Below are 223,334 nucleotides of genomic sequence, written 5' to 3'. Positions count from 1 at the left end.
CCTTGTCCATGCCCACACGAATTCTCATCGTTCGCACGTCCTCCCTGGGCGACCTCGTCCACATGCTGCCTGCGATCACGGATATCGCCCGGCACGTGCCGGACGCGCAGATCGACTGGGTCGTCGAGGAAGCCTTCGCCGAGATCCCGTCGTGGCATCCCGCCGTCAACGAAATCATCAAGGTCGCGCATCGGCGCTGGCGTAAGTCGTGGTGGTCTGCCCAAGTGCGGGCCGAGCGGCGCGCGCTGCGCGAGCGCCTGCGGGCCGTCCGCTACGACGTAGTGCTGGACATGCAGGCCCTGCTGAAATCGGCGTGGCTGGTGCGTCAGACGCAGGGCGTCAAGCATGGGCTGGACTGGCGGTCCGCGCGCGAGCCGCTGGCCTCGCTGTTCTACAACGTGCGTCATCGCGTCGAATTTTGGCAGCCCGCGGTGATCCGTCAGCGCAAGCTGGCCGGGCTGACGTTCGGCTATCAGCATGCCGGCTTGCCCGATTTTGGCTTGCAGGCGTTTGCGCGCCAGGCGACCCAGGCGCCCGAGCCGGTCGTCGAAGTCGGCAGCGGCGGTCTGAACGCCGCCGAGCTGCCGCGGCTGCATCATCTGGACACTGACCGCGGCTATGCGGTGATCATGCCGTCGGCCAGCCGTGACGACAAACTGTGGCCCGAGGAAGACTGGCGCGTGGTGTTCCGCCGCCTGCGCGAGGCCGGCTGCACGTTGAAGCTGCTGGCCGGCAACGAACAGGAAGCCGAGCGCGCCCAGCTGCTGGTGGCCGGCATGGAGGGGGCCGAGGTCATGCCCCGCATGGATCTGTCCGCCGTGGCCAAGCTGCTGGCCGGCGCCCGCCTGATGGTGGGCCTGGACAGCGGCCTGACGCACCTCTCAGCCGCGCTGGGCCGTCCCACGATCGGCATCTACCGGGCCTCGACGCCCGTGCGCACCCCCCTGGTCGGGTCCAACTACACCGCCAGCCTCGGCGACCGCGGCGCCTCGCCGTCGCGCGAGGCCGTCATGGCGTCGGTCGAGCAGGCGCTCGCCGCGCAGTGACATGAACCGCGGCGTCTACACGCTGGGGCTTCGGGCGCTCGCGCCGCTGATCTGGCTATGGATGGCCCGCCGCGCCAAGCGCGCCGGGGGCCGCTGGGAAATCTTCTCTCCCGAACGCTTTGGGCGCCCTGATCCGGCCACGGTGCTGCCGGACAACCCGGTCTGGATGCATGCCGTCAGTCTGGGCGAGACGCGAGCCGCGCTGCCGCTCTTGAACGCACTGCTGGCGCGCGGCCTGCCGGTGTTGCTCACGCACACGACGGCGACCGGCCGCGCGGAGGGCGAGCGCCTGTTCAAGGATGCCATCGCGCGGGGGCAACTGCGGCAGGTCTGGCTGCCCTACGATTTTCCGGGCGCGACCCGCCGCTTCCTGGCGGCGCACCGGCCGCGCTGCGGTCTCTTGATGGAACGCGAGATCTGGCCGAACCTGCTGGCCGCTGCGCGGCAGGCGCGGGTGCCCATGGCGCTGGTCAGCGCGCGTTATTCCGCGTCGTCGCTGCGCCAGGCGCGCCGGATGGGCAGCGTGATGCGCGAGGCCCTGGCCGGGCTGGACATGGTGTTGGCGCAGACGGCGGAGGATGCCGGGCGGCTGGCCGAGGCGGGTGCGCCGGCGGCCGTCGTGACCGGCAACCTCAAGTTCGATCTGGTGCTGCCGCCCGCTCAGGTAGAGGCGGGACGCGCGTGGCGGGCACAGCTCGGGCGCCAGGTGGTTGCGGTTGCCAGCACACGCGAGGGCGAGGACGCGCCGTTCATCGAGGCGATCAAACGTCAGGCCGCAGCGCCGGGCGCGCCGCTTTTTATGTTGATCCCACGCCATCCCCAGCGCTTTGAAGAAGCTGCGCGCCTGCTGTCGGACGCGAAAGTCGGTTTTGCGCGCCGTTCGGAAGGCACGCTTGTGCCGCCGGATACCGCCGTGCTGGTGGGGGATTCGTTGGGCGAGATGGCGTTTTATTACGCGGCCTCGGATGTCGCGATCGTGGCGGGCAGCTTTGCGCCGCTGGGTGGCCAGAACCTGATCGAAGCCTGCGCGGCGGGCGTGCCCGTCATCGTCGGGCCGCACACGTTCAATTTCAAGCAGGCGGCGGAAGACGCCATCGAGGCCGGCGCCGCGCTGCGCGCCGAGGATCCGGCGCAGGCGGTGGACGCGGCAATCGCGCTGCTGCGGGACACGCCGCGCAGGCAGCTGGCGAGCAAGGCCGCGCGGGCTTGGTTCGACCAGCATGCGGGCGCCACCGGACGGACGATGGATGCGTTGGGACCCTGGCTGGCCGGAGCGGCGTCGGGCCGTTAAGGCGTTTTACGCGGCGCCAACGTCACCGCGCCCGGATTCAATTCCTGGCTGAATCGCCGCCCATCGCGGCCTTCGTCTTCGGGCCGGGCGCCCAGCCAGCCTTGTCCCAGCGCATAGACGCCCAGATTCGCCAACAGGATCAGGATGAAGAGCACGCGCATGCCGGACCTTCGTCAGGGAGTGGTGTTCAAGGTGGCGCGCGCCACGGCGGCCAGTCCGTCCAGGACCGGGTGGTCCAGGTAAACGGGAACCGGCGTGGCGCCAAAGGCCCCGCCCGCGTCGGCCAGCAGCCGTTCGATTTCCTGGTGCACTTCGGGCCAGCCGCCGCCGGCCGCGTAGATCTGCGGGGTCTGGCCGTAGCGCTGGCGGCCCGCCAGCCATTGGCGCACGACGGCGCCGGCCTGTGCAGCGGCGATGCCGGAGGCGATGGCCTCGTGCGTGTCCGTGGGATAGGGCACGACCTGGCCGTTGGCGATGGGCAGGTTGGCCGTGCCGTGGGCAAGCGACGTGCGCATCATGGCCGGGCCAGGCAGGATCAGGCCGCCCGCGAAGACGTTGTCCGGTCCGACGGTGTCGATGGTGGTGGCAGTGCCGAAGCTGGCCAGCACGAACGGCGGGTGGGTGCCGGGCAGGCGCGACAGCACGCCAAGCAGCGAGGCCCAGCGGTCGGCGCCCAGCTGCGTGGGCGTGCGATAGCTGTTGACCAGGCCCAGCGTCGTTGCCTGCGAAGGCGACCAGTTGACGGGGCAGCCGTGCTTTTGCAGGATGGCCGCGATGGCGTCGCCGCGCGCCGCGCCAGCGACATTCACGCCCAGCGCGCGCCGCGGCGGCCGGGGCAGGGCGGCAAGCCAGTCATCCAGCGCGTTCAGGTCCAGGCCGTCGAAGGCGACGGCCGCGGGCTCGCGCGGCATGTCCGGATTGGTGGCGTCCAGCCAACCCACTTTGAGGCGGCTGTTGCCGGAGTCGATGAGAATAATCATGCTTGGCGTCGAATCGAAATTTCACCGACCGAGATCGGTGTGGCGCCCTCGGGCGTTTGCACCAGCAGGCGGCCTTGCTCGTCCACGCCACAGGCGGTGCCGCTTAAAAGAATAGCGCCCTTGTCCAGCACGTTCACCTTGCGGCCCGCCAGCGCGTCCACCTGGTCGAAACGCTGCCGGAATGCGCCGAAGCCGTCGCGTTCAAGTGTGCGGACCGCCTCGTGCCACGCCGCGGCGCTGGCGCAGATCAGGTCTGCGGCCACGGCGGCGCGGTCTGCGCCGGCCTGCACCTGCGTCCAGTCCGCAATCTCGCGGCCCAGCGCCAGCGACAGTTCGGCCGCATCGGCAAGATTGACGCCCATGCCGATCACCACGGTGTAGCCGGTGTCGCGGCCGCCCGGATTGCGGGTGGTCTCGACGAGGATGCCCGCCAGCTTGGCGTCGTGCCATTGGATGTCGTTGGGCCATTTCATGCACAGGTCATGCGAACTCGGCCCGGCGACGGTGCGCAGCGCTTCGCAGGCGGCCACGCCGGCAAGCGGCGATAGTGCCGCCAGCTGCATGGCGGGCAGGTGCACGTCAAAGGCGCACGAGAACATCAGCGTGGAGCCCGAGCGGTTCTGCCACGGGCGGCCCGCGCGGCCGCGGCCGGCGTCCTGCTGATGCGTGCCCAAGAGCCAGGGCTTGCCCGCGCCGGCACCGGTGCGCGCACGCGCCAGCAGGTCGGCATTGGTCGATCCGGTGCTGCCGGTCCAGGTGACGTCCTGGAAGGCGGGCAGGCGCTGCGCCAGCGTCCGGGCAAGCGATTCCGGGGCGGGTAGGTCGATGGGGCAAACGGGGGCGGGCATGGCCGCGATTGTAGGGCACGCGGGCCGCGCTCGCGGCCGTAGCCCCCCTGCGTTTATGATTGGCGATACATTTTTGCATCCGCACCCCGACGACATGCCGCATTCCGCATTGCTTGCGACCGCCGCCGCGCCTTTCCGCCATGAAGGCGGGGTCTGCCACGTCGGCGGCGACTGGAGCGTCCTGGCGCTGGCCGAGTCGGGCGAAGTGGAACGCAGACGCGCGGCGCTCGCGCGGGCGGCCAAGGAAGGCGCGCGCTGGGACATGCACGCGATTCACCGGCTGGACACGATCGGCGCGCTGATCATCTGGCAGGCGTGGGGCGAAAAGCTGCCCGAGCGCGTGCGCTGGGGCGCGGGGCAGCAGGACGTCTTCAACGCGCTGGCGATGAACAAGGGCGAGACGCCCGCGCCCGCCGCCAAGCCCGAAACCTGGACATGGGTGCGCACCACGGGCGGTGCGATCCTGCGGGCCGCCGAGAACGGCAAGGCGCTGCTCATCATGCTGGGCCAACTGGTGCTGGACGTGGGCGCCATGCTGCGCCGGCCCTGGCTGGGACCGTGGCGCGAGATTTCCGCGCAGGTGTACCGGACCGGCGCGCAGGCGCTGGGCATCACGGCGCTGGTGGGCTTTCTTATTGGTGTGGTGCTGTCCTACCTGTCGGCGCAGCAGCTTCAGATGTTTGGCGCCGACCGCTTCATCGTGCGTCTTCTGGGCGTGTCCATCGTGCGCGAGCTGGGCCCCGTGCTGGCGGCCATTCTGGTGGCCGGCCGTTCGGGGTCTGCGATCACGGCGCAGATCGGCGTGATGCGGGTCACACAGGAACTGGACGCCATGCTGGTCATGGGCATTTCGCACGGCCAGCGGCTGATCCTGCCGCGCGTGGTGGCGCTGGCGATCACGATGCCGCTGCTGGTGCTGTGGACCAGCGCGATGGCGCTGCTGGGCGGCATGCTGGCGGCGCAGGCGCAACTGGGCGTGTCCGCGCAGTGGTTCCTGCAGTCGCTGCCTGATGCGATCACGCTGACCAATTACTGGATCGGCATGCTGAAGGGCGTGACCTTCGGCATCCTGATCGCCCTCATCGCCTGCCATTTCGGCCTGCGCATCCAACCCAACACCGAAAGCCTCGGCCGCGGCACCACTACGTCGGTGGTTACGTCGATCACGGGCGTGATTCTGCTGGATGCGGTGTACGCGGTCATTTTCAGTTCGGTGGGCATCTGATGAACAACGCCACGCAGAATCGGCTGTTCACTGAAGAGGGCGTGACCGTCGAGCCGGTCATTACCGTGCGCGGCCTGCGAACCGCGTTCGGCGACCATGTCGTGCACGACAATCTGGACCTGACGGTGTTTCCGGGCGAGATCCTGGTGCTGGTCGGCGGTTCAGGCACGGGCAAGACGGTGCTGCTGCGGCAGATCATCGGACTGGACGTGCCGGCTGCGGGCACGGTGAAGGTGCTGGGTCACACGCTGTCGGAATTGACGGCGGGAGAGCGCCGGCGCCTGTCATACCGCTGGGGCATGCTGTTTCAGGCGGGCGCGCTGTTCTCGGCGCTGTCGGTGTTCGACAATGTGGCGCTGCCGCTGCGCGAACTGCGCACGGTGCCGGAAGACCTGGTGCGCGACGTCGTCATGTGCCGGTTGGCCATGGTGGGCCTGTCGTCGCGCGATGCGGACAAGCGCCCGTCGGACCTGTCGGGCGGCATGGTCAAGCGCGTGGCGCTGGCGCGCGCGCTATCGCTGGACCCGGAATTGCTGTTCCTTGATGAGCCCACGGCCGGGCTCGATCCGCTGCGGTCCGACGAGTTCGTGGACCTGGTGCGCAGCCTGCACCGGCAGCTTGGCTTTACCGTCGTCATGGTGACGCACGACCTGGACACGCTGCTGGCGCTGGCCACGCGCGTGGCCGTGCTGGCCGAGAAGCGGGTGATCATTTGCGACACGGTGCCTGAAGTCCTGAAGTTCGATCACCCGTTCATACATACATTCTTCCTGGGCGAGCGCGGTCTGCGCGCGCTGGGAGACCTGGCACCGAAGGGAATGCACCATGGAAAACCGTAGTCATGCGCTCATGGCCGGTATCTTCACGCTGGTCCTGCTGGCTGCCGCGACGCTGACGGCCATCTGGATCGGCCGCGACCGGACGCAACTGCAGCCATACGAAATCATCTCGGCCACGGCCGTCACGGGCCTGAATCCACAGTCGGCCGTGCGCTACCAGGGCGTGCCCGTGGGCCGCGTGCAGTCCTTGGCGCTCAACCCCAACAAACCCGGGCAGGTGCGCATCCGCATCGGCGTGGCGCCCAACACGCCGATCACCGAATCGACGTGGGCGGAACTTGGCGTGCAGGGCGTGACCGGCATGGCCAACGTGGACCTGCGCGACGACGGCTCGTCGCTCAAGCGCCTGACCTCCACCGCCGAGCATCCGGCCGCCATTCCGCTGCGCCCGGGCTTTCTGGACCGCATCGAGAAGCGTGGCGACCAGTTGATCTCCAACGTCGAAGTCGCGACCGAACAGTTGAAACGCGTGCTGAGCGAACAGAACGTGCAGGCGCTTACGGCCAGCCTGCAGAATGCCAACGACATTTCGCTGTCCCTGAAGGAAGCCAGCCGCGACCTCGCGCCCACGCTGGCCAAGCTTGGTCCGCTGATGGATTCGCTGAACAGCACCTCGCGCCAGGCCGATCGCGCCGCGCGCGAGATCGGCGACCTGGCCCAGCAGGCCCGCCAGTCGCTGGCGCGCCTGAATGCGCCGGACGGCCCGCTGGCGGTGGCCACGCGCAGCCTGAACGACATCGCCCTGGCCGCCGCGCGGCTGGATGGCGAGACCCTGCCGGCCTTCACCACCATGGCGAACGACGTCAGCACGGCCGCGCGTGGCGCCGCCATCACCCTGCGCCGTGTGGACAACACGCCGCAATCGTTCCTGTTCGGTCCCCCGCCCATCGCGCCGGGACCCGGCGAACCCGGTTTTGCCGGATTCCGGAGATAGACCTCATGAAGATGCGCAGCGCCATTCTGATTCTGACCCTGGCCCTTGCCGGATGCGGCATCGGCCGCGTGGACGCGCCGCCCACGCTGTTCGACCTGGGGCTGGATGCGCGGCCCGTGCCTGCCTTGCCGGCCCGCGATCCGATCGCGCTGACGTTCCAGTCGGCCCCCGGTCTGACCGACACCGGCATGATCTGGCGCGTGGGCGACAGCGCCGCGCCGCGTTCCTATGCCACGTACCGCTGGGCCGCGTCGCCCGCCGACCTCGTCCGGCAGCGCATCACCGATCGCCTGTCGCGCCAAGGCGCGGTGCTGAGCGACCGCGTCACGTTGCAGACGCCGCAACTGCAGGTCTCGCTGGCGCAGTTCGAGCAGGTTTTCTGTGAAGACGGCCAGTCGAGCCAGGGGCGCGTCCTGCTGCAGGCGGTGCTGCTGGATGGGCGCAACGTCGTGGACCAGAAGCGCATTCTGGTGGCCGCGCCCGCGCCCACGCAGGATGCAGAAGGGGGCGTCGCGGCGCTGCGCCAGGCCACCGACGAGGCGAGCGACCAGCTTGCGCAATGGCTTGCCGCCACCTTGCGGCCGCCCGCCGCAGCCGCCTCGCGCGGAAAGTGAGCGTCAGCTCGCGGCGCTGCGCGCTGGTTGCGGTCAACCGGCATTTCGCCGGGCGGGCCGGGCGGTTAACATCGTTTCTTTTTTCCGCACGCTGAGTCCCGCCATGTCCGCACGCACTGAAACCCACGCTTTCACCGGCGCCGCCGGCCGCATCGATTGCGCCATCGACTGGCCCGCCGACACGCCGCGCGGCTGGGCGCTGGTGCTGCATCCGCATCCGCTGCAGGGCGGCGCGCGCGAGAACAAGGTGGTCACGACCCTGTCGCGCGCCTGCGTGCAGCACGGCCTGGTGGCGGTGCGCCCCAACTTCCGCGGCGTCGGCCAATCGGAAGGCACGTTCGACAAGTCCGTCGGCGAAACGCAGGACATGCTGGCCGTGGTTACGCAGATGCGCGAACTGCATCCCGAACTGGCGCAGGCGCCCTGGGTGCTGGCGGGCTTTTCGTTCGGCACCGCCGTCGCCGCGCAAACCTACGCCGCGCTGGCCGATGCGGGCGAGGCCGTGCTGCCGTCGGCGCTGATGCTAATGGGGCCGGCCGTCAATCGCTTCCAGTCGCACGAGGTGCAGGTGCCGGACGACACGCTGATGGTGCACGGCGAAGAAGACGAAGTGGTGCCGCTATCTGAAGCCATGGACTGGGCGCGGCCGCGCTCGATCCCGGTGGTGGTGGTGCCGGGCGCCTCGCATTTCTTCCACGGCAAGCTGCTCGTGCTGCGCCAGCTGGTGCAGGCCCGATTGAAGGTTGCGCTGGACTGATCCGGCCTCCCGGCAGTTCGCAGGTTGCATCAGGTTGCATGTTTTAGGCGCGCAGGGAACCCCACGCGGCCGGGATGGGTCTGATCGACTGCCTATAATTGTCAGCCACTTGCCCCGCGCCGGCGGGCGTCATTCCTGGACCCACGTTGCCGATGAAGAAATTGCCTCACTCCGCTCAATCCCCCGTTGTCTTTACCCGTCGCATCATTTCAGGCGCGGTGTTGTCAGCGATGCTGGCGGCCTCCCTGCCAGCTTGGGCGCAGCAGGCGCCAGCCGCACCCGCCGCCGCGCCGGCCGCGACGGCACCGGCTCCGTCGCCGACCGGCGCGGTGCCCGTCGGCGACGTCTCGGCCGTCCCGGCGCCCACCATCGCGGCCAAGGCCTGGATCGTCGTCGATGTGAACAGCGGCCAGACGCTGGCCGCTTCCAATCCCGACATGAAGGTCGAGCCGGCCTCGCTCACCAAGATCATGACGGCCTACGTCGTGTTCAACGCACTGGAAGAAAAGCGCCTGACGCTGGAGCAGACCGTGCCGGTGTCCGAGCACGCCTGGCGCACGGGCGGCTCGCGCATGTTCATCGAACCGCGCAAGCCGGTCACGGTGGACGAACTGAACCAGGGCATGATCGTGCAGTCGGGCAACGACGCCTCGGTGGCGCTGGCCGAAGCCGTGGGTGGCAGCGAGTCCGCCTTTGCCGCGCTGATGAACCAGGAAGCCGATCGCCTGGGCATGAAGAACACGCACTTCATGAATGCCACGGGTCTGCCCGATCCGCAGCACATGACCTCCACGCGCGATCTGGCCACGCTGTCCGCGCACCTGATCACCGATCACCCGGACTTCTTCCACTACTACAAGCAGAAGAGCTACACCTACAACAAGATCACGCAGCCCAACCGCAACCGCCTGCTGTGGGCTGACCCGTCGGTGGACGGCATGAAGACCGGTCACACGGATTCGGCCGGCTACTGCCTGGTGTCGACGGCCGTGCGCGGGGATCGCCGCATCCTGGTGGTCGTGGTGGGCACCGACAGCGAAGCGACGCGCGCCGAAGAAAGCCTCAAGCTCCTGAACTGGAGCTTCCAGAACTTCGACACGGTCAAGCTGTTCGACAAGAGCCAGCCCGGCATCGACGCCCGCGTCTGGGAAGGCACCGCCGAGAACGTCAAGCTCGGTCCGCCCAACCCGGTGTCCATCGCCGTGCCGCGCGGCAAGGCGGGTGAATTGAAGCCGGTCGCGCAGCGCACCGATCCGCTCATCGCGCCGCTGGCCAAGGGCCAGCAGGTCGGCACGCTGCAATTCACGCTGGACGGCAAGGTTCTGCGCACCGAACCGCTGGTGGTGCAGGACGCCGTCGAACGTGCCGGCTTCTTTGGCCGCATGGTCGACACCGTCAAGCGCTGGTTCCAGTAAATCGGCGCCCCGCGGCCGCAGCCGCGGGTGTAAGCTAGCAGCGGGCGTTTCGTGCGCGAAACGCCCGTTTTGCATTCTTCGGGGGCGAGCCGCGCGGCTCGTCCCTGTTCCATTTCAAATTCAGGAGTGCCTCATGATTCCGGGCGTGCCGGGCGAAAGCCAGGTGTATCTCAACGGTGAATTCCTGCGCGTGGACGAGGCCAAGGTCTCCGTCCTGGACCGCGGCTTCATTTTCGGCGACGGCATCTACGAAGTCGTCCCCGTGTACCAAGGCAATGCGTTTCGCATGGCCGAACACCTCGACCGCCTTGATCGCAGCCTAGCTGCCTTGCGCATCGCGCCGCCGTTCGACCGCAGCGGGTGGATCGACCTGATCCAGCAGCTGCTCGACCGCTCCAACCTCGACACCTGCATCGTCTACCTGCAGGTGACGCGCGGCGTTGCCAAGCGCGACCATCCGTTCCCCATGCCGGCCGTCACGCCCACGGTGTTCGGCATGATCGCGCCCTGGTCCCCGCCGCCTGCCGCGCAGCGCGAACAAGGCCTGTCCGCCATCAGCATCCCTGACGAGCGCTGGCTGCACTGCGAGATCAAGTCCGTGTCCTTGCTGGGCAACGTGCTGGCCAAGCAGCAGGCCGTGGACGCCCACGTCGACGAGGTCCTGCAGTTCCGCGACGGCTACCTGACGGAAGGCGCGTCCACCAATATCTGGGTGGTCTCCGGCGGCAAGCTGCTGGCCCCGCCCAAGAACAACCTGATCCTCGAAGGCATCCGCTACGGCCTGATGGGCGAACTGGCCGCCGAGGCCGGCATCCCGTTCGAGTCGCGCCGGATCTCGCAAGAAGAGGTGGAGCAGGCCGACGAGCTGATGCTGTCGTCCGCTACCAAGGAAGTGCTGGCCATCGTGTCGCTGGACGGCAAACCCGTGGGTATGGGCAAGCCTGGCCCTGTTTTTGAGCAATTGCGTGCGGGTTATGATGCCCGCATCGCCGCGCTGTAGTCCTGGCGCGGGGCGGCCTGCCTGCAATGCATGCGGGCCGGCCGTCCGCCCCAACGGCGCCCGCCGGCACTTGCCGGCACGCCGCTTGCCCCCATATAAGAACATTCAGGGGCAACTCTTTTTAGGCACATCATGAACATTCCGCCCGAAGATTCTTTGATCGAATATCCCAGCGACTTTCCCATCAAGGTCATGGGCAAGCAGCATCCCGAGTTTGCGCAGACGCTGACCGAGGTAGTGCTGCAGTTCGATCCCGGGTTCGACGCCGCGACGGTGGAAATGCGCCCCAGCAAGGGCGGCAACTACCTCGGCCTGACCTTCACGGTGCGCGCCACCTCGCGCGAGCAACTGGATGCGCTGTACCGGGCGCTGCATGGCCACCCCATGGTGTCTATCGTCCTGTAAGGCAAGACCGCTGTGATCAAGTGGCTCGCGCGACCGGCGGACTATCTGCCGGTCTGGCAGGACATGCAGGCGTACACCAGCCAGCGCGACGACAACACGCCGGATGAAATCTGGCTGTGCGAGCATCCGCCGATCTACACGCTGGGCCAGGCGGGCCTGCCGGAACACGTGCTCAATCCCGGCAACATTCCCATCGTGCATTGCGACCGCGGTGGCCAGGTGACTTATCACGGCCCCGGCCAGGTCATGGCCTACGCGCTGTTCGACCTGCGCCGCGCTGACATGTACGTGAAGGAATACGTGGCGCTGCTGGAATCGGCCGTCATCGACACGCTCGAGCAGTTGGGTGTGGACGGGGCCTGTCGCAAGCCCGGCGCGCCGGGCGTCTATGTGCCGCATCCCGAAGGCGGCGAGCTGGCCAAGATCGCCGCGCTGGGCATCAAGATCCGCAACGGCCGTGCGTACCATGGCGTGTCGCTGAACGTCGAGATGGATCTGGCGCCGTTCCTGGGCATTAATCCCTGTGGCTACGAAGGCTTGCGCACCGTCGACATGGCGGCCTGTGGGGTGCGGCGCACGCCCACCGAGACGGGCGATGCGCTGGCGCAGAATCTTGCGCACGCCTGGCAACGCCGAAGGAACGCAAATTGAAGACCTACACCGCGGCCGAGGTCGCCGCCACCACGCCCGAACAGCTTGCCCGTCTGCGCGAATCCGGACCGCCAGAGGAATACGCCGCATGGATCCGCGCCGCCGCCGACCTGGGGCTGACCGAGGCGCAGACCATCTACGGACAGATGCTGCTGGACGGCGTGGGCGTCGAGCGCCAGCCCGCGGAGGGACTGGCCTGGTTCAAGCGTGCCGCGCACGCTGATCACCCCATGGCCATCAACATGGTGGGACGCTGCTATGAAAACGGCTGGGGCGTGGCGGCCGACGATACGGTCGCGGCGTACTGGTTCCGCCGCGCCGCCGACACGGGTCTGGATTGGGGGCTGTACAACTACGCCCATATGCTGCGCACGGGCCGGGGCGGCGTGACGCAGAACCAGGCCGCGGCGTTGGCCCTGTACCAGCAGGCCGCGCAGGCCGGCCACGTGAAGTCGATCGGCGTCGTGGGCCGTTATCACGAGGCCGGCGACGTGGTCCCGCAAGACCTGGAACGCGCGTTCGACTGCTACCGGCGCTGCGCTGAGGGCGGCGACTTCCGCGGGATGTTCCACCTGGGCCGGATGCTGCTGTTGCAGGGCAAGAAAGAGGAAGCCGTGCAATGGCTGGTCCGCGTCCCGGAAACCGCGACGCCCGCATTTTTGAAGGAAGCCAACGGCATGCTGCAGGACTGCGGCTTTCCGGCGCTTTACGAAGCGTAGACCAGCCTCACGCGACTCACGCGCCTCACGCGCCTCAGGTGCTCAGGCGCGCATCGAACACCACTTCCATCATGTCGTGCTGCCCGGCGCCTCGTTCGCCGTCCAGCCGGTCCAGCAACAGCTGACCGGCCCGCCGGCCCAGCTCGGCGGCGTCCACGCCCAGCGTGGTCAGGCCCTGCACCCACTGCACCGCGCTGCCGTCGTCCGAGAACCCCAGCACCGCCAGATCCTGCGGTACCTGCAGATCGCGGTTGTGCGCCTCCGACACGGCGGCGGCCGCCAGCAGGTCGGACGTGCAGAACACCGCATCGAAGATCGTATTGGTGGCCAACAGGCGCAGGAACGCCATGCGGCCGTCGTTCATGTGCTGGACTTCCGGTTGGACGATGTCCGCAACCAGTTCCAGTCCCAACGCGGCCGCGCTGCTGATGAAGCCCTCGCGGCGGGCACGCTCCCACGGCGTGTCGGCGCTGATGCAGGCGACGCGCGGATGGCGCTTTTCGGCCAGATGCCGGGCCGCCATGCGGCCGGCTTCGGCGTTGTCGATGGCGACCGCGCTGTCCAGCGTCTGCGGGCAGGCGATCCAGGTTTCGACGATGGGGACCTCGAGCGCGCTAAGGGCGGTGCGCAGGGTGGGCGTGTCCACGGGACCAATCACCAGGGCCGCCGCCGGTCGCAGCCCGTCCAGCAGGGCGAGGCCGGCGGCCTCGTGCCAGGGGCCGACGGACAGGTAGTAACCCGCTGACGCGACGCGTTCACTGCAGGCCTGCAAAGCGCGGGCGGTCGGGCCGGCATCGAGACGGGCGGCAATCACGGCGATTGGGGCGGGCGAGGGCAGGGAAGGCATGGCAAAGGCTGGAAATGCGTCAGGCCAGACGATAACCCAGGGCTGTTGGGGGCGCCGGACATACTGCAGCGGCTCCCCGGGCCGCCGGACGTTCCCGCATCGGATCGGGCCGCGAAGGGTAAAATGCCTGTTTTCTCCCAGACCCGGCCGTTCTGCGCGCCGGTCACGAAGGTGTCCCATGTCCACGCTCGCCGAGTCTCCTGTGCCCTCGAACGAATCCGCCGCCGCGCCCGCGGAAGCGGCCTACGACCCGACGCAAAAGCAGAAATCGCAGGCCAAGACGGCGCGCATTCCCATCAAGATCATTCCGGCCGAGCGCCTGAAGAAGCCCGAATGGATCCGCGTGAAGGCCGCCGCGCCCGGTTCACGCTTCTACGACATCAAGCGCATCCTGCGCGAACACAACCTGCACACGGTCTGTGAAGAGGCCTCGTGCCCGAACATCGGCGAGTGCTTCGGCAAGGGCACGGCCACGTTCATGATCATGGGCGACAAGTGCACGCGCCGTTGCCCGTTCTGTGACGTGGGCCACGGCCGGCCCGACCCGCTGGACACCAAAGAGCCCGAAAACCTGGCGCGCACCATCGCCGCCATGAAGCTGTCCTACGTGGTGATCACCTCGGTCGACCGCGACGACCTGCGCGACGGCGGCGCCGGCCACTTCGTCGACTGCATCACGCATATCCGCGAACTGTCGCCCACCACCCGCATCGAGGTGCTGGTCCCCGACTTCCGCGGCCGCCTGGACCGCGCGCTGACCATCCTGAACGCGGGTCCCCCGGACGTCATGAACCACAACCTGGAAACCGTGCCGCGCCTGTACAAGCAGGCACGTCCGGGTTCAGACTACATGCACTCGCTGAAGCTGCTGGCCGAGTTCAAGAAGCTGCATCCGGAAGTGCCTACCAAGTCCGGCCTGATGCTGGGCCTGGGCGAGACCGACGAGGAAATCCTGCAGGTGATGCGGGATATGCGCGACCACAATGTCGACATGCTGACGATCGGCCAATATCTGCAGCCGTCGGAACATCATCTGCCCGTGCTGCGGTATGTGCATCCGGACACGTTCGCGATGTTCGAGCGTGAGGCTTACGCGATGGGGTTCTCGCATGCGGCGGTGGGCGCGATGGTGCGGTCTTCGTACCACGCCGACGAGCAGGCGCATGCGGCTGGGGTGAATTGACGGCGGAATTCCCGCTGCGCGAGCCGTCCGCTAAGATGGCTGCATACCACAAGCGATACCGCGCGTCCTTACGCTCTCTATTGGTGGCGACGGCGATCCAAATGAAACGGCGGAGCTTCTCCGCCGTCTTTACATTCACACTTTGGGAAATACCGTTCCTATGATCCCCCTATTTTCGGCCGAAAGGGCCAATAAAGACGTCGATCTGATTGCGCCGCTCAATCGGGTGGCAACCAGCAATTGGTACGTGCTGGGGAATGAGGTTTCCAGTTTTGAGACTGAGTTCGCCAAGTACGTCGGTGTGAAGCACTGCATAAGCGTGGCCAACGGCTCGGATGCCTTGGAAATCGCCTTACGTGGATTGGGCGTGCACGCAGGCGATCACGTGGTGACGGTCGCAAATGCCGGCTTTTACGGTAGCACCGCGATACACGCCATAGGCGCGGTGCCGCTCTATGTGGATGTCGATGACCGTACGCTCACCATATGTCCGAAGTCATTGCACGAAGCCCTCGGATCTCGCCCGAAGGCAGTCATCGCCACGCATCTTTATGGGCAGCTGGCCCACATTGAAGAGATAGTTGAGATGTGTGCCAAGGCTGGAGTCCCGGTGCTCGAGGACTGTGCCCAAGCGCACGGCGCGCGTAATGATGCCAAGCTGGCGGGAAGCTTCGGAACGATAGCCTGCTTCAGTTTTTATCCCACAAAAAACCTGGGAGCTGTGGGAGATGGCGGCGCCGTCGTGACGAACGATTCCGAGCTCGCGCAGCGGGTCAAGCAGATCAGGCAGTACGGCTGGTCAAGCAAATACACCGTATCGGTGCCGGGCGGCCGTAACAGCCGCTTGGATGAACTGCAGGCTGCGGTGCTCCGCGAAAAACTGCCGTCGCTTGATATGTGGAATGAGCGACGCCGGGAGATTGCAAAGCAGTATTCCGCTGCCTTTTCGTCTTTGGATGTGAAACTCCCTGCTTCTTGCGGGTTGGATTTTGTTGCGCATCTTTACGTGATGCGCACACCCAAAAGAATGGCCTTGATGCAAGCTTTGAAGGACCAGGAAATTGGCAGCGACATCCATTATCCCATTCCCGATCATCGCCAACCCGCTTACCGGGAATATGCCGGACTGTCGCTTCCAGTAACAGAAGCCGCATGCGATACAGCGGTTTCGCTCCCTTGCTTTCCTGGCATGACCGACGAGGAGGTAAGCAAAGTGATAGATGCCGTGACCCAATTCTTTGCCCAGGAGGCGTGAGCTTGTTGACGCTCGTCGTTCCTGTGTACAAAAACGAGGCGAATGTCCCGTCCCTATTGGAAGCGGTGAGAAATCTTGATATTCAGTTAAAAGGGGATTTCGAGGCTGTCTTCGTGGTGGACGGGAGTCCCGATCGCTCGTATGCCGTGTTGAATGAAGCATTGCCTTCTGCGCAGTTCAAGTCGCAGCTCATTCTGTTGTCGCGCAATTTTGGCTCCTTCATGGCGATTCGCGTCGGGCTGCAGCACGGCACTGGTGACACATTCGCCGTCATGGCGGCCGATCTTCAGGAACCGCCGGAATTGGTGTTGAGTATGGCGCGCATCCTGGCTTCAGACCAATGTGATGTGGTGGTAGGCGCTCGCGAAGGCCGTGAGGATTCGTGGACTTCCAGCCTTGCCTCCAATCTGTTTTGGGCGCTGTATCGACGCTATGTGGTGCCTGAGATGCCGCCCGGCGGAATTGATATGTTCGGCTGCAATCGTGTTTTTCGTGACACTCTGCTGAGCATGGAAGAACGGCACAGCTCCCTCGTGGCCCAGATTTTCTGGCTTGGATTTCGGCGCGAAGTCGTGACTTACCGTCGGCAGGAACGTACTGTTGGAAAATCTGGCTGGACGTTCCGCAAGAAGGTGAATTACATGATGGACAGTGTGTTTTCCTTCACGGATCTGCCTATCAGGCTGCTAATTCGCATTGGTGGACTGGGAGTATTAGCAGCCGCCCTGTGCGGCTTGTTTATTCTCTCAGCAAAGCTCATGGGCGTGATCGAAGTGCCTGGCTATACGTTCACATTGCTAAGCATTCTGCTTTTTGGAAGTCTGAATCTTCTAGGGCTTGGCATCGTTGGTTCGTACGCTTGGAGAACCTACGAAAACACAAAAAAGAGACCGCTGGCAATTCCTATGAGAATAGTGCGGTTTGGACAGGAAGCACAATCATGAGCGGGACCATGGATTTTTTTGTACATGACAGGGCGCTTTGTGAATCGGAGAACATCGGGTCCGGTACGCGCGTGTGGGCGTTTGCTCACATTCTTCCCGGCGCTCAAGTCGGGTCTGACTGCAATGTCTGCGACAACGTTTTTATAGAGAATGACGTCGTCATTGGAAACCGCGTTACGCTCAAGTGCGGCGTGCAAGTATGGGATGGCATTACGTTGGAGGATGACGTATTTGTTGGTCCCAACGCAACCTTTACCAATGATAGGTTTCCGCGAAGCAAGGTTTATCCCGAATCCTTCGCGCGAACTATCGTAAGAAGCGGTGCGTCATTGGGCGCAAATTGCACCATCTTGCCGGGCATTACGATTGGCATGAATGCAATGATCGGTGCAGGCGCCGTTGTGACGCGCTCTGTGCCGCCGAATGCGATAGTGGTTGGCAATCCTGCAAAAATAATCGGTTATATCGACGCGCAGGCCACCGGCTTTGAAGCAGACAGGGACGCCAAAGCGGGGACGCGGCTTGTCCCGACCAAAGTCAGGAACGTCACGCTCCATACAATGAACCGAGTGTCGGACATCCGAGGCAGTCTGACAGCTGGAGAGTTCGGCGAAGATATCCCATTTACGCCGTTGCGTTATTTCCTCGTTTACGACGTTCCCACCGCCGAAACTCGCGGAGAGCACGCGCATCGCGAGTGCCACCAGTTTCTGGTTGCGGTGAAAGGGCAGGTGCACGTTGTCGCCGACGACGGCGAAAATCGCGAAGAATTTGTGCTCGATTCCCCTACCAAGGGGGTGTACCTGCCGCCCATGACGTGGGGTATTCAATATAAATACTCTCCCGACGCCCTGTTGATGGTGTTCGCCTCCCATCATTATGATTCAAATGATTATGTGCGAGATTATGATGAATTTCTTGCCATGGTGGGCGCACGGACGAAGTGACTGGTGATGCGCAGCTTTATTGAAAAGTGGACGCAATTCAAGTTTTCCAGGTTTTTGGTGTCTGGAGCTTTCAATACCGCAGCCACTTATTTAATCTATCTTGTATTGCTCAGGATATTTTCCTACCAGGTCAGCTATTCGATTGCATATGCCCTGGGCATAATCCTGGCATATGTCTTGAATCGGATTTACGTCTTCAAATCGCACCGAGGCCTGGCGAGCGCATTCATGATGCCGGTCGTGTATGCAGTCCAGTACGGGATGGGGATGGTGGTGATCTACCTCTGGGTAGACGTCCTGCTCTTGTCGGCCAAGGTGGCGCCGCTGATCGCCGTCGCCGTGACGATACCCATCACTTACCTGCTGTCGCGCCTCGCCTTTGCGACGAAAAGTGATGGGGGGCACGATTCGCGCTGAGCGGGGCAGACGCTTCGCGTACGGGCAAACCTTGTCCGATCGGCGCCCTGAAAATTGGGGTCACCATGAGAAATCCGAGGGCGGAACTCGCTCCGACCCTGCCTTCTGAGACTCAAAGTCGCAAAGCAGAAGTCTCGTTGCAATTTTTTGACAGCACACGGTCTCCGGCAGCGACCGTTGGCGCGCGTTGGCATACAATTGACCGGTTCGGCCGGGGCCTTGCACTGCGCGTACCCGAGGTCCAGGCACAAGTGGTTCCAGGTGGGTATCTGCGCCTGCGACGCCGTTCAGGGTCGTGGGCGAAGTTTTTCTGTGCGCTCCCAATGGAAACGAGGCGCCGAACTCCATTGATGGTAAACAAAATCGGCGATTGATCATGGCCAACCTTTATTTGGGCCACTCAGCGTCAAAGACGCCGTCCTCTATCTATTAACTAAAGGTAATTTCATGGCGATTCAGCTCTTCGTGCCCAACTTTCGTGTCGACGAGTGCCTGGAAGGCATTCGTGAGTGCTTGGAGAAAGGCTGGACTGGTCTCGGTTTTAAAACCATCGAAATGGAAAAGCAGTGGTCCGCGTACACGGGTCTGGCTCACTCCCATTTTCTGAGCTCGAATACCGTCGGATTGCACTTGGCGCTTTACATGTTCAAGACCGAATTCGGTTGGGACGACGGCGATGAAGTCATCACGCCGCCCTTGACCTTCGTGTCTTCCAACCATGCGGTGATGTACTGCAATCTCAAGCCCGTCTTTGCCGATGTCGACGAATTCCTGTGCCTGGATCCCAAGGATATCGAACGCAAGATCACGCCGCGCACGCGTGCAGTGATGTTTGTCGGCATGGGTGGCAACACCGGGCGCTACGAAGAAGTGCGCAAGCTGTGCAAAGAGCGCGGTCTCACCCTCATTCTTGACGCTGCGCACATGTCGGGAACGCGCCTGAATGGCAAGCATGTCGGCTCGGACGCGGATTGCACGGTGTTCAGTTTCCAGGCGGTGAAGAACCTTGCCACGGCTGATTCCGGAATGATCTGCTTCAACGATGCTGCCCGCGATGAGCGCGCGCGCAAGTTGAGCTGGCTTGGCATCAATAAAGACACGTACGCTCGCACGGTGAATCAGGGTTCGTACAAGTGGATGTACGACGTCGAGGAAATCGGCTTCAAGTATCACGGCAATTCCATCATGGCCGCGATCGGCCTGGTTTCGCTGAAGTATCTGGACCGCGATAATGCCTACCGCCGCCAGTTGGCCAAGTGGTACGAAGAGCGGCTTGCCGGTGATGAGCTGATTCGCGTCGTTCCCATTGCTCCGGACTGCGAATCGTCGCGCCACTTGTTTCAGGTTCGCGTAAACAAGCGTGAGGAAGTCCTCATGGCCTTGAACGAGCACGACATCCACCCTGGCGTTCACTATCGCGACAATACCGAGTATCGCCAGTACAGCCATGGCGCCGGAACCTGCCCCAATGCGCATTTGGCAAGCAAGGAGATCCTGTCCCTGCCGATGCACATGAATGTCACCGAACGCGACGTGGACTATATTGCCCAGACGCTGAAGAAGATCGTTCGCGTGGGGGCCTAAGTGGACCTTCGCTGCAAGTATTCGCCTTCCTTGGGCGTGGCCGTCACGGGTGCCACGGGTTACATAGGCAATCGCTTGGTGGAAATCCTGGGCGCCGACAGCTTTTCCCCCACGCCTGTCGAAGACGTGGCTCCGGGAACTGCTTTGGTGCACTTGGGAGCGGCTGTCGCAAATTCACGCGACGCCATGTTGGCGAATCTTGCAGCGGATAGCTGGCTGGTTGAGTTGGCGCAGGGCGGCAAGTTCTCGCGCATCGTCTATGCCTCGACCAATAACGTTTATCCACGGGCGCTGGAATGCAGGCTTGATGAGCGGACGCGGTGCAATGATCATTACGCCGCGTCCAAGGTGTTTGGCGAACGCCTCATGGCGGAGTTTTCGCCAGTTCCCACGGTTAGTATTCGCATCGCCGACGTGTTCGGCGTCGGTCAGAAGCACGGGAATTTTTTCAGGGCCATTGAGCAATCGGTTGCCTCTGGCACACCGCTCAAGAAATTCGGACTCGGCCTTAAGCGCCGTACCTATATTCACGTCGACGACCTCTGCGCGCTGTTGCGATATTTCATCGCCGGTAATTCCGGAATCGGGGAAGCGCATACGGTCTTTAATGCGGGTTACCCGGATTCCGCCAGCGTGGCGGAAATCGTGGAACTCGTCTCGCGCGTTGCGCAGCTACCAATCGAAGAAGTGCCGATGACGGCAGATTCTTCCGCGCTCGACGTGCGGACGATGCAGGTATCCTTGCCCGATGACGCAGGGTTGAACTGGTCTAACTTTGAAGATGCTTTGACCGCATACGTCAGGCAGATAATCGCAAGCAAAAGGTAAGAGTATTCATGAATATCCTGATTACGGGCGCTGGATCCGTGATGGGTCAAAGCATCTACAAGGCTCTTGCCATGTACGATTTTGGCGAACCCTTGAATATTCATTTCGCCAATAGCGAAGAGATAGGAGCGGGGCGGTTTTTCTCTCTCCCGACGGCTCCCGTAGTTCAAAAGCCGATCTTTCCGCTCGCGGCCGACAGCGGGTATCTCGACCATCTCAGGCAGTACGTGTCCGATCATGACATCGACATCGTGTTTGCCGGCACTCAGCATGAGCTTGCAAAGATCTCGGCGTATCGCGATGAAACGCTGAAAGCGGCAACTATTTCGTCCAAGATTGCAGATATCTGCATGGACAAAGTCAAGACCTCGGCAGTTCTGTCGCGACATTCCATCCGGGTGCCATTCACGTGCACGCTAGAGGAATATCTTACGTCTGAACAGTTTGATGGCCCCGTGGTGGTCAAGCCAAACCATAGCTCTTCGTCGCGCAGCATCTTTCGCCTTGGCGGCAAGAGCGAAGCCCAACGTTTGGTCGACGATAAGGTCATCAAGCCAGCAAGTTTCCTGGTTCAGGAAAGGCTGGTCGGCGAGGAGTACACGTGCGGTTGCTACGTCGACCGGTACACCGGTGAAATCAATACGATCATTTTCCGCCGTACGTTGACGCCGGATGGCGCGACATCCTACGGGGAGATCGTGCAAGACGCAGCCATTCAAAAATATGTGGCCAGCGTCGGTCAGGCATTGGTGGCGGAGGGCATGGACTTCGGCCACGTGAATGTCCAGCTCATCCTGACCGAAACGGGACCGGTACTCTTCGAAATCAACGGGCGGCTCAGTTCTACCGAGGCGTCCAAGGCGTACTACGGGTATAACTCCTGCGCAGCCTTCGTTAGTAATATCGTTCAGAAGAAGCGGTTTTCGGGTTGGAAAATAGCCGAAAGCGGACGCTTCCTGCGCTACTACGAAGAGATCTATTTCGATTGAAAGAGTCCACACTTACTCGCCACCTGACGATCAGCGACAAGTCGGCGCTGATTCTGATGGCCGATGTCCACTCCAATCGGGTGGCTTTGGAGGCTGTGCTCGCCGAGACGCAAGCAGACGATGTGTTGATCTGCGCGGGCGACCTGACCGGCTACTACACTGAGCCCAATGAAGTCTGCGAGCGGCTCCGAGAGTTGTCTGTAATCTGTATTAAAGGCAACCACGATAAATACGTGTTGGGTGAACTGGACTACCCGGCGAGCCGAGAAGAAAAATATCGGGTTCTTGCGAATCGGCAGGCACTGAGCGTTGAGAACCGCGAGTGGCTGGCGGGTTTGCCCGATACAGCGACGTTGTTCTTGACTGACAAGTCCGGTACGAACGCTGATCCAGTCGTGGTTCGCGTTGCGCATGGAAGTCCCAGGGATGTCGAGGAGTATGTTTATCCCGACACGTCGATCGACTTTCTGGCCAGCGACGAACCCGGGTTTTTGGTGCTCGGACACACCCATCATCCGATGTCGCGCCAAGCGGGGGCATTGAACGTAATAAATCCTGGTTCGGTGGGGCAGGTGAGAGACCGCAAGCCTGGCGCGAGTTTTGCGTCCCTGTTGCCATTTAGCGGAGAGCTGGATTTCCGGCGAGCCTCTTACGATGTGGGCGCGTATCAACATCACTTGACGCAAGAGGGTGTGCATTCCTCAATGGTCCAGATTCTATCAAGGTCCTAGACGTGACGCTGTTATTCAGAGAATTCAAACTGGCGGTCAATAACTTCAATATTTGGAGTTATCTGTCCGCGTCGGATGTAAAGAACAAATTCCGCAGATCCAAGCTGGGTGTAATTTGGCCGGTCATCCATCAATTGGCGTTTTCACTTGGTGCAGGCGTCATTTGGGCGGCCGTCTTTCATCTGAAGCCTGAAGATTTCATCCCCTTTCTGACGATGGGCTTTGCGATTTGGGGCTTCATCGCTGGATCCATGATGGAGGGATGTTCATCGTTCGTCGTTGCGCACGGCTATCTAAAGCAGTTGCCGTTGCCTCAATCGATATTCATCTTTCGCACCGTTTTCACGCAAGTCATTTATTTGGCCATAGGTCTGGCTACGGCGCTAGGCGTGTTGCTCTATTTTGGCAAGCTGCATCCGTTGGGGCTGCTGTACGCATTGCCTGGGCTGATGCTGCTTCTGGCCTACTCTTATGGCGCAATTGGCACGTTGGCATACCTTGGCTTGCGCTATCGGGATCTGCAGCATGGATTGGCAGGTATCTTCAGCCTGTTGTTTGTCGTTACCCCCGTTATTTACCCTGCAGAAGTGCTGATTCAGAAAGGGCTCAGTTTCGCTATCTATATGAATCCGTTGTCTTCGCTTATTGAGATTGTCAGAGTGCCGGTGCTGACTGGCGATTTTGCAAACGGATCTCATTATGCGATCGCCGGCGTTTTCGCGCTGGTGCTTGTCGTGCTCAGGTTTTATTTCGGGTCGCGTTGGGGACGGTATGTGCCGTTTTGGTCATGATTGAATTAAAGAACGTTTCGATAGACTATCCTCTTGAACATGTGGATGGCGCAAGCTTGAAAAGCGCGCTGCTGAGCAAGTTTTCTCCAAAGCGCGGCCCTGAGAAAAAATTCTACCGTGCAATCGACGACATATCGCTGACCATCGACAATGGTGAGCAAGTCGGACTTGTCGGTTTGAATGGCGCGGGCAAGAGCACGTTGCTCCGCGTGATGTCAGGAATCTTTCATCCGAGTCATGGCACCGTGAACATTCGCGGCCGCGTCTCTCCGCTACTCGATTTCGCGACAGGATTCGAACTTCATCACACTGGCTTGGAGAACATCCGCATCAGATTGATGCTCTTGGGCGAGTCCAATGAATCCATCGCCGAAAAGATTGGCGAGATCAGCGAGTTCTCTGAATTGGGTGAATTTCTGGACCAGCCTGCTCGGACGTATTCTGCCGGGATGTTCATGCGCTTGGCATTTGCGACTTCTACGGCGATCAATCCAGAGATCTTGATCGCTGACGAGGTTGTCGGCGCTGGCGATGCGCAATTTGCCGAGAAAGCCAAGCAGCGCATTGAAAAGCTCTTGTCTGGAGGACGTACTACCGTGATCAGTTCGCACTCCATGGACCTCATCCGTCAATTCTGCAGCCGGGTGGTATGGCTGCATAAGGGTAAGGTAATCGTGGATGGTCCCGTCGAGGACGTGCTGAAAGATTACGAAGTGCGAGCTCCGACCATGGCCCGGTGATGCGCACCGCCATATACAGCCTGATAAATTACATAAACAGCATTATTTCAAGCTGCGTCGCAATATTCAGCGCGGCTCGAGGCGCATCGCGGCATGAATAGACAAAAAAAGAAACGCATCCTCATTGTCGTGCCGGGGTTCATTCCCAGCACAATTATTGGCGTCATGAGGCCTTTGGGAGCTTTGGCTAGCAAAGGTGAGATAAGCCTGCGATTGCGCCTGGCCAATTTTTCTCCGTTTCTTGAATCGGACATCCGGTGGTGCGATATCGCGGTTTTTTCGAGAAATTGCGAAATCGGTGATCTTCAATTGTTGTATGAGTTGAAGCGGCTCGGAAAGAAAATCATCTATGACATCGATGACAATTTCGAGGAGATTCCGCTGTCGAGTGATGTCGCGATCTATCATCGCGCATTTTTCCGGCTTCATGTGGTGCGCAGGTTTTTTGAATTGGCAGACGTGGTGCGGGTTTACTCCGAGCGGATGGAGGAGCGCGCGCGCAGCAGGGGCGCGGATCCCGAGTTTGTTCGCTGCTACTTCGACATGGATTTGGTCAACGGTCTTGCGTTGAACCGATCAGATCGAAAGATCAAGATCGCATATCCGACCGGTCGCCTCGATGATCGGCATCTGGAGAAAATGCTTTATACGGCGGTAGCCAATGTCTTGAGGAAGTACTCGGATAGGGTCGAATTTCACTTGTGGCGTAAAGCGCCGCCGGCTGAATTGCGAGGGGTTCCTGGCGTCGTACTGAACAAGCCGGTTCGGGGCTACGACAATTTTATTCGCGCCTTCTTCCAGGCTGGATTTGACATCGGTTTGGCGCCGGGCGTGGATACTCCTTTTTTCCGGTCAAAGACAAACAATAAGTACCGGGAATTCGGCGGCTGCGGCATTGCGGGTGTCTATAGCAACTTTCCTCCTTACTCGAACACGATCAAAGATGGCGTGTCTGGCTTGTTGGTGAATAGTTCGACGGAAGCCTGGACTAACGCGATTACACGCCTTGTGGAAGATGAGTCGTTGCGTCGTTCGATTGTTGAAGCGGCACGCAAGGACGTCGCGACCAACTACACGTTCGATAACGAACTGGCCGGATGGCGCCGGGCGATTGATCGTGCTTCCAAGGCTCCGGAGGCGGACATGAGCTGGATGCCGGACTATGGGGTCTGGTATCTGGCGACGGTGGATCTCAGAAGCGATTCCAACACCGCAGTTGATGCGGCGAAACCCGATAGGGAGACCCGACGGATCGCGGATATTCGAGTGGCTGCCTCAAGATTGCCCCGTATCGGCCTCGTGGATCTTCCCAATCCGCAAGCGTACCTATCGGCAGATTCCAGGAAGGGCTACGGCGCAACGTTTTATCTCGTCAATACCGAGCTGGAATTCGAAGCATGCCTGCAACTGCTCGGCCTCGGCAACAGTGCAATCATCGACATGACCCTATATGTCGGTGAGGTTTTTCCGCTCATACGCCGGCTCAATGATTCCATCATCGGTGTGCCTGTCAGCTGCATTGTGCGGAAGGCGGATCTGGCGTTGATCGAGACGTTGGATCTGGACATGATCAGGGTTTGGGGTGCGGACAATGCCGATGAGGTTCCGTTTCCGAACTATTCCATTGAAGGCTACCCCGCGGTCTACGCGAATGTCATAGAACACCACATTCAGTACGGCCATTCGCCAAAGCGCACGCGTCTCGGAAGATTCTTCGCTCGTCTTTACGGATACACGCATTTCTTCGAGAAGAACACGCGTCGTGGACTCACGCTTTGGAAATATCTGGGTTGGCGCATAGGCCGCCGCACTTTCTAGGATGATGGGTTTTTAAAATGCTGTTTCCCTGGACGGCCGATTCTGGTGCATATCGGGAACTCGGACTCGCGTGTGGTCGCCATATCGTGAGTGGAGACTTCATGGGTTGCTATAACGGGCTACGCCCTGTTGGCATCCTGCTCTACTACGCATTTCCGTCGCTGGTGGCTTCTGATCCGGTGACTGTGACCTACGTCACTCTGCTGTTGAACCTGATTTGCCTGTTGGTTTTGATTTTCTCTGCATGGACGTTGTTTTCTCGAATCAGCGCATTTGAAGCGCCGAGCGCGTCGATGAATGTTCGAGGGAAAGCGCGGTCGTGGGCGGTGGTGACGGCGTTTTGGTTGGTGATGTTGGTCCAGACCGTAGGTTATTTGCCGTTGCGTCTAGCCGATATCCAGAGCTTGTGTCTGCTCATGGCGGGCATTGCCATAGCATCCTCTGGGGGCTTGACGCCGCGTCCGGGTGCGGCGCTTATAGGCGGAGCGCTAGCGGGGTGTTCGGTATTGTTCAGGCAAAACTACGTCATAGTTCTGGCCTTGATGGTTTTCGTTTGGTTCGCCTATTCGATCAGACTGAGGTCGAAAGCCGCTGCGATGTCGGCGACGCTTTTTGCATTAGGCGCCGGAACTTGTCTGCTGCAGCTGTTTTGGGTTTATCTGCATACCGGCATACCTTGGTTTTATGAACCCCAGGCGATGCTGGTATACGCCGAATCGACGAAGCAGCCATACGTCGAGTTGATAGCCTACTCGTTGCCCGCCGAAGGTGCTTACGCAGCCTCGCTTGCAAGGCCAGTGTCAGATTTTGAGTTTTTGGCAGTCAAGTTCTTTCACGGCCTGTTCAAGTTTTATTGGACGCCGTCGCTGGGCGCTGCGCCAGTGGATCACACGCCTCATATTCTCGATTACAGCAGCACCGACCTTTTCTTTTTCCAGGCGATTTTCATCGTTGTAGGTTTGGCCTCGCTGGCATCTGTTTTTTTTGCGCGACCGTGGCTTTCCATCGTGGTGATCGCGGCATTCGGTTCTGCCGCAATTACCGCGTTCATGTCGGAAGTGGAATATCGATACTTTTTGTTTTCCAGGGTCGTGTACATCATCTTCGCGTTCAGCGCTGCCTGGATGACTTGGTGCAAGTACCGAGGCAGGACGCGCAGCCTCCCGCAGTAATCGGAGCAAAAAAAACCCCAACGGTTGGATCCGATCCAAGCGTTGGGGTTTTTTGCTGCGGGCGCCATTATTGCTAGGCGAAGACCTCCGCTTCACCCAGCGTCTTCCCGGCTTGATCCTTGGCGGACAATGTGGGAGCCTGCTCCAGTTGCCAATCAATCTGCAACTGGGGGTCATTCCAAAGCACGCATCGCTCGTGCTCCGGGGCGTAATAATCGGTCGTCTTGTACAAGAATTCCGCGCGCTCCGACAACACGGCGAAGCCGTGGCCGAATCCCTCGGGCACCCAGAGCTGGTGTTTGTTCTCGGCGCTCAGCAAGGCGCCAACCCACTTGCCGAACGTGGGGGACGACCGACGAAGATCAACCGCTACGTCAAAAACCGTGCCGACTGTCGCGCGCACCAGCTTGCCTTGCGTCTGCTTGATCTGGTAATGGAGACCGCGCAGGACGCCTTTCGCGGAGCTGGAGTGGTTATCCTGCACGAACTCGACGGAACGGCCGACGGCTGCCTCGAAAGTGCGCTGATTGAAGCTCTCAAAGAAGAAGCCGCGTTCATCGCCAAACACTTTGGGCTCGAACAGAATGACATCGGGGATGGATAGCGGTGTGGCTTTCATATCAGTAAACCGTGTCAGTGAGGAGGCGTTGGAGGTATTTTCCATAGCCATTCTTGGCCAACGGCGCTGCGAGCGTTTCGAGCTGTTCAGCAGAAATCCACTTTTGGCGGAAGGCGATTTCTTCAGGGCAAGCCACCTTCAGGCCTTGGCGGTTCTCCAGGGTGGCAATGAATTGACCGGCTTCAAGCAGAGATTCGTGGGTGCCCGTATCTAGCCAGGCATACCCGCGACCCATGATTTCCACGGACAGCTTTTCGCGTTCCAGGTAGACGCGGTTCACGTCGGTAATTTCCAGCTCTCCGCGGGGGGAGGGCTTCACGCTTTTGGCAATGCTAACGACGTCCTTGTCGTAGAAATAAAGGCCGGTCACCGCATAATTGGACTTCGGCTTGGCGGGTTTTTCCTCAAGGGAGAGCATTTTCCCGTTTGTGTCGAATTCGGCGACGCCATAACGCTCGGGATCAGTGACGTGATACGCAAACACGGTAGCTTCGTCAGTGCGCGCGTTGGCGCTGCCCAACAACTGATGAAAATCGTGGCCGTAGTAAATGTTGTCGCCCAGCACCAGCGCCGACAGATCATTTCCAATAAATTGTTCGCCGATGATGAAGGCTTGGGCCAAGCCGTCGGGTGAGGGCTGTACGGCATACTGCAGATTTAGACCCCATTTTTCGCCCGTGCCGAGCAGTTGCTCAAAGCGAGGGGTGTCTTGTGGGGTGGAGATGATCAGAATATCTTGGATACCAGCCAGCATCAAAGTGCTGAGCGGGTAGTAGATCATCGGTTTATCAAAAACTGGCAGCAGTTGTTTGCTGATCGCGAGGGTGGCGGGGTGCAGGCGCGTGCCGGAGCCACCTGCCAGGATGATGCCTTTGCGTTTCATAGCTGAGTGTCCCATTTTGTAAGTTGATCTATCACGCGATCCGCATGCGCGGTCCAATGCGGCAATTCCAATCCTAGCGCGTTAGTCAGCGCTTGGGTATCCAGACGAGAGTTCTTTGGCCGTCGGGCGGGGACCGGGTATTCCTCAGTTGTGATCGGAACAACGCGATCAGGCGATACTTTCAAATCCGCCCCATTTTGAAGCGCTCTTTGCACGATATGACGGGCCAGGCCGTGCCAGGTGGTACTACCCGACGCTGATAAATGAAAAACGCCGCGAGGGAGTTCCTTGCTGCGGTATCCGGCCAGGGCCAGCGCCGTAACGTCAGCAATCAATTCGGCGGAGGTTGGTGCGCCAATCTGGTCGGCGACGATCCGCAGTTCGTCTCTTTCTTTCGCAAGACGCAAAATGGTTTTTACGAAGTTGCTGCCGTGTGACGAATACACCCAGCTGGTGCGCAGCACGATGGCTTGGCAGCCACTCTCCTGGATGGCGATTTCACCCGCCAGCTTGGAGCTGCCGTATACGCTCAGGGGATTAGGCGAATCATTTTCGACGTAGGCGTCATCCTTTGCTCCGTCGAATACATAATCCGTCGAGTAGTGGACAAGCAATGAATTGCTCAGCCCTGCATAATTGGCCATGGCCGCAACAGCGTCCGCATTGATGCGATGGGCGCTGGTCGCATTGGATTCCGCCTGATCCACGGCGGTGTATGCGGCGGCGTTTACGATCACGTCCGGCGATTGCCTGGCAAGCGCTTCGTTCAGAGACGGGATATCTTCCAGATCGATATCCTGCCGGCACATTGCAATTACGTCACCGAAAGGCAGGAGAGTACGTTGCAGTTCTTGTCCAACGTTTCCCCCCTTTCCCAACAAAAGTATCTTCATAGGTCAAATCTTGTTGAATAGTGCTGCTGCAAGCAGACCTATATTGCCCAATGCGGTTTGGCGATAGACGCCCGAGCTGCGGACACCATATATACGCCCGAGCGCCGAGCCGCGTCTCGCTTCGCTGAATTGTACGAAGGTGTCACGAGCTTCATTTGACATGTCGGACTGAATCAAACCAAGAGCGCGAATGTTCCGCTCGTTCCAGTCCTTCAAGTGTCCTTCGAACAGCATGCTGACGCGCCGTAAACGCGCACTGAGTCCGTTGTTGGATCCGATGAGATTTCCGCCGTGTTGACGGTATCGCAATGCAGGGCGAGCATCGTAATGCAGCGCGCCACCGCAGGCACTGATGACCTGATATACCCACCAGTCGTGTGCAACGACATCGACAGTGGGACCGGCTTTGAGCAGTAGCGCGCGGGCGGCTCGATTGAATACCATGGTGTTTCCACCAGCGATATTCTGCACGAGTGCATTCTTGAAGTGAGGGGGCCGTTGAAAGAGCGGGGACAGCCCGATTTCAGTATCGTTCTCGTCCACCAGTCGCGTGCGGCTGCAGTAAAGCGCGGGGATGTCGGCCGGAACCGTATCCAACCATTGAACGGCCCGTTCAATTTTCTCGGGGTCCCAGATGTCATCCTGGTCGGAAAACGAGAAATAGTCGCCCTGAATTGTCGGCTGGCAAAGAAGCGACAGGAAATTTGCTGCGAATCCCCGTTTGGGCCCGTCGAAAACGGCAACCCGATGCGCGTCACCCCAACTTTCGTTATAGGACTGAAGGATTGGCCGCGTGCCGTCCTTTGAGCCGTCGTCCGATACCCAAAGATCCCAATGAGCATATGACTGCCGCGAGTACGAATCCAATTGTTCGGCCAGATACTGCTGGCCTTGGTATGTACAGAGAAGGATGGCGACTTGCTTGCTCACTGGTCTGCCTGTGCGGATGAACGCTTTGTTGAGGGTAGATGAGGCGCCAATGATTAAGGCCGCCGGGCGCGGAAAATGCGTCGGCTGGCTTTAGCGCGGGTTGAATTCACGACCGATGGGCGCCGAAGCGCGCCACGGTCGTGATCGCCATGCCGGATGCTTACGCGTTGTATTGCGTCGCAACCCAGTCCCGGTAGTTGCCGCTAGTGACGTTATGCACCCACGCTTGGTTATCGAGGTACCACTGAACCGTCTTGCGAATCCCGCTCTCGAACGTCTCCGCCGGTCGCCAACCCAGTTCGCGTTCCAGCTTGCCGGCATCGATCGCGTAGCGACGATCGTGGCCAGGGCGGTCTTTCACGAAGGTGATCTGTTGCTTATAGGACTGACCGTCGGCGCGCGGGCTGAGCTCGTCGAGCAGTTCGCACAGCGTGTTCACGACGTCCAGGTTCGCCTTTTCGTTCCAGCCGCCGACGTTGTAGGTTTCGCCCAGCTTGCCTTGGTCCAGCACGCGGCGAATGGCGCTGCAGTGGTCTTTCACGTAGAGCCAGTCGCGGATCTGCTGGCCGTCGCCGTAGATAGGCAGCGGCTTGCCGGCAAGTGCGTTGTGAATCACCAGCGGGATCAGCTTTTCGGGGAAATGGTACGGCCCGTAGTTGTTCGAGCAATTCGTGGTCAGAACCGGCAGGCCATAGGTGTGGTGGTACGCACGGACCAGATGATCGCTGGCCGCCTTGCTCGCGGAGTACGGGCTGTTGGGCTCGTACGGGTTGGTCTCGCGGAAGGCAGGATCATCTTTGCTGAGCGAACCGTAGACTTCGTCGGTCGAGACGTGCAGGAAACGGAAGTCCTGCTTTTCCTGTTCGGGCAGTGCCGACCAGTACGCGCGGACGGCCTCCAGGAGGTGGAAGGTGCCGACGATGTTGGTCTGGATGAATTCGCCAGGGCCGTGAATCGAGCGGTCCACGTGCGATTCGGCAGCGAAGTTAAGAACAGCGCGAGGTTTGTGCTTGGCAAGCAGATCGGCCACCAGCTTGGTGTCCCCGATATCGCCCACAACAAGTTGATGATTGGGGTTGCCGGCCAAGGACGCGAGGTTCTCTGGGTTGCCCGCGTAAGTGAGCTTGTCGAGCGTGATGACAGGTTCGGTGCCTTCCACGAACCAATCCAACACGAAATTCGAACCGATGAAGCCGGCGCCGCCGGTGACAATAATACTCATTCTCTATTGGATCCTTGAGCCGTGAGCGCGGTGCGCAAACCCGCTCTATAACCCGTCATTATGCCGTAACCGAGCAGGTTTGACCGGCTAGATGAAACAGAGTGTGGACCGTAATCGACGTGTAGAGAAATCCGTGCGCCCGGGAAGGCTTTCAAATCCTCGCAGGGCTTACGTGCCCTTACCGGCGTTTGGGCTTGTCCAGAATATGTCACCCACATCCAGCGTCTTGTTCAGGTAACGCGCCAGCACGAACATCAGATCCGACAACCGGTTCAAGTACTGCCGGATCGGCGCATTTACGCTCTCCACTCCCGCCAGCGCGACCACCGCGCGCTCGGCACGCCGGGCTACCGTGCGCGCCATGTGCGCCACTGCTGCCGGTCGCGAGCCGCCGGGCAGGATGAACTCGCGCAGCGGCGGCAGCGCAGCGTTGTAATGCGCGAGCCGCGCATCCAGATGAGCAACCTGCGCTTGGGTGATCGCGGCATGGCCGGGAATGCAAAGCTCCGCGCCCATGTCGAAGAGGTCGTGCTGGATGGTGAGCAGGTCGGCGGACACGTCCTCCGGCAGGGTTTCAGTGAGCAGCAGGCCGATGACGCTGTTCAGTTCGTCCACATCGCCCAGGGCGGCGATGCGCGGGGCGTCCTTGGGGATTCGGGATCCGTCCCCAAGCCCGGTGGTGCCATCGTCGCCGGTGCGGGTGGCAATGACGGATAAGCGGTTGGCCATGGCTTTTTTGATTCAGTGAGAAGAGTTGGAGGCTTGCTTCCGACGGTAAGCGCAGCCCGCAAGCAGGGCCGCCCCGCAAACAACCGTCAGGATTGTTGCGCACTGGCGGCGGAATGGTTGCATTCGCGCAGTATCCTAGCACTGTAAAAAGCGGCAGGAGCGCCTTACGCGTCTGGCCGCTTGGATCGCATAGGGAGGTTACATATGGGTTTTAACCGCAAGTACGCAACGCCCATGGCCGTTGCCACCGCAATGGCTGTCGTGTCGCTGGCGACGCCAGTCGCTTTCGCGCAGCAGGCCGATGCCACGGGCGAGGTGCGGCGCGTGGACGCCGCGGCGGGCAAGGTCACGATCAAGCACGATGCCATCAAGGCGCTGGACCTGCCGGCGATGTCGCTGGTCTACCAGGCCGATCCGGCGTTGCTGGCCAATATCAAGGCGGGCGACAAGGTGCGGTTTACCGCTACGCGCAAGGATGGCAAGTACGTGGTGACGGCGATCACGAACTGACGCTGTCCCAAAGAAAAAACCCCGCCGCAAAGCGTTGCGGCGGGGTTTTTTTGCGTCTGCGGCGGGAGCCCGGGGCGTCAGAGCACGTAGCGGGCGAGGTCCTGGCTGCTGGCAGCTTCGGCCAGTTGCGAGTTGACGTAGGCGGCGTCGATCTTGACGTGCTTGTCCTGGCTGGACGTGGCGTCAAAGGAAAGCTCGTCCAGCAGCTTTTCCATCACCGTGTACAGACGGCGGGCGCCGATGTTCTCGGTGGTTTCGTTGACCTCGAAGGCCAGTTCCGCCAGGCGGCGCACGCCTTCGTCGGTGAATTCGAGTTCGACGTCCTCGGTCGCCATCAGCGCCGTGTACTGCTTGGTCAGCGACGCATCCGTGTCGGACAGAATGCGCACGAAGTCCTGGGCGGTGAGGGATTCGAGTTCGACGCGGATCGGGAAGCGGCCCTGCAACTCGGGGATCAGGTCGGACGGACGCGACAGGTGGAAGGCGCCGGACGCGATGAACAGGATGTGGTCGGTGCGGACCATGCCGTAACGCGTGTTGACGGTGGTGCCTTCAACCAGCGGCAGCAGGTCGCGCTGCACGCCTTGGCGCGAGACATCCGCGCCGCCGGACTCCTGGCGGGCGGCGATCTTGTCGATTTCGTCCAGGAAGACGATGCCGTTCTGCTCGACGTTGTTGATCGCAACGCTGCGCAGGTCTTCTTCGTTGACGCGCTTGGCGGCTTCTTCGTCGACGATGAGCTTGAAGGCTTCGCGCACCTTCATTTTCTTGGGCTTTTTCTTGTCGCGCGCCATGCCCGCGAACATGCCGCGCAACTGCTCGGCCATTTCTTCCATGCCGGGGGGCGTCATGACGTCCATTTGCGGCACGGTCTGCGCGACTTCGATCTCGATTTCCAGATCGTCGATCAGGCCTTCGCGCAGGCGCTTCCGGAACGTCTGGCGGGCGCTGTTGTCCTCGCCGCGCTGGGGCTCACCCGAGGCGCCGCGGGGCGGCGGAACCAGGGCGTCCAGGATGCGGTCTTCGGCGGCGTCCTCGGCTTGGGTGCGCACGCGGCGCATTTCCAGTTCGCGGGTCTGCTTGATGGAGTATTCGGTCAGGTCGCGGATGATGGTGTCCACGTCGCGGCCCACGTAGCCGACCTCGGTGAACTTGGTGGCTTCGATCTTGATGAACGGCGCGTTGGCCAGCTTGGCCAGGCGGCGGGCGATCTCGGTCTTGCCGACGCCGGTCGGGCCGATCATCAGAATGTTCTTGGGATGGATTTCGTGGCGCAGAGGTTCGGCGACCTGCTGGCGGCGCCAGCGGTTGCGCAGTGCCACCGCGACCGCGCGCTTGGCGCGGTTCTGGCCGACGATGTACTTGTCGAGTTCGGAGACGATCTCTCCGGGCGTCATGTTGGATGCGGACATGAGGGCGGATCCTTGAAGCTAGGGCGGGCTGGGAGGGCGCCGCGGCGCAGGTTGCGCCGCGCGGCAGGCGTCAGTCGCCCAGCGTTTCGATGACGTGGTTCTGGTTGGTGTAGATGCACAGGTCGCCGGCGATCTCGAGCGATTGCTTGACGATCGTCTCGGGCGGCAGGTCGGTGTTGCGCAGCAGGGCCAACGCGGCCGATTGCGCGTACGCGCCGCCGGAGCCGATGGCAGCCAGGCCGTGCTCGGGTTCCAGCACGTCGCCGTTGCCGGTGAGAACCAGCGTGTGCTCGGCATCGGCCACGATCAGCATGGCTTCCAGGCGTCGCAGAACGCGGTCGGTACGCCAGTCGCGGGTCAGTTCGACCGCGGCGCGCATCAGGTTGCCCTGGTGCTTTTCGAGCTTGGCTTCGAAGCGTTCCTGCAGCGTGAACGCATCGGCGGTGGCGCCGGCGAAGCCAGCGAGAATCTTGTCGTGGTACAGGCGGCGGATCTTGCGGGCAGTGCCCTTGATGACGATGTTGCCCAGGGTGACCTGGCCATCGCCGCCCAGCGCGACGCGGTTGCCGCGGCGCACACACACGATGGTGGTGGCGTGAAATTGTTCCATGCGTTCCTTCCGTTGAAAGTTTTAGCTGGGGGCGGTCGCCGGGATATCAAGTAGAAAAAAGGCCATGCGGTTAACCGGCATGGCCTTTCAGGGACGGAGCGGAAGCGGGACGGATCAGTCGCCGTACAGCTTTTGACGCATTTCACGGCGTTCCTGCGCTTCGAGCGACAGGGTGGCCGTGGGGCGGGCGAGCAGACGGGGGATGCCGATGGGCTCGCCCGTTTCTTCACACCAGCCATATTCGCCGCTATCGATGCGGGCGATGGATTGCTGCACCTTCTTGAGCAGCTTGCGCTCGCGGTCGCGGGTGCGCAGTTCCAGGGCGTGCTCTTCCTCGATGGTGGCGCGGTCGGCGGGATCCGGCACGAATTGCGTTTCACGCAGGTGCTCGGTGGTCTCGCCGGCGTTGGCCAGAATGTCCTGCTCGAGTTGTTTGAGCCGTTCCTTGAAGAACGCCAGTTGGCGGTCGTTCATGTAGTCCGACTCGGGCATGGCCAGCAATTCCTTTTCGCTGGGCAGATCAATCGCCGTATCGCTCGTCGACTTACTTGATTTTTTGGTTGCTGCCTTGGTAGCCATGTAAACACTCCACTATGAATCGATCCTGGCGCGGGCGTCCGTCCCGGTCCGTGTTACTTGTTGCCTACGCTATCCGTACCTCACAGTACTGCCTTCGTCGCATCGCGTCACGCAGGAATGGGGATTACCCCGCCAGGCACTGCTCCAAGCCCCGGGTAAAAATCTCCTGGGGCAGCTTACGTCCGATGAACACCATCTTGGTGGACGGTTTTTCGGCCGCGGTCCACGGCTTGCCGGGTTCGGCGCCCATCATCATGTGCACACCCTGGAACAACATGCGGCGGTTGATGCCCTTCATGTACAGGATGCCCTTGTAGCGCATCAGGTCGGGACCGTAGACCTGCACGACGCCGCCCAGGAATTCCTCAAGGCGCGCGGGATCGAACGGCTTGTTGGAACGGAACACGAACGCGCCGATTTCGTCGTCGTGCTTGGGGTGGTGATGGTGGGCATGATTGCAGTGCGCGCCGCATTCGCCATCGTGGTCATGATCGTGATCGTGGTCATGGCCGTGGCCGTGATCATGGTCGTGATCGTGCCCGTGGGCGTGGTTGTGCGCGGCGTCCGGATGCTCATCGGCCAGGAACTCCGGGTCGATGTCCAGAATGGAATTCAGGTTGAAGCCGCTGATGTCGATGATGGACTTGAGGTCGACGTCGCCGAAGTTGACGGCGGTGATCGGCGCGCGCGGGTTCATGTGAACCAGACGGTGGCGCAGCGCTTCGTAGTCGACTTCGTTGACCAGGTCTTTCTTCGAGATCAGGATGCGGTCGGCGAAACCGACCTGCTTTTGGGCTTCGGGCTGTTCGTCGAGCGTGGACATGCCGTGCTTGGCATCGACCACGGTGACCACCGCGTCCAGGCGGTAGTACTCGGCGATGTCGTCATCCATGAAGAACGTCTGGCATACGGGGCCGGGGTTGGCCATGCCGGTGGTTTCGAGGATGACGCGTTCAAAAGTGAGTTCGCCGGCTTCGCGCTTGGCGCGCAGCTCGGACAGGGTACGCATCAGGTCGCCGCGCACCGTGCAGCAGACGCAACCGTTGGACAGCTCGATGATTTCTTCGTCGCTGTCCTGCACGAGCAGGTCGTTGTCGATGCTTTCGGGTCCGAACTCGTTTTCGATGACGGCGACGCGGCGGCCATGGAATTCGGTCAGGATGCGTTTGAGCAGGGTGGTCTTGCCCGCACCGAGGAAGCCGGTGAGGATGGTGACGGGAACCATTTTGTCCAAACTGCGCGGGGTGTTCATGGCGAAGCTGCTAGCGTGATGTCAGGGCGTGAAACACAGCGCCTGACGGGGTTTTCAGTCCCTGCCGATTGATGTCTGCCACAGGCTGCGAGAGCCACCGATAGCGGCCGGACGCAGGATTACAGCACAGTCGGGGGCAGGGGGCAAACCCCGGGCCAACCCGGGGGGCCGTGGCCGCCAGATGGCAGCCGATCGCCGTCAAGTATCGGGCGATACCTCTATTTTGGGGCGGTTTGCCTGAATTCAAGGGCGAGCCGGCGGCCCGGGAGCGGGCGGGCTTGAAATGGCGCGGCCGATGGGGCGCATCCTAAGGATGAGATGCGGCTCGAAATGGGGCTCATCCAAGGATGAGAGATGCCCGGGATGAGGCCAATCCAAGGATGAGGCGCACCCAATGGATGAAACGCCTCAGGGGCGCCCGCCCAATCAATGGTGATGGTGGTGATGACCCGCGTCGGCCGGCTGGGTCTTCTGACACTGCGGGCACAGCGCGCGGATTTCGGTTTCATGCGTGGCCAGCGCATAGCCCGTCTGGGCAACGCGTTCGGCCAATTGACGGCTCATGGCCGGGTCGGAGACTTCAGCGACGGCGCCGCAACCGGTACAGACGACGAGCAGGTCATGCGGGGCGCCGCCAGCGTCGTGGCAGGCGCTCCAGGCATTGACGGCGTCCAGGCGGTGAATGAGGCCTTCGTCCATCAGGAAGTCCAGGGCGCGGTACACCGTGGGCGGCGCAGCGCCCGGGTGGACGGCGCGCATGGCGTCCAGCAGCTCGTAGGCTTTCAGGCTGCGGCCATGGCGCAGCAACAGTTCGAGGACCTTGCGGCGGATGGGGGTCAGGCGGCGTCCGCGCTGCGCGCACAGCGTTTCGGCGACGCTGAGCTGAGCGCCAACGCTGTCGTTGCGGGGTGGACGGGACGGAGCGGACATGGCGGGCTTTATCTGAATGGGAAGCGCGCGCGACGCGCGCGCGAGATGCCTGGAAGGTAGCAGAAAACCCCCGCGTGCGGGAACCGGCTCTGAAGCCGTCATGGTTTAGTTATGATATAACATAATAAAACTGACGCTGCGTCGTTTGTTGTTGCTGTGGTTGCCGCTTTTCCGTCTTTGCCGAATTCCGTTGTTGTCTGCCATGTCCCATTTCTCGCTCCTGCCCCCGCGGCCCGGCGCCGCGCCCGGCCGGGGCACGCCGCCCCGTTCCGCGTTTCTCGTTTCCGCCTGGCGCCGCATGGCTTACGCCCTGATGGCCGGCATCGCGCTGTGGGCGTTAACCGGCTGGGCGCTGGACTGGTGGCCGCGATGAACGCGGCGCCCATCACGGTCGAGCTGGTCGACGCATCGTTCGGCTGGCATGGGCGCGCGGCGTTGCGCGCGGTTTCGGGCAGCTTCGCGCCCGGCGGCATGACGGCCGTGGTCGGACCCAACGGCGCGGGCAAGTCGACGCTCATCAAGGGCATCATGGGCGTGCTGCGACCCATGACCGGCTGCGTGCGCATCCAGGGCGCCGGACGATCGGCGTTGGCGTGGCTGCCGCAGGCGGCGGAACTGGACCGCTCGTTTCCGACGACAGTGCTGGACCTGGCGGCCATGGGGGCGTGGCGCCGGGTCGGCGCATGGCGTGCGTTCAGCAATGACGAGCTGGACCGGTGCATGCACGCACTGGAAACCGTGGGCCTGGCCGATTGCGCGGGCCGCGGCGTGGATACGCTGTCGGGCGGGCAGATGCAGCGCGCCCTGTTTGCACGGATGCTGGTGCAGGACGCGCCGGTGCTGTTGCTGGACGAACCCTTTGCGGCCGTGGACAGCCACACCGCCGAGGAACTGATGGCGCTGTTGTGCGGCCTGCATGGACAAGGCCGCACCGTGATCGCGGTGTTGCACGATCTGGACCTGGTGCGCGATCACTTTCCGGAAAGCCTGCTGTTGTCCGGTTCAGTGGTGGCCTGGGGCGACACCACCGCCACCTTGAGCGAGGCGCATCTGAAGACGGCGCGCCAACGCCACGCGGGAGCTTGGGCATGACGCTCGTGGATTGGGTGGTATCGCCGTTCCTCGACTACGGCTTCATGCGGCGCGCGCTTGCGGGTGCTTGCGCGCTGTCGCTGGGCGCGGCGCCTTTGGGTGTCTTTCTGGTGCTTCGGCGCATGAGCCTGATGGGCGATGCGATGTCGCACGCCATTCTGCCGGGTGTGGCGGTGGGCTTTCTGATGGCCGGCCTGTCGCTCGGCGCGATGATGCTGGGCGGCATTGCGACTGGACTGGCCGTGGCATTGCTGGCGGGGCTGGTGGCCCGGCTGACACCGCTGCGCGAGGACGCGAGCTTTGCCGCCTTCTACCTGATATCGCTGGGGCTGGGCGTGCTGCTGGTGTCCCTGCGCGGCTCCAACATGGACCTGCTGCACGTGCTGTTCGGCACGGTGCTGGGCCTGGACGACGCGGCGTTGCTGCTTGTGACCGCCACGGCCAGCGTGACCTTGCTTGTGCTGGCGGCCATCTACCGGCTGCTGGTTGCCGAATGCCTGGACCCGGGATTCCTGCGCGCCAGCGGCGGCATGGGCGGCGTGGTGCACATGGGCTTTCTGGTGCTGGTCGTGGTGAATCTGGTGGCGGGCTTTCAGGTGCTGGGCACGCTGATGGTGGTGGGCATCATGATGCTGCCGGCCGCCGCGGCGCGGTTCTGGGTGCGCAGCGCGGCCCGTCAGATTCCGCTGTCGGCGGCGCTCGGCGTGGCGTCTTCGGTGGCCGGGCTGCTGGTCTCGTACCACTTCGACGTGCCGGCCTCGCCCGCGATCATCCTGGCGGCCGGCGCCTGCTATCTGTTTTCCATCGTGGGCGGCCCGCAAGGCGGGCTGCTGCGGGCAACGCGCCGCGCGCGCCCTGCCTGAGACTTCATAAGGAGATTGACCATGCGTTCGATTCTGCCGGCACGCCGCCGCGCACTGCTGGCCATGGCGGGCGTCTGCCTGTCGGCCATGTTGGGAACCGCGCAGGCGGCCGAGCCGCTGAAAGTGGTGGCCAGCTTTTCCATCCTGGGCGACATCGTGCGGGAAGTGGGCGGCGCCGACATCAGCCTGACGACGCTGGTCGGGCCTGACGGTGATGCGCACGGGTACGAACCCACGCCGGGCGATGCGAAAAAGCTTGCGGATGCGCGCGTGCTGGTGGTGAACGGCCTGGACTTCGAGACCTGGCTGCCCAAGCTGACGAAGGCGTCCGGGTTCGCCGGACAGACGGTGACGGCGTCCAAGGGCGTGACGCCGCGCAAGTTCGCGGGGCATGGCGATGGGCACGCGCACGGGGCTGATCACGATCATGATCACAAGGACGGACACGATCACAAGCACGGCGATGACCATGACCATGACGATGACCACGACCACAAGCCCGGCCATCACCATCACCATGGCGACGCCGACCCGCATGCCTGGCAGAGCCTGGCGAACGGCGTGATCTACGCGCGCAACGTGGCCGACGGCCTGGCCGCAGCAGATCCCGCGCATGCGCAGGCGTATCGCCAACGCGCCGACGCCTACGTCGCCAAGCTGCAGGCGCTGGACGCCAGCGTGCGCAAGACCTTTGGCGCCATCGGCGCCGATCGCCGCAAGGTTGTCACCTCGCACGATGCGTTCGGCTATTTCGGCGACGCGTATGGCGTGACGTTCATCCCCGCAATGGGGGTGTCGACCGACGCCGAGCCGTCGGCGCGCGAGGTGGCCGCGATCATCGAACAGGTGCGGCGCGACAAGGTGCCCGCGGTGTTCGTCGAGAACATCAGCAGTCCCAAGCTGGTCCAGCAGATCGCGCGCGAGACCGGCGCAAAGGTGGGTGGTACGCTCTACTCCGATGCCCTGTCCAAGCCTGGACAGCCGGGCGCCACCTACCTGGAAATGTTTGAATGGAACGCACGCCAGCTTGCCGCGGCCTTGCAACCCTGAGCGCCGTGGCGGCGCTGCTGGCGGCGGGGGCCGCCAGCGCGCACCCGCACATGTGGATCGATGCGCGCGCGCAGATCGACGTCGATGCCGAACAGCGCATCACCGCCGTGCGGCAGGTGTGGCTGTTCGACGAAATGTTCGGCGCCTACGCGACGCAGGGGCTGAAAAAGGCCAAGGACGGGACGCTTCCCGCCGACACCCTGAAAGGCATGGCGCAGGATTGGATGAAGGCGCTGGGCGAGCCGATCTCGCATTACTTCACGCGCGTCACCGTTGACGGCAAGACCGCGGCATTCGCGGCGCCTCGCGACGCCCGCGTTGACTGGAACCCCAAGACCACACGGCTGACGCTGTCCTTCACGCTGCCGCTGGACAAGCCCGTCGCGCCGGGCGCAGGCGGCGCGCAAGTGGACATCTACGACCCCACCTATTTCGTGGCCTACGCATTTGAAGAGAAGGGGGCGGTGTCGCTCGGCGGTCCGCAAGGCGCGGCCTGCAAGGCCGACTACCGCAAGCCCAAGGAACTGGATTGGAAAACCATGCAGGAACTGGCCGCGATCCCGGCCGACCCGGACGCCTTGCCCGACGAACTGTTCGCCATTACCAAGGGACTCACGCACCGCATCGAGGTGCGATGCCCGTGAGCCGCTGCGCGCGCGCGCTGGCGATCGTCCTGCTGATGCTCGGTGGGCTGTCGATTGCGGCCGCACAAGGCACGCATCCCTTTGGCGTGCCGGAAAGCGGGAGCGGCCTTGCCGGTCCCGGCTGGCTGTCCAGTTTTTTTGGCAGCGTGTCTGTCTGGCAGTCGCATTTCTACCGGCAACTGACGGGCGCTGTCCGTGCCTGGCAGGCGGACGGCGGCGCAGCGTGGGCCTTGGTCGGCCTGTCGTTCGCCTACGGCGTCTTTCATGCGCTGGGGCCGGGCCATGGCAAAGCGGTGATTTCGTCGTACGTCCTGGCCAATCGCCAGACGGCGCGCAACGGTGCGCTGCTGGCTTTGGCGTCTTCGCTGATCCAGGCGCTGGTGGCGATCGTGATGGTGGCGGTGCTGGCGTTGATCTTCAACGCGACGGCGGCGACGATGAACGAAGCGACACGCTGGCTGGAGCTGGCGTCGTATGCGTTGGTGACGCTGTTGGGCGTGTGGCTGGTGTGGGTCAAGGCGGTGAGGCCGTTGCTGCGGCGGGCTGGGGCGCGTGAACATGCAGCGCATGACCATGCAGATGCGCCGGTGCATGTGCACGAACACGCGCACGAACATGCGCATGGGCATGAGCACGTACAAGAGGACGTACACGAGCACCGGCATGATCACGAACACGCGCACAAGCATGCGTACGGCAATCCGCAGGTTCAGGTCCAAGCGCATCACCATGATCACGATCATCACCATGACCACGACTGCGGTTGCGGACACGCGCACGTACCCGCGCCGGAACAGGTTGCCGGTCCGATGAACTGGCGCCGCGCGTGGTCGGCGATTTTCGCGGTGGGCCTGCGGCCCTGCAGCGGCGCGTTGATCGTGCTGGTGTTCGCGTTGTCGCAGAATTTCTTTCTTGCCGGCGTCGCATCGGCGCTGGCGATGGGTTTGGGCACGGGGCTGACCGTGGCGGCGTTGGCTTGCCTGGCTGTTGCGGCCGGGAGCGCCGCGACGCGTCTGGGCAGCCGCCTGTCCGGCGCTGGCGCGGCGCGGCTGCGCTATGCGGTCGAGGCGCTGGCCGCAATGGCGGTGTTGATGCTGGGCGTGATGCTGCTGGGCGGCATGTTGGCCGCGGGCGGGTAGGCGATGCTCGCGTGCGGGCCGGGCGTTTGATCAGGCTGGACGAGCGCCCCGCCAAGAAAGGTCAGGACTTGCGCCCAGCGCGCGGATGGGCCTGGTCGTAGGCCTTGGCCAGATGCTGGAAATCCAGCCGCGTGTAGATCTGCGTGGTCGAGATGTTGGCGTGGCCCAGCATCTCCTGCACGGCGCGCAGGTCTTGCGCGGATTGCAGGACGTGGCTGGCGAAACTGTGGCGCAGCACGTGGGGGTGCACATGCGTGGGCACGCCCGCCGTCTGCGCGATGCGCGCAAGCTGCAACTGCACCACGCGGGGTGAAATGCGGCGTCCGCGGGCGCCCAGGAATAACGCGGCCGCGTCTGCGGGCGGCGGCGAGGGCAGCGCAAGCTGCGGACGCACCTCGATCCACTTGCGCAGCGCGGCCAGGGCCTGCTGACCGACCGGCACTGAGCGGCGTTTACCGCCCTTGCCCAGCACCACGACTTCGGCATCATCCAGATTCAGCCAGCCGCGCGACTCGTAATCGGCGGTGCGCTCGTAGCGCAGGTCCAGTCCCACCAGTTCCGACAGCCGCAGTCCGCTGGAATACAACAGCTCGAACATGGCCTGGTCGCGCAGCGCGGCCGGTTCGGTGGCGACCTGTGCCGGCGCGCTTTCCAGCAGAGCCTGGGTCTGTTCGACCGACAAGGCCTTGGGCAGGCCTCGGGGCGCTTTGGGCGCGCGTACGCCCGCGACGGGATTGCCGGCCAGTTCGACGGCCGGCGCCCACCATTGATAGAAACCGCGCCACGCCGCGAGTGTGCGGGCGAGACTGCGCGGGCCGCGGCCTTGCGCGTGCAGGCGCGCGACGAACTGCCGGATGTGGCCGTTGCCGAGCTTGTCGAGCGGCAGACCGGCCTTGTCGGCCAGTTCGCGCAGAAAATGCAGTTCGCGCCGGTAGCCGTCCAGCGTATGGGGCGAGTACCGGCGGTTGGTCTCCAGATGGCGCAGCCAGGCGCGCATCGGATCCGGCAGCGGGGGCGGATTGTTGGCTTGCTCGGTTACTTGCTCGGCTTCTTGCTCCGCATTCTGCTCGGCGTTCTGCATCGCGTTGTCCTTGTCCGCCCCGGCAGCCTTACGCCTTGGGCGAGGCCGGATTCAACCGGTGCAAAGCCGCCGACGCCAGCTGGCCGACGGATTCAAGAAACGTCGTCCCCATTTCCGGCGTGAAACGTTCCGGGTCGTCTGAACCCAGCACCAGCAGGCCCACGGCCGCGCCGTCGGCTTCAAGGCGCAGGGGAACCAGCGCCAGCGACTTGGGCTTGGCGTCCAGCCACGCCACCGCTTCGAAGGCGGTGTCGGCGCCGACATACGGCGTTTTCAGGCTGTCGGTGAAGGTGCGCACGTCATCGGATACGGGCTCGCCGTAGCCGTGATCGGGCAGGTCAGACAGGTTCCACAGGCGCAGCGCCACGTGGTTCAGTTCGAATTGTTCGGCCAGGCCCAGCGCGATTTCGCCGGGCACCAGCTGAGGATCGCATTCGGACAGCAGGCGGCAGCACCACTTGGCCACGTGCGAACCGATGGTCTCGTTGGCGGTGGCGTTGCGGACCAGTTCGTTCAGGCGCCATTCGAGTTCGCGGGTGCGCTCGCGCAGCGTGAGGATCTGGCGTTCGCCCAGCGAGATGGCGCGCGAACCGTGCGGATGCGGCACCTGCAGGGTGGCGAAGACTTCGGCGTGTTCGTCGAAGAAGCCGGGGTTCTCTTGCAGGAAGGTTGCGATGTCCTGGGCGGTGAAAGCGGTATCGGTCATAGAGTTATCGGTTCAGCGCCATGGAAAAGACGAGCTTGTCGATGTCGACCTGGCCCGTGAAGACGGATTCGGCCGGGCCGGTCATGCGGAGTTGTTCGCCGTTCCAGGCGACGGTCAGCACGCCGCCGAGCGCTTGTACGCGCACGGGCGAATCGAGCAGGCCGCGGCGGATGCCGGCCGCGACGGCGGCGCAGGCGCCCGTGCCGCAGGCCAGTGTTTCGCCGACACCGCGCTCGAAGACGCGCAGGCGGATGTTGTTGCGGTCGACAACCTGCATGAAGCCGGCGTTGACGCGGCGCGCAAAGCGCGGATGGGTTTCGATCAGCGGCCCCAGCACGGCGACGGGCGCGGTGTCGACGTTGTCGACGACCTGCACGGCGTGCGGGTTGCTGATGGCGACGGCGGACAGAGTGACCGTGCGGGGAAATCCGGCGGGGGCGTCGAGGTCCAGTTCCCAGAGGGTGTCCTGGCCCTGCGTGACGGAAGGCAGGCCGGCAGTGTCGAAGGGCAGCGCGGCTGGATCAAAGCGGGTGCTGCCCATTTCCACGGTGACCTGCTCGTCGTCGCCTTCGTCCAGGACGAGGATGCCGGTGGCGATCTCGGCGCGAAGCGGATTGCGGTCGGACAGGCCTTGCTCGTGCACGAAGCGCACGAAGCAGCGGGCGCCATTGCCGCAGTGTTCGACCTCGGATCCGTCGGAATTGAAAATGCGGTAGCGGAAGTCGGCGTCCGGCCGCGTGGCGCGTTCGACCAGCAGGATCTGATCGGCGCCGACGCCGAAGTGGCGGTCGCCGAGGGCGCGCGCGCGTTCGGGCGTCATCTCGATGGTCTGGCGGACCCCGTCGAGCACAACGAAATCGTTGCCCGCGCCGTGCATTTTGGTGAAGTTCCAGTTCATCTGCGGATTATCCCCCATTCTCGCGGTGCGGCGAGTGCGCGCCGCGGTTCAGTACAGCTTGGCTTCGCCTTCGGGGCGTGTCTTGAAGCGGCGATGCACCCAGTAATACTGGCTGGGGCAGCGGCGCACCCAGGATTCGAGTTCGCGGTTCAGGCGGGCGGTGGCCGCTTCCAGCGTGTCGTCGCCCGGAAAGTCGTCAAGTGGCGGCAGCACGTCGACATGGTACTTGCCGGTGTCAGGATTCCAGAACCCCACGATAGGCAGGACGGCGGCGTTCCATTTCTGGGCGAGCTGCGCTGTGGCGAGCAGCGTGGCGGCGGGCACACCGAAAAACGGCACGAAGACCGAGCCCTGCCGGCCGAAGTCCATGTCGGGCAGGTAGTAGACCGGGCGCGGGGCGCGCAGGTGCCGGATCAGGTCGCGCACGCCGTCCTTGCGGCTGACCAGGAATACTTCGTTGAAGCGCGCGCGCCCGGCGGCCACGACGGCGTCGATGTGCGGATCGCTTTGCGGCGTATACATGGTGGCCGCGCTGGGCACTTCCATGGTCAGGCGGGTGGCGGCGGCGTCCAGCGCGATGAAGTGGGGCGCAAGCAGGATGACCGAACGGCCCTCGGCCGTCAGCGCGTTGATGCGGTCGGCGCCGGTCTGCGTGACCATCTCCTTGATGGCCTCGGGCGTGCCGTACCACAGCACGCCGCGGTCGACGATGGATTGCGCCAGCGCGCGGAAGTGATCGGCCACCCACTGCTCGCGCACGGCCTCGGGCTGGTCGGGAAAGCTCAGTTCAAGATTGCGGCGGACGATGCGCGCGCGCGACTTGGCCAGCCGCGGCGCCAGCCAGCCCAACACCGCGCCGATGCGCAGGCGCGTCGACGGCTTGATGCGGCCGAACCATTTCAGCAGGATAACCAGCGTGCGCGTTTTTCTATCGTTCATGGATGTGGATGGAGACCGGACGGCGGGATGAGCCAGGGTTCAAGCGGTCGGGGGCGCCGGTTCAGCGTCGGGCGCCGGGGTGGCGCCGCGCGGAGTCTTGTAGCGGTTGTAGCTCCAGAGGTACTGATCTGGGCAGCGGCGGATCAGCGTTTCCATCGCGGCGTTGATGAGGGCGGCCTGGGCCTCGGGCTCGGCGGGCAGCGGCTCGGGCACGCGCACGTAGTGGATGCGCCAGCCTCGGCCCTTGGGCAGGCGTTCGCCGGCCGTAAGGATGATGGGGACGTTGGTCTGGGATGCAAGCTTGCCGGGCAGCGTCATGGTGTAGGCCAGGCGCCCGAAGAACGGCACCCACACGCCGTCGCCCACGCTGGGCGCCTGGTCGGGCAGCATGCCGACGGATTCGCCGCGTCGCAGCGCGCGCACGAACTCCCGCACGCCCTGCATGTTGGCGGGCACCGCATTGACGGCCGAGCTGTTGCGCGCCGTTTCCAGCAAGGGCGCCAGCGCTTCCTTGCGCGGGGGGCGGAACATCACCGTCATGGGCATCTGGCGGGCCAGGTAGCGCGCGGTGATCTCAAAGCAGCCCAGGTGCGGCGTCAGGAACAGGATGCCGCGGTTCTCGGCGCGGGCGGCGGCGACCACGTCGTCATCGTCGGAGACCACCTGCGCCAGGCTTTCCTGGTTGCGGAACCAGACGCGGGGATTCTCGAGAATCATTGCGCCGGCTTCAGCCGCCGCGCGCCGGGCGAACGCCGCGCCGGGGTAGCCCGCCTGCGCCGCATTGGCCTGCAGGCGCCGCCGGTACTTGCCCGGCAAGGCGTAGATGGCGCGTCCCGCGAACCTTCCGATCGCATGCGCGACGGGGAGCGGCAGGGCGGCAAAAAGTCGGAACAGGGGCAGCAACATGCTTCAAAAGGTTGAAATCGGGCAGGGTAATACTGCTGATCGAGGCATATGGATACACCCCGGCAACAAGCATAAGAACGGCATTTTCGCTTAAAATGCGCCCAGTCGCCGAGTTAACCGACAACTTGCGGGGCGACGGCAAGGGTACTGCGCTTCGCGCAGCCTGCGCCAAATCCGCTAAAGCGTCGCGCCCAGTTGGCATTGCATTGCAGACCGGGGTGCAACGCGCCTCGAGAACCTATGCGCCGGCAAGACCGGACAATAAGGACGCATCTGTGGCCAACAACGATTTTCTCTTCACTTCCGAATCCGTCTCCGAAGGGCACCCCGACAAGGTTGCCGACCAGATCTCCGATTCGATCCTCGACGCCATCTTCACGCAAGACCCGAACGCGCGTGTCGCAGCCGAAACGCTGTGCAACACCGGTCTCGTCGTGCTGGCTGGCGAAATCACCACCACCGCCAACGTCGACTACATCCAGGTCGCGCGCGACACGATCCGCCGCATCGGCTACGACAACACCGAATACGGCATCGACTACAAGGGTTGCGCGGTGCTCGTCGCCTACGACAAGCAGTCGCCCGACATCGCGCAGGGCGTTGACCGCAGCTCGGAAGACTACCTGAACCAGGGCGCCGGCGACCAAGGCCTGATGTTCGGCTACGCCTGCGACGAAACCCCCGACCTGATGCCCGCGCCGATCTGGTACGCGCACCGCCTGGTGCAGCGCCAGAGCGAACTGCGCAAGGACGGCCGCCTGGGCTGGCTGCGTCCGGACGCCAAGTCGCAGGTCACGTTCCGCTACGTCGACGGCCGTCCCGCCGAAGTCGACACCGTGGTGCTGTCGACCCAGCACGCGCCCGAAGTCTCGCAAGAGACCATCCGCGAAGCGGTCATCGAAGACATCATCAAGCCCAGCTTCCCCGAAGGCCTGATCACGCCCAAGACCAAGTTCCTGGTCAACCCGACCGGCCGCTTCGTCATCGGCGGCCCGCAAGGCGATTGCGGCCTGACCGGCCGCAAGATCATCGTCGACACCTACGGCGGCGCTTGCCCGCACGGCGGCGGCGCGTTCTCGGGCAAGGATCCGTCCAAGGTCGACCGTTCGGCCGCCTACGCCGCCCGCTACGTGGCCAAGAACATCGTGGCCGCCGGTCTGGCGCGCCAGTGCCAGGTGCAGGTCAGCTACGCCATTGGCGTGGCCGAACCCATCAACATCACCGTCTACACGGAAGGCACCGGCGTCATCCCCGACGACCAGATCGCCAAGCTGGTGCGCGAGCACTTCGACCTGCGTCCGAAGGGCATCGTGAACATGCTGGACCTGCTGCGCCCGATCTACACCAAGACCGCCGCCTACGGCCACTTCGGCCGCTCCGAGCCGGAATTCTCGTGGGAAGCCACGGACAAGGTCCAGGAACTGAAGAAGTCCGCCTGACGCGATCCAGGATCCGCGATGCGGATAACGAAAAGCGCCCGATTGGGCGCTTTTTCGTTTTGTGCCGCCGATGAACGGGGTTCTTGATTCACGGCGCGCGCCGGCCGGGCCGGGCTTCTGCCGTGACTGCGCGCGGCGTCAAAGCCCCCAGGCGGACAGATCCGGATGCAGCGGGGTTGGAGACAGCACCGTTTCCAGCGCCGCTGCGCAGTCCAGCAGCGCGGCGTCACCGCCTGCGGGCGCCAGCAGTTGCACGGCGCACGGCATGCCGTCCATGTCCAGGCCCGCCGGCAGTGCAATGGCCGCCGCGCCCAGGAAGTTGGCCGGGCGCAGCAGCTTGCCCAGGCCGGCGTGGCGCGTGTCCTGCGCGTCCAGCGCCTGGGCAACCTGATCGCTGGCCGGCATGAGCAGGGCGTCAACGCCCCGCATCGCTGTTTCGAAAGCCGCCATGTCGGCCTGGCGGCGCAGCAGCGCGGCCTCGTAGCTCGCCTGCGTGATCCGGCCGCCAGCGGCGATGCGCGCGCGCACCACGTCCCACAACGGTTGCGAGGCGTCTTCGGCCAGGGCGCCGAAATAGCGGAAGGCTTCGTACGCCAGCACCAGCGAGTTGTCTTCTGCCATGCGCGCGAACGACAGCGAGGCGGGCGGGTGCCAGGCGGTGGGCGTGAAGCCAGCCTCGGCCAGGCGTCCCTGCGCCGCGTGCCAGGTTTGCAGCGCCTCGTCGGTCAGCGGGGCCGGCCAGGCCTGCGGCGCCAGTACGGCGACGGCGCCCGGTTGGCGCGCGGCGGCGTGACGCAGGCTGGTGAAGCGGGCGGCCGGCGGCGCCAGCGTGGCGCCGTCATCGACGTCCGGGGCGGCCAGCAGTTGGGTCAGGAGGCGGGCGTCGCCGACGCTGCGCGCGATCGGGCCCAGCACGTCCAGCGTGTCTGACAGCGGCAGGCAGCCCGCGCGGCTGATAAGGCCGGAGGACGGCTTGTAGCCGACCACGCCATTCAACGCCGCCGGCGCGCGCACCGAGCCGCCGGTGTCGCCACCCAGCGCCAGCGGCGCCAGACCGGCCGCGACCGCCACGCCCGCGCCGCTGGACGAGCCACCCGGCGCGCGCGCCACCGTTGCGTCCCACGGATTGCGGGCGGTGCCCTGCGTCGGGTTCTGTCCCGACAGCCCGAACGCGAACTCCGTCATGCGCGTCTTGCCCAGGATCACCATGCCTTGCGCCGCCAGCCCGCGCGTTGCCGCGGCGGTTTCCGTGCTGACGACGCCGGCGCGCGCCTGCGAGCCGCCGGTGCACGGCGTGCCTTCCCACTGCACGCTGTCCTTCACCGCGACCGGCACGCCATGCAGCGGGCCCAGAGTGATGCCGGCGTCCAGCAAACGGTCTGCCGCCTCAGCCTGCGCCAGCGCGCGCTCGGCCGTGACCACGCTGTAGGCGGCCAGTGCGGCGCCGCGCTCGATGCGGTCGAGGAAATGCAGGGTAAGGTCGCGCGACCGGAGCTTGCGCTCGCGGATGGCGCGGGCAAGCTGGCGGGCGTCCTGGAAATGCAGAGTGGTGTCTTGGGCGGGCATGTGTCTCGTCGAAATGGAAAAAGCCTTCCGGTCCTCGGCGGGACCGGAAAGCGATCTGATCGGGATGGCTGGGCGGGATGGCCTACCGGGGCTGGTCTATTTCAGGACCTGGCCTTTCGTCTCGGGCATGCGGATGAAGGTGATCAGCGTGATCACGGCGCCCGCCAGCACGTAATAGAAGAACCAGCGCTCCATGCCCTTGCTTTGCAGCCAGGTCAGCAGGTAGGGCGTGGTGCCGCCCAGCAGCGCGACGACCAGGTTGTACGGCGTGCCGATGCCGACGGCGCGCACGCTGGTGGGAAACTGCTCGGACATGATGGCCGGGGCGATCGCGGTGTACATCGCGTAGAGCACCAAACCGAACAGTTCGACGGCCAGGATCGAACCGAATGACGGCCCGAGCGTGGTCATGACCGGATAGAAGAAGATCAGGTAGCCGGCGGCAAAGAAGATCAGTTGGGGCTTGCGGCCGATGCGGTCGGACAGCATGCCGAACAGCGGCTGCACCAGCATGAATACGATCAGCGCGACGGTGTTGGCCGCAAACGCGGTCTTGGGGTCGGCGCCGACCTGCCGGATGGCGTAGGTGGGCACGTAGGCCACGAAGATGTAGAACGCGAACGTGGTCAGCACCGAGAAGCCCACGATGCGCAGCACCTCGCGCGGATGGTCGCGCAGCAGCGTGCGCAGCGGCTGCTTTTCGATGCCGGCCTTCTTGGCGTGCGAGAAGGCTTCGGTTTCCGGGATGGCACGGCGGATCCACATGCCGGCCAGGCCGCCCAGCGCGCCCAAGAGGAACGGGATGCGCCAGCCCCACTCGGCCATGTCGGCCTTGGTGAGAACGGTGGTCAGGATCCAGCCCACGGCCGAGGCGGCCAGGATGCCGACCGCGGCGCTGAAGAAGACGAAGCTGGAATAGAAGCCGCGCTTGTTCGGCGGCGCCATTTCCGCCAGGAAGGTCGTGGCCGAGGCATACTCTCCGCCCAGCGACAGGCCTTGCAGCAGGCGCGCGGCGGTCAGCAGCAGCGGCGCAGCGATGCCGATGGTGGCGTAGGTGGGCGTGATGGCGATGATGAGCGAGCCGCCCGCCATCATCAGGATCGTCAGGCCCAGCGCGGCCTTGCGGCCGTAGCGGTCGGAGAAGATGCCGAGCACCCATCCGCCCACCGGACGCATGAAGAAGCCCACCGCGAAGATGCCGAACGTCGCAAGCAGGGCAGTGGTTTCGTTGCCGGGCGGGAAGAACTGGCTGGAAAAGAAAATGGCAAACGACGCGTAGATGGTCCAATCGAACCATTCCACCGCATTGCCTACACTACCGGCCAGAATCGTGCGGCCGCGCGAAACGGGCGGGGCGCTTGCGCCTTGCGCCGCGCGCAAGGTTGCGGATGTGCTGCTCATGACGTCCTCAAATTTTGTTTGTTTTTTGGTCAAATAGACCAGTAAATTTTGTGTTTTTATCAATGCGCGAACGTTAGATTAATGGATATGGTCACGTCAAGTAAGGGTAATTCCCTAAGCGCCGCGTTGGACGACACGGATCTCGCGTGCCTCGTCGCGCTGCAGGCGCAGCCTCGCGCGTCCTGGCGCGAGCTGGGCGCGGCGACCGGCATCGCCGAGCGAACCGTCGCGCGGCGCATCAAGCGCCTGATGGACGCGGACGCGCTGCGCGTCATCGCGGAACCGGACCCGCTGGCCACCGGCCGCGGCGTGGTGCTGCACGCCTGGGTGCGCTGCCGGTCTGGCCGGGTGCCGGAGGTGGCCGACCAACTCGCGAAGCTGGACATCAGCCAGCTCGTGGTGACGCTCGCCGGTTCCGCCGATCTGATGGCCGAGCTGACGCTGGCCGACGCGGCCGATATGCCGGACGTAGTGACCCACGTGCTGCCGTCCATCGACGGGGTGGAGCACGTGGAGGCGCGGCTGGTGCTTCGGCCGTTCCGGCGCGCGGGTCAGTGGCGCATTCAACCGGCGTCTGAAGGCGATGCGGACGCGCCGCTGCTGTCCCCGCCAGCCGCGCTGACCGATCCCGAGCAGCGCATGGTGTCGCACCTGATGCGCGATGGCCGCGCCAGCCTGGCGGAGCTGGCCGAACGATCCGGCGTCAGCGAGCCCACCGCGCATCGTCTGCTGCAAAACCTGGTGGAGCGCCGCGCGCTGAGCTTTCGCGTGGAAGTCGAGCCGGCGCTGGTCGGCTTTCCGGTGGAAGCGGTGATCTCGGTGCAGGTGCGTCCGCAAACGGTAGACGCGCTGGCCGCGCATCTGGCGCTGGACCCCAATACCCGCTGCCTGTTCGGCACCAGCGGCGCGTCGCAGCTTTTCTGGCACGTGCTGTGCCGCGACAGCCTGCATCTGTGGGACGTGGTGACGCGGCGGCTGGGTGAGCTGGACGGCGTGCTGAACAGCGAAGTCGGCGTGGTGATGCGCGCGCACAAGCGTTGCGGCATCGTGCGCGCGGGCGCGCGGCTGGGGGCGGACGCCGCGTGATGTTCACGCGGGGCCGCCTTCGGCCCTTCCGGCCCTTCAGACCCTTCAGACCCTTCAGACCCTTCAGACCCTTCAGACCCTTTAGACCCTTTCGGCGGCCACATTTCCAGGCGGCCGCCCAGGTTCTCCGGGTCCGCTACGCCCCGAGATACGCGCGCGCCAGCGCGCCGTCCTTGGCAATGTCTTCCGCGGCGCCGTGCGCGGCGACCCGGCCGGATTCCAGCACGTACGCGCGGTCGGCCAACGACAGCGCCAGCGCCGCCATCTGGTCCACCAGCAGGATGGTCATCGACTCCTTGCGCAGCCGGTCCAGCGCATCGAACAGCTCGTCGATGATCTTGGGAGCCAGGCCCAGCGACGGCTCGTCCAGCAGTAGGATCACGGGCTTGGCCATCAGGCCGCGCGCGATCGCCAGCATCTGTTGTTCACCGCCCGACAGCAACCCCGCGCGCTGGTGCAGCCGTTCGCGCAGCCGCGGAAAGCGCGTCAGCATTTCCTCGACACGCGCCTCACGATCCTGCGGATGCAGGAAGGCGCCCAGGCGGATGTTGTCCAGCACGCTCAGTCCGGGAAACACCTGACGTCCTTCCGGCACCAGCACCAGGCCGCGCGCCACGATGCGATCAGCGGCCAGACCGTGCAGCTCCTGACCCTGCAGGTGCATGCCGCCCTGCGCGGGCCGGTGCAACCCGGCGAGCGTGCGCATCAGCGTGGACTTGCCCGCGCCGTTCGCGCCCAGCAGCGCCACCATCTCGCCTTGCCTGACCTGCAGGTCGATGCTGTGCAGCACGGGATTGGCGCCGTAGCCGGTCGTGAGATTGCCCACACCCAGCACCTCGGGCGGCAGCGCCTCGCCCGCCGGCCTGCGCCGCGCGGCGGGCGCCCGGCGCGCGGCCTCGTCGCCCAGATAGGCCTGCCGCACTTCCGGCGATTGCTGGATCGCGGCGACGCTGCCCTGCGCCAGTTCGCGTCCGGCGTCGATCGCCACGATGTGGTCGGACACGCCCATCACCAGCGTCATGTCGTGCTCGACCAGCAGCACGCCCGCGCCCGCCTCGGCAATGCGCCGCAGCAGCCCGGCAAGCCGCGTCTTGTCCTCGCGCGACAGGCCCGCTGCGGGCTCGTCCATCAGCAGCACGTCGGCATCGGTGGCCAGCGCGCGCGCAATCTCCACCAGCCGCCGGTCCACGTGCGGCAGGTCGGCCGCGGGAATGTCCAGCGCGCCTTCGTAGCCGCAGAACGCGAGCAGGGCGCGCGCGCGTTCGCGCACGTCGGGCGCCAGGTAGCGGCGCGACGCCAGCAGCCCGCCCAACCGTCCGCGCAGCATGCCCAGCGCGACGTTGTCTTCGACGCTCAGCGTGTCGAAGAGCTGCGAGGTCTGGTAGGTGCGTGCAATGCCGCTGCGCGCCACGCGATGCGCGGGCAGCGCGGCCAGCGGCGCATCGCCCAGCGCCACGCGGCCGCTGGTCGGTTGGTAATAGCCGCTCAGCATGTTGATGACGGTGGACTTGCCCGCGCCGTTGGGGCCGATCAGCGCCGTCACCGCACCGGGCGGCACCGTGAACGACACGGCCTGCACGGCGCGCACGCCGCCGAAGGTCATGGTGAGCGCGTCGGCCTGCAACGTGCGGCGCGCACGCGCGGTCGCAGGCAACGCGCCGTGGCGCGGCGCAAGCCCTTGCGTCTGCGCGCGCCGCCGCCAGCGCGCCAGCAGCCCGGCGGCGCCTTCGGGCGCGGCCCATAGCACCACCAGCAGGAAGGCGCCGAAGAACAGCAGCCGGTATTCCTCCAGGCTGGACAGCACTTCGGGCAGCAGGCCCACCACCACCGCACCTAGCAGCGGCCCGGCCAGCGAGCCCGCGCCGCCGATGGTCACCGCCAGCACGAAAAGAATGGACTGCATGAAATTGAAGTTGTGCGGCGTGATCATGCCCGTGAGCGGCGCATACAGCCCTCCCGCCAGGCCGACCACCGCGGCCGACACCATGAAGGCCACCGCTTTGACCACCAGCGGATTGATGCCGATGGATTCGCTGGCTGTCTCGCTGTCCTTGACCGCACGCATGGCCGCGCCCCACGCGCCGCGCGACAGCAACGCATAGCCGATCAGCGCGGCAAACACCGCCACGATGGCAAGCATGGCCACGCCGCGGTCGCCGCCCAGGCTGCCGAGGGCCGGCTGCACAATGCCCATCAGGCCGTTCTGCCCGCCCGTGACCGAGCCGCCTTCGATCAGCGCGTGTTCCACGATGAAGCCGAAGGCGATGGTGATCATCGCCAGATACGGGCCTTTCACGCGCAGCGCGGGCACGGCGAGCAGCAGGCCGAACGCGCCACACACGAGCGCCGCGGCCGGCCACGCCAGCCAGAAGCTCCATTCGGCCTGGCCGGTCAGGATCGCGACGGTGTACGCGCCGATGGCATAAAAGCCCGCGTGGCCGAACGACATCTGGCCGGTCAGACCCAGCAGCACGTTCAGGCCGATGCCAGCCAGCGCCAGCAGCGCCACATTGCCCAGCACGAAAACGTAGTAGCCGTTGACGGTGGCGGCCAGTATCAGCGCCGCCACGGCCAGCAGGGCATACAGCGCCGGCGGCAGCCAGCGCATTGCGGATTGCTTGTTCATCAGACCTTCCTCACATCGGCGCGCCCGAACAGGCCATTGGGCAGCACGGCCAACATGACGATCACCAGCGTGAAGCTGATGATCTGCGTATACCCGGAGCCCAGCGCCACGGTGATCAGCGCTTCGACCACGCCAAACAGCAGGCCCGCGATCATCACGCCCCACGCGCTGGTGATGCCGCCCAGGATGGCGACCACATAGGCCTTCAAACCGAACAGCGTGCCCATGTCCGCCTGCACGTTAAAGAGCGGCGCGACCAGCGCGCCGGCCACGCCCGCGAACAGCGTGGACACCGCGAAGGCGGCCATGATGGCGTGGCGCACGGGAATGCCCATCAGCCGCGCGGCGTTCGGGTTCTGCACCACGGCCAGCAGCGCCACGCCCCAGCGCGTGCGGCGTGACAAGGTGTGCAGCGCAGCCGCCAGCGCCAGACCCACCACCGGGATCAGCAGTTGCAGCGGATAGATGCCCAGGCCCAGCCCGCCGATCTCCAGCGGCGATTGCGCCAGCGGAGAGGGCAGGCTGCGCGGCTCCTTGCCGAACGTGAACATGACCACGTTGTCCAGCACGATGCCCAGCGCCACCGTGGACATGAGCCACGCATTGGAGCCGCGGCTGGCAAACGGGCGCACCGCCAGCCGCTCCACGACCAGGCCGTACAGCGCGCAGAGCGCCAGCGCAAACAGCAGCGCCACGGCCAGCGGCCACCCCAGCGTCTGGGCGAACGTGTAGGTCAGCACGGCGCCCAGCATCATGGAACTGCCCTGGGCGAAGTTCACTGTGCCGGACACGGCATAGGTCAGGTAAAAGCCCAGGGCCATCAGCCCATACATGCTTCCCAGTCCCAGGCCGCTGACGATGGCGGACATCAACAACATGCGCGTCTCCCGCGGCGTCTGGCCGCTTTACTGCACGCCCTTGACGGGCAGGATGCGGTTGTCGATGAACTGCGTCCACACGTAGTCGTCCTCACGCAGCGCATCGTGCGAGGCCGGCGTGAAAGGCTGCTCATACGTTTTGATCAGGCCTTCGTACTTGCCGATCTTGTAGAAGCCCTGGCGCACCGCGTCGCCATCGGTCGAGCCGGCCTGCGCGATGGCCAGCGCGGCAAGCTGCATGCCGTCGTACGCGTTGGCCACGCCAACGGCCGGGGTGATGTCCTGCGGACCCTTGATGTCGGAATACTTGGTCTTGAGCGCCTGCATCACCTTGTCGCCCACCGGCCCCTGCTTGCCGAAGAAGCTGTAGGTCTGCACGAAGTGCACGTTCTTGGCGTTGGGACCGGCCAGTTCCGTAAAGCGGCCGCCGGCCGGGCCCCAATGCGACACGATCGGCACCTTCCAACCCATGCGGTCCAGCGACTTCACCACCTGCGCGGACGGGCCCACGTTGCCGACCAGGAACAGCGTGTCGGCGCCGGCGGCCTTCAGGCGGCTCAGTTGCGGCACGATGTCCAGATCGTTGGGCTGGAATTTTTCGACGCCGGCGGGCGTGATCTTGGCGGTCGCCAGCGCGGCGTTCAGGCCTTTCTCGTTGGATTCGCCCCAGGGGTTGTTCACCAGGATCATGCCGGGCTTGGCGCTCTGGAACGTCTTCTGCGCGTACTGGACCATCGCGCTGTCGACGATCTCGTCCATCGCCGACACGCGGAACACGAAGTTGGGATTGCCCTTGTTCTGCGTGATGGCGGTGCCCGCGGCCCACGGCCCCATGAACGGCACCTTCTCCTGGTTCACGATGGGAACGATGGCCATGGAGACCGGCGTGTCCAGGCCGCCGAACAGCACGGCGACCTTTTCCTTGTAGATCAGCTCGCGCGCGGCGGCCATGCCCTTGGCAGGATTGCCTTCGTCGTCGCGGCGCACCAGCACGACCTGGCGGCCGTCCAACAAGCCGCCGCGCGCGTTGATCTCGTCAATGGCGATGGTGATGCCGCGCGTCAGCGCTTCGCCGGCGCGCGCCGACTCCCCGGATAGCGCGGTGATCAGACCGATCTTGATCGGGTCCGCTGCCAGCGCCGGCTGCGAGGCAAGGCCCGCGGCGAAAAGCGCGGCGGCGGCCGCGTGGCGCATGAAGGAACGACGGGTCGGGGTCATCGGGACACTCCTGAAAAAGTGGAATGAATCTTGCATGGGGTTAAGTGCTGCTTCGTTCCCTTATGCAAGATCCATGCCACCTGATCCGCGTTCATTGCTGCATGCCGCTTTCGCCCCGCCGCCGCTGGGCGCGGGCAGTGCAGGCGGGATATGTGCACACCGATGTCAGGATTTTGTCGCCAAAACCGCAGCGATTTTGTTCACAATCATGCTTCAGGATTTGCACCAAAATGAATCCATCCTCGCTTCCAAGCACTAAACCGGGGCGCGAAGGCAACGCCGCCTGGACGCCGCAACCGCTGGCCTGCCACGGCCGCTTTCCGTACCGCGCCATCGCGGGCCGCGCCGACTATTCGTGGCCGAACGGCGCACGCCTGGCCGTGTACCTGGGCTTCAACATCGAGCACTTCGCGTTCGGGGAAGGACTGGGCGCGGAACTCGGCCCGGCCTCGCCCCATCCGGACGTCCTGAACTACGCCTGGCGCGAATACGGCAACCGCGTGGGCGCGTGGCGCTGCCTGGAACTCTTCGACGAGCTGCGCCTGCCGGCCGGCGTGCTGATCAACACCGCGCTGTATGAGCATTGCCCCGATCTGGTGGACGCCTTCCTGGCGCGCGGTGACGAGCTCATCGGACACGGCTACAGCAACGCGCACCGGCAGGGCGGATTGCCCGAGGCCGAGGAACGCGCGCTGCTAGCGCACTGCCGCGATCGCATCCTGCGGCACGCGGGCAGCGAGCCGGCGGGTTGGCTGTCGCCGTGGATTTCGGAAAGCCACGCCACGCCCGACCTGCTGGCCGAGGCGGGCTACCGCTACACCCTGAATTGGTGCCACGACGACCAGCCCATGCGTATGCGCACCCGCGCGGGCGACCTGTGGGCCATTCCGTATCCGCAGGAACTCAACGACATTCCGATGATCATGGGCCGCAAGATGGACGCGCGCGATTTTGCCGATATGATCCTTGACCAGTTCGAGGAGATGCGCGCGCAGGCGGTGCGCCAGCCGCTGGTCATGGGCATTGCGCTGCATCCCTACATCGTCGGCCAGCCTTACCGGTTGCGTCACCTGCGGCGCGCGCTGGCGCCACTGGCCGCCGCCCGTGACCGTGGCGAGATCTGGTTCACCACGCCAGGCGAGATCTGCCGGCATGTGGACGGCTTGCCGCCGGGTGTGATCGTTTAGGAGCCGCAGTGCCAAGTCCAACCCAATCCCGCCGCGCCGCCGCCGCGCGGTCCAAGCCCCCCAAGCCCGCCGCGGACGATGACGTCCTGCCCGACGCCGACATGGAACGCCGCATCTGCGAAGCGGTCTACGAAAGCGTGATGAGCCAGCGCCTGACGCCTGGCACCAAGCTGCCCGAGGCCGCGATCTGCGAGCTGTTCGGCGTATCGCGATCGGTGGCGCGCAAGGCGTTGCAGCGGCTGGCGCACGAGCACGTCGTGGACCTGCACCACAACCGCGGCGCGGTGGTGGCCGAACCCACGCCCGAGGACACCCGCCAGATCTTCCAGGCGCGCCGCGCGCTGGAGGCGGCCTTGCTGCCGTTGGCCGCAGCCCGCGCCACGCGCGCCGACTACGCCTCGCTGCGCAAGCAGTTGCGTGACGAGCATGCGCTGCTGCACCGCGCCGGGCAACCGGCCTGGGCACGGCAGGCCAGCGCGTTTCACGTGCGGCTGGGCGAACTGTCCGGCAACACCATCCTGCACGGCTACCTGGCCGAGCTGGTCTCGCGCTGCTCGCTCATCGTGGCGCTGTACGAGCCGCCCGGCAACGCCGCCTGCGAACACGGCGAGCACGTGCTGATCGTGGACATGATGGAGCGCGGCGACGTAGCCGAAGCCGTGCGGACCAACGACAACCACCTGGCGGACCTGGAGCGGCGCATCAGCCTTGAGCGCCCGCAGCCCGCGCAAACCCTTGCCCAGATGCTGGGACTGGCCTGACATGGAAATCGACTTCGACGCTATCACCGAATATCAGCGCTACAAGCTGATGGCCAGCCTGATCGTGCCCCGTCCGATCGCGCTGATCACGACGCTGTCCGAGAAGGGCGTGGTCAATGCCGCGCCGTTCAGCATGTTCAACATGCTGGGCGAGGACCCGCCCATCGTGATGGTCAGCATCAACCGCCTGGAAGACGGCAGGCTGAAGGACACCGCGGTCAACATCGCGCGCGACCGCGAGTTCGTCGTTCACCTGACCGACGAAGCCATGGCCGAAAAGATGCACCGCTGCGGCGACCGCCTGCCCTCCGATGTCAGCGAACTGGCGCACGCGGGCCTGGACGCCGCGCCCAGCCACCGCGTCGCGCCGCCGCGCATCGTGCAAGCGCCCGTCGCCTTCGAATGCACGCTGTTCGAGACCATGGAGACCGCCAGCCGCCAGATCTTCATCGGCCAGGTGCGCTGGCTGCATGCGCGCGACGGCCTGATCGACACGGAAACGTGGCGCGTGCGCCTGCAGGATTACTTTCCGGTGGGCCGGTTTGGCGCCAGCTTTTACGTGCGGACGCGGGATCGCTACGCCATCGACGCGGAAAAGAACGCGCCGGCCAGCACGGCCATCGACGAGATCTGAGGCCTCACCACACGGCGGCGTCGGAGCCGGGTGCCCGCAGGCGGCGCGCAAAGCGTCGCGACAGGAAGTCCACGAACGCCAGCGTCTTGGCCGGCAGGTTCAGGCGTTCCGGGTACAGCGCGTAAATATCCGCGGGCGGCGTGCGCCAGTCGGTCAGCACTTCTTGCAACCGGCCCGCGCGCAGGTGCGCCGCCGTTTCCCATTCGGACCGCATGACGATGCCGTGGCCGTCCAGCGCCCATTCCAGCGCGCTCTGGCCGTCGTTCGAACTGACCGGGCCGCGCACCTTCACTGTTTCCGCGCGCGCGCCGGATTCCAGCCGCCAGGTGCCGTAGGCCACGTCGTTCTCGCGCACGACGATGCAGCGGTGGCGCTGCAGGTCGCCGGGGGCGCGCGGCTCGCCATGAATCTCCAGGTAGCGCGGCGACGCGCACAGCAGGCGCCGGTTTGAGGCGATCCTGCGCGCCGTCAGCCGCGCGTCCGGCAGGTCGCCGAAGCGCACCGCCACGTCAAAGCCTTCCTCGATCAGATTGAGCGGCCTGTCGGTCAGGCGCATCTGCACTTCCACGTCGGGAAACTGCCTGCAGAAATCCGAAACGGCGGGCACGATGTGCGCGCGTCCAAAGCCGAACGTCGCGTTCAGGCGCAGCAGCCCCTGCGGTTGGGCGCGGGCGCTGGACACCGAACGTTCCAGCGCCTGCAGATCGGCCAGGATGCGCGCGCCTTCGGCCAGGTACAGCTCGCCTTCCTGCGTGACGCTGACGCGGCGCGTGGTGCGGTTCAGCAGACGCACGCCCAGCCGCTGCTCCAGCTTGGCCAGTCGGGTGCTGATCGCGGGCGGCGTCAGCCCCAGTTCCCGCGCCGTGGCCGAGAGGTTGCCGTGCTTGACCACTAGCGAGAAGAAGGCGAGATCGGAGAGCGCGTCCATGGCGATTTATAAATTGAATTTAATAAAGATTTATAAATTCAACGAATTATAAGAACGAAACCGGCCTATACACTGGGTTTACCGATACAGAGCCGCGCCACGCGGCCACACGAGGAGACCCGAAATGAAGATAGCCAGATTGGCCGGCGCATTGTGCGCGGCCGTTGCCGCATCCTGTTGGGCCCATGGCGCTGCGGCCAGCAATGCCTTTCCTGAACGCGCGGTGACGCTGATCGTGCCGTTCGCGCCGGGCGGCAGCGTGGACATCGCGGCCCGCCTGATCGCCGACGCGTGGGCGAAGGAACTGGGGCAGAGCGTGATCGTCGAAAACCGCGCCGGCGCGTCCGGCAACATCGGCATGTCGGCCGTGGCGCGCGCAGAACCGAACGGCTACACGCTGGGCATCAACACCATGTCGCTGGCGATCAATCCGGCGCTCTTCAAGAACATGCCATTCGACACCGCGAAGGATCTGCGCTCGGTGGGAACGGTGGGCACGTCCCAGCACGTGCTGACGGTCACCAATTCGTTGCCCGTTGCGTCGGTGAGCGAGCTGCTGACGTACGTGCGTGCGCGTCCCGCGCACGAACTGAGCTTTGGCTCGGCCGGCACCGGCAGCACGTTCCACATGGCCGCGGAGCTCTTCAAGTCCGTGTCCAAGACGCAGATCATGCACGTGCCGTACAAGGGCGGCGGCCCGGCCATGCTCGACACGATCAGCGGCCAGGTGCAGATGAGTTTTCCGGTGCTGTCCGCCGCCAAACCGCAGGTCGACGGCAAGAAGCTGCGCGCGCTCGGGGTGACCGGCACAAAGCGCTCGCCGCTGCTGCCCGACGTGCCGATCATCGCCGAGTCTGGTCTGCCTGGCTATGAATTCAACACCTGGTTCGTCGTCAGCGCGCCGGCCGGCACGCCGCAGGCGGTGATCGACACGCTGAACGCGAAGCTGGGGCAGGCGCTGAAAACGGACGCGCTGACGCAACGCATGCAGCGGGAGGGGTTTGAACCGCTGATCACCACGCCGGACAAGACCGACGCGATGGTGGCCGCCGAGATGACGCGCTGGTCCGGCATCGTCAAGGAAGCCGGCATCGAGGCGAACTGATCGCGCAGGATGCACCCGCAATAGCCGGCGGCAATACCGCCGGCCGCAATACCCGCCCGCGCGCACCGCGGGCGCCTCTTTCAAGCAAGGAAGCACAGACATGCCCGGCATGACGCTTTACGACAAACTGGTGGCCAGCCATGAAGTGGCCCGGATCGACGCCGAGCACGTGCTGCTTTACGTCGACCTGCACATCATGAACGAGTACACCAGCCCGCAGGCCTTCAGCGGCCTGGCCGCGCGGGGCCGCGACGTATGGCGCCCGGGCCAGCAGATGGCGGTGGTGGACCACATCATCCCCACGCATCCCGTGCCTTCCGCGCTGCGCGTGATTGCGGACGATGCGTCGTCGCGGCAGGCGCTGAACCTGAAGCGCAATTGCGATACGCAGCACATCGCGCTCTTTGACACCACCGATCCGCTGCAAGGCATCGAGCATGTCATCGCGCCGGAACACGGCATGATCCTGCCCGGCATGGTGGTGCTGTGCGGCGACAGCCACACCACCACGTACGGCGCGTTGGGCGCGCTGGGCTTTGGCATCGGCACCAGCGAGGTCGAGCACATTCTGGCAACGCAGACGCTGGTCTACCGCGTGGCGCGCAACATGCGGATCCGCATCGACGGCGTGCTGCCGGCGCATGTGTCGGCCAAGGATCTGGTGATCTACATCGTGCATCGCATCGGCGCGCAGGGCGCGCGCGGCCATGCCGTGGAGTTCTGCGGCGAGGCGGTGGCCGCGCTGTCGGCCGAAGCGCGCATGACCCTGTGCAACATGACGGTCGAAGCCGGCGCACGCGCCGCGCTGATCGCGCCGGACGCCGTCACCGACGCCTACGTCACGGCGCACGCGCCGCAGCTGCGCGGCGCCATGCTGGACGACGCGCGCGCCTGGTGGGCCACGCTGCGCTCGGACGACGACGCGCGCTTCGATGTGGAACACGCGTTCGACGCGGGCCGCATCGCGCCGTTTGTGACGTGGGGCACGAGCCCCGATCAGGCAATGCCGGTCGATGGCGCCGTGCCGGATCCGCGGGACGAGCCCGACGCGCTGGCCCGGCTGGCGCTGGAAAAAGCCATGGACTACATCGGCCTGGCCGCGGGCGCGCCCATCGCGGGGGTGTCGATCGACCGCGTCTTCATCGGTTCCTGTACCAACGGCCGGATCGAGGACCTGCGCGTCGTGGCGGATCTGGCGCGCGGCAAAAAGGTGGCGGCAGGGGTGCGCGCGATGGTGGTGCCCGGATCTGGCGCAGTGCGCGCGCAGGCCGAAGCCGAAGGGCTGGCCGCCGACCTGATCGCGGCCGGCTTCGAATGGCGCCAGCCCGGCTGCTCGATGTGCCTGGCCATGAACGACGACGTGCTGCGCCCCGGCGAGCGCTGCGCGTCCACCACGAACCGCAATTTCGAGGGACGCCAGGGGCGGGCAGGGCGCACGCACCTGATGAGTCCCGCAATGGCCGCAGCGGCTGCGCTGGCGGGCCGTATCGTCGACGTGCGCACCTGGGGAGACGCCAAATGAATGCCATGACCGAAGGCGTGGCCGCGCCGCTGCCGTATTCCAATCTGGACACCGACCAGATCATGCCCAAGCAGTTCCTTCGCATCATCGACAAGGCCGGGCTGGACAAGGGTCTGCTGTACGACCTGCGCTTTGACGAAGCGGGCGCGCCGCGTCCGGACTGCGTGCTGAACCAGCCTGCGTACGCGGGCACGTCCATTCTGGTGGCGGGCCCGAACTTCGGCTGCGGTTCCAGCCGCGAGCACGCCGTCTGGGGCTTGCAGCAGTTCGGCATCCGGGCGGTGATCGCGTCGAGCTTCGGCGAAATCTTCTACTTCAACGCGCTCAACAACGGCCTCTTGCTGGTGACGTTGCCAGCGGCCGAGGTCGACGCCTTGCTCTCGAAGGTGTCCAATACGGCGGCCGGCGCAAACCGCGTCAGCATCGACGTGATGGCCGGGCAGGTGCGCGCGGCCGACGGCTGGACCGCACACTTTGACCTGCCGGCGCGGCATCGGCACATGTTCGCGCAGGGACAGGACATGGTGGGTGCAACGTTGCAGCAACTGCCCGAGGTCGAGCGTTTTGAAGCCCGCCATTGGGCGCGCTTTCCGTGGATGAAGGACGTGGCGCGTCAGGTGCGCGACCGGCTGGACGCCGCCTAGCGCGTAACGTGCGCGACAACAAAAGGAGATGACGCAGATGACCGCCTTTTTCGACCTGCCGGTGCGGCGCTTTCGGGCCAACGGCGTGGAGATCGCCGCGCGCATCGACGGCTCGGGTCCGCCCCTCTTGCTGTTGCACGGCCATCCGCAGACCCACGTCATCTGGCACCGCGTCTGGCCCGAACTGACGCGTCATCGGACCTGCGTGGCTGCCGACCTGCGCGGCTATGGCGACAGCGAGAAGCCCGCTGCCAGTGCCGATCACGCCGCGCATTCGAAGCGCACCATGGCGGCAGACATGGTGGCGCTGATGCGCGGTCTGGGCCATGACCATTTCGAGATCCTGGCGCATGACCGCGGCGCGCGCGTCGCGCATCGGCTGGCGCTGGACCACCCCGAGGCCGTCTCGCGCATGATGCTGCTGGACATCGCGCCCACGCTGGATATGTATGAAGGCACGACGCGCGCCTTTGCGCAGGCCTATTTCCACTGGTTCTGGCTGATCCAGCCGTCGCCGGCGCCGGAAACGATGATCGAGCACGATCCCGTCTTCTATCTGCGGTCCGTGATGGGCGGTCGGCCGGGCGGACTGGCGCATTTTTCGGCCGAGGCCATGGCCGAATACGAACGCGCCGCGCGCCAACCCGGCTGGGCAACCGGCATTTGCGAAGACTACCGCGCGTCCGCCACGATCGACCTGGACCACGACAAGGCCGGCCGCGCGGCGGGCGAGCGCCTGCGCATGCCGGTTCGCGCGATGTGGGGCGAGCGCGGCGCCGTGGGCCGAAACTTCGATGTGCTGGCCCTGTGGCGCGCGGTGGCCGACGACGTGACCGGCGGCCCGCTGCCCGGCGCGCACTATCTGGCCGAGGAAACGCCGGACGCGGTGCTGGCCGAAGCCGGGAATTTCTTCGGCTGGTGATGAAGGGACGGGGGCGCACCGCCTGTCAATCAAGCCTCGGCAGGCGATAGGGCTATCCAAAAAGGGACGCACCCCTGGTGGTAACCTTCGGCCCATGAATCGTTACTTCGCCGATCTTTCCGAATTGCCCGACGCCGAGGACGCCCAGCGCGCCTTCAAGGCGTCGGATTCACCCTGCGTGGCGGTGTGCTCCACGCTGTTTGACGACATCTGCCGCGGGTGTGGGCGCACCGCCATGGAAGTCGCCAACTGGGTGTTCATGTCGGAAGAAGAAAAGCGCGAAGTCTGGATCCGCATCAAGTCGCAAGGGTATCCGCGGCGCAACAACTGATGCGCTGCGCACTGAGGCGCCGCCGCGCCTGGGCATGACCGCGCCGCCCTCCACATTGAAGTCACGTTAAAGACGCGAAGCCGCGCGCTTGCGTCCCCGTCTTGGGCTTGTCACATGGCGCAGGCTGAATAGCGCCATTGCCCACTTCCGGCTCCATCATGCGCATCGTTCTCGTCACGGATGCCTGGCATCCGCAAGTCAACGGCGTCGTCCGCACCTGGTCGACCATGCGGCAGATCCTCAGCGACTGGGGCCACGAGCTGATCGTGGTCAGCCCCGAGGGCAGCCGAACCATCCCCGCGCCCTCCGAACCCGATCTGCGGCTGTGCCTGCAACCCGGCCGGCAACTGCGCCGCATCCTGGGCGACACCATCCCCGACGCGCTGCACATCGCCACGGAAGGCCCGCTGGGTCTGGCCGCCCGGCGCATGGCGATGCGGCGGGGATGGCGCTTCACCACGTCGTTCCACACCATGTTTCCGGACTACCTGCAGGCGCGCATGGGCATTCCTGCCGCGCTGCCGTGGCGCTACCTGCGCTGGTTCCACCGGCCATCGCAATGCGTGCTGGTGCCCACGCCCACGGTGCGCGACATCCTGGTGCGGCGTGGCCTGGCGAATCTGCGCGTCTGGTCGCGCGGGGTCGATCCGCGCAAGTTCCAGCCCTCGGCCAGCCAGGCGTTCCAGGACCTGCCCCGGCCAGTCTGGCTGAGCGTGGGCCGCGTGGCCAAGGAAAAGAACCTGGATGCCTTCCTGTCCCTGGATCTGCCGGGCAGCAAGGTGGTGGTGGGCGCAGGACCTGACGAGGCCCGCCTGAAGAAGCGTTTTCCGGACGCGGTCTTCCTGGGCATGCAGCAGGACGGTGCGCTGCCCGGCTTTTACGCGGCTGCCGACGTGTTCGTCTTTCCCAGCCTGACCGACACCTTCGGGCTGGTGATGCTGGAGGCCATGGCCTGCGGCACGCCGGTGGCGGCCTTTCGCAGCGAGGCGCCGCTTGCCGTGGTCGAGGAGGGCGTGACGGGCCGGCTGGACGACGATCTGAAGCGGGCCTGCCTGGCCGCGCTGCCGCTGCACCGGGACGCGGTGCGCGCGCGGGCGCTGACCCGCAGCTGGGATTCGGTCGCGTCGGATCTGCTGGACGCACTGGTGCCGCTGACCCAGGGTGATTCGCGCGGGGCGGCCAACGACTGGGCGACCACCACCTGAAACACACGCGCCGCCCGGATTTGCTAGCCGCGCGGCGCGCCAACCTTGTACAATGCCCGGCAATCCTGAGGAGCGTTGCGACGACCCTGCGGTCCCCCATGTGTCTTACCCATGCGGACCCCGGCTCGCCAGGCTCAGGAATCCTTGTTCAAGCGCCGCGCCCCGCGCGTCGCTACAGCAACGGCGCTCACCTTTGTCGCGTATGGCGGGAAAGGCGAGCACTCGACTGTCGTGGTGTATTCGCGTTGTCCGGCCATCTCGTGCGCCGTTCGTATTTCACGTGGAGCCTACACACCATGAACGCTGTGACTGATAAATCCTTTTCCGACTACCTCGTCGCCGACATGTCGCTGGCCGGCTGGGGCCGCCGCGAACTGGCCATCGCCGAAACCGAAATGCCCGGCCTGATGGCCATCCGCGAGGAATTCGCCGCATCGCAGCCGCTCAAGGGCGCGCGCATCGCCGGCAGCCTGCACATGACCATCCAGACCGGCGTGCTGATCGAAACGCTGGTGGCCCTGGGCGCCGAAGTGCGCTGGGCCTCGTGCAACATCTTCTCCACGCAGGACCACGCCGCCGCCGCCATCGCCGCGTCCGGCACCCCGGTCTTCGCCGTCAAGGGCGAGACGCTGGAAGAGTACTGGCAGTACACCCACAAGATCTTCGAATGGCCCAATGGCCAGAACGCCAACATGATCCTCGACGACGGCGGCGACGCCACGTTGATGCTGCATCTGGGCACCAAGGCTGAAAAGGACATCTCGGTGCTGGCCAACCCGGGCAGCGACGAAGAGCGCATCCTGTTCGCCGCCATCAAGGAAACCCTGAAGCGCGATCCCAAGTGGTATTCGACCCGCCTGGCGCTGATCAAGGGCGTGACCGAAGAAACCACCACCGGCGTGCATCGCCTGTACCAGATGTCGCAAAAGGGCGAGCTGGCCTTTGCCGCCATCAACGTCAACGACTCGGTCACCAAGTCCAAGTTCGACAACCTGTACGGCTGCCGCGAATCGCTGGTTGACGGCATCAAGCGCGCCACCGACGTCATGGTCGCCGGCAAGATCGCGGTTGTGGCCGGCTACGGCGACGTGGGCAAGGGCTGCGCCCAGGCGCTGGTCGCGCTGCGCGCGCAAGTGTGGGTCACCGAAATCGACCCGATCTGCGCCCTGCAGGCCGCCATGGAAGGCTTCAAGGTCGTCACGATGGAAGAAGCCGCCGCCCACGGCGACATTTTCGTCACCGCCACCGGCAACTACCATGTGATCACGCGTGAGCACATGAACGCCATGAAAGACCAGGCCATCGTCTGCAACATCGGCCACTTCGACAACGAAATCGACGTCGCTGCCCTGGCCGACTGCCAGTGGGAAGAGATCAAGCCGCAAGTCGACCACGTCATCTTCCCGGACGGCAAGCGCATCATCCTGCTGGCGCAGGGCCGTCTCGTGAACCTGGGCTGCGCCACCGGCCACCCCTCGTTCGTGATGTCGTCCTCGTTCGCCAACCAGACGATCGCCCAGATCGAACTGTTCACGCGCAACGACGCCTACAAGTCCGGCGAAGTCTACGTGCTGCCCAAGCACCTGGACGAGAAGGTCGCCCGCCTGCATCTGAAGAAGCTGGGTGTCAAGCTGACGACCCTGCGCAAGGACCAGGCCGACTACATCAGCGTGCCGGTCGAAGGCCCCTACAAGCCCAACCACTACCGCTATTGATGGATGTAGCACAATAGGAAAATTCCGCGCCATGTCGGCGCGGGTTTTCCGGTCTGCGGGTCACGCCCGTCGCCGCCCGGCGCCGACGGGTCCGCGGAGCGTCAATACAGGAGTTCGAACATGGTGACACTGATACTCGTCTGGATCCTGAACGCAGTGGCCTTGCTGGCCGTTGCCTACCTGCTGCCCGGCATCACGGTGGCCAGTTTCGGTTCGGCGCTGATCGCCGCGCTGGTGCTGGGCCTGGTGAACATGCTGGTCAAGCCGGTCCTGGTGCTGCTGACGCTGCCCATCACGATCGTTACCCTTGGGCTCTTCCTCATCGTCATCAACGCCTTGCTGTTCTGGTTCGTGGGCTCCGTGCTCAAGGGCTTCCAGGTCAACGGGTTCTGGTGGGCCGTGGGCGGCGCCATCCTCTACAGCATCATTTCCGGTCTCCTGACCAAGCTGATCCCGTAGGGTAGAGCCCCCCCGAGCGCTGCGCGCTTCCCCCAGGGGCGTGCCTGCGGACCGGCGGAGCCCGGATCCGCGGCACCCCGCGGGGTCACACCGGCCGAATGCGGCGCTTAGTTATAAAAAGAGTCATATGTCCGAATCGAACTCTCCTGCTTTTAGTCTGGAATTCTTTCCTCCGCGTGATCTGGCCGGCCAGGAGCGGCTGGTGCGTGCGGCCAAGCAGATGCTGGCCATCCAGCCCAAGTACGTCAGCGTGACGTTCGGCGCGGGCGGTTCCACGCGCGCCGGCACGGCCGACGCGGTGCGCACGCTGCGCAATCTGGGCTGCGATGCGGCGCCGCACTTGTCGTGCGTGGGCGCGTCGCGCCAGGATCTGCGCGACATCCTGCAGGCCTACAAGAACGAGGGCGTGCGGCGCGTGGTGGCCCTGCGCGGCGACCTGCCCTCGGGCATGGGCGGCGACGCGGGCGAACTGCGCTACGCCAATGAACTGGTGTCGTTCATCCGCGAGGAAACCGGCGACTGGTTCCACATCGAAGTGGCCGCCTATCCCGAAATGCACCCCCAGGCCGCCAATCCGTCGGCCGACCTGGACCATTTCGTGACCAAGGTGAAGGCCGGCGCCGATGCCGCCATCACGCAGTATTTCTTCAACGCCGACGCCTATTTCGACTTCGTCGACCGCGCCCGCGCCAAGGGCGTGAACGTGCCGATCGTGCCGGGCATCATGCCCATCACGAACCACACGCAGCTGCTGCGGTTCTCGGAAATGTGCGGCGCAGAAGTGCCACGCTGGATCCGCCTGCGCCTGGCCGAATTCGGCGACGACAAGGCCTCCATCCGCGCGTTTGGCGTGGACGTCGTGACCGAGCTGTGCCAGACCCTGCTGGACAACGGCGCGCCGGGCGTGCATTTCTACACGCTGAACAGTTCCGAAGCGCCGCTGGCGATCTGGAAGGAACTGACGGTATAAGCCGTCAGCTGCGCGCGGCTCCAGGCTTGCCGCCCGCCGCCCTTGCGATAGGCCGGCGGTTCCGTCGGAATTCATGAGACGGTTAGCCCAATCCCCACGAAGCTATACGCTAAGTGGGGATTTTTCTTTTTTGGGAAGCGGTTCGTCGGCAAGCTCGCCAACGAGCGGCGATTTGTTAACCGGTCCCAACCCTCTGACCAATCAGACCTGGTCTTCTGAGCTTTCGAACTATTCATATGTCCAAGGGGACGGTCCCGCCTTAGATTGAACGACTTATCGTTCAACTGACGAGTGACACGCACATGGCGGGTGCAGCGACTGACTTGATCGCCGAGGCGTCCCGATGGACACGTCGGGTGGTAAATGCATTGCCATGCCCGGATTGGGCCACGCTTGAACGCGGATCTCGCCCCTGGCTTCTTCTGGAAGGTGCGCACAGCGACACGCTCGAAAGTGACCTTCTGCAAATTAAGGGTGGTTTCGAATACCGCTGGGTCTGGCGCGACACGCCTCGGGAATACCGGAATCCAGGCTATCGACACGGACCCCTGCTGGTACCGCTCGACAAGGCCTTGTTCAACCACGCCGTCGAACATTGGCTCCGCCAGCAAGCAGGAATCATCCTGGCGGCCCCCGACGATATCGACCCCCTCGTCGCCCATCTGCAACAGTTGCATCAACTGACGGGCACTGACGGATTCCCCATCAGGTTCAGCCTTAATGGCACGCGGGTGCTCGAAGAGTTCTGCGAAGGCTTGACGGCGCATTCGCTGTGCAGGCTGTTCGGTCCCATCCAACGCTTCATCTGGTATGCGGGCGATGAGCATCAGGGCGAATGGTTAGGTGCCGACTCTCCCGTAGAGGGACACGCCGCACCTGCGCTGGACGAGCCCATCGCCCTGACAAAAGCCGACGAGGCCTCACTCGATCAGGCCAGCCTCGCGTGGTTCGTGCGCGACTGCGTGCGCAGCATTCGTCGACAAACGCCAGCGTACGACGACCCCGAGCATGAACCGGCCTTGTGGCGGCGCACCGACCTGTTCGTTCGCGAGGCCGCTGATCAGCTTGCGCTCACCCTGGAGCGGGATGTTCGCCACTACGTCGATCTGCGGTTTCGCTATCCACAAGATTTTTTCGCGAAGGATAGCGTGCTCCGGGACATCCTGAGCGAACGGCACATTCCCGGAAAGCAGCGATTGATGGATGCCGAAGCACGACTCTCGGCGCTCGCGGCTTAGTAAAGGAAGCCTGTCACGTGAACTTCAAAAAGGCACTGGGCGCCATCCGCCCGAACGAGAAACGCCTTGGCAAAGCCATCTCTCCACCGCCCTGCGAACGCGGCGTGCCCCTATATCCGTTGCGGTATGGCATTGCCGATTACGCGTGGGACAAGGAAGTGTTTCCCCGCCTGAATAGCGATGGCTATCCCGCACTCACGGCGGGCAAAGCGTACGGTTTGCGGACATTGCGCCCGGGCACCTACGTCTACCTCTGCTATTTCGAGAATGGGCGGATGTGGACGCAGCACTACCAAGTCACTGATGACGTCAAGTTCGCCCGCATCTGGTGGAGTTATGACGACGACCAGGATGCGACGCCGGGCAGGCTAAGCCGCCCCGATACGGTCGGCGCCCAAACATATCTTTTCGCGCCAGATGCGAATACTGCCGAAACTGTCCACATCCTGGTGAGTGACACGCTGTTGTCCCATCGCAAGCTCTGGGCCATCGAGACCAACGAGGGCGGTCTTCGCGATGCGTTGAGCACGCAATGCAGGCCTGCCGGCAATCCCTATCAGGAACACATCTTCGACGCGACGCTGCTGGGTCAGGCCGCGCCGGAACTCGTCTCGCCATCCGGACACGGTGCGCCAAAGCGTTTCGCATGGAGCGAAATCCAATTCTCAGAAAAGGCGCCAAGCCACCACAACATACTCGGCAATATGTATATCGCATTGTTGCCGCGCAAGGATTTCACACCTCTGGTGGTGGCATTGCAGGACCCGATCGGGATTGCCAGCGAGCTTCATTACCTGGTCACCCGTGCCGTCACGCTCAAGACGGAATATGCCGGCCGAAACGCGCACAAGCTGCAAAGCGCAACGTTTATCCGCGATTACTTCGAGGGGATGAAGAAGCAGGCGGGTAAAAATCCGGAGCTGGGCCATTCGATAGCGAAGCAGAAAAACCTGGTGAATTACGCCGGCGCAATGTTATTTCCGGACGGTTACGCCAAGGAAATCAAAGCGTTCGACAGCACTATTGCAGCAGCGGTAATGGACTCGCTTGCGTGGGTTCGTCTTATCGATCCATCGCGGCTATTGGGCAAGGCGCTGCACTGCTTTGACCGCAGCGTCATTCACAACGCACATGACTATGAGAACGCGGTTCTTCAGTGCATTGGCGGGCTGGTGCATTCCAAAGATGGAATACAGGTTTTGAACGATTTGATCAGTTTGCCCGTCGACAAAAGCCCTTATTGGCTCGCGCTTGCAAATGGCAGCGAACTGCTTCTTGCCCGTCTGAAGTCGAGCTCGGGTGAGATTGCCAAGAATGTTTTCAGCGTTACAGACAAATTTCTGGAGGAGCACAAACTAACTGCGGCCTCCAACGCGCTAGTCGGGCTGCTGCAGGCGGTGCCGGAATCCAAAGTAGCAGATGTACTGATGCCACGTCTGCGGCATGTGATGGAGGTCAGGGCCGGCTTCACCATTGTCCGCTATGACATCGGCCTGGAGGATTTGCAGCGAGCCGCGTATGAGCTCCGAGGGTATCAAACACTTGGGAAAGACGAATTGCGTGGGTGGAAGATGCCAAATCCGAAGATCAATCATGCAGATTCGGGTAATAGGACGTCAGTCTATGACTGGGTGAAGGTGGATGAAACCACGTACCGCGAGATCGACGCAGCAATAGCAAACGGGTCAATGTTGCCGCCGCCTAGGCCTGTTCAGATGAAAGGAAACCCGTTTGTAAATATGCTGAATCGTGTTCAGGGTCCCGGCGGGCATCTATTTACAGGGCTAGGCGGGCTTCTAGCAATCAAGGGGATGAGGGATTCGTTGAAGTCGCTGAATTCGTCTACTTCAAAGGCCGCGGGTGCTATATCGCTGATAGGTGCTTTATATACTTTGATTGGTGCTGGAATCGAAAGCCGCTCTGCCATTGCGGTAATTATTTTTGAAAAGCGCGGAAACGTTATTTTGGCAAATAGTGCAAGAATTGTTTCTGCCAAATTCGGCGTTGCCGTTTTCGGCGCTGCGGGAGCAGGCATTGCGGCCTTAGCAGATGTAGTCAGAGCGATTAAGGCAATTGGCGAGAGTAATCCAGAACAAGGAAAAATATTATTTGGCTCAGCTCTGGCAGCGGGGACGCTGGCACTTGCCATGGGGGCTGGGGGAGTGGCGGCAGCCGCTTCCATTGCATCAGGTGCGCCTATTCTGGTTCTCGGGCTTACGCCTGGGGGCTGGGCTATTGTCGCCGCTGGAGCGGTTCTCGGTGGCTTGGCGTTGTCAGTTGGAGTAATTATGACGGCGCATGGACCCGTTGAAATATGGCTCAAACATAGCGCCTGGGGCGTCAACAGCCCACGTTACTCCAATCAAGAGGAACTGGATGCAGTCCATGGGTTGCTCTACCGACCACGATTATCGGCGGAGTGGGATAAGGCATCCGGCTATTCCGTAGGCCAGCTTCGCATCAGTTGCCAATTGCCTGAAACCAACGACATTCCGGGAGAAAAATTCCAGACAAAATTGGCTTTCACCTTAAACGGAAGCCGGCTTGCTCAGGTAGAAGGGCCGATCGCGTACGCTCCCGGCACAACTCCCGTCGATTACCGCCATGAGTGCCTGGTTACGCGCTTGGGCGCTAGAGGAAGTGAATGCGGCTGGTCAATCCAAATGCATGAAGATGCCAAGGTGGAACTCGAGTATCTCTATTTCCCGGACCCTGAGTCGCGCCCTGACATAGCATTGCGGCAACCGTACGCGCCAGAGCCGTTACAGTTCTCGTCGGGCGGATGGCTGTCTGACCCGATCAGTTCACCCTTACTCGAACCGGTCCGGAGGCCAAAGTAATGTCTGACACCAAACGCCTGCCAAGAAGTCTCCGGTTCGGCGGTACGCCTTTGTACCACCGCCGGCCCACGGGAGAGCACCCTCAGCCGGACGGGGTTAGGCGCGTCAATGAACGATGCGTCGAGCTCGAAACATACGCAAACTTTACGCAAAGTGGGGCCGCCAGACATGTCGGGCTCGGTGTGGTGGTAGCGATAGCGGGGGTCATCCTGATGCTGGCTATTCTGAACGAGGAGAATTCGAATCTCGAGAGTTACCTTTCGATTATCATGGCCGCGCCGGCATTGCCTGCAATCACGACACTGATTTACTTTGCCAGCGGGTCGCATCGAACCCGTGGCGCTTATGTTCGGATTAATAGACGTACACAGAAGCTGTATTACGTCTTTCCCAGAGATAAACGACTTCACGTTATCGATTGGGCTCACGTCGACGCTCTGGCCGGCTACATACCGATATTTTCGGGCACCATCAATACGTCCAGACATCCGCTGTACCTGTTAGGCGTGGATTTAGCCATGACCCCACCCACCGAAATCTGTGTGGCATGTGGAAACCTTGGAGTTGCTGTCGGTGACCGATCGGCCAAGGCGCTGTGGGCCTATCTTCAAGCCTTCATGACCCACGGTCCCGAAGGCTTGCCCGAACCCGCACCGCTACCTCCTCGACTAAGCCGCAAAGGGGAAGCCCTCCAACCGTACCGAGACTGGTATGCAGGATTGCGCCGCAGACTCGCCAAGCCCCACGGCATGCTGAAAGCGCCGATCACTATCCCGCTTTGGCTTGGCTGGCTATTGATCAACGCTATCCCGGACAGCGTGGAAGCGTTTGTTCAATACAACGTGCCGTACGCGCAGTTCCCCAAGGAGATCGACGAGTTGTGCGGCTTCGATGAGCAGGGCGCGGCCGTCGGTCGTGTCACCGGAACACATAACAAGCCGTGTAGCGGTCAAAAAAGGTAGCGGCCTGAGCTCCGTTCTTCATGGAGGCCTTTTGCTCGTCCAAATCCAAACCTTCTGCGTGCTAAATGAATCGGGATGTTAAACGCCTCCCAAAGAGCATTCGTATCGGTGGAACGTCCCTCTCCAGAGGTTCGTCGACGACCGATACGCCAGAGCCAGATGGAGTTCGACGCGTCAGCAACTCGTGCGTTGAGCTCGAAACATACGCCAATTATGTCCAGCGCGGTGCGGCAGGCTCTATAGGCATGTCCATCACAATCAGCGTTACCACTTCCGTTGCTGCAGTACTAGGAATCGGCGTTGACAACTTAGACAGGGAAACGCTGGTAGCCATATTTGCATGGCTTCCCGCCCTGACCGTTCTAGCCTCTATTTTTTACTTGGCAGGGGGGGCGCACAAAAGTCGCGGCGCTTTCATTCGCATCCATCGCGGCACTCGCAAACTCTATTTCATCTATCCAAGGGAAAAGCGTCTTCACGTCTTGGACTGGGATCGACTTGAGGCTTTAGCCGGCTATATCCCAACTGTTTCGCCAAGCGGCTACGCCAGCAGACACCCGCTTTATTTGATCGGAATCGACCACGCGATGAACCCACCGACCGAGATCTGTGCTGCATGCGGCAACCTCGGCTTGTTTGACGGAGACCGATCAGCCAAGTCGCTGTGGGCTTATCTTCAAGCTTTTGTGGCCCACGGCCCTGAGGGCTTGCCAGAACCCGCGCCGTTGCCTCCTCGCCTAACCCGCAGACAGGAAACCCTTCAACCTTACCGAGACTGGTATGCCGGATTGCGCCGTAGGTTGGCCAAGCCCTACGGCATGTTGAAAGCGCCGATCACTATCCCGCTTTGGCTCGGCTGGCTCTTGATCAACGCTTTTCCCGATAGCGTGGAGGCGTTCATTCAGTACAACGTGCCGTACACGCCGTTCCCCGCGGACATTGACCAGTTGTGCGGCTTCGACGAAATCCAATCGCCGGCCATTGGCGTCAGCGACGACCGCCATAAACCGTAAAGCACTTGCAAGCGAGGGCGTCATGGGCCTGGATTCTCGTGCCTGGCTTCATCCTCATCATGGAGCGGGGACCCACCCCTAATCGACTCTGAACGAAGTTCAGAGAAGGGCCCGATTTACGCCAACGCTTTCCTGCTGGCAAAAATCGGGCTGATCATGAGTTTCTGGTGGCGCACGGGGTGCGTCTGATAATCGCGGCGCCTGAACGGGCGCCGCCCGCATCAATCCGCGTACACACCCGCCTTCCGAATCACCCCGCCCCACTTGTCCACTTCAGACTTCAGCCACGTCTGCAGACCCTCGGGCGTCTGCTTGGCCTCGGGCACGATTTCGGCGCCCAGTTCGGCCATCTTTTGCGTGAATGCCGGGTCCTTCAGCGCGGTGCGCAGCGCGGCGTTGAACTTGTTGATCGCCTCGGGCGGAGTGCCCTTCGGCGCATAGACGCCGTGCCACACCTTCACCTCGAAGTCCTTCAGGCCGCCTTCCTTCAACGTGGGGGCGTCCGGGAGCGCCTTGATGCGGTCCAGCGTGGTGACGCCGTACAGCTTGACGCGTTCGGCCTTGATCTGCGGGATGGTCTGCGTTGTCTGGTCGCACAGCACGTCCACCTGTCCGCCCAGCAGCGCGGTCATGGCCGGCGCGGTGCCCGCGTAGGGGACCGTCGTGAACTGCACGCCCAGCGACTCCTGCAGCAGCATGCCGCACAGCTGCGACACGGCGCCCAAGCCGGCGTTGGCCAGGTTGATCTTGTTGCCGTTCTCCTTGGCGTACTTGATGAAGTTGGCCATGCCGTCGGCCGGCAGGTCCTTTCGGCCAAGCAGGGTCATGGGCACGTCGGCAACCTGGCCGACATACGAGAAGTCGGTCAGCGGATTGAACGACAGCTTGCGGTACAGCGCCGGAGCCGTCGCCATGCCGTTGTGGTGGATCAGGAAGGTGTAGCCGTCGGGTGCGGCGCGCGCCACGTGTTGCGAGGCCAGCGTGCCGCCGGCGCCGGTGCGGTTTTCGATGACGATGCTCTGGCCCAGCGTCTTGGCCATGGAGGCGCCCAGGCTGCGGGCCACGACGTCGGTGGGACCGCCCGCGGCAAACGGCACGACCAGCGAAATCGGGTGATTCGGGTAGGTTCCCTGCGCGCCGGCATTGCCAAAGGCCAGGCACGACAGGGCCAGCATGGGCCAGGCTGCACGCTTGAGGGCGCGCGCGTATCGGTGGGACATGTCTCGCTCCTTGTAGTCTCTTGGCCCGCGATGCCGCGCATGACGGGCAGGCATCGGCAGTGTGGCGCGACAAGGGCGAGGTTGGGAATTCGCGGATTCGCAAGCCGGGTTTCGGCACGCGAAAAGGAGGGTTTACGTGGACTTGCCCGCAGAAGCGCTAAAAAGCCTGCGTGTAGTGCCTCGGATGGGCTGGATTTTGCCTGGGCCCGGGCTGGTGCGAACCGCGCGCACGGGTTCCAGACCAGGCCCGCGCCGGGCCATCACGGCTCCGGAATGTTTTCCCGGAAGATCACCTGCAGCCGCGGCAGGTAGCTGGGTTCCGGTGCGCCCTTCACGGCCGCCACCAGGAGCTTCACGATCTCCCGCGCCTCGACGCGCGGGTTCTGGTCGATCACGGCGTCCATCGTGCGATCGAGCAGGAGGCGGCGCGTGGCTTCGGTGAGGTCGTGGCCGACGAAGACGATGCGAGGGGCGGAGGACGCCTTGTCCGGGCGGGCCGCGATCGGCCGGGCCGCGTCCGGCCACGCGTCGGCCGCCCACGCCTCGGCCGGCCGCGCCTCCTTCAGCGCCCGCGCGATGCCCTGATTGCCCGCGCCGATGTTGTAGATCGCGTGCGGCGGGTCTGTGCGCAGAAGATCCTGCGTGACGGCAAAGGCGCGGTCGCGGTCGTCGCCGATCTCGAGCGTGTGGGCGATGCGCAGGTGCGGAAACTCTTCGCTCAGCAGCGAGCGAAAGCCCATCTCGCGCTCTTCGTGGCCGCGATAGGCCAATGACCCCACGAACACCGCGACCTTGCGTTCGGTGTGCTGCGGCAGAAATCGGCCCAGCAATAGCGCGGCCAGGCGGCCTGCGGCGCGGTTGTCGATGCCCACGTACCCCAGGCGCGCCGAGATCGGAATGTCCGACACCAGGGTGCTCACGTGCACGCCGCTGTCGCGCAGCGCCATGATGGCGTCGCGCACCTGAGGATGGTCCAGCCCGACCAGGCCAACCGCCTGCCTCTGCTCGCGCAGCTCGTAGAGTTTTTTCGCGAGCTTGTTGGCGTCGAATCCTTCGATCAGATGCAGGCGGGCCTGCACGTCGGGGCGGGCGGCGGCTTCTTCGAGCAGGTGCCGGCCCAGCGCGGTCATGAAGCTGTTGGTGCCGGCGGGCAAGACGAAATCGACCCGGACGTCCTGACTGGCGGACTCGGCGCCCGGAACGAAGTAGCCCAGGCGATTGGCAATCGCCAACACGCGGTCGCGCGTCTTGCCGCGCACGCCGTCCCGGTCGTTCAGGACCCGGTCCACCGTGGCGGTGGACATGCCGGCTTCACGGGCAATGAGGGAAATGGTGGGGCGCATGGGGGATCAGGCTCTCAATACACCATCAGGACGATGGCAGCGCGGCCATCATAAGCCATCATTTGCAATCATTCGAGATCAAAAAGGTAACGCCGCAGCCCTATGAGCGCCGACCGTCTTTACCCATGATTGTTTTGATGTGATTATCGCGGCTCAATACATCAAACACAGCACGGCAGGATGCCAGGCAGTCGACAGTGCATACCAGGCCGGCAGGAGGAGCACATGTCGAACCCTACCTTGGTGCCCGACCCCCCCGTCCGCGAACGGCGCTTTCGCATCGGCTGCATCGGCGCCGGCATGATCATGGCCGAGTGCCATCTGGCGGCCTATCAGCAGGCCGGCTTCACCGTGGCGGCGATCGCGTCACGCACCCGCAGCAAAGCGGCCGCGGTTGCTGAACGCTATGGCATCCCGTGTGTGCATGACGACCCCCTGGCCCTGATCGCGGATCCGCAGATCGAGATCGTGGACATCGCGTATCCGCCCGACCAGCAGCCCGCGCTGATCCGCGCTGCATTGCGAGCCCCGCACGTGCGCGGCGTGCTGGCGCAGAAGCCCCTCGCGCTGTCGCTGGATGAAGCCCGCGCCTTGCGCGACGAGGCCCGGGCCGCCGGCAAGATCCTGTCGGTGAACCAGAACATGCGCTACGACCAGTCGATGCGCACGCTCAAGCAGCTGCTCGACCAGGGCGTGCTGGGCACGCCGGTGTTCGCGCAGATCGACATGCACGCAATCCCGCACTGGCAGGACTTTCTGCGCGACTACGACCGTCTGACGCTCTCGAACATGAGCGTGCATCACCTCGATGCCCTGCGCTATCTGTTTGGCGAGCCCACCGAGATCACCAGCATCACCCGTCCCGATCCGCGCACCGAGTTCGCGCATCAGGATGGGCTGGTGAGCACCACGCTGCGCTTTGGCAACGGCCTGCTCGCGCTGTCGCTCGAAGACGTGTGGTCGGGTCCGCGGGCCGAGGGATACCCCGACGACCAGCACATCCGCTGGCGCGTGGAAGGCACCGAGGGCGTCGCGCGCGGCACCATCGGCTGGCCCACCGGCGAGCCGTCGACCCTGAGCTACGCCTCGCGCGCGGCCAATGACCATACCGACGGGCGTTGGGTGACGCCCACGTGGGACACGATGTGGTTTCCGCATGCCTTCATCGGCGTGATGGAGCAGTTGCAGTACGCGCTGGCCAGCGGCACCGAGCCTGCGTTGAGCGTGACCGACAACGTACGCACGATGGCGCTGGTCGAGGCCGCGTACACGTCCATCGCCGAAGGCCGCACGGTACGGCTGCCGGCTGTTGAATAACCAGACAGAAAAACAGACGGAGACAACCATCATGATCCAGACCGGAATCTTCTCGGGCTACTTTCCCTATGAGCTGGAGCGCACCGCCAAGGTGATCCGCTCGCACGGCTTCAACACCGTGCAGCTGGACCTGCATTTCAAGGACATGGAACTCGGCCCGGGGCAGCTGACCGCGCAGAAATGCACGCAGATCCGCGACACCTTCCGCAACTACAACCTGCCGGTGTCCTGCATCTCGGCCTACACCAACATCGTGCATCCCGATCCCGCCGAGCGCCAACGCCGCAACGGTTATTTGAAAGAGATCCTCACGCACGCACGCCAGTTGGGCTCGCCTTACGTGATCTCGGAAACCGGCACGTTCGACACCGAAAGCGACTGGGTGCATCACCCCAAGAACAAGACCGAGGAAGGCTGGGACCAGTGCCGCGCGGTGATCGCCGAGCTGTCGCAGCATGCCTACGACCATGGGGCGGTGTTCCTGCTGGAGACCTACGTGAACAACGTGGTGGGGTCGGTCGAGGAAACGCTGCGCATGTTCGCCGAAGTAGACCACCCGGGCCTGGGCCTTCTGATGGACCCGACGAACTTCTTCGAAGCGCACAACATCGACCAGATGGACCGCACGCTCAATCAGGTGTTTGACGCGCTCTCCGACAAGATCTGCATCGCGCATGCCAAGGACGTGAAGCGTTCGGGTGATGACAAGTCGGAAAAGCACAGCGACATCGGTGACGACAGTGCGGCGGAAAGCCATACGTTCCGTGGGGTAGGGGAGATCGAGTTGCCGGCGCCGGGCCTGGGCGCGCTCAATTACGACCTGTACCTGCAGCGCCTGGCCAAGAAGCACCCCAACATTCCCATCATCATCGAACACCTGACTGAAGACGACGTGCCGCGCGCCAAGCAATTCCTCGACGAGCGGCTGCGCGCGAACGGTCTGTAGGCCGGCGCCCCAAGCAGCACCGGCGCGCCGCGAAGCCATCAACGAACAGCGTCCGCGGCGCGCCTCTTGAACACGATTCCGAACACCGACACCGGTGGACGCGCGCCCGCGCATCCGCCAGGGAGAACTCATGCCTGACATTTACGGAACCTGGATGACGCGCCGCGACGTAGAGGCGCGCACCGGACAGCTTGCGCAGTTTGCCGGCGTACGCCTGATGACGCTGGACGACGGGCTGGAGCGCGGTATCCGCATGCTGGAGTTCCGCAGCGGCACGGGCCTGCGTTTTACGGTGCTGGTGGATCGGGCGATGGACATCGCCGACTGCGAATATCGCGGTATGGCCATGGGATGGCAATCGCCGTCGGGCTTTCGCCATCCCGGCCTGCATGACTACGAAGGCGAGGGCGGATTGGGCTGGATGCGCTCGTTCTCGGGCCTCATGATCACCTGCGGGCTGGACCACATCCTGTTCATGTACGACGCACCGGCCGACAACTATGTGTACGGCCCGCGCAAGACGGCCAAGCAATCCATCCATGGCCGCGTCGGCACCATTCCCGCGCGGCTGACGGGTTACGGCGAACGCTGGGATGGCGATCGCTGCGTGCTGTGGGCCGAAGGCGTGGTGAGCCAGGGCACCGTGTTCGGCGAGCATCTCGAGCTGCACCGCCGCATCGAGATCGAGGTGGGCACCAACGACATCAGGCTGTCGGACCGTGTCGTGAATCGCGGCTTCTACCGCACGCCGCACATGCTCTGCTATCACATCAACCTGGGCTATCCGGTTCTGGATGCAGACTCGCGCTATCTGGCGCCGATCCGCGAGGTGGTGTGGGCCGCGCACGAGCAGGACTACCGCAAGCAGGGCGTGGGCTACCGCCGCATGCCGGCGCCGCAGCTGGGCTTTCATGAGCAGGTGTGGCAGCACGAGATGGCGGCCGCGGCCGACGGCAGTGTGCCGGTCGCCCTGGTGAACGATGCGTTGGGCCTGGGCATGCAGGTCAGCACCTACAAGCATCAATTCCCCTGCCAGTACCAATGGCAGAACCTGCAATCCGGCCAGTATGCAATGGGCATCGAGCCCTCCACCAACCATGTGCTGGGCCAGGGCGCGGCGCGCGAGCGCAACGAGCTCATCTGGCTCGAGCATGGCGACGAGCGCCGCTACGACACCACGTTCAGCGTGCTGGGCTCGGCCGCCGACATCGCGGCCTGCGAAGCTCGTATCCGCGCAATCGCGGTGCAGCCCGAGACCGACTATCCGCCGTTGTCGGGACGCTTTGCGCCCATCGCGGGGCGCACATGAGCGCGCGCTTCTCGTTGCAAGGCCGCCGCGTGCTGTACACGGGCGCCGCGGGCGGCTTTGGCGTGGACACTACGATTGCGCTGCTGGAAGCGGGCGCGCGCGTGATTGCGCTGGACAACCACGCCGGGCATATCGATCGCTTGCGCAGCACCGTGCCGGCACAGCTCGCCGGCCAGCTTCAGATCCTGCAGGCCGACCTTGCCGACGCCAGCGCGCTGCAATCGCACCTTGAGCGGCTGACGGCCGAGGGCACGATCGACGTGGTCATCAACAACGCGGCCATCTATCCGTCGCGCCCGTTCGAGGAATACAGCGATGCCGAGCTGGCGCGCGTGCACCGTGTCAACGTGGAGGCTGCCGTGCAGATCGTGCGCGCGGCACTGCCGGGCATGCGCGAACAGCAGTGGGGCCGCGTGATCAACATCTCGTCCATCACCCTATCGGGCGGTTGGGAAAACCTGCTGCCCTACGTGCAGTCCAAGGGCGCGATGGTGGGGGCCACGCGCGCCTTCGCCCGCGAGTTCGGCAAGTGGGGCATCACGGTCAACGCCATTTCGCCGGGCGCGTTTCCGACCGACGCCGAGAAGATCCATCCCGATCCCGAGGGCTACAACCGCATGGTGCTCGAACGCCAATCGGTCAAGCGCCGCGGGCACGCCGGCGACATCGCCGCGGCCATCTTGTTCCTGGCCTCGGACGAGGCGGGTTTCATTTCCGGACAGACGCTGGCGGTGGACGGCGGCTGGGTCATGCACTGAGGCGCATCGGCGCCACGCAAAGGGTAGAAGCAATGAGCATTCTTTCTGGCTACAAGGTTCTGGACTGCTCCATCGCCATGGCGGGGCCGTTCGCGGCGCAGCGCCTGGGCGACCTGGGCGCCGACGTGATCAAGATCGAGCCGCCCACCGGCGAATGGCAGCGGCACGCGCCCGCCGGCGGCATCACGGGCAACAAGATCAACGTGTCGTTTCTTTCGCTGAACCGCAACAAGCGCTCGCTGGCGATCGATCTGAAGAGCGCCGGCGGCAAGGAGATCATCCAGAAGCTCGCGGCGCAGGCCGATGTGTTCATCCAGAACTATCGGCCTGGTGTGGCCGGCCGCCTGGGCGTGGATTACGAGACCCTGTCGGCCCTGAACCCGCGCCTGATTTATGTATCGATGTCGGGCTTCGGCGAAGACGGCCCCTATGCCACGCGCCCCGGGCAGGATCTGCTGTTGCAGGCGATGTCTGGCGCGATGCTGTCGTCGGGCCGGGCCGGCGAAGCGCCGCGTGCGGCGGGCCAGTATGTGGTCGACGCCGTCACCGCGTACTGCGCCTTCGAAGGCGTGCTGGCCGCGCTGCTGCACCGCGAGCGCACCGGCGAGGGCCAGAAGGTCGAGGTCAACATGCTGGATGCGATCACCACGATCCAGATGCAGGAGCTCTCGGTGTTTACCGTGGGGCACAAGCCGCAGGTGCGCAGCGCCGAGCCGCATGCCCACGTGTACATCCGCGCGCCCTATGGCACCTTCGCGACGACTGACGGCTATCTGGCGCTGGCCATGCCCGACATGAAGGTGCTGGCGCGCGTGACCGAAGAGCCGCGCCTGGCGGCGTATACCGAGCGCGACGGTTGGGAAAAGCGTGACGAGATCTACGCGCTGGTGCGCGATACGCTGGCCAAGGCTTCGACCGCCGACTGGTTCGCCAAACTGGATGCGGCCGGCATCTGGTGCAGCCCCGTGTATGGCTATGCCGATCTGGTCGACGATCCGCAGATCGCGCACAACGGCACGTTCGTCGAATACGACCATCCGACCGAAGGCCGGATCAAGACGCCAGGCTTTCCGATCCGCTTTTCCAAGACGCCGAGCCAGGTGGTGCGCGGTGCGCCGCTCACCGGTCAGCACACCGACGAAGTGCTGCGTGATTTTGGCTTCAGAGACAACGAGATCGCCGCACATGCGGCCTCGGGCGCGGTGTTGCGTGGAGCCTCGGAATGAGCCAGCTACCCTATCGTGGCCTGACCTGGGATCACCCGCGCGGCTTCAATGCGCTGCACGCGGCGACCGCCCACACGCCGCTGGTGCACTGGGACAAGCAGTCGCTCGAGGGGTTCGAGTCGGCGCCGATTGCCGAGCTCTGCGCCCGCTATGACCTGGTGGTGCTGGATCATCCGCATCTGGGCGAAGCCCTGGCGCACGATTGCCTGCAGCCGCTGGACACCGTGTTCGCGCCCGACGAGCTGGCGCGGATCGCGCGCGACAGCATCGGACTGTCGTACGACAGCTATCGCATGGCCGACCGCCAATGGGCGCTGCCGCTGGACGCTGCGACGCAGGTGATGGCCACGCGCGTGGATCGGCTCGACGGCCCCGCGCCGCGCACATGGCATGAGGTGCTGACGCTGTCGCAACGCAGCGGCTCGGTCGCGCTCAGCTGGGGGGGACCGCATCCGTTTCTGTCGCTGCTGTCGATCGCCGCCGCCATCGCGCCCGACACCGACCTGCGGCCGCACGGCGCCTGGCACGACGAAGCGACGCTCGCCGGCGCGTGCGATGTGCTCACTGAACTGGCGCGGCGCACGCCCGCGCACGCCCTGGCGTACAACCCGATCGCCTTGCTTGGTCACATGAGCTCGCATGATGACATCACGCTCTGCCCGCTGGTCTATGGCTATGTGAATTACGCCACCGCCGCCGTCGCCAAGCCGCTCACGTTCCGTGACGCGCCCCAGGCCGACGCTGGCCGGCCCGGGTCGATCCTGGGCGGCACCGGCATTGCGATATCGCGGCGCTGCATCGTGGGACCAGAGCTGCGCGCGCATCTGTTGTGGTTGCTGGCAGCCGATACCCAGAGCCGCTTCATCCCGCAGCACGACGGACAGCCCAGCCATCGCGGCAGCTGGGCCGATGCAAACGTGAATGCGGCGAGCGGCAACTTCTACGCCAACACGGCCCGCACGCTGGAAGCGGCCTCGATCCGGCCGCGGCACGACGGCTACATCGCCTTTCAGAGCGAGGCCTCGCAGTTCCTGCGCGATGGCGTCGCCGCCGGCGCATCGTCCCATGCATTGGCGCGCGGCCTGACCAAGCGTTTCGAGGCCAGCCTGGCCGCCACCCCAAGCACTCCGCAATAAGGATGTCGACGTGAGCGCACTCGTCAATCTCAGTATCGATGGCCATGTCGCCATCATCGAACTCAACCGCCCAGAGAAGCTGAACGCGATGACGCCCGAGATGGCCGATTTGCTGATCGCGGCGGTGGAGCAATGCAATACCGACGCGCAGGTGCGCGCGGTGATCCTGACCGGCGCGGGTCCCAAGGCCTTCTGCGCCGGCTCGGACATCACCGAGCTGGACCGCTACGCCACGCCCTGGGATTTTCGCAACCGGCTCGACTACTGCGACTGCGTGCGCATGTTGAAAAAGCCCACGGTGGCCGCGATCAACGGCTACACGTTCGGCGGCGGCCTGGAGATGGCATTGGCCTGCGATATCCGCATCGCCGCCGACAACGCGCGTCTCGGCGCGCCAGAGATCAAGCTGGGCTGGATCGGCGGCGGCGGCATGACGGCGCAGCTTGTCCATGCGATCGGCCCGAGCAACGCCGCACTGATGGTGCTGACCGGCGACCCCATCCGCGCCGAGCAGGCGCTGGCCTGGGGCCTGGTGAGCGAGGTGGTGCCGCAAGAACAACTGCGCGAGCGCGCGCATGCGCTCGCCGCCACCATCGCCTCGCGCGCGCCCATCGCCGCCGAGACGGCCCGCGTCAATCTGCGCGCCGCGCTGTCGATGCCGCTGGAGAAGGCCGTGGAATACGAGCGCGATCTGCAGGCGATCTGCTTTGCCACCGCCGACGCCAAGGAAGGCCGCAAGGCGTTTGAAGAAAAGCGCGCGCCGAAGTTCGAGCGGCGCTGATGTGAGGGAGGCGCCCCGCGCGGCGCCTGAACCGCCTTTCAGTTAGGCTGGTCCTTGCCCGGCTCTTCGGCCAGCACCTGCGGCGTCACGTAGGGGGCGTGGGCGGTGTTGACGGGCTCCATGCGCAGCGGCTGGTGCACGCGCGACGGCGGCACCAGTGAGCCGGGGGCGTCGGGATTGGTCCACGACGGATCCGGGATTTCCGCGAAGACCTGGCGCAGGCGTTCACCCCAGGTGCCGCGGATCATGCGGAAGTATTCGTTGTGTTCGTCGATGCTGGCAAAGTGCGTCACGCGCAACGAGTTGGCGCTATACACAAGCAGGTCCAGTGGCACGCCGACCGAGATATTGGAGCGCAGCGTGGAATCCATGGAGATCAGCGCGCACTTGGCGGCCTCGTCCAGCGAGGTGTCCGGCTGCAGCACGCGATCCAGGATGGGCTTGCCGTACTTGGCCTCGCCGATCTGGAAATAGGGGCATTCCTGGCCGGCCTCGATGAAGTTGCCCGCCGAATACACCTGGAACAGGCGGCATTGTTCGGTGCCGATCTGGCCGCCGAAGATCATGCTGACGTTGAAATCCACGCCCTGCTCGTGCAGGGCGGCGGCCTCGCTGCGGTAGACCTCGCGCACCGCCGCGCCCACCAGCCGCGTGGCCGCGAACATGTCGGGCGCGTTCCAGAGGGTGTCGGCGCCTTCTTCGCGCTGACGGGTCAGCACGTTCAGCACGGCCTGGCTGACTGCCAGATTGCCGGAGGTCATCAAGACCATGACGCGCTCGCCCGGCAGTTCGAAAACGGTCATTTTGCGAAAGACGCTGATCTGGTCGACGCCCGCATTGGTGCGGGAGTCGGAGAGAAACACCAGGCCGGCGTCGAGGCGGGCGGCTACGCAGTAGGTCATGATCGGAAAGAGGGAAAAACCACCACGCATTGTATTGCGGCGCGGCGGGGCGGATGTAACGGCATACTGCGGCGGCTTATTGCTGCCGGCTACTGCTGCGCGCCGGCCTGGACCTGGACGCTGATTTCCATCGATTCCTCGCCGCCGCCGGTGCGCACGCCGCGCACGGGCGAGGCCGAGTCGTAGTCCCGGCCCACCGCCAGCCGGCAATGACATTCGGAGGCGAACTGGTTGTTGGTGATGTCCACGCTGGTCCAGCCCACGTCGGGCAGCCAGACGTCCGCCCACGCGTGGCTGGCCGCATGTTCGGCGGTGGTGTACAGGTAACCGCTGACGTACCTCGCCGGCACCGCCAGCCCGCGCACGCAGGCCAGGAAGAGGTGGGCGTGGTCCTGGCACACGCCGAGGCCCAGGGCCAGCACCTGATCGGCGGCGGTCGTCACGTCCGTGGTGCCGGGCACGTAGGCCACGCGTCCGTGGATCGCCGCCGCCAGTTTCAGGATGTCGTCCGACGTCGACAGTCCATTCGGCAACACTGCCCGCGCAAAGGCCAGAATCGTCTCGTCCGCCTGCGTCAGCCGCGTCGGCACGCAATAGGCGTGCACCGGCAGGCGGCTGTCTTCGCTGCCCAGCACGCCGCGCGTCAGCGGCGCCACCAGCACCTGGCCGGAGACGCGCAGTTCGATGTCGCTGTGCGGCTGGTTCAGCGTCAGGGTATGCGTGATGTTGCCGTAGGCGTCGACCTGCTTGTCCAGTTCGCCCGGAGCCTCGATGTGCCAGCGCAGCACGCGCTGGTGCTCGTCGTCGCGCGGCGTCAGGCGCAGGGTCTGGATGCTGTAGTTGACCGGCGCCGTGTAGCGGTAATGCGTGACGTGCGTGATGATCTGCTTCATTGCCTCTCCCGTGTTAGGCCGACAGCGGCACCAGGAAGTCCTGGCTGATCCGGTTGCCCAGGTCGTTGATGCGGTCCAGGAAGCGATCCAGGTAGCGGTGCAGTCCGCTCGCCAGTATGTCTTCGACGCGCCCGTACTGCAGCTCCGCACAAAGCATGCCCGCGCGGCGCTCGGTTTCCGTGGAGCGCTGATTCGAGACGCGCGCCAGGTCGCCGGCCACCGCCCGCATCGCGGCCAGCAGCGATCGCGGCATGTCGCCATGCAGGATCAGCAGTTCGGCCACGCGGTCGGGCGTGATGACATCACGGTACACCTTGCGGTAGATCTCCAGGCCGGACACGGAACTGAGCAGCGCCGACCAGCGGTAGAACTCGCTTTGCACGGCGGCCGCGCCGGCCGGTTCCGCACGGCTGTCCTGCGCGCCCGCGCCGCCGCGTTCATGGAACTTCACGTCCAGCATGCGCGCGGTGTTGTCGGCGCGCTCCAGATGCATGCCGATGCGCATGAAGTACAGCGCCTCGTCTTCCAGCATGGTGGCGATCGTGACGCCGCGCGCCAGGTGCGAGCGGAACTTCACCCACTCGAAGAACTCGCCCGGATTGCGCTCCAGCAGGCCGGTGTGCAGGTGCTTGAGGAGTTCAAGCCAGGTGGTGTTGTAGGTTTCCCAGACTTCAGTCGTCAGGCTGCCGCGCACCGCGCGCGCGTTTTCGCGAGCGGCGCGCATGCAGGCATAGATCGATGACGGATTTTCCGGATCGCGCACCATGTACTGCAGCACGTCGTGCGGCGATATGGAGGCGTATTTGCTTTGGTATAGGCCCTGCAACTCGGAAATGCGCAGCACGCCCAGCCACGAGCCTTCGCGCGTGTGCGTGTCCTGCGGCAGCAGCGACATCTGCAGGTTCACGTCCAGCATGCGGGCGGTGTTTTCGGCGCGCTCGGTGTAGCGGCACATCCAGAACAGGTTGTCGGCGGTTCGGCTCAGCATGGTCAGTCCTCCAGCACCCAGGTGTCCTTTGTGCCGCCGCCCTGGCTGCTGTTGACCACCAGCGAGCCCTCGGTCAGCGCCACGCGGCACAGGCCGCCCGGCACGGTGCGGATCTCCTTGCCGCACAGCACGTACGGACGCAGGTCCACGTGGCGCGGCGCGACGCCTGATTCCACGTAGGTCGGCGTGGTCGACAGCGCCAGCGTGGGCTGCGCGATGTAGTTGCCGGGGTTGGCGCGTACGCGGTCCCTGAACGCGTCCACGTCGGCGCGCGAGGCGGACGGCCCGACCAGCATGCCGTAGCCGCCCGCGCCGTGCACTTCCTTGACCACCAGTTCGTGCATGTTGGCCAGCACGTGCGACAGCTCGTCCGGCCGGCCGCAGCGCCAGGTGGGCACATTCGACAGGATGGGTTCTTCGCCCAGGTAGAAGCGGATCATGTCAGGCACGTACAGGTATGTGGATTTGTCGTCGGCGATGCCGGTGCCGATGGCGTTGGCCAGCGTGACGCGGCCGGCGCGATACACGGACAAGAGGCCCGGCACGCCCAGCGCGGAATCGGCGCGAAACGCCAGCGGATCCAGAAAATCGTCGTCCAGCCGGCGGTAGATCACGTCCACCTTGCGCGGCCCGCGCGTGGTGCGCATGTAGACGGTGTTCTGTTCGACGAACAGGTCCTGGCCTTCGACCAGTTCCACGCCCATCTGCTGCGCCAGGAACGCGTGCTCGAAGTACGCCGAGTTGTACATGCCCGGCGTCAGCACCACCACGGTGGGGTCGTCGCCGCCGTGCGGCGCGACCTCGCGCAGGTTGTCCAGCAGCAGGTCGGGGTAGTGGGCCACCGGCTCGACCTTGATGCGGCCGAAGGCGTCGGGCATCAGCCGCATCGACATCTTGCGGTTTTCCAGCATGTACGACACGCCCGACGGCACGCGCAGGTTGTCCTCCAGCACATAGAACTCGCCGGCGCCCGCCCGCACGATGTCCACGCCGGCAATGTGGCAGTAGATGTCTTCGGCCACGTCGACGTCCTGCATCTCGGGGCGGTATTGCGCGTTCAGGAAGACCTGCTCGGCTGGCACGATGCCGGCGCGCACGATGTCGTGGCCGTGATAGATGTCGCGGATGAACAGGTTCAGCGCACGCACGCGCTGCTTCAGGCCCGCCTCCAGGAGCCGCCATTCGTCGGCGGGGATGATGCGGGGGATCAGGTCGAAAGGGATGAGGCGTTCGGTGCCGGCGGCGTCGCCCGCCACCGAGAACGTGATGCCGACCCGCCGAAAGCTCAGGTCGGCCTCGAGCCGGCGCACGGACATGGCCTCGGCCGACTGCTCGTTGTGCCAGCGCTCGAATGCCTGATAGTGCGCGCGGATGCGGTTTTCGCCGTCGCGCATTTCGTCATAGGCGGATGGGCGGGCGGGTCTGTCCATCATGGCTCCTCCGGTGCAGATGCATAACTACAAGCAACCCGCATGCCAGGTTTGGCGGTTGGCGGGCGCCACGGAGTCAATATGCGCTGCGGACGGGGGAATTGCCATCCCCACGGCGGACGACGCGGAGATCGGGGGACAGGCCGCGCCACGGCGGGCGCGGGGGCGTTGGAAGGCGCACCACGCTGGTGCGCCCTCGCGAAGCTGCTGATGCGTCAGGCTGGTGCGTCGCCGGGTGCGCCGACGGGTGCGTCAGAGGGGGCATCGGACGGGTGCGTTGGTTGCACCCGCAGACCGGCGTGTCAGTTCATCCGATACGAATGCAGGACCGATCCGCCTGTCTTGCCTTCCTCGAGCGGGGCGTGCGGCACCCAGCCGTCCTGGGTCAGCACCGCGTCCAGCCGGACGTCGTGCGCAGCGGGGACGTATCCCGGCGCCAGCTCACCGCAGCTCCAGGCGATGCCGATGGCGGTGAACGCGTGGCCGCGTTCGCGCAGGGCGGCGAGCGTGCGGTCGTAATAGCCGCCGCCGTAGCCCAGGCGGTCGCCCTGTTCGGTGTAACCGAGGGTGGGCACCAGAACGACATCAGGCAGCAGTTCGGGACCGGCCACGGGCTCCTGGATGCCGTAGGGGCCGGCGCGTAGCTCGGCCTCGGGCGTCCAGGGCAGGAACGCGAGCGGCGCGTTGCGCTCGCGCACTACGGGCAGGGCGACGGTCATGCCGGCCTCGCTCCATTGCGTCAGCAGGGGGCGCAGATCGGGTTCGTCGGCCATGGGCCAGAACGCGGCGACGGTTGTGGGGGCCGGATTGCCCGCCTGCACGGCCTGGTCGCGGGCGACGTTCAGCCATGTGAACAGGCGCGCGCGCATGAGCAAAGCGCCCCGGCTGCGCTGGTCTTCCGGCAGGTCGGCGCGCAATTTTCGCAATCGCGTGCGCTCCTGGACTGCGGTATCCTCTTGAGTATTTTGCGTAGTCATGCTGTGGCTGTAACCGGGGGGTTGAAGATGAAGGCAAACATGCTGAAGACGAACTTGCGTAGGCTCAGCATGCGGGTGCGTCGAGAGACAGGCGCCCAGCAGCCACCACGGTATCAGAAATCCTCGTCCCAAGCCGCCGACGCCCGCTCCGGGCTGTACCGCGGGTTGCACCGCTTTCTCCCGCTGGTGGCGCTGTTCACCGCCGCCTGTGCGCCCGTTGATGCGCAGCAGCGTAGCGCCGCCGTCAATCCTCAGCCCCAGCCCGCCGTGCAGGCCGCCCAGCCGATGATCGCGGTGCCGCCCGTGGCGCTGGCAGGCCTGCCGCCCACTGCCGAAACCCCCGCGCTGGCCGCCGTGGTCGCCGCCCGCGAGGCCATGAGCCGCAAGCAGTGGTCCGTTCTGGGCGTGCTCGTGCCGCAGGCCAAGGGCGATCCGCTGGGCATGTACCCCGAATACTGGCTGCTGCGCTACCAGCTCTGGACGCCGCCCGCCTCGGGCCGTCCCGTCGCGGCCCTGCAGCAGTTCATCAACAGCAATGGCGACGCCTACCTGGCCGACCGCCTGCGCGGCGACTGGCTGCTGGCTGCCGCGCGCAGCGGCGACTTCGAAACCGTGCGCAAGCTGGCGCCCGTGAAGAACAGCAACGCGCAGATCGAATGCGCCATTCTTGACGCCAAGCACATGACCGGCCAGCGCGCCACCGCCGCGCAGGCGATGGCCGTCTTCGCGCCCGGCAGCGCGTGCTGGGCGCTGTACGACCAGCTGGTGGCCGACGGCATCCTGGGCTGGGAGCAGCTTGAACCGCAGCTGCGCGACGCCATCGAGGCCAACAAGACCACCGACGCGCGCAAGTTCGTGCAGTACATGTTCGAGCCGCGCGACGTGAAGACCTACGACGTCCTGATGAAGGACCCCATGAAGTGGCTCACGCGCCAGGACCGCATGCCGGTGGGCCGCAACGAAAAGGAACTGGTCACGATCGCGCTGGCCCGCCTGGCGCGGTCGGACGTCGGCGTCGCCGATTCCTATCTGCGCCGCGAATGGGCCAAGTCGATGTCCAAGCAGAACCTGGCCTGGGTGCGGGGGCAGTACGCGCTGGCCGCCGCGCTGGGCTTGGACAGCCGGGCCAACGACTGGTACCGCGAGGCCGGCCACATCCGCATGACGGAATACAACGCCGCCTGGAAGGTGCGCGCGGCGCTGCGCCAGCCCAAGATCGACTGGAAGTGGGTCATCGAATCCATCGACGAGATGCCGGCCTCGCAGCAGGCCGAGACCGCGTGGGTGTACTGGAAGGCCCGCGGCCAGGCCGCGCAGGGCCACAAGGAAAAGGCCCAGGCCGCCTATGCCAGCATCTCCGACCGCTTCGATTTCTACGGCCAGCTCGCGGCCGAAGAACTGGGCCGGCGCATCAACGTGCCGCCGCGTCCGGCGCCCATCAGCGACCGCGAGATCGCCGAGGCGCGCGCCAATCCGGGCCTGCAGCGCGCCGTGCTGCTGTTCCGTCTGGGCTGGCGTGCCGAGGCCGTGCCCGAATGGAACTTCACGCTGCGCGGCATGAACGACCGTCAGCTCATGGCGGCCGCCGAACTGGCCCGCGCCGAAAACATCTACGACCGCGTGGTCAACACGTCGGACCGCACGGAAAAGGAATTCGACTTCAGCCAGCGCTTCATCGCGCCGTTCGAGGGCCGCGTCACCGCCAAGGCCAACGCCATCGCGCTCGATCCGGCGTGGGTGTACGGGCTGATCCGCCAGGAATCGCGCTTCATCATGGATGCGCGCTCGCATGTGGGCGCCTCGGGCCTGATGCAGCTCATGCCCGCCACGGCCAAGTGGGTCGCCGGCAAGATCGGCATGAGCGACTTCACCCCTGGCAGCGTCAATGATTTCGACACCAATACCGAACTGGGCACCAACTACCTGAACATCGTGCTGCGCGACCTGAACGGTTCGCAGATGCTGGCCAGCGCAGGTTACAACGCCGGTCCGGGCCGGCCGCGCAACTGGCGCTCGACGTTCACGCATCCGGTTGAAGGCGCCATCTTTGCCGAGACCATCCCGTTCACCGAAACGCGCACGTACGTCAAGAACGTGATGTCCAACGCCACGTACTACGCGGCGATGTTCACCGGCCAGCCGCAATCGCTGAAGGAACGCCTGGGCAACATCGTGCCGGTCGGCACTGAAACCGCCGCGGCGCAATGACGCGGGACCCGGCCACCGAGGGCCTGCGCGCCTACATCGTCGGCGGCGCCGTGCGCGACGCGCTGCTGGGCCTGCCGGCTGGCGATCACGATTGGGTCGTGGTGGGCGCCACGCCCGAGGACATGACGCGCCGCGGCTTCATCCCGGTCGGCGGCGATTTTCCCGTCTTCCTGCATCCCCGCACGAAAGAGGAATACGCGCTGGCCCGCACCGAACGCAAGTCGGGGCGAGGCTACAAGGGCTTCACTTTTTATACGGGCACGGACGTCACGTTGGAGGAAGACCTGCGTCGCCGCGACCTCACGGTCAACGCGATTGCGCAGGACGAGAATGGACAGCTCGTCGACCCGCTGAACGGCGCCGACGACCTGCGCGCCCGCGTCTTTCGGCACGTGGGCGAGGCGTTCGAGGAAGACCCCGTGCGCATCCTGCGCCTCGCCCGCTTTGCGGCGCGCTTTGGCGATTTCAGCGTGGTGCCGGAAACGATGACGTTGTGCCGGCGCATGGTGGCGGCTGGCGAGGCCGATGCGCTGGTGGCCGAGCGCGTCTGGAAGGAACTGTCGCGCGGCCTGATGGCGCAAACGCCTTCGCGCATGCTGGGCGTGCTAGCCGAATCCGGCGCGCTGGCGCGCGTGATGCCCGAACTGCAGGGCGTGGAGGAAGTGGGGCCGCAGGTCGACCGCGCCGCGCAGCAGGGCTTGCCGCTGGCAAGCCGCTACGCGCTGATGTGTCGCCTGACGCCCGAGCGCGAGGCGCTTGGTCGCCGGATGCGCGTGCCCACGGAATGCAACGACTATGCGCGGTTGCTGCCTGATGTGCTGGACGCGCTCGATGCATTGGACGGCATGCCGGACGGCGCCGACGCGCAACTTGCGCTGATGGAGCGCGCCGACGCCTTGCGCAAACCCGAACGCTTTTTTGAATTGCTGGATGCCGCGGCCGTGTTGCGCGCGGTGGATATGCCCGCCTGGCAGGAACGGGTGGCGGCGGTGCGCGGCGTGGACGCGGGCGCCATCGCCAAGGCGTGCGCGGGCGAGCCGGCGCGCATCAAGGAAAGCGTGCGCCAGGCGCGATTGGCGCGATTGGTGGATCTGCAGGCGGGCTGATTCGGCCGGCCGCTGCGGCGCTTGCCGCAGTTGCACATCGCAGCCGCTTGCCGCAGTTACTCGTCACAGTTATTCGCCGCAGTTACTCGCCGCAGCCGCTCAGCGCCGTCGGCCACTACTCGTCGCTTACAGCTTGCCCAGCCGGTCGCCGCGTGAAAACCCGGACAACGGCGCCGTCATGCCGCGGCCGATGGCCAGCACCTTGAACAACTCGCCCATCTCGGCCTCCGACAGCAGCTTCTGCACGGGCGCGACCGCCTGCGCGTAGGCCTGGGCATCGGACGGGTCCAGCCCGGCCAGCAGATCCATCAATCCGGCGTTCATCAGAAAGCGGGCCTGCGAGGTGTAGCCCAGCACCTGCATGCCCGCCTCAAGGGCGGCTTCCGCCATCGCGGTGAAGTCCACGTGCGCAGTGATGTCCTGCAGGCCCGGCGCGGTGAAGGGGTCGCCATGCGCATGGTGACGCAGGTGGCACATCAGCGTGCCGCCCGCGCGCTGCGGATGGTAGTACTCGCTGCGCGGAAAGCCATAGTCCACCAGCAAGGCCGCGCCGCGCTCGAGCCAACTGCCCATCGCGGCGATCCACGCCTCGCCCTGCAGATTGATTTCGGACACATAGCCGGGCAGCGCGGGCATGCGTGCCGCAACGGCGGTGGCCAGGGCCGCCGGGGCCGGCCGATTTTCCCACGTGAACCCGCCGTTCGCATCCACCGTCACGCCGCGTTCCTGCACCTGCCCCGCTTCGCTCCAGGCAAAGAGCGACACGGGCATCGCGTCCAGCACCTCGTTGGCCAGCACGCAGCCCGGAAACGCGTTCGGTAGCGCATCCAGCCACTGCACCCTGTCGCCGAAAGGCGCCAGCCGTTCGGCCTGGCGGGCGCGCAGGTCCGCCGACACTTCCAGGATCCAGTAGCGCGTGTCGGCCAGGCCCAGCGCATCCAGTTCATGCAGCACGCCTTCGGCCAGCGCGCCGGTGCCGGCGCCGAACTCCAGCACGTCGTGCGTGCCGGTCTGACGCAGCACCTCGGCCGCCTGGCGCGCGAGCGTGCGCGCAAACAGCGGCGTGAGCTGTGGTGCGGTCACGAAGTCGCCGGCTGGCGTCTTGCCACCGTCGTCTGCATCGGCCAGCTTGACGTTGCCTGCCGCGTAATAGCCCAGCCCGGGGGCATACAAGGCTTCCGCCATCCAATGATCGAACGGGAGCCAGCCGCCGTTGGACGCGATCGCGGCGCGCAGGTGGGCGGCGGCGGCGTCGCTGTGCTCACGCGCGGCGGGGGAAAGTGGGGGCAGATTGGCGGGGGCGGGGCGTTGCATGGGCGGCAGAGACGTGGGTAAACCGGCATTTTCCCAAAAAAAAACCCCACGGCATGGCCGCGGGGCTTTTTTGAATCAGGCGTGGGGATCAGCCGCGGCGATCGTTCGACTTGCCGAAGCGCTTGGCGGGGGCGCCAGGACGCTTGTCGAACGAGGGCTTGCCACGGAAACCGCCTTCGGGGCGATCACCGCCGCGGAAGCCGCCTTCGCGCTGCGGACGGTCGCCGAAGCTGGGACGGTCGCCAAAGCTGGGGCGCGCGTCGCGATCGCCACCACGGAAGCCGCCTTCACGCGGGGCACGCTCGCTGAACGGGCGGGCATCGCGCTGCGGACGGTCGCCATAGCTGGGACGGTCGCCGAAGCTGGGACGCGAATCGCGGTCGCCGCCGCGGAAGCCGCCTTCACGCTGAGGACGGTCGCCGAAGGGACGATTGCCCTGGTAGCCGCCTTCGCGCTGGGGACGATCGCCGAAGCTGGGACGGTCACCGAAGGAACGCTGCGGGCGGTCGCCAAACGGGCGGTCGTCGAACGAACGGTTGCCTTGGTAGCCGCCGTCGCGCGGCTTGAACTCGCCACGCGGGCCGCCGAACGAACGGCCTTCACGCGGTGCGCCATCGCGCGGCGCGCTGTCGCGGTTACCCGCAAAGCCGCCCGAATGGCGCGAACCGCCGAAACCGCCGGGACGCTTGCCGAAAGGCTTGCCATACGGCTTGCCACCGCCGCCGCCGCCGGTGGACGGACGCGGGGTGCGCTTGGGTTCCAGGCCGGCGATCACTTCAGGGGTGATGGACTGGCCGATGTAGTGCTCGATGCGGCGGACCTTGTGGCGCTCGGAGTGCGTGGCCAGCGTGAAGGCCAGACCGTTGCGGCCAGCGCGGCCCGTGCGGCCGATACGGTGCACGTAGTCTTCGGCTTGCATCGGCAGATCGAAGTTGACGGCGTGGCTGATGCCTTGCACGTCGATGCCACGGGCAGCCACGTCGGTGGCAACCAGGATGCGCAGCTGGCCGCGTTGCAGTTGCGACAGCGTGCGGGTGCGTTGGCGCTGGTTCATGTCGCCGTGCAGGGCAGCGGCGGCAAAGCCTTGGTCGGCCAGGCGGTCGGCCAGGTCGTCCGCGCCGCGCTTGGTCGACGTGAAGACGATGGCTTGATCCAGCGAGGCGTCGCGCAGCACGTGATCCAGCAGTTGCATCTTGTGGCTGGCATCGTCCGCGTACAGCAGGCTTTGCGTGATGTTGGTGTGCTTTTCCTTGGCGCCGGCGATCTCGATGCGCTGCGGCTCGCGCATCATGCGCGAGGCCAGCTTGGCGACGGTGCCGTCCAGCGTGGCCGAGAACAGCAGCGTCTGGCGGCCTTCGGGCAGGCGCTCGACGATGGTCTCGATATCTTCAATGAAGCCCATGTCCAGCATGCGATCGGCTTCGTCCAGCACCAGCGTGTGCACGGTGTTCAGCTTGACGCGGCCCGATTGCAGGTGGTCGATCAGGCGGCCCGGGGTGGCGACCAGCACGTCAACGCGGCGCGACAGCGCCTTCAGTTGCGCGCCGTAGGGCATGCCGCCCACGACGGTCGCGGTGCGCAGGTCGGCCAGCTTGCGGCCGTAGGTGGCGGTGGCTTCCGTGACTTGCAGGGCCAGTTCGCGGGTCGGGGTCAGCACCAGCACTTGCACGCCGACGCCCTTGTTGGCGGGCATCTGGGCGATGCGGTGCAGGGCGGGCAGCATGAAGGCGGCGGTCTTGCCGCTGCCGGTCTGCGAGGACACCATCAGGTCGTGGCCGGCCAGTGCTTGCGGAATGGCGGCGGCTTGAACGGAGGTGGGGGTGGTGAAGCCAGCTTCTTGAACGGCCGACAACAGGGCGGGCGCGAGACCCAGGGTATCGAAAGACATTACTTTCCCTTGCCGCAATCAATGCGACGCAGTGCTTGGTCGGGCCAGGGGATTAGGCGGCCGGATCCAGGCGACGGTTGATGGAGCATCGTGCCGACCGGATCAACCATGCGCGTGGCGCGTTCTCTTGTACTGATGGAACGCAGGGCGAAAGGAAAGGGGTCAGGAATCGATGATAGTTCGGCATGAGGCCGGGGATAGGCTTCCCGGCAGTCTGCAAAAAATTCCGCTAAATCAAGGCGGTAAATGCCGAACTCGTTTTGTGCAGTGCGGCGATCATAACCCGAATTCGCCCTGCAATGGAATTATTTTTTTGTCCAGTCCCCAATCAATAGGGTTTTTCCCTTGGTCCTGCAGCCAGGTGTTGGTGGCCCGGAAATGCCCGCATCCGAGGAAGGGCACAGGCGGCCGGCGGGCGGATAGCGGAGATGGATGGTTGGACATCAGGACGAGATGACCACTGTCGGGCGGAAGCAACAGCCGCTTGGCCTGCGCGTGGGCGCCCCACAGCATGAAGACCTTGGGCGAGGGATCGCGTGCCACGTGCGCGATCAGCGCATCCGTCACCGTTTCCCAGCCGCGCTTCGCGTGCGAGGCGGGCTGGCCATCTTCGACCGTGAGTGCCGTGTTGAGCAGCAGCACACCTTGGTCGGCCCAGGGGCTCAGATCGTTGCCCGCCGGGACGCTCAGCGCCGGATAGTCGCGCGCAATCTCGTTGAAGATGTTGCGCAGGCTGGGCGGGCGCTTGCAATCGTCCGGCACCGAAAACGCCAGGCCCTGCGCCTGGCCGGGGCCATGGTAGGGATCCTGGCCCAGGATCACGACGCGCACGTCCGACGGCGCCAGGCCATGCAGCGCGCGGAAGGGCGTGGCGGGATACACCACGGCGCCTTGGGCAAGGCGCGCCTCCACGTGGGCGGTGGCGGCAGCCAGCGCGGCGGCGACGGCGGGGTCGGCGGACAGGGCGGCCTGCCACGCGGCAGGCAGTTGCGCGGCCTGGGCGGCCAGGGCGTTGGATGTGAGGCGGTTGTCGATCGGCATGGGCGCGATTTTGGCACAGCCCGGTCAGCCGGATTGGCCCGCTTGTGCGATCTGACCGCCTTCCCAATCAGACTGGCCAGCCAGCCTGACGGTGCGCCGAATCCCAGAACATCCATTCAAGCTGGGCGGCGTGCGTGTAGGCCTGGTGCATCGCGGCCAGGGTCTGCGGCGACGCCGTATCCGCCGCACGATCTACGGCGGCAATCACGGCGCGGACCAGCGCGTGGAAATCGTCGCCGGCGTAGGTGTCGATCCAGGCCGCGTAGGGATTGGGCCGCACGGCGCGTGCGTGGATGTCGCGCCCGATTTCGGCGTAGATCCAGAAGCAGGGCAGCAGGGCGGCCAGGACGACCGGATAGGGCGCGCTCCAGGCGGTGGCAATCAGGAAGCTGGTGTAGTGATGGCTCGCCGGCGTCAGCGGCGTGGCTTCGAAGGTAGCGGCGTCGATGCCGAACTGCTGCATGAACCCGGCGTGCAGGCTGCGCTCGGCGACGACGGCGCCCTTGGCGGCCTCGGCAAACTGCACCACGCCATCGGCATCGCCGGCCTTGGCGGCGGCGATGGCGAGCGCGCGTCCGAACGCCACCAGATAGTGCGCGTCCTGGATCATGTAGTGCTTGAACGCGTCCTCGGCGAGCTGGCCGCTGGCCAACTCGCGGTTGAACGGCATGTCGCGCGTCTTCTCATAGAGCGCGGCGTTGCGGGTCCAGGCATCGGAACTGAAAGACATGGAATTCCTCTGGGGTAGGCTCGGGCGCGCGGGGCGCGCGCCATCGGCGGGGCATAAGGGTAAAGGGGGTAAAGGCGGAAGCGCAGGCGGATCGCGGCGCGGGGACGGCTGGATCAGGCTGCGCGTTTGCGGTGATGCCGGGCGTAGTCGAGAAGCGCGTCGCGCAACACCACCGCCTGGTTGTGTTCGGTATTGCGCGCACCGAAAAGCAAGGTCAGGGGGCGATCCCCCGCGGCGTCCAGCAACGCCGCCATGCGCGATTGCTGCGCTGGGGTGGCGAGTTCAGCCAGATACTTGGCGCGGAAGTCATCCCAGCGGTCCTCGATGTGGCTGAACCATTTGCACAGTTCGGCGCTGGGGGCGATGTCGCGGGCCCATTCGTCCAGGCCCAGGTCTGCGCGGCGCAGTCCGCGTGGCCACATGCGGTCGACCAGGGCAAGGTAGTGACCTTCCGGACCGGTGCCTTCATAGACACGCTGCACGATGATGTTGGACGATTTCATGCCGGCTCCTGCAACTGACGGTGCGGCCAGTCTACTGCAACGCCCGCGACGCGCCGGATCACGGCGTACCGGAAGTTTGACGCTGCGCACCGGCGGCGCGAAGCACCGCGAATCCGACCGGCTTGTCGCGCCAGCGGTTTGTCGATTACATTCACTTAACCTCTATGTAACAACCCTATTACAGGCCGACACCGTCGGCCTTTTTTGAACCCACGATTCTGTCGTGGCTTCGCCAGGCCGCCTGGCGCCCTTCGCCGTCATGCCGCCACGCAACCCTTCAGACCTGCATCCCTCGCCCGTTACCACCGACCGCCTGCGCATTCTGCATACGGAGGCGGCTACGGCGTTCGGCGGACAGGAATTCTGCATCTATAAGGAGATGGTCGCCATGCGCGAGCGCGGCCATCACCTGGAAGCCGTGTGCCAGCCGCACGCCGAACTGACGCAGCGCCTGCGCGACGCCGGGTTCACCGTGCACACCATCAACATGGACGGCCCTGTGAATTTCATGCGCAGCGTGGCATTCGTGCGGCGCGTGGCGGCTCGTGGCCGGTTCGACGTAGTCAACACCCACAGCCGCAGCGACACAGTGCGGGCCGCGATGGGCGCGCGCCTGGCGCGCACGCCGCTCATTGTGCGCACCCGCCACCTGGCCAAGCCGATCAACTCGCTGTACGCCTACACGTGGCTGGCCCACCGCGTCATCGCGGTGAGCCGGCACGTGCACCGCCAACTGCTGGATGGCGGCGCGGCGCCGCAGTCCATCGCCACTATCCATTCCCCGATCGTCCTGCCCGAAAGCGATGGCCAGGGCTCTGTCCGGCAAGAACTCGGGCTGCCTGACGATGCCCTCGTGGTGGGTTGCGTGGCCGTGATGCGTGCGGAAAAGGGGCACGCGGACCTGATCGACGCCTTCCACCAGGTTGTGGCCACGTTTCCGCATGTCCACCTGGTGCTGGCCGGAGATGGCATGCCGGTGTTCGAGCGCCTGAAGGCGCAGGTGCAATCCCTGGGCCTCGCATCGCGCGTGCATTTCCTGGGCCGGCGTCATGACATCGGCAACGTATTGCAGGCGTTCGACGTGTTTGCGTTGCCGACCCACCGCGAAGCCTTTGGCACGGCGTTCGTCGAGGCGGCCGCCATGGGGGTGCCGGTGATCGGCACCGACGTGGGCGGCGTGCCGGAAACCATGCAGGCCGGCGTGACCGGGCTACTGGTGCCGCCGCGAGACCCGGCTGCGCTGGCCGCGGCGCTGGAAAGCCTGCTGGCCGATCCCGAACGCAGACGCCGCATGGGCGAGGCGGGCCGCGAATTCATCCGCGGGCAGGGTCTGTTCAGCGCGGATCGCACCGCGCAATTGGTCGAATCGGCGTACGCACGCTGGCTGGGGGAGCGGCGCGGGACTGCGGCCGTGGCGCCTGGCGGCTCATTGCCCTGACAGCCTCAACGCCCACGCAGGCTCAATGCCATAGCAACGCATTCATGGCTTCCACCAGCCGGTCGCGGTAGCGAGGCAGCAGCGCTTGCACCTGCGCCTGCCGGTCCTTCCAGGAATCCGGCTCAGCGCCCGGCGCGATGCGCGGCGCCGCCCAGATCGGATCCGGAAAATGCCGGTCGCCGCGCCAGCGCGGGATCACGTGCCAATGCAGGTGCGGCACCATGTTGCCCAGCGACGCCAGGTTGATCTTGTCCGGCGTCAGGATCGCCTGCTGCGTTTCCTCCACCACATACACCGCCCGCATCAGCAGGTCGCGGCCATGCGTGGACAGGCTGGTCATCTCGGCCAGGTGACCGTTCCAGATCACGCGCGTGAATCCCGGATAGTCGGCGTCGTCGACCTCGATGATGCGCAGGTGCGGCCCGCGCCACAGCAGCGTGCCTCCGTCTTCCTGGCACAGCGGACAATTGGGATCGCGCGCGCTCAAGCCATCACCTTGCGGTACTGGATGAAGCCGGAACGGTCGGCAATCCGGTCGTAGAGCTGCATGGCGGTCGCGTTGGTTTCGTGTGTCAGCCAATAGACGCGGGCGCAGTTGGCCGCGGCGGCTTCGGCGTAGACGTGTTCGATCAGCTTGCGGCCCGCGCCCGTGCCGCGCGCGTCCTGGTCCACATAAAGGTCCTGCAGGTAGCAGTAGTCGCCGGCGGTCCAGGTGGAGCGATGGAAGATCCAGTGCACCATGCCGACAGCGCGGCCGCTTTCATAGACCAGCGCCGCGTGCATGGGCTCGGCGGGGTCCAGGAAGCGCGCCCAGGTGTTGCGCGTGACGGCGTCGTCGATGCTGACGCGGTAGAAGTCCTGGTAGCCCTTCCACAGGGGCAGCCAGGCGTCGAAGTCGGTGGCGACGATGGGACGGATTTCTGCGGTACTCATGGCGCAAGGCCTCCTGGGGTCTTCAGAGTTGGGTTTCCATGGCGTCGACGATATGCCGCAGCACCTGCAGGCGAGCGTAACGCTTGTCGTTGGCCGACACCAGATGCCACGGCGCGTGGGCCACGTCGGTGCGCGTCATCATCTCGTTGGCCGCCGCCGCGTATTCTTTCCACTTGTCGCGGTTGCGCCAGTCGTCGGGCGTGATCTTGAAATTCTTGAACGGCGATTTCTCGCGCTCGTGAAAACGCTTGAGCTGCTCGTCGGGCGTGACGGCCAGCCAGAACTTCAGCACCAGCGCGCCGCTGGCGGCAAGCTGTTCCTCGAAGTCGTTGATCTCGGCATACGCGCGGCGCCACCGGGCGGGCGGTATCAGCTTTTCGACGCGCTCGACCAGCACGCGGCCGTACCACGAGCGGTCGAAGATGCCGATGCGGCCATGGCTGGGAATGCAGCGCCAGAAACGCCACAGATAGGGCCGGGCCAACTCTTCGGTCGTGGGCGCGGATATCGGCGTGATGTCGACTTGCCGGATATCCAGCGCGTGTGTGACGCGGCGGATGGCGCCACCCTTGCCGGCGGCGTCCTGCCCCTCGAACACCAGGATCAGGGAGCGATTCCTGAACTTGTCGGACCGGGCGGCGCGCGCCAGCCGGCCTTGCAGCAGGCCGAGTTCGGTCTCGTAGTCTTCCTTGTCCACCTTGGCGTCGTAGTCCAGCTTGCCCAGCCGGTCCACGATGCGCGTCGTGCTGGAGTGCGCCACGAAAGCGGGCGGCAGGCGGGGCACCCCACGCCGGCGCAGCGCGCCGAGCACCGCCTCGGCCGTGCGGGCGGCGCGCATGTTTTCGTCGGCGCTGGGAATCACCACCCACGGCGCATGGCCGCAGTCCGTGTGATTGAGGACGACTTGGGCGCCGGCCCGGATGCGGTCAAACCGCTTGTTGACCTTCATGTCGACCGGACTGACCTGCCAGGCCGTATCGGGGTTGGCCAGCAGGCGCTGCGCACGCGTCTTCTGTGCCTTGGCGGACAGGTGGAACCACAGCTTGATGATCTGCACGCCTTCGGCGGCCAGCATGGTCTCAAAGCGCATGATCGCCGCCGAGTGCGCCTCGATCGCGTCCGCGTTGGGCTTCTTGCGCACGGCTTCAATGACGAGCGGCGTATACCAGGACCCGAACACGATGCCCGTGCTGCCCTTGGGCGGCAGATCGCGCCAGTAGCGCCACAACGGCGGGCGCTCGAGCTCGTCGCCTTCGCGCGGCCCGTAGGCCAGCGTGCGGATGTGGCGCGGGTCCATCCATTCGTTCAGCAGGTTGATCGTCGCACCCTTGCCGGCGCCATCGATGCCGGCCACGACGATCAGAAGCGTCTTGTCGGCCTGCCGCAGCCGTTCGTACTGCGCATTGAGCAACGCGACCCGCAGCCGCGTTTCGAGCGCCTTGAATTCGTCTTTGGACAGGATGGGGTCGGCTTCGGCTTCGGCAAACATGGATGCGCGTCGGATCGGGTGGCTGCGATCGGGCGATCTTGCGGGATAAGGCCGCGCGGCGCAAGTGCGCCGCGGCCGGGGGTCAGAGCGCGTTGACGGGAATCTTGAGATAGCGCACGCCGTTGTCTTCGGGGGGCGGGAAATGGCCCGCGCGGATGTTCACCTGGATCGCCGGCAGGATCAGCGTGGGCATCGACAGCGTGGCATCGCGCCGCGTGCGCATGGCGACGAATTCTTCCTCGCTAATGCCGTCGCGCACGTGGATGTTGCCGCGGCGCTGTTCGGCCACGGTGGTTTGCCAGGCGGCCTCGCGGCCCGCGGGCGGATAGTCGTGGCACATGTAGAGCCGCGTGTCGTCTGGCAGGCTCAGCAGCCGTTGGATCGACTGATACAGCAGATGCGCGTCGCCACCGGGAAAATCGCAGCGCGCCGTGCCCACGTCCGGCATGAAAAGCGTGTCGCCCACGAATGCCGCATCGCCGATCAGATAGGCCATGTCGGCCGGCGTATGGCCGGGCACGTGGATGGCCGTGGCGGTCAGCGAACCAATCTGAAAGGTCTCGCCGTCGGCGAACAGGTGGCCGAACTGCGAGCCGTCGAGCTGGAATTCCGGCTCCAGGTTCAGGATGGTCTTGAAGACGCCCTGCACGGTGCGGATGCTCTGGCCGATGGCGATGACGCCACCGAGTTGCCGTTGCAGGTAGGGCGCCGCCGACAGATGATCGGCGTGGGCATGGGTTTCCAGCAGCCAGACCGTCCGCAGGCTGCGTTCGCGCACGTAATTGGCCACGCGATCGGCGCTGGCGGTGCTGCTGCGGCCGGACTTGGGATCGTAGTCCAGCACCGAATCGATGATGGCGCACGCGCCGCCGGGCGCGGGTTCGTGGACGACGTAGGTGATGGTCGCAGTAACGGTGTCGAAGAAGGCCTGGATGTGCGGGGTCATGAGGGCTCGCGTGAAGGCCGCACGGGCGGCCCGATCAGGTCAATTTACGAAAATAAATAATATTTGCGCATAGTTTATTCATAAATATAATGACGCCGCTATCCCCCACGTGTGCGACACCTCGTCATGAACGCTCCCCTTACCGATTGCGAAGTCGCCGTCCTGCGCGAGTCCGCCACCCAGGCCTGCGCGCTGCTTAAGGCGCTGGCCAACGAAGACCGCTTGCTGCTCTTGTGTCAGCTGGTCCAGAATGAACGCAACGTCGGCGAGCTGGAATCGCTGACCGGCATCCGCCAGCCGACGCTCTCGCAACAGCTTGGTGTGCTGCGCGACGAGGGTCTGGTCGCGACGCGGCGCGAGGGCAAATACGTCTATTACCAGATGGCCAGCTTCGAGGTCAGCCAGGTGATGAAAACGCTATCCAGTTTGTACTGCGGACGCGCTATGGAGTCACTCAAGTGAACGTGGACTGGTCCGCCTTCACCCCGGCCGCCGGCACGGCGGGCGGCCTGCTGATCGGCGCCGGCGCGGTGCTGCTGATGCTGGGCGCGGGACGCATCGCGGGCATCAGCGGCATCGTGGGCGGGTTGCTGGCGCCCGAGCGCGGCGGCGGCTGGCGCATCGCCTTCCTGCTGGGGCTGTGCGCCGCGCCCTGGCTGTTCCGCCTCTTTTCCGAACTGCCTTCCATCACGGTGGAGGCCAGCACGCCGCGCCTTATCGTCGCCGGCCTGCTGGTCGGCATCGGCACGCGCTATGCGTCTGGGTGCACCAGCGGACACGGCGTGTGCGGCCTGTCGCGCGGCTCGCGCCGGTCGCTCGTGGCGACGCTGATCTTCATGGCCGCGGGCTTTGCCACGGTCTACGTGCTGCGGCACGTGGCGGGCGTCTGATCATGGCCGCGCTCTACGCCTTCGCCGCCGGGCTCGTCTTCGGACTGGGCCTGCTCACATCGGGCTTGGCGGACCCGGCGCGTGTGCTGGGCTTTCTGGATCTGGCCGGGTTGTGGAATCCTACCCTGGCATTCGTGATGGGCTGCGCCGTGCTGGCGACCAGTGTCGGTTATGCGCTGTTGCGGCGTCGCCGGGCCAGCTTGTCCGGCGAGCCCATGCGCTGGCCGCAAGCCACCCGGCTCGACGCGCGCCTGGCCGCCGGCAGCCTGGCGTTTGGCGTGGGGTGGGGGCTGGCGGGCTTCTGCCCCGGCCCGGCGCTCGTCGCTGCCGCGGCCGGCATCGGCGACGCAGCGGTGTTTGCGGGGGCGATGCTCGCTGGCATGGGCATCCACGCGTACATCACGCGGGCTGGGCGTCGCGACGGCGACGCAACCGGACCGCGCGCGTAGCGGCCGCTTGCCCGCGCGCCTGCTCACGCGCTTGCCCTCGCGCTTGCACTCGAGTCGAATCGCCTATTCGTACGTCCGGATGTCGTCGATGACCTTGCCGTCGTTCGGTAGGCCACCCTCGGCCACCCATTCGACATCGGCCCGCAACTTCGTCACGTCTCGCGCCGAATCGGCGATCCGGCGGGCCAGCGCGTCGTTCTGCTCGCGCGACTCCACCTTCAGCACCATGCGGTCCGACCCGGTGCTGCCGCTGATGACCAGCCGCGCGCGCAGGATCTCCGGGTGCCGCCGCGCCACGTCCGCCACCTGCGACGGATGCACGAACATGCCGCGCACCTTGGTGGTCTGGTCGGCGCGTCCCATCCAGCCCTTGATGCGTGTGTTGGTGCGTCCGCACGGCGAGATGCCGGACATCACCGCCGACAGATCGCCGGTGCCAAAGCGCACCAGCGGGTAATCCGGATTCAACGTGGTCACCACGACCTCGCCGACTTCGCCTGCCGGCACGGGTTCGCCGGTGCCGGGGCGCACGATCTCGACAATGATGTCCTCGCCCACCACAAGCCCTTCGCGGGCGGGCGTCTCGAACGCGATCATGCCCAGGTCGGCGCTGCCGTAGGCCTGGTAGCCGTCGATGCCGCGCGCCGCCAGCCAGTCGCGCAGCGACGGCGGAAAGGCTTCGCCGGAGACCAGTGCGCGCCGCAGCGAATCGAGCTTCACGCCCAGTTCGTCTGATTTCTCAAGAATGATCTTCAGGAAGCTCGGCGTGCCGGTGTAGCCGCTGGGCGCCAGGTCCTGAATCGCGCGAACCTGCTGCTCGGTCTGCCCGGTGCCGCCGGGGAACACGGTGCAGCCCACGGCGTGGGCGGCCGTTTCCATCATCGAGCCGGCCGGCGTGAAGTGGTACGAAAAGCAGTTATAGGCCAGTTCGCCGGCGCGAAAGCCCGCCGCGTACAGGGCGCGCGCAAAGCGCCAGTAATCCGACCGCGCGCTCTCCGGTTCATAGATCGGACCGGGCGAGGCGAACACGCGCATCGCTTCGCCCCAACCGATGGCGGAGAAGCCGCCGAAGGCTTTCTCGGGACCGGCGGGCCGCGCGCCGTCGTCGCGGCTATGCTGCTGGCGTTCCAGCAGTTCATGCTTGCGCAGGACCGGCAGCCGGGCCAGCGCCTCGCGCGAGGTGATCGTGGCGGGGTCCACGCCGCGCAGTTGCTCGGCAATGGCCGGCGCGCGCGCGATGGCCCGCGCAATCGCCCCAGGCAGGGCGGCCATCAGATCGCGCTCGCGTTGCTCGGGCGCGCGGGTTTCGCGGTCATCGAAAAACTCGGACATGGAATCGCACCTTCTCGTGTGCCGGTTGGCGGCGCCGTTGCCGGCGCCATGCGGCAAGCGCTGGCTTGCCCGCGTCGGGAATCAGGCCAGCCAGCGTTTGCGGCGGCGGTAGAACTTGTTGTCTCGGAAACTCTTGCGTTCGCCGCTGGAAATGCCCAGGTAGAACTCCTTTACGTCCTCGTTCTGCGCCAGGTCGGCGGCCGCGCCGTCCATCATCACGCGCCCGTTTTCCAGGATGTAGCCGTAGTCGGCGTAGCGCAGCGCGATGTTGGTGTTCTGCTCGGCAAGCAGGAAGCTCACGCGCTCGCGCTGGTTCAGGTCGCGCACGATCTCGAAGATCTCTTCGACGATCTGCGGCGCCAGACCCATCGACGGCTCATCGAGCAGGATCATGTTGGGGTTGGCCATCAGCGCGCGGCCGATCGCGGTCATCTGCTGCTCGCCGCCCGAGGTGTAGCCGGACTGGCTGGTGCGGCGCTGCTTCAGGCGCGGGAAATACTGGTAGACCCGCTCCAGCGCGGCGGTGGTGTCGCCCCGGCTCATGCTGCGCGTATAGGCGCCCGTCAGCAGGTTTTCCTCGATGGTGAGGTGGGCAAAGCAATGCCGGCCTTCCATCACCTGCACGACGCCGCGCTTGACCAATTCGGCGGGCGTCAGGCGTTCGATACGCTGGCCGCGGTACTGGATGTGGCCCTTCGTGACGTCGCCGCGCTCGCCCTTGAGCAGGTTCGAGATCGCGCGCAGCGTCGTGGTCTTGCCGGCGCCGTTTGCGCCCAGCAGCGCCACGATCCTGCCTTCCGGCACCTGCAGGGACACGCCCTTGAGCACCAGGATCACGTGGTTGTAGATCACCTCGATGCCGTTCACATCGAGCAGCACCTGGGGGGCGTCGGCGGCGGCAATATTGGCGTCGTTCATAAACCTTCCTGCGGCGTGGCGGCGGCCGGCCGGAAAGCCGGCCGCCGGTTCATATCAACCTGCGTTGCGCACCCGCGGCGCGGGGCCGCGGGTGCTCCAGAAGCATCACTCGCACTTGCGCGGCGTGATGTTCTTTTCCTTGGCGTACTTGGCCGCCGATTCCTTGACCATCGGGTCCAGGATCGTCTTGTCGGCCTGATACCAGTCGGAAACGACCTTGAACTTGGAACCGTCCCACTGCACGATGCGGGCCCAGTCGTCGCCCTTGTGGTTGGCGCACGAGGTCTTGACCGGACGCATGATCTGGCCAAAGCCCAGCTTGTCGAGCTTTTCCTGGGTCAGGTCCAGGTTCTCGAAGCCCCAGCGCACTTGCTCCGGCGTCAGCGCCTTGCCCTTGCCGTACTTCTCCTGCGCGGCGCGGATCGCTTCCACCTGCAGCATCGAGATCATCATGCCGCGCGTGTGGGCGATGGTGCCCAGCGTGGTCTTGCCGGTCTTGTCCGCGCCCTGGCCCTTGTCGTAGACGTACTTCTTCAGATCGTCATAGACCTTGTCGCTGTCGGCGCCGCTGTTGTGGATGGTGATGGCGTTGTAGCCCTTGGCGACATCGCCCAGGTCCTTCACGTCGCCTTCCGAGCCTGCCCACCAGATCGCGTACATCTTGTCGCGCGGATAGCCGCTGGCCTGCGCTTCGCGGATGGCGGTGGGCGTCATGATGCCCGCGCTCCACAGCAGCACATAGTTCGGACGCGCCTGGCGGATCTGCAGCCAGGTGGACTTCTGCTCCACGCCCGGCGCCGTCACCGGATACAGCAGCAGCTCAAAGCCTTCCTTGGCCGCGCGCTTCTGCAAGAGCGGGATCGGCTCCTTGCCGTACGGCGAGTCGTGGTAGACCAGCGCGATCTTCTTGCCCTTGAGCTTGTCCATGCCGCCTTCTTTCTTGGCGATGTCCTGGATCATCACGTCGGCGGCAGTCCAGTACGTGCCCAGGAGCGGGAAGTTCCACTCGAACACACTGCCGTCCACCGATTGCGACAGGCCGTAGCCCATGGTTTCCACGGGCACCTTGTCGATGATGGCTTTGTCGCTGACCGCGAAGGTGATGCCGGTGGACTGGGTATCGAAGCCCGAGGCGCCCGTCCCCTTGCCCTTCAGGCGCTCGTAGCACTCCACGCCGCGGTCCGTGGCGTAGGCGGTCTCGCATTCTTCGTACGTGATCTTGACGCCGTTCACGCCGCCATCGCGTTCGTTGACGAGCTTCAGGTAATCCAGCTTGCCGTCGGCCCAGGGAATGCCCAGCGGCGCGAACGATCCCGTGCGATACACCAGCAACGGAACGAACTGCTCTTCGGCCGCCATTGCCGGCGTGGCCACGGCGCCTGCGGCGCCGGCTGCGGCCATCAAGGCTGCCGCCAACTTCAGGTTAAGACGCTTCATCTCCATTTACCTCCTGCGTGGTGCTTGGGTCGGTTCAACCCTGGGACACCGGGATTGGCCCGGTCTTGAGCCGGGTATTCGGGGCGGTGGTCCAGCGCGGTCGTGCCGCGTGGGACCCGCGGAAATCAAAACGAAAAAAGATCAGTGGGGGAACGGCCAGATCCGCAGCTTCTCCTTGCCGATGCTCCACAGCCGCGCCAGGCCGTGCGGCTCGGCGATCAGGAAGAACACGATCAGCGCGCCGAACACCATGTGCTCGATGTGCGCGGCGGTGTCCACCGACAGCGGCAGACCCAGCATGTGCGGGATGTTCGCCAGTGCCACGGGCACCAGCACGATGAACGCTGCGCCGAAGAAGCTGCCGATGATCGAGCCCAGCCCGCCGATGATGACCATGAACAGCAGCTGGAACGAACGGCCCAGGTCGAACGCCAGCGGCTCCCAGGAGCCCAGGTGGATATAACCCCACAGCGCGCCGGCCACGCCCACGATGAACGAACTGACCGCGAACGCCGTCAGCTTGGCGTACATGGGCCGGATGCCGATGACCGATGCCGCCACGTCCATGTCGCGGATCGCCATCCACTGGCGGCCGATGGCGCCGCGCACCAGGTTCTTGGCCAGCAAGCTGAAGATGACAACCAGGATCAGCACGAACAGGTACTTCTCCATGGCGCTTTGCACCGGCAGGCCAAAGGCCGTGAGCGGCGGCACCGACACGCTGCCCGAGGACGAATAGTTGGTGAAGAAGGGGATGCGCAGGAACGCCCAGTCCACGAAGAACTGCGCCGCCAGCGTTGCCACCGCCAGATACAGGCCGCGGATGCGCAAACTGGGGATGCCGAAGATCACGCCGACGATGGTGGCAAAGCAGCCGCCCAACAGGATTTGCACCACGAGCGGCATGCCGGGAAAGCGCACGCCGAAGTTCCAGGCCGCATACGCACCCACCGCCATGAAAGCGCCCGTGCCCAGCGAGATCTGTCCGCAGTACCCGACCAGGATGTTCAAGCCCACGGCGGCCAGCGCCAGGATCAGGAACGGAATCAGGATGGCGCGCAGCAGGTAGTCGCTGGCCATGGCCGGAACGACGATGAACGCCACCGCCATCAGCAGCCAGATGAAGACGCGGTCCTGGCGGATCGGGAAGATCTGCTGGTCAGCGCGATAGCTGGTCTTGAATTGGCCGTTTTCGCGATAGAACATTTTTTATCCTCGGTGACGCAGGCTTAGACGCGGTCGATGATCTTCTCGCCGAACAGCCCTTGCGGACGGAACAGCAGGAACACCAGCGCCAGCACGTAGGCGAACCAGATTTCGATGCCGCCTCCCACCAGCGACCCCAGATAGACCTCGGACAGCTTTTCCCCCACGCCGATGATGAGGCCGCCCAGAATGGCGCCAGGCACCGACGTCAAACCCCCCAGGATCACCACCGGCAGCGCGCGCAGCGCGGCGGTGGACAGCGTGAACTGCACGCCGAACTTCGATCCCCAGATGATCCCCGCCACCAGCGCCACCAGCCCGGCCACGCTCCACACGATCACCCAGATGCGGTTCAGCGGAATGCCGATCGACTGCGCGGCCTGGTGGTCGTCGGCCACGGCACGCAGCGCGCGGCCCGTCGAGGTGTATTGGAAGAACAGCGCCAGCGTCGCCACCAGCAGCGCGGCGATGACCGCCGCGGTCAGGTCTTCAAGGTTGATGAGCAGCCCCCCCTCGAACACCGAGTCCAGGATCATCAGCGGATCCTTGGGCATGCCGACGTTGATGGAGTACACCGAGCTGCCGAACGTGATCTGGCCGAGGCCGTCCAGGAAATAGCTGATGCCCAGCGTGGCCATCAACAGCGTCGTCGCTTCCTGGTTGACCAGGTGGCGCAGCACGAAGCGTTCGATCGCGACCGCCAGCAGGAACATCACGATCGCGCTGACAATGAACGCCAGCACGTTGGCCAGGATCATGTTGTCAAAGCCCAGCCAGCGCGGCAGCCATTCCGAGAAGCGCGCCATAGACAGCGCCGCCACCAGCACCATCGCGCCCTGCGCGAAGTTGAAGACGCCCGACGCCTTGAAGATCAGCACGAAGCCCAGGCCGATCAGCGCGTACAACATGCCGCTCATCAAGCCGCCGAATAAGGTCTCTAGAAAAAATCCCATGTCTTTCCGCCTTGGTTGTCCGGCTTAGTGCGACACGCCGAGATAGGCGCGGATGACGTCTTCATTCGCCCGAACTTCGTCGGGTTTGCCGTCGCCGATCTTCTTGCCGTAGTCCAGCACCACGACGCGATCCGAGATGTCCATGACCACGCCCATGTCGTGCTCGATCAGCACGATGGTCGTGCCGAACTCATCGTTCACATCCAGGATGAAGCGGCTCATGTCCTGCTTTTCCTCGATGTTCATCCCGGCCATCGGCTCGTCCAGCAGCAGCAGGCGCGGCTCCATCGCCAGCGCGCGACCCAGGTCGACGCGCTTTTGCAGCCCGTAGGGCAGGCGGCCCACCGGCGTCTTGCGATAGGCCTGGATTTCCAGGAAGTCGATGATGTTCTCGACAAACTCGCGGTGCTGCATCTCTTCGCGCTCGGCCGGCCCCAGGCGGAACGCCTGCGCCAGCAGGCCGCTCTTCATGCGCAGGTTGCGGCCGGTCATGATGTTGTCCAGCACGCTCATGCCCTTGAACAGAGCCAGGTTCTGGAACGTGCGCGCGATGCCCATTTCAGCGGCGCGGCGCGGGTTCATGCGCGAAAACCGCTCGCCGCGAAAGGCGATGCCGCCTTGCTGCGGCGTGTACACGCCGTTGATGACGTTGAGCATGGAGCTCTTGCCCGCGCCGTTGGGCCCGATGATGGCGCGGATCTCGTGCTCGCGCACGTTGAAGGAAATATCGGTCAGCGCCTTCACGCCGCCGAAAGACAGGGAGATGTTCTGCATGTCCAGCATGACATCGCCGATACGCTGGTCGCGGTCGTTAGTGCTCATGTTCTTTACGCGGCTCGGGCGGTGATGGCGGGAAACGTCTTGACCGGATGGATCCGCAGATCCGCCGAAATCTTGCCGGTGCGTCCGTCTTCGAATTTCACTTCGGTCTCGATGAACTGCGACTGCTTGCCGCCAAAGAGCGCGTCGATCAGCACGCCGTACTTCTGCGCGATGAAGGCGCGGCGCACCTTGCGCGTGCGGGTCAGCTCGTCGTCGTCCGGGTCCAGTTCCTTGTGCAGGATCAGGAAACGGCTGACCTGCGACGCCGCCAGCTTGGGATCGGTCGCGAGATCCGCGTTGACCTGCTCCACGCACTCGGCGATCAGCTGGTAGACCTCGTCCTTGCCCGCCAGGTCGGTGTAGCCGGCATAGGGCAGGCCACGGCGTTCAGCCCAGTTGCCCACGGCTTCCAGGTCGATGTTGATGAACGCGCACACGTCTTCGCGGTTGGCGCCGAACGCCACCGCTTCCTTGATGTGCTGGAAGAACTTGAGCTTGTTCTCGATGTACTTGGGCGCAAACAGGCTGCCGTTGGCCAGCTTGCCCACGTCCTTGGCGCGATCGATGATCTTGAGCTGCCCGTCGGTATCCAGATAGCCGGCGTCGCCCGTGTGGAACCAGCCGTCGGCGCTGCGCGCCTCGGCCGTGGCGTCGGGATTGCGGTAGTACTCCTTGAAGAGCCCCGGGCTCTTGACCAGGATCTCGCCGTTGTCGGCCACGCGAATCTCCACGCCCGCCACCGGCGGTCCGACGGTGTCGTCGCGAACCTGGCCATCGGGCTGCACGCAGACGAACACCGAGGTTTCGGTGGAGCCGTACAGCTGCTTCAGGTTGATGCCGATGGAGCGGTAGAACACAAAGAGGTCCGGACCGATGGCTTCGCCGGCCGTGTACGCCACGCGCACGCGGCTCATGCCCAGCGCGTTGCGCAGCGGACCGTAGATCAGCACGTTGCCCACCGCGTAGCGCATGCGGTCCCAGGCGTTGACGGATTTACCGTCCAGGATCTTCGTGCCAACGCGGCGCGCCAGCTTCATGCAGGCCGCGAACAGCTTGCGCTTGAGATAGCCCGCGTCCTCCATGCGGATCATCACATGCGTCAGCAAGCCTTCCAGCACGCGCGGCGGCGCGAAGTAATAGGTGGGGCCGATGTCGCGCATGTCGATGGACACAGTGTCGGGCGACTCGGGATGATTCACCGTAAAGCCCGTGACCAGCAACTGCGTGTACGAGAACATGTTCTGGCCGATCCAGGCGGGCGGCAGGTACGCCAGCACGTCTTCCTGGTCGGTCAGCTTTTCCATTTCCGACACGGCGCGCGCGCGGTCGATGAGCGCATGGTGCGTCAGCACCACGCCCTTCGGCTTGCCCGTCGTGCCGGACGTATAGAACATGGCCGCGGGGTCATGCGGCTGCACGGCAGCGACGGCGCGCGCGTAGAAGTCGGGATGCTTGGCGGCATATTCGCTGCCCAGCGCTTCCAGTTGCTCATACGACAGCAGCATGGGATCGGCGTAATGGCGCAGGCCGCGCGGGTCGTCGAACACGACATGCTTGAGCGCAGGGCACTGTTCGCGCACTTCGATCATCTTGTCGACCTGTTCCTGGTCCTCGACGATCGCAACGCTGATCTCCGCATCCTGCAACACGTAAACCATTTCCTGCGCGACCGCGTCCTGATAGAGCGGAACCGGAATGGCGCCGAGCGATTGCGCGGCCATCATGGCCATATAGAGACGCGGGCGGTTTTCACCGATGACGGCGACGTGCATGCCGGGCTGAATGCCGAGCGATGCAAGACCCTGCGCGACGTGACGGACATGCTCCGCCACTTCGGACCAGGTCAGGGTTTGCCAGATCCCCAGGTCTTTCTCTCGTATCGCGGGCCGCGACCCACGAACGTTGGCATGCGCGAGCAGCAGCGCCGGAAAGGTGTCCGGCGCCGCCGGCACCTGTGCAGATGCGGGCGATGAATGTGCCACGTTGTCTCCTCCGGTTTGGGCGCATCGCGCGCAGTGCCTGCAATGGAAGCGGCGGTTGCGGCGGTGTGCTTGACCAGTTGGTTTTAGATTTACGGCAGGAGTTAAGGTATAAGGTTGGGTTGCTACCAACTGTCACCATCGCGACATTCAAGGACCTTTTAGGGTATTCCCGATGCAGCTATCCGACTCCCTGCAACTCGCCGCCGCCTGGTTCCGCGTGCTCAACGCCGAACAGCAAGCGCGCGTGGAGCGGGACCTTTCCGTGCAGCAGGTCGTTGCCGGATCGATCATAGAGCGCAAAGGCGAACTCGCCCAGGCTTGGATCGGCGTGCTGGCGGGACTGGTGAAGGTGTCGGTGGGCAATTCGGAAGGCAAGGTCGCATCGCTGACGGGCGTGCCCGCCGGGGGCTGGATCGGCGAGGGCTCGCTGCTGAAACGCGAGGTCCGCAAGTACGACATCGTGGCGCTGCGCGATTCGGTGGTGGCGCGCCTGCCGGGCACGACGTTCGACTGGTTGCTGGATACCAGTATTCCGTTCAACCGGTACCTGCTGCATCAATTGAACGAGCGCGTGGCGCAGTTCATCGGCAAGGCGGAGTACGACCGTCTGCTCGATCCCGATGCGCGCGTGGCCCGCTGTCTGGCCGAGCTCTTCAACCCTTTGCTGTATCCGGGCATGGGGATGCGACTGACGATTACACAGGAAGAAGTCGGCTATCTGGCCCGGGTGTCACGCCAGCGTGCGAACCAGGCGCTGCGCAAGCTGGAGGAGGCGGGGCTGCTGAACGTGGAATACGGGGCGGTTCGGGTGCTGGACCTGGACGGGCTGAAGCAATACGGCTCGGACCGCGGCGCGGTGGAAGCGGAGCAGGCGGCGTAATCGTCATCAGGACTTAAAAAAAGTGTTGACGATAAATCGCGCGCTATTTAATATCGCACCATGAAATCCAGAAACAAGACCAAAGCCGCTTTCAACCCGCTGCTGCTGGACAGCCAGTTGTGCTTCGCCTTGTACTCGACCTCGCTGGCGATGAACAAGGTGTACCGCAAGCTGCTGAGCGAGCTGGACCTGACCTACCCGCAATACCTGGTGATGCTGGTGCTGTGGGAAGGCGACGAAATTACGGTGACGGATATCGGCAGCCGCCTGTTTCTGGATTCGGCCACGCTGACGCCGCTGCTCAAGCGCCTGGAGGCCGCGGGACTGGTGACGCGCAAGCGCGCGGTGAGCGACGAGCGCCAGGTGATCGTGGGTTTGACGAAACAGGGCCGCGATCTGCGCGAAAAGGCCGAAGCGGTGCCGCACGCGGTGGGCGCGGCAGCGCAGTGTTCGCTGGACGAAGCGCAGGGCATGACGAAGATGCTGCACGCGCTGCGGGAGAAGCTGGCCGGAAGTCTTTGAGGTTGTGGGTGATGACTGTCATCATCCGGTTTTATAAATAGCGCACGATATTGTTGTTCACGATTTAAACTCTTAAGCAAGTCGCAAGTTCATCGTTGACCGCCAACCCGGGAAGGGTCCCGCAAGGCAAGCAGTACAAACTTTCATTCAAAGGAACCACACCATGTCGATCGAAAAAGTCCTCTACCGCGCCAACGCCACCGCCACCGGAGGCCGTGAAGGCCGTGGCGTCAGCGACGACGGCAACCTTGACGTCAAGCTGACCACCCCCCGCGAACTGGGCGGCGCCGGCGCAGCAGGCACGAACCCGGAACAACTGTTCGCCGTCGGCTACTCGGCTTGCTTCCTGGGCGCGATGAAGTTCGTCGCCAACCGCGACAAGATCGCGATCCCGGCGGACGTGTCGGTAAACGGCATCGTCGGCATCGGCGCGATTCCGACGGGTTTTGGCATCGAAGCAGAACTGAAGATTTCGCTGCCGGGCTTGGACCGCGCAGAAGCCGAAAAGCTGGTCGCGGCCGCACACATCGTGTGCCCGTACTCGAACGCAACGCGCGGCAACATTGATGTGACGTTGACGATCATCTGAGGGTGACGTCGCATTGATCAATGTGACGTGAGAGTGGGCCTCGCAGGTGAAGACTGATTTGGTCGGATGCCTGCGAGGCCCATTTCCTTTTGCCGCGCCACGAAGCTCTTCGTAGGTCGCCCGGCGCCGCGGTCACCGTGGGCACGATCGCCCACGATTGCGGTCCGGAGCCTTCGCTCCGGACTGCCCCTTCGTCATCTTCGTCCAGGCCTTCGGCCTTCCCTTCAGATTCCCTCGGGCGCATCGACGGCGCTCGCGCCCACGGTGACCGCGACGCCGTGCTACGAGGGTCTTTGGTATGCGGCGCTTCAAGACCTGTGTTCAGGGCAGGAGATCTGCGGGGCCGCCGAATTGCTGCCGCCCGGGCGGCGGCAATCGGCATCGGAGCTGTGGGTCGTCGGTGCGGTGTGCGCTTGCGCGCGTGCGGAGAGCGGCTTGCGAATGGTGCTCGTCAGTGTCAGACACTCGACGTTGCCATAGGCAAGAACCCGACCACACCGCAGCCACACGCGAAGCGTCATCGCCCCGACGCAAGACGCCGCGTAAGCCCCCGAAGGCCGCCCGCGCGGCCGCCGCGGGCGGGCCCTGCAAGATCTTTCTCTCTCCCCCCACCGTGGGCAAGAACCTAAAGAACTCGACTCGGCCCGCCGCCGGTAAAGCTGAAACCACACGAGCCCGTCGCAGCGGGGGCCTGGGTGCGCGGGGCGTGTAGATGCGCCCGACGGAATCCGAAGGCAGCCGCCGTAGGCGGCAACGAGGATGAGGACGGGGCAGTCCGGAGCGAAGGCTCCGGACCGCAATCGTAGCCCCGCGCACCCAGGCCCCCGCTGCGGCGGGCGTCTCAAGAACCCGCCTCACCGCCAGCCGACCAATCGTCACCCTCAATGCCCCCCACCCAAATAAGCCGCCACCACAGCCGGATCATGCTTCAACTTCTCCGCACTCCCATGCACAGAAATCCGCCCGTTTTCCAGCACATACCCATAATCCGCAACGTTTAACGCCGCCGCCGCAAACTGCTCCACCAGCAGCATCGTCACGCCTTCTTCCTTGAGCCGCGCAATGATCCGGAACACCTCTTCAACCAGAATCGGCGCCAGTCCCATCGAAGGCTCGTCCAGCAGCACCAATTCCGGATTCAGCATCACCGCGCGCGCCATCGCCAGCATCTGTTGCTCACCGCCCGACAGCGTCCCAGCCAGCTGATCCCGCCGTTCCTTCAACCGCGGGAACAGATCCATCGCTCGCCCCAGATCAGCTTGAACGTCACCCTTAGGCCGGCTACCCGTCAGACGCGGAAACGCACCCAGCAGCAGATTGTCGGTCACTGACAGCGTCGGAAACACCCGGCGCCCCTCCGGTGAATGCGCCAGTCCCAGCCGCGCGATGCGATGTGACTCCATCCCATCAATCCGCTTGCTACCCAGCGTGATCTCCCCCGCAGTCGGCCGGATCATCCCCGACAGCGCCCGCATCGTCGTCGTCTTCCCAGCCCCGTTCGAGCCGATCAGCGTCACCACCTTGGCTTTCGGCACTTCCATGCTGATGCCGTGCAGCACCTTCACCTTCCCGTAGCCTGCTTCCAGATTCTTGATCGATAGCATCTTCTTGTCCCCTTGGCGTCAGGCGGGCGCGCCGCCCAGATACGCCTCGATCACCTTGGCGTTGCTTTGCACTTCGTTAGGCAGGCCCTCGGCGATCTTCTGGCCGAAGTCCAGCACCGACACCGTGTCGCACACCCCCATCACCACGTCCATGTGGTGTTCGATGAGGATCAGCGTGATGCCGTGGTCGCGCACCTTGCGGATGATCGCCAGCAGCTCCACGATGTCAGGCGCCGTCAGGCCTGCCGCCGGTTCGTCCAGCAGCAGCAGTTGCGGATCCAGCGCCAGTGCGCGGGCGATCTCCAGGAGGCGCTGCTTGCCGTAGGGCAGGTTGCGCGCCTCTTCGCTGGCCAGCGATTCCAGGCCGACGAACTCCAGCAGCGCCATGGCCCGTGCCCGTGCGCCCTGTTCCTCGGTCTTCCACTTGGGCGTGCGCAGCGCGATGCCCGCCAGACCCGTCGTGAAGGTGTGATGCAGGCCCACTAGCACGTTCTCCAGCGCGGTCATTTCGCCGAAGAGTTGCACGTTCTGGAACGTGCGCGCGATGCCGGCTTCGGCGATGTCCGCGGGCGGAAGGCCGACGAGCGACTTGCCCCCGAACTCCACCGCGCCGGCCGTGGGCACGTAGATGCCGGTCAGCACGTTCATCATCGTGCTCTTGCCGGAACCGTTGGGTCCGATGAGCCCGTGGATGGTGCCGCGCTTGACGGTCAGGTCCACCTCGTTTAGGGCTTTCAGGCCGCCGAACTGCATCAGCACATTCTTGGCCGCCAGCAGGGTCTCGCCCTTGCCCGCGACGGCGTCCGGCACCGCATCCTGTTCCTTCACCAGGTCCTTCTTCACCGCCAGCGCCGCGCGCCGCGTCGAGAAGAACAGGTTGCGAACGAAGCCCACGATGCCGTCGGGCAGGTAGTACACGACGAACAGGATCATCGCGCCGAAAATGGTCAGGCGCCAATCGGTGACGGCGTCCAGCCAGTACGAGAAGATGGCCAGCACGATCGTGCCGATTACCGGCACCGCGACCTTGCGCGGCTCGGTGCGGCCCTTGGAGATGGCCACGACGCTGCCCACCGTCACCAGGATCGCCACCGCTAGCGCGATCAGGCGGAAGGTGCCGATGTCGTCCAGCATCTTGGGCAGCAGCACGATGATCGAGGCGCCCAGCAGCGCGCCGGTGCGGCTCTTGCGGCCGCCCATGATGATGGCCAGCAGGAACAGGATCGTCAGTTCGAAGTTGTACGTGTTCGGCGAAATGTACTGTTCCGAATACGAGTACAGCGCGCCCGCCAGGCCGGCAAAGCCGGCGCTGATGACGAAGGCGATCACCTTGTGCCGGTACACCGACACGCCCATGCAATCGGATGCGATCGGGCTGTCGCGCAAGGCTTCGAACGAGCGGCCCAGGTGCGACTTCAAGATCCGGTGCACCACGATCAGCGAGATCACCAGCAGCGCGGCGACCAGCCAGAAGTACTCGGCCTTGGTCAGCACGTGGCCGGCGATGGACGGCTTGGTGACCTTGATGCCCAGCGGGCCTTCGGTCAGGAAGGTCATCTCGTTGATCAGAATCTGGATGATCGTGCCGAAGGCCAGCGTCACCATCGCCAGATAGGGGCCGGTGACGCGCAGCGCCGGCAGCGCCAGCACTGCGCCAAAGGCGGCGGCGATGACGATGGCGGCGGGCAGTGTCAGCCAGATGGGAATCTGCAGGTGAAAGACCAGCACGCCGGCCACGTACGAGCCGATGCCGAACAAGCCGGCGTGGCCCAGCGACACCTGGCCGGTGTAGCCCACCACGATATCGAGCCCGAACAGCAGGATCGAATAGATCATGATGGTTTCAATCAAGTGCAGGTAATACGTGTTGGTCACGCCCAGCGGCACGGCGGCCAGGCAGGCCACGGCCACGATGGATAGGAGAAGATGCAGGGGTTTCATCGCTTACACCTTCTTGATCGCGGTCTTGCCGAACAGGCCGGCGGGCTTGAAGGTCAGAACGAGCAGCAGCAATACCAATCCCGGCACGTCTTTGTATCCCGTTGATAGATAGAAACCGGTGGTCGTTTCGGCGATCCCCAGGATCAGCCCGCCCACCACGACACCCATCCCGCTGGACAGGCCGCCAATGATCGCGACGGCAAATGCCTTCAGGCCCAGCACAGCGCCCATCGTGGCGCCGGTCAGCGTCAGCGGCGCGACCAGCACGCCGGCAAACGCCGCGGTCAGCGACGACAGTGCGTACGAGAACGTGATGACCATGCCGGTGTTGATGCCCATCAGGCCGGCCGCGTCGCGGTCGTTGGACGTGGCGACGAAGGCTTTGCCGTAGATGGATTTGCGGTTGAAGATTTCCACCAGAATCATCATGCCCAGCGCGCCGAACACCACCAGCAGCTCCATCGGCAGCACGTTGGCGCCCAGCACCTGAATCGGCGCCTCGGGCAGCGGCGAGGGAAAGCGCAGGTCGTCGCGGCCCCAGATGTTTTCGGCCACGTTCTTGAAGATGATGCCCAGCGCAATGGTGGCCATGATCCAGCCGAATTCCGATCGCGTCTTGATGGCGGGCCGTACGCCCACGCGTTCGACCAGCGCGCCCTGCGCGAAGCCGAAGATGCAGACGATGGGAATCATGACCCAGTAGTTCACGCCCAGTCCGACGAGCGTGAGGCCGACGAGCGCACCCAGCATCAGGGCTTCGCCCTGGCCGAAGTTCAAGGTGCCCGATGTGGCGAAGGTGAGCTGGTAGCCGAACGCAATGACCGCATAGATCATGCCTAGCGCGATACCGCTATAGATGAGCTGTAGAAGAATCATGGTGTGTGTCTTGAGGCGCTGTGTTCCGTCCCAACCCCCTTGGGCAGAACGCTGTTTTCAGGCGGCTGCATGCCCCGCGCCCGAAGCTTCAGGCGCGGGTGGCGGCGGCCGGGCAGCCGCCGCCTTCCTGCTTGTCGGGATTTAGTTGGCCTTGATGACCCGGCCGCCCTTGACCTCGCCGATGACCACTTCCTTCGCGGTGATCGCGTCGTGGTTGTCGTGCGAGAAGGGCTTGTTGTAGGTCATCACCACGCCCTCGACCGGGGTCTGCAGGTTTTCCAGTGCTTCGCGCACCTTGGGACCGTCGGTCGAGTTCGCCTGCTTGATGGCCGCGGCCAAGAGGAAGATGGAGTCATAGCCCTGCGCCGCCGACACCGGCGAATCGATGCGGTTGTTCTTGGGCTTGAACTTGGCCAGGTAGGCGTCGATGAACGCCTTGCGCTTGGGCGTGTCCGGGTCCTGGATGAAGGTCTGCGGCATGCGCGCGCCTTCACCGTTGGCGCCGGAGTTGTCGATGTAGTTGGCCATGGACAGCGTCCAGCTGCCGATGATCGGCACCTTCCAGCCCAGCTTGGTCATGCCGTTGGCGACCTGGGCCAGCTCCGGGCCGATACCGTAGGTCAGCACGGCTTCGGCCCCCGCGGCCTTGGCCTTGAGCAGCTGGGCCGTCATGTCGACGTCCTTGATGTTGAACTTCTCGACGGCGACCGGCTTGATGCCCTTGGCGTCCAGGGCCTTTTCCAGGTCCTCGCGGCCGAGCTGGCCGTAGTTGGTGGAGTCGGCCAGGATCGCGACCTTCTTGAAGCCGCGGCGCGTGATCGCTTCTTCCACGATCATCGGGGCCTGGATGCTGTCGTGGGCCGCATTGCGGAACACGTAGTTGTCGGGGTATTCAGGCGCCTTGAACTGATGCGTGATCACGCTGCCGGTGGCCACGTTGTTGAACACCGGGATCTTGGCGTCCTGGTAGAAACGTTGGGAGGCCAATGCGACGCCGGTGTTGATGTAGCCGACGGTGGCGGTCACCTGTTCCTTGTTGATCAGTTCCTGCGCGATCTGTACGCCGCGCTCGTTCTTGGCTTCGTCATCGCGTTCGACCGCGACGAGCTGACGGCCCATCACGCCGCCGTTCTTGTTGATCTCTTCAATGGCAAGGCGAACGCCGTCGCGCATGCTGACGCCCATGGAGGACGATCCGCCCGTGTAGGGGCCGGCCACGCCGATCTTGATGGGGTCGGCGGCGTGGGACGCGGCCGATACGGCAAATGCAAGGGTTCCTGCAAGCAGCTTCAAACGAAAATCCATGGATGTCTCCGTTGTAATTGGGTGAACTGCGTGGAAAGCCGTGTGCCGGCGCCAATCGGCGGATGGTGTTTTGTTGGCGCGCTCCTTTGTTGCGTGTCGTGACTGTCTGCTTAATCGCTTACGCGAATCTGACCCGGCGGTGCTTTTCCGCGTAAATACCTAGTGCGGATGCAAGGTTCCTTTCAGCTTGCTGAATGCTGTGAGTGGAATGGGCGGTGAGATGGGCGTGCGTCGGTGTTGCGTTCGCAATGCGTCCGCTTCCGCTTGTCCACACAGCGTGTCTCCGGGACGTGCGCAGTCACGCTGGCCGCATCCTAGCGATCAGGGTGCGGCGTCGTGCGGAAATTCATTCCGCAGATAACTGGAAATTTATTCCTGACCGGCCTGCGGCCCGCATGGCCATTGGGCTGCGCGTTTGCAGACCTCGGCGAGCCATAGGGAAAACGCCTGGGCCGCGCCGCCCGGTGTGCGTGTGGCTTCGGTGCACAGGTAGTACTGCGACTCGCCAGGGATCTCCACATCCAGCACGCGAACGAGCTTGCCTTCGTCCAGCCACTCGGCGGCCAGCGATCGGCGAGTCAGCGCCACGCCCTGGCCGGCGCGCGCCGCGGCGAGCATCATGCCCAGGTCTACCAGCCACACGCCGCGCGACGGCTCGGGCCAGTCCAGGCCCGCCGCCGCCAGCCACGGACGCCAGGGTTCCATCGGGCAACGCAACAGGTCGGTGCGCGCCAGATCGGCGGGCCGCTTGAACGGGCCGCGCGCCGCTTGATAACTCGGTGCGCACACCGCGAACACCGGATCGTGCGTGAGCGGATGCGCATGAAGGCCGGGATATTTGCCGCTGCCAAAGCGGATCCAGACGTCGGCGTTGGGCGGCATGATGTCCAGGTAAGGAATGGACAGCATGATTTCAAGTTCGACGCCGGAGTTTGCCGCGGTGAAGCCGGGCAGGGCAGGAATCAGCACCTGCCGGGCGAATGTCGGCGTGGACACGACGCGCAGCGTTTCCAGCTTGGGTTCGTTGCGCTTGTGCAGCGAGGCGTCGGACAGCAGATCGAGCGCCGTACGCACCTGTTCCAGGTACTCGTGTCCGGCCGCGCTCAGCGTCGCACCGCGGCTGCTTCGAATGAACAGCGTGACGTCCAGCAGGGTTTCCAGCGAGGCGATGCGCTTGCCGATGGCGCTGGCGGTGACGAAGAGTTCTTCGCTCGCACGCTCGAAGGAACCCAGCCGCGCGGCCGCTTCGAACGCCTGGATGGCGGCAAGCGGCGGCAGGCGCACGTCTTTGGAAGGCGAAGGTCCACGCATGGCGCGTTGGCGGGCCGGCCCGGCGCCCGACAGAAAGTGGTGAGGCGCCGATTATAAAAGTGCCGGCGCGGGCACGCCGTGCCCGTACTGGCGCAGCACCTGGGCAATCTCCACCCGGTATCCGTCCAGCCATTGTGACTGCGCGGCCTTGGCCTGCTGATGCGCCGGATGCCGGATCAGCGCGTCCAACGCTTCAAGCGATTGCCAGTAATAGACATTGGCGAACAACCCGCGCGTGGTGTCTTCCCAGGATTCTTCCCCCAGGTAGCCCGGCATCGCGCGCGCCGCCTCTGCGATGCGCTGGTCGAGGCGGTGGAATGCGTCGTCGAACTGCTTTATGGCGAAGATGAACGTGGAGGTGTACATGGCGAGGCTCAGACGCCCTTCAGCGCCAGGCTGATCGCCAAACCAGCCATGACCACGGCGATGATGCCGTCCAGCGCGCGCCAGGCCGACGCGCTGGCAAAGAAGGGTGCAAAGAGCCGCGATCCGATGCCCAGTACCGCCAGCCACAGCAGGCTGGCGGTGAAAGCGCCGGCGGCGAAGGCCATGCGGGCGTCTTCGAAGCCGTGCGCCAGTGAGCCGACCACCACCATGTCCAGCCAGAAGTGCGGGTTCAGCAGCGAGAAACCCAGCGCGCCCAGCATGGCGGCGCGGCGCGACGGCACCACGTCGCGGGCGGCGGCCAGCCCCCCCGTGGCGGTCCAGGCGCGGCGCGCGGATTGCGCGGCGTACCAGGTCAGGAACGCCACGCCGAACCACAGCACGGCGGTCGTCAGCCAGGGGAACCACGCGGTCAGCGCCTGCAGGCCGGACACGCTGGCAAAGATGAAGACCGCGTCGATCAGCGCGCAGATGGCAACGACGCTCAGCAGATGCGCGCGCATGAGGCCCTGGCGCAGGATGAACGCGCTTTGCGCGCCCACGACGGCAAAGAGGCCCAGGCCCGTGGCCGTGCCGCTGGCCCAGGCGGTAAGGAAGGCGGGGGATGACAAGGTGGCAAACATGGAAAAAAGACCTGTGACTGCAACGCCTGTAGCGGCGCTTTGATGGGTGGCCGAATGCTGAGAGCGATCGGCAATGCGCCATTTTCCCTTGCCATGTATATGAAATACAGCTAATTTTCCTTCACTATATTAAGTATTTCTAATCTCATGAAAATCGATCACGGCAACCTGCGCGCCCTGGCCGCGGTGGTGCGCGAAGGGAGTTTCGAGCGCGCGGCGCTGTCGCTCAGCGTCACGCCGTCGGCGGTGTCGCAGCGGATCAAGGCGCTGGAAGACCGGATGGGCCGACTGCTGGTCCAACGCACGGTGCCGGCCGCCGCCACGGCAGACGGACAGGTGCTGGTGCAACTGGCCGAGCAGACCGCCTTGCTGGAGCACGACGCGCTGAACCGGCTGGGCGTCGCCGACGACGACGTGCCCCACGCCAGCATCCCCATCGCGGTCAACCACGACAGCCTGGAAACCTGGTTCGTCGACGCCGCCCTGCAATTCGCGGCGCGCACCCGCGCCACGCTGGACATGCTGTCCGAAGACCAGGATCACACGGCGGCGCTGCTGCGCAACGGCTCCGTGCTGGGCGCCGTGACCACGCTGGCCGATCCGGTGCAGGGCTGCCGCATCCACGCGCTGGGCAGCATGCGCTATGTGGCCACGTGCACGCCGGACTTCCACAAGCGCTACTTCGCCTCGGGCGTCAACGCGCAGACGCTGGCTCAGGCGCCCGTTCTGGTCTTCAACCGCAAGGACGCGCTGCAGGCGCGCTTTGCGCACAAGATCGCCGACCCCGCGCCGTGGGAGCCGCCGGTCTGGTGGGTGCCGTCCACGCGCGCCTTCGTGCAGGCCACGCTGGGCGGACTGGGCTGGACCATGAACCCGCTGCCACTCGTGCAGGAACATCTTGATGCCGGTCAACTCGTTCTGCTGCGCGGCCGGGCGTGGGAGGACGTGCCGCTCTACTGGCAGCATTGGCGGGTAAACTCCGAGGCCATGGAAGCCTTGACCGACTCGGTGCTGTCAGCCGCCCGCAGCCTGGTCAGGCGCCGCTAACGTCTCAGGAGGACACCCATGAACATCCGCAAGTTTGCCGTTGTTGCCGCGATCGGCCTGTGCACCGCCGGTTCGGCGTGGGCCAAGGACTACAAGGTCGGCCAGGTCGAAGTCGACGATCTCTGGGTCCGCGCCTCGGCGCCCGGACAGGCCAACGGTGCGGGGTACATGGATATCGACAACGATGCCAAGGCGCCGGACCGTCTGCTGTCGGTCTCGTCGGATGCCGCCGAACGCGTCGAACTGCACACCGTGCAGACCGAAAACGGCGTCTCCAAGATGCGTCAGGTCGAAGGCGGCATCGCGCTGCCCGCCGACACCGAGGTCAAGCTCAGCCCGGGCGGCTATCACGTCATGTTCATCAAGCTGAAGGCGCCGTTCAAGGATGGCGCCACCGTGCCCGCCACGCTCAAGTTTGAAAAGGCAGGCGAAGTGGCGGTGGAATTCAAGGTCAAGCCGGCTTCGCATAATCCCGGCATGAGCCACGATCACGGCGCGATGAAGCACTGATCTTTGCGCCACCCCGCCAGGCTGCGCGCTTTTTTAGCGGCGCAGGCGCGGGCGCGGGCCCATCCGCGGCCCGCCATCGCCGCAATGCAAAAGGCCGACTCATCCGAGTCGGCCTTTTGCATGCCGGGCCCGCGCGTTGTCGCGCGCGCTTCAGCGGGCGGCGATCAATACAGCCCTTGCTGACGCATGGCGTCCGCGACCTTGACGAAGCCGGCAATGTTGGCGCCGTCCAGGTAGTTCACGTACTCGCGCTCCGAATGGCCGTGGCGCACGCAGTTTTCGTGGATGTCGCGCATGATGGCATGCAGGCGGGTGTCCACTTCCTCGCGGGTCCACGACAGGCGGGCCGAGTTCTGGGCCATTTCCAGGCCCGACACGGCGACGCCGCCGGCGTTGCTGGCCTTGCCCGGCGCGTACAGCACGCGCGCGGCGATGAAGGCCTTGGCGGCGTCCAGCGTGGCGGGCATGTTGGCGCCTTCGGCAACCGCCAGCACGCCGTTCTTGATCAGCGTCTGGGCGTCCGACAGTTCCAGCTCATTCTGCGTGGCGCAGGGCAGGGCGACGTCGACGGGCACGTGCCACGGGCGCTTGCCGGCTTCGTACTGCAGGCCGAACTGGCGGGCGTAGGTGTCCAGGCGGCCGCGCAGGTCGTTCTTGATGTGCATCAGCGCCACAAGCTTCTCGTGGTTGAATCCGGCTTCGTCGACCACGGTGCCGTTCGAATCCGACACAGTGATGACGCGCGCGCCCAGCGCCATGGCCTTCTCGATGGCGTACTGCGCCACGTTGCCCGAGCCCGACACGGACACGCGCATGCCGTCGAAGGACTTGCCGACGCGCTTGAGCATTTCTTCGGCGAAGTAGACGGTGCCGTAGCCGGTGGCTTCGGGGCGGATCAGGCTGCCGCCGAAGGTCAGGCCCTTGCCGGTGAAGACGCTGGCGGTCGAGTTGGACAGCTTTTTCATCATGCCGGCCATGAAGCCGACTTCACGCGCGCCCACGCCGATATCGCCGGCGGGCACGTCGGTGTCCGGACCCAGGTGGCGATACAACTCGATCATCAGCGCCTGGCAGAAGCGCATGACTTCTGCGTCGGACTTGCCCTTGGGATCGAAGTCGGAACCGCCCTTGCCGCCGCCCATGGGCAGCGTGGTCAGCGAATTCTTCAGGGTCTGTTCGAAGGCGAGGAATTTCAGGATCGACAGGTTCACCGACGGGTGAAAGCGCATGCCGCCCTTGAAGGGGCCGATTGCGGAGCTGTGCTGGATGCGGAAGCCGCGGTTGACCTGGGCGCGGCCCTGATCGTCGGTCCAGCAGATGCGGAACTGGATGACGCGTTCCGGTTCGACCAGGCGTTCCAGCAGAGCGTGCTCGGCGTAGTGGGGATGCTTCTCGACGAAGGGCCACAAGCTGAGCATCACCTCCTGGACGGCTTGCATGAATTCGGGTTGCTGCGGGTCGCGCGCGGCGACGCCACGCAGGAAGTCGTCCAGACTCTGCACTTTCACCATGATCTCCTCGGGGGTGCTTCGAATAGGTGCGGAAATTGCGCCAAATTGGGGCGCGATCAGTTTGTTTTGGTGCATGGCTGCACCTGTATGGTGCGGGGATTGTAGGGGCAAAATGTTGCCCTGCGCAAAGCGAAAAACTGCGCCATCACCTTGATAACAAACGGATTTTTCCAGACGATAAACGGGGACGTATAAAAGCGGAGTGTTGATCGCCCGTGGATGGAAACCGGGCTGATCAAACGGGGGAGCTTGAAAATTCAGGGGTTTTTGAAGTGTCCCCGTTTAATTTCGCCGATGCGGCATAGGGCAGGGCGCCTTCTGATACGCCGCGGCGGGGCATCCGGCAGCGTCGCAAAGACGCCGCCGCCCGCTCGGCGCCCTTAATGCGTCCCTATATTTATTTTGAGAAAAATCACGCGCGCAAAGTGAAGTCGTAATCGATAGTCAACGGCGCGTGATCCGAGAAGCGTTCGTCCTTGTAGATGGCGACGCTGCGCGCCTTGGCCGCGATGCCGGGGGTCGCGATCTGGTAGTCGATGCGCCACCCGACGTTCTTGGCCCAGGCCTGGCCGCGATTGCTCCACCAGGTGTACTGGTCGGGGCGGTCGTCGATGGTGCGGAACACGTCCACAAAGCCGCGCTTGTCGAAGACGTCCGTCAGCCACGCGCGCTCTTCGGGCAGAAAGCCCGAATTCTTCATGTTGCCCTTCCAGTTCTTCAGGTCGATTTCCTTGTGCGCGATGTTCCAGTCGCCGCAAATGACGAATTCACGGCCGGTCGTCTTGTGCTCGTGCATCAGGGCATCGATCCACGGGCCGAAGCTGTCCAGGAAGCGGTACTTCGCCTGCTGGCGTTCGTCGCCACTGGAGCCGGAAGGCAGGTAGGCGCTGATGACCGACAGATCCTTCCAGTCGGCGCGGATGATGCGGCCTTCGCTATCGAACTCTTCACAATCAAAGCCGTTGTTCACGCGCTCGGCGGCATCTCGCAGGTAGATGCCCACGCCGCTGTAGCCCTTCTTCACGGCGTGGTGGAAGTGGCCGGTGTAGCCGGGCGGATGGCGCAGTTCGTCGGTCAGGTCCTCGTGGGATACCTTGATCTCCTGCAGGCACAGCACGTCGGCGGCGTGCTTTTCCATCCACGGTTGCAGGCCCTTTTTGAAGGCGGACCGGATGCCATTGAGGTTGATCGACGTGATGCGCAGCAAAGCGAAACTCCTGTAATGCGGCCGCAAGGGGGGCGGACAATGCCAGGAATTTAACCGACTCCGCCGCGGCCACCTGGAACAGCCCCGACAGCGGATAAAATGCGGGGTCTGCCACCTACCGGATCACCCTGCATGCCCGCCGCCCCGTCCTCCGTCACCGCCCTGGATTTCGTCCGTTTCGCCTTGAACGAGGGCGTTCTGCGCTTTGGCAGCTTCAAGGTCAAGTCGGGCCGCATCAGCCCCTATTTCTTCAACGCAGGCCTGTTCAACAATGGCCGTTCGGTCGGCAAGCTGGCGCAGTTCTACGCACAGGCGCTGCTGGATTCCGGGGTCGAGTTCGACATGCTGTTCGGCCCCGCGTACAAGGGCATCCCGCTGGCCACCGCCACCGCCGTGGCGCTGGCCGGCCACCCGGACATGCAGGGCCGCAGCGACGTACCGTTCGCCTACAACCGCAAGGAAGCCAAGGATCACGGCGAAGGCGGCACGCTGGTCGGCGCTCCGCTCAAAGGCAAGGTCGTCATCATTGACGACGTCATCACGGCCGGCACGTCGGTGCGCGAGTCCGTGGAAATCATCCGCGCCGCCGGCGCCGAACCGGCCGCCGTGCTGATCGCGATGGACCGCATGGAACGCGCCGGCCCGGACGACGCCCTGTCGCCGCATTCGGCCGTGCAGGACGTGGCCAAGACCTACGGCATCCCCGTGGTGGCGATTGCCTCGCTGACCGACATCCTGGCCCTGCTGCAGGATGATGCGTCGTTTGCGGAGAACCGGGATGCCGTGTTGGCGTATCGGACGAAGTACGGGGTGAAGTAAGCGTCTCGTTGCTGAAAGCAATGACAAAGGGCGGCCATGGGCCGCCCTTTGTCATTGCAAAGATGCGATTGCCAAAACGTCATTGCCACAGATAGGGCGCAACGGGTTCGGCGACGCCGTGCGGTTGCCCGAACACGGTGACGCCGCTGGCCCGCGCCGCGTCCGCCAGCTTGCGGTCAAAGGTGGCCAGGCACGCGCGCTGCCGCAGCGAGAGTTCGAGATAACTGGCGTCGTAGGCAGTCAACCCATGGGCGCGGGCAAGCTGGCAGGTGCGCGCGATGCTGGAAGCCGCATCGTCGTTGTCGGCGGCGATGGGCAGGTTGTCGAGAAGTTGATTGAACGCAGCGACCTGGGCCCGCGAAATTCGCTGGCTGCGCTCTGCACGCAAAACGCCATTGGCAACTTCCACGCGCCAGATGTGAGGCACGGTGTTTTGCGAGCCGTGCGCGACGTCGAGCAGATGCTGGGCAAGCAGCGATTTGTGGACATCCACGCGGTACAGCAGCCAGGCAAGGGCGACCGACGCGTCCGGCACCAGACGGATGGTGTTCATTCCCGGCCTTCTTCAATCCAGGCGCGGATGATGTCGTGGGAGACCGGAGCCGCGGTGTGCAGGCGCTTCATGGCCTCCAGGGCATCGTGCGCGTTCAGTGAGGTATCGGGCAGGACGGGCGTCAGCCTTGCGCGGCGCACGCCGTCGACAGCGATGATGAAGTGCTGCCCCTGGCTGAGGGCCTGCAGGTAATCGGTGAATCGGTGCAGCAAGTCGTTGCTGCTGACCTCGGTGTAGTTCATGGCCAAGCCTCCGGCGAAATCGACCAGATCATTCTTGGCCAAACAAAAGGCCGCGGCAATATGCCGCGGCCCCCGATTCAGTCTGATATTGCGCCGGTTCTCCGCGAGGAGAACCGGCGGTCCATCAACTATCCAGCTTCTGCTTCAGCAGATCATTCACCTGCTGCGGATTGGCCTTGCCGCGGGCGGCCTTCATGATCTGGCCGACCAGGGAGTTGAACGCCTTCTGCTTGCCGGCGCGGTACTCCTCGACGATCGCCGGGTTGGCGGCCAGCACCTCGTCGATCATCGCGCCGATGGCGCCCGTGTCGCTGATCTGCTTCAGGCCGCGCGATTCGATGATGGCGTCGGCATCGCCGCCGTTTTCGCCAGCCCACATGGCGCCGAAGACTTCGCGGGCGATCTTGTTGGAGATCGTGCCGTCGATGATGCGGCCGATCAGGGCCGCCAGCGCCGGCGCCGCGACGGGCGATTCGGCGATGGTCTTTTCTTCCTTGTTGAGCACGGCGGCGACTTCGCCCATGACCCAGTTGGACGCGAGCTTGGCTTGGCCGGCTGGCAGCGCGTTGGCGACCGCCTGGAAGTACGCGGCCAGATCGCGGCTGATGGTCAGTTGCGCGGCGTCGTACGCGGGCAGGCCGTATTCCGTTTCGAAGCGGGCGCGCTGGGCGGCCGGCAGTTCGGGCATGGCGGCGCGGACCTCGTCCACCCACGCGCTGGAGATCACCAGCGTGGGCAGATCGGGATCGGGGAAGTAGCGGTAGTCGTGCGCGTCTTCCTTGCTGCGCATGCTGCGCGTTTCGTCGCGGTCGGCATCGTACAGGCGCGTTTCCTGGACGACGGTGCCGCCGTCCTCGATCAGCTCGATCTGGCGGCGCGCTTCGTAGGTGATGGCGCGTTCCAGGAAGCGGAACGAGTTGACGTTCTTGATCTCGGTGCGGGTGCCGAATTCCTTCTGGCCTACCGGGCGGACCGACACGTTGGCATCGCAGCGGAAGGAGCCTTCCTGCATGTTTCCGTCGCAAATGCCGAGCCACACGACCAGGCTGTGCAGCGCGCGCGCGTAGGCCACGGCCTCGGCAGCCGAGCGCATTTCGGGCTCGGTCACGATTTCCAGCAGCGGGGTGCCGGCGCGGTTCAGGTCGATGCCGCTGGCCGGGCTGCCATTGCCCAGGTTGAAGTCGTCGTGCAGGGACTTGCCGGCGTCTTCTTCAAGGTGGGCGCGCGTCAGGTTGACGGTCTTTTCTTCTTCGCCGACGAAGAATGACAGCGAGCCGCCCACCACCACCGGCAGCTCGTACTGGCTGATCTGGTAGCCCTTGGGCAGGTCAGGGTAGAAATAATTCTTGCGCGCAAAAACCGAGCGCGGGGCGATCTTGGCGCCCACGGCCAGGCCAAAGCGGATGGCGCGTTCGGCCGCGCCGCGGTTCATGACCGGCAGGCTGCCCGGCAGGGCCAGGTCAACCTCGTTCGCCTGCGTGTTGGGTGCGGCGCCGAATTGCGTGCTGCTGCCCGAAAAGATCTTGGAGTCCGTGGAAAGCTGCGTGTGCGTTTCCAGGCCGATGACGATTTCCCAGTTCATGTTCTCAGCCTTGCTGGACAGGGGCACGCTGATGCCAGTCCGTCACGTGTTGGTAGCGGTCGGCGATGGCCAGCAGGCGGCCTTCGTCGAAGTAGTTGCCGATGATCTGCAGGCCGATGGGGCGATTCTGCTTTTCGCCGCCGAAGCCGCAGGGGATCGACATGGCGGGCAGGCCCGCCAGGCTGACGCCCAGCGTGTAGACGTCGGCCAGCCAGTCGGCGGTCGGGTCGTCGCGGTTGTCGCCGATGTTCTTGGCGACCGACGGCGTCACCGGTCCCATGATGACGTCGCACTGGTCGGCATAGGCGCGCTGGAAGTCCTGCGCGATCAGGCGGCGCAGGCGCTGCGCCTGCAGGTAGTAGGCGTCGTAATAGCCGTGGGACAGCACGTAGGTGCCGATCAGGATGCGGCGCTTGACCTCGTCGCCGAAGCCTTCGGCGCGCGAGCGGCTTATCATCTCGTTCAGGTCGCCATACTGCTTGGCGCGATGGCCGTAGCGCACGCCGTCGTAGCGGGCCAGGTTGCTGGACGCTTCGGCGGGGGCGATGACGTAATACGCCGGAATGGCCAGCTCGGTGCGCGGCAGCGAGACGGGCACGCGCACGGCGCCCAGCGCCTCGAATTGCTCAAGCGCGGCCTGCACGGCGGCGGCCACATCGGGGGCCAGGCCGGCGCCGAAATACTCTTCGGGCACACCGATGCGCAGGCCTTTGAGCGGCTGGCTGCCGGCGGCGTCAAAACGGGCTTGCGCGGCGTCGAAGTCGCGGCGCACGCGGCCGGGTTCGTTGACCGCGCCATCGCATTTTTCGAGGCTGGTGGCGTCGCGCGGATCGAAGCCGCTGATGACGTCCAGGATTTCAAGCAGGTCGCGGCTGCTGGGGGCCAGCGGGCCGGCCTGGTCCAGGCTGGAGCCGAAGGCCACCATGCCGTAACGCGACACGGTGCCGTAAGTGGGCTTGATGCCGCTGACACCGCACAGCGCGGCGGGTTGGCGGACCGAGCCACCGGTGTCGGTGCCGGTGGCGGCGGCGACCAGGCGGGCGGCCACGGCGGCGGCCGAACCGCCCGACGAGCCGCCGGGTACGGCGGCGTGATCCCAGGGGTTCTTCACGGCGCCGTATGCCGAGTTCTCGTTGCCAGAGCCCATGGCAAATTCGTCGCAGTTCAGCTTGCCCAGCGACACCGCGCCGGCCGCGCCCAGGCGTTCCACGACGGTCGCGTCGAACGGGCTGACGTAACCGTCGAGCATCTTGCTGCCCGCGGTAGTGCGCCAGCCGCGCGTCACGAACGCGTCCTTGTGGGCGATCGGGATGCCGGCCAGCGGACCCGCGGTGCCGGCTGCCAGTGCAGCGTCGGCCGCGCGGGCCTGGGCCAGCGTCAATTCGGCGTCAATATGTAAAAAGGAATTCAGGCCGCTGGCCGCTTCGGCGGCCGACAGGGCGCTTTGCGCCAGGTCTACCGCGCTGACTTCGCGTTGCGCGAGGGCCGCGCGCAACGCGGCGATCCCCTCGAATTGGGTATGCAGGGCAGGTTTCGTCATGACTTAATCCAGGACCTTGGGAACCAGGAACAGGCCGTCCTGGGCATCGGGCGCGTTGGCCAGCAGTTCCTGGCGGCGGGCTTCCGATCCGGCTTCGGTCACGGCGTCTTCACGCAGGCGCAATACGATATCCTCGTGCGCGGACAGGGGATGAGCCAGGGGTTCGACGCCTTGGGTATCGACGGACTGAAGCCGTTCGATCAGGTGGAGGATGCCGTTGAGTTCGGCCTGCGCGACGGTGCGCTGGTCGGGGGTCAGTTCGATTCTGGCCAGCCGGGCAATGCGGGCCACATCTTTGTCGTTGAGCGCCATGGGGGATTGCAAAAATCGGTAAGCGAAGGCCGCGGGGCGGGAGTGGGCAGTATGCATACGCCAAACCCGTTACAAAGCTTGAATAGCCTGCATTTATGCGCTATTTCCGGGGAAATTATAAGTTATGATTCACGGTTTAATCGCCGTGATGACAGGCGGACCCGTTGTTTCACGGGCCAAACGCCCCGCGGCTTGACCCCAATTCCCCCCAGAATTTAGCTGAGCTCCCATGTTCGGATTCCTGCGCAGTTATTTTTCCAGCGATATGGCGATTGACCTAGGTACCGCCAATACGCTGATTTACGTCCGCGGCAAGGGCATCGTTCTCGATGAGCCTTCCGTGGTCGCAATCCGTCATGAAGGCGGCCCCCACGGCAAGAAGATCATTCAGGCCGTCGGGCACGAAGCCAAGCAGATGCTCGGTCGCGTTCCCGGCAACATCGAGGCCATTCGGCCCATGAAAGACGGCGTGATTGCCGACTTCACGGTCACCGAACAGATGCTCAAGCAGTTCATCCGCATGGTGCACCCCCGCAACATGCTGGCGCCCAGCCCGCGGATCATCGTCTGCGTGCCTTGCGGCTCCACCCAGGTTGAACGCCGCGCCATCCGTGAATCGGCGCTCGGCGCCGGCGCTTCCCACGTCTTCCTGATCGAAGAACCCATGGCCGCCGCCATTGGCGCCGGCCTGGCCGTGTCCGACGCCAGCGGCTCGATGGTCGTCGACATCGGCGGCGGCACCACCGAAGTGGCCGTCATCTCGCTGGGCGGCATGGTCTACAAGGGTTCCGTGCGCGTCGGCGGCGACAAGTTCGACGAAGCCATCGTCAACTACATCCGCCGCAACTACGGCATGCTGATCGGCGAACCCACGGCCGAACTGATCAAGAAGGAAATCGGCTCGGCGTTCCCGGGTTCCGAAGTCCGCGAAATCGAAGTCAAGGGCCGCAATCTGGCCGAAGGCGTGCCGCGCAGCTTCACGGTCTCGTCCAACGAGATCCTCGAATCGCTGACCGATCCGCTCAACCAGATCGTTTCCGCCGTCAAGATCGCGCTCGAACAGACGCCGCCCGAACTGGGCGCCGACATCACCGACAAGGGCATCGCCCTGACTGGTGGCGGCGCGCTCCTGCGTGACCTGGACCGCCTGCTGCAAGAAGAAACCGGCCTGCCGGTCGTGGTGGCCGACGATCCCCTGACCTGCGTCGTGCGCGGTTGCGGCGAGGCGCTGGAACACCTTGAGAAACTGGGCGCCATCTTCATCAACGACTAATATTGCCCGCCAGCCCGGAGCCCCGCTTTTTTCTGGCTCCGGCCGCTGCGGGGGCCTCGGACGCGGGCGCCCGGGCTGAGATTCATGCAACGACAAGGGACTCCCCCCCTATTCAGGCGCGGCCCACCGGCAGAGGTGCGGCTGGTCGTTCTGGTCGTCCTTGCTCTGGCCCTGATCGTCATGGATTCCCAATGGCGCATGCTGGAACCGGCGCGCCGCGCGATTGCCGTAGGGCTTTATCCGTTCCAGCGTGCCGTCATGGCGCCGCGCGATCTCGTCCAGCAAGTCAACGAATGGGTTAACGCGGCCAACCTCATCCGCAGCGAAAACGAAGCCTTGCAGCGTCAGCGCATCGAACTCGCCCAGGTTGCATCCCACGCGGCGCAGCTTGCCGCCGAAAACTCCCAGCTTCGCCGCCTGCTTGGCGTGACCGACACCGTGGCGCAGTCCGCCGTGGTCGTTGAAGTCATGTACGAACCCACCAACGCGTTCACGCAGCGCCTGGTCTTCAACAAGGGCAGCAAGGCTGGCTTGGCGCCCGGCATGCCCGTCATCGACGAAGGCGGTGTGGTTGGCCAGATCGTTCGCGTGACGCCCATGACCGCCGAGGCGGCGCTCGTCACCGACGAGCAGGTATCCATCCCCGTGCAACTTCTGCGCAACGGACTTCGTCTGATTGCGTTCGGCGGCAACTCGCCCGGCAAGATGGAAGTGCGTTACCTAGCGGCCAATGCCGACATCAAGGAAGGCGATACTATTGTCACCAGCGGCGTCGGCGGCCTCTTTCCCGCTGGCCTGCCCGTGGCCAAGGTGACCTCGGTGGAACGCGATACCGCCTCAGGTTTCGCGCGCGCCGTATGTGAACCGCTGGCCCATCCCGAACGCTATCGCCATTTCCTGGTTCTGCAGGTGGATGTGGATCGCGCCGAGTCCAACCGTCAGGAGGTCGATTCCGGTGGATCGGACTAACCAACACGCTGCGGGGCAGTCCCCGCGCCGCCTTGGCACGCCCAGCAACGTGCATCCCGACCGGCTGTCGGGTCCCGCGCATGCCTTCTTCGTGTGGGGCACCGTCCTGCTCGCCTGGCTGGTGTCGCTGCTGCCGTGGCGTCTGTGGCAGGGCGCGCCCGACGTGCTGCTGCTCATCATCGCTTTCTGGTGCGTGCACGAGCCGCGCCGCGTCGGCCTCTTTACCGCGTTCTTTTTCGGCGTGCTGATGGACGTGCACGACGCGGGCCTCTTGGGTGAGCACGCGCTGTCGTACACGCTCGTCGCCTACGGCGCGGTGGTCCTGCACCGCCGGCTGCAACGGTTCGACCTCTGGAGCCAGGCGATGCACATGCTGCCTGTGTTCTTCATTGCGCGCTTCGTCACCCAGATCATCCACGCGTGGCTGGCCGGGAAATGGCCGGGCTGGGACTGGGGCATCAGCGTGCTGCTGACGGCTGCGTTGTGGCCGCTGGCGGGTTGGGTGCTGCACCTGCCGCAACGCGGTGTCGACGACGCCGAATCCTCATCCGCCTGACGGCGGCGTTGCGTCATGTTTGAATTCAAGAAAACCGGCCAGCAGCAGAAGCAGCGCTTTCGCCTGCGCGCCTGGGTGGGCGGCGCCTTCGCCCTGGTCTGCTTCGGCGTGCTGGTGGGCCGTTTCTGGTATCTGCAGGTCGACCGCTACGAGGGCCTGTCCGAACGCGCCGACCGCAACCGCATCGCGGTCGTGCCGATTCCGCCGCGCCGCGGCGAGATCCTGGACCGCAACGGCGAAGTCCTGGCCCGCAACTACCGCACCTACACGCTCGAAGTCGTACCGGCCCACGCGGGCAACATGAACGAACTCTTCGAGCGCCTGACCGAAGTCGTCTACATCAGCCCGTCCGACCAGCGCCGCTTCAAGCGCCGCGCGGCTGAATCCAGCCGCTACGCCAGCCTGCAACTGCGCAACAACCTCAACGAAACCGAAGCCGCGTGGTTTGCCGCGCACGCCTTCCAGTTCCCGGGTGTCGAACTGCGCGCCCGCTGGGTGCGCGAGTACCCGCAGGGCGTGTCGGCCGCGCACGTGGTCGGCTACATCGGCCGCATCGCCGACAACGACATCGAAGAGCTGGACCGAGCCGGGCAGCTCGGCAACTACCGCGGCACCGAGGTCATCGGCAAGAAGGGCATCGAAAAGACCTGGGAAGAGCAGCTGCACGGCCGCACGGGCCTCGAAGAAGTCGAGGTCACCGCCGGCGGCCGGCCCATGCGCACGCTGCGCCGCATCGATCCGGTGCCGGGCTCGGACATCATGCTGTCCATCGACATGGGCCTGCAGAAGGTGGCCGAAGAGGCCTTCGAGGGCCAGCGCGGCGCACTCGTCGCCATCGACCCGGATACGGGCGAGGTCCTGGCGTTCGTGTCGCAGCCGTCGTTCGACCCGAACCTGTTCGTGGATGGCATCGACGTCGACAACTGGCGCATGCTGAACGAATCGCCGGACCATCCGCTGATCAACCGTCCCCTGTACGGCACGTATCCCATCGGCTCCACCTACAAGCCTTTCGTGGCGCTGGCCGCGCTGGAACTGGGCAAGCGCCGCGCGACCGACCGGGTTTCGGACCCGGGCTATTACGAATTCGGCGGACAGAAGTTCCGCAACGCGGGCGGCGCGGCCTACGGCATGACGGACATGCACAAGGCCATCGTCGTGTCGTCCGACACTTATTTCTATTCGCTCGGCCCTGAAATCGGCGTGAACGCCCTGCACGATTTCACCAAGCAGTTCGGGTTCGGCCAGATCACCGGCATCGACCTGGAAGGCGAGAAACGCGGCGTGCTGCCGTCCACCGACTGGAAGCGCTCGGCCTACAAGGACAAGGAGCGCCAGCGCTGGTACGCGGGCGAAACGATTTCCGTGGCGGTGGGTCAGGGCTACAACGCCTTTACGCTGCTGCAATTGGCACAGGGCACGTCCACGCTGGCCAACAACGGCTTGTACCGCCGCCCGCACCTGGTGCACGCGGTGCGCGATTCGCGCTCGGGCGTGGCCAAGCCCACCGAGGCACCGCCGGACTACCGCATACCCCTCAAGCAGGCCAACGTGGACGTCATCAAGAACGCCATGGCCGACGTGGTGCGCGCCGGCACGGCGCGGCGCGCGTTCGCCAACACGCCGTACCAGGCGGCCGGCAAGACTGGCACGGCGCAGGTGTTCAGTCTGCGTGGCGGCCACTACCGGGCCAGCGCGATCGACGAACGCCTGCGCGATCACGCGCTGTTCATGGGCTTCGCGCCGCTCGAGCAACCGCGCATCGCCGTGGCGCTGATCGTCGAAAACGCCGGCTGGGGCGCCAGCGTGGCGGCCCCCGTCGCGCGCAAGGTCTTCGATTACTGGCTGGCCAAGGATCGCCAGGACAAGATCGCGCGTCCCCAGCCCGCCGACACCATGGCGACCGTCGATGACATCGCCTCCGACCTGGTGCGCCAACAATGAAACGTCTTGGCCTGATTCTGCTGCGCGTGTTCACGGCCTTCGACTGGCCGCTGCTCGCGATCCTGATGATGTTCGCGGCGCTGGGCCTGACGGTGATGCACTCGGCCGTCGGTGGCACGGATTGGCGCTTCGCGGAACAGTCGCGCAACTTCATCATCGCGTTCTTCGCGATGTGGACAATGGCGCTGATTCCGCCAAAGCTGCTGATGAAGCTGGCGTTGCCGTTCTATGTGGTGGGCGTGGTGCTGCTGCTGGGCGTCGAGTTCTTCGGCGAAACCAGCAAGGGCGCAACCCGCTGGTTGAACCTGGGCGTGACCCGCATCCAGCCGTCCGAGATGATGAAGATCGCGGTGCCGATGATGCTGGCCTGGTATTTCCAGCGCCACGAAGGCGCGGTCCGCGTGCGCGACTTCCTCGCCGCCGCCGCGATGCTGGCCGCACCTTTTGGCCTGATCGTGCTGCAGCCCGACCTGGGCACGGCGCTGCTGGTGTTCGGCGCGGGCTTTTTCGTGATCTATTTCGCGGGACTGTCGTTCAAACTGCTGGTGCCGGTGATGCTGGCCGGCGTCATTGCCATCGGCACACTGGTCTATTACGAAGATCAGCTCTGCGAGCCGGATGTGGACTGGGTGGTGCTGCATGAATACCAGAAGCACCGGGTCTGCACACTGCTCAACCCCAGCTCCGATCCGCTGGGCAAGGGCTTTCACACGATCCAGTCAATGATCGCAGTGGGCTCGGGCGGCGTCTACGGCAAGGGCTACATGAAGGGAACGCAGACGCACCTGGACTTCATCCCGGAACGCACGACTGACTTCATCTTTGCCGTGTACGCCGAGGAATTCGGCTTGTACGGCGGTATTGCGATCCTGGTGCTGTACGGCCTGATGATGGCGCGCGGTCTGACGATCGCATCCCGGGCTGCGTCGCAATTCGGCCGGCTGCTGGCGGGAGCGCTGACGATGATGCTGTTCATCTACGTGTTCGTGAACGTAGGCATGGTGACGGGGATATTGCCCGTGGTGGGGGTGCCGTTGCCGTTCATGAGTTATGGGGGGACGGCGTTGTTCACGATGGGGATTGCGTTTGGGATCATGATGAGTATTAGTCGGCATCGGTCTGTGAAGACTTGATGGTGGTTTGCTGATCGAATTCCTTGGTCGCTGCGTAGTCTTTATCTCCTGCATTTGTTGGCTCCTGTTGCCTGGGGCGCTTCGCAGGTCGGTGATCTTGGCGCCAAGAAGTTCTTCGTAGGTCGCCCGACGCCGCGGTCACCGTGGGCACGATCGCCCACGATTGCGGTCCGGAGCCTTCGCTCCGGACTGCCCCTTCGTCATCTTCGTCCAGGCCTTCGGCCTTCCCTTCAGATTCCCTCGGGCGCATCGACGGCGCTCGCGCCCACGGTGACCGCGACGCCGTGCTGCCGGGGTCTTTGGTATGGGGCGCTGCAAGACCTGTGGTCAGGGTAGGAGATCTGCGGGGCCGCCGAATTGCTGCCGCCCGGGCGGCGGCAATCGGCATCGGGGTGGTGGGACGTCGTCGCGATGTTCGCTTCGCGCTGGTGGAGATCGGTGTGCTGATGGCATCACGATCAAGAGGGAGGGGCGGTGATGGGCGGCGCGCGTCGACCGCCAGCCACAGCTTCCCGACCCGTTCGCGCGCCGCCCATCGGGCACTGGAGTTCAAGTGACGATTAATGGCCAGGCTAGCGCGATTTGCAGCTGGTTTTAGGCACCGGAATGAGCGACGGGTTTCGATCTTCTGCCGGTGTCAGACACCGGAAACGGTCTTACGAGTTTGCTGGTGTCTGACACCGGAAACGGTCTTACGAGTTTGCTGGTGTCTGACACCGGAAACGGTCTTACGAGTTTGCTGGTGTCTGACACCGGAAACGGTCTTACGAGTTTGCTGGTGTCAAACACCGGAATCAGTCTTACGCGTTTGCTGGCGTCAGGCACCTATAGCAATTGCAGCTACACGCGAAGCGTCATCGCCCCGACGCAAGACGCCGCGTAAGCCCCCAAAGGCCGCCCGCGCGGCCGGCCGGGGGCGGGCCCCGCAAGATCTTTCTCTCTCCCACACCGTGGGCAAGAACCTAAAGAACCCAACTCGCCCCGCCGCCGGCAAAGCTGAAGCAACCGGAGCACGTCGTAGCGGGGGCTTGGGTGCGCGGGGCGTGTAGATGCGCCCGACGGAAACCGAAGGGAGCCGAAGGCGGACGAGGTTGAGGACGGGGCAGTCCGGAGCGAAGGCTCCGGACCGCAATCGTAGCCCCGCGCACCCAAGCCCCCGCTGCGGCGGGCGTCTAAAGAACCCCGCACAATGCCAGCCCAAAAACCTTCCTCACGGCAACGCTTCAGGCACCCCAAGCTCCACAGCCAACTTCGTCAACCCATCCCAGATCCGGCTATCAAATTCCACCGAATCCGCATTGACCGCCCGATTCCGAGCTTCGTATTCACCCGGATACTGCACCGACTCAACCCCAGGCTGCGGCTTGCACGCATGCAGGTAGTCGATGAACGCGCCGACTTCCATCGACCGCCAGTCAGTATTGAAGTCCACCTGCGGATCCAGCAGCAGCGCGAACATGTTGTTGGTCGCCACCCCGATGCGAGGATGTTCAGGCTGGATCGTGCCGCCGCCGGACAAGACGCCCGCGAGCAGTTCGGCCACCAGCCCCAGTGCGTAACCTTTGTGGCCGCCGAATGGCAACAACGCGCCGGGAGGATCGGTAAAGAGCGCACCCGGGTCAGTCGTCGGGTTGCCGTCTGCATCGATCAGCGACCCTGGCGGCGCCTGTTCACCCTTGGCAGCCAGCACGCGCGCCTTGTTCACCGCGATCGAGCTGGTCGCCATGTCCACAATGAACGGCGGGCGGCCGCCAGGCAACGGGCCCGCGAAGCACAGCGGGTTTGTGGTCAGGCACGCTTGCGCGCCGCCGAACGGGGCGACGGTGGGCGAGCGGTTGATCACGTTGGTGAAGGCCAGCAGGATCAGCCCCTTGGCCGCCACCATTTCACCGAAATGGCCCATGCGGCCAAGGTGATGGCTGTGGCGCAGGGTCAGAATGCACTGGCCGTGTTCCTGCGTGCGCTCTATCGCCTTTTCGATGACCACCTTGCCCACGTATTGACCCAGTCCGTGGTGGCCATCGTAGGCCAGCATGGCGCCGCGGTCGTTGAGGAGTTCGGGGCGGCCGTCGGGCTGAGCCAGGCCCTCGGACAGCACGCGGCGGTAGTTTGTCAGGATCGACAGGCCGTGGCTTGTGTAGCCGACGCGGTCGGATTCCACAAGATGCTCGGCCACGTCGCGGGCGATGTCTTCCGGCACGCCTTGTGCCATCAGCACCCGGCGGCCGTATTCGTTGGCTTGGGCTAGCGTGATTTTCATGACGACTCCTTACAGCCAGCCCAGCCAGCGCCAGTACGTCATGCCCATCAGCAGCATCAAGAGGTAGCCGACGATGGTCACGATGATGCCGACCTTGGCGAACTGCTTGGCGTTGAAGGTTTCGGTGCCCAGGCACACCATGTTCTGCGGTGCGTTGATGGGCAGGATGAAGCCGTAGCTGACCACGAAGCCCAGCAGCATCGTCATGCCCAGGCGGCTGAAGTCGCCCGGCAGCGTTGCCAGCACCGAAATCAGGATGGGCAGCATGGCCGAGGTCAGCGCGGTGGCGCTGGCAAAGCCCAGGTGGATGACGATCAGGAAGGCCGCCAGGATGGCGAAGATGGCGAGCGGGCCAAGATGGTCCAGGCCGGTGTGAAGCACCACCTGGTTGCCCAGCCACTGGCCAGCCTGCGTTGTGAGCAGCGCCGTGCCCAGGCTGATGCCCACGCCGAACACGATCACCGTGCCCCATGGGATACGCGATTGCACGTCTTTCCACGTCATCACGCCAAAGCGCGGCAGCATCAGCAGCACGAGGCCGAAGTAGGTGGTCGAGGTGGTGTCGAACTTGTGCAGCTTGCCTTCGGTGGACCAGAACAGCAGCAGCATGACCGACACGGCCATCAGGCGCTTTTGCGCACCGGTCATGGGACCCAGGTCGAGCAGCGATTTCTCGACGGCTTCCTTGCCGCCGGCGATGCTGTTGCTTTCAGGCGGCAGCAGCTTGAGCACGATGACGATCAGCACGGCCGACATGATCAACGACCAGGGGGCGCCGGCGATCAGCCAGTCCGACCACGCCACGCGTTCGCCCAGCATCTTTTCCATGAAGCCGACCGTCAGCAGGTTCTGCGCGGCGGCGGTCTGGATGCCGACGTTCCAGATGCTGGTGGCCTGGGCCACGATGATCATGATGCCGGCTGCGATGTTCGAGCGCTTGTCCACGCCAAAGGCCGCGATGACGCCCATCATGATCGGCACCACGGCGGCGCTGCGCGCGGTGGCGCTGGGCACGACCAGGCTTAGCACGATCGTCACGGCGATACATCCGATGAGGATGCGGCGCGTGCTGGTGCCCACCTTGGACAGTGTTACCAGCGCGATGCGCCGGTCTAGTCCGGTAAATGTCATGGCGGCGGCAATGAACAAGGCGCCGGTGACGAGCGCCAGCGCCGAGTTGGCAAAGCCCGTCAGCGCCATGCTGATGGCGGCGGACGTGCCGTAGAGAACGTTGGGGTCTTTGATGGTGGGCGCGGTGCCCAGAAGGAAAGCCATCAGCGTCGTGATCATGATGGCGCTGGCTTCGTACGACACGGCTTCGGTGATCCACACGACCACGGCGAACGCCAGGATTGCCAGCATGCGGTGGCCTGCAACGGGCAGGTCTGCGGGCAGGGGCATCATTAAAACGCCGATCATCACGAGGATGCCGGCGATGAGCCCGATTGGAATTTTGGTTTTCTTGGGGGCTTGCGAGGCGGGGACTGCGGTTTCCGCGGCCATATCCTTCTCCGGTTGAGGTCAAACTGACGAAACACCGCCCGCGAGCACGGGGTCAATCAAATCGGTGTGTCGACGCTACAGGATGATCGTGACGGCATTGTGGAAAACCCGTATTGATGAACGTCAAGAAGGTGGAGAACAGCGCTTGTGGAAAACTCGTCCTGGGCATTATGCTCGTCGCCCCCCGCGCGGGGCAAGCATGCGAGTGTTGCATCGGCGCGAACCAATCGGATCACGATGCGTGCGGCCGACCCGCGAAAAGAACCGGGATTGGTACGTGAAACGGCGCTAATGCGGGCGCATCAGCCCAAGGCCAGACGCAGCTGTTCGTCCAGATGCAGCGTGGGCGTGACGCGCCATCCGCTTTGCGCGTAGCGCAGCCAGCGGCCCAGCACCAGATGCGTCAGCAGGCTGGCATGCGCGGCAACGTTGGCTTCCTGCGGCAGGCCGCCGTCGGTGATGGCGATGCGCAGCGATTGCTTCAACGACGCCTCGATGCGGTCGTTGATGTGGTTGATACGTTCCTGCAGCCGGTTGTCTTCCGTGACCAGTGCATCGCCGGTCAGCACGCGGGTCATGCCCTTGTTGCGCTCCGAGAACGTCAGCAGCATGGAGACCGTCTTGTGGGCTTGAGGCAATCCGTAGGGCTCGGCGGTGGCGATCTGGTTCACCAGCGTGAAGATGCTGGTTTCGATGAACTCGATCAGTCCTTCGAACATCTGCGCCTTGCTTGCGAAGTGCCGGTAGAGGGCGGCTTCGGAGACCTCCAGGCGCGCGGCCAGAGCGGCCGTAGTGATGCGGGACGCGTGCGGCTGTTCCAGCATTTCGGCCAGAGTCTGCAGAATCTGGGTCTTGCGCTCGCCGGGTTTGCTCGCCATGGGAGGGACTGCTTCGCGCAGGATGACGGGTGGAGGGGATGCTGCGAGCCGTCAGCCCCGCAGGGGGCGTCGGCGTAACAATAAATCACTGACGCAGTTTACCCGCAAGTCGACGTAGGCCGGGCGGTGCGAGCGTCCGCGGCCGAAGGGCGTGCCGGGGTGATACACGTGGACCGTCTTCAGGCCAGCCAGACGGGCGCCCCGCAGGTTGGCTAACGTATCTTCGACCAGCACGGCGCGGTGGGCGGGAACGCCTTCGCGCGCCAGCACGTAGCGCAGCAGCGCCGCGGAGGGCTTGGGCCGGAACTCGCCGTGCAACCGCATGTGCTCGATGGCCCACAGGCTGTCGAACTGGCGCAGGATGCCCAGATGCGACAGGACGGACCGCGCATAGTGCAGCGGCGCGTTGGTCAGCAGGACCTTGCGGCCGGGCAGGCGGCGCAGCTTGTAGGCAAGCGCCTTTTCCGAGCGCATCAACGGCGCGACGTCGAAGTCGTGGCTGCGATGCAGGAATTCGTGGGCATCCACGCCGTGGTGGCGCACCATGCCGATCATGGTCGCGCCGTAGCGTTTCCAGTACTGCTTGCGCACGAGGTTGGCGGCATCCACGTCCACGTTCAGCGCCTCGGCCACCGCCATGGTCATGCCGTGGTCGATCTTGGAGAAGATGGCGTGCGAGGTGTCGTGGAGCGTATTGTCCAGATCGAACAGCCACAGGCGCTCGGGCGCGCCTGTGGCAATCCCGCGGGAGCGGCGCATCCGCACCGCGGGCCGCAGCAACTGGCGTCGCGCTTGCATCATGAGGCTCGCGCGGCGCGCCGTGCTGCGGGGGTGTGCGTCATCAGTGCGAGCTGATCATCGTGCCGACGCCCTGGTCGGTCAGGATTTCGAGCAGCAGGCAGTGCGGCACGCGGCCGTCGACGATGTGCACCGAATTGACGCCGTTCTTGGCGGCGTCCAGCGCGGACGAGATCTTGGGCAGCATGCCGCCGGAGATCGTGCCATCGGCAAAGAGCTCGTCGATGGTCTGGGCCGACAGGCTGCGCAGCAGCTTGCCGCCCTTGTCCAGCACGCCCGGGGTGTTGGTCAGCATGAGCAGCTTTTCGGCGCCAAGCACTTCGGCCATCTTGCCGGCGACCACGTCCGCGTTGATGTTGTACGCAGTGCCGTCTTCGCCATAGCCGATGGGCGAGATGACGGGAATGAACTGGTCGTCCTGCAGCGCCTTAACAACGGCCGGCTCGACCATCGTGATGTCGCCGACGAAACCGATGTCGATGGGCTCGGACGGGTTGTCCTTGTTGGCCATCAGCTTCTTCTGGGCCTGGATCAGACCACCGTCCTTGCCGGTCAGGCCGACGGCCTTGCCGCCGACCTCGTTGATCATCATGACGATGTCCTGCTGGACCTGGCCGCCCAGCACCCATTCCACGACTTCCATGGTCTCGGCGTCGGTGACGCGCATGCCCTGGATGAAGGTGCCTTGCTTGCCGATGCGGCGCAGGGCGTCATCGATCTGCGGACCACCACCGTGGACCACCACCGGGTTCAGGCCCACCAGCTTGAGCAGCACGACATCGTGCGCGAAGCTGCGCTGCAATCGCTCTTCCGTCATGGCGTTGCCGCCGTACTTGACCACGATGGTCTTGCCGTGAAATCGTCGGATATACGGCAGAGCCTCGGACAGCACGGCGGCTTTGACGGCGGGAGACGAAACGGCAGCAGGGTCGGGGGTGTCGGTCATGGCAGCTAAGTCGGCAGATAAATAACAAAAAAGTTGATGGGCGTTAAAAAAATGCCTGCACAAGAACGCGGTTGGAACGCGCCTAGCGCAAGCATACGACGGATTGTAGTCCCCACAGGTTTCTTATGCTGCAAACCCATGTCCATATGCCCGACAAATAACCGGCATTCAGGTAAATTGGGGGCGTTTTCACAACGGCACGCCCCGCAAAAGGGGGCCTGCCCGAACCTGCGGGACATCGATCCCGGTTTTCACCATAAAAGAGGCAACACATGCGTTTGAACTTTGTCCGTTCCGCCCTGGCGGCGTCGGTCCTCCTGGTTGCCGCCAACGCGGCTCACGCCGAAAAGGTGGTCGTGGGCGCCACGCAGGTGCCGCACGCCGAGATCCTGGAAGTGGTCAAGCCCAAGCTGGCCAAGGAAGGCGTGGAGCTCGACATCAAGGTGTTCAGCGACTACGTGCAGCCCAATCTGCAACTGGCGGACAAGCAACTGGACGCCAACTTCTTCCAGCACAAGCCGTACCTGGAGAGCTTCAACAAGGATCGCAAGGCAACGCTCGTGCCGGTGGCGCTGGTCCACGTCGAGCCCTTCGGCGGCTATTCCAAGAAGATCAAGAGCCTGTCCGACCTGAAGGACGGCGCCACGGTCGCCATCCCCAATGACCCGTCCAACGGCGGCCGCGCCCTGGTGCTGCTGCAGAAGCAGGGCGTCATCAAACTCAAGGATCCGGCCAACATCCTGGCGACCGCCGCCGATGTCGTCGAGAACCCCAAGAAGCTGAAGTTCCGCGAACTCGAAGCCGCCATGCTGCCGCGCGCGCTGGACGACGTTGATCTGGCGCTGATCAACACCAACTACGCGCTGGAAGCCGGCCTGGTGCCGACCAAGGATGCCCTGTTCATCGAAGGCGCCGATTCGCCGTACGCCAACGTGCTGGTCACCCGCAGCGACAACAAGGACGCGCCCGGCATCAAGAAGCTGGTCGACGCGCTGCACTCGCCGGAGGTCAAGACCTTCATCCAGGAAAAGTACAAGGGCGCAGTGGTTCCCGCCTTCTGATTTTGACGCACCTGTCGCGGGCGGTCTGAACCGCCCGCGCCTGTCAGGATCAGCCCGCCGCATTGCCGAAAAGCCGCCCGTTGACCCCGGGCGGCTTTTTGCATGAACACAGTCGAAGCGGGACGCGCGCCCAAAAAAAATCGCCCGCTTGCAGCGGGCGATCCCTTGGGGCTGGGCCGATGCGGCGGATCAGCCGGCGGCCAGGGCCTTTTCGACAGTGGCGTGGAACTCGGCCTTGTCGTATTCGCCCAGGTAACGCTTGATGATATGTCCCTCTTTGTCGATGAGGAACGCGGTGGGCGTCAGGCGGATGTCGCCGAAGGCGCGCGCGATCTCGCCCTTGGTGTCCAGCGCGACCGGGAACGGCAGCTCGCGGGTTTCGGCGAAGTTGAGCACGAAGTTGGGCGGGTCGTAGTTCATGGCGACCGCGATGGCTTCATATCCTTTGTCCGCATACTCGTTGTAGGCGGAGATGGTGTCGGGCATCTGCTTCACGCAAGTCACACAGCTGGTTGCCCAGAATTTGACCAGCACGACCTTGCCGCGCAGGTCCTGCATGGAGAAGGTCTTGCCTTCCAGCGTGGTGAAGGTGACGTCGGGGGCGGTCTGGGCCGGGCGCATGGCGAACCAGGCGCCGATGCCGACCGCCACGAGAACTGCGAGGGCTACGATGGCTTTTTTCATTTGATGGGCATTGCTTCAACGCCGCTGCTCGTGCCGCCGGTGCCAGCCGCGTTGTCGGTGGCCGGACCGGTTCCGGTTTCGATGGGCGCCTTGCTTTCGGTGGTGGCGGGTTTGGAGCCGCTGCCAGACAGACGGATGGCTTCTTCGCGGCTGATGATTTCAAAGAGCTTGACGACTTTGGTCACGCCGCCGACGTCGGCGGTGGCATTGGCGGCGTATTCGCCTTCTGCCTGGGTGACTTTGCCCATCAGGTAGACGACGCCGCGATCGGTGGTGACCGCGATGGTGCCCGAGGGCACGTACTTGGTGTTGAGCAGCGCGGTCTTGACCTTGGAGGTCAGCCAGGTGTCGTTGGAGCGCTGGCCGAACGAGGCGATGGGGCCGACGTTGAGCTGGTTGATGACCTGCTTCACGTTTTCCACGCTTTGCGCGATGGCCGTGGCCTGGTTCTTGGCTTCTTCGGAGGGCACGTCGCCGGTCAGCAGCAGGTGGCCGCCGTAGGCCATGGCGTTGACGCGGGCCGTGTCGCCCAGCTTCTGGGCGATCTGGCTCTGGGCCTTGAACGCCATGTTCTGGTCTTCGAGCTGGACGCCGGACGTGCGGCGGTCGGTGACCACGACCGCCGTGGTGGCGGCGGCGCCGCCCACGATCAAGGGCGCGCAGGCCGTCAGCGAAAGCGCCGCGGTCGATAGCGCGGCGGCAAGCATCAGCGGGCGGACAGCGGGTCTGACGTCAAGAATCATTCGGTGTCTCCAAGCAGAAGAGCGTCGATGCCGTCGCACAGCGCGTGCAGCAGCAGAATATGGACTTCCTGGATGCGCATGGTGCGATCGCTGGGAACACATAGATGGACGTCCATCGGGGTAATGAGTTCCCCCATGACGCCGCCGCCCTTGCCGGTCAGGGCCAGGACGTGCATTTCGCGCGCGCTGGCGGCTTCCATGGCGCGGACCACGTTGGGCGAATTGCCGCTGGTCGAGATGGCCACGAGCACGTCGCCGGCCTGTCCGAAGGCGTTGACCTGCCGTTCGTAGATTTCGTCAAAGCCGTAGTCGTTGCCGACTGCCGTGAGAATCGAGGTGTCGGTGTTGAGCGCAATGCCCGCGAGCGGCAGGCGTTCGCGTTCGAAGCGGCCCACCAGTTCCGCGATGAAATGCTGCGCGTCGGCAGCCGAGCCGCCATTGCCGCAAGCCAGAATCTTGCCGTTGTTCGCCAGGGCGCCGAACAGCACGTCCACGGCCACGGCCAGCGGTTCGGCCAGGACGTTCATGCTTTGTTCGTGAGCGGCCATGGCGTCGCGAAAGTGCGACGTCATACGAGAGGTCATATCCATGGGCGCGATTATCTCACGGGGCAGGGCCGCGGTTCTGTCCATGCGCAACGTGGGCGAGGGGGGATGTCACGCCAGACTTGCCGGGTCATGGCAGCCAGAATGCGCCGCGCAGCCAGGCGGGGTCGCCGCTGTCGAAAACCACGGCGTCGAAGCGGGCGGGCGGGACCAGGCCGCCCCAGTGCCGGCGGGCCAGTTCGGGCAGCCAATACGCCGCCGCGCGGGCAAGGCGCGTTTGTTTTTCGGGGCCGATGCTGGCGGCGGCGCCGCCGAAGCGGCTGGCGGCGCGCGCCCGGACCTCGACGAAGACCAGTGTGTCGCCCTCGCGCATGACGAGGTCGATTTCCCCGGCGCGGCAGGCCAGGTTGCGCGCCAGCAGCGTCAGACCCTGGGCCGCCAGCAGGCGCAACGCCGCCGCTTCATGATGGTCGCCGCGCCGCTGGGTGGGCGAGCGGCGCGGGGGCGGGCGGTCGGCAGGCGTGCGCCCGGTGCGCCGCCGGCGTTTTGCGGCGCGGCGGCGTGCCGCCAGGGCAAGTTCGCAGGCCAAGCGCAGGGTGTCGTCCGTCATGGGATTCCGAAAGCAGCGGGCATAGGCGGCTACACTGACATGGTTTTTCGTGTCAGCAGGCAGCAATGAATCAAAACGTCTCACCTCCCATTGCCGGCGATGCCTGGTCCCGCGTGTCGGAACGCGTGGCGGGCCAGCATTGGCCCGCCTCGACGCTGTATGTCGTGGCCACGCCCATCGGCAATCTCGGCGATCTGGGCCTGCGCGCCTGGCACGCCCTGCAACGGGCTGATGTGATCGCTGCCGAGGACACGCGCGCCAGCCGCACGCTGCTGGATGCCTGGGGCGTCAGCACGCCGCTCATGGCGGCGCATCGCCACAACGAGGCCGCCGCGGCGCAAGCCATTTGCGAGCGACTGGCGCAAGGCCAGCGCGTGGCCTTGGTGTCCGATGCCGGCGCGCCCGCGGTCAGCGACCCCGGCGCCCGTGTGGTCCGCGCCGTGCGCGCCGCCGGCTATGCGGTGGTGCCTGTACCCGGCCCCAGCGCCGTGATCGCCGCCCTGATGGGCAGCGGCGTCACCACGGACGAGAACCCTGCCTACGCCTTCGCGGGCTTTGCGCCGTCCAAGGCGGTGGCCCGGCAGCGCTGGCTGCGCCAATGGTGCGCGTTGCCCGCGCCCGTCGTGATGTTCGAATCGCCGCACCGGCTGGCGGCCACCTTTGCGGACCTGCTCGAGGTCTGCGGTCCGGAACGTGAACTGACCGTCGCGCGCGAACTGACCAAACGCTTCGAAGAGATCGGCACCGTCAAGCTGGGCGAGGCCGCGGCATGGCTGGCCGCCGATGCGCATCGCGAACAGGGCGAGTTCGTGCTGATCGTCCATGCCGAGGCGGACGCGCCTGAGTCTGACGACGTCGATCCGGCCCACGACGTCCTGCTGGACGCCTTGCTGGAGTCGCTGTCCGTGCGCGACGCCGCGCGGGTCGCGGCCAAGGTCACCGGTCAGCCGCGCGACGTGCTCTACAACCGGGCCCTGACCCGCAAGAAGGGGCAGGAGTAAGCCATGGTGTATTCGACCGTCGTGTCCAACAAGCCTGCCGACCCGCAAGAGCGGCTGACCTATCGCGACATGCCCACGCCGCTCGGTGATCTGCGCCTGGTGGCCAGCCCGAAGGGATTGCGCGGCGCGTGGTTCACCGATCAGGCGCTGCTGCCGCCGCCGGATGGATGGACGCTGACCGATAGCGATCCGTTCCTGGAGCAGGCGCGGCGCGAACTTGACGAATGGTTTGCTGGCGAGCGCCGCCTGTTCGACGTGACGCTCGACCCGGTGGGGACGACCTTTCAGCACCAGGTCTGGCATGCGCTGTGCGCGCTGGAATTCGGCACGCTCACCAGCTACGGCGAACTGGCCCGCACGGTGAACCGGCCCAAGGGCGCGCAGGCAGTCGGCGGCGCGGTCGGCCGCAATCCCATCAGCATCATCATTCCGTGCCACCGCGTGATCGGCGCGGACACCTCGCTGACGGGCTTTGGCGGTGGATTGCCGCGCAAGCAGGCGCTGCTGGCGCATGAAGGCAACCGCTATGTGAGCCGCAGCGCGCACGCGCGCCGGGTGTGCGACGGGCAGGCAGAGCTGCCCTGGTAGCCGTCGTTCCGCTTACTGCGACGCGATCGTCGGCAGGATGCCGATCCGGTCGGACACCAGCGGCACGGCATTGAGCGCGCTTTGGCGATCGGGATACGGACCGATCCGCACGCGGTACAGATTATTGGCCTGTTCCACCGACGCCGGCGGCGCGCCTTCGGCGCCGAGCTGCGTATTGATGCGGCTGACCAGCGACTGCGCGTTGCCGGGCTGGCTGAACGCGCCCACCTGCAGGTAGACGCTGCCCGTGGCGGCGCCGACAGCCGGACGCATCGGGGCGGGGCTGGGCGCGGCAGGCGCCAGGGGCTCGGGCGCGAGCGCCACGGGGGTGGACGTCACCGGCGCCATGACCGGCGTGGAGCCCGTGGCCGATTCCGGTTCCGGCGCGGGGGCTGCAGGCGCGCCTTGCGAGGCCAGACGACGGATCTCCTCGGCCTGGATGGCTTCCACGACCACTTGTCCGCTGCCCGGGCCGATGATGCCCAGCTTGTAGGCCGCGACGTAGGACAAGTCCATGATGCGGTCGCTATGGAAGGGGCCGCGGTCGTTCACCCGCACGATGATCGTCTTGCCGTTGACCATGCTGGTCACCCGCGCGTAGCTGGGGATCGGCAGCGTCGTGTGCGCGGCGGTCATGGCATACATGTCGTAGGTCTCGCCGATCGACGTGGAGTTGCCATGGAATTTCTTGCCGTACCACGAGGCGATGCCGCGCTTCTTGTAGGCCTGGCCGCTGGTGTCGGGTACGTAGCGCTGGCCGAATACGACGTAAGGCCGGTTCGCGCCGCTGGCGTAGGGTTCCAGCTTGGGCACCGCGTCGGGGATCTGGTCCAGGTTCGACGGGGGATTGGCGTCCGGCCCGTCGTCCTTGTAGTAGCCGCCCTTCTTGCGTCCGCCGCTGGTGGAGCAGCCTGCCACGGCGATCGCCAGCAGCAGCATGAAAAGGAAATGTAGCGGGCGGGAAAGCGTCATGCGGTTTCGTCAGGCAGTTGCGTGCGATGGCGCACCAGCAGCGGGTCGTGGTCGGCAAAGCGCAGCGCCAGTTGCTCCACGACATACACCGAGCGGTGCTGGCCGCCGGTGCAGCCGATGGCCACGGTCAGATAGTTGCGGGTGTCCTGGGTGTACAGCGGCAGCCAGCGTTTCAGGAAGCCCGCGATGTCGTCGATCATCAGGCCCACCTGCTCGTACCCGGCGAGCCACGTGGCCACGGGTTCGTCGCGGCCGGTCAGCGGACGCAGGTTGCGGTCGTAATGGGGATTGGGCAAGCAGCGCACGTCGAACACCAGGTCCGCGTCGCCCGGTACGCCGCGCTTGTAGGCGAAGGATTCGAACGTCAGCACCAGCGGCGCGCGGTCCGCCTTGATCAGGTCGCGGATCCAGGCACGAAGCTGGCCGGGCGTCAGCTCTGACGTGTCGATGACGTGTTCCTGCTCGCGCAGCGGCGCCAGCAGCTCTCTTTCCAGCGCAATGCATTCGGTCAGCGACGGCGCCGTGCCGCCGCGTTGCAGGCGGTCGGTCAGCGGATGGCGCCGGCGCGATTCGGAATAGCGCTGCACCAGGGTGGCCGTGTTGGCATCCAGGAAGACCACGCGCAGGCTGGTGCCCATGGCGCGCAGCGCGGTGACCACGTCGGGCAGTTCGGCCAGTTCACCGGGTGAGCGCACGTCGATTGCGACGGCGACGCGTTCCATGCCGTCATCGCGCGCCTGCGCAATGAACTCGGTCAGGAAACGGACGGGAAGATTGTCGACACAGGTGTAGCTCGCGTCCTCGAGCATGCGCAGCGCGACGGATTTGCCGGAACCGGAAATGCCGGTGACGAGGACGACTTTCAACATGGACATGATTGTGGCACGCTTTTCCAGGACGATGCCGGCGGGATAGCATCTGATATGGCCATAAACTCAGGATCTGCGCCTGTTCCCCGCTGCATGCCCTGACGTAAGCTAGGGGCCGCAGACGCCGCAGTTCCATCGCAGTTCCACTTTTACGCGCCCCGCCATCACGATTCGGGGGGTTGGAATTTGATAGATGTTAGCCCTCATTTCCTCTTGTAGTGTTTCACTGCCGCGGTTTTGGGCCTTCCGCAGCGCTTTGGCGGCTGCGGCTGTTGTGTTTATGTCCGCGCCGACCCTGGCGCAGCAGACGGCGCCGCCTACGCTGCAGCCCGACACCATGGCGGCCCGGGTCGCGGCCTGTACCGCCTGTCACGGCGCACAGGGCAGGGCGGGCGCCGACGGCTACTATCCGCGGCTGGCCGGCAAGCCGCAGGACTACCTCTATCACCAGCTTCTGAACTTTCGCGACGGGCGGCGGCAGTACCGGCCCATGACGCACCTGCTGGCCGGCTTGCCCGACGACTACCTGCGCGAGATGGCCGCGTACTTTTCCGAGCAGCATGTGCCGTATCCGGCGCCTGTTCGCGCGGACGTGTCCGCCGCCACGCTGGAGGCCGGTCGCCGGCTTGCCAAGGAGGGCGATGCGGCGCGCGGCCTGCCGGCCTGTGCGTCCTGTCACGGCGCGGCCCTTTCCGGCATGCTGCCCGCGATCCCAGGCCTGCTGGGTCTGCCGCGCGACTACATCGGCGCGCAGATCGGCGGCTGGAAGAACGGCCTGCGCCGCGCCGCCGCGCCGGATTGCATGGCCGACATCTCCCACAAGCTCACCCCCAACGACATCGGCGCCCTGGCGGCGTGGCTGTCGTCGCAGCCCGTCGTCGAGCCCTACGTGCCCGACGCCGCGAATTCGGTCCGGCTCCCCGCGGAATGCGGCAGCCAGGCGCAACGCTGAACGGGGCCGCGAATGACGCTGATGAAAAGAATCCTGGTTGTTCTGCTGCTGGTGGTCGTGGTGGCCGCAGGCACGCTGTATTGGCTCGGCACGCGTGACGATGCCAGCACCGGCCCCGCCGTGGCGGCGGCCGACGGCGCGGCGCAGATCGAGCGTGGCCGCTACCTGGCGCTGGCTGGCAACTGCATGGCCTGCCACACCAGCCGAGGGGGCAAGGCGTTTGCCGGCGGCACGCCTGTGCCTACGCCGTTCGGCACGGTGTACGGCCCGAACATCACGCCCGACGCGGAGACCGGCATTGGCGCCTGGACGGCCGACGACTTCTGGCAGGCGCTGCACAACGGCAAGTCGAAGGACGGCACGCTGCTGTATCCGGCGTTCCCCTACACCGAATACACGCGCGTCACGCGCAGCGATTCGGATGCGCTGTATGCCTATCTGCGCAGCATTTCGCCCGTCAGGCAGGCCAACCGACCGCCCGAGATGGCCTTTCCGTACGACCAGCGGATGCTGCTGGCGGCATGGCGCGCGCTGTATTTCAAGCCGGGAGTGCAAGACGCCGATCCCGGTCAATCGGTCCAATGGAATCGCGGCCGCTATCTGGTCGAAGGGCTGGGCCATTGCGCGGCCTGCCACACACCGCGCAACAGCCTGGGCGCCACGCGCAGCGGCGACGCGCTGGCCGGCGGCGTGATTCCCGTGCTGGACTGGTACGCGCCGCCGCTGACGAACGACATGCAGACCGGCATGGGGCGCTGGTCGGCGCAGGACATCGCCACGCTGCTCAAGACCGGCATTGCGGCGCATTCGACGGTCAGCGGGCCGATGGCGGAAGTCGTGCTGGGAAGCACGCAGCACCTGACAGAGGATGACGCGCTGGCCATCGGCGTGTATCTGAAATCGCTGCCCGCCACGCCGCCCGCAACCGATGCGCGTGCCGCCGCGCCTGCGCCCGCGGCCATGGAGTTGGGCGGCAAGCTGTACAGCCAGCAATGCGCGCAATGCCACCAGGCCGACGGCAAGGGCAGCGGCACGGCGTGGCCCGCGCTGGCCGGCAATCCGACGGTGACTGCGCCGTCGCCAGTCAACGCCATCCGCATGGTGCTGGACGGCGGGTACGCGCCCGCCACGGCTGCAAACCCGCGTCCTCACGGCATGCCGCCATTTGGCCAGGTGCTGAACGACAACGACATTGCGATGCTCGTGACGTACATCCGCAATAGCTGGGGCAACGAGGCGGGCGGGGTCAGCGCGCTGGAGGTCAAGCGCGCGCGGGCGTCGTCGACGTTGAATTAGCGCTGATGAAGGCCGCGGGCGGATGTCCCGCGCGCGGCCGGACAGGCGCGCTAGCGTGCGGCGGTCGCCGCGCGGCAGGCTTCGTGCGCCAGATCGCCCAACGTGCGGATCGCGGCCTCGATGCCGGCTTCCCAGGGATGCCCGTAGTTCAGACGTAGCGCGCTGCCGAACTGGCCGCTGGCCGAGAAGATCGGGCCAGGCGCCACGCTGATGCCGCGCGCCAGCGCCTGGCGGTGCAGCGACAACGCATCCACGGCGGCGGGCAGTTCCAGCCACAGGAAGAATCCGCCCTGTGGCCGCGTCACGCGCGTGCCGGCGGGAAAGGCCTGTGCGATGGCGTCGGCCATGCGCTCCTGCTGCGCCTGCAAGGTCTGGCGCAGGCGACGCAGGTGGCGGTCGTAGCCACCCTGTTCCAGGTATTCGGCAATCGCGCCCTGTGCGGGGCCCGATGCCGACAGCGTCGATGACAATTTCAGGCGTTGCACCTGTTGGGCGTAGCGTCCGGCGCTGGCCCATCCGATGCGATAGCCGGGCGCCAGGCATTTCGAAAACGACGAGCAATGCAGCACCAGTCCGCGCGTGTCGTACGCCTTTGCGGGCACGGGCCGCGTCGTGCCGAAGTACAGCTCGCCATAGACGTCGTCTTCGATCAGCGGAATGTCGTGCCGCGCAAGCAGTTCGACCAGTTGCCGCTTTCGGTCGTCGGGCATCAGGCAGCCCAGCGGGTTCTGGAATTGCGTCATCAGCCAGCAGGCGCGCGGTGCGTGACGCAGGATGGCAGCCTGCATCGCGTCCAGGTCGATGCCCGTGCGCGGATGGGTAGGGACTTCCAGCGCTTTCAAGCCAAGTCGTTCCAGCGCCTGCAGCGCACCATAAAAGGTGGGCGCCTCGACCATGACGGTGTCGCCCGGCTGCGTGACCGCTTGCAGACAGAGGTTCAACGCCTCCAGGGCGCCGTTGGTGACGACGATATCGGTGGCGGGCAGGTTGATGCCGCCGATCAGGTAGCGCAGCGCGATCTGCCGGCGCAGGCGCGGATTGCCGGGCGCCAGGTCTTCGACCGTGTCGCGCGGATCCTGGCGCTTCAGATGCGCGGCCATGGCCTGCGCCAATCGCGGCAAGGGAAACAGAAGCGGAGAGGGGAAGGCCGAACCGAGCGGTGTGACGTCACGATTGCGCACCGAGCCGAGGATGTCGAAGATCCGCTCGCTGATCGCCAGTTCGGTGGATTCGCCGTCGGGACACGAGGCGCCCGGTTCGGGTGGCAGCGATTCGGCGGGGGCGTTGACGTAGTAGCCCGAGCGCGGCTGCGCGCGGATCAGGCCGCGCGCTTCTAGCAGGTAATACGCCTGAAAGACGGTGGAAGGGCTGACGCTGCGCGCGGCGCACGCGTCGCGCACCGAAGGCAGCTTGTCGCCGGCACGCAGGACGCCGCTTGCGATCGACGCGGCGATCTCGTCGGCTAGAGTTTCGTAAAGGCTCACGATGCCGCAGGGCGACGTTGCGGGCTCATTTGCTGCTTTGGAGGATCGCCATGGCCTGGCGCTCCATGAACTCGCCCAGCGTGTCGATGCCGCGCAGTTTGAGGATCGTGTTGCGCACTGCAGCCTCGACCAGCACGGCCAGGTTGCGGCCCGCGGCCACCTGCAGCATCACCTTGCGCACGGGCAGTCCCAGCATGTCCTGCGTGATGTCCTGCAGCGGCAGGCGTTCGAACTTGTCCTGCGCCGTGGCGCGCACCAGGTGCACGATGAGCTTGAGCCGCATCTTGCGGCGCACCGACGTTTCGCCAAAGATCGTGCGGATGTCGAGCAGGCCCAGGCCGCGGACTTCGAGCAGGTTCTGCAGCAGTTGCGGACAGTGGCCTTCGATCATGTTGGGCGCGGTGCGCGAGAACTCGACCGCGTCATCGGCGACCAGCCCGTGGCCGCGCGAAATCAGTTCAAGGGCCAGTTCGCTCTTGCCCAGACCCGATTCGCCGGTGATCAGCACGCCCAGTCCCAGCACGTCGAGGAACACGCCGTGCACCGTGGTGGTGGGCGCGAGCTTCTTGCCGAGATAGATGCGCAACAGGTCGATGAGCTGCGCGGCGGCCACCGGCGTGGACAGCAGCGGCACCTGGTGCTGGTCGCACTGGTCGACCAGATCTTGCGGCGGCGTCAGGCCATCGGCCAGCAGAATCGCCGGCACGCCGCCGATCAGCAGCTCGTCCATGTGGTGCATGCGGCGGCGCAGGTCGAATCGCGTGTAGTACGCCAGCTCTTCCTGGCCGAACACCTGGATGCGCGACGGGTGGATCAGGTTCAAGTGGCCGACGAGGTCGGCGGCTGCCATGCCGTCGTCGGGAATCGCGCGGTCTGCGGCGCCCTGGCCCGAGATCCAGTTAAAGGGGATTTTGTCGGCGTTGTCGTCGACGAGTTCCTGCACCGTGAGCATGGCAGCGATTCCGCGTGGGATCAGAGTTGGCCGGTCGTGAGCATTTTGTGGACGATGGCCGGATCGGGCTCGGTGGCCAGGGCCTCGCGCAATGCCTTGTTGGACATCAGCTGGGCAAGTTCGGCCAGGATGTCCAGGTGCTGCTGCGTGGCGTTTTCAGGCACCAGCAGGCACAGCAGCATCGACACGGGCTGTCCGTCGGGCGCGTCGAAGGTGATGGGCTGGGCAAGGCGGATGAACGCCGCCAGTGCCTGCTCCAGACCCTTCACACGGCCATGCGGTACGGCCACGCCCTGACCCAGGGCAGTGGACCCCAGGCGCTCGCGGGCAAAAAGGCTGTCGAACACGAGGGCGCGTGCCAAGCCGTTGTTGTTTTCAAAAAGCAGACCGGCCTGTTCGAACGCACGTTTCTTGCTCGTGGCGAGCATATCGAGCACGACGTTGCCGGCGGGGAGGATGCGCGACAAATGATTCATCGGGGCATTATAGGGTTATATGACGCACTGCAACAATCAACCGACCCGGGCCTCGGAAGACCGAGATGCCAGCGGGACCACAAGAGCGACAGCATAGTCTGATCGCGATACCTTGTGGACATTCCTGGGCCTCCGAGGGTTCCCGCAGAGGCACGTATCGGACAAAGCCAGGGAAAACGCCAAGAGGCCGTCAGGCGGCAGCGGATGAAACAAATGGGATTGGGTAGTGCAGGAGGGGAGTTTGCCGATGCCCCGGCTGGACGCAAGGTCTAGCGGGACACCGGGACTTAGGCAGGATCCTGGGATCGCTGTACTGCTAGTCGCTCAGGTGAGCGGTCATGAAGCGCGTTACTGCTGGGGTGGCGAGAGGGTCGCCGCTTGCCGCTTCACGGACTCTGCTGAATGACTCCTTACCTTGTCCTTGTGCTTGATGACCTGACGGTCGACTTTGTCAGCAAGAAGGTCTATGGCTGCATAGAGGTTTTCATCGGTTGCTTCACAATGAATGTCCTTGCCGCTCAGACGCATGGTGATTTCGGCTCTATGCCGCAGGGGCTCTACTGAGAGCATGACCTGGGTATCGATGACGTGATCGAAATGCCGCAGCACTCGCGCCAGTTTATTCATGACATATTCCCGGATGGCCGGGGTGACGTCGAGGTGACGACCGCAGATGCTCAGGTTCATAGTGTGCTCTCCTTCTAAAAGAGGAAAAAATTGCGCAAAAGGCGCGGTGGGGTCGTAGGCGTTCTCCTTCAATAAGCAGGGTTCGTTTAGCTCTAGTGTATAGACTCGGGCCGATAAAACAAGCTGACCTACCGCAACTTCATGGCATTTTTATGGCTGAGCCCGAGGGCGTATGGCGGTCTATTTTTATGCGTTACGGGGTCTTTCAGGCAGTGGTTACATACGGAAGTGTTCGCCCAGGTACACCCGGCGAACGGCGGGGTCGCCCACGATTTCGTCGGGGTGGCCGTCGGTCAGCACCTTGCCTTCGCTGATGATGTAGGCGCGGTCGCAGATGCCCAGGGTTTCGCGCACGTTGTGGTCGGTGATCAGCACCCCGATCCCCCGGCCCTTCAGGAAGCGCACGATGCGCTGGATTTCGATGACCGCAATGGGATCCACGCCGGCGAACGGTTCGTCCAGCAGGATGAAACGCGGACTGGTGGCCAGCGCGCGCGCGATTTCCACGCGGCGGCGTTCACCGCCCGACAGCGAGATGGCGGCGTTGCTGCGGATGTGCCCGATCTGCAGTTCTTCGAGCAGCGATTCCATCTGTTCGTTGATCTTGGGGGTCGACAGCGGACGGCCATCCGCACCCACTTGCAGTTCAAGCACCGCGCGGATGTTCTGCTCCACCGTCAGGCGGCGGAACACGGAGGCGTCCTGCGGCAGGTACGACAGGCCCATGCGCGCGCGCTTGTGGATGGGCATCGCGGTGATGACGGAGCCGTCGATTTCAATGCGGCCCGCGTCCGCCGGCACCAGGCCGACGATCATGTAGAAGCTGGTGGTCTTGCCTGCGCCGTTGGGGCCCAGCAGGCCGACGACTTCGCCGCTGACCACGGACAGGGACACGTCCTGCACGACGGTGCGGCCGTTGTAGGTCTTGCGCAGTCCGGTTGCGCGCAGGCTGCCCTGCTTGACGCCCGAAGGGGCGGAGGTCACGGGGGTCGGCACTGAAGGTTGATTCATCGTGGCTGCGATTGGTGTTGCGGGAGAAGCGCTTCAGCGCCCTTTCTTGGCTGCCTGCTGCTTGCGGCATTCGGCGACGGCTGCGTCCAGCTTGGCGCGCGGTTCGGCCAAGGAACGCACGCGTCCACCGGCCGCGGCGGAGTTCGGGCCGCCTTGCGCTTCGTAAGTGCCGGACTTCTCGTTGTAGCGTACCCGTTCGCCGCGAATGGTATCGAACGGTTTCCCACAGACGTAGCGGGTCACGATGGCCTGGCCGATCAGGTCGAACGTGCTGTTGGTGCCGTCGTATTCGGCGCGCAGGCCCTTGCCTTCGATGAGTTCGAAGTTTTCGGGGCGCTCCTGGCGGATGGTGACGACCTTGCCCTTGTTGGCCGTGGCCGTGCCGTACTGGTTGCCCTTGGCATCCTCGTTCATCTGCAGGGTGTCGGAGGTCAGCGTCATCAGGCCGCGCGTCATGTTGACGTTGCCGGTGAACACGCTTTGTTTCTTCACGTCGTCGTAGTGCAGCGTGTCCGACAGGATCAGCGTGCTGGGCTCTTCGGCCGGCGCGGCCGCTTTCGGTTCCGCCGCGTGGGCCGGCGCAAGCGCGCAGGCCGTCAACAGCACGGCGCCCATCAGGCGGGTCGTCGGGGCGAGGAGGGTCCGAAGGTCGGTCATGGTTTTTTCTGGTCAGTGTTGTTGGCTGGAATTTCGGTGCGGCGTTGCTGTCTGCCTTCCGAACCGGCAATTTCCACGTCGGTCGATGCCGAAACCTGCAATTGGCGAGTCTTGTTGTTGTAGTGCATGCCCGTGCCCTGCATGCGCGAGCGGCCCTTGAGGACGGTGGCAGGCAGGTCGGTGAAGACCACGTCTTCATCGGGCAGGATGATGAGTTGCTGGCTGCGCACGTCCAGCATGTCGTTCTCGGGGTCCGGCTGCCGCAGCACATGGGCGTCGCCTTGCATGACGATGCGCTTGCCGCCCTGTTCCATCACGGCCGTCTTGGACACCGCCACCGTGATCGGATTGGTCTCGCGCTGGCCCACGGCGCGGGGCGCCGAGACGTGATACGAGTCGTCGTCGGGGAAGTGTTCCATGTACTCGCCTTCCAGGCGGTTGATGGGCTTGCCCGTGGGATCTGTGCGCAACATCACGAAATTGCGCGACCATGCATCCATTTCATGGGTGACGCGGCGCGGCGGGTCCACCTGGATGGCGCGTTGCGCGTAATCGGCCGCCCACCACGAACTGGTGACCAGCACCAGCAGCAGGAACAGCGCGATCAGTGAGGGAAAGCGTTCTTTCATCGGGTGCGCCGCGAAGGCGTATTCGTTACGGGCGGAATCACTGGATCGCCCCAGGGCCAAGCAGGCCCGGCGCAGCCAGGAAGGCGCCCAGGCGGCCTTGCGAGGCCAACAGGAGATCGCAGCATTCGCGCACGGCCCCGCTTCCGCCGGGCAGGGTCGAAACCCAATGCGCGGCCTGGCTGACGTAGCCGGGGGCGTTGGGCACGCTGGCGGCAAAGCCCGCGCGCTGCAAGGCCGGCAGGTCGATGATGTCATCGCCCATGTAGCCGGTTTGATTCAGTTGGACACCGCAGCGCTGCGCAAGTTCGGTCAGGGCGGCGCCCTTGTCGCGTACGCCCTGGATGACTTCGGCGATACCGAGTTCGGCCGCGCGGCGCGCGACGATGGGGCCGGAACGGCCCGTGATCAGCGCGACTTTCAGTCCGCCTTCCATCAGCAGCCGCAGCCCGTGGCCGTCCAGCGCGTGGAAGCGCTTTTGCAGTTCGCCGCCTTCGCCGTAATAGAGGCTGCCGTCGGTCAGCACGCCGTCCACGTCAAAGACCATCAGGCGCACAGCCGCGGCGCGTTCGCGCACGATGGCGGGGATACGGGCAAGCACCAGCGCTTCGGCCGGGTGATTCAGGGAAGCAGAGAGGTTCATAGTCATACCACTTTAGCGGCCATCAGATCGTGCATGTGCAATGCGCCGACCAGCGCGCCGTCATTGTCCATCACCAGCATGTGATTGAGCCGTTGTTCGTCCATCTGCCGGGCGGCTTCGACGGCCAGCGCCTCGGGATTGATGCTGCGTGGCGATCGCGTCATCCCGGCCTCGACGGTCAGGCTGCGGATGTCGCCGTGCCGCGCGATGAGACGGCGCAAGTCGCCGTCGGTAAAGATGCCCAGCGGGCGGTGCTGCGTGTCGGTCACGACCGTCATGCCCATGCCCTTGGCCGACATGACCTCCAGGGCCTGCGACACCGAGGTGCCCGCCGTGACGATGGGCAGGGCCGTTCCCTCGCGCATGACGTCGCGCACATGGGTGAGCAGCCGGCGGCCCAGCGCGCCGCCCGGATGCGAGCGGGCAAAATCCTGCGGCCCGAATCCGCGCGCTTCCAGGCAGGCGACGGCCAGGGCGTCGCCCAGTGCCAGCGCGGCCGTGGTGCTGGCGGTGGGCGCCAGGTTCAGCGGGCAGGCCTCTTGCGCCACGCTGGCATCCAGGTGGATGTCGGCCTGGCGGGCCAGTTCGGATTGCGGGTTGCCGGTGATCGCCACCAGGCCGGCGCCCATGCGGCGCACCACGGGGAGGATGGTCAGCAGTTCTTCGCCCGAGCCCGAATAGGAGATGGCGATGAGGACGTCGTCGCGGGTGATCATGCCCAGGTCGCCATGGACGGCCTCGGCGGCATGCACGAAGAAGGCAGGCGTGCCGGTCGAGGCCAGCGTTGCGGCGATCTTGCGGGCAATATGTCCCGTTTTTCCGATGCCGCTGACCACTACCCGGCCGCGGCAGGCAAGCAGCAGGTCGACGACCCGCGTGAAGCTGTCATCCAGCCGGGCGGACAGGTCCAGCAGGCCCTGGCTTTCGATCTGTAGCGTTCTGCGCGCGGATGCCAGCGCGGTGCCGGACGATGAGGTGGGATGGTCGGTCATGGGCGGATTTTAATCGCAGTATGCTAGTTTGCCCCGCGCAGGGGCGTATGGCATGCTGGCGAGTCTTTCAACGGCTTTCAAACTTTCCTTCCAGGCCCGCTCCATGTCCAGCATTTCCAGTCCCGTCCTTGGCACGCCACTGTCCCCCTTGGCCACCCGCGTCATGCTGCTGGGTTCCGGTGAGCTGGGCAAAGAGGTCATCATCGCCCTGCAGCGTCTGGGCGTCGAAGTCATTGCGGTGGATCGGTATGCGGACGCCCCGGGCCATCAGGTGGCGCACCGGGCGCATGTGGTCTCGATGACAGACCCGCAAGCCCTGCGGCAGGTCATCGAGCAGGAGCAGCCGCACGTTATTGTCCCCGAAATCGAGGCCATTGCCACCAGCCTGCTGGTGGAACTGGAAGCGGCCGGCGTGGCGCGGGTTACCCCGACGGCCCGCGCGGCCCAGCTCACCATGAATCGCGAGGGTATCCGCCGCCTGGCGGCCGAGATTCTGGGTTTGCCCACCTCGCCGTACAGCTTCGTCGACACCGAGGAAGAACTGCGCCAGGCCATCGACGGCGGCATCGGCTATCCGTGCGTCATCAAGCCGGTCATGTCGTCTTCGGGCAAGGGTCAGTCGGTCATCAAGAGCGCCGACGATGTCGCTTCCTCCTGGCGCTATGCCCAGGAAGGGGGCCGGGTCGGGGGCGGCCGCGCCATCGTCGAGGGGTTCATCCGCTTCGACTACGAAATCACGCTTCTGACCGTGCGTGCCCGCGGCGCCGACGGCCAGGTCGAGACCCGGTACTGCGAGCCCATCGGCCACAAGCAGGTCGACGGCGACTACGTCGAAAGCTGGCAGCCGCACCCCATGTCGCCCGCAGCACTGCAGCGCGCTCGCGACATCGCACTGGCCGTCACGTCCGAACTGGGCGGGCTGGGCATCTTCGGCGTCGAGCTCTTCGTGGCCGGCGACCAGGTCTGGTTCTCCGAGGTCAGTCCGCGTCCGCACGACACCGGCATGGTCACCATGATCACCCAGGTGCAGAACGAATTCGAACTGCACGCCCGCGCGCTCCTGGGGCTGCCTGTCGACCCCAGCCTGCGCCAGCCGGGCGCCAGCAGCGTCATCTATGGCGGCGTGGAAGCCAAGGCCGTGACTTTCCACGGCGTGGCCGAGGCGCTGGCCGAGCCCGGCACGGACATCCGACTCTTCGGCAAGCCCGAATCCTTCGTCAAGCGCCGCATGGGCGTGGGGCTGGCCGTGGCCGAGGACGTTGCCGCCGCCCGCGCCAAGGCCAAGCGCGTGTCGGCCGCCGTGACCGTCAAGGCCGGCTGACCGCTTCGCCCCAACGTTGCTAACGGAATAACGCCCGCCGTTCCCGCCGCTTTTTCCCCCGAAGAAAGCCACCCGCCACCCGGCCGGTGGCTTTTTTGTTGTCCGGCGCCGCCCGCCATGTGTTGTATGGCTGTCACGTTCGGCGGCTAATTTTCCCTGCGCGTCCTCTGAATGACGTGGGTTTGCGCCCTTGCCCCTGCGGCAAGTGTGGTTTGCGCTTTCTCATCGTTTGTTCGATAATTTCAGAAATTTCTGAAATCAACGTAACTGCATATGTCGTGCAGCGCGTCGTTGTGTTACCGGCTGATCCTCATGGCGCTTTCCCCCCAAATTGAACGTTTTGTCCTGCACTTCGGTGAAATGGGCAGCCGCTGGGGCGTGAATCGCACGGTCGGCCAGATCTACGCCCTGCTTTTTCTCGCGCCGCAGCCGCTCAATGCCGACGACATCGCCGAAGCCCTGGGCTTTTCGCGCTCGAACGTCAGCCTGGGCCTGAAAGAGCTGCAGTCCTGGCGCCTGGTCAAGCTGATCCATCAGGTGGGCGACCGCCGCGACTACTTCGAGACTCCCAAGGACGTCTGGGAAATCTTCCGCATCCTCATGGAAGAAAAGCGCAAGCGCGAAGTCGATCCCACCCTCACGCTCCTGCGCGACACGCTGCTGGAGTCGCCGTCCGGCGCGGACGAGGCTTACGCGCAACAACGAATGACCGAAATGCTGGAGCTCATCGAACTATCCACGGGGTGGTTCGATGAGGTTCAACGGCTGCCGCCCGAAACCCTCCAAAGCCTCATGAAACTTGGTTCCAAGGTGCAGAAGGTGCTGGGATTCGCCGGCAAATTGCGGGGCAAGGGCTGATCCGTCTCGCCTCGATTTTTCAGGAAACCTCTATGAAGTTGTTATGCAACGCCCCTAATATGGCGCGTCAGACGGCCTGGGAACCATGCCGGTTGCCGCAGCGCGTCGACGCCTTGGGAGCAGCCTCATGATTGATCTCGATGTCGTGAATCTCTCGCGGTTCCAGTTCGCCGCGACTGCGCTCTACCATTTCATCTTTGTCCCGCTCACCCTTGGCCTGTCGTTCATTCTGGCCATCATGGAAAGCGTGTATGTCATGACCGGACGCGCCATCTGGAAAAAGATGACGATGTTCTGGGGCACGCTGTTCGGCATCAACTTTGCGCTGGGCGTGGCCACCGGCGTGGTGATGGAGTTCCAGTTCGGCATGAACTGGTCCTACTACAGCCACTACGTCGGCGACATTTTCGGCGCGCCGCTGGCGCTTGAAGGGCTGATGGCGTTCTTCCTGGAAGCCACCTTCGTCGGCCTGTTCTTCTTCGGCTGGAACCGCATGTCCAAGGTCAGCCACCTGGCCGTGACCTGGCTGGTCGCCTTCGGCACCAACTTCTCGGCCCTGTGGATCCTGATCGCCAACGGCTGGATGCAGAACCCGGTCGGCGCGATCTTCAACCCCGACACGATGCGCATGGAAATGACCGACTTCGCTGCGGTCATCTTCAACCCGGTCGCGCAAGCCAAGTTCGTGCACACCGTCAGCGCCGGTTATGTGGCGGGCGCCATGTTCGTCATGTCGATCAGCGCCTGGTATCTGCTGCGCGGCCGTCATATCGATCTGGCCAAGCGCTCGATGGCGGTGGCGGCCAGCTTCGGTCTGGCCGGCGCCCTGTCGGTGGTCGTGCTGGGCGACGAAAGCGGCTACCTCACCACCGAACACCAGAAGATGAAGATCGCGGCCATGGAGTCCATGTGGCACACCGAGCCCGCGCCTGCGTCGTTCAACCTGTTCGCCATCCCGAACCAGGCCGAGCGCCGCAACGATTTCGCGATCGAGATTCCCTACGTCATGGGCATCATCGGCACGCGGTCGCTGACCACGCCGCTGCTGGGAATCAACGATCTGATCCTGCGCGCCGAGAATCGCATCCGCGACGGCATGGTGGCCTACGAGGCCCTGCAGAAGATCCGCGCCAACCCCAAGGACGTCGATGCCCGCATGGTGTTCGACAAGACCTGGCCGGACCTGGGCTACGCGCTGCTCGTCAAGCGTCACCAGCCCGACATCAGCAAGGTCACCGAGGCCGACATCAAGCAGGCCGCGATCGATACCGTGCCGACCGTGGCGCCGCTGTTCTGGGCGTTCCGCATCATGGTCGCGGTGGGCATGTACCTGATCGTGTTCTTCGGCGTCGCGTTCTGGCTTGCCTCGCGCGGCCGTCTGGACAAGCGTCCGGCGCTGCTCAAGGTGGCGTTGTGGAGTCTGCCGCTGCCGTGGGTCGCCATCGAGAGCGGCTGGTTCGTCGCGGAATACGGCCGCCAGCCCTGGGTGATCGAAGGCGTGCTGCCGACCTATTACGCGGCATCGGGCCTGACCATGACCGACCTGGTCATCAGCCTGTCGATCTTCCTGGTGCTGTACACGATCCTGCTCATCATCGGCGTGAAGGTCATGCTGCATGCCATCAAGGCAGGACCGAAATCCGACGGGCCGGCGCCGGGTGATGCCGCCGCCGATCCCGTCCACGCCGCCGTGCGCGCGTAAGGGGAGAAACGCAAATGGATACCCTGATTCCTTTTGACTACGGCACGCTGCGCGTGGTGTGGTGGGTGCTGCTGGGCGCATTGCTCATCGGCTTTGCCGTCATGGACGGCTTCGACCTGGGCGTGGCGGCGCTGTTGCCGGTGGTCGCCAAGACGGACGCCGAGCGCCGCATCGTGATCAACGTGGTGGGGCCGGTCTGGGAAGGCAACCAGGTCTGGCTCATCACGGCGGGCGGCGCCATCTTCGCCGCGTGGCCGTTGCTGTATGCCGCCTCGTTTTCGGGCTTTTACCTGGCGATGATGCTGGTGCTGCTGGCGCTGATCCTGCGGCCGGTCGGCTTCAAGTACCGCAGCAAGATGGAAGGCACGCGCTGGCGCAACCGTTGGGACGCCGTGCTGTGCTTCTCCGGTGTGCTGGCGTCGCTGGTGTTCGGTGTGGCCATGGGCAACATCATCCTGGGCGTACCGTTCACGTATGACGCGATGACGCTGCGTCCGATGTACGAAGGGCACTTCTTTCAGCTGTTCATGCCTTTTGCCTTGCTGGCGGGCGTGCTGAGCGTGGTGATGCTTGCCATGCACGGCGCGGTGCTGCTGGCCTGGCGTACGGACGATCCCGTGTCCTCGCGGGCGCGCAACTGGGGCCGCCTGTGCGCGGTGCTGACGGCGGCGCTGTTCGTGGCCGGCGGCTTCTGGGTCGCGGGCGGCGTGGCGGGACACACGATCACCAGCGCGATCGACATGGCTGCGCCGTCGGATCCGATGCTCAAGTCCGTGTCGGTGCAGACCGGGGCCTGGATGGCCAACTACGCGAAGTGGCCGTGGATGTGGATCGCGCCCGCGCTGGGCGTGGCCGGCGCCGTGCTCGCGGCGCTGCTGCTTACCGTGCGCGCCAACATGCTGGCGTTCCTGGCGTCCTCGACGTCCATCGCCGGCGTGATCCTGACGGTGGGCTTCTCGCTCTTCCCGTTCATCATGCCGTCGTCGTCGAATCCGAAGGCCGGGCTGACGGTCTGGGACGGTTCGTCCAGCCACCTGACGCTGTGGATCATGGTGATCGCCGTGGCGATCTTCCTGCCCATCGTGACCCTCTACACCGGCTGGGTGTATCGCGTCATGCGCGGCAAGGTCACCCATGAATCGGTGGGCGACACGCCCAACTCGTACTGATAAAGGAGCCTCCACCATGTGGTATTTCTCGTGGATCCTCGGCCTCGGCCTGGCGTGCGCATTCGCCATTCTCAATGCGATGTGGTTCGAGCTGCGCGAAGGTCAGACGCATGACCCGAAAGCCAGCCGCGACGTCGAGTGAGTAACGGCGCAAGCAGCCTCGAGCACGACCCGTCGGCGTCTCTGCAGAAGCCGCCGCGCGAGCAGTCGCGGTGGCTGATGGGGCTGGCCCGGTCGGCACGGTTCCCGCTGATGCTGGCGGGCGCCGCGCCGCTGGTCAGCGGCGCCCTGCTGGTCGTGCAGGCCTGGCTGCTGGCCAGGGTGCTCGATTCGGCCATCGTCGGTCATGTGCCGCGGCATGAACTGATTGGCGGCATCGCCGCCATCGCAGGGCTGATGCTGGTGCGCGCATGCATCACGTGGGCGGGCGAGCGCGCTGGCGCGGATGCGTCCGAACGCATCAAGCGCCACGTGCGCCAGTCCCTGTTCCAACGGCTGGTGCAGAAGGGCCCTTACTGGAGCCGCGGCAAGGCGTCGGGTGAACTGGCGAGCGCCGTGGTCGACCAGGTAGAGGCGCTGGATGGCTTCTTTGCCAAATACCTGCCCGCGATGGCCGCGGCGGCAATGCTGCCGGTGGCGTTTTCGGTGGTGCTGCTGCCGGTGGATGTGATCGCCGGCCTGGTGCTGTTGATCACCGCGCCGCTGATTCCGCTGTTCATGGCGCTGGTGGGGTGGGGGGCGCAAGGCGCCAGCCGCCGTCACCTGCGTGCCTTCGCCCGCCTGTCGGGCTTTTTCGCGGACCGCCTGCGCGGGCTGTCCACCCTGAAACTGTATGGGCGCGCGCAGGCCGAGGCGCAGTCCGTCGTGGCGGCCAGCGATGCGCTGCGCCAGCGGACGATGTCGGTGCTGCGCATCGCGTTCCTGTCGTCGGCCGTACTGGAATTCTTCGCCGCGCTGGGCGTGGCGGGTGTTGCGGTGTACATCGGCCTGACGTACCTGGGATTCCTGGACGTGCGCTGGTCACCGCTGACCTTGCAGGCCGGACTGTTCTGCCTGTTGATGGCGCCCGAGGTCTATGCGCCGCTGCGCCAGTTTGCCGCCCACTATCACGACCGCGCGACGGCGCTGGCTGCCGTGACGCAGATCGCCGTCCTGTTCGATGGGCTGCCGCAAGCCGATGCCGAAGACACGTCCGCACTGCGCGGCCAACCCGCGCACGCGGGCAAGGGCGCGGTGGTTACCGTGGAAGGTCTGCGCGCCGAGGCGCCGGGCCGTGGCCAGCCGGTGCTCGCAAATGCTGCCCTGGTCCTGGCGCCGGGTGAGCACGTGGCGCTGATGGGACCGAGCGGCGTCGGCAAATCCACGCTCATCGAGGCCATCGCCCGTCTGCGGCCGGCCAGCGGCGAAATCCGCATTGATGGCTTGCCGCTGGCGCAATGGGATGAAGCCGCCTTGCGTCAGCGCGTGGCGCTGATCGGCCAGCGGCCGCAGTTGCTGGCCGGATCGATCGCCGACAACATCCGGCTGGGGCAGCCCGGCGCCACGGATGCACAGGTGCAGGACGCCGCGCGCCGCGCCTGCGTGCTGGAATTCACGCAAGACCTCCCGCACGGCCTGGACACCGCTCTGGGCAGCCGCGGCCATGGCTTGTCCGGCGGACAGGCGCAGCGCGTAGCGCTGGCCCGTCTGTTCCTGCGGGACCCTGGCCTGATCCTGCTGGACGAACCTACCGCGCATCTGGATGAAGCGACGCAGGCTCGGGTGCTGGACGAGATCCTGCAATTCTCCGCTGGCCGCACCCTGGTGCTGGCGACGCATTCGCCGGCAGTGGCCGCGCGATTTGGCCGGGTGGCGCGCGTCGCCAACGGCGCGGTGAAAGACGCATGAAGAATCTGTTGTTGCTCCTGCCCTTGTACGCGCGCCGCAAAGGCGGGCTTTTACTCGCATTGTTCTGTGCGTTGGCGACCGTCGCGGCCGGCGTCGGGTTGCTGGGCGTGTCGGGGTGGTTTCTGACCGGCGCGTTCCTGGCCGGCGCCGGCAGCGTATTCAACCTGTTCGCGCCCTCCGCGCTGGTGCGCGGGCTGTCATTCCTGCGCATCGTGTCGCGCTACGCCGACCGCGTGGTCGGGCATGCCGCCACCTTGCGCCTGCTAGCGGATCTGCGCGCCATGGTGTTTGCGGCGCTGACCCGGCTGACGCCGCGCCAGCTTTCGCGTTATCGCAGCGGCGACCTGGTCGCCCGCATGACGAACGACGTCGATGCGCTGGATACGGTATTTCTGTTTGTGCTGGCGCCACTGGCCACCGCAATACTTGCCGGGGCGGTGCTCACCGCCGTGCTGGGGCAATGGGTGCCGGCCGCGGCGCTGATTTTTGCATTGGCCCTGTTGACCGCGTGCGTGGTGGTGCCCTTGTGGCTATTGCGCGCGGCGCGCAAACCGGGCGTGTCGGCGCAGGAAAGTGCGGCAGGATTGCGCGCCGCCACGCTGGACGCCGTGGAGGGTCACGCGGACATGGTTGCCCTGCATGCGCAGGAGCAGACGCTGGCGCACTTCGAGCGTCTGTGCGAGGCAAGCGCTCTGGCGCGACGCAGCCAGGCACGGGTGGCGGTGCGCGGACAATGGTTCCTGCAGGTGGCCGCAGGTGTGGCGGTGTTGGCGCTGCTGTGGTTCGGTCTCGCCGGGCTTGAGTCGGGACGGATCGAAGGCCCTCTCCTGGCCGGTCTGCTGCTGGCCGTCATCGGCATCTTCGAGGTTGCCGGCCCGATCATGCGGGGCGCATCCCGGATGGGTTCCGCGATGTCGGCGGCGGCGCGCATCCGCGAGATCACGCAAAGCGAACCTGACATGCAGGATCCGGCGATGCCGCGCCCGCTGCCCACTCACGGTGCGTTGGAGCTGGCGGGTGTGCGCTTTGCGTACCCGGCCCGCGCAGCAGGCGACAGTGCGCCGGTGCTGCAGGACGTCAACCTGCGGATCGAGCCGGGCGAACGCGTGGCGATCGTGGGCGCCAGCGGCGCGGGCAAGTCCACGCTGCTGCATCTGATCCTCAGGCTCGAGGATCCGCAGGACGGGCAGGTCCGATTCGGCGGTCGCGATGCGCGCGAATGCGCACAGGCGGACTGGCATCGGCGGATCGTCCTGCTGTCGCAGGACGCGCCGGTGTTTCTGGGTACGCTTCGCACCAATCTGTTGATCGGCGATCCCGATGCCGACGATGCCGCGTTGTGGCGCGCCCTGGATGCGGCACGGCTTGGCGATTTCGTGCGCGGCCTGCCCGATGGCCTGGACACGTGGGCCGGCGAGACGGGTTCGCAGTTGTCGGCCGGGCAGGCACGGCGCCTGTGTCTGGCCAGAGCCTTGCTGGCGCCTGCCGCCGTCATCGTGCTGGACGAACCGACCGCGGGATTGGACGCCGCGGCCGAAACCGCGTTCTTCGCGGATCTTGCGCAGGCGGTACGCGGGCGCACCGTGGTGCTGGCCACGCATGCGGCATTGCCCGACGGTGCGGTGCATCGTTGCCATGTGTTGCGCGATGGGCAATTGCATGACATGTCATCGCGCGCGGCAATCCTGGCTTAAGCGCAGCGGCGCGGTTATAGTTCGCCTTGCTTCAATTCTTCAGGGCCGATTCCATGCAGACCGACAACGCCGAGTTCATCCGGCGCACCATCCGCAGCGTTCCGGACTGGCCCCAACCCGGTGTCACGTTCCGCGACATCACGCCGGTGCTGCAGGACCCTCGTGCGTTCCGTGTCCTGATCGATCTCTTCGTCTATCGCTACATGCGCCAGCGCCTGGATCTGGTGGCGGGTGTGGACGCGCGCGGCTTCATCGTGGGCAGCGTGCTGGCTTATGAACTGAATCTGGGGTTCGTGCCCGTGCGCAAGAAGGGCAAGCTGCCCTATCGCACAGTGGCCGAGGAATACTCGCTGGAATACGGCAATGCCGCCGTCGAGATGCATACCGATTCGGTCCGCACGGGCCAGCGCGTCCTGCTGGTGGACGATCTGATCGCCACCGGGGGCACCATGCTCGCGGCCATCAAGCTGCTGCAGCGCCTGGGCGCCAACGTGGTGGAAGCCGCCGCCATCATCGACCTGCCGGATCTCGGCGGCTCGGCCAAGGTGGCCGCGACCGGCACGCCGCTTTACACGGTCTGTCAGTACGGCGCGGACACGACGCCGTAGTCCGTGTTGTCGTGATGGCGCCGCAGCTCGGCGCCGCCCTTCAGCACCATTTGCCAGTTACGCCTCCGACAAGCGCGGCTGGATGAAGTCCAGGAACGCCTTCGTCTTGGCGGGCAGCATGCGCGAAGGCAGCAGCGCAAACAAGGGCAGGGGGGTCAGACTCCATTCCGGCAACACGCGCACCAGGCCCGTCTGCTTGATGGCGCGCTCCATCGCATCAAACACCAGCAGCGGCGTGATGCCCAACCCCTGGCCGGCCAATCGCCCCAGCATCCCCACGTTATTGGCCGACAGGCGGCCAGACACCTGAACGCGTTCCACCTTGTCGCCCGAATGGAGCATCCAGAAGGACGACTCCTCGCGCATGGTCGGGCGCAGGCATTCGTGGTGCGTCAGGTCCGCCGGCACACGCGGTTCTCCATGGCGCGCCAGGTATTCGGGCGACGCATAGAGCTGGTGCGCCATCAGCACGATCTTGCGCGAGATGAGGCTGGAATCGGGCTGCTGCCCAAAGCGCAGGATCAGGTCGAACGGATTGCTGATGGGATCGATCGGGCGCATGCTCAGGTCGAAGTCGCACTCGATATCGGGATGCTGTTCGCGGAACTCGCGGATCACGGCGGGCAGGAACAACTGCGCAAGGCTGGTGGGCAGCGAGATCCGCAGGCGCCCCTTGGGCTGCACTGCCATGTCCAGCAACTGATCGTGCGCGATGCGCGCCTCTTCGACGATGTGACGGCAGCGTTCGAAATAGATTGCGCCCGCTTCGGTCAGGTCGATCTTGCGGGTGCTGCGATTGAGCAGCCGCATGCCGACGCTGCGTTCCAGCTCGCTGACCCGGCGCGACAGCGTGGAGGTCGGGATATTCAGGGCTTCGGCGGCGTGGCTGAAGTTCTTGCGCTTGGCGACCTCGACGAATAGCGCGATGTCGTTAAGCTGGATGTCCATGAATGCCCTCGAGACTCAAATTTCCATTTCTGGCAGATTCGTATGATAAATGGAATTATTGTCCCGCCAGTAGAAATGTCTATTTCTCCGGATTGCACAACAGTTCCATTACGCGCCGCGTTCAGATTGCGTTACCTAGCTTGCGCGAAACTGAATTAACTTAACGCCTGCGCGCATGGTGCATCAGTCTGGCGAGCAGGTTCATATGCCGTGTCCCGCACGGATACGACTTGCAATTGTCCCATCCGTGCAAATATGTTCACCAAATTAAGGGTTTTTACTAGGGCCTAATAGCCAGATACTTCGTCCCAGCAATCAAATTGTCATATCGAATGCCGCCAACCCGGCGCAAGACGATGTGCAACGTTTAGGATGGAGTCATCTCAATGAAAGCCCTAGCAACCGCACTCATGGTTACCGCTACCCTGGTCGGCATGTCCGCCGCTCACGCCGATGGCAAGACGCGTGAACAAGTCCAGCAGGAACTGCAAGCCGCCAAGGCCGCAGGCACCGTCACCTTTGGTGAACTGGACTATCCGCCCGCCGTCGCCCAGACCACCAGCCTGTCGCGCGAACAGGTTCAGCAGGAATTGCAAAGCGCCAAGGCCGCAGGTCAGGTGACGAGCGCTGAACTGGATTACCCGCCCAAGACCGTGGCGCAGACCGCCGGCAAGAGCCGTGCAGAAGTCCGCCAGGAATTGGCCGACGCCAAGGCGCGCGGCGAATACACGTTTGGCGAACTGGACTACCCGCCCAAGGGCCGCTGATTTCCAGCGCTGGCGCGCCGCGCCGCCCCGCAGGTCACCGAAAGAACCCCTTGTGACGCCGAGGGGTTTTTTTGCGCCCCGGGTTTTTATCTGTGCGGAAACAGTGTGGCGTTTACGCCGCACAACTATTCCGCCTGCACTACATATGTTGCCGGCCGGAAGGGCAAGGAAAGCCGCATCTGATCTCGCGATATTCTGATGCGAGCAATGATTCATATTTGAGATCAAGGCCTTACCGAGCTTTTTGGAACAAGGCGAGCCTTCAGTTTCGCGTCATTATCCCAGCCATGGAAAGTAGTTCGTCGAAATCCGGGTTACTACGAACTGCTACAAGCCGGACACTACGCCCAGTGCATCGCCGCTCGATTCAACGTTGCGGCATGCGAGGGCCCGCGGTGTTCGGCGGCGCCCCGCAATGCGCCTTTCATCTCGCCATTTTGGGGATTCAAATGAAGAAGACGTTTTTGGCCGTCGCGTTGCTGACCGGCTTTGCCGGCGCCGCGCAGGCCGCCGATTCCGTGACGCTGTACGGCCTGATCGATGCTGGCCTCGGTTACGAAAAAGTGAAGTTCAAGGGCAATTCGCAGAGCCGCATCGGTGCGGTTCAGGGCGTGAGCAGCGGTTCGCGCTTTGGCCTGCGCGGCACGGAAGACCTGGGCGACGGCCTGCGCGCCGTGTTCACGCTGGAAGGCGGCTTCGGTCCCCTGAACGGCAAGTCGCTGCAGAACGACCGTCTGTTCGGCCGCCAAGCGACGGTTGGCCTGGACAGTGATTCTTGGGGCCGTCTGGAATTCGGCCGTCAGACGAACCTGGCGTCGAAGTACTTCGGCTCGATCGACCCGTTCTCGATCAGCTACAACAACGCCAACATGGGTACGACGTTCGGCAGCGCCAACACGATGCGCCTGGACAACATGGTCCTGTATCAAACCCCCAGCCTGGGCGGTTTGAAGGTCGGCCTCGGCTACGCGTTCAGCGCGGACGACACCGTCACGGACACGACGCAGAAGGGCTTTGCCACGGGCAACAACAACCGTGTGATCACCGCCGGTGTGCAATATGTCAACGGCCCGCTGAATCTGGCGGCCGCCTATGACCGCTTCAACCCGTCCAACGACCGCGTCGGCGGCAAGGACGCAGCGCGCATCCAGGAATACATCGTCGGCGGTTCGTACGACTTTGAAGTCGTGAAGATCGCGGCGGCTTTCGGCCAGACGCGTGATGGCTGGTTCGTCGGCCAGAACATGGGCACGACGCCCGACGGTATGAACAAGCTGGGTTCGTTCAAGCTGGCAGATGGCTTCCGCGCCAATTCGTACATGATCGGCGCCACCGTGCCGATGGGCCGCCACGCCGTGTTCGGCTCGTGGCAGCGCGCCACCGCCAGCAACGACAAGCTGACGGGCGACGACGCAACGTTCAACGTGTACAGCCTTGGCTACACGTACGACTTCACCAAGCGCACGAACCTGTACGCGTACGCCTCGTATGGCGACAACTACGCGTTCCAGCACGACGCGACCGACACGGCTGTCGCCGTCGGCCTGCGCCACCGTTTCTAAGCGTCAGGACGTCCGGCTGGACCTTGCTGAATGTGCGGGCCATTCTCCGTGGACCGCTGAGTGACAGCGAACCCCCCCTAGATCGGGTTCAGCCGGGCGCGCTTTGCGCACAGAAGGGAAGGGCCTCCGCAAGGAGGCCCTCTCGCATTCAGGACATCTGAATCGCAGCGGCTACAGGAAGAGCTTGTACGCCGGGTTGTCGGTTTCGTTCCAATGCGGATAGCCCAGTTCCGCCACGAAGTTGCGGAACTGCTTCTTGTCCGCCGGCGGCACCTGGATGCCGATCAGGATGCGGCCATAGTCGGCACCCTGGTTGCGGTAATGGAACAGGCTGATGTTCCAGTCGGGATTCATCGCGTTCAGAAAGCGCATCAGAGCGCCCGGCCGCTCGGGGAATTCAAAGCGGTACAGCAGTTCGTTGCGCGCCAGCGCCGAACGGCCGCCCACCATGTGGCGCAAGTGGGTCTTGGCCATTTCGTCGTGGGTCAGGTCCAGCGTGTCGAAGCCGTGGCGGCGGAAATTCGCCGCGATCTTGTCAGGTTCTGCGGCCGAAGACACCTGGATGCCGACGAATACGTGGGCGCGGTCCGCGTCCGAGATGCGGTAGTTGAATTCGGTGACGCTGCGTTCGCCCACCAGTTCGCAGAAGCGGCGGAAGCTACCGCGCTGCTCGGGCATGGTGACCGCGAAGACGGCCTCGCGCATTTCGCCGACCTCGGCGCGTTCGGACACGAAGCGCAGCCGGTCGAAGTTCATGTTGGCGCCGCAGGCAATCGCCACCAGCGTCTTGTTTTTCAGATTGTGTTCGGCCGCGTACTGCTTGGCGCCGGCCACGGCCATCGCGCCGGCCGGCTCCAGCACGCTGCGCGTGTCCTGAAAGACATCCTTGATGGCGGCGCAGATCGCATCGGTGTTGACCACCACGTAGTCGTCCACATATTTGCGCGCCAGCTTGAAGGTCTCGGCGCCCACCATCTTGACTGCTGTGCCGTCCGAGAACAGGCCCACGTCGTTCAACTGAACGCGGCGGCCCGCGCGCACGCTGCGCAGCATGGCGTCGGAGTCCTCGGTCTGCACGCCGATGATCTTGATCTCGGGGCGCAGCTGCTTGATGTAGGCCGCCACCCCGGCGATGAGGCCGCCGCCGCCGATCGCCACGAAGATCGCGTCGATGTGGCCGGGATGCTGGCGCAGGATTTCCATGCCCACGGTGCCCTGGCCGGCGATCACGTCGGGATCGTCGAACGGATGGACGAAGGTCAGCTTCTCTTTCTTTTCCAGCACCTGCGCATGCGCGTAGGCGTCCGAAAAGCTCTCACCGGCCAGCACGACCTCGCCGCCCAGGCGGCGCACGGCGTCGATCTTGACCTGCGGGCTGGTCGTGGGCATGACGATCACGGCGCGGCAGCCAAGCCGGCTTGCCGCCAACGCAACGCCCTGGGCGTGGTTGCCGGCCGAGGCCGCGATCACGCCGCGATTGCGCGCCGCCGGCGTGAGGTTGGCCATCTTGTTGTACGCGCCGCGCAGCTTGAAGCTGAACACCGCCTGGGTATCTTCGCGCTTGAGCAACATCGTGTTCGACATCCGCTGCGACAGCAGCGGCGCCGCCTCGAGCGGGGATTCGACCGCGACGTCGTAAACCTTGGAAGTCAGGATGCGTTTCAGATAATCAGTGGACATGGACCGCGCAACAGGCAAGAGTGAGGACTGGCCAAGATTATTGCAGGGAAATGCGTGTCGCCTTCCGGGATTCCCGCGGCTACACTGCCGCAACCATGGAAGAAAGTCTCTTATCCGCAGTTCATTGGCTCCTGGGCGTGCTGGCATTGCCCTCAGTCGGCCTGTCGGCCATCTTCACCGTTTCGCTCGTGTCCGCGACGCTGCTGCCCCTGGGCTCCGAGCCGGCGGTGTTCGGCTACATCAAGCTTTCGCCGGACATGTTCTGGCCCGCCATCCTGGTGGCCACCGCAGGCAACACCGTGGGCGGGGCCATCAGCTACGCCATGGGACTGGGCGCCGAAAAGGCGGTCGAGCGCTGGAAGGAAAAGCACCCGCATCCGCATCCGAAGGCAACCGAGGGTGGCCGCATGCGCGGCCGCTGGAACGAGCGCGCCCATGACTGGCTGCACCGGATGGGACCGCCCGCGCTGCTGTTGTCCTGGTTGCCCGCGGTGGGCGATCCCCTATGCGCGGTTGCCGGCTGGTTGCGCCTGTCGTTCTGGCCCTGCGTGTTCTACATGGCCATCGGCAAATTCATGCGCTATCTGTTCATGACCGCCGGGCTGCTCTGGTTCTTTCCTGGAAAAATCTAGCCCTGACGCCGGACTTAAACGGGGACGGTACATGCCGTCCCCGGCGCGCTTTTGGACGCCTTGCCAGACTTATTAGGGGTCAAGTCGGGACAATGGCATAAAATACTTTTTTAAGGGCCCCCTCTTGCCGCCATGAACGCCCCACTCGCCAGCCACATCTTGAACGGGGCGATGCCGCCCGCCGCACCCGCGCGATTGCGCGAAATCCCCTATAACTACACGTCGTTTTCCGACCGCGAAATCGTGGGCCGGTTATTGGGTGAAGACGCCTGGAGCCTGCTGAGCGACCTGCGCGGCGAGCGCCGCACCGGCCGTTCCGCCCGGATGCTCTACGAAGTGCTGGGCGACATCTGGGTCGTGCGCCGCAATCCCTATCTGCAGGACGACCTGCTCGACAATCCCAAGCGCCGCAAGCAGCTCATCGAAGCGCTGCATCACCGCCTGGGCGAAATCGACAAGCGCCGCGACCCGAGCGCGCCCGCTGAAGCCGGCCACGATCCGCATCGCGACGAAAAGGTCGTCGGTCTGCTGGCCCGGGCGCGTTCCGCCATTGCGGCGTTTGAGGGCGAATTCGACCAGACCGCCATGATGCGCAAGCAGGCGCAGAAGGTGCTGGGCCGCATCACGGCGCGCGACAACATCAAGTTCGACGGCCTGTCGCGCGTGTCGCACGTCACGGACGCGACCGACTGGCGCGTGGAGTACCCCTTCGTGGTGCTGACGCCGGACACCGAGGACGAGATCGCCGCGCTGGTCACCGCCTGTATTGAACTGGGCCTGACCATCGTGCCGCGCGGCGGCGGCACCGGCTACACCGGCGGCGCCATTCCGCTGACCTGGAAGTCGGCGGTCATCAACACCGAAAAATTCGACAAGCTGGGCAAGGTCGAGTCCTGTATCCTGCCCGGCCTCACCGAGCCCGTCGCGGTCATCCATGCCGGCGCCGGCGTGGTCACCAAGCGCGTTTCCGAAGCGGCCGAGGCCGCCGGCTTCGTGTTCGCCGTGGACCCGACGTCCGCCGAAGCCTCGTGCGTGGGCGGCAACATCGCCATGAACGCCGGCGGCAAGAAGGCCGTGCTGTGGGGCACCGCGCTGGACAACCTGGCCTGGTGGCGCATGGTTGATCCGGACGGCAACTGGCTGGAAGTCACGCGCCTGGACCACAACATGGGCAAGATCCATGACGTGGAAGTGGCCCGTTTCGAGCTCAAGTGGTTCGACGGCAAGGGCAAGCCCGGCGAGCGCCTGCTCAAAACCGAAACGCTGGAAATCCAGGGCCGCGTGTTCCGCAAGGAAGGCCTGGGCAAGGACGTGACGGACAAGTTCCTGGCGGGGCTGCCCGGCATCCAGAAGGAAGGCTGCGACGGTCTCATCACGTCGGCGCGCTGGGTGCTGCACCGCATGCCGCGCCATACGCGCACCGTCTGTATGGAGTTCTTCGGGCAGGCGCGCGACGCCATCCCGTCGATCGTCGAGGTCAAGGGCTACCTGGACGGCGAAGGCAAGGCGCGCGGCGCCATCCTGGCCGGCCTGGAGCATCTGGACGAACGCTACCTGCGCGCGGTCGGCTACGCCACCAAGAGCAAGCGCGGCGTGCTGCCCAAGATGGTCCTGATCGGCGACATCGTCGGCGACGATGACGACGCAGTGGCCGCGGCCGCCAGCGAAGTCGTACGCCTGGCCAACACGCGTCACGGCGAGGGCTTTGTCGCCGTCAGCGCCGAGGCGCGCAAGAAATTCTGGCTGGACCGCTCGCGCACCGCCGCGATCGCGCGTCACACCAACGCCTTCAAGATCAACGAAGACGTCGTGATCCCGCTGCCCCGCATGGGCGAATACACGGATCACATCGAGCGCATCAACATCGAACTGTCGACCAGCAACAAGCTCAAGCTGCTGGGCGAGCTTGACGCGTACCTGTGCACGCCGCTGCCGGTCGGCAAGATCGACGACGCCGACATCGAGACCACGCGCGCCGAGGTGCTGGCCGAACGTACCCGACAGGCCATCGAACTGATCGCCGCCACGCGCCAGCGCTGGCAGTGGCTGCTGGACAACCTGGACCTGCCGCTGGGCGATGCGCTGCCGCAACTCGAAGGCCTTGGCCTGGGCGAGCTTCACGCCACGCTGACCGCCCGCCTGGCGGCACAACCCGGGGCCCGCGTCTTCGACGTGGTGCAGGACCGCACCATCCGCGTCTCCTGGAAGACCGAAGTGCTGGCCGGCCTGCAGCGCGCCTTCTCGGGCGCCGCGTACAAGAAAATCGTCGACGAGCTCGTCGCCATCCATGCCCGCGTGCTTAAGAGCCGCGTGTTCGTCGCGCTGCATATGCACGCAGGCGACGGTAACGTGCACACCAACATCCCGGTCAACTCGGATGACTACGAAATGCTGCGCGAGGCCCACGCGGCCGTCGAGCGCATCATGCAGATCGCGCGCGACCTGGATGGCGTGATTTCGGGCGAGCACGGCATCGGCCTGACCAAGTACGAGTTCCTGACCGAAGCCGAACTGGCCCCGTTCCAGGACTACAAGCGGCGCGTGGACCCCAACGGCCACTTCAATGCCGGCAAGCTCATGCCCGGCGCGGACCTGCGCCACGCCTGGACGCCCAGCTTCAATCTGATGGGCCACGAGTCGCTGATCATGCAGCAGAGCGACATCGGCGCCATCTCGGAATCCATCAAGGACTGCCTGCGCTGCGGCAAGTGCAAGCCGGTGTGCGCCACGCACGTGCCGCGCGCGAACCTGTTGTATTCGCCCCGCAACAAGATCCTGGCGACGTCGCTGCTGGTCGAGGCCTTCCTGTACGAAGAACAGACCCGTCGCGGCGTGAGTCTCAAGCACTGGGAAGAATTCGAGGACGTGGCCGACCACTGCACCGTCTGCCACAAGTGCTACAACCCCTGTCCGGTCGATATCGATTTCGGCGACGTGTCGATGAACATGCGCGCCGTGCTGCGCCGCATGGGCCGCAAGTCGTTCAATCCGGGCACGGCCAGCGCCATGTTCTTCCTGAACGCCAAGGATCCGGCCACCATCAACGCCACCCGCAAGGCGATGGTGGGCGTGGGCTACAAGGTGCAGCGCGCCGCGCACGACCTGTTCTCGGGCTTGGTCAAGAAGCAGACCGCCAAGCCGCCAGCCACGGTGGGCAAACCGCCGCTGCGCGAGCAGGTGGTGCACTTCGTGAACAAGAAGATGCCCGGCGGACTGCCCAAGCAGGCCGCACGCAAGCTGCTCGACATCGAAGACGCGAACTACGTGCCGATCATCCGCGATCCCAAGGCCACCACGGCCGATACGGAAGCGGTGTTCTACTTCCCGGGCTGCGGTTCCGAGCGCCTGTTCTCGCAAGTGGGCCTGGCTACGCAGGCGATGCTTTGGCATGCGGGCGTGCAGACCGTGCTGCCGCCGGGTTACCTGTGCTGCGGCTATCCCCAGCGCGGCAACGGCATGACGGACAAGGCCGAGCAGATCATCACCGACAACCGGGTGCTGTTCCACCGCGTGGCCAACACGCTGAACTACCTGGACATCAAGACCGTGGTGGTCAGCTGCGGCACCTGCTACGACCAGCTTGCCGGGTATGAATTCGAAAAGATCTTCCCCGGCTGCCGGCTGATCGACATCCACGAATACCTGCTGGAAAAAGGCATCAAGCTGGAAGGCGCCAAGGGCGTGCGCTACATGTACCACGACCCCTGCCACACGCCGATGAAACTGCAGGAACCCATGAAGACGGTGCGGGCGCTGGTGGGCGATGGCGCGGTCAAGAGCGACCGCTGCTGCGGCGAGTCGGGCACGTTGGCGGTCAGCCGTCCGGACATCTCGACGCAGGTGCGCTTCCGCAAGCAGGAAGAACTGCTCAAGGGCGATGCCGCGATGCGCAGCGACGGCTTCACGGGCGACGTGAAGGTCCTGACCTCGTGCCCGTCGTGCCTGCAGGGCTTGTCGCGTTACGAGGGCGACACCAAGATGGAAGCCGACTACATCGTGGTCGAGATGGCCCGCCACATCCTGGGCGAAGGCTGGATGGAAGACTACGTGCGCCGGGCGAACGCAGGCGGGATCGAACGCGTCCTGGTGTAGGCCTCAGCACGCGCCAAACGGAAACCGCGGCCAGCGATGGCCGCGGTTTTTTTTGCGCCGTCGGACTGGGGGCCGGGCGTGTTTTGCCGGACTGAAAAGCCCTCTTGAAACTCCAAAAACCGATCCCATACTCGGACTGAAGCGATCAGACCTGCGGTCGCGCAAGTCGCGGCTGTGATGGGCCTGCATCGGTCCCTTTTTTCGTTCGAGGAGACCTTCATGAGCAACTTTCCTTTCAGCGATAACGGCTTTGCCAGCGCGTTCGACGCGATCCAGGAACACATGGGCCGCGTGCTGCGCAATGCCGGCGTACCTGCTGCCTTGCGGGCGACGCCGCAGGCGTACTTCCCACCCGTCAACGTCGGCGTGTCGGGCGATTCCATCGAAGTCGTCGCCTTCGTGCCCGGCATGGACCCCGAAGGCCTGAACGTGTCGATCGAGAAGAGCCTGCTGACCATCAGCGGTGAACGCAAGCCGCAGGAGCTTCCCGAAGGCGCCCGCTATTACGCGCGCGAACGTACGCAGGGCCGCTACACGCGCATCATCGAGCTGCCTGCAGACGCGGATCCCGACAACGTGCAGGCGCGCTATACGGACGGCTGCCTCGCCATTTCCATCAAGCGTAAGGAATCGGCCAAGCCGCGCACCGTGACCGTGCAGTGACCCGCCAACGCAACCGCATAGGAGTATCGATCATGAATGAACGCAAAGACCTGACCGTGCCCGCCGAAGCGGCCGTGTCTGACAAGCGCGACGGGCGCGGCGTGACCGTGCCGGCCGTGGACATCTACGAGGACAAGGAAGGCATCACGCTGCTTGCGGATCTGCCGGGCGTGTCCAAGGAAAGGCTGCGCATCAACGTCGAGGCCGACGTGCTGCAGATCGAAGGCGAAGCTGCCGTCGAGACCCCCAGCGACCTGCGGCTGGTGCTGGGCGAAATGCGCGCGCCGCTCTTTCGCCGGTCGTTCCGGTTGGGACAGGAGTTCGACCGCGCGCAGATCAGCGCGAGCCTGAAGCAGGGCCTTCTGACGCTGCGCATTCCGCGCGTGCGCGAGGCGCAGCCGCGGCAGATTCCTGTCGTGGCGGGGTGATCCGGGCATAAGGGCGCCATTTGCGACACAGGTGTCAGACACCCGTTGAGATGGCGGCGCAAGCTGACGACCCTCTCCGCCGGGTGTCTGACACCGTCTCAAACACGCCCATGAAAAAAGCCGCGGTCCGATGACCGCGGCTTTCCCATTGCTGCATGACGCCGAGGCGATCACTCCAGCTTGATGTTCGCCTTCTTGATGACGTCCGCCCAGGCGCTGCGCTCCTGATCGGCGTACGTCTTGAAGTCCTGCGCCGACATCGGCATGGGGATGACGCCCATGTCCAGCATCTTCGGCGACACCGCGGGCGACTTGAGCGTGGCGTCCAGATCCGCGGACAGCTTCTTCACCACTGCTTCAGGCAGACCGGCCGGGCCGACCAGGCCTTGCCAGGCGTAGGCCGTGAAATTGGCGACGCCCTGTTCGGCCATCGTCGGGACATCCGGCAGCACCGTCACGCGTTCGGGCGTGGCGGCGGCGAGCACACGCAGCTTGCCGGCCTTGACGTTGGGCAGGCCCGAACCCAGATCGATGAACATCATGTCCACCTGGCCGCCCAGCAGATCCTGGATGGCGGGCGCGGCGCCCTTGTACGGGACGTGCAGCACGTTGGCGCCGGTGCGCTGCTTGAACAGTTCCAGCGCCAGGTGATGCGGCGAACCTGCGCCGGCGGAGGCCGACGTCAGCTTGCCGGGTTCCTTCCTGGCCGCGGCGAGCACGTCTTCGACCGTCTTGTACGGCGAGTTGACGTTCACGGCCAGCAGCAGCGGGAACTTGGCGATGCCGCCGATGTAGGTGAACTTGGCGGGGTCGTACGACAGCTTGGCGTACAGCGACGAATTGAAGGCCAGCGTGCCCGAGTCGGCGGTGCCCACCAGGTAGCCGTTCGGTTCCGCCTGGGCGATGGCCGTGGCGCCAATGATGGTGCCGGCGCCCGGACGGTTCTCGACCACGATGGTCTGGCCCAGCGTCTTTTCCAGGCTGCTGGCCACCGTGCGTGCGACCACGTCGGTGCCGCCGCCGGCGGGGTAGGGAACGATCCAGCGGACCGGTTGCGTGGGCCAGGACTGGGCTGCGGCCGCGGTGGCGGCCAGCGATAGGGCGGCAAGCGCCAGCAGGCGCTTTGCGTGCTTGTGCATGGAGTGTCTCCTCGTGCGGGGTATCGTGAGCGCGGCGTCCGCGTGTTGATCGACGTCAACTTGCGCCGCATATTTTTTGCGTGGCTATTATGCCTTGCGCCTACGCAAAAAGGGGCCCGTGATCTGGGCCCCCTAAAATCGTCGCGCGCCAGCCTATTGCCGCTGCGACAAGTCCGCGTGGGTCCGCGTTATTGCGGATCCGGATAGTGCCGCGCGCCAAAGATGGCCGAACCGATGCGCACCTCCGTCGAGCCTTCCTCGATGGCCAGTTCGAAGTCGCCGCTCATGCCCATCGACAGACGGTCCAGCGCCACGCCGGGAATGTTCTCCTGCACCAGACCATCACGCAGCTCGCGCAGCGCGCGAAAGCACGCGCGGACTTCGTCGGCATCGGGCGAGTTGACCGCCAGGGTCATGAGGCCCTGCACACGCAGCGTCGGGTATTCCGAGGCAATGCGGCGCAGGAAGGGGCCGACCTCCTCGGGCTCCATGCCGAACTTGCTGGGCTCGGACGAGGTCTTGACCTGCACCAGCACGTCCAGCGTGCGGCCCTCATTTTGCAGACGGCGGTGCAGGGCATCGGCCAGCTCCACGCGGTCCAGGGATTGCACTTCCGCCGCGTCGCGCGCGGCATCCTTGGCCTTGTTGGTCTGCAGGTGGCCGATCAGCACCCATTGCAGCCCGTCGCCTTCGAACGCGGCGGCCTTCTGGCGGATCTCCTGCGTCTTGTTTTCGCCAAAGCGCGTCAGGCCCAGCGCCATCGCCTCGCGGATGGCGTCCTCGCCGAACGTCTTGCTGACGGGCAGCAAAGTCACGCTGCCCGGTGCGCGGCCCGCGCGCTCGCAGGCCTCGTGGATGCGTTGCTGGATCTGGGCGAGGCGCCCGGCCATGGTGTCTTCGGCGGTCATGCAGCTCTCTGGCAAAAACAGGAAGTCCCATAGTGTAGGACGTGTTTCGGGCCCGCCGCCGGGCGGGTATCCGCCGCCCCGAATCCCGCCGTTGACCCTGTCTGATCGGCAGGCTTAGAATTTGCGGAGATTTGTTTATATTTCAAAGTTCTATGCCGTCCGGCGCCGCCCATTCGGGCGACACGTTTCCCTCTTAATCAGCCCCCACGCCATGTCCAGTGCAGCGCCCGAATACGTCTTTGCCACGCCTTTCCTGAATCCCCCCGCCTCGCCCATCCGATCGCTCATGCCCTACGCCATGCGTCCGGGCACCATTTCGCTGGCCGGCGGCTATCCGGCCCAGGAATTGTTCGACGTCGACGGCTTGTCGATCGCTTCGTCGCAGGTCACGGCCCGGCTGGGCGCCTGCCTGCAGTATTCCAACATCGACGGCCAAGCCAGCCTGCGGCATGAGCTGGCGCGGCTGTCCGCGGCGCGTGGCCTGCACTGCAATGCCGACACCGAACTTGTCGTGACGGGCGGCTCGCAGCAGGCGCTGGCGCTCCTGACCCGCGTGATGCTGCAGCCGGGTGACCACGCCATCATCGAGTCGCCGGCCTTCCCGAATTCCGTGCAGGCCCTGCGCTACACGGGCGCCACGGTGCACACCGTGCCGTCGGGCCCTGATGGCATCGACGTGGACGCGCTGGACGAACTGGCCGCGCGCGTGAAACCCAAGATGGTCTGCGTCGTCGCCTCGTTCTCGAATCCCTGCGGCGCCACCCTGACGCGTGAGCGCCGGCTGCGCTTGCTTGAACTGGCGGTCAAGCACCGTTTCCTGATCGTCGAGGACGATCCCTACAGCGAACTGCGCTTCGCCGGCGAAGCCGTGCCGCCCATCGCGGCATTGGCAGAGGGCGAGGCCCGCCACTGGGCGGTGTACATGGCCAGCATGTCCAAGACGATGGCGCCCGCGCTGCGTATCGGCTGGCTGGTCGCGCCGCCCGAGATCCGCCGCCGCTGCGTCGGCGCCAAGGCGGCCGACGACATGGCGTCCTCGGCCTGGATCCAGGAAATCGTTGCCCAGTACCTGGCCAACGGCCGCTACGACGAACACGTGCCGCGCATCCGCGCTGCCTATGGCCTGCGCTGCGCGGCCATGGCTGACTCGCTGGCGCGGGAACTGGACGGGCGCATCACCTTCAGCAAGCCCGAGGGCGGCATGTTCTTCTGGGCGCGGCTGACGGGCGACGTGGATGCCACGCGCCTGTTGCCCTACGCGATCGAGCACGAGGTGGTCTACGTGCCGGGCAAGGCGTTTTACGCCGACCCGGCGAAGGCGGATCTCTTTGCCATGCGCATGTCGTTTGCGACGATGAACGAAAGCCAGATCGCGCAGGGCATGGTCCGCCTCGGCCGCGCGCTGGACGCGTGCCAGGCCAACGAACCGGTGTCGATCTCGCTGGCGGCTTGACGGCGCGCAGCGCCACGCCCGCCCCGCATTGCTATCCTTTCTGCGCAGGCCGCCGGCATCCGCCGGCGGCATACCTAAATAAGCGCTCGTTATTTGGCGGGGGCGCTTCATGTCTATAAGCTTCTTGCCTTGGCGCGCTTTCGCGCCCGGTAGCAGAAAGGAATCCAGGTCATGAACATTGCAAAAGGGTTGGTGGGCGCGGCGCTCTTGATGGCGGCCGCGCAGGGCGTGCAGGCGGCGACGCTGGACGTCGTGAAACAGCGCGGCGCCGTGGCGTGCGGCACGACCACGGGCTTTGCCGGCTTTTCCGCCCCTGATGCGCAAGGCAAATGGCAGGGCCTGGACGTGGACCTGTGCCGCGCCATCGCTGCTGCGGTGTTCGGCGACGCGAACAAGATCAAGGTGGTGCCGCTCAATTCGCAGCAACGCTTCACCGCGCTGCAATCCGGCGAAGTCGACGTGCTGACGCGCAACACCACCGTGACGCAGCAGCGCGACACGGCGCTGGGCATCATCCACGCCGGCATCAACTTCTACGACGGCCAGGGCTTCCTGGTGCCCAAGTCGCTGGGCGTCAACAGCGCCAAGGAAATCAACGGCGCCACGGTCTGCCTGCAGACCGGCACGTCCAACGAAAACACGCTGGCCGACTGGGCGCGCGCCAATAACGTGTCGTACAAGCCGGTCGTCATCGAGACCTTCAACGAAGTCGTCAACGCGTTCGCGTCCGGCCGTTGCGACGTGTTCTCGACCGACGCGTCGGGCCTGGCCTCGATCCGTATTTCCAAGCTGCAGAATCCCGACGACTACGTCGTGCTGCCCGAGATCATTTCCAAAGAGCCGCTGGGCCCGTTCGTTCGCCAGGGCGACGACGCGTGGCTGAACATCGTGCGCTGGTCGCTGTCGGCCATGATCGAAGCCGAGGAATACGGCGTGACGTCCAGGAACGTGGACGAACAGGCCAAGAGCGCCAACCCCAACATCAAGCGCATCCTCGGGGTGACGCCGGGTGGCGGCGCCAACCTGGGGCTGGACGAGAAGTGGGCGTACAACATCGTCAAGCAGGTGGGCAACTACGGCGAGAGTTTTGAGCGGAATGTGGGCGAGGGCAGCCCGCTGAAGATCAAGCGTGGCCTGAATGCGCAGTGGACGCAGGGCGGGTTGATGTACGCGTTGCCGATTCGATGATTTGGCGGCATCGGCTACACGCCCAGTGCGGCGCGTAGCTGGATCGCCCTGTATGACCAAACGCCCCGGACTCGGGGTGTTTTTTCTGGTTGACCGCGTTGGTTAGCCGCGCCGATACACCTGAGCGATCTTCACGAACGCCACGCGCAGTTCCCGCGTGCCGCCCTGAAAAATCACCGGCTTTCCACGGTGCGTGAACACGACGAGCCGCTTTGAAAACACCATGGGGACAAACCGCGCGAAGCGCACGTCTTCCCAGGCGACTTCGCGCCGGGTGAACCAGGTCTGGCGGATGCCGCGGTCGTCGATCGTGGTGATGGATGTCTGCATGTGCCACGACACGAACAGCAGCGCGACGAAGCACAGCACCACCGCCACCGCCAAGAGCGTGTCAAAAGGCTGCGAGGGCGCGCGGATTGCGGTGGTGACGACCTGCACGCCCAGCACGGCAAGCAACACCCACGTCAGAATGCGCACCCAGTCCGGCCAGGCCTGGCCCGCCAGGGGCAGCGGGCCGATGGCGCGGAGCAGCGCCGCGAGGTCTTCGGGCGCGGAGGGGGCATTCTGCGTGGTCATGCGGTGCGGGTCATGCGGCGCAGATCAAGCCGCGCGCTTGGCGGCGATGGCGTTGCCGGCGCGGCTGGAGCCCTTGCGGTTCAGATGCGCCGACATCCATTGACCGATGTCGACCACGGCGTCGAAGTCCACGCCGGTGTCGATGTCCAGACCCCGCAGCATGTACAGCACGTCTTCTGTCGCGACATTGCCGGTGGCGCCCTTGGCATAAGGGCAGCCCCCCAGGCCGGCCACCGAGGTGTGGAAGATGGAGATGCCGGTTTCCAGCGCCGCCAGGATGTTGGCCAGCGCCTGGCCATAGGTGTCGTGGAAATGGCCGGAGATGCGCGCCGGGTCCACGACGCGCGTGACTGCGGCCATGACGTCGCGCACGCGTTTGGGCGTGCCCACGCCGATGGTGTCGGCCACGTCGATCTCGTCGACCTGCATCGCCAGGTAGCGTTGCGCCACGTCGACCACCGCTTCGACGGGGACTTCGCCCTGGTAGGGACAGCCCAGCGCGCAGCTGATGCTGCCGCGCACGCGAATGCCGGCTTCGCGCGCCGCCTGCACCACGGGTTCGAAGCGCGCGATGGATTCGGCGATCGAGCAATTGATGTTCTTCTGCGAAAAGGCCTCGCTGGCAGCGCCGAAGATCACGATCTCGTCCGCGCGGGCGGACAGCGCCCCTTCAAAGCCCTTCATGTTCGGCGTCAGCACGGAGTAGATGGTGCCGGGCCGGCGCTCGATGCGCGCCATCACGTCGGCGCCGTCGGCCATCTGCGGCACCCATTTGGGCGACACGAACGACGCGGCTTCCACATTGGGGAAGCCTGCGGCAGTCAGGCGGTTGACCAGTTCCACCTTGATGTCGGTGGGGACGAATTCCTTTTCGTTCTGCAGACCATCGCGGGGCGATACCTCGACGATCTTCACGCGGGAGGGCAATGCCATGTCTCTTCCTGTATCGGTATTGGGTGACCGGCGCTACAAGGCTGCGGCGCTGCCGAACATATTAGCGCCATCGCATCCGGCCCCGTTGCGGTGCTAGTGCAAACGCTGGTAGCGGCCGTCATCCAGGCGGGCGATGCGGCCCTGCAATTCCAGTTCAACCAGTTGCGTCTGCAGGGCGGCGGTTTCCAGCCCGCAGCGCGCCTGGATGGCGTCCAGGTGCAGCGGGTCAAAGCCCAATGCGTCCAGCACGGGATGCGCGGGGAGCACGACGGGCGCCTCCTTGCGGGCGGGCTGCGGCGGCGTGGGTCCGCCGCCCAATTCATCCGTGATGTCCATGGCCGTCTCGACCAGCTTGGCGCCCTGGCGGATCAGGGCATGGCAGCCGCGCGACAGCGGCGAATGGATGGAGCCGGGAATGGCGAATACCTCGCGTCCGCATTCACCGGCAAGCCGCGCCGTGATCAGCGATCCGCTCTGCTTGGCCGCCTCTACCACCAGCACGCCGCGCGCCAGGCCCGCCACGATGCGATTGCGCTTGGGAAAGTGTTGCGGCCGCGCGCCCGTGCCCAGCGGCAGCTCGGACACCAGCGCGCCGTGCGCCGCAATGCGATGCGCCAGATCGCGGTGGCTGGCCGGATAGATACGGTCGATACCCGTTCCCATGACCGCCACGGTGCCTGCACCCTTGGGACCCGCGTCCAGCGCGCCCTCATGCGCCGCGGCATCGATGCCCAGCGCCAGGCCGCTGACGACCCGCCAGCCCGCGCCGGCAAGGTGCCGCGCAAAGGCACGCGCGTTTTCCTGCCCGCCGGGCGTGGCGTTGCGCGCGCCAACGACCGCCAGCGATGGTCCCTGCAGATAGGCCGGGTCGCCTGCGACGTAGAGCAGGATCGGCGGATCGGCGATGGTCAGCAGGCTTTGCGGATAGGTGGGATCGGCCAGCGTGAGGATGTGGCGGCCGGGCGCCTGCACCCATTCCAGCGCGCGCGCCACCTGTTCCGCCATGTCGGCCGGCATGGGCGCGGCCAGCTGGCGCGCCAGCGCTTCGGGCACGTGCCGCGACAGCGCAGTGGCGCGTTGCGCGTAGATCTGGTCGGGCAGACCCAGCGCGCTAAGTAGCATGCAGGCGGTGGCCGAACCGATGTTGGGTTCGAGGGACAACCGCAGCCAGGCGGCGAGTTCGTCGGAGGATTGCGTCAGCGGCATGAAACGGGCGGAAAAGGACGCGGAAAACGCGTCGGGGGTCCGAGAGTGTCGCATGCGTCGTGTGCGGCAGCGGGCGACGGGTGGATCGATACGCGCGCAGCGAGCCGTCGCCGGAATGCTCGAAAAAAGGGTGCCGTAGCAATGTCCGCAATGCCGGAATTAGCCGAAAACTATTAGAAATCAAGACTCTAATGAATTAAACTCTCGGACAAGCATTCCTACTGGCATCCCCATTCAATGGCTTTACTTCCCATCCTTCGCTACCCGGATCCGCGCTTGCACAAAAAGGCCAAGCCGGTTGCCGAGGTCGACGACCGCATCCGCCAACTCGTGCGCGACATGGCCGAAACCATGTACGACGCGCCGGGTGTGGGTCTGGCCGCGACCCAGGTCGACGTGCATGAGCGCGTGGTCGTGATCGACGTGTCCGAAGACAGCAATCAGTTGCTGACGCTGATCAATCCCGAGATCACCTGGCGCAGCGACGACTACAAGATCTACGAAGAAGGCTGTCTGTCCGTCCCCGGCGTCTACGACGAGGTGGAACGCGCGTCGCGCATCCGCTGCAAGGCGCTGGACATCGACGGCAAGCCGTTCGAGTTCGAAGCCGACGGCCTCCTGGCCGTGTGCGTGCAGCACGAGCTGGATCATCTTGAAGGCAAGGTGTTCGTGGAATACCTGTCGAACCTCAAGCAGAATCGCATCAAAACGAGGCTCAAGAAGGCGGAGCGGGAAGCGCTGCGCGCCTGATCCCGGGGCCTGACTTCGGCCCATTCCCGCCCTCGCGCCTTCGTTCACCTCTTCAGCAGTCCACCTCATGCGCATCGTTTTTGCCGGCACCCCGGAATTCGCCCGTATCGCGTTCGACGCCCTGCGGGCCGCCGGCCACGACATCCCCTTGGTCATGACGCAGCCGGACCGGCCGGCGGGGCGGGGCCTGAAGCTCACGCCCAGCCCCGTCAAGCAGGCCGCGCTGGACGCCGGCATCGCCGTCGCCCAGCCGCGCAGCCTGCGCCTGGATGGCCGCTATCCCGACGAGGCCGCCGAAGCGCGCGCCCTGCTGGAAAGCGTGGCGCCCGATGTCATGGTGGTGGCGGCGTATGGATTGATCCTGCCGCAATGGGTGCTGGAGTTGCCGCGTCTGGGCTGCCTGAACATCCACGCCAGCCTCTTGCCGCGCTGGCGCGGCGCGGCGCCGATCCAGCGCGCGATCGAAGCGGGCGATGCGTGCACCGGCGTCACCATCATGCAGATGGACGAGGGCCTGGATACGGGCGACATGCTGCTCGAACGCATCGTGCCGATTTCGGACGATACCAATGCGGCGCAGTTGCACGACGCGCTGGCCGAGGCCGGCGGCGAAGCCATCGTCGAGGCGCTGGACGCGCTGGCCAAGGGCGGTCTGACCGCGCGCAAGCAGCCGGAAGACGGCGTGACTTACGCGGCCAAGCTGGACAAGGCCGAAGCCGCGCTCGATTGCACCCAGCCCGCCCAATTGCTGGCGCGCCGCGTGCGTGCGTTCAATCCGGTGCCCGGCGCCAGCATCCGCCTGCCGGGACTGCCCGATGCGGTGAAGGTCTGGCGGGCGCAGGCGCTGGACGAGGCCACCACGGCCGCGCCGGGCAGCGTATTGCGCGCCGGCGCGTCGGGCATCGACATTGCCACCGGTCAGGGCGTGCTGCGTTTGCTTGAACTGCAAAAGGCGGGCGGCAAGCGCCAACCCGTGGATGTGTTCGTGCGCGGCTGGCAACCGGCCTGAACCCGCCCCAAGACGGATCACGCCCGGCGGCACGCGAGGCATCAGCCCTTGTGGCGCGCCGCCAGCAGATCCAGGTAGGCGCCCGACAGCAACTGCTCGGGCGCGACGCCCAGCCCGGCCATCAGCGTGCGGGCTTCTTCCATTCCCGCCTCGACGGTCTCGCCCTCGCGCAGCACCACTTCCAGTTCCAGGAATTCGCCCAGGCCTTCCACCCGGTCCAGATGGATGCGGGTGCGCCCGGCCATGAAGACCGTACGGTGCTTTTTCACGCGGCCGATCACGCCGTAGGCGTGCGATAACGCCTCGCGCAGGGTGTCGGGTTCGTCCGTGGGCGAAATGACGTAGAAGCTTTCCTTGGGACCGCTGTCGTCGGCGCGCTGATAGAAGATCAGCTCGCCCGAGCCATCTGCGAAGGCGCGCAGTTTCAAGCGGCCATTGGCGCACGTGAAGAAGGTGTCGTCCTGGTCGATGAACGCCGGTTCCTGGCCGGACAGCGCCGCGGCCAGGTGTTCGATGGCGTCCAGGCTGTCGACCCGCGCCTTGATTTCGACGTTGCGTGCCATGGGCGCCTCGGAGTTCAGTAAAGCGAGCTGGCCACGCGCGCGGGCAGGTCGCGGTCGTAGGCCACGCCGTCGAAGGTGCCGGACGTCAGGTCGGAAAGCATCCGGCCGACGCTGGGCAGCGCGGTGCGGGGAATCTGCGTGTCCGGATCCCACAGGCGCGAGCGCAGCAGCGCGCGCGAGCACTGGAAGTAGACCTTGTGCACGTCGACGATCAGCACGGAGCGCGGCAGCTTGCCGTCCATCTCGAAGCGCGCCAGCAGGGCCGGGTCGACGCTGATGCGCGCCGTGCCGTTCACGCGCAGCGTCTCGCCCACGCCCGGCACCAGGAACAGCAGGGCCACCCTCGGATCGGCGATGACGTTGAGCAGGCTGTCCACGCGGTTGTTGCCCCGGCGGTCGGGCAACAAGAGCGTCTTTTCGTCTTCCACCACGACGAACCCGGCGGGGTCGCCGCGTGGCGAGGCGTCCAGCCCGTCCGGTCCCGCGGTCGCCAGCAGCGCAAAGGGCGCGGCTTCGATGAACGCGCGGTAGTGCGGATGCACGTGGTCGACCTCCTTTTTCAGGGAGGCTTCGCCGGGCGAACCGTAAAGCGCTTGCAGGGCGTCGGCGTCGGTAATCAGGTGGGCGGGATCGGTGTGCATGGGATCTGGGCGTTACGCCAGTGCGTTGGGAAGGTCTTCGACCGTCAGGAAGAGTTCATCAGGGCCGCGGCCGCGCAGGGCGTCCGGGTGGTTGTAGCCCCAGGCGACCGATCCGACGCGCACGCCCGCCTTGCGGGCTGCATCGATGTCGCGCATTTCGTCGCCCACCAGCAGAAAGCGCTCCGGCGCGGTGCCGTGCTGCTTGAGCAGGCGGTCGATCTTGGCGGCCTTGCCGAACAGGTCGGTGCCGCATTCGTAGTCGTCAAAGAGCGCGGCGGTTTCTTCGCCCAGCACGCGCTGCACGTTCTCGACGGAGTTGGAGCTGACCACCGCCAGTCGCAGGCCGCTCGCCTTCAGGCGGGCCAGCGCGTCGGGGATGCCGTCGAACAACTGGACGCTGGGGTCGATGTCCTGCATCAGCGTGCGCACGTGCGTCATGATCGCGGGCAGCTTCCACAGCGGGATGTTCAGGTACTTCAGGATCTCCATCGCGTCGCGGCTGCGCAGTTGCTCGCGCTCGGCCGCATCGATCTGGCGGAAGTTGTACTTGTCCGCGACGGTGTTGAGGATGGAGTTGAACCACGGCATGGTGTCTGCCAGGGTTCCGTCAAAGTCGAAGGCTGCGATGTCGTATTTCAATTCTTGAATCCAGTGCCGGCAGGCCGGTCAAGAACGCCCGTTTCACAGGCGCCTTGCGCGAGCCCTACACGCCGTGCGGGTGAAGAAGATAGTGCACGACCGGCGCCAGGTCTTCAAGCGGCGGGGCGCCGGCGACCACGCGCGCCGCGCTGGTCCAGGGATAGTCCAGGGCCAGCAGCCAGCCGAACACCGCGGCCGAATTGGCGGGCGGCAGGCTGACCATGGTTTCGATCGTGATGGTCAGGCGTTTGGCGCGATACGGGTCGGGCTGAAACGCCCAGTCGTAGCGGCCACAGCCCACGCGGACGTTGCCGGTGGCTTTTTCCGTCATGCCGACCAGCCAGTCGCAGTGGTACTCGGACAGGCGCGCATCGGCGTCCGGGCGCGACAGGTAAAAGGTGTAGACGTTGTCGTAGGTCTGGCCGAACTTGCGCACCAGCGTGTCGGTGATGGCGGCCAGGCCATGTGATTCGGGCGGAAAGGCGATGGCCTGCGTGCGCAGGGCCATCTTCAGCACAGCGTCGGGCGCAAAGGCACGGGCCATGTAGTGCGGGCGGTTCTCGTCCTTCGCGTGAAAATAGTCGCGCAATACGGACTCGGTGCAGGCGGGGAACAACGAATCGGTGGGCATTGCGGGGGGCTTCCGTTCAGGTCTCAAGCGTCGGTGTCAGGGCTTTCTGACCGGATCGAACCATTTCGAGACGTTGGGCGGCTCGTAGATGGCGTAGCGATCCAGCAGCAAGGCGGGGTCTTCTTCCACCACCAGCATGTCGCGATGCTGGGGACGGATGAATGCTTCTTCCACGGTGTGGTCGATGAATTGCATCAGGGCATCGTAGTACCCGGCGACGTTCAGCAGTCCGCAGGGCTTCTGGTGCATGCCCAACTGCGCCCAGGTCCATACCTCGAAGAACTCTTCCAGCGTGCCGGCGCCGCCGGGCAAGGCGATGAAGCCATCTGACTTCTCCATCATCATGGCCTTGCGCTCGTGCATGTTCTGCACCATGTGCAGCTCCGTTAGCCCCAGATGCGCCTGTTCCTTCTTCAGGAGCAGTTCGGGAATCACGCCGATCACGCGGCCGCCGCCGGCCAGCACTTCATTGGCCACCACACCCATGATGCCGACGATCGATCCGCCGTACACCAGGCCCAGGTCGCGCTTGACGAGTTCGCGCGCCAGCACGCGGGCCTGCTCGATGTAGTCCGGGCGCGTGCCCGGGTTGGAGCCGCAATACACGCAGATATTCTTCAGGGTCATAAAAACGGTGGGAAATTGCCGGCCGCGTTACAGATTGCGTCACGATGCCTTTCGCGAAGCCGATAGTTTACGCAAGGTTGCGCAGGAGCCTTTTTGCGGCCGGCGCGGTCCGGCCGCGCGGCGCGGGCAATGTTTGGACACAGCATGTTCCGGCATGGCCGGTAGACTGAATATTGCGAAAACGACTGGAAGTCCAGCGTCGTGCTGCTTTCACTGACTAGAGGAGCTAACGATATGGAACAAGCAACCCGCACCCCGCAGCAAACCAAACGTCCCTTCGACATGGACGTGCAGGCGATTCGCGCCAAGGCGCGCAAGGACATCGAATCCGGCGCCATCACGGACACCTACCGCGCAGACCGCGAAACCGTGCTGAAGCTCCTGAATGAAGCGCTGGCGACCGAAGTGGTCTGTGTGCTGCGCTATAAGCGCCACTACTTCATGGCCCGCGGCCTGAACGCCGAACCTGTCGCCGCCGAGTTCGCCGAGCATGCGACGCAGGAACAGGAACACGCCGACAAGCTGGCCGAGCGTATCGTGCAGTTGGGCGGCGAGCCGGATCTGTCGCCCAAGGGGCTGCTGGAGCGCAGCCACTCGGAATACGTCGAAGGCAACACGCTGGAAGAGATGATCAAGGAAAACCTGATCGCCGAGCGGATCGCCATCGACAGCTATCGCCAGATGATCGAGTACATCGGCGAACAGGACACGACCACGCGCCGTCTGCTGGAAGAAATCCTGGCCGTTGAAGAGGAACACGCCGACGATCTGTCGGACTTCCTGGAAAAGTGACGCGGCGCTGATCCGCCAAAGCAAAATGCCGTCCGGCGCGCGATGCGCCGGACGGCGTTTGTTCTGAAGACGCCCTGGATCAGACCACGTCGGCCCAGAGATCGTATTCGTCGGAGTCGGTGACGCGCACGCGCACCATGTCGCCCGGCTGCAGGGGCTTGTCCGAACTGACGTAGACGCAGCCGTCGATTTCAGGCGCGTCGGCGGCGCTGCGGCCCACGGCGCCGTCTTCGTCGACCTCGTCAATCAGCACGTCGATCTCGCGGCCCACCTTGAGCGCCAGGCGCTCAGCTGAAATGGTTTGCTGCAGCGCCATGAAACGTTCCCAGCGGTCCTGCTTGACGTCGTCCGGCACCGGATCGTCCAGCAGGTTGGCGGGCGCGCCTTCGACAGGCGAATACTGGAAACAACCCACGCGGTCGAGCTGCGCTTCCTGCATCCAGTCCAGCAGGTACTGGAAGTCTTCCTCGGTTTCGCCGGGAAAGCCCACGATGAAGGTCGAGCGGATCGTCAGGTCCGGACAGATCTCGCGCCAGCGCTTGATGCGCGCCAGCGTCTTGTCCTCGAAGGCCGGGCGCTTCATCAGCTTCAGGATGCGCGGGCTGGCGTGCTGGAACGGGATGTCCAGGTACGGCAGGATCTTGCCCTCGGCCATCAGCGGAATCACTTCGTCCACGTGCGGGTACGGATACACGTAGTGCAGGCGCGTCCAGACGCCCATCTCGGACAAGGCCATACAGAGCTCGGTCATGCGCGTCCTGACCGGGCGGCCGTTCCAGAAGCCGCTGCGGTACTTCATGTCCACGCCGTACGCGCTGGTGTCCTGCGAGATCACCAGCAGCTCTTTGACGCCCGCCTTCACCAGACGCTCGGCTTCGTTCAGCACGTCGCCCACGGGACGGCTGACCAGGTCGCCGCGCATCGAGGGGATGATGCAGAAGCTGCAGCGATGATTGCAGCCTTCGGAGATCTTCAGGTAGGCGTAGTGGCGCGGCGTGAGCTTGACGCCCTGCGGCGGCACCAGGTCCACGTAGGGGTTGTGGTCCGTGCGCGGGGGCGCCGCGCTGTGCACGGCGCGTACGACCTCTTCATATTGCTGAGGGCCGGTCACCGACAGCACGCTGGGGTGCACGTCGCGGATCACCGATTCTTCGACGCCCATGCAGCCGGTCACGATGACCTTGCCGTTTTCAGCAAGGGCCTCGCCGATGGCTTCCAGCGACTCGGCCTTGGCGCTGTCGATGAAGCCACAGGTGTTGACGACGACCACGTCCGCATCGTTGTACTCGGGCGTGACTTCGTAGCCTTCGGTGCGCAACTGGGTCAGGATGCGTTCGGAGTCGACCAGTGCCTTCGGACAGCCCAGCGATACGAAGCCCACGCGCGGCGCGCGGCCGGGGTTGGCCTCTTGCGCGGCGGCCGTGATGGCATCGAGCGTGGCGTTGTTGCCGTTGCTGGGGGCAGCGCCGGCGCCTTTGCCGGGGCGGGAATGTTCAATAACTTCCAATCTAATTCACCGTAGGTTCGCGCACGGGCATTCGGCGTGCGGCGGGGTCATCGTCAAAGATTCAGGGCCAGGCCGGAGCGTCCTGGGAGGACAGGTGGCGCAGCGTTTCCGGATGAAGCATGGCGACGCGCAGCAGGGTCTGCGCGGCGCCGGAGGGGTTGCGCCGGCCTTGCTCCCAATCCTGCAAGGTGCGCACGCTTACGCCCAACAACTCCGCGAAATCCGCCTGCGGCAGGCCCACGCGATTGCGCGCTTCGCTGATATGCGACGCCTGCCACCGGACGGACCGGGCAGGCGGTACAGCCTTCTTCATAACTCAATCACTGGGAGGGGGCGGTGCGGCATTCATTCGCGCCGGCGGGCATTCGGCCGGCGGCCGCACCGATGGGGATAGCGGGGCAGCGCAGGATTATACGGCATTGCCGTAGGCGGGGATAGCGCGAGATGACGGCGCCGGTCTGGCAACGGGGGACGGAAAGCCGCGTGGAACCGGGGCCCGCGATTCAGGCCGCAGTGCGGCGATACAGCGCCAGTGTGCCCGCCAGTCCGATCAGCATGCCGCCGCAGATCCGGTTCAGCCAGCGCAGGCCGCCTGCCCGGAAGGCGCGCACCATCTGCGCGCCCAGCGCCGCATAGGCCAGCATCGTCGCCACGTTCAGCAGCGCCAGCACGCCGGCCAGGATGGCGTACTGGGCGGGCAGGGGAGCCGTGGGGTTGATGAATTGGGGAAGGAAGGCCGACATGAACAGCAGGGCCTTGGGATTGGTCAGGGCCACGACGAAGCTGCGCAGGCCCAGCGACAGACCGGCGGGGCGGCTATCGCGGGCGTGTTCGGACGGCAGCGTCAGCGCCGCGTCCGAACGCAGGAGTTTCCAGCCCAGCCAGGCCAGGTACGCCGCGCCCACCCATTTGACGATCTGGAAGGCGACCTCGGAGGCGGCCAGCAGCACACCCAGGCCGCAGGCCACTGCGCCGATCAGGACCAGATCCGCCAGCACCGCGCCGCCCATGCCCCAGCAGGCGGCGCGCACGCCGTGGCGCGAGCCGTTGCTCATGGCGAGCAGCGTGGTGGGGCCGGGCGTGACGATGGCGACGGCAGAGGCCAGGACAAACAGCAGCAGCGTGGCGAGGGTCATGACGGGGCTCCAGGGCAGGGAGCCAGTGTGCCGCGCGGGCCGCCGTCCGTCCAGGTCCGGGCTACCATAGCGGTCTTACTCTTTGATTTCGCACCATGTCCACCCGTTCTGACTCCCCCAATCTGGCCCCCCCGCTTTCTTCCGTACTTCTTGCCAGCGCGGGGGTGGTGGAGGACGTGCTCGACGGGCGCTCGCTCACGGAGGCGCTGGCCGAGGTCGATGGCGCGCTGCGTCCGGCCACGCAGGCCGTGTCGTTCCACGCGATGCGCTACCTGGGCTGGGCAGACGCCGTCGGCCGCGAGATGGTGCAGCGTTACCCCAGCGTGCTGTTCGAATCCCTGCTGCTGGTGTCGCTGACGCTGCTCAAGGAAGAGGGCGATGCGGCCGTCGCCCTGCCCGGCATGCCGGTCTACGCCCCGCACACGGTCGTCGACCAGGCGGTGACCGCGGCCGCCGGGTCGCGCGCCCTGGCGTCCTACAAGGGGATGCTCAATGCCTGCCTGCGCCGTTTCCTGCGTGAACGCGCCGCGCTGGCGGCCGCGGTGGCCGACAGCCCCGAGGCGCAATTCAATCATCCCGGCTGGTGGGTCAAACAACTTACCGTGGCCTATCCGAAGCAATGGCGCGAGATCCTGGCGGCATCCAATCTGCCCGCCCCGCTGACCTTGCGGGTCAACCGCCGCCGCGCCACCCGCGAGCAGGTGCTGGCCGCCTTTGAAGAGGCGGGCCTGGCGGCAGAAGCCGTGGGCCAGTCGGGTGTGGTGCTGGCCACGCCCAAACCGGTGACGCAGTTGCCGGGGTTTGCCGAGGGCTGGTGGTCGGTGCAGGATGCGGGCGCCCAGCTCGCGGCCGAACTGCTGGCCCCTGCCGACGGCATGCGCGTGCTGGACGCCTGCGCGGCGCCCGGGGGCAAGACGGCGCACCTGCTTGAACTTGCCGACATCGACCTGCTCGCCCTGGATGCCGACGCCGACCGTCTTGGCCGCGTAGAACAGAACCTGGAACGGCTGGGCCTGGGCGGCGGCCATGTCCGTCTGAAGGCGGCCGACGCCGCCGACCTGGACGCCTGGTGGGACGGCAAGCCCTTTGACGCCGTGCTGGCGGACGTGCCGTGCACGGCATCGGGCATTGTCCGGCGCCACCCCGACATCCGCTGGCTGCGCCGCGAAAACGACTTGCGCCGCACCGCCAGCCTGCAGACCCGGATCCTGGACGCGCTGTGGTCCACCGTGGCCCCCGGCGGCCGGCTGCTCTATGTGACGTGCTCGGTGTTCCCGATCGAAGGCACGCGCCAGGCCCTGGAATTCCTGCAGCGCCATTCCGACGCGACCCGCCTGGACGCGCCCGGCCAATTGCTGCCAGTTGCGGTCGATGCAACACCCGCGGCGCAACACGACGGGTTTTTCTACGCCTTGTTTGCCAAGCAGTCCTGAATCCCGAAGAATAGGGGCATGACGTAGTTCCGGTGCCGTATGTCCATTATTTCGCGCGTATTTCTTGGGTTGTTGCTGGTATCTGCCGTGCTTTTGACTGCGCCGGGTGGTGTGGCTCACGCGTCCGAGCCGCGCGTGACGCGCGTGGAGCCGGTGGTGCGCGACGGCAACCTGGAAATCGACGCGGACATCGAATTCGAGCTGAACCAGCAGTTGCGCGACGCCGCCCAGCGCGGCGTCGCGCTGTATTTCACGGCTGACCTGACCATCACCCGAGAGCGCTGGTACTGGTTCGACGAGTCGTTGGTGGACACATCGCGCACCTGGCGTGTGGTCTATAACGCGTTGACCCGCCAGTGGCGGGCGGGCGTGGGCGAGCTGTCCTTTCCGGTGGCCTCGCTGGACGACGCCATGAGCGCCATCCGGCATATCCGCAATTGGCGGGTTGCGAAGGCCGGCGAGTTTGATGCGGGGTCGCAATACAACGGGCAGTTGCGCCTCCGGCTGGATACGTCGCTGTTGCCCAGGCCGTTTCAGGTCAACGCCCTGAACAGCAGCTCGTGGGCGCAGGCGACGCCGTGGATGGACTTCTCGTTCATGTTGGGCGACAAGGAGAAAGATCCCTCATGAGGCTTTTGCTTCGGCTGGCGCTGATGGTCGGCGCCGTGAGCGGCCTGGCGCTGCTGGGCCTCTTGGCCTGGTCCACCGGAAACGCCTCGCGTTTTGCGCGCTACTACGACACGCTGCTGGTCCTGAACGGCATCTTTGCGCTGGCGCTCTTTGTCTGGGTTGTCGCGCTGACGGTGCGGCTGGCCCGGCAGATCCGGCGCCGGCAGTTCGGCGCGCGGCTCACCGCGCGCTTTTCACTGGCTTTCGCCCTGATCGGCGTGGTGCCCGGCGCGCTCATCTACACCGTGTCGGTGCAGTTCATGTCGCGCTCGATCGAATCCTGGTTCAACGTGCGCGTGGACACGGCGCTGGAAGCCGGCCTGAACCTGGGTCGCGCGGCGCTGGATTCGCTGCTGGCCGACCTGGACGCCCGCGCCCGCTCGATGGCCGTGGAACTGAACCGCAGCACCGACAGCGGCGTGACGCTGGCGCTGACCCGGCTGCGCGAGGCCAACGGCGTGCAGGAAGCCATGGTGTTCACGGGCAGCGGCCGGATGGTGGCGTTTTCGACCAGCCAGTACGGCCAGTTGCTGCCGGCCATGCCGCCTTCCACGGTGATGAATCAGCTGCGGTTGGCGCGCGGTTATTCCGCGGCCGAAGCCGACGATCCGGTTACCGCGGGCGCCGAAGGCGGCCTGCATCTGCGCGTGGTGATTCCGCTGAACGGTCCGGACCGCTACGACAACCTGCTGGGTCCGGCCTCCGAGCCGCGCTGGCTGCAACTGCTGCAGCCGGTGCCCGAGCAGATCGCGCACAACGCCAACCTGGTGCAGCAGGGCTTCCGGGATTACCAGGAACTGGCGCTGTCGCGGCTGGGCCTGCGCAAGCTCTATGGCATCACGCTGACGCTGGCCCTGCTGCTGGCCGCGTTTGGCGCCATCGCGGTGGCGCTGTCCCTGTCCAAGCGGCTGGTGCGCCCGCTGCTCAGCCTGGCGGGCGGCACGCAGGCGGTGGGCGTGGGCGACTACCGGCCCCTGCCCGAGCCGCCGGAACGCGACGAAGTCGGCCAGCTCACGCGGTCGTTCAACGCCATGACCCGCCAGCTCGACGAAGCGCGCCGCATGGTCGAAAGCAACCGCCAGCAGCTCGAACGCTCCAACGTCTATCTGGAAAGCGTGCTGTCCAACCTGTCTTCCGGCGTGCTGGTGTTCGACGAAGCGTTCCGCGTCACCACCGTGAACCAGGGCGCCCAGACCATCCTGGGCGCGGACCTGCGCTCGGTCATCGGCCGCCCGCTCGAAACGGCGGACGGCATGCTGGAATTTGCGAATATCGTGCGCCAGGCGTTTTCCACGCACGCGGCGGTCGGCTCCGAGCGCCAGCACTGGCAACAGCAATTTGAAATTGCGCCCGCCCAGACCGAAGGCGAGACCGCATCCCAGCCGCTGACCTTGCTGGCGCGGGGCACGCACCTGCGCGTCGATGGGCGCGGCAACGGTTATCTGGTGGTGTTCGACGACATCACCGAAGTGATTTCCGCCAACCGGACCGTGGCGTGGGGCGAGGTGGCGCGCCGCCTGGCCCACGAAATCAAGAATCCGCTGACGCCGATCCAGCTCTCGGCCGAGCGCCTGGCCATGAAGCTGGAAGGCAAGCTGCCGCCCGCCGAGGCGCAGATCGTGGCGCGCTCCACCAACACGATCGTGAACCAGGTGGCGTCGCTCAAGCAGATGGTGGACGACTTCCGCGAGTATGCGCGTACGCCGCCGGCCGTCATGCAGCGCATCAATTTCAACGCGCTGGTGGCGGACGTGCTGTCGCTCTATGGCTGGGAACCCGAGGGCGCCCCGTCGCGCCTGACGGAAAAGGCCTTGAATCTGGACGTCAACCTGGGCGCCGACCTGCCCGATATCGAAGGCGATCCGACCCAGCTCCGGCAGGTGATCCACAACCTGCTTTCCAATGCGCGCGATGCGATCGCGGAACTGGGCGGGCAGGGCCGCGTCAGCGTGACGACCCAGCTCATGCGCAGCGAACAGCCTGATCGTGTGGCGCATCAGGCGCTGCGTTTCACGGTGGCGGACACGGGTCCCGGCTTCCCGCCGCAGGTCATGCAACGCGCATTTGAGCCCTACGTAACCACAAAGTCCCACGGGACTGGGTTAGGATTGGCAATCGTCCGCAAGATCGTGGAAGAGCATGGCGGACGTATCGACCTTGCCAACCGCAAGGAAGGAGGGGCGCGGATTTCCATCCTGTTGACCCGGCTCGCGCCCGGGTCCGACACTATGGACGCCACCGCGCAAGAAAAGGATAATGCGGCTACGCAATAGGTGGATGCTTTATGGCCAGAATTCTGGTGGTTGACGACGAAGTCGGTATACGCGAACTGTTGTCGGAAATCCTTTACGACGAGGGACACACGGTCGAGCTGGCCGAAAACGCGGCGCAAGCGCGCGCTGCCCGTCTTCGCATGCGTCCCGATCTGGTGTTGCTGGACATCTGGATGCCCGACACCGACGGCGTCAGCCTGCTCAAGGAGTGGGGCTCGCAAGGCTTGCTGGACATGCCTGTCATCATGATGAGCGGCCACGCCACCATCGACACGGCGGTCGAAGCCACGCGCATCGGCGCCATGGATTTCCTCGAAAAGCCCATTACGCTGCAGCGTCTGCTCAAGACCGTTGCCGCGGGCCTGGCGCGTGGCCGCGTGCCGCATGCGGCGCCCGCCGCCGCCAATCCGGCCGTCGCCAGCCCGATCGTGGCGCTGGAAGACGAACTGGATCCGCCCGCCGCGCTGTCCGCCGTGTCCGCCAACGATGTGCCGGCCACGTCCAACGGCCAGCTGGGCAGCATATCGCTGGACCAGCCGCTGCGCGAAGCGCGCGACGAATTCGAGCGCATCTACTTTGAATACCACCTGGTCAGGGAAAGCCACAGCATGACGCGCGTGTCCGAACGTACCGGGCTGGAACGCACCCACCTCTACCGCAAGCTCAAGCAATTGGGCATCGAGTCCGCGCGCAAGCGCAGCACATGAAGATCCTGATCATGGGCGCTGGTCGCGTAGGCACCAGCGTGGCGGAAAACCTGGTGTCCGAGCAAAACGACATCACGGTCATCGATTCCGACCCCGCCCAGTTGCAATACCTGCAAGAACACTTTGACCTGCGTGTCGTCCTGGGTGACGGCTCGCAGGTTTCTGTTTTGGAAAATGCCGGCGCCGCCGACACCGATCTCTTCATCGCCTGTGCGGCCTCCGACACCGCCAACATGGTGGCGTGCAAGGTCGCGCGCCAGCTGTTCAACATCCCCCGCCGCATCGCCCGTATCCGCTCCGCTGAGTTTCCCGAGCATCCGGAACTCATGAGCGAAGAAGGCTTTTGCATCGACGCGCTCATCAGCCCCGAACGCAGCGTCACCACCTACCTGCAAAGCCTCATCGAGTTCCCCGAGGCCCTGCAGGTCGTGGAATTCGCCGAGGGCCGCGTCAGCGTCGTGACCGTACGCGTGGGGCATGGCAGCCCGATGGCGCATTCGTCCGTGGACAAGCTGCGCGACGTCTGGCCGGACGTGAAGGCGCGCGTCATCGACGTCCTGCGCGACGGCCGTCCCCTGCGGGCAGGCAGCGGCACCGTCATCGCCCCGGGCGATGAAGTCGTGCTGGTCGTCGATTCCGACCACGCGCGGCGCGCCGTGCGCAAGCTGCGCGACGCCGAGCGCGCGGTGCGCCGCGTCATGATCGCGGGCGGCGGCAACATCGGCCTGCGCCTGGCGCGCCAGCTTGCCGAGGAAAAGTACAGCGTCCGCATCATCGAGCACGACCTGAAACGCTGCGAATACCTGGCGACCCAGCTTCCGGACAGCGTGCTGATCCTGCACGGCAGCGGCACCGACGAGGCGCTGCTCGAGCGCGAGAACATCGAGGACATGGACACGTGGCTGGCCCTGACCAGCGACGACGAAGACAACATCATGTCGTCGCTGCTGGCCAAACGGTTGGGCGCGCGCAAGGTGATCGCGCTGATCAACCGCCACGCGTACGGCGAACTCATGCAGGGCAGCCACATCGACATCGCCGTGTCGCCGTCGCAGGCCACGATGAGCGAACTGCTGCGCCACGTGCGCCGCGGCGACGTGGTGGCCGTGCACCGGCTGCGCCAGGGCGTGGCCGAGGCGCTGGAGGCCATTGCCCACGGCGACCGCTCCACGTCCAAGGTGGTGGGACGCGCGGTGGGCAAGATCAGCCTGCCCAAGGGCGCCAGCATCGGCGCGCTGGTGCGCGGCGAAGAAATCATCCTGCCGGATGCCGACACCGTCATCGAAACCGACGACCACGTCATCGTCTTCGTGCCCTCGCGCCAGCAGATGCCGCGCGTGGAAAAGCTGTTCCAGGTTTCGGCCTCGTTTTTCTGATGCGCCGCCCCGTTCACCCCTTGCGTGGGCCGCGAGCGGCCGGATAAGCCTCCATGAAGCGCGTCCTGGCCACCCTGTACATCCTGGGCCTCACCATGGTGATGTTCGCCCTCACCATGCTGATCCCGCTGTTTATCGCCTATGTGGGGGGCGACGCGGCGCGCGACGCCTTCCGCGACGGCTTCCTGATTTCCGTCGGCATCGGCGGCGGCCTGGCCGCGCTGACCCGGCGCAACCGTAGCGAATTGCGGGCGCGCGACGGCTTCGTGCTGGTGTCGGCCGTCTGGGCAGGTCTGCCGCTGCTGGCGGCCATTCCGCTGCTGCTGTATTTCCATGGCGCGGGGCTGCCGCTGTCCTTCACGGGCGCCTATTTCGAGGCGATGTCCGGGCTGACCACCACCGGCGCCACGGTCCTGACCAACCTGGACACCTTGCCGCCGTCGATCAACCTGTGGCGGGCGACGCTGATCTGGATCGGCGGCATGGGCATCCTGGTGCTGGCCGTCGCCATTCTGCCGCTGCTGGGCGTCGGCGGGCATCAGGTGGTGCGGGCCGAGACCCCGGGGCCCATGAAAGACGAGCGCCTGACGCCCCGCATCGCCAGCACGGCCAAGGCGCTGTACGCGGTCTATTTCGTGTTCTCCATCCTCTGCTTCATCGCGTACCGGCTGGCCGGGCTGTCGTGGTTCGAGGCGTGGTGCCACATGGCCACCACCATGGGGCTGGGCGGTTTTTCCACCTGGGACGACGGCTTCGCGCACTTTGACTCCGTCGCGGTCGAAATGGTGGCGATGGTGTTCATGCTGATCGCCGGCATCAACTTCGCCACGCACTTCAATGCCTTCCGCCAGCGCAGTCCGCGCGCCTATTGGCGTTGTCCGGAGGCCATCCCGTACCTGGTCGTCGTGCTGGGGGTCGGGCTGGTCATCTCGGTGTACCTCTTCATCAAGGACGTCTACACCGACCCGCTGGAAGCGCTGCGCTACGGGATGTTCAACACCATCTCCATGGCCACCACGACCGGCTATGCCAATACCGACTTCGCCCAATGGCCGCTGTTTGCGCCGCTGACGATGCTGCTGCTCTCGGGCTTTGCGACGTCGGCGGGGTCGACGGGGGGCGGGATCAAGATGATCCGCGCCATCCTGCTGATCAAGCAGGCCCGCAATGAACTGGTCACCATGTTGCATCCGCATGCCGTCAGTCCGGTCCGGATCAACGGCCGGGCGGTGGAGACCCGCACCATGTCGTCCGTGCTGGCCTTCATGCTGTTCTATGGCCTGTCCATCGCGGTGTTCACCAGCCTGCTGCTGCTCTCGGGCCTGGACCCGATCACGGCGTTCTCGGCCGTTTTCGCCAGCGTGAACAACACGGGGCCCGGCCTGGGTCCGGTGGGTCCCATGGGCACCTTTGCCGTGCTGTCGGACTTCCAGATCTGGGTCTGCACCTTTGCGATGCTGATCGGCCGGCTGGAATTGCTGACGGTGCTGGTGCTCTTCACGCCGATCTTCTGGCGCAAATAGGCACCGCCACGCCCCGAAATCGTCAGGGATAACCCTAATTAGGGTTATCCCGTCCCCTTTGGAAATCCCCGTCTTTTCTGGCTCCGCGGCGGGCGCTCGCCCAGAACCCGCGCCAATCCTGGGCGGTAAGCGCTTGCTTACTTTTCCTTAGAGGGAAAAACCGGATGATTCGCGATGTTGCACACAAATGTCACGATTTTCAATCGTTTTGCCACAAACCTGCGGCTATCATGCGTTCACAAGCCGCCGTCTAGTGCCCCCCGGGAGGTTGCCGGGCTTCAAGGTCGAACGGCGCATACCCTCATCAAACATTCAAAGGAGTCCGAGATGGAACAAATCCCGTTCATTTCGTCGGCCCCCAACACCCTGGGCATCGAACTCGAGCTGCAACTGATCGACCCCCGCAGTTTTGACCTTGCTGCAGCGTCTGACGAACTGTTGGCCCAAATGGCCAACCATCCTATTGCCGACCGCGTAAAACCCGAAATCACGCGGTCCATGATCGAACTGAACTCCTCGGTGCATGAGCACCCCATGGGCCTCTTGGCCGAAATGCGCGAGATGCGCGACGCCCTGGTTGAAGCCGCGGATGCGGTCGGCGTGTCGGTGGCGGGCGGAGGCGCCCATCCCTTCATGCGCTGGCAAGAGCGCTCCATCTCGGATACCCCGCGCTTCCAGTACCTGGCCGAAATGTACGGTTACCTGGCGCGTCAATTTACGGTGTTCGGCCAACACATCCATCTGGGCGTGAAAAGCGGCGACGACTCGATCAAGCTGCTGCGCCGACTCTCGCCTTACGTGCCGCACTTCATCGCGCTGACGGCATCGTCGCCGTACTGCGAGGGGGTGGACACCCTGTTCTCGTGCTCGCGCCTGAATGCGGTCAACAGCTTCCCGCTCGCCGGCCACATGCCGCCCGAGGTCAAGGACTGGTACCAGTTTGAAGCCCACCTGTCCCAGCTTCGCGCTTTTGGTCTGGCCGAGAGCATCAAGGACTTGTACTGGGATATCCGTCCCAAGCCCGAGTTCGGCACGGTCGAAATCCGGGTCTGCGACACGCCGCTGACGGTGGAGCGCGCCTGCCAGGTGGCGGCGTTTGCCCAAGCGCTGTCCGTGCTGCTGATGCGCGAGGAAGATCCCAGCGACAACGCCTGGCTGTCCTATCGCAGCAACCACTTCCAGGCCTGCCGCTTTGGCCTGCAGGGCAGCTACGTCACGCCCGACGGGCAGCGCGTGCGCCTGATCGACCATATGCGTGCACTGTTCCAGCGTCTGATGCCGGTGGCCGAGGAACTGGGGACGGGCGACATGATCGCCGCCTTGCGCGACGACGCCATGCGCGCCGGCAACGACGCCCGCTGGCTGCGCAGCCAGTACCATCGCCTGCGCGACTTGCCGCTGGTGGTGGAAGCCATGTCGAACGCGTGGCGCGGTACGGCGGCGCCCGTTGCGCCGCCGGCAGAGCCGACCGCGGTGCTCCGCCGCCGCATCCGGGCAACGTCCGAACCCATGCAAGGTCTGTCTGCGTCCGAGCCGGGCGTGACCGTGCCGGAACGCTTGCACTAGGCTGCGGCAGGGGTGCGTGCGAGGCCCGCTTGGCGGGCCTTTTTCACAGGCGAGGCATGCAGGCCTGCTTTCGGAGGCGCGGCATGCAGGCCTGTTTTCGGAGACCGATCTTTCAGGGCGGCTTTGCAGGCCCTGTCGTCAAAGCGTTCCGCGCTGCCGGCCGCCGATCGCGCTGATGGACAGGCGGGTTTCGCCCGCCACGGTCCGATGCGCGGCGGCGCGCCAGGCGTGGCCGTAGGCCACTTCGATACTCAAGACGATCAGGCCGTCCGTATTGCGTTGCGCTTCCAGCGCCGCGCAAAGGCGGTCGCGCCAGTCGCGTCCCACGAGTCCGCCGCGGCGGCCTTCGGCGGGGTTGCCGCCCAGGGCGCGCACATCCTGCAGCAGCTTTTCGGGGCTGCGGTAGGTCAGCGTCAGGATCTCCTGGTCCATCACCGGATCCGCAAAGCCGTTTTCCACCAGCAGGTCGCCGAAGTCGTGCATGTCCACGAAGGACGGCGTGGCCGTGCGCAGGCCGGCATCCGCCAGCGCCTGCCGCAGTTCGCGCAGCGTGGCCGGTCCCAGACAGGAAAACATCGCCAGGCCGCCCACTTTCAGGATGCGGCGCCATTCGGCCAGCACGGCGTGCGGTTCGCGGTGCCAGTGCATGGCCATGTTCGACCACACCAGTTCCAGCGATTCGGGCGGCAGGCCCGTGTTGGCCAGATCGGCGTTCACGAACGCGGGGGCGGCCGGGCCGCGCCGCGCCAGCTTGCCGATCCAGGCCGACAGGCCGCCTGGCGCGTGACGCTGGCGCGCCTGCGCCAGCAAGGGCTCACAGTTGTCCAGGCCGGTGTAGGCCGCGTCGGGATAGCGTTCGCGCAGCAGCGGCAGGTTGTCGCCGGCGCCGCAACCGGCGTCCAGCATGGCCTGCGGTTGCACGCGGATGTACTGCAGGCGGCCGAGCATGCGGCGCGCCACTTCGCCATAGAGGAATTGGGCGTCGGCCAGGTCGCCGCGGCGCGCGAACTGGCGCGGCACGTCGGCGCTGACGAGGGGCAGGGAGGGGGGCGTTGCGGTTTCTGGCAGGGACATTTCGGTCGCGCTCGCGGGATCTCCCGGGGGCGGAGCATGGTTTGATCTGGGATGGCTCACATTATTGCCCATCCCGGCGGCAGACTCCGATTGTCCCTACTGAACATGGGGCGACGGTTGTTGTCGCGCCTGGGATGCGATTGTCCGTTGTGTGGGGCACGGGTCGCGGGCGCGCGGCTGTGCGCCGGGTGTCAGGCGGACATCATGGCCGGACCGCCGGGGGGCTTGGCAAGATGCCCGCGATGCGCGCTGCGCCTTCAAGGGGGCGGACAGCATTGCGCGGCGTGTCTGGCGCAGCCGCAGGCGTTCAGCCGCACGATCACGGCGTTTGACTATGCGCCGCCCGGCGATGCGCTGGTGCTGATGCTGAAGACGCAGTTGCGGCTCAGCATGGCGCCGGTGCTGGCGCGAATGATGGCGCAGGCGGTGCGGGAGGCGGCGGCGCAGTCCGGCGCGCAAGCCGCCGGCATCTCCGGATCAAGCGGTTCTGACACCGCCGCCGACTGCGGGCGCTGCACCGGGTTCCTGCCGCCCGATCTTCTCTTGGTCCCCATTCCCGCCAGCCGGGCGTCGCTGCGGCAGCGGGGCATGAACCCGGCGGCCGAGATCGCGCGCAGTCTGGCCGCCGAACTGGCGCTGCCGGCGCCGCGTCTCCTGCTTGCACGGCGGCGCGAAACGCCCCGCCAGGCCACGCTAGGCCGGCGGGCGCGGCAGCGGGGGGCGGCGGGTCTCTTTGTCTGCACCGGCCCGGTTCGCGGGCGGCATGTGGCAGTGGTGGACGACGTGATGACCACCGGTAGTACCGTGGGCGCGGCGGCCACTGCCCTGATGGCGGCAGGCGCGGCCAGCGTGACGGTATTGGTGGCCGCGCGTACGCCATGATCTGCCTGCATCGCCGTCTGGATCGTGCCTGGCTTCCCGCCCGCATCCCCGCCCGTGCCCCCGCATGCATCCTGGCCTGCATCCGCCGTTTGCAACCGCGCCCGCATCCGCGCCTTCACCAGACCGCCGTCGGGTCGCGGTTCCTGGCCCCGTCGCCAAATCGGCGACAATCACGCTCGCGCGGCCGCTTCCCGGCCACGGACCTTTCCACCTCTGCCCGCACCATGTTCCACGTCATTCTCGTCTGCCCGGAGATCCCTCCCAACACCGGCAACGCCATTCGCCTGTGCGCCAATACCGGCGCGCAACTGCATCTGGTGCGTCCCCTGGGGTTCGAGCTGGATGACGCCCGCATGCGGCGCGCGGGGCTGGACTATCACGAGTGGCAGCCTGTGCGCGTGCACGACACGCTGCAGGAGGCGCTGGACGACACCGGCGCCGTCGCGTCCAGCATCTATGCGCTGACCACGCACGCGCAGCGCAGCGTGGCCGATGTCAGTTTCAAGCCGGGAGATGTGTTCGTGTTTGGCCGCGAAAGCGCGGGCCTGTCGGACGAGCATCAGGCGATGTTTCCGCCGCAGCAGCGCCTGCGGCTGCCGATGCGCACCGGCCAGCGCAGCCTGAACCTGTCGAACGCCGTGGCGGTCACGGTGTTCGAGGCCTGGCGCCAGCAGGGCTACGAAGGGGGCGCATAGACGCCGCCCCTCGGTCTGAAGATCAGTCCAGCGACAGCTTCAGCTTGTCGATCACCTGGTCCCAGCGCGCCTTTTCATTCTTGATGCGGTTGGTCAGCGCTTCCGGCGTCGACGGGGCCGGCGTGAAGTATTGCAGCGCCAGCTGCTTGCGCACGGCCTCGCTATTGATGATGCGCGCCAGTTCGCTGTTGAGCCGTTCAATGATCGGCGTGGGCGTGCCGGCCGGCGCCAGGATCGCATTCCACGAGATGGCTTCAAAGTCCGGATAGCCCTGCGAGGCCATGGTGGGCACGCCGGGCAGGGCGTCGCTGGGCTGCAGGCTGGTCACGGCCAGCAGCTTGACCTTGCCGTCGCGCGCCTGCGGCACGGCGATCGCCGGCACCATGAAGCCGGCCTGCACGTCGCCGCCGATGATGGCCGTGATGACCTGCGGAAAGCCGGAATACGGGATGTGGGCCAGGTCCACGCCCGCGCGTTCCTTGAACATCTCCATGGCCAGGTGGGCCGAACTGCCGGGACCGACCGATCCGTAGTTCAGCGAGTTGCCGCGGCCCTTGACCAGCTTGACGAAGTCCTGGACGTTGTCGACCTTGAGGTTGCCCGGCACCACCAGCACGTTGGGGCTGGTGCCGACCAGCGATACCGGCTCCAGGTCGGTCAGCGGGTCGTAGCCCAGCGTCTTCTTATAGAGCGTGGGCGCCGTGACCAGCGGGCCGTTGATCGTGTAGAGCAGGGTGTAGCCGTCGGGCTTGGCCTGCGACACCATGCGCGTGCCGATGTTGCCGCCGGCGCCCGGCTTGTTGTCGATCACGATGGGCTGGCCCAGGGCCTGGGACAGCGGCTCGGAAATCGTGCGCGCCAGGATGTCGGGCGACGAGCCGGGCGGAAAGGGCACGACCATGTGGATCGGGCGCTCGGGCCAGTCGGCGTGGGCGGCAACGGGCAGGATGGCGGCCAGGCTCAGGCAAAGGCCACGCAGCAGCGGGCCGACCCGGAACTTGCGGGTTTGCGTCATGAAGGATGTCTCCTCGGGGTGGGTGTCGTGTCTTGTTGTGGAAGCGGGATGGACGGGCGCGATCTAGGCGGCGCCGATGGCCTCGCCGGAGCCGGCGCCCAGCCCTTCATAGCGCGCATCCCGCGCCAGCAGGGCCGAGACGGCGGTCATGGGCGCGACGCCTTCGAACAGCACGGCGCACACCGCTTCGGTGATCGGCAATTCGACATTGATGGCGCGGGCGCGGTCCAGCGCGGCGCGGGCGCAGCGCACGCCTTCGGCGGTGATGCCGCTGGCCAGGATGTCGGCCAGCTTGCGGCCCGCGCCGATCTCCAGGCCCACGCGCCGGTTGCGCGACAGCTCGCCGGTGGCGGTCAGCACCAGATCGCCCAGGCCGGTCAGCCCGGCGAAGGTTTCGGCCTGCGCGCCCAGCGCGACGCCAAAGCGGGTCATCTCGGCCAGGCCGCGGGTGATCAGGGCCGCGCGGGCATTGGTGCCCAGCGCAAGGCCATCGCCAATGCCGCAGGCAACTGCAATGACGTTCTTGAGCGCGCCGCCGACTTCGACGCCAACCAGGTCGGTGCTGGCATAGACGCGCAGCGCCGCGCCATGGAAGGCGGCGGTGGTGGCTTCGCGCAGGGCGGGGCTGCTGCTGGCGACCGTCAGGGCGACGGGCAGGCCCTGTGCGACTTCGCGCGCGAACGAGGGGCCCGACAGGGCGCCGCCGGTCGCGCCGGGCAGGGCCTCGCGCATGATTTCGTGGGGCAGTCTGGCCGTGTCGGCCTCAAAGCCCTTGCACGTCCAGACGATGGGCGTGTCTTGCAGTCCCAGTGCGGGCAGCCGTTGCGACAGCGCCTCGCAGATGGACGTGAGACCCGCGACGGGCACGCCCAGCACGATCAGACGGCGCGCGGCGTCGTCCTGCAGGGTGCGCAGCGTGGCGTCCAGATCAGAGGAATATTGCAGCGTCTTGGGCAGAGAAATGCCCGGCAGATAGCGGGCATTTTCGTGGGTGGCGGCCATGGCGGCCGCTTGCGCGGCTTCGCGCGCCCAGAGCTGGGTGGGGTGGCGGCGGCTGGCGGCCGCCGCCAGGGCGGTGCCCCAACTGCCCGCTCCCAGGACGGCGACGCGCAGGCGCGGCTCGGCGGGTTGGTTCATGGGGCGCCGCGGGGTGCTTACTGGCGGGTGGCGCCGGGGGGCAGGATGATGCCCGATTCGGCACCGTTGGCGCCGGCGGCCTGCTGCTGTTGCAGTTCGGCGATGCGTTGCTCGTACAGAGCCTGGAAGTTGACTTCGGTCAGGTGCAGCGGCGGCATCGAGGTGCGGGTGATCGCATCGGCGATGTTGGCGCGCAGGTACGGGTACAGCATCGTGGGGCAGACAATGCCCAGCAGCGGGTCGAGTTGCTCTTCGGGGATGTTGGCCGCTTCGAAGATGCCGGCTTGCGTGCCTTCAACCAGGTACACGACCTTGTCGTTGATGCGCGTGGTGACGGTGACGGTGACCGTGGTTTCGAACACGGTTTCGGCCAGGCGCTGGCCGCCCACGGTGATGCTTACTTCGACCTGCGGCGCTTCCTGCTCCAGGAACACGTGAGGCGCGTTGGGCATTTCCAGCGAAAGGTCTTTCAGGTAGACGCGCTGCAGATTGAACGAGGGCGCGTCGTTGCCGCCTTCTTGCTGGGTGTTTTGGTCTTGATCAGCCATGAGTGTTTCCGTTGGTGGGAGAGGCAAAAAGGGGCGATTAGCCGTTCAGCAAGGGGGTCAGTCCACCCGAGCGGTCCAGGGCTATCAGGTCGTCGCAACCGCCGACATGGGTATCGCCGATGAAGATCTGCGGGACGGTGCGCCGGCCGGTGCGTTCGATCATGACATCGCGCTGGGACGGTTCGCGGTCGATCTGGATGATTTCCAGGTCGGCCACGCCACGCTGCTCGAGCAGCGCCTTGGCGCGGGAGCAATAGGGGCAATAGTCCTTGCTGTACATGACGACTTTGTTCATAGGGCGCTCCTGTGGGTACAAGAATAGGTAGATGGGGGCGAGTCCCCCTGCTTCAACCCTTCTGGGTTACCGGCAGGCTGGCGGCCGACCAGGCACGCATGCCGCCTTCCAGCGGCACGACGTCGGTGAATCCCTGGGCGCGCAGCTTGGCGGCGGCGCGGGCCGAATCGCGGCCATTGTCGCAAACCACCACCAGCGGCTTGTTCTTGGGCAGCGAGCCGGCCTTCTGCTCGAGGTCGGCTGCCGGCACGTTTCGTGCCTGAGCGATATGACCGGCCTGGAATTGCTCGACGGGGCGCACGTCGACCCACACGGCATTGCGCTGGTTGACCATCTGGATGGCTTCAGTCGTGCTGATGGCGGACCCGGTCCGGCCCTTGCGCAGGGCGGGAATGATCAGCATCACGCCGGAAACCACGGCGACGGCGACGATGAAGATGTTGTTTTTATCGAGCAAGAATTGCAAAAGGTCCACGAAGGCTTCCTGTAGTACGTCGGCGGGCGCTACGTCGGCTTGCGGGTGGGCAAGTCTTCCGGCCAGCCTGGTAGGGGCGAACCCTGATGCGACGCGTCCAGGACATGGACGCGGTGCGCCGGGGCAAAATCACGGGCAAAATCACTCAATTATAAAATGAGCGCATTCCTTAACCATCCTCCAACTTTAACCCGCCCGGCGGGCGCCCCAAACCATGCACAAACTCGTACTGATGCGCCACGGTGAAAGCCAGTGGAATCTTGAAAACCGTTTCACCGGCTGGACCGACGTCGACCTGACCGACACCGGCCGCGAACAGGCCCGCAAGGCGGGCGAACTGCTCAAGAAAGAAGGCTTCACCTTCGACCTGGCCTACACCTCAGTCCTCAAGCGCGCCATCCGCACCCTGTGGATCGCCCTGGACGCCATGGACGCCATGTACACCCCGGTCGGCGTGAACTGGCGCCTGAACGAACGCCACTACGGCGCCCTGCAGGGCCTGAACAAGTCCGAAACCGCCGCCAAGTACGGCGACGAGCAAGTCCTGATCTGGCGCCGCGCCTACGCCATCGCCCCGGAGCCGCTGTCGCTGGACGACGAGCGCCACCCGCGCTTTGACAGCCGCTACGCCAAGATCCCGGCCGACCAGCTGCCCGCCACCGAGTGCCTGAAGGACACCGTGGCCCGCGTGCTGCCGTTCTGGAACGACTCCATCGCCCCGGCTATCCGCTCGGGCCGCAAGGTCTTGATCGCCGCCCACGGCAACAGCCTGCGCGCCCTCATCAAGCACCTGGACAACGTGTCGGACGACGACATCGTCAACCTGAACATCCCGACCGGCCAGCCGCTGGTCTACGAACTGGATGATGACCTGCGTCCGATCCGCCACTATTATCTGGGCGATGCCGCCGAGATCGAGGCGGCCATGGCTGCGGTCGCAGCTCAGGGCAAGGCCAAGAAGGACTGATATCTCTATGCGTCGCACGGCGGGGTTGTTGTTGGCGGTCATGTTGGCCAGTGGGACGCTGCCTGCGCGCGCCGCGCCCAGTGACCTCGCCGGGCGTCAGTCCGACGCCGAAAAACAGCAGGCCGCCTTGCGCGACCGCATCGAGAGTCTGCAAAAGGACATCGACGACCGCGAGGCGGCCCGCAAAGAGGCCGCCGACGCGCTCAAGCAGTCGGAATCGTCGATTTCCCGCATCAACCTGCGCCTGAAGGAACTGGCCGACGCCAACCGCAAGGCGACGGCCGATCTCGCGTCGCTGGAAAAGCAGATCACCGCGCAGGAGGCCGTGCTGGCCAAGCGCCGCGTCGAACTGGCCGACCAGCTGCGCACCCAATACACCAGCGGCCTGTCGCCCTGGACGGCGCTGCTCTCGGGCGACGATCCCCAGGTGCTGGGCCGCAATCTGGGCTACCTGGACTACGTGTCCCGTGCCCGGGCCGACGCCGTGAAAGCGCTGCGGACGGACATCGACCGGCTGGCCGCCCTGCAGGCGCAGGCCGACGAACGCCGCGCCGAAATCGAAAAGGGGGTCGCCGAAACCTCCGCACAGAAAACCGCGCTGGTCGCGCAGCAAAAAGAGCGCGCCAGCCTGCTTGCCCAGCTTGAAGGCCAGATCGCCGCCCAGCGCGCCGAGGCCAACAAGCTCGGCCGCGACGATCAGCGCCTGTCGCGGCTGATCACCGATCTGGATGCGGCCATCGCCAAGCAGATCGAGGAAGCCCGCAAGGCCGAAGAAGCGCGCAAGCGCGCCGAAGAAGCCCGCCGTGCCGAGGAAGCGCGCCGCGCGGCTGAAGAAGCCCGCCGCGCCGCCGAAGAGGCCAAAAAGCGCGCCGAGGCCGAACGCCGGTCGCAGGACGCACGCCGCAAGGCCGAGGCAGACCGCAAGGCCGCCGAAGACGGCGCGCGCCGCGACAGCGAAGCCCGCGAGGCCGCGCAGGCGCGCGAACAGGTCGAAGCGGCAGCCCAGAAGAACCGCGGCCCGGTGGCCGTGGCCGACCCGGACGCCGCCGGCCTGCGTCCCGCCGAGCAGCGGCAGACCCGCATCGGCGGCCCGGCCGATACCCCGCCTTCAACAAAACCCGCGGATCCCCCCAAAAAGGCGGAACCTGTTGAAGAGCCCGCCACTCCAACGCGCAGTGCATCGGCCCAGCAGACCGCCAAGGCGCCGCCGGTCGGCGGCGGCAACGGCCTGCGTCATGGGCTGGCCATGCCGGTGCGCGGCCAGGTGCAGGGCAGGTTCGGGGTGGATCGTCCGGACGGCGGCGTGTGGCGCGGCGTGGTGCTGCGCGCGGCCGAGGGCACGCCCGTCAAGGTAGTGGCGCCCGGTACTGTGGTTTACGCCGATTGGCTGCGCGGCTTTGGCAACCTCATCATTGTGGATCATGGCCAGCAGTACCTGACCGTCTATGCTTACAACCAAAGTCTGCTCAAACGGGTGGGCGATGCGGTGGCCGGCGGGGATACTATTGCTACCGTGGGCGCAACCGGCGGCCAAGTGGAATCCGGCCTATACTTTGAAATTCGCCATCGTGGCGCTCCAGTGGACCCGGCCCAATGGCTGGCGCAGTAGATGTGACGGCTGGTGCAGCCGGTTTGCTGGAATGCAATCGGCGTAAACGCTGTCGGTAAATGAATGTCGTTGGAAAAATACCGTTGGTAAATTACCAAACCCATCGGCGAAAACAAAATTCGGGAAGTGTGCATGGGCACTCGTAAGTTTCGCGGTTTCGGTCTGATTGCCATCGGTGCGGTGGCTGGTGTGTTGCTGAGTGTTGGCGTGACTGCGGTCGCCCAGCGTGGCAGCCCCCTGCCTCTGGACGAGCTCAGGCAACTGAGCAATGTCTTTGCCGCCATCAAGAACAACTACGTCGAGGCCGTCGACGACAAGACCCTGATCGACAATGCCATTTCCGGCATGGTGTCGAACCTGGATCCCCACTCCGCCTACCTGGATGCCGACGCGTTCCGCGAAATGCAGACCGCGACGCAAGGCGAGTTCGGTGGCCTGGGCATCGAGGTCGGCGCGGAAGACGGCTTCGTGAAGGTCATCTCGCCCATCGAGGACACGCCCGCGGCCCGCGCCGGCGTCATGGCGGGCGACCTGATCATCAAGATCGACGACACGCCCACCAAGGGCATGACCCTGAACGACGCGGTCAAGCTCATGCGTGGCGCGCCCAAGTCGCCCATCACCCTGACGATCATGCGCGCCGATCGCCCGCAGCCGATCGTCGTGAAGATCGTGCGCGACATCATCAAGGTGCGCAGCGTGCGCAGCAAGATGCTGGACAACGGCATCGCGTACGTGCGCGTCGCCCAGTTCCAGGAAAAGACCGGCGCCGACCTCGCCCGCCAGCTCAAGGAGCTGGGCGCGAAGGAACCGCCCAAGGGCCTGGTGCTGGACCTGCGCAATGACCCGGGTGGCCTCCTGACCAGCGCCATCGGCGTCTCCGGCGCGTTCCTGCCGCCCGATGCGCTCGTGGTGTCCACGGACGGCCGCACGCCGGACGCCCGCCACAAGTACCTGGCGACGCCGTCGGAATACGCCCGCGGCGAAAGCAACTACCTGTCCGGCCTGCCGGCCTGGACCAAGACGGTGCCGATGGTGGTGCTGGTGAACGTGGGTTCGGCCTCGGCCTCCGAGATCGTGGCCGGTGCGCTGCAGGACCACAAGCGCGCCAAGGTGCTGGGCAACCGCACGTTCGGCAAGGGCTCCGTGCAGGTGATCCTGCCGCTGTCCGAAACCACGGCGGTCAAGCTCACCACGTCGCGTTACTTCACGCCCAGCGGCCGTTCCATTCAGGCCACCGGCATCGAACCGGACTACGTCGTTGCCGATACGGCCGACGGCGACTTGTTCCGCCTGCCGCGCGAAGCCGACCTGCAACGTCACCTGTCCAACCAGCAGACCACCAACGAAATCAAGTCCAGCGCCGACCAGGACAACGTGGAACTGCCGGCCAAGGTGTTTGAATTCGGCGGCAAGGACGACTTCCAGCTTCAGCAGGCCCTGAACCTGCTGGCCGGCAAGCCGGTGCAGAAGGGCTCGGCCCGCGCCCAGGCCAAGGCTGACGCCAAGGCCGGCGGCGGAACGCCACAGCGCATGAAGATCACGCCGACCGGAGTCGAGCCCAGCAAGGACAAATGAACGACGAGCAACTGCTGCGCTACGCCCGCCACATCCTGCTGGACGAACTCGGGATCGAAGGGCAGGAAAAACTGCTGGCGGCGCGTGTGCTCATCGTGGGGGCGGGCGGTCTGGGTTCGCCCGCCGCGCTCTACTTGGCCACCGCCGGCGTGGGCGACATCACGCTGGCCGACGACGACGTCGTCGAACTCAGCAACCTGCAGCGCCAGATCCTGCACACCACCGCAAGCGTTGGCCGGCCCAAGGCCGAGTCCGGCCGCGACATGCTGGGCGCCTTCAATCCGCAGACCCGCGTTCACGCCCGGGTCGAGCGCCTGAAGGACCAGGCCTTGTCCGATGCCGTCGCGCAGGCGGACCTTGTGCTGGACTGCACCGACAACTTCACTACCCGCCACGCCATCAACCGCGCCTGCGTGCAACACCGCAAGCCGCTGGTGTCCGGCGCGGCCATCCGTTTCGACGGCCAGGTCAGCGTCTATGACCTGCGCGACGACAACGCGCCGTGCTACCACTGCCTGTTTCCCGAAGCCGACGACGTCGAGGAAGCCAACTGCGCCACCATGGGCGTCTTCGCGCCGGTGGTCGGCATCATCGGCAGCATGCAGGCCGCCGAAGCCCTGAAGCTGCTGTCCGGCGTGGGCGAAAGCCTGTCCGGCCGCTTGCTCTGGCTGGACGTGCGCACCATGCAATGGCGCAGCGTCAACGTGCAACGTGACCCCGAATGCGCGGTCTGCGGCCACCGGGGGCACGCCTGAAGTCTGTGGGTATTGAACCCAAGAACAATACTAAAGGTTTCAAATACCTGCTATAACGCCAGCCAGCCTACTGATTTCGGGTAGAGGGGCATGGACATGACGGCGTGGATACAGGACTGAAGTTCAGCCTGCCCAAGTGGCGGCTGACACGTTGGCTGACGCATTCCGGGCATGACACGCCGGCGGACATCCGCGCGGCGCTCATCGCCAGTCTGTTCGGCACGCTTCCCATTTTTGCCGGCGGGGTCATCAACACCCTGATGATCTCGGGCGTCGTCGCGTGGCGGCGGCCCGAACCGCTGTATATCTCGTGGCTGATCCTGGAGGTGGTGCTCGCGCTGGTGCGCGTCGTCATCCTCCGATCCGCGCTGCGAGCGGCCCCCAAGGGCGGCAATACCCACACCGATCTCTACATCCTGCTGGCGCTGTTCTGGGCGTTCAGCGTGGGTTATGGCGTCTTCATCACCCTGTTGAACGGCGACTGGCTGGCCGCGACACTGGCCGGCGTGTCCTGCGGCGCCATGGCCGGCGGGATCTGCTTCCGGAACTACGGCGCGCCCCGCCTGGTGGGCGCCATGATTTTCCTCAGTCTTGGCCCCATGTGTCTGGGCGCGCTCTTCACCGGCGAATGGGTCATGGCGATCGTGTTCATCCAGATTCCGTTCTATCTGATCAGCATGGTCATCGCCTCGCACCGCCTGAACCGCATCCTGGTGTCCACCATGTTGGCCGAGCGCGACAGTGATCGCCGCGCCAGCGAAGACGCGCTGACCGGCCTGGCCAACCGCGCCGGCCTGCAGGCGGCGCTGGAACGCGTGTGCTCCAGCGCACGTGGCCACGACAGCGCCGCGGCGCTGCTCTACATGGACATGGACGACTTCAAGCGCATCAACGACACGCACGGCCACGCCGGGGGCGATCAGGTGCTCAAGACCATCGCGGAACGCATGCGCGCCATGCTCCGCGTGGACGACGTCGCCGCGCGGATCGGCGGCGACGAATTCATCGTGCTGGTCACCGGCATCGACGCCACCGCCGCACTGCGGCTGGGCGAACACCTGCTGCGAGACGTCTCGCAGCCCATCACGCTGGCAGACGGCAACCGCGTCTGCGTGGGCCTGTCCATCGGCATCTCGATCCTGTCCGGCGCCAACCGCACCCCGCAGGGCGCGCTGGACTCCGCCGATGCCGCGCTGTATCGCGCCAAGGCGCAGGGCGGCCGCTGCTGCGTGGTGGATCAGAGCGGGCAGATCGCGGAAAGCGAAGGATTGCAGAGCGCGTCCGTCGCGGCTTGATAGGGAGCGCGGCTGTCCGAATTGGTCCGAATCGGTCCAGCTCTGCATACCGCGTGTGACGTGCCCGTTGCGCAGCGGATGCATTCCAGACGCAACCCCACCGCGGTTCGGCCGCATTCCAGCTTCGACTCCGCCACGCGTTCCCACTTCCCGATCCCGCCGGTGAGTTGCACTGGCCCCCACACGACACAACAGCACTGGCCCCCACACAAAACAACAAAGTTATCAGATAACCTGAAAAATATGCCTATAATCCGCCCATGTTGACGAAGAGCCTCACCCTCACCGAGCAGGTTGCCCGCCAGCTCGCCAGCGACATCGCGGATGGTGTCCACGCCGTCGGCGCCAAGCTGCCGGCCGGACGCGTGCTGGCCGAGCAATATGGCGTCAGCGCTGCCGTCATCCGAGAAGCCACGGAGCGCCTGCGCGCCCAAGGGCTGATCCAGAGCCGGCAGGGTTCGGGCAGCACGGTCGTCTCGCGCACCGGGGCGCAAGGCTTTCAGGTGTCCACCGGCATCGCGGTCGACCGCAAGAAGCTCGCCAGCGTCTACGAACTGCGCATGGAACTTGAAGGCGGCGCAGCCGCCCTGGCGGCTGTCCGCAGCACGCCGGAGGACCTGGACGCCATGGCGTCAGCCCTCGCCTCGCTGCAAGCCCATCTGGACCACCCCGAGGCCGGCGTCGAACATGACATCGCCTTCCACGTCGCCATCGCGACCGCCACGCACAACAGCTACTACCAGGACCTGCTGCAATACCTGAACCTGCAGCTGCGCCTGGCGGTCAGCACCGCCCGATCCAACAGCCGCCTGCAAGACGGCCTGACCGCCGCCGTGCACCAGGAACACGTCGCCGTGTTCGAGGCCATCCGCGCCCGCGATCCGGACCGTGCCCGCCAGGCCGCCATCCGCCACCTGCAGCAAGCCGCCGGCCGCCTGCAGCTCGATCTTCTCTCTCCCGCCGCATCCCACATCTCATGAGCGCATCCGACTTTTCTCAACGGCTGGTCCAAGCCCTGGGCCCCGACACCGTCTTCACCGACCCGGCCGACATCGCGCCGTGGCTGTCCGATTGGCGCGGCCTGTACAACGGCCAGGCCCAGGCGGTTGTGCGCCCGCGCACGACGGCCGAGGTCGCCACGTGCCTTTCCTTGTGCCAGGAAGCCGGCGTGCCGGTCGTGCCGCGCGGCGGCAACACCGGCCTGTGCGGCGGCGCCACGCCTGACGGCGGCGCCAGCAACGTCGTCATCAGCCTGGACCGCATGAACGCCGTGCGCGCCATCGACACCGTGGCCAACACCATGGTTGCCGAGGCCGGTGCCATCCTCGGCAACCTGCGCCGCGCCGCCCAGGACGCCGGCCGCCTGCTGCCGCTCAGCCTGGCCGCCGAAGACTCCAGCCAGATCGGCGGCAACGTCGCCACCAATGCCGGCGGCGTGAACGTGGTGCGCTATGGCATGGCGCGTGAACTGGTCCTGGGCCTGGAAGCGGTGCTGCCCACCGGCGAAATCTTCCACGGCCTGCGCACCCTGCGCAAAGACAACACCGGCTACGACCTCAAGCAATTGCTCATCGGTTCCGAAGGCACGCTCGGCATCATCACCGCCGTCGCGCTGCGCCTCTACCCGCGCACCGACGTGCGATCGGTCGTGCTGGCCGCCGTCGAATCGCCCGCGCAAGCGCTGCAACTCTTCGAGATCCTGTTCGAACAATGCGGCGCGCGCCTGCAGGCGTTTGAATTTTTCACCGGCGATTGCCTGGACCTGGTGCTGACGCACGCCGAGGGCGTGCAGGAACCGTTCGAACAGCGCTACCCGGCCTACGTGCTGGTGGAACTGGCCGACACGACGGACGAAACCGCCCTGAACACGCTGCTCGAAAACGTCATCGGCACGGCGCTGGAACGCGGCCTGTGCCTGGACGCCGCGGTCTCGGCGTCGCTGGCGCAGTTGCAGACGCTGTGGAAGCTACGCGAGGAAATCTCCGAAGCCCAACGCGCCGACGGCCCGCATCTGAAGCACGACGTGTCGCTACCGATCGAACGCATCCCCGACTTCATGCAGACCGCCGAGGCCCGCGTACGCGCGCTGTACCCCGACATCCGCCCCTTCATCTTCGGCCACTTCGGCGACGGCAACCTGCACTACAACCTGTCCCGCCCCGCAGGCGCAGACCGCAACTGGGTCGCAGAGCATGGGGCGGCGATCACGGATGCGGTGTTGGATGAAGTGAATCGTTATGGCGGGAGTATTTCTGCTGAACATGGGATCGGGCAGTTGAAGCGGGAGCATTTCTTGCATAGCAAGGATGCGGTGGAGTTGCGGTTGATGCGGGAGATCAAGAAGGTGATGGATCCTGCGGGGATCATGAATCCTGGGAAGTTGTTGTAGGCATCGTTGGAATTTTCTGATCGGTGTGGTTGTTCGGTGATGGCTTTTGGGTTTGGTGGGCTGCGTCGGATTTCGTAGGTCTCATCAGATCTTCGTAGGTCGCCCGACGCCGCGGTCCCCGTGGGCACGATCGCCCACGATTGCGGTCCGGAGCCTTCGCTCCGGACTGCCCCGTCGTCATCTTCGTCCGCCTTCGGCTCCCTTCAGATTCCCTCGGGCGCATCGACGGCGCTCGCGCCCACGGTGACCGCGACGCCGTGCTGCTAGGGTCTTTGGTATGGGGCGCTGCAAGACCTGTGGTCAGGGCAGGAGATCTGCGGGGCCGCCGGGTTGCTGCCGCCCGGGCGGCGGCAACCCAGCATCTGTCCCGTGGGACGTCGGGGTGGTGTGCGCTTGCGCGATGGCGGGGATCGGTTTGCTAATGGTGCTCGCCGACGGGGAAGAGGCGGTGATGGGCGGCGCGCGTCGACGGCCAGCCACAACTTGCCGACCCGTACGCGCGCCGCCCATCGGGCACTTGAGTTCAAGTGGCGATTAGCGTCGGTACTGGTTGAGTTTGGCGAGATCGTCCGCCGATGG

Annotated in this window: 218 protein-coding genes and 1 riboswitch; of the genes, 114 read left to right on the top strand and 104 right to left on the bottom strand. The window is 65.2% G+C overall.

From position 1 onward, the window contains the following. The first annotated feature begins 8 nt into the window (after positions 1 to 8). Both waaC and AC6CIE_RS24100 read left to right on the top strand, forming a co-directional pair. Positions 9 to 1,046, top strand: a complete 1,038-nt coding sequence (gene waaC / locus AC6CIE_RS24105; RefSeq protein ID WP_175136889.1) for a lipopolysaccharide heptosyltransferase I — start codon at positions 9 to 11, stop codon at positions 1,044 to 1,046. Between the two features lies 1 nt (position 1,047). Then, positions 1,048 to 2,337 (top strand): 3-deoxy-D-manno-octulosonic acid transferase, encoded by a 1,290-nt coding sequence (locus AC6CIE_RS24100; protein WP_498094324.1) that lies wholly within the window; start codon positions 1,048 to 1,050, stop codon positions 2,335 to 2,337. On the opposite strand, the gene AC6CIE_RS24095 is transcribed toward AC6CIE_RS24100, so the two are convergent. The 3 genes from AC6CIE_RS24095 to AC6CIE_RS24085 are packed head-to-tail and all read right to left on the bottom strand — an operon-like array spanning position 2,334 to position 4,165. Beyond that, the gene (locus tag AC6CIE_RS24095; protein ID WP_175124874.1) at positions 2,334 to 2,498 is read right to left on the bottom strand and encodes a hypothetical protein; all 165 of its coding nucleotides are present in this window, start codon (positions 2,496 to 2,498) and stop codon (positions 2,334 to 2,336) included. The genes AC6CIE_RS24100 and AC6CIE_RS24095 overlap by 4 nt on opposite strands. Before the next feature lie 12 nt (positions 2,499 to 2,510). Further along, the gene (locus AC6CIE_RS24090; protein WP_175136886.1) at positions 2,511 to 3,317 is read right to left on the bottom strand and encodes a type III pantothenate kinase; all 807 of its coding nucleotides are present in this window, start codon (positions 3,315 to 3,317) and stop codon (positions 2,511 to 2,513) included. Beyond that, positions 3,314 to 4,165: a biotin--[acetyl-CoA-carboxylase] ligase gene (locus AC6CIE_RS24085; protein WP_498094320.1), complete on the bottom strand. Its 852-nt coding sequence runs from the start codon at positions 4,163 to 4,165 to the stop codon at positions 3,314 to 3,316. The genes AC6CIE_RS24090 and AC6CIE_RS24085 overlap by 4 nt, the downstream gene beginning before the upstream one ends. Before the next feature lie 94 nt (positions 4,166 to 4,259). Between AC6CIE_RS24085 and AC6CIE_RS24080 the strand changes: the two genes are divergently transcribed. The 10 genes from AC6CIE_RS24080 to AC6CIE_RS24035 all read left to right on the top strand — a co-directional run bounded on the left by AC6CIE_RS24080 (position 4,260) and on the right by AC6CIE_RS24035 (position 12,724). Next, a complete protein-coding gene (locus tag AC6CIE_RS24080) occupies positions 4,260 to 5,390 on the top strand; it encodes an MlaE family ABC transporter permease (protein ID WP_498094318.1) in 1,131 nt (376 codons plus the stop codon). After that, positions 5,390 to 6,229 carry an ABC transporter ATP-binding protein gene (locus AC6CIE_RS24075; RefSeq protein ID WP_175124877.1) on the top strand — a complete coding sequence of 280 codons (840 nt, stop codon included), beginning with the start codon at positions 5,390 to 5,392 and terminating at the stop codon, positions 6,227 to 6,229. Before AC6CIE_RS24080 ends, AC6CIE_RS24075 begins: the two co-directional genes overlap by 1 nt. Continuing rightward, positions 6,216 to 7,163, top strand: a complete 948-nt coding sequence (locus AC6CIE_RS24070; RefSeq protein ID WP_175124878.1) for an MlaD family protein — start codon at positions 6,216 to 6,218, stop codon at positions 7,161 to 7,163. Before AC6CIE_RS24075 ends, AC6CIE_RS24070 begins: the two co-directional genes overlap by 14 nt. Before the next feature lie 5 nt (positions 7,164 to 7,168). Beyond that, positions 7,169 to 7,777: an ABC-type transport auxiliary lipoprotein family protein gene (locus tag AC6CIE_RS24065; protein WP_498094316.1), complete on the top strand. Its 609-nt coding sequence runs from the start codon at positions 7,169 to 7,171 to the stop codon at positions 7,775 to 7,777. 103 nt (positions 7,778 to 7,880) lie between these two features. Further along, positions 7,881 to 8,534 (top strand): alpha/beta hydrolase, encoded by a 654-nt coding sequence (locus tag AC6CIE_RS24060; protein ID WP_175185896.1) that lies wholly within the window; start codon positions 7,881 to 7,883, stop codon positions 8,532 to 8,534. A gap of 152 nt (positions 8,535 to 8,686) precedes the next feature. Beyond that, positions 8,687 to 9,949 carry a D-alanyl-D-alanine carboxypeptidase family protein gene (locus AC6CIE_RS24055; protein WP_175124881.1) on the top strand — a complete coding sequence of 421 codons (1,263 nt, stop codon included), beginning with the start codon at positions 8,687 to 8,689 and terminating at the stop codon, positions 9,947 to 9,949. Positions 9,950 to 10,082: 133 nt separating this feature from the next. Next, positions 10,083 to 10,949, top strand: a complete 867-nt coding sequence (locus AC6CIE_RS24050; protein ID WP_498094314.1) for a D-amino acid aminotransferase — start codon at positions 10,083 to 10,085, stop codon at positions 10,947 to 10,949. Positions 10,950 to 11,078: 129 nt separating this feature from the next. Then, positions 11,079 to 11,354: a YbeD family protein gene (locus AC6CIE_RS24045; protein WP_175124995.1), complete on the top strand. Its 276-nt coding sequence runs from the start codon at positions 11,079 to 11,081 to the stop codon at positions 11,352 to 11,354. Between the two features lie 12 nt (positions 11,355 to 11,366). Next, entirely contained in the window at positions 11,367 to 12,005 is a 639-nt protein-coding gene (lipB, locus tag AC6CIE_RS24040; RefSeq protein ID WP_218342531.1) for a lipoyl(octanoyl) transferase LipB, read from the top strand. Continuing rightward, positions 12,002 to 12,724 (top strand): tetratricopeptide repeat protein, encoded by a 723-nt coding sequence (locus AC6CIE_RS24035; protein WP_175136879.1) that lies wholly within the window; start codon positions 12,002 to 12,004, stop codon positions 12,722 to 12,724. The genes lipB and AC6CIE_RS24035 overlap by 4 nt, the downstream gene beginning before the upstream one ends. Positions 12,725 to 12,758: 34 nt before the next feature. On the opposite strand, the gene AC6CIE_RS24030 is transcribed toward AC6CIE_RS24035, so the two are convergent. Then, positions 12,759 to 13,571 (bottom strand): substrate-binding domain-containing protein, encoded by an 813-nt coding sequence (locus tag AC6CIE_RS24030; protein ID WP_498094312.1) that lies wholly within the window; start codon positions 13,569 to 13,571, stop codon positions 12,759 to 12,761. Positions 13,572 to 13,749: 178 nt separating this feature from the next. On the opposite strand from AC6CIE_RS24030, the gene lipA reads away from it, so the two are divergent. From lipA to AC6CIE_RS23965, 13 genes are all read left to right on the top strand, one after another. Then, positions 13,750 to 14,754 carry a lipoyl synthase gene (lipA, locus tag AC6CIE_RS24025; RefSeq protein WP_498094310.1) on the top strand — a complete coding sequence of 335 codons (1,005 nt, stop codon included), beginning with the start codon at positions 13,750 to 13,752 and terminating at the stop codon, positions 14,752 to 14,754. A gap of 160 nt (positions 14,755 to 14,914) precedes the next feature. Continuing rightward, positions 14,915 to 16,009, top strand: coding sequence for a DegT/DnrJ/EryC1/StrS family aminotransferase (locus AC6CIE_RS24020; RefSeq protein ID WP_498094308.1), 1,095 nt, complete (start codon positions 14,915 to 14,917; stop codon positions 16,007 to 16,009). Between the two features lie 2 nt (positions 16,010 to 16,011). Next, positions 16,012 to 16,953 carry a glycosyltransferase family 2 protein gene (locus AC6CIE_RS24015; protein ID WP_452003129.1) on the top strand — a complete coding sequence of 314 codons (942 nt, stop codon included), beginning with the start codon at positions 16,012 to 16,014 and terminating at the stop codon, positions 16,951 to 16,953. After that, the gene (locus AC6CIE_RS24010; RefSeq protein WP_498094306.1) at positions 16,950 to 17,900 is read left to right on the top strand and encodes a WxcM-like domain-containing protein; all 951 of its coding nucleotides are present in this window, start codon (positions 16,950 to 16,952) and stop codon (positions 17,898 to 17,900) included. The genes AC6CIE_RS24015 and AC6CIE_RS24010 overlap by 4 nt, the downstream gene beginning before the upstream one ends. 6 nt (positions 17,901 to 17,906) lie before the next feature. Next, a complete protein-coding gene (locus AC6CIE_RS24005) occupies positions 17,907 to 18,317 on the top strand; it encodes a GtrA family protein (protein WP_175185904.1) in 411 nt (136 codons plus the stop codon). A gap of 447 nt (positions 18,318 to 18,764) precedes the next feature. Next, complete coding sequence (locus AC6CIE_RS24000; RefSeq protein WP_175185905.1) at positions 18,765 to 19,901, top strand: DegT/DnrJ/EryC1/StrS family aminotransferase; 1,137 nt, start codon at positions 18,765 to 18,767, stop codon at positions 19,899 to 19,901. 78 nt (positions 19,902 to 19,979) lie between these two features. Beyond that, on the top strand, positions 19,980 to 20,729 hold the full coding sequence (locus tag AC6CIE_RS23995; protein WP_452004135.1) for an NAD-dependent epimerase/dehydratase family protein: 750 nt from the start codon (positions 19,980 to 19,982) through the stop codon (positions 20,727 to 20,729). Between the two features lie 8 nt (positions 20,730 to 20,737). After that, positions 20,738 to 21,718, top strand: a complete 981-nt coding sequence (locus tag AC6CIE_RS23990; protein WP_498094304.1) for an ATP-grasp domain-containing protein — start codon at positions 20,738 to 20,740, stop codon at positions 21,716 to 21,718. Beyond that, entirely contained in the window at positions 21,715 to 22,449 is a 735-nt protein-coding gene (locus AC6CIE_RS23985; protein WP_498094302.1) for a metallophosphoesterase family protein, read from the top strand. Before AC6CIE_RS23990 ends, AC6CIE_RS23985 begins: the two co-directional genes overlap by 4 nt. A gap of 2 nt (positions 22,450 to 22,451) precedes the next feature. Further along, entirely contained in the window at positions 22,452 to 23,240 is a 789-nt protein-coding gene (locus AC6CIE_RS23980) for an ABC transporter permease (protein ID WP_175185909.1), read from the top strand. Further along, positions 23,237 to 23,980 (top strand): ABC transporter ATP-binding protein, encoded by a 744-nt coding sequence (locus AC6CIE_RS23975; RefSeq protein WP_175185910.1) that lies wholly within the window; start codon positions 23,237 to 23,239, stop codon positions 23,978 to 23,980. The genes AC6CIE_RS23980 and AC6CIE_RS23975 overlap by 4 nt, the downstream gene beginning before the upstream one ends. Positions 23,981 to 24,073: 93 nt before the next feature. Further along, entirely contained in the window at positions 24,074 to 25,798 is a 1,725-nt protein-coding gene (locus AC6CIE_RS23970) for a glycosyltransferase family protein (protein WP_498094300.1), read from the top strand. A gap of 17 nt (positions 25,799 to 25,815) precedes the next feature. Beyond that, positions 25,816 to 26,970, top strand: coding sequence for a hypothetical protein (locus AC6CIE_RS23965; RefSeq protein ID WP_498094298.1), 1,155 nt, complete (start codon positions 25,816 to 25,818; stop codon positions 26,968 to 26,970). Positions 26,971 to 27,043: 73 nt separating this feature from the next. On the opposite strand, the gene rfbC is transcribed toward AC6CIE_RS23965, so the two are convergent. The 6 genes from rfbC to AC6CIE_RS23935 all read right to left on the bottom strand — a co-directional run bounded on the left by rfbC (position 27,044) and on the right by AC6CIE_RS23935 (position 32,246). After that, entirely contained in the window at positions 27,044 to 27,589 is a 546-nt protein-coding gene (rfbC, locus tag AC6CIE_RS23960) for a dTDP-4-dehydrorhamnose 3,5-epimerase (RefSeq protein WP_291387532.1), read from the bottom strand. 1 nt (position 27,590) lies between these two features. Continuing rightward, a complete protein-coding gene (gene rfbA, locus AC6CIE_RS23955) occupies positions 27,591 to 28,472 on the bottom strand; it encodes a glucose-1-phosphate thymidylyltransferase RfbA (RefSeq protein ID WP_175186208.1) in 882 nt (293 codons plus the stop codon). Continuing rightward, a complete protein-coding gene (rfbD, locus tag AC6CIE_RS23950; protein ID WP_498094296.1) occupies positions 28,469 to 29,365 on the bottom strand; it encodes a dTDP-4-dehydrorhamnose reductase in 897 nt (298 codons plus the stop codon). Before rfbD ends, rfbA begins: the two co-directional genes overlap by 4 nt. A 3-nt stretch (positions 29,366 to 29,368) precedes the next feature. Further along, on the bottom strand, positions 29,369 to 30,295 hold the full coding sequence (locus tag AC6CIE_RS23945; RefSeq protein ID WP_498094294.1) for a glycosyltransferase family 2 protein: 927 nt from the start codon (positions 30,293 to 30,295) through the stop codon (positions 29,369 to 29,371). Positions 30,296 to 30,455: 160 nt separating this feature from the next. After that, positions 30,456 to 31,517, bottom strand: coding sequence for a dTDP-glucose 4,6-dehydratase (gene rfbB, locus AC6CIE_RS23940; RefSeq protein ID WP_279971615.1), 1,062 nt, complete (start codon positions 31,515 to 31,517; stop codon positions 30,456 to 30,458). A gap of 168 nt (positions 31,518 to 31,685) precedes the next feature. After that, on the bottom strand, positions 31,686 to 32,246 hold the full coding sequence (locus tag AC6CIE_RS23935; RefSeq protein WP_452003106.1) for a cob(I)yrinic acid a,c-diamide adenosyltransferase: 561 nt from the start codon (positions 32,244 to 32,246) through the stop codon (positions 31,686 to 31,688). 204 nt (positions 32,247 to 32,450) lie between these two features. On the opposite strand from AC6CIE_RS23935, the gene AC6CIE_RS23930 reads away from it, so the two are divergent. Next, positions 32,451 to 32,756, top strand: coding sequence for a copper-binding protein (locus tag AC6CIE_RS23930; protein ID WP_175124908.1), 306 nt, complete (start codon positions 32,451 to 32,453; stop codon positions 32,754 to 32,756). Positions 32,757 to 32,833: 77 nt separating this feature from the next. Here AC6CIE_RS23930 and hslU read toward each other — a convergent pair whose 3' ends face one another. The 5 genes from hslU to AC6CIE_RS23905 form a co-directional block, all read right to left on the bottom strand. Beyond that, the gene (gene hslU, locus AC6CIE_RS23925; RefSeq protein ID WP_175124909.1) at positions 32,834 to 34,168 is read right to left on the bottom strand and encodes an ATP-dependent protease ATPase subunit HslU; all 1,335 of its coding nucleotides are present in this window, start codon (positions 34,166 to 34,168) and stop codon (positions 32,834 to 32,836) included. Between the two features lie 70 nt (positions 34,169 to 34,238). Beyond that, positions 34,239 to 34,778, bottom strand: coding sequence for an ATP-dependent protease subunit HslV (hslV, locus tag AC6CIE_RS23920; protein WP_054430777.1), 540 nt, complete (start codon positions 34,776 to 34,778; stop codon positions 34,239 to 34,241). A gap of 114 nt (positions 34,779 to 34,892) precedes the next feature. Next, positions 34,893 to 35,357 (bottom strand): RNA polymerase-binding protein DksA, encoded by a 465-nt coding sequence (gene dksA / locus AC6CIE_RS23915; RefSeq protein ID WP_056327244.1) that lies wholly within the window; start codon positions 35,355 to 35,357, stop codon positions 34,893 to 34,895. Positions 35,358 to 35,481: 124 nt separating this feature from the next. Continuing rightward, on the bottom strand, positions 35,482 to 36,609 hold the full coding sequence (locus AC6CIE_RS23910; protein ID WP_191577591.1) for a CobW family GTP-binding protein: 1,128 nt from the start codon (positions 36,607 to 36,609) through the stop codon (positions 35,482 to 35,484). A gap of 426 nt (positions 36,610 to 37,035) precedes the next feature. Further along, positions 37,036 to 37,539 (bottom strand): Fur family transcriptional regulator, encoded by a 504-nt coding sequence (locus tag AC6CIE_RS23905; RefSeq protein WP_056327248.1) that lies wholly within the window; start codon positions 37,537 to 37,539, stop codon positions 37,036 to 37,038. A 202-nt stretch (positions 37,540 to 37,741) separates the two neighbouring features. Here AC6CIE_RS23905 and AC6CIE_RS23900 point away from each other — a divergent pair, with 202 nt between their 5' ends. Genes AC6CIE_RS23900 through AC6CIE_RS23875 form a run of 6 tightly spaced genes read left to right on the top strand, consistent with a single transcriptional unit; the run spans position 37,742 to position 42,327 of the window. Further along, positions 37,742 to 37,912 carry a hypothetical protein gene (locus AC6CIE_RS23900; RefSeq protein ID WP_175124911.1) on the top strand — a complete coding sequence of 57 codons (171 nt, stop codon included), beginning with the start codon at positions 37,742 to 37,744 and terminating at the stop codon, positions 37,910 to 37,912. Beyond that, positions 37,909 to 38,631 (top strand): metal ABC transporter ATP-binding protein, encoded by a 723-nt coding sequence (locus AC6CIE_RS23895; RefSeq protein WP_498094292.1) that lies wholly within the window; start codon positions 37,909 to 37,911, stop codon positions 38,629 to 38,631. Before AC6CIE_RS23900 ends, AC6CIE_RS23895 begins: the two co-directional genes overlap by 4 nt. Then, the gene (locus AC6CIE_RS23890) at positions 38,628 to 39,494 is read left to right on the top strand and encodes a metal ABC transporter permease (RefSeq protein WP_175124913.1); all 867 of its coding nucleotides are present in this window, start codon (positions 38,628 to 38,630) and stop codon (positions 39,492 to 39,494) included. The genes AC6CIE_RS23895 and AC6CIE_RS23890 overlap by 4 nt, the downstream gene beginning before the upstream one ends. Before the next feature lie 21 nt (positions 39,495 to 39,515). Continuing rightward, on the top strand, positions 39,516 to 40,544 hold the full coding sequence (locus AC6CIE_RS23885) for a metal ABC transporter solute-binding protein, Zn/Mn family (protein WP_498094290.1): 1,029 nt from the start codon (positions 39,516 to 39,518) through the stop codon (positions 40,542 to 40,544). Further along, positions 40,505 to 41,188, top strand: coding sequence for a DUF1007 family protein (locus tag AC6CIE_RS23880; RefSeq protein ID WP_175136854.1), 684 nt, complete (start codon positions 40,505 to 40,507; stop codon positions 41,186 to 41,188). The genes AC6CIE_RS23885 and AC6CIE_RS23880 overlap by 40 nt, the downstream gene beginning before the upstream one ends. Beyond that, complete coding sequence (locus AC6CIE_RS23875; protein WP_498094288.1) at positions 41,179 to 42,327, top strand: nickel/cobalt transporter; 1,149 nt, start codon at positions 41,179 to 41,181, stop codon at positions 42,325 to 42,327. Before AC6CIE_RS23880 ends, AC6CIE_RS23875 begins: the two co-directional genes overlap by 10 nt. Positions 42,328 to 42,388: 61 nt before the next feature. On the opposite strand, the gene xerC is transcribed toward AC6CIE_RS23875, so the two are convergent. The 5 genes from xerC to AC6CIE_RS23850 all read right to left on the bottom strand — a co-directional run bounded on the left by xerC (position 42,389) and on the right by AC6CIE_RS23850 (position 46,857). Beyond that, on the bottom strand, positions 42,389 to 43,324 hold the full coding sequence (xerC, locus tag AC6CIE_RS23870) for a tyrosine recombinase XerC (protein ID WP_175186212.1): 936 nt from the start codon (positions 43,322 to 43,324) through the stop codon (positions 42,389 to 42,391). Between the two features lie 112 nt (positions 43,325 to 43,436). Continuing rightward, the gene (locus AC6CIE_RS23865) at positions 43,437 to 44,114 is read right to left on the bottom strand and encodes a DUF484 family protein (protein WP_175136852.1); all 678 of its coding nucleotides are present in this window, start codon (positions 44,112 to 44,114) and stop codon (positions 43,437 to 43,439) included. Positions 44,115 to 44,118: 4 nt separating this feature from the next. Further along, entirely contained in the window at positions 44,119 to 45,030 is a 912-nt protein-coding gene (gene dapF / locus AC6CIE_RS23860) for a diaminopimelate epimerase (RefSeq protein WP_191577599.1), read from the bottom strand. 30 nt (positions 45,031 to 45,060) lie between these two features. After that, a complete protein-coding gene (locus tag AC6CIE_RS23855) occupies positions 45,061 to 45,951 on the bottom strand; it encodes a lysophospholipid acyltransferase family protein (RefSeq protein WP_498094286.1) in 891 nt (296 codons plus the stop codon). Positions 45,952 to 45,990: 39 nt separating this feature from the next. After that, a complete protein-coding gene (locus AC6CIE_RS23850; protein ID WP_175124920.1) occupies positions 45,991 to 46,857 on the bottom strand; it encodes a lysophospholipid acyltransferase family protein in 867 nt (288 codons plus the stop codon). A 275-nt stretch (positions 46,858 to 47,132) separates the two neighbouring features. Here AC6CIE_RS23850 and metK point away from each other — a divergent pair, with 275 nt between their 5' ends. Beyond that, positions 47,133 to 48,296 carry a methionine adenosyltransferase gene (gene metK, locus AC6CIE_RS23845; RefSeq protein ID WP_056327270.1) on the top strand — a complete coding sequence of 388 codons (1,164 nt, stop codon included), beginning with the start codon at positions 47,133 to 47,135 and terminating at the stop codon, positions 48,294 to 48,296. A gap of 138 nt (positions 48,297 to 48,434) precedes the next feature. Here the strand turns inward: metK and AC6CIE_RS23840 are convergent, their stop codons facing one another. Then, complete coding sequence (locus AC6CIE_RS23840) at positions 48,435 to 49,862, bottom strand: amidase (protein ID WP_498094284.1); 1,428 nt, start codon at positions 49,860 to 49,862, stop codon at positions 48,435 to 48,437. Between the two features lie 96 nt (positions 49,863 to 49,958). Next, positions 49,959 to 51,263 (bottom strand): MFS transporter, encoded by a 1,305-nt coding sequence (locus AC6CIE_RS23835; RefSeq protein WP_175124922.1) that lies wholly within the window; start codon positions 51,261 to 51,263, stop codon positions 49,959 to 49,961. A gap of 81 nt (positions 51,264 to 51,344) precedes the next feature. Between AC6CIE_RS23835 and AC6CIE_RS23830 the strand changes: the two genes are divergently transcribed. Continuing rightward, the gene (locus tag AC6CIE_RS23830) at positions 51,345 to 52,349 is read left to right on the top strand and encodes an Lrp/AsnC family transcriptional regulator (RefSeq protein WP_313067918.1); all 1,005 of its coding nucleotides are present in this window, start codon (positions 51,345 to 51,347) and stop codon (positions 52,347 to 52,349) included. A 136-nt stretch (positions 52,350 to 52,485) separates the two neighbouring features. On the opposite strand, the gene AC6CIE_RS23825 is transcribed toward AC6CIE_RS23830, so the two are convergent. From AC6CIE_RS23825 to AC6CIE_RS23815, 3 genes are read right to left on the bottom strand one after another with little or no spacing between them, the layout of a single operon-like run. Continuing rightward, entirely contained in the window at positions 52,486 to 54,975 is a 2,490-nt protein-coding gene (locus AC6CIE_RS23825) for a branched-chain amino acid ABC transporter ATP-binding protein/permease (RefSeq protein ID WP_498094282.1), read from the bottom strand. Then, complete coding sequence (locus tag AC6CIE_RS23820; RefSeq protein ID WP_175124925.1) at positions 54,975 to 55,853, bottom strand: branched-chain amino acid ABC transporter permease; 879 nt, start codon at positions 55,851 to 55,853, stop codon at positions 54,975 to 54,977. Before AC6CIE_RS23820 ends, AC6CIE_RS23825 begins: the two co-directional genes overlap by 1 nt. Before the next feature lie 27 nt (positions 55,854 to 55,880). Beyond that, the gene (locus tag AC6CIE_RS23815) at positions 55,881 to 57,071 is read right to left on the bottom strand and encodes an ABC transporter substrate-binding protein (protein ID WP_279975693.1); all 1,191 of its coding nucleotides are present in this window, start codon (positions 57,069 to 57,071) and stop codon (positions 55,881 to 55,883) included. Between the two features lie 230 nt (positions 57,072 to 57,301). Here AC6CIE_RS23815 and AC6CIE_RS23810 point away from each other — a divergent pair, with 230 nt between their 5' ends. From AC6CIE_RS23810 to AC6CIE_RS23800, 3 genes are read left to right on the top strand one after another with little or no spacing between them, the layout of a single operon-like run. Beyond that, positions 57,302 to 58,258, top strand: a complete 957-nt coding sequence (locus AC6CIE_RS23810) for a polysaccharide deacetylase family protein (RefSeq protein WP_498094280.1) — start codon at positions 57,302 to 57,304, stop codon at positions 58,256 to 58,258. An 8-nt stretch (positions 58,259 to 58,266) separates the two neighbouring features. Further along, the gene (locus AC6CIE_RS23805) at positions 58,267 to 59,019 is read left to right on the top strand and encodes a GntR family transcriptional regulator (protein WP_175136845.1); all 753 of its coding nucleotides are present in this window, start codon (positions 58,267 to 58,269) and stop codon (positions 59,017 to 59,019) included. Between the two features lies 1 nt (position 59,020). Continuing rightward, complete coding sequence (locus tag AC6CIE_RS23800; RefSeq protein WP_498094278.1) at positions 59,021 to 59,653, top strand: flavin reductase family protein; 633 nt, start codon at positions 59,021 to 59,023, stop codon at positions 59,651 to 59,653. 4 nt (positions 59,654 to 59,657) lie between these two features. On the opposite strand, the gene AC6CIE_RS23795 is transcribed toward AC6CIE_RS23800, so the two are convergent. After that, positions 59,658 to 60,581 (bottom strand): LysR family transcriptional regulator, encoded by a 924-nt coding sequence (locus AC6CIE_RS23795; protein WP_498094276.1) that lies wholly within the window; start codon positions 60,579 to 60,581, stop codon positions 59,658 to 59,660. 124 nt (positions 60,582 to 60,705) lie between these two features. Here AC6CIE_RS23795 and AC6CIE_RS23790 point away from each other — a divergent pair, with 124 nt between their 5' ends. The 13 genes from AC6CIE_RS23790 (at position 60,706) to AC6CIE_RS23730 (ending at position 75,507) form a co-directional block, all read left to right on the top strand. Next, on the top strand, positions 60,706 to 61,686 hold the full coding sequence (locus AC6CIE_RS23790) for a tripartite tricarboxylate transporter substrate binding protein (RefSeq protein WP_498094274.1): 981 nt from the start codon (positions 60,706 to 60,708) through the stop codon (positions 61,684 to 61,686). Between the two features lie 100 nt (positions 61,687 to 61,786). Then, on the top strand, positions 61,787 to 63,208 hold the full coding sequence (gene leuC / locus AC6CIE_RS23785; protein ID WP_498094272.1) for a 3-isopropylmalate dehydratase large subunit: 1,422 nt from the start codon (positions 61,787 to 61,789) through the stop codon (positions 63,206 to 63,208). Further along, positions 63,205 to 63,852: a 3-isopropylmalate dehydratase small subunit gene (gene leuD, locus AC6CIE_RS23780; protein WP_498094270.1), complete on the top strand. Its 648-nt coding sequence runs from the start codon at positions 63,205 to 63,207 to the stop codon at positions 63,850 to 63,852. Before leuC ends, leuD begins: the two co-directional genes overlap by 4 nt. Before the next feature lie 37 nt (positions 63,853 to 63,889). Next, a complete protein-coding gene (locus tag AC6CIE_RS23775; protein ID WP_498094268.1) occupies positions 63,890 to 64,774 on the top strand; it encodes an alpha/beta fold hydrolase in 885 nt (294 codons plus the stop codon). 94 nt (positions 64,775 to 64,868) lie between these two features. Continuing rightward, entirely contained in the window at positions 64,869 to 65,105 is a 237-nt protein-coding gene (locus AC6CIE_RS23770; RefSeq protein ID WP_175124935.1) for a DUF1289 domain-containing protein, read from the top strand. A 158-nt stretch (positions 65,106 to 65,263) separates the two neighbouring features. Then, positions 65,264 to 66,310, top strand: coding sequence for a glycosyltransferase family 4 protein (locus AC6CIE_RS23765; protein WP_481145202.1), 1,047 nt, complete (start codon positions 65,264 to 65,266; stop codon positions 66,308 to 66,310). A gap of 61 nt (positions 66,311 to 66,371) precedes the next feature. Beyond that, positions 66,372 to 66,506: riboswitch (S-adenosyl-L-homocysteine riboswitch) on the top strand. Between the two features lie 100 nt (positions 66,507 to 66,606). Further along, positions 66,607 to 68,025, top strand: a complete 1,419-nt coding sequence (gene ahcY / locus AC6CIE_RS23760) for an adenosylhomocysteinase (RefSeq protein WP_175124937.1) — start codon at positions 66,607 to 66,609, stop codon at positions 68,023 to 68,025. 123 nt (positions 68,026 to 68,148) lie between these two features. Beyond that, on the top strand, positions 68,149 to 68,484 hold the full coding sequence (locus AC6CIE_RS23755; RefSeq protein WP_056327402.1) for a phage holin family protein: 336 nt from the start codon (positions 68,149 to 68,151) through the stop codon (positions 68,482 to 68,484). Between the two features lie 127 nt (positions 68,485 to 68,611). After that, positions 68,612 to 69,454, top strand: coding sequence for a methylenetetrahydrofolate reductase [NAD(P)H] (gene metF / locus AC6CIE_RS23750; protein ID WP_056571275.1), 843 nt, complete (start codon positions 68,612 to 68,614; stop codon positions 69,452 to 69,454). 323 nt (positions 69,455 to 69,777) lie between these two features. After that, positions 69,778 to 70,692, top strand: coding sequence for a DUF4123 domain-containing protein (locus AC6CIE_RS23745; protein WP_498094266.1), 915 nt, complete (start codon positions 69,778 to 69,780; stop codon positions 70,690 to 70,692). Between the two features lie 17 nt (positions 70,693 to 70,709). Then, a complete protein-coding gene (locus tag AC6CIE_RS23740) occupies positions 70,710 to 73,532 on the top strand; it encodes a toxin VasX (RefSeq protein ID WP_452003051.1) in 2,823 nt (940 codons plus the stop codon). Further along, positions 73,532 to 74,494 (top strand): DUF6708 domain-containing protein, encoded by a 963-nt coding sequence (locus tag AC6CIE_RS23735; protein WP_498094264.1) that lies wholly within the window; start codon positions 73,532 to 73,534, stop codon positions 74,492 to 74,494. Before AC6CIE_RS23740 ends, AC6CIE_RS23735 begins: the two co-directional genes overlap by 1 nt. 245 nt (positions 74,495 to 74,739) lie before the next feature. Further along, positions 74,740 to 75,507: a DUF6708 domain-containing protein gene (locus AC6CIE_RS23730; RefSeq protein WP_452003048.1), complete on the top strand. Its 768-nt coding sequence runs from the start codon at positions 74,740 to 74,742 to the stop codon at positions 75,505 to 75,507. Between the two features lie 221 nt (positions 75,508 to 75,728). On the opposite strand, the gene AC6CIE_RS23725 is transcribed toward AC6CIE_RS23730, so the two are convergent. Both AC6CIE_RS23725 and AC6CIE_RS23720 read right to left on the bottom strand, forming a co-directional pair. Continuing rightward, a complete protein-coding gene (locus AC6CIE_RS23725) occupies positions 75,729 to 76,727 on the bottom strand; it encodes a tripartite tricarboxylate transporter substrate-binding protein (RefSeq protein ID WP_498094262.1) in 999 nt (332 codons plus the stop codon). Positions 76,728 to 76,987: 260 nt separating this feature from the next. Further along, complete coding sequence (locus tag AC6CIE_RS23720; protein WP_498094260.1) at positions 76,988 to 78,070, bottom strand: LacI family DNA-binding transcriptional regulator; 1,083 nt, start codon at positions 78,068 to 78,070, stop codon at positions 76,988 to 76,990. 225 nt (positions 78,071 to 78,295) lie between these two features. On the opposite strand from AC6CIE_RS23720, the gene AC6CIE_RS23715 reads away from it, so the two are divergent. From AC6CIE_RS23715 to AC6CIE_RS23685, 7 genes are all read left to right on the top strand, one after another. Continuing rightward, positions 78,296 to 79,387: a Gfo/Idh/MocA family protein gene (locus AC6CIE_RS23715; protein WP_498094258.1), complete on the top strand. Its 1,092-nt coding sequence runs from the start codon at positions 78,296 to 78,298 to the stop codon at positions 79,385 to 79,387. Between the two features lie 31 nt (positions 79,388 to 79,418). Continuing rightward, on the top strand, positions 79,419 to 80,333 hold the full coding sequence (locus tag AC6CIE_RS23710; RefSeq protein WP_175124945.1) for a sugar phosphate isomerase/epimerase family protein: 915 nt from the start codon (positions 79,419 to 79,421) through the stop codon (positions 80,331 to 80,333). Positions 80,334 to 80,463: 130 nt separating this feature from the next. After that, on the top strand, positions 80,464 to 81,642 hold the full coding sequence (locus AC6CIE_RS23705) for a DUF4432 family protein (RefSeq protein WP_495602581.1): 1,179 nt from the start codon (positions 80,464 to 80,466) through the stop codon (positions 81,640 to 81,642). Then, positions 81,639 to 82,400: an SDR family NAD(P)-dependent oxidoreductase gene (locus AC6CIE_RS23700; RefSeq protein WP_175124947.1), complete on the top strand. Its 762-nt coding sequence runs from the start codon at positions 81,639 to 81,641 to the stop codon at positions 82,398 to 82,400. Before AC6CIE_RS23705 ends, AC6CIE_RS23700 begins: the two co-directional genes overlap by 4 nt. A 32-nt stretch (positions 82,401 to 82,432) precedes the next feature. Beyond that, on the top strand, positions 82,433 to 83,626 hold the full coding sequence (locus AC6CIE_RS23695; RefSeq protein WP_498094256.1) for a CaiB/BaiF CoA transferase family protein: 1,194 nt from the start codon (positions 82,433 to 82,435) through the stop codon (positions 83,624 to 83,626). Next, complete coding sequence (locus AC6CIE_RS23690) at positions 83,623 to 84,762, top strand: type 2 periplasmic-binding domain-containing protein (protein WP_498094254.1); 1,140 nt, start codon at positions 83,623 to 83,625, stop codon at positions 84,760 to 84,762. Before AC6CIE_RS23695 ends, AC6CIE_RS23690 begins: the two co-directional genes overlap by 4 nt. A 10-nt stretch (positions 84,763 to 84,772) precedes the next feature. Then, the gene (locus tag AC6CIE_RS23685) at positions 84,773 to 85,543 is read left to right on the top strand and encodes an enoyl-CoA hydratase/isomerase family protein (RefSeq protein ID WP_498094252.1); all 771 of its coding nucleotides are present in this window, start codon (positions 84,773 to 84,775) and stop codon (positions 85,541 to 85,543) included. A 38-nt stretch (positions 85,544 to 85,581) separates the two neighbouring features. Here AC6CIE_RS23685 and AC6CIE_RS23680 read toward each other — a convergent pair whose 3' ends face one another. The 5 genes from AC6CIE_RS23680 to AC6CIE_RS23660 all read right to left on the bottom strand — a co-directional run bounded on the left by AC6CIE_RS23680 (position 85,582) and on the right by AC6CIE_RS23660 (position 90,733). After that, positions 85,582 to 86,445 carry a proteasome-type protease gene (locus AC6CIE_RS23680; protein ID WP_175136824.1) on the bottom strand — a complete coding sequence of 288 codons (864 nt, stop codon included), beginning with the start codon at positions 86,443 to 86,445 and terminating at the stop codon, positions 85,582 to 85,584. 89 nt (positions 86,446 to 86,534) lie between these two features. After that, positions 86,535 to 87,338 carry a transglutaminase family protein gene (locus AC6CIE_RS23675; RefSeq protein ID WP_175136823.1) on the bottom strand — a complete coding sequence of 268 codons (804 nt, stop codon included), beginning with the start codon at positions 87,336 to 87,338 and terminating at the stop codon, positions 86,535 to 86,537. A gap of 13 nt (positions 87,339 to 87,351) precedes the next feature. After that, entirely contained in the window at positions 87,352 to 88,326 is a 975-nt protein-coding gene (locus tag AC6CIE_RS23670) for an alpha-E domain-containing protein (RefSeq protein ID WP_218342571.1), read from the bottom strand. A 2-nt stretch (positions 88,327 to 88,328) separates the two neighbouring features. Beyond that, the gene (locus AC6CIE_RS23665) at positions 88,329 to 89,759 is read right to left on the bottom strand and encodes a circularly permuted type 2 ATP-grasp protein (protein WP_175136821.1); all 1,431 of its coding nucleotides are present in this window, start codon (positions 89,757 to 89,759) and stop codon (positions 88,329 to 88,331) included. Positions 89,760 to 90,058: 299 nt separating this feature from the next. Then, positions 90,059 to 90,733, bottom strand: a complete 675-nt coding sequence (locus tag AC6CIE_RS23660; RefSeq protein ID WP_498094249.1) for a 5-formyltetrahydrofolate cyclo-ligase — start codon at positions 90,731 to 90,733, stop codon at positions 90,059 to 90,061. A 69-nt stretch (positions 90,734 to 90,802) separates the two neighbouring features. Between AC6CIE_RS23660 and AC6CIE_RS23655 the strand changes: the two genes are divergently transcribed. Together AC6CIE_RS23655 and AC6CIE_RS23650 are read left to right on the top strand one after the other, a co-directional pair. Next, positions 90,803 to 92,941: a lytic transglycosylase domain-containing protein gene (locus AC6CIE_RS23655; protein WP_370647797.1), complete on the top strand. Its 2,139-nt coding sequence runs from the start codon at positions 90,803 to 90,805 to the stop codon at positions 92,939 to 92,941. Beyond that, entirely contained in the window at positions 92,938 to 94,047 is a 1,110-nt protein-coding gene (locus AC6CIE_RS23650) for a tRNA nucleotidyltransferase/poly(A) polymerase-related protein (protein WP_498094247.1), read from the top strand. Before AC6CIE_RS23655 ends, AC6CIE_RS23650 begins: the two co-directional genes overlap by 4 nt. A 126-nt stretch (positions 94,048 to 94,173) precedes the next feature. On the opposite strand, the gene AC6CIE_RS23645 is transcribed toward AC6CIE_RS23650, so the two are convergent. From AC6CIE_RS23645 to AC6CIE_RS23625, 5 genes are all read right to left on the bottom strand, one after another. After that, entirely contained in the window at positions 94,174 to 95,361 is a 1,188-nt protein-coding gene (locus AC6CIE_RS23645) for a class I SAM-dependent methyltransferase (RefSeq protein WP_498094245.1), read from the bottom strand. Positions 95,362 to 95,449: 88 nt separating this feature from the next. Further along, positions 95,450 to 97,249, bottom strand: coding sequence for a DEAD/DEAH box helicase (locus AC6CIE_RS23640; protein ID WP_175136817.1), 1,800 nt, complete (start codon positions 97,247 to 97,249; stop codon positions 95,450 to 95,452). Positions 97,250 to 97,525: 276 nt separating this feature from the next. Beyond that, a complete protein-coding gene (locus AC6CIE_RS23635; protein ID WP_175136816.1) occupies positions 97,526 to 98,290 on the bottom strand; it encodes a uracil-DNA glycosylase in 765 nt (254 codons plus the stop codon). Between the two features lie 67 nt (positions 98,291 to 98,357). After that, positions 98,358 to 99,020: a thiaminase II gene (tenA, locus tag AC6CIE_RS23630; protein ID WP_218342576.1), complete on the bottom strand. Its 663-nt coding sequence runs from the start codon at positions 99,018 to 99,020 to the stop codon at positions 98,358 to 98,360. Positions 99,021 to 99,133: 113 nt separating this feature from the next. Beyond that, on the bottom strand, positions 99,134 to 99,523 hold the full coding sequence (locus AC6CIE_RS23625) for a DUF488 domain-containing protein (protein WP_175136814.1): 390 nt from the start codon (positions 99,521 to 99,523) through the stop codon (positions 99,134 to 99,136). A gap of 259 nt (positions 99,524 to 99,782) precedes the next feature. Here AC6CIE_RS23625 and AC6CIE_RS23620 point away from each other — a divergent pair, with 259 nt between their 5' ends. Then, the gene (locus tag AC6CIE_RS23620) at positions 99,783 to 100,961 is read left to right on the top strand and encodes a glycosyltransferase (RefSeq protein WP_498094379.1); all 1,179 of its coding nucleotides are present in this window, start codon (positions 99,783 to 99,785) and stop codon (positions 100,959 to 100,961) included. 22 nt (positions 100,962 to 100,983) lie between these two features. Here the strand turns inward: AC6CIE_RS23620 and AC6CIE_RS23615 are convergent, their stop codons facing one another. The 4 genes from AC6CIE_RS23615 to AC6CIE_RS23600 all read right to left on the bottom strand — a co-directional run bounded on the left by AC6CIE_RS23615 (position 100,984) and on the right by AC6CIE_RS23600 (position 104,329). Then, positions 100,984 to 101,448, bottom strand: coding sequence for an HIT family protein (locus tag AC6CIE_RS23615; RefSeq protein WP_175124967.1), 465 nt, complete (start codon positions 101,446 to 101,448; stop codon positions 100,984 to 100,986). Further along, positions 101,445 to 101,894, bottom strand: coding sequence for a GNAT family N-acetyltransferase (locus AC6CIE_RS23610; RefSeq protein ID WP_105241129.1), 450 nt, complete (start codon positions 101,892 to 101,894; stop codon positions 101,445 to 101,447). Before AC6CIE_RS23610 ends, AC6CIE_RS23615 begins: the two co-directional genes overlap by 4 nt. Positions 101,895 to 101,916: 22 nt before the next feature. Further along, positions 101,917 to 103,383 carry a polyphosphate:AMP phosphotransferase gene (pap, locus tag AC6CIE_RS23605; protein WP_239213484.1) on the bottom strand — a complete coding sequence of 489 codons (1,467 nt, stop codon included), beginning with the start codon at positions 103,381 to 103,383 and terminating at the stop codon, positions 101,917 to 101,919. Positions 103,384 to 103,465: 82 nt separating this feature from the next. After that, positions 103,466 to 104,329, bottom strand: coding sequence for an MBL fold metallo-hydrolase (locus tag AC6CIE_RS23600; RefSeq protein WP_498094242.1), 864 nt, complete (start codon positions 104,327 to 104,329; stop codon positions 103,466 to 103,468). Between the two features lie 126 nt (positions 104,330 to 104,455). Here AC6CIE_RS23600 and AC6CIE_RS23595 point away from each other — a divergent pair, with 126 nt between their 5' ends. From AC6CIE_RS23595 to AC6CIE_RS23585, 3 genes are read left to right on the top strand one after another with little or no spacing between them, the layout of a single operon-like run. After that, positions 104,456 to 104,791, top strand: coding sequence for an ArsR/SmtB family transcription factor (locus AC6CIE_RS23595; protein WP_175124970.1), 336 nt, complete (start codon positions 104,456 to 104,458; stop codon positions 104,789 to 104,791). Then, a complete protein-coding gene (locus AC6CIE_RS23590) occupies positions 104,788 to 105,219 on the top strand; it encodes a YeeE/YedE family protein (protein ID WP_218342579.1) in 432 nt (143 codons plus the stop codon). The genes AC6CIE_RS23595 and AC6CIE_RS23590 overlap by 4 nt, the downstream gene beginning before the upstream one ends. 2 nt (positions 105,220 to 105,221) lie before the next feature. Continuing rightward, a complete protein-coding gene (locus tag AC6CIE_RS23585; protein WP_498094240.1) occupies positions 105,222 to 105,668 on the top strand; it encodes a DUF6691 family protein in 447 nt (148 codons plus the stop codon). 63 nt (positions 105,669 to 105,731) lie between these two features. Here AC6CIE_RS23585 and AC6CIE_RS23580 read toward each other — a convergent pair whose 3' ends face one another. From AC6CIE_RS23580 to AC6CIE_RS23550, 7 genes are all read right to left on the bottom strand, one after another. Beyond that, entirely contained in the window at positions 105,732 to 107,000 is a 1,269-nt protein-coding gene (locus AC6CIE_RS23580; protein ID WP_175136810.1) for a phenylacetate--CoA ligase family protein, read from the bottom strand. A gap of 81 nt (positions 107,001 to 107,081) precedes the next feature. Beyond that, positions 107,082 to 107,918, bottom strand: a complete 837-nt coding sequence (locus tag AC6CIE_RS23575; RefSeq protein WP_175124974.1) for an ABC transporter ATP-binding protein — start codon at positions 107,916 to 107,918, stop codon at positions 107,082 to 107,084. A gap of 105 nt (positions 107,919 to 108,023) precedes the next feature. Further along, on the bottom strand, positions 108,024 to 109,361 hold the full coding sequence (locus AC6CIE_RS23570) for an ABC transporter substrate-binding protein (RefSeq protein WP_108005808.1): 1,338 nt from the start codon (positions 109,359 to 109,361) through the stop codon (positions 108,024 to 108,026). Between the two features lie 135 nt (positions 109,362 to 109,496). Next, the gene (locus tag AC6CIE_RS23565; RefSeq protein WP_218342582.1) at positions 109,497 to 110,561 is read right to left on the bottom strand and encodes a branched-chain amino acid ABC transporter permease; all 1,065 of its coding nucleotides are present in this window, start codon (positions 110,559 to 110,561) and stop codon (positions 109,497 to 109,499) included. Between the two features lie 23 nt (positions 110,562 to 110,584). Further along, positions 110,585 to 111,514, bottom strand: coding sequence for a branched-chain amino acid ABC transporter permease (locus tag AC6CIE_RS23560; protein ID WP_063955103.1), 930 nt, complete (start codon positions 111,512 to 111,514; stop codon positions 110,585 to 110,587). Between the two features lie 24 nt (positions 111,515 to 111,538). Continuing rightward, a complete protein-coding gene (locus AC6CIE_RS23555) occupies positions 111,539 to 112,336 on the bottom strand; it encodes an ABC transporter ATP-binding protein (RefSeq protein WP_175124976.1) in 798 nt (265 codons plus the stop codon). A gap of 5 nt (positions 112,337 to 112,341) precedes the next feature. Further along, a complete protein-coding gene (locus AC6CIE_RS23550; RefSeq protein WP_498094236.1) occupies positions 112,342 to 114,318 on the bottom strand; it encodes an AMP-dependent synthetase/ligase in 1,977 nt (658 codons plus the stop codon). Positions 114,319 to 114,490: 172 nt separating this feature from the next. Between AC6CIE_RS23550 and AC6CIE_RS23545 the strand changes: the two genes are divergently transcribed. From AC6CIE_RS23545 to AC6CIE_RS23535, 3 genes are all read left to right on the top strand, one after another. Next, positions 114,491 to 115,198: a Crp/Fnr family transcriptional regulator gene (locus AC6CIE_RS23545; protein WP_175124978.1), complete on the top strand. Its 708-nt coding sequence runs from the start codon at positions 114,491 to 114,493 to the stop codon at positions 115,196 to 115,198. 60 nt (positions 115,199 to 115,258) lie between these two features. Beyond that, positions 115,259 to 115,720 carry a MarR family winged helix-turn-helix transcriptional regulator gene (locus AC6CIE_RS23540; RefSeq protein ID WP_498094234.1) on the top strand — a complete coding sequence of 154 codons (462 nt, stop codon included), beginning with the start codon at positions 115,259 to 115,261 and terminating at the stop codon, positions 115,718 to 115,720. Positions 115,721 to 115,883: 163 nt separating this feature from the next. Further along, a complete protein-coding gene (locus AC6CIE_RS23535) occupies positions 115,884 to 116,309 on the top strand; it encodes an organic hydroperoxide resistance protein (protein WP_191579564.1) in 426 nt (141 codons plus the stop codon). A gap of 881 nt (positions 116,310 to 117,190) precedes the next feature. On the opposite strand, the gene AC6CIE_RS23530 is transcribed toward AC6CIE_RS23535, so the two are convergent. The 7 genes from AC6CIE_RS23530 to AC6CIE_RS23500 form a co-directional block, all read right to left on the bottom strand. After that, on the bottom strand, positions 117,191 to 117,913 hold the full coding sequence (locus tag AC6CIE_RS23530; protein WP_056560356.1) for an ABC transporter ATP-binding protein: 723 nt from the start codon (positions 117,911 to 117,913) through the stop codon (positions 117,191 to 117,193). An 18-nt stretch (positions 117,914 to 117,931) separates the two neighbouring features. Next, on the bottom strand, positions 117,932 to 119,854 hold the full coding sequence (locus tag AC6CIE_RS23525) for a branched-chain amino acid ABC transporter ATP-binding protein/permease (protein WP_175139640.1): 1,923 nt from the start codon (positions 119,852 to 119,854) through the stop codon (positions 117,932 to 117,934). A 3-nt stretch (positions 119,855 to 119,857) separates the two neighbouring features. After that, positions 119,858 to 120,730, bottom strand: a complete 873-nt coding sequence (locus AC6CIE_RS23520; protein WP_006216335.1) for a branched-chain amino acid ABC transporter permease — start codon at positions 120,728 to 120,730, stop codon at positions 119,858 to 119,860. Positions 120,731 to 120,871: 141 nt separating this feature from the next. Continuing rightward, positions 120,872 to 122,035, bottom strand: coding sequence for an ABC transporter substrate-binding protein (locus AC6CIE_RS23515; protein ID WP_175124981.1), 1,164 nt, complete (start codon positions 122,033 to 122,035; stop codon positions 120,872 to 120,874). A gap of 369 nt (positions 122,036 to 122,404) precedes the next feature. After that, positions 122,405 to 123,346, bottom strand: a complete 942-nt coding sequence (locus AC6CIE_RS23510; RefSeq protein WP_498094231.1) for a LysR substrate-binding domain-containing protein — start codon at positions 123,344 to 123,346, stop codon at positions 122,405 to 122,407. A gap of 51 nt (positions 123,347 to 123,397) precedes the next feature. Further along, a complete protein-coding gene (locus AC6CIE_RS23505) occupies positions 123,398 to 123,712 on the bottom strand; it encodes an antibiotic biosynthesis monooxygenase family protein (protein ID WP_175124983.1) in 315 nt (104 codons plus the stop codon). Positions 123,713 to 123,720: 8 nt separating this feature from the next. Next, complete coding sequence (locus AC6CIE_RS23500) at positions 123,721 to 124,353, bottom strand: LysE/ArgO family amino acid transporter (protein WP_175124984.1); 633 nt, start codon at positions 124,351 to 124,353, stop codon at positions 123,721 to 123,723. Positions 124,354 to 124,500: 147 nt separating this feature from the next. On the opposite strand from AC6CIE_RS23500, the gene AC6CIE_RS23495 reads away from it, so the two are divergent. After that, complete coding sequence (locus tag AC6CIE_RS23495; protein WP_056560345.1) at positions 124,501 to 125,400, top strand: LysR family transcriptional regulator ArgP; 900 nt, start codon at positions 124,501 to 124,503, stop codon at positions 125,398 to 125,400. 18 nt (positions 125,401 to 125,418) lie between these two features. Next, positions 125,419 to 125,910: a copper chaperone PCu(A)C gene (locus AC6CIE_RS23490; RefSeq protein WP_175124985.1), complete on the top strand. Its 492-nt coding sequence runs from the start codon at positions 125,419 to 125,421 to the stop codon at positions 125,908 to 125,910. A gap of 164 nt (positions 125,911 to 126,074) precedes the next feature. Here the strand turns inward: AC6CIE_RS23490 and gdhA are convergent, their stop codons facing one another. Together gdhA and AC6CIE_RS23480 are read right to left on the bottom strand one after the other, a co-directional pair. Next, complete coding sequence (gene gdhA, locus AC6CIE_RS23485; RefSeq protein ID WP_105241110.1) at positions 126,075 to 127,421, bottom strand: NADP-specific glutamate dehydrogenase; 1,347 nt, start codon at positions 127,419 to 127,421, stop codon at positions 126,075 to 126,077. Between the two features lie 412 nt (positions 127,422 to 127,833). After that, positions 127,834 to 128,628, bottom strand: coding sequence for an exodeoxyribonuclease III (locus AC6CIE_RS23480; protein ID WP_218343266.1), 795 nt, complete (start codon positions 128,626 to 128,628; stop codon positions 127,834 to 127,836). 132 nt (positions 128,629 to 128,760) lie between these two features. Here AC6CIE_RS23480 and pyrE point away from each other — a divergent pair, with 132 nt between their 5' ends. Beyond that, positions 128,761 to 129,447, top strand: a complete 687-nt coding sequence (gene pyrE / locus AC6CIE_RS23475; protein ID WP_498094229.1) for an orotate phosphoribosyltransferase — start codon at positions 128,761 to 128,763, stop codon at positions 129,445 to 129,447. 79 nt (positions 129,448 to 129,526) lie between these two features. On the opposite strand, the gene AC6CIE_RS23470 is transcribed toward pyrE, so the two are convergent. The 5 genes from AC6CIE_RS23470 to gatC all read right to left on the bottom strand — a co-directional run bounded on the left by AC6CIE_RS23470 (position 129,527) and on the right by gatC (position 133,676). After that, positions 129,527 to 130,000 carry a type II toxin-antitoxin system VapC family toxin gene (locus tag AC6CIE_RS23470; RefSeq protein ID WP_498094227.1) on the bottom strand — a complete coding sequence of 158 codons (474 nt, stop codon included), beginning with the start codon at positions 129,998 to 130,000 and terminating at the stop codon, positions 129,527 to 129,529. Next, entirely contained in the window at positions 129,997 to 130,242 is a 246-nt protein-coding gene (locus tag AC6CIE_RS23465; RefSeq protein WP_175124989.1) for a hypothetical protein, read from the bottom strand. The genes AC6CIE_RS23470 and AC6CIE_RS23465 overlap by 4 nt, the downstream gene beginning before the upstream one ends. Positions 130,243 to 130,366: 124 nt before the next feature. Continuing rightward, positions 130,367 to 131,824: an Asp-tRNA(Asn)/Glu-tRNA(Gln) amidotransferase subunit GatB gene (gene gatB / locus AC6CIE_RS23460; protein WP_175124990.1), complete on the bottom strand. Its 1,458-nt coding sequence runs from the start codon at positions 131,822 to 131,824 to the stop codon at positions 130,367 to 130,369. A gap of 4 nt (positions 131,825 to 131,828) precedes the next feature. Next, positions 131,829 to 133,364, bottom strand: a complete 1,536-nt coding sequence (gatA, locus tag AC6CIE_RS23455; RefSeq protein ID WP_279973750.1) for an Asp-tRNA(Asn)/Glu-tRNA(Gln) amidotransferase subunit GatA — start codon at positions 133,362 to 133,364, stop codon at positions 131,829 to 131,831. Between the two features lie 3 nt (positions 133,365 to 133,367). Beyond that, positions 133,368 to 133,676 carry an Asp-tRNA(Asn)/Glu-tRNA(Gln) amidotransferase subunit GatC gene (gatC, locus tag AC6CIE_RS23450; RefSeq protein ID WP_175124992.1) on the bottom strand — a complete coding sequence of 103 codons (309 nt, stop codon included), beginning with the start codon at positions 133,674 to 133,676 and terminating at the stop codon, positions 133,368 to 133,370. 229 nt (positions 133,677 to 133,905) lie between these two features. Here gatC and AC6CIE_RS23445 point away from each other — a divergent pair, with 229 nt between their 5' ends. The 5 genes from AC6CIE_RS23445 (at position 133,906) to rodA (ending at position 139,551) form a co-directional block, all read left to right on the top strand. Beyond that, a complete protein-coding gene (locus AC6CIE_RS23445; protein WP_006216320.1) occupies positions 133,906 to 134,949 on the top strand; it encodes a rod shape-determining protein in 1,044 nt (347 codons plus the stop codon). A gap of 84 nt (positions 134,950 to 135,033) precedes the next feature. Beyond that, complete coding sequence (mreC, locus tag AC6CIE_RS23440) at positions 135,034 to 135,918, top strand: rod shape-determining protein MreC (RefSeq protein ID WP_056560320.1); 885 nt, start codon at positions 135,034 to 135,036, stop codon at positions 135,916 to 135,918. Positions 135,919 to 135,967: 49 nt separating this feature from the next. After that, positions 135,968 to 136,474, top strand: a complete 507-nt coding sequence (gene mreD, locus AC6CIE_RS23435; protein WP_175125001.1) for a rod shape-determining protein MreD — start codon at positions 135,968 to 135,970, stop codon at positions 136,472 to 136,474. Between the two features lie 15 nt (positions 136,475 to 136,489). Then, positions 136,490 to 138,418 (top strand): penicillin-binding protein 2, encoded by a 1,929-nt coding sequence (mrdA, locus tag AC6CIE_RS23430; protein WP_175124993.1) that lies wholly within the window; start codon positions 136,490 to 136,492, stop codon positions 138,416 to 138,418. Continuing rightward, the gene (rodA, locus tag AC6CIE_RS23425) at positions 138,415 to 139,551 is read left to right on the top strand and encodes a rod shape-determining protein RodA (protein ID WP_056560313.1); all 1,137 of its coding nucleotides are present in this window, start codon (positions 138,415 to 138,417) and stop codon (positions 139,549 to 139,551) included. Before mrdA ends, rodA begins: the two co-directional genes overlap by 4 nt. A gap of 1,210 nt (positions 139,552 to 140,761) precedes the next feature. Here rodA and AC6CIE_RS23420 read toward each other — a convergent pair. From AC6CIE_RS23420 to argB, 5 genes are all read right to left on the bottom strand, one after another. Further along, on the bottom strand, positions 140,762 to 141,811 hold the full coding sequence (locus AC6CIE_RS23420; RefSeq protein WP_498094225.1) for an Ldh family oxidoreductase: 1,050 nt from the start codon (positions 141,809 to 141,811) through the stop codon (positions 140,762 to 140,764). 9 nt (positions 141,812 to 141,820) lie between these two features. Beyond that, positions 141,821 to 143,314 carry a DASS family sodium-coupled anion symporter gene (locus AC6CIE_RS23415; protein ID WP_175122023.1) on the bottom strand — a complete coding sequence of 498 codons (1,494 nt, stop codon included), beginning with the start codon at positions 143,312 to 143,314 and terminating at the stop codon, positions 141,821 to 141,823. A 302-nt stretch (positions 143,315 to 143,616) separates the two neighbouring features. Beyond that, on the bottom strand, positions 143,617 to 144,192 hold the full coding sequence (slmA, locus tag AC6CIE_RS23410) for a nucleoid occlusion factor SlmA (protein WP_056560305.1): 576 nt from the start codon (positions 144,190 to 144,192) through the stop codon (positions 143,617 to 143,619). A 51-nt stretch (positions 144,193 to 144,243) separates the two neighbouring features. After that, positions 144,244 to 144,990: a pyrimidine 5'-nucleotidase gene (locus tag AC6CIE_RS23405; protein WP_175186357.1), complete on the bottom strand. Its 747-nt coding sequence runs from the start codon at positions 144,988 to 144,990 to the stop codon at positions 144,244 to 144,246. A 43-nt stretch (positions 144,991 to 145,033) separates the two neighbouring features. Then, positions 145,034 to 145,936, bottom strand: a complete 903-nt coding sequence (argB, locus tag AC6CIE_RS23400) for an acetylglutamate kinase (protein WP_013396740.1) — start codon at positions 145,934 to 145,936, stop codon at positions 145,034 to 145,036. A gap of 272 nt (positions 145,937 to 146,208) precedes the next feature. Here argB and AC6CIE_RS23395 point away from each other — a divergent pair, with 272 nt between their 5' ends. Next, the gene (locus AC6CIE_RS23395; protein WP_056560303.1) at positions 146,209 to 146,997 is read left to right on the top strand and encodes a MetQ/NlpA family ABC transporter substrate-binding protein; all 789 of its coding nucleotides are present in this window, start codon (positions 146,209 to 146,211) and stop codon (positions 146,995 to 146,997) included. Between the two features lie 189 nt (positions 146,998 to 147,186). Here AC6CIE_RS23395 and AC6CIE_RS23390 read toward each other — a convergent pair whose 3' ends face one another. From AC6CIE_RS23390 to AC6CIE_RS23375, 4 genes are all read right to left on the bottom strand, one after another. Then, on the bottom strand, positions 147,187 to 147,681 hold the full coding sequence (locus AC6CIE_RS23390; protein WP_498094223.1) for a peroxiredoxin family protein: 495 nt from the start codon (positions 147,679 to 147,681) through the stop codon (positions 147,187 to 147,189). Further along, the gene (locus tag AC6CIE_RS23385) at positions 147,678 to 148,424 is read right to left on the bottom strand and encodes a BON domain-containing protein (protein WP_191578456.1); all 747 of its coding nucleotides are present in this window, start codon (positions 148,422 to 148,424) and stop codon (positions 147,678 to 147,680) included. Before AC6CIE_RS23385 ends, AC6CIE_RS23390 begins: the two co-directional genes overlap by 4 nt. Then, positions 148,421 to 149,014 carry a phosphoheptose isomerase gene (locus AC6CIE_RS23380; protein ID WP_175122026.1) on the bottom strand — a complete coding sequence of 198 codons (594 nt, stop codon included), beginning with the start codon at positions 149,012 to 149,014 and terminating at the stop codon, positions 148,421 to 148,423. The genes AC6CIE_RS23385 and AC6CIE_RS23380 overlap by 4 nt, the downstream gene beginning before the upstream one ends. A gap of 85 nt (positions 149,015 to 149,099) precedes the next feature. Next, positions 149,100 to 149,579, bottom strand: a complete 480-nt coding sequence (locus AC6CIE_RS23375; RefSeq protein ID WP_175138987.1) for a YraN family protein — start codon at positions 149,577 to 149,579, stop codon at positions 149,100 to 149,102. A 65-nt stretch (positions 149,580 to 149,644) separates the two neighbouring features. Between AC6CIE_RS23375 and rsmI the strand changes: the two genes are divergently transcribed. Both rsmI and AC6CIE_RS23365 read left to right on the top strand, forming a co-directional pair. Further along, positions 149,645 to 150,580, top strand: a complete 936-nt coding sequence (gene rsmI / locus AC6CIE_RS23370) for a 16S rRNA (cytidine(1402)-2'-O)-methyltransferase (protein WP_191578455.1) — start codon at positions 149,645 to 149,647, stop codon at positions 150,578 to 150,580. A 3-nt stretch (positions 150,581 to 150,583) separates the two neighbouring features. Further along, the gene (locus AC6CIE_RS23365) at positions 150,584 to 151,168 is read left to right on the top strand and encodes a methylated-DNA--[protein]-cysteine S-methyltransferase (RefSeq protein WP_175122029.1); all 585 of its coding nucleotides are present in this window, start codon (positions 150,584 to 150,586) and stop codon (positions 151,166 to 151,168) included. A 12-nt stretch (positions 151,169 to 151,180) separates the two neighbouring features. Here AC6CIE_RS23365 and AC6CIE_RS23360 read toward each other — a convergent pair whose 3' ends face one another. Both AC6CIE_RS23360 and rapZ read right to left on the bottom strand, forming a co-directional pair. Next, entirely contained in the window at positions 151,181 to 152,140 is a 960-nt protein-coding gene (locus AC6CIE_RS23360) for a septal ring lytic transglycosylase RlpA family protein (RefSeq protein WP_286892043.1), read from the bottom strand. Next, positions 152,137 to 153,009 (bottom strand): RNase adapter RapZ, encoded by an 873-nt coding sequence (rapZ, locus tag AC6CIE_RS23355; protein ID WP_056566400.1) that lies wholly within the window; start codon positions 153,007 to 153,009, stop codon positions 152,137 to 152,139. The genes AC6CIE_RS23360 and rapZ overlap by 4 nt, the downstream gene beginning before the upstream one ends. Positions 153,010 to 153,202: 193 nt before the next feature. Here rapZ and AC6CIE_RS23350 point away from each other — a divergent pair, with 193 nt between their 5' ends. Both AC6CIE_RS23350 and AC6CIE_RS23345 read left to right on the top strand, forming a co-directional pair. After that, on the top strand, positions 153,203 to 153,961 hold the full coding sequence (locus tag AC6CIE_RS23350) for a c-type cytochrome (protein WP_175186332.1): 759 nt from the start codon (positions 153,203 to 153,205) through the stop codon (positions 153,959 to 153,961). Between the two features lie 12 nt (positions 153,962 to 153,973). Continuing rightward, positions 153,974 to 155,257 (top strand): c-type cytochrome, encoded by a 1,284-nt coding sequence (locus AC6CIE_RS23345; RefSeq protein WP_218342593.1) that lies wholly within the window; start codon positions 153,974 to 153,976, stop codon positions 155,255 to 155,257. Positions 155,258 to 155,307: 50 nt separating this feature from the next. Here AC6CIE_RS23345 and AC6CIE_RS23340 read toward each other — a convergent pair whose 3' ends face one another. The 9 genes from AC6CIE_RS23340 to AC6CIE_RS23300 form a co-directional block, all read right to left on the bottom strand. After that, entirely contained in the window at positions 155,308 to 156,741 is a 1,434-nt protein-coding gene (locus AC6CIE_RS23340; RefSeq protein WP_175138992.1) for an aminotransferase-like domain-containing protein, read from the bottom strand. Between the two features lie 25 nt (positions 156,742 to 156,766). Further along, positions 156,767 to 157,693, bottom strand: a complete 927-nt coding sequence (gene hprK, locus AC6CIE_RS23335; protein ID WP_006216298.1) for an HPr(Ser) kinase/phosphatase — start codon at positions 157,691 to 157,693, stop codon at positions 156,767 to 156,769. A gap of 20 nt (positions 157,694 to 157,713) precedes the next feature. Next, positions 157,714 to 158,169, bottom strand: a complete 456-nt coding sequence (locus AC6CIE_RS23330) for a PTS sugar transporter subunit IIA (protein WP_175122034.1) — start codon at positions 158,167 to 158,169, stop codon at positions 157,714 to 157,716. A 348-nt stretch (positions 158,170 to 158,517) separates the two neighbouring features. Beyond that, complete coding sequence (gene hpf, locus AC6CIE_RS23325; protein WP_056319592.1) at positions 158,518 to 158,856, bottom strand: ribosome hibernation-promoting factor, HPF/YfiA family; 339 nt, start codon at positions 158,854 to 158,856, stop codon at positions 158,518 to 158,520. Between the two features lie 216 nt (positions 158,857 to 159,072). After that, complete coding sequence (lptB, locus tag AC6CIE_RS23320; protein ID WP_169271627.1) at positions 159,073 to 159,867, bottom strand: LPS export ABC transporter ATP-binding protein; 795 nt, start codon at positions 159,865 to 159,867, stop codon at positions 159,073 to 159,075. Positions 159,868 to 159,900: 33 nt separating this feature from the next. Next, a complete protein-coding gene (lptA, locus tag AC6CIE_RS23315; protein WP_175122035.1) occupies positions 159,901 to 160,524 on the bottom strand; it encodes a lipopolysaccharide transport periplasmic protein LptA in 624 nt (207 codons plus the stop codon). After that, complete coding sequence (gene lptC / locus AC6CIE_RS23310; protein WP_498094220.1) at positions 160,521 to 161,153, bottom strand: LPS export ABC transporter periplasmic protein LptC; 633 nt, start codon at positions 161,151 to 161,153, stop codon at positions 160,521 to 160,523. The genes lptA and lptC overlap by 4 nt, the downstream gene beginning before the upstream one ends. Before the next feature lie 37 nt (positions 161,154 to 161,190). Continuing rightward, on the bottom strand, positions 161,191 to 161,799 hold the full coding sequence (locus tag AC6CIE_RS23305) for a KdsC family phosphatase (RefSeq protein WP_191578447.1): 609 nt from the start codon (positions 161,797 to 161,799) through the stop codon (positions 161,191 to 161,193). Next, complete coding sequence (locus tag AC6CIE_RS23300) at positions 161,796 to 162,785, bottom strand: KpsF/GutQ family sugar-phosphate isomerase (protein WP_175122038.1); 990 nt, start codon at positions 162,783 to 162,785, stop codon at positions 161,796 to 161,798. Before AC6CIE_RS23300 ends, AC6CIE_RS23305 begins: the two co-directional genes overlap by 4 nt. A gap of 103 nt (positions 162,786 to 162,888) precedes the next feature. Here AC6CIE_RS23300 and purT point away from each other — a divergent pair, with 103 nt between their 5' ends. The 8 genes from purT (at position 162,889) to AC6CIE_RS23260 (ending at position 172,024) form a co-directional block, all read left to right on the top strand. After that, complete coding sequence (purT, locus tag AC6CIE_RS23295; RefSeq protein ID WP_218342598.1) at positions 162,889 to 164,106, top strand: formate-dependent phosphoribosylglycinamide formyltransferase; 1,218 nt, start codon at positions 162,889 to 162,891, stop codon at positions 164,104 to 164,106. Between the two features lie 312 nt (positions 164,107 to 164,418). Continuing rightward, positions 164,419 to 164,964, top strand: a complete 546-nt coding sequence (locus tag AC6CIE_RS23290) for a GbsR/MarR family transcriptional regulator (protein ID WP_175122040.1) — start codon at positions 164,419 to 164,421, stop codon at positions 164,962 to 164,964. A 127-nt stretch (positions 164,965 to 165,091) separates the two neighbouring features. Beyond that, the gene (locus AC6CIE_RS23285; RefSeq protein ID WP_175122041.1) at positions 165,092 to 166,666 is read left to right on the top strand and encodes a cytochrome ubiquinol oxidase subunit I; all 1,575 of its coding nucleotides are present in this window, start codon (positions 165,092 to 165,094) and stop codon (positions 166,664 to 166,666) included. Between the two features lie 14 nt (positions 166,667 to 166,680). After that, positions 166,681 to 167,835 carry a cytochrome d ubiquinol oxidase subunit II gene (gene cydB / locus AC6CIE_RS23280; RefSeq protein WP_498094218.1) on the top strand — a complete coding sequence of 385 codons (1,155 nt, stop codon included), beginning with the start codon at positions 166,681 to 166,683 and terminating at the stop codon, positions 167,833 to 167,835. Positions 167,836 to 167,851: 16 nt separating this feature from the next. Continuing rightward, positions 167,852 to 167,977, top strand: coding sequence for a cytochrome bd-I oxidase subunit CydX (gene cydX / locus AC6CIE_RS23275; protein ID WP_175122043.1), 126 nt, complete (start codon positions 167,852 to 167,854; stop codon positions 167,975 to 167,977). Next, positions 167,974 to 169,722, top strand: coding sequence for a thiol reductant ABC exporter subunit CydD (gene cydD, locus AC6CIE_RS23270; protein WP_498094216.1), 1,749 nt, complete (start codon positions 167,974 to 167,976; stop codon positions 169,720 to 169,722). Before cydX ends, cydD begins: the two co-directional genes overlap by 4 nt. Further along, entirely contained in the window at positions 169,719 to 171,416 is a 1,698-nt protein-coding gene (gene cydC / locus AC6CIE_RS23265) for a thiol reductant ABC exporter subunit CydC (RefSeq protein WP_498094214.1), read from the top strand. The genes cydD and cydC overlap by 4 nt, the downstream gene beginning before the upstream one ends. 53 nt (positions 171,417 to 171,469) lie before the next feature. Beyond that, positions 171,470 to 172,024 carry an adenine phosphoribosyltransferase gene (locus tag AC6CIE_RS23260; protein WP_056319625.1) on the top strand — a complete coding sequence of 185 codons (555 nt, stop codon included), beginning with the start codon at positions 171,470 to 171,472 and terminating at the stop codon, positions 172,022 to 172,024. A 57-nt stretch (positions 172,025 to 172,081) separates the two neighbouring features. Here AC6CIE_RS23260 and AC6CIE_RS23255 read toward each other — a convergent pair whose 3' ends face one another. Continuing rightward, the gene (locus tag AC6CIE_RS23255; RefSeq protein ID WP_175138999.1) at positions 172,082 to 172,972 is read right to left on the bottom strand and encodes a LysR family transcriptional regulator; all 891 of its coding nucleotides are present in this window, start codon (positions 172,970 to 172,972) and stop codon (positions 172,082 to 172,084) included. 386 nt (positions 172,973 to 173,358) lie between these two features. Between AC6CIE_RS23255 and AC6CIE_RS23250 the strand changes: the two genes are divergently transcribed. Next, a complete protein-coding gene (locus tag AC6CIE_RS23250; protein ID WP_105241081.1) occupies positions 173,359 to 173,739 on the top strand; it encodes a DUF4148 domain-containing protein in 381 nt (126 codons plus the stop codon). Positions 173,740 to 174,188: 449 nt separating this feature from the next. Further along, on the top strand, positions 174,189 to 175,301 hold the full coding sequence (locus AC6CIE_RS23245; RefSeq protein WP_175122047.1) for a porin: 1,113 nt from the start codon (positions 174,189 to 174,191) through the stop codon (positions 175,299 to 175,301). 171 nt (positions 175,302 to 175,472) lie between these two features. Here AC6CIE_RS23245 and ilvA read toward each other — a convergent pair whose 3' ends face one another. Next, positions 175,473 to 176,981, bottom strand: coding sequence for a threonine ammonia-lyase, biosynthetic (gene ilvA / locus AC6CIE_RS23240; RefSeq protein WP_175122048.1), 1,509 nt, complete (start codon positions 176,979 to 176,981; stop codon positions 175,473 to 175,475). A gap of 95 nt (positions 176,982 to 177,076) precedes the next feature. Here ilvA and AC6CIE_RS23235 point away from each other — a divergent pair, with 95 nt between their 5' ends. The 4 genes from AC6CIE_RS23235 to AC6CIE_RS23220 all read left to right on the top strand — a co-directional run bounded on the left by AC6CIE_RS23235 (position 177,077) and on the right by AC6CIE_RS23220 (position 182,796). Continuing rightward, positions 177,077 to 177,613, top strand: coding sequence for a YqaA family protein (locus AC6CIE_RS23235; RefSeq protein ID WP_175122049.1), 537 nt, complete (start codon positions 177,077 to 177,079; stop codon positions 177,611 to 177,613). Positions 177,614 to 177,745: 132 nt separating this feature from the next. Continuing rightward, positions 177,746 to 181,705: a DUF3683 domain-containing protein gene (locus tag AC6CIE_RS23230; RefSeq protein ID WP_498094212.1), complete on the top strand. Its 3,960-nt coding sequence runs from the start codon at positions 177,746 to 177,748 to the stop codon at positions 181,703 to 181,705. Between the two features lie 219 nt (positions 181,706 to 181,924). Beyond that, entirely contained in the window at positions 181,925 to 182,368 is a 444-nt protein-coding gene (locus AC6CIE_RS23225) for an Hsp20/alpha crystallin family protein (RefSeq protein WP_218342604.1), read from the top strand. Positions 182,369 to 182,400: 32 nt separating this feature from the next. Next, positions 182,401 to 182,796, top strand: coding sequence for an Hsp20/alpha crystallin family protein (locus AC6CIE_RS23220; protein WP_175186343.1), 396 nt, complete (start codon positions 182,401 to 182,403; stop codon positions 182,794 to 182,796). A 170-nt stretch (positions 182,797 to 182,966) separates the two neighbouring features. Here the strand turns inward: AC6CIE_RS23220 and AC6CIE_RS23215 are convergent, their stop codons facing one another. Then, positions 182,967 to 183,935, bottom strand: a complete 969-nt coding sequence (locus tag AC6CIE_RS23215) for a Bug family tripartite tricarboxylate transporter substrate binding protein (protein WP_498094210.1) — start codon at positions 183,933 to 183,935, stop codon at positions 182,967 to 182,969. Positions 183,936 to 184,123: 188 nt separating this feature from the next. Continuing rightward, positions 184,124 to 184,843 carry a YggS family pyridoxal phosphate-dependent enzyme gene (locus AC6CIE_RS23210; protein ID WP_279973807.1) on the bottom strand — a complete coding sequence of 240 codons (720 nt, stop codon included), beginning with the start codon at positions 184,841 to 184,843 and terminating at the stop codon, positions 184,124 to 184,126. Between the two features lie 211 nt (positions 184,844 to 185,054). Between AC6CIE_RS23210 and AC6CIE_RS23205 the strand changes: the two genes are divergently transcribed. Together AC6CIE_RS23205 and AC6CIE_RS23200 are read left to right on the top strand one after the other, a co-directional pair. Then, the gene (locus AC6CIE_RS23205; RefSeq protein WP_175122055.1) at positions 185,055 to 186,296 is read left to right on the top strand and encodes an aminotransferase-like domain-containing protein; all 1,242 of its coding nucleotides are present in this window, start codon (positions 185,055 to 185,057) and stop codon (positions 186,294 to 186,296) included. Positions 186,297 to 186,467: 171 nt separating this feature from the next. Continuing rightward, positions 186,468 to 187,484, top strand: coding sequence for an amino acid ABC transporter substrate-binding protein (locus AC6CIE_RS23200; RefSeq protein ID WP_498094208.1), 1,017 nt, complete (start codon positions 186,468 to 186,470; stop codon positions 187,482 to 187,484). A gap of 102 nt (positions 187,485 to 187,586) precedes the next feature. Here AC6CIE_RS23200 and AC6CIE_RS23195 read toward each other — a convergent pair whose 3' ends face one another. The 3 genes from AC6CIE_RS23195 to dprA form a co-directional block, all read right to left on the bottom strand. Further along, positions 187,587 to 188,060, bottom strand: coding sequence for a hypothetical protein (locus AC6CIE_RS23195; protein ID WP_175122057.1), 474 nt, complete (start codon positions 188,058 to 188,060; stop codon positions 187,587 to 187,589). A 24-nt stretch (positions 188,061 to 188,084) separates the two neighbouring features. Continuing rightward, positions 188,085 to 188,993 (bottom strand): hydroxymethylglutaryl-CoA lyase, encoded by a 909-nt coding sequence (locus AC6CIE_RS23190; RefSeq protein ID WP_498094206.1) that lies wholly within the window; start codon positions 188,991 to 188,993, stop codon positions 188,085 to 188,087. 93 nt (positions 188,994 to 189,086) lie between these two features. After that, on the bottom strand, positions 189,087 to 190,199 hold the full coding sequence (dprA, locus tag AC6CIE_RS23185; RefSeq protein WP_498094377.1) for a DNA-processing protein DprA: 1,113 nt from the start codon (positions 190,197 to 190,199) through the stop codon (positions 189,087 to 189,089). 237 nt (positions 190,200 to 190,436) lie between these two features. On the opposite strand from dprA, the gene def reads away from it, so the two are divergent. Together def and fmt are read left to right on the top strand one after the other, a co-directional pair. After that, positions 190,437 to 190,949, top strand: coding sequence for a peptide deformylase (gene def, locus AC6CIE_RS23180; protein ID WP_175122059.1), 513 nt, complete (start codon positions 190,437 to 190,439; stop codon positions 190,947 to 190,949). A gap of 67 nt (positions 190,950 to 191,016) precedes the next feature. Next, entirely contained in the window at positions 191,017 to 191,958 is a 942-nt protein-coding gene (gene fmt / locus AC6CIE_RS23175; RefSeq protein ID WP_498094204.1) for a methionyl-tRNA formyltransferase, read from the top strand. 41 nt (positions 191,959 to 191,999) lie between these two features. On the opposite strand, the gene AC6CIE_RS23170 is transcribed toward fmt, so the two are convergent. The 5 genes from AC6CIE_RS23170 to AC6CIE_RS23150 form a co-directional block, all read right to left on the bottom strand. Beyond that, complete coding sequence (locus AC6CIE_RS23170; protein ID WP_175139007.1) at positions 192,000 to 192,521, bottom strand: class IV adenylate cyclase; 522 nt, start codon at positions 192,519 to 192,521, stop codon at positions 192,000 to 192,002. 14 nt (positions 192,522 to 192,535) lie between these two features. Further along, entirely contained in the window at positions 192,536 to 193,162 is a 627-nt protein-coding gene (locus tag AC6CIE_RS23165; RefSeq protein WP_175122062.1) for a pyridoxamine 5'-phosphate oxidase family protein, read from the bottom strand. Positions 193,163 to 193,174: 12 nt separating this feature from the next. After that, on the bottom strand, positions 193,175 to 193,801 hold the full coding sequence (locus AC6CIE_RS23160) for an HAD hydrolase-like protein (RefSeq protein WP_175122063.1): 627 nt from the start codon (positions 193,799 to 193,801) through the stop codon (positions 193,175 to 193,177). Between the two features lie 64 nt (positions 193,802 to 193,865). Next, a complete protein-coding gene (locus tag AC6CIE_RS23155; protein WP_175122064.1) occupies positions 193,866 to 194,432 on the bottom strand; it encodes a hypothetical protein in 567 nt (188 codons plus the stop codon). A 36-nt stretch (positions 194,433 to 194,468) separates the two neighbouring features. Next, complete coding sequence (locus tag AC6CIE_RS23150) at positions 194,469 to 195,059, bottom strand: LOG family protein (RefSeq protein WP_175122065.1); 591 nt, start codon at positions 195,057 to 195,059, stop codon at positions 194,469 to 194,471. A gap of 234 nt (positions 195,060 to 195,293) precedes the next feature. Here AC6CIE_RS23150 and AC6CIE_RS23145 point away from each other — a divergent pair, with 234 nt between their 5' ends. Next, the gene (locus AC6CIE_RS23145) at positions 195,294 to 195,851 is read left to right on the top strand and encodes a ferritin-like domain-containing protein (protein ID WP_175139008.1); all 558 of its coding nucleotides are present in this window, start codon (positions 195,294 to 195,296) and stop codon (positions 195,849 to 195,851) included. A 79-nt stretch (positions 195,852 to 195,930) separates the two neighbouring features. On the opposite strand, the gene rimO is transcribed toward AC6CIE_RS23145, so the two are convergent. From rimO to AC6CIE_RS23130, 3 genes are all read right to left on the bottom strand, one after another. Beyond that, positions 195,931 to 197,277, bottom strand: coding sequence for a 30S ribosomal protein S12 methylthiotransferase RimO (gene rimO, locus AC6CIE_RS23140; protein WP_175122773.1), 1,347 nt, complete (start codon positions 197,275 to 197,277; stop codon positions 195,931 to 195,933). A gap of 142 nt (positions 197,278 to 197,419) precedes the next feature. Beyond that, on the bottom strand, positions 197,420 to 197,671 hold the full coding sequence (locus AC6CIE_RS23135) for a helix-turn-helix domain-containing protein (protein WP_175122067.1): 252 nt from the start codon (positions 197,669 to 197,671) through the stop codon (positions 197,420 to 197,422). A 190-nt stretch (positions 197,672 to 197,861) separates the two neighbouring features. Next, positions 197,862 to 198,494 carry a LysE family translocator gene (locus AC6CIE_RS23130; protein ID WP_175139009.1) on the bottom strand — a complete coding sequence of 211 codons (633 nt, stop codon included), beginning with the start codon at positions 198,492 to 198,494 and terminating at the stop codon, positions 197,862 to 197,864. Between the two features lie 95 nt (positions 198,495 to 198,589). Between AC6CIE_RS23130 and rsmB the strand changes: the two genes are divergently transcribed. From rsmB to AC6CIE_RS23095, 7 genes are all read left to right on the top strand, one after another. Beyond that, positions 198,590 to 199,927, top strand: a complete 1,338-nt coding sequence (gene rsmB / locus AC6CIE_RS23125) for a 16S rRNA (cytosine(967)-C(5))-methyltransferase RsmB (protein WP_498094198.1) — start codon at positions 198,590 to 198,592, stop codon at positions 199,925 to 199,927. Between the two features lie 39 nt (positions 199,928 to 199,966). Further along, positions 199,967 to 200,557: a DUF4390 domain-containing protein gene (locus AC6CIE_RS23120; protein WP_175122070.1), complete on the top strand. Its 591-nt coding sequence runs from the start codon at positions 199,967 to 199,969 to the stop codon at positions 200,555 to 200,557. Then, positions 200,554 to 202,869 carry a sensor histidine kinase gene (locus AC6CIE_RS23115; RefSeq protein ID WP_175122071.1) on the top strand — a complete coding sequence of 772 codons (2,316 nt, stop codon included), beginning with the start codon at positions 200,554 to 200,556 and terminating at the stop codon, positions 202,867 to 202,869. The genes AC6CIE_RS23120 and AC6CIE_RS23115 overlap by 4 nt, the downstream gene beginning before the upstream one ends. 11 nt (positions 202,870 to 202,880) lie before the next feature. After that, the gene (locus AC6CIE_RS23110; RefSeq protein ID WP_175139011.1) at positions 202,881 to 203,576 is read left to right on the top strand and encodes a response regulator; all 696 of its coding nucleotides are present in this window, start codon (positions 202,881 to 202,883) and stop codon (positions 203,574 to 203,576) included. Continuing rightward, complete coding sequence (gene trkA, locus AC6CIE_RS23105; RefSeq protein WP_175122073.1) at positions 203,573 to 204,952, top strand: Trk system potassium transporter TrkA; 1,380 nt, start codon at positions 203,573 to 203,575, stop codon at positions 204,950 to 204,952. Before AC6CIE_RS23110 ends, trkA begins: the two co-directional genes overlap by 4 nt. A gap of 53 nt (positions 204,953 to 205,005) precedes the next feature. Beyond that, positions 205,006 to 206,475 (top strand): TrkH family potassium uptake protein, encoded by a 1,470-nt coding sequence (locus AC6CIE_RS23100; protein ID WP_191578419.1) that lies wholly within the window; start codon positions 205,006 to 205,008, stop codon positions 206,473 to 206,475. 327 nt (positions 206,476 to 206,802) lie between these two features. Next, a complete protein-coding gene (locus AC6CIE_RS23095) occupies positions 206,803 to 208,041 on the top strand; it encodes a YbdK family carboxylate-amine ligase (RefSeq protein ID WP_175122075.1) in 1,239 nt (412 codons plus the stop codon). A gap of 138 nt (positions 208,042 to 208,179) precedes the next feature. Here AC6CIE_RS23095 and AC6CIE_RS23090 read toward each other — a convergent pair whose 3' ends face one another. Then, a complete protein-coding gene (locus AC6CIE_RS23090) occupies positions 208,180 to 209,115 on the bottom strand; it encodes a methyltransferase domain-containing protein (protein WP_498094193.1) in 936 nt (311 codons plus the stop codon). 204 nt (positions 209,116 to 209,319) lie between these two features. Between AC6CIE_RS23090 and AC6CIE_RS23085 the strand changes: the two genes are divergently transcribed. Both AC6CIE_RS23085 and AC6CIE_RS23080 read left to right on the top strand, forming a co-directional pair. Continuing rightward, positions 209,320 to 209,997 (top strand): ComF family protein, encoded by a 678-nt coding sequence (locus AC6CIE_RS23085; protein WP_255595129.1) that lies wholly within the window; start codon positions 209,320 to 209,322, stop codon positions 209,995 to 209,997. Between the two features lie 224 nt (positions 209,998 to 210,221). Next, on the top strand, positions 210,222 to 210,692 hold the full coding sequence (locus AC6CIE_RS23080; protein WP_056559971.1) for a tRNA (cytidine(34)-2'-O)-methyltransferase: 471 nt from the start codon (positions 210,222 to 210,224) through the stop codon (positions 210,690 to 210,692). Positions 210,693 to 210,714: 22 nt separating this feature from the next. On the opposite strand, the gene AC6CIE_RS23075 is transcribed toward AC6CIE_RS23080, so the two are convergent. The 5 genes from AC6CIE_RS23075 to AC6CIE_RS23055 form a co-directional block, all read right to left on the bottom strand. Further along, the gene (locus AC6CIE_RS23075) at positions 210,715 to 211,707 is read right to left on the bottom strand and encodes a Bug family tripartite tricarboxylate transporter substrate binding protein (RefSeq protein ID WP_218342617.1); all 993 of its coding nucleotides are present in this window, start codon (positions 211,705 to 211,707) and stop codon (positions 210,715 to 210,717) included. 63 nt (positions 211,708 to 211,770) lie between these two features. Then, on the bottom strand, positions 211,771 to 212,844 hold the full coding sequence (locus AC6CIE_RS23070) for an NAD(P)H-dependent glycerol-3-phosphate dehydrogenase (RefSeq protein WP_175122078.1): 1,074 nt from the start codon (positions 212,842 to 212,844) through the stop codon (positions 211,771 to 211,773). A 17-nt stretch (positions 212,845 to 212,861) separates the two neighbouring features. Beyond that, positions 212,862 to 213,392, bottom strand: a complete 531-nt coding sequence (gene secB / locus AC6CIE_RS23065; RefSeq protein WP_175122079.1) for a protein-export chaperone SecB — start codon at positions 213,390 to 213,392, stop codon at positions 212,862 to 212,864. A gap of 37 nt (positions 213,393 to 213,429) precedes the next feature. Continuing rightward, complete coding sequence (grxC, locus tag AC6CIE_RS23060; protein WP_175122080.1) at positions 213,430 to 213,687, bottom strand: glutaredoxin 3; 258 nt, start codon at positions 213,685 to 213,687, stop codon at positions 213,430 to 213,432. A 52-nt stretch (positions 213,688 to 213,739) separates the two neighbouring features. Next, positions 213,740 to 214,162: a rhodanese-like domain-containing protein gene (locus AC6CIE_RS23055; protein WP_175122081.1), complete on the bottom strand. Its 423-nt coding sequence runs from the start codon at positions 214,160 to 214,162 to the stop codon at positions 213,740 to 213,742. Between the two features lie 214 nt (positions 214,163 to 214,376). Here AC6CIE_RS23055 and gpmA point away from each other — a divergent pair, with 214 nt between their 5' ends. The 7 genes from gpmA (at position 214,377) to AC6CIE_RS23020 (ending at position 222,755) form a co-directional block, all read left to right on the top strand. Beyond that, complete coding sequence (gene gpmA / locus AC6CIE_RS23050) at positions 214,377 to 215,129, top strand: 2,3-diphosphoglycerate-dependent phosphoglycerate mutase (RefSeq protein WP_175122082.1); 753 nt, start codon at positions 214,377 to 214,379, stop codon at positions 215,127 to 215,129. Positions 215,130 to 215,136: 7 nt separating this feature from the next. Then, entirely contained in the window at positions 215,137 to 216,738 is a 1,602-nt protein-coding gene (locus AC6CIE_RS23045; RefSeq protein WP_498094188.1) for a murein hydrolase activator EnvC family protein, read from the top strand. Positions 216,739 to 216,870: 132 nt separating this feature from the next. Next, positions 216,871 to 218,316, top strand: coding sequence for a S41 family peptidase (locus AC6CIE_RS23040; RefSeq protein WP_175122084.1), 1,446 nt, complete (start codon positions 216,871 to 216,873; stop codon positions 218,314 to 218,316). Continuing rightward, positions 218,313 to 219,071 carry a HesA/MoeB/ThiF family protein gene (locus AC6CIE_RS23035; RefSeq protein WP_108005846.1) on the top strand — a complete coding sequence of 253 codons (759 nt, stop codon included), beginning with the start codon at positions 218,313 to 218,315 and terminating at the stop codon, positions 219,069 to 219,071. The genes AC6CIE_RS23040 and AC6CIE_RS23035 overlap by 4 nt, the downstream gene beginning before the upstream one ends. A 104-nt stretch (positions 219,072 to 219,175) precedes the next feature. Next, entirely contained in the window at positions 219,176 to 220,366 is a 1,191-nt protein-coding gene (locus AC6CIE_RS23030; RefSeq protein ID WP_175122085.1) for a GGDEF domain-containing protein, read from the top strand. 260 nt (positions 220,367 to 220,626) lie between these two features. Beyond that, positions 220,627 to 221,346: a FadR/GntR family transcriptional regulator gene (locus AC6CIE_RS23025; RefSeq protein ID WP_175139017.1), complete on the top strand. Its 720-nt coding sequence runs from the start codon at positions 220,627 to 220,629 to the stop codon at positions 221,344 to 221,346. Further along, positions 221,343 to 222,755 carry an FAD-binding oxidoreductase gene (locus AC6CIE_RS23020; protein ID WP_498094185.1) on the top strand — a complete coding sequence of 471 codons (1,413 nt, stop codon included), beginning with the start codon at positions 221,343 to 221,345 and terminating at the stop codon, positions 222,753 to 222,755. The genes AC6CIE_RS23025 and AC6CIE_RS23020 overlap by 4 nt, the downstream gene beginning before the upstream one ends. Positions 222,756 to 223,334: the final 579 nt, after the last annotated feature.

Source organism: Achromobacter sp. GQ309 (assembly GCF_059759315.1).
The sequence above is the reverse complement of the archived record's forward strand: the minus strand, read 5'-3'. Positions and strand labels throughout refer to the sequence as shown.

Bases quoted from the DNA above. Each gene is read 5' to 3' on its own strand.
- waaC (WP_175136889.1), top strand. From the start codon at position 9: ATGCCCACACGAATTCTCATCGTTCGCACGTCCTCCCTGGGCGACCTC.
- AC6CIE_RS24100 (WP_498094324.1), top strand. From the start codon at position 1,048: ATGAACCGCGGCGTCTACACGCTGGGGCTTCGGGCGCTCGCGCCGCTG.
- AC6CIE_RS24095 (WP_175124874.1), bottom strand. From the start codon at position 2,498: ATGCGCGTGCTCTTCATCCTGATCCTGTTGGCGAATCTGGGCGTCTAT.
- AC6CIE_RS24090 (WP_175136886.1), bottom strand. From the start codon at position 3,317: ATGATTATTCTCATCGACTCCGGCAACAGCCGCCTCAAAGTGGGTTGG.
- AC6CIE_RS24085 (WP_498094320.1), bottom strand. From the start codon at position 4,165: ATGCCCGCCCCCGTTTGCCCCATCGACCTACCCGCCCCGGAATCGCTT.
- AC6CIE_RS24080 (WP_498094318.1), top strand. From the start codon at position 4,260: ATGCCGCATTCCGCATTGCTTGCGACCGCCGCCGCGCCTTTCCGCCAT.
- AC6CIE_RS24075 (WP_175124877.1), top strand. From the start codon at position 5,390: ATGAACAACGCCACGCAGAATCGGCTGTTCACTGAAGAGGGCGTGACC.
- AC6CIE_RS24070 (WP_175124878.1), top strand. From the start codon at position 6,216: ATGGAAAACCGTAGTCATGCGCTCATGGCCGGTATCTTCACGCTGGTC.
- AC6CIE_RS24065 (WP_498094316.1), top strand. From the start codon at position 7,169: ATGAAGATGCGCAGCGCCATTCTGATTCTGACCCTGGCCCTTGCCGGA.
- AC6CIE_RS24060 (WP_175185896.1), top strand. From the start codon at position 7,881: ATGTCCGCACGCACTGAAACCCACGCTTTCACCGGCGCCGCCGGCCGC.
- AC6CIE_RS24055 (WP_175124881.1), top strand. From the start codon at position 8,687: ATGAAGAAATTGCCTCACTCCGCTCAATCCCCCGTTGTCTTTACCCGT.
- AC6CIE_RS24050 (WP_498094314.1), top strand. From the start codon at position 10,083: ATGATTCCGGGCGTGCCGGGCGAAAGCCAGGTGTATCTCAACGGTGAA.
- AC6CIE_RS24030 (WP_498094312.1), bottom strand. From the start codon at position 13,571: ATGCCTTCCCTGCCCTCGCCCGCCCCAATCGCCGTGATTGCCGCCCGT.
- lipA (WP_498094310.1), top strand. From the start codon at position 13,750: ATGTCCACGCTCGCCGAGTCTCCTGTGCCCTCGAACGAATCCGCCGCC.
- AC6CIE_RS24020 (WP_498094308.1), top strand. From the start codon at position 14,915: ATGATCCCCCTATTTTCGGCCGAAAGGGCCAATAAAGACGTCGATCTG.
- AC6CIE_RS24010 (WP_498094306.1), top strand. From the start codon at position 16,950: ATGAGCGGGACCATGGATTTTTTTGTACATGACAGGGCGCTTTGTGAA.
- AC6CIE_RS24005 (WP_175185904.1), top strand. From the start codon at position 17,907: ATGCGCAGCTTTATTGAAAAGTGGACGCAATTCAAGTTTTCCAGGTTT.
- AC6CIE_RS24000 (WP_175185905.1), top strand. From the start codon at position 18,765: ATGGCGATTCAGCTCTTCGTGCCCAACTTTCGTGTCGACGAGTGCCTG.
- AC6CIE_RS23990 (WP_498094304.1), top strand. From the start codon at position 20,738: ATGAATATCCTGATTACGGGCGCTGGATCCGTGATGGGTCAAAGCATC.
- AC6CIE_RS23975 (WP_175185910.1), top strand. From the start codon at position 23,237: ATGATTGAATTAAAGAACGTTTCGATAGACTATCCTCTTGAACATGTG.
- AC6CIE_RS23970 (WP_498094300.1), top strand. From the start codon at position 24,074: ATGAATAGACAAAAAAAGAAACGCATCCTCATTGTCGTGCCGGGGTTC.
- AC6CIE_RS23965 (WP_498094298.1), top strand. From the start codon at position 25,816: ATGCTGTTTCCCTGGACGGCCGATTCTGGTGCATATCGGGAACTCGGA.
- rfbC (WP_291387532.1), bottom strand. From the start codon at position 27,589: ATGAAAGCCACACCGCTATCCATCCCCGATGTCATTCTGTTCGAGCCC.
- rfbA (WP_175186208.1), bottom strand. From the start codon at position 28,472: ATGAAACGCAAAGGCATCATCCTGGCAGGTGGCTCCGGCACGCGCCTG.
- rfbD (WP_498094296.1), bottom strand. From the start codon at position 29,365: ATGAAGATACTTTTGTTGGGAAAGGGGGGAAACGTTGGACAAGAACTG.
- rfbB (WP_279971615.1), bottom strand. From the start codon at position 31,517: ATGAGTATTATTGTCACCGGCGGCGCCGGCTTCATCGGTTCGAATTTC.
- AC6CIE_RS23935 (WP_452003106.1), bottom strand. From the start codon at position 32,246: ATGGCCAACCGCTTATCCGTCATTGCCACCCGCACCGGCGACGATGGC.
- AC6CIE_RS23930 (WP_175124908.1), top strand. From the start codon at position 32,451: ATGGGTTTTAACCGCAAGTACGCAACGCCCATGGCCGTTGCCACCGCA.
- hslU (WP_175124909.1), bottom strand. From the start codon at position 34,168: ATGTCCGCATCCAACATGACGCCCGGAGAGATCGTCTCCGAACTCGAC.
- hslV (WP_054430777.1), bottom strand. From the start codon at position 34,778: ATGGAACAATTTCACGCCACCACCATCGTGTGTGTGCGCCGCGGCAAC.
- dksA (WP_056327244.1), bottom strand. From the start codon at position 35,357: ATGGCTACCAAGGCAGCAACCAAAAAATCAAGTAAGTCGACGAGCGAT.
- AC6CIE_RS23910 (WP_191577591.1), bottom strand. From the start codon at position 36,609: ATGAACACCCCGCGCAGTTTGGACAAAATGGTTCCCGTCACCATCCTC.
- AC6CIE_RS23905 (WP_056327248.1), bottom strand. From the start codon at position 37,539: ATGTCCGCTCCGTCCCGTCCACCCCGCAACGACAGCGTTGGCGCTCAG.
- AC6CIE_RS23900 (WP_175124911.1), top strand. From the start codon at position 37,742: ATGTCCCATTTCTCGCTCCTGCCCCCGCGGCCCGGCGCCGCGCCCGGC.
- AC6CIE_RS23895 (WP_498094292.1), top strand. From the start codon at position 37,909: ATGAACGCGGCGCCCATCACGGTCGAGCTGGTCGACGCATCGTTCGGC.
- AC6CIE_RS23890 (WP_175124913.1), top strand. From the start codon at position 38,628: ATGACGCTCGTGGATTGGGTGGTATCGCCGTTCCTCGACTACGGCTTC.
- AC6CIE_RS23885 (WP_498094290.1), top strand. From the start codon at position 39,516: ATGCGTTCGATTCTGCCGGCACGCCGCCGCGCACTGCTGGCCATGGCG.
- AC6CIE_RS23880 (WP_175136854.1), top strand. From the start codon at position 40,505: ATGGAACGCACGCCAGCTTGCCGCGGCCTTGCAACCCTGAGCGCCGTG.
- AC6CIE_RS23875 (WP_498094288.1), top strand. From the start codon at position 41,179: ATGCCCGTGAGCCGCTGCGCGCGCGCGCTGGCGATCGTCCTGCTGATG.
- xerC (WP_175186212.1), bottom strand. From the start codon at position 43,324: ATGCGCGCCTGGCTGCGCCATCTGGAGACCAACCGCCGGTACTCGCCC.
- AC6CIE_RS23865 (WP_175136852.1), bottom strand. From the start codon at position 44,114: ATGACCGATACCGCTTTCACCGCCCAGGACATCGCAACCTTCCTGCAA.
- dapF (WP_191577599.1), bottom strand. From the start codon at position 45,030: ATGGGGGATAATCCGCAGATGAACTGGAACTTCACCAAAATGCACGGC.
- AC6CIE_RS23855 (WP_498094286.1), bottom strand. From the start codon at position 45,951: ATGAACGATAGAAAAACGCGCACGCTGGTTATCCTGCTGAAATGGTTC.
- AC6CIE_RS23850 (WP_175124920.1), bottom strand. From the start codon at position 46,857: ATGTTGCTGCCCCTGTTCCGACTTTTTGCCGCCCTGCCGCTCCCCGTC.
- AC6CIE_RS23840 (WP_498094284.1), bottom strand. From the start codon at position 49,862: ATGCCCGCCCAAGACACCACTCTGCATTTCCAGGACGCCCGCCAGCTT.
- AC6CIE_RS23835 (WP_175124922.1), bottom strand. From the start codon at position 51,263: ATGAGCAGCACATCCGCAACCTTGCGCGCGGCGCAAGGCGCAAGCGCC.
- AC6CIE_RS23830 (WP_313067918.1), top strand. From the start codon at position 51,345: ATGGATATGGTCACGTCAAGTAAGGGTAATTCCCTAAGCGCCGCGTTG.
- AC6CIE_RS23825 (WP_498094282.1), bottom strand. From the start codon at position 54,975: ATGAACAAGCAATCCGCAATGCGCTGGCTGCCGCCGGCGCTGTATGCC.
- AC6CIE_RS23820 (WP_175124925.1), bottom strand. From the start codon at position 55,853: ATGTTGTTGATGTCCGCCATCGTCAGCGGCCTGGGACTGGGAAGCATG.
- AC6CIE_RS23815 (WP_279975693.1), bottom strand. From the start codon at position 57,071: ATGACCCCGACCCGTCGTTCCTTCATGCGCCACGCGGCCGCCGCCGCG.
- AC6CIE_RS23810 (WP_498094280.1), top strand. From the start codon at position 57,302: ATGAATCCATCCTCGCTTCCAAGCACTAAACCGGGGCGCGAAGGCAAC.
- AC6CIE_RS23800 (WP_498094278.1), top strand. From the start codon at position 59,021: ATGGAAATCGACTTCGACGCTATCACCGAATATCAGCGCTACAAGCTG.
- AC6CIE_RS23795 (WP_498094276.1), bottom strand. From the start codon at position 60,581: ATGGACGCGCTCTCCGATCTCGCCTTCTTCTCGCTAGTGGTCAAGCAC.
- AC6CIE_RS23790 (WP_498094274.1), top strand. From the start codon at position 60,706: ATGAAGATAGCCAGATTGGCCGGCGCATTGTGCGCGGCCGTTGCCGCA.
- leuC (WP_498094272.1), top strand. From the start codon at position 61,787: ATGCCCGGCATGACGCTTTACGACAAACTGGTGGCCAGCCATGAAGTG.
- leuD (WP_498094270.1), top strand. From the start codon at position 63,205: ATGAATGCCATGACCGAAGGCGTGGCCGCGCCGCTGCCGTATTCCAAT.
- AC6CIE_RS23775 (WP_498094268.1), top strand. From the start codon at position 63,890: ATGACCGCCTTTTTCGACCTGCCGGTGCGGCGCTTTCGGGCCAACGGC.
- AC6CIE_RS23770 (WP_175124935.1), top strand. From the start codon at position 64,869: ATGAATCGTTACTTCGCCGATCTTTCCGAATTGCCCGACGCCGAGGAC.
- AC6CIE_RS23765 (WP_481145202.1), top strand. From the start codon at position 65,264: ATGCGCATCGTTCTCGTCACGGATGCCTGGCATCCGCAAGTCAACGGC.
- ahcY (WP_175124937.1), top strand. From the start codon at position 66,607: ATGAACGCTGTGACTGATAAATCCTTTTCCGACTACCTCGTCGCCGAC.
- metF (WP_056571275.1), top strand. From the start codon at position 68,612: ATGTCCGAATCGAACTCTCCTGCTTTTAGTCTGGAATTCTTTCCTCCG.
- AC6CIE_RS23735 (WP_498094264.1), top strand. From the start codon at position 73,532: ATGTCTGACACCAAACGCCTGCCAAGAAGTCTCCGGTTCGGCGGTACG.
- AC6CIE_RS23730 (WP_452003048.1), top strand. From the start codon at position 74,740: ATGTCCATCACAATCAGCGTTACCACTTCCGTTGCTGCAGTACTAGGA.
- AC6CIE_RS23725 (WP_498094262.1), bottom strand. From the start codon at position 76,727: ATGTCCCACCGATACGCGCGCGCCCTCAAGCGTGCAGCCTGGCCCATG.
- AC6CIE_RS23720 (WP_498094260.1), bottom strand. From the start codon at position 78,070: ATGCGCCCCACCATTTCCCTCATTGCCCGTGAAGCCGGCATGTCCACC.
- AC6CIE_RS23715 (WP_498094258.1), top strand. From the start codon at position 78,296: ATGTCGAACCCTACCTTGGTGCCCGACCCCCCCGTCCGCGAACGGCGC.
- AC6CIE_RS23710 (WP_175124945.1), top strand. From the start codon at position 79,419: ATGATCCAGACCGGAATCTTCTCGGGCTACTTTCCCTATGAGCTGGAG.
- AC6CIE_RS23705 (WP_495602581.1), top strand. From the start codon at position 80,464: ATGCCTGACATTTACGGAACCTGGATGACGCGCCGCGACGTAGAGGCG.
- AC6CIE_RS23700 (WP_175124947.1), top strand. From the start codon at position 81,639: ATGAGCGCGCGCTTCTCGTTGCAAGGCCGCCGCGTGCTGTACACGGGC.
- AC6CIE_RS23695 (WP_498094256.1), top strand. From the start codon at position 82,433: ATGAGCATTCTTTCTGGCTACAAGGTTCTGGACTGCTCCATCGCCATG.
- AC6CIE_RS23690 (WP_498094254.1), top strand. From the start codon at position 83,623: ATGAGCCAGCTACCCTATCGTGGCCTGACCTGGGATCACCCGCGCGGC.
- AC6CIE_RS23680 (WP_175136824.1), bottom strand. From the start codon at position 86,445: ATGACCTACTGCGTAGCCGCCCGCCTCGACGCCGGCCTGGTGTTTCTC.
- AC6CIE_RS23675 (WP_175136823.1), bottom strand. From the start codon at position 87,338: ATGAAGCAGATCATCACGCACGTCACGCATTACCGCTACACGGCGCCG.
- AC6CIE_RS23670 (WP_218342571.1), bottom strand. From the start codon at position 88,326: ATGCTGAGCCGAACCGCCGACAACCTGTTCTGGATGTGCCGCTACACC.
- AC6CIE_RS23665 (WP_175136821.1), bottom strand. From the start codon at position 89,759: ATGATGGACAGACCCGCCCGCCCATCCGCCTATGACGAAATGCGCGAC.
- AC6CIE_RS23660 (WP_498094249.1), bottom strand. From the start codon at position 90,733: ATGACTACGCAAAATACTCAAGAGGATACCGCAGTCCAGGAGCGCACG.
- AC6CIE_RS23655 (WP_370647797.1), top strand. From the start codon at position 90,803: ATGCGGGTGCGTCGAGAGACAGGCGCCCAGCAGCCACCACGGTATCAG.
- AC6CIE_RS23650 (WP_498094247.1), top strand. From the start codon at position 92,938: ATGACGCGGGACCCGGCCACCGAGGGCCTGCGCGCCTACATCGTCGGC.
- AC6CIE_RS23645 (WP_498094245.1), bottom strand. From the start codon at position 95,361: ATGCAACGCCCCGCCCCCGCCAATCTGCCCCCACTTTCCCCCGCCGCG.
- AC6CIE_RS23640 (WP_175136817.1), bottom strand. From the start codon at position 97,249: ATGTCTTTCGATACCCTGGGTCTCGCGCCCGCCCTGTTGTCGGCCGTT.
- AC6CIE_RS23635 (WP_175136816.1), bottom strand. From the start codon at position 98,290: ATGCCGATCGACAACCGCCTCACATCCAACGCCCTGGCCGCCCAGGCC.
- tenA (WP_218342576.1), bottom strand. From the start codon at position 99,020: ATGTCTTTCAGTTCCGATGCCTGGACCCGCAACGCCGCGCTCTATGAG.
- AC6CIE_RS23625 (WP_175136814.1), bottom strand. From the start codon at position 99,523: ATGAAATCGTCCAACATCATCGTGCAGCGTGTCTATGAAGGCACCGGT.
- AC6CIE_RS23620 (WP_498094379.1), top strand. From the start codon at position 99,783: ATGCCGCCACGCAACCCTTCAGACCTGCATCCCTCGCCCGTTACCACC.
- AC6CIE_RS23610 (WP_105241129.1), bottom strand. From the start codon at position 101,894: ATGAGTACCGCAGAAATCCGTCCCATCGTCGCCACCGACTTCGACGCC.
- pap (WP_239213484.1), bottom strand. From the start codon at position 103,383: ATGTTTGCCGAAGCCGAAGCCGACCCCATCCTGTCCAAAGACGAATTC.
- AC6CIE_RS23600 (WP_498094242.1), bottom strand. From the start codon at position 104,329: ATGACCCCGCACATCCAGGCCTTCTTCGACACCGTTACTGCGACCATC.
- AC6CIE_RS23595 (WP_175124970.1), top strand. From the start codon at position 104,456: ATGAACGCTCCCCTTACCGATTGCGAAGTCGCCGTCCTGCGCGAGTCC.
- AC6CIE_RS23585 (WP_498094240.1), top strand. From the start codon at position 105,222: ATGGCCGCGCTCTACGCCTTCGCCGCCGGGCTCGTCTTCGGACTGGGC.
- AC6CIE_RS23580 (WP_175136810.1), bottom strand. From the start codon at position 107,000: ATGTCCGAGTTTTTCGATGACCGCGAAACCCGCGCGCCCGAGCAACGC.
- AC6CIE_RS23575 (WP_175124974.1), bottom strand. From the start codon at position 107,918: ATGAACGACGCCAATATTGCCGCCGCCGACGCCCCCCAGGTGCTGCTC.
- AC6CIE_RS23570 (WP_108005808.1), bottom strand. From the start codon at position 109,361: ATGGAGATGAAGCGTCTTAACCTGAAGTTGGCGGCAGCCTTGATGGCC.
- AC6CIE_RS23565 (WP_218342582.1), bottom strand. From the start codon at position 110,561: ATGTTCTATCGCGAAAACGGCCAATTCAAGACCAGCTATCGCGCTGAC.
- AC6CIE_RS23560 (WP_063955103.1), bottom strand. From the start codon at position 111,514: ATGGGATTTTTTCTAGAGACCTTATTCGGCGGCTTGATGAGCGGCATG.
- AC6CIE_RS23555 (WP_175124976.1), bottom strand. From the start codon at position 112,336: ATGAGCACTAACGACCGCGACCAGCGTATCGGCGATGTCATGCTGGAC.
- AC6CIE_RS23545 (WP_175124978.1), top strand. From the start codon at position 114,491: ATGCAGCTATCCGACTCCCTGCAACTCGCCGCCGCCTGGTTCCGCGTG.
- AC6CIE_RS23540 (WP_498094234.1), top strand. From the start codon at position 115,259: ATGAAATCCAGAAACAAGACCAAAGCCGCTTTCAACCCGCTGCTGCTG.
- AC6CIE_RS23535 (WP_191579564.1), top strand. From the start codon at position 115,884: ATGTCGATCGAAAAAGTCCTCTACCGCGCCAACGCCACCGCCACCGGA.
- AC6CIE_RS23530 (WP_056560356.1), bottom strand. From the start codon at position 117,913: ATGCTATCGATCAAGAATCTGGAAGCAGGCTACGGGAAGGTGAAGGTG.
- AC6CIE_RS23525 (WP_175139640.1), bottom strand. From the start codon at position 119,854: ATGAAACCCCTGCATCTTCTCCTATCCATCGTGGCCGTGGCCTGCCTG.
- AC6CIE_RS23520 (WP_006216335.1), bottom strand. From the start codon at position 120,730: ATGATTCTTCTACAGCTCATCTATAGCGGTATCGCGCTAGGCATGATC.
- AC6CIE_RS23515 (WP_175124981.1), bottom strand. From the start codon at position 122,035: ATGGATTTTCGTTTGAAGCTGCTTGCAGGAACCCTTGCATTTGCCGTA.
- AC6CIE_RS23510 (WP_498094231.1), bottom strand. From the start codon at position 123,346: ATGCGTGGACCTTCGCCTTCCAAAGACGTGCGCCTGCCGCCGCTTGCC.
- AC6CIE_RS23505 (WP_175124983.1), bottom strand. From the start codon at position 123,712: ATGTACACCTCCACGTTCATCTTCGCCATAAAGCAGTTCGACGACGCA.
- AC6CIE_RS23500 (WP_175124984.1), bottom strand. From the start codon at position 124,353: ATGTTTGCCACCTTGTCATCCCCCGCCTTCCTTACCGCCTGGGCCAGC.
- AC6CIE_RS23495 (WP_056560345.1), top strand. From the start codon at position 124,501: ATGAAAATCGATCACGGCAACCTGCGCGCCCTGGCCGCGGTGGTGCGC.
- AC6CIE_RS23490 (WP_175124985.1), top strand. From the start codon at position 125,419: ATGAACATCCGCAAGTTTGCCGTTGTTGCCGCGATCGGCCTGTGCACC.
- gdhA (WP_105241110.1), bottom strand. From the start codon at position 127,421: ATGGTGAAAGTGCAGAGTCTGGACGACTTCCTGCGTGGCGTCGCCGCG.
- pyrE (WP_498094229.1), top strand. From the start codon at position 128,761: ATGCCCGCCGCCCCGTCCTCCGTCACCGCCCTGGATTTCGTCCGTTTC.
- AC6CIE_RS23470 (WP_498094227.1), bottom strand. From the start codon at position 130,000: ATGAACACCATCCGTCTGGTGCCGGACGCGTCGGTCGCCCTTGCCTGG.
- AC6CIE_RS23465 (WP_175124989.1), bottom strand. From the start codon at position 130,242: ATGAACTACACCGAGGTCAGCAGCAACGACTTGCTGCACCGATTCACC.
- gatB (WP_175124990.1), bottom strand. From the start codon at position 131,824: ATGAACTGGGAAATCGTCATCGGCCTGGAAACGCACACGCAGCTTTCC.
- gatA (WP_279973750.1), bottom strand. From the start codon at position 133,364: ATGACGAAACCTGCCCTGCATACCCAATTCGAGGGGATCGCCGCGTTG.
- gatC (WP_175124992.1), bottom strand. From the start codon at position 133,676: ATGGCGCTCAACGACAAAGATGTGGCCCGCATTGCCCGGCTGGCCAGA.
- AC6CIE_RS23445 (WP_006216320.1), top strand. From the start codon at position 133,906: ATGTTCGGATTCCTGCGCAGTTATTTTTCCAGCGATATGGCGATTGAC.
- mreC (WP_056560320.1), top strand. From the start codon at position 135,034: ATGCAACGACAAGGGACTCCCCCCCTATTCAGGCGCGGCCCACCGGCA.
- mrdA (WP_175124993.1), top strand. From the start codon at position 136,490: ATGTTTGAATTCAAGAAAACCGGCCAGCAGCAGAAGCAGCGCTTTCGC.
- rodA (WP_056560313.1), top strand. From the start codon at position 138,415: ATGAAACGTCTTGGCCTGATTCTGCTGCGCGTGTTCACGGCCTTCGAC.
- AC6CIE_RS23420 (WP_498094225.1), bottom strand. From the start codon at position 141,811: ATGAAAATCACGCTAGCCCAAGCCAACGAATACGGCCGCCGGGTGCTG.
- AC6CIE_RS23415 (WP_175122023.1), bottom strand. From the start codon at position 143,314: ATGGCCGCGGAAACCGCAGTCCCCGCCTCGCAAGCCCCCAAGAAAACC.
- slmA (WP_056560305.1), bottom strand. From the start codon at position 144,192: ATGGCGAGCAAACCCGGCGAGCGCAAGACCCAGATTCTGCAGACTCTG.
- AC6CIE_RS23405 (WP_175186357.1), bottom strand. From the start codon at position 144,990: ATGCAAGCGCGACGCCAGTTGCTGCGGCCCGCGGTGCGGATGCGCCGC.
- argB (WP_013396740.1), bottom strand. From the start codon at position 145,936: ATGACCGACACCCCCGACCCTGCTGCCGTTTCGTCTCCCGCCGTCAAA.
- AC6CIE_RS23395 (WP_056560303.1), top strand. From the start codon at position 146,209: ATGCGTTTGAACTTTGTCCGTTCCGCCCTGGCGGCGTCGGTCCTCCTG.
- AC6CIE_RS23390 (WP_498094223.1), bottom strand. From the start codon at position 147,681: ATGAAAAAAGCCATCGTAGCCCTCGCAGTTCTCGTGGCGGTCGGCATC.
- AC6CIE_RS23385 (WP_191578456.1), bottom strand. From the start codon at position 148,424: ATGATTCTTGACGTCAGACCCGCTGTCCGCCCGCTGATGCTTGCCGCC.
- AC6CIE_RS23380 (WP_175122026.1), bottom strand. From the start codon at position 149,014: ATGGATATGACCTCTCGTATGACGTCGCACTTTCGCGACGCCATGGCC.
- AC6CIE_RS23375 (WP_175138987.1), bottom strand. From the start codon at position 149,579: ATGACGGACGACACCCTGCGCTTGGCCTGCGAACTTGCCCTGGCGGCA.
- rsmI (WP_191578455.1), top strand. From the start codon at position 149,645: ATGAATCAAAACGTCTCACCTCCCATTGCCGGCGATGCCTGGTCCCGC.
- AC6CIE_RS23365 (WP_175122029.1), top strand. From the start codon at position 150,584: ATGGTGTATTCGACCGTCGTGTCCAACAAGCCTGCCGACCCGCAAGAG.
- AC6CIE_RS23360 (WP_286892043.1), bottom strand. From the start codon at position 152,140: ATGACGCTTTCCCGCCCGCTACATTTCCTTTTCATGCTGCTGCTGGCG.
- rapZ (WP_056566400.1), bottom strand. From the start codon at position 153,009: ATGTTGAAAGTCGTCCTCGTCACCGGCATTTCCGGTTCCGGCAAATCC.
- AC6CIE_RS23350 (WP_175186332.1), top strand. From the start codon at position 153,203: ATGTTAGCCCTCATTTCCTCTTGTAGTGTTTCACTGCCGCGGTTTTGG.
- AC6CIE_RS23345 (WP_218342593.1), top strand. From the start codon at position 153,974: ATGACGCTGATGAAAAGAATCCTGGTTGTTCTGCTGCTGGTGGTCGTG.
- hprK (WP_006216298.1), bottom strand. From the start codon at position 157,693: ATGCTCACGGTGCAGGAACTCGTCGACGACAACGCCGACAAAATCCCC.
- AC6CIE_RS23330 (WP_175122034.1), bottom strand. From the start codon at position 158,169: ATGAATCATTTGTCGCGCATCCTCCCCGCCGGCAACGTCGTGCTCGAT.
- hpf (WP_056319592.1), bottom strand. From the start codon at position 158,856: ATGAACCTGAGCATCTGCGGTCGTCACCTCGACGTCACCCCGGCCATC.
- lptB (WP_169271627.1), bottom strand. From the start codon at position 159,867: ATGAATCAACCTTCAGTGCCGACCCCCGTGACCTCCGCCCCTTCGGGC.
- lptA (WP_175122035.1), bottom strand. From the start codon at position 160,524: ATGACCGACCTTCGGACCCTCCTCGCCCCGACGACCCGCCTGATGGGC.
- lptC (WP_498094220.1), bottom strand. From the start codon at position 161,153: ATGAAAGAACGCTTTCCCTCACTGATCGCGCTGTTCCTGCTGCTGGTG.
- AC6CIE_RS23305 (WP_191578447.1), bottom strand. From the start codon at position 161,799: ATGACTATGAACCTCTCTGCTTCCCTGAATCACCCGGCCGAAGCGCTG.
- AC6CIE_RS23300 (WP_175122038.1), bottom strand. From the start codon at position 162,785: ATGACCGACCATCCCACCTCATCGTCCGGCACCGCGCTGGCATCCGCG.
- purT (WP_218342598.1), top strand. From the start codon at position 162,889: ATGTCCAGCATTTCCAGTCCCGTCCTTGGCACGCCACTGTCCCCCTTG.
- AC6CIE_RS23290 (WP_175122040.1), top strand. From the start codon at position 164,419: ATGGCGCTTTCCCCCCAAATTGAACGTTTTGTCCTGCACTTCGGTGAA.
- AC6CIE_RS23285 (WP_175122041.1), top strand. From the start codon at position 165,092: ATGATTGATCTCGATGTCGTGAATCTCTCGCGGTTCCAGTTCGCCGCG.
- cydB (WP_498094218.1), top strand. From the start codon at position 166,681: ATGGATACCCTGATTCCTTTTGACTACGGCACGCTGCGCGTGGTGTGG.
- cydX (WP_175122043.1), top strand. From the start codon at position 167,852: ATGTGGTATTTCTCGTGGATCCTCGGCCTCGGCCTGGCGTGCGCATTC.
- cydC (WP_498094214.1), top strand. From the start codon at position 169,719: ATGAAGAATCTGTTGTTGCTCCTGCCCTTGTACGCGCGCCGCAAAGGC.
- AC6CIE_RS23260 (WP_056319625.1), top strand. From the start codon at position 171,470: ATGCAGACCGACAACGCCGAGTTCATCCGGCGCACCATCCGCAGCGTT.
- AC6CIE_RS23255 (WP_175138999.1), bottom strand. From the start codon at position 172,972: ATGGACATCCAGCTTAACGACATCGCGCTATTCGTCGAGGTCGCCAAG.
- AC6CIE_RS23250 (WP_105241081.1), top strand. From the start codon at position 173,359: ATGAAAGCCCTAGCAACCGCACTCATGGTTACCGCTACCCTGGTCGGC.
- AC6CIE_RS23245 (WP_175122047.1), top strand. From the start codon at position 174,189: ATGAAGAAGACGTTTTTGGCCGTCGCGTTGCTGACCGGCTTTGCCGGC.
- ilvA (WP_175122048.1), bottom strand. From the start codon at position 176,981: ATGTCCACTGATTATCTGAAACGCATCCTGACTTCCAAGGTTTACGAC.
- AC6CIE_RS23235 (WP_175122049.1), top strand. From the start codon at position 177,077: ATGGAAGAAAGTCTCTTATCCGCAGTTCATTGGCTCCTGGGCGTGCTG.
- AC6CIE_RS23230 (WP_498094212.1), top strand. From the start codon at position 177,746: ATGAACGCCCCACTCGCCAGCCACATCTTGAACGGGGCGATGCCGCCC.
- AC6CIE_RS23225 (WP_218342604.1), top strand. From the start codon at position 181,925: ATGAGCAACTTTCCTTTCAGCGATAACGGCTTTGCCAGCGCGTTCGAC.
- AC6CIE_RS23220 (WP_175186343.1), top strand. From the start codon at position 182,401: ATGAATGAACGCAAAGACCTGACCGTGCCCGCCGAAGCGGCCGTGTCT.
- AC6CIE_RS23215 (WP_498094210.1), bottom strand. From the start codon at position 183,935: ATGCACAAGCACGCAAAGCGCCTGCTGGCGCTTGCCGCCCTATCGCTG.
- AC6CIE_RS23210 (WP_279973807.1), bottom strand. From the start codon at position 184,843: ATGACCGCCGAAGACACCATGGCCGGGCGCCTCGCCCAGATCCAGCAA.
- AC6CIE_RS23205 (WP_175122055.1), top strand. From the start codon at position 185,055: ATGTCCAGTGCAGCGCCCGAATACGTCTTTGCCACGCCTTTCCTGAAT.
- AC6CIE_RS23200 (WP_498094208.1), top strand. From the start codon at position 186,468: ATGAACATTGCAAAAGGGTTGGTGGGCGCGGCGCTCTTGATGGCGGCC.
- AC6CIE_RS23195 (WP_175122057.1), bottom strand. From the start codon at position 188,060: ATGACCACGCAGAATGCCCCCTCCGCGCCCGAAGACCTCGCGGCGCTG.
- AC6CIE_RS23190 (WP_498094206.1), bottom strand. From the start codon at position 188,993: ATGGCATTGCCCTCCCGCGTGAAGATCGTCGAGGTATCGCCCCGCGAT.
- dprA (WP_498094377.1), bottom strand. From the start codon at position 190,199: ATGCCGCTGACGCAATCCTCCGACGAACTCGCCGCCTGGCTGCGGTTG.
- def (WP_175122059.1), top strand. From the start codon at position 190,437: ATGGCTTTACTTCCCATCCTTCGCTACCCGGATCCGCGCTTGCACAAA.
- fmt (WP_498094204.1), top strand. From the start codon at position 191,017: ATGCGCATCGTTTTTGCCGGCACCCCGGAATTCGCCCGTATCGCGTTC.
- AC6CIE_RS23170 (WP_175139007.1), bottom strand. From the start codon at position 192,521: ATGGCACGCAACGTCGAAATCAAGGCGCGGGTCGACAGCCTGGACGCC.
- AC6CIE_RS23165 (WP_175122062.1), bottom strand. From the start codon at position 193,162: ATGCACACCGATCCCGCCCACCTGATTACCGACGCCGACGCCCTGCAA.
- AC6CIE_RS23155 (WP_175122064.1), bottom strand. From the start codon at position 194,432: ATGCCCACCGATTCGTTGTTCCCCGCCTGCACCGAGTCCGTATTGCGC.
- AC6CIE_RS23150 (WP_175122065.1), bottom strand. From the start codon at position 195,059: ATGACCCTGAAGAATATCTGCGTGTATTGCGGCTCCAACCCGGGCACG.
- AC6CIE_RS23145 (WP_175139008.1), top strand. From the start codon at position 195,294: ATGGAACAAGCAACCCGCACCCCGCAGCAAACCAAACGTCCCTTCGAC.
- AC6CIE_RS23135 (WP_175122067.1), bottom strand. From the start codon at position 197,671: ATGAAGAAGGCTGTACCGCCTGCCCGGTCCGTCCGGTGGCAGGCGTCG.
- AC6CIE_RS23130 (WP_175139009.1), bottom strand. From the start codon at position 198,494: ATGACCCTCGCCACGCTGCTGCTGTTTGTCCTGGCCTCTGCCGTCGCC.
- rsmB (WP_498094198.1), top strand. From the start codon at position 198,590: ATGTCCACCCGTTCTGACTCCCCCAATCTGGCCCCCCCGCTTTCTTCC.
- AC6CIE_RS23120 (WP_175122070.1), top strand. From the start codon at position 199,967: ATGTCCATTATTTCGCGCGTATTTCTTGGGTTGTTGCTGGTATCTGCC.
- AC6CIE_RS23115 (WP_175122071.1), top strand. From the start codon at position 200,554: ATGAGGCTTTTGCTTCGGCTGGCGCTGATGGTCGGCGCCGTGAGCGGC.
- AC6CIE_RS23110 (WP_175139011.1), top strand. From the start codon at position 202,881: ATGGCCAGAATTCTGGTGGTTGACGACGAAGTCGGTATACGCGAACTG.
- trkA (WP_175122073.1), top strand. From the start codon at position 203,573: ATGAAGATCCTGATCATGGGCGCTGGTCGCGTAGGCACCAGCGTGGCG.
- AC6CIE_RS23100 (WP_191578419.1), top strand. From the start codon at position 205,006: ATGAAGCGCGTCCTGGCCACCCTGTACATCCTGGGCCTCACCATGGTG.
- AC6CIE_RS23095 (WP_175122075.1), top strand. From the start codon at position 206,803: ATGGAACAAATCCCGTTCATTTCGTCGGCCCCCAACACCCTGGGCATC.
- AC6CIE_RS23090 (WP_498094193.1), bottom strand. From the start codon at position 209,115: ATGTCCCTGCCAGAAACCGCAACGCCCCCCTCCCTGCCCCTCGTCAGC.
- AC6CIE_RS23085 (WP_255595129.1), top strand. From the start codon at position 209,320: ATGGCCGGACCGCCGGGGGGCTTGGCAAGATGCCCGCGATGCGCGCTG.
- AC6CIE_RS23080 (WP_056559971.1), top strand. From the start codon at position 210,222: ATGTTCCACGTCATTCTCGTCTGCCCGGAGATCCCTCCCAACACCGGC.
- AC6CIE_RS23075 (WP_218342617.1), bottom strand. From the start codon at position 211,707: ATGACGCAAACCCGCAAGTTCCGGGTCGGCCCGCTGCTGCGTGGCCTT.
- AC6CIE_RS23070 (WP_175122078.1), bottom strand. From the start codon at position 212,844: ATGAACCAACCCGCCGAGCCGCGCCTGCGCGTCGCCGTCCTGGGAGCG.
- secB (WP_175122079.1), bottom strand. From the start codon at position 213,392: ATGGCTGATCAAGACCAAAACACCCAGCAAGAAGGCGGCAACGACGCG.
- grxC (WP_175122080.1), bottom strand. From the start codon at position 213,687: ATGAACAAAGTCGTCATGTACAGCAAGGACTATTGCCCCTATTGCTCC.
- gpmA (WP_175122082.1), top strand. From the start codon at position 214,377: ATGCACAAACTCGTACTGATGCGCCACGGTGAAAGCCAGTGGAATCTT.
- AC6CIE_RS23045 (WP_498094188.1), top strand. From the start codon at position 215,137: ATGCGTCGCACGGCGGGGTTGTTGTTGGCGGTCATGTTGGCCAGTGGG.
- AC6CIE_RS23040 (WP_175122084.1), top strand. From the start codon at position 216,871: ATGGGCACTCGTAAGTTTCGCGGTTTCGGTCTGATTGCCATCGGTGCG.
- AC6CIE_RS23035 (WP_108005846.1), top strand. From the start codon at position 218,313: ATGAACGACGAGCAACTGCTGCGCTACGCCCGCCACATCCTGCTGGAC.
- AC6CIE_RS23025 (WP_175139017.1), top strand. From the start codon at position 220,627: ATGTTGACGAAGAGCCTCACCCTCACCGAGCAGGTTGCCCGCCAGCTC.
- AC6CIE_RS23020 (WP_498094185.1), top strand. From the start codon at position 221,343: ATGAGCGCATCCGACTTTTCTCAACGGCTGGTCCAAGCCCTGGGCCCC.